The organism is Phytoactinopolyspora halophila, from assembly GCF_003287285.1.
Lineage (GTDB): Bacteria > Actinomycetota > Actinomycetes > Jiangellales > Jiangellaceae > Phytoactinopolyspora_A > Phytoactinopolyspora_A halophila.
In genome coordinates this window covers 170,882-401,567 of record NZ_QMIG01000001.1, presented here as the reverse complement: position 1 = coordinate 401,567, position 230,686 = coordinate 170,882, and the positions used below count along the sequence as shown (strand labels likewise).

Here is a 230,686-nt window from a genome sequence, read left to right as displayed (position 1 = left end):
TCCGGCATGCCTCACCCACGAGACGCGATGTGCCAGTGTCGGTGATGGTACACGGTCTGGGCGGAGCGTCGACGAACTGGACCGCACTCATGCGCGAGCTCCGTGATGATCTCGAACAGTGGGCGCCGGACTTGCCCGGTTTCGGGGAATCCCCGCCGTCGGGGCAGCACGCGGTCGAGGATTATGTGGCCGATGTGACGAGCTTTCTCGAACGTTTCGATGGCCCGGTTCACCTGCTCGGTAACTCGATGGGCGGGATGATCAGTGTGCACGTTGCTGCGACGCGTCCGGACCTGGTGCGCAGCCTGACACTGTTGTCGCCAGCGATGCCGCAATACCTGTTGCCGTGGGGAGCGCAAGCGATGGCGGCGATGGCGACGCCAAGGCTCGGCGAGTGGATGCTCGAACGGGCCAACCGGGAGCCAACCGAGGCGCAGGTCGAGCGGATCGCGCCGATGCTGTACGGCGATCCCGGCTCCGTCGACCGTGAAGAGTTCTCGTTCGCCGTGCAGGAGCGTATGCGCTGGATCGGGAAGCCCTACGCCAATACCGTCTTGCTGGCGTCGTTGCGCTCCCTCGTGACTCACTACATGCGGCCGCCTCGACGGTCGGTCTGGTGGCTGGTGCGCAAGGTGCTGTGCCCGACGATGGTCATCATCGGCGATCGGGACGTCTTGGTCGGTGCGCGGTCGGAACGCCGGTGGCGGCGGACCTTGCCCAGGGCACGCGTGATCCGGCTCGAACGTTCCGGTCACGTGGCAATGATGGAGTACCCGGTAGCCGTGGCCGAGCACATCCGGTCTTTCCTGCGCGACGCGTCCATGTATCAAGACGCTCGCGTCCATAACGTGGACGAGAGCTACGGGAATGCGGATGCGCATGCCACCGTTGCAAGAGGAAAAGAGACCTGAATTTCCCGGTGATCGTCGCCGATCACCCAGCTGGATGTTGGAGTGGATCGTGTCCTTGCCTCCTCTCGTCGAACCTGCTGCCGAACTCACCGTCGACGAGGTGCGCCGCTATTCGCGCCACCTGATCATCCCCGACGTCGGCATGGACGGCCAGAAGCGGCTGAAGAACGCCAAGGTGCTTGTCGTCGGCGCTGGTGGCCTCGGTTCGCCTGCTCTCATGTACCTGGCGGCCGCCGGTGTCGGAACGTTGGGCGTCGTCGAGTTCGACGCCGTTGACGAGTCCAACCTGCAGCGTCAGATCATTCACGGGCAGTCCGACATCGGCCGCTCGAAGGCACAGTCGGCGCGGGATTCGATCAAGGAAGTGAACCCGTACGTCAACGTCGTCCTGCACGAGACCCGGCTGGACAACGACAACGTCCTGGACGTCTTCTCCGGGTACGACCTCATCGTGGACGGCACGGACAACTTCGCTACCCGGTACATGGTCAATGACGCGGCCGTGATCCTGGGTAAGCCGTATGTCTGGGGCTCGATCTTCCGGTTCGAAGGGCAGGTCAGTGTCTTCTGGGAGAAGTACGGGCCGCAGTACCGTGACCTCTACCCGGAGCCGCCGCCACCAGGCATGGTGCCCTCGTGCGCCGAGGGCGGCGTGCTCGGCGTCCTGTGCGCGTCGATCGGCTCGATCATGGTGAACGAGGCGATCAAGCTGATCACGGGTATCGGCGAGCCGCTACTCGGACGCCTGATGGTGTATGACGCGCTGGAGATGAGCTACAACACGTTGAAGATCCGCAAGGATCCCAACGCCGAGCCGATCACCGAGCTCATCGATTACGAGGCATTCTGCGGTGCGGTCAGTGACGAGGCCGCCGAAGCTGCGGCCGATGCCACCATCTCGGTGACCCAGCTCCAGGACTGGCTGGATGCGCGAGAGCGCGGTGAGCGGGACTTCACGCTCGTCGACGTTCGTGAGCCCAACGAGTACGAGATCAATCGGATTCCGGGCTCGGTGCTCATCCCGAAGGGCGAATTCCTCACCGGCGAGGCGCTCGAGAAGCTTCCGCAGGACAAGCAGGTGGTGCTGCACTGCAAGTCCGGTGTCCGTTCGGCCGAGGCGCTGGCGGTTGCCAAGGGTGCGGGCATGTCCGATGCCGTGCACGTCGGTGGTGGCGTGGCGGCGTGGGTGAGCCAGATCGACCCGTCCCAGCCAGATTACTGATCACTCCGCTGAACACCTTGAGCTGATTACCCGCCGCGCCGCACCGGCGGCTGCCAAGGGTTGACACGTTTCCTCGGGCCATGACACGCCTACAGACGTGGTATGGCCCGAGGAAACGTACCAAACATGATCATTCGGGTGCGGCTCCTAGAGCAATCCACGGCGCTGCATCTGCGTCCACAGGATCCATCCCGGCACGATCGGTAGCCAGAACGACACGATCCGGAACAGCAGCACGGCGGGCACGGCAATTGTGGTGGTGACGCCAATGGTGGTGACACCTGCGGTCAGTGCTGCTTCCACCGCACCGAGTCCACCGGGCGTCGGGACAGCCATACCCAACGTGTTCCCGACCAGTTGAACCACCGCCAGGGCGGCGATGTCGGCCGTGCCTCCTACGGCCCGCAAGCTGGCGTAGAAGCACAAGATCAGCGCGGCAGCCTGCAGAAGGATGCCGCCGATGGCCATGGTCAGCTTGCGCGGGTTGCCGAGCACGTCGAGAAGGCGGGCGAGGCCCCGTTCGGCGAAGTCGGCCCATGCCGAACGCAGCCGGGTGCGGATCGGCGGGATGAGAATGAGCAAGGCGGCCGCGAGTAGGACGCCGGCCACGATCAGCAGGGTCGACTGCGACGGCTCGAGCCCGGCAGCGGCCGAACGTCCGGACACCACACCGAGCACGGCGATAGCTGGCATCGTGATGACGACGTTGCCGACCTGGTTGGCTGCGACACTCGCTGCCGCCAGCGGCCCGGCGACTCCCGCTTTCGTCAGCAGCCTGATGTTGAGTGCGACGTTGCTCACCGTCGATGGTGCCACCAGTCGGAGGAAACCCAGGCACACCTGGGCGCCGACGGTCCGCCAGAATGGCACTTTCTCGGGCACGAACCCCAGGATCGCGAAAGCGGCGCCGATGAAGTTCAAGGACATGGCCGCGATGGCAGGGAGAAGCCACCGCAAGTCCGTCTGGGCCCACAGCTCGCTGAAGGAGACCTCGACGAGTTGCGTGCCGACCAGATACACAGCGACGACGGCACCGGCACCGGTGAGGAGTGACAGCGCCTTGAATCGGCGTAGCTCTACTGGGCCGGTGCCCTCGCCGATGCGGCTGATGAGACCGTCGCGGAGTTCGCTGAGCAGCTCGCGCCTGCCTCTGAGCTCCTGGCGGACGCTACGGGGCAGGGCGACGACCTGGAGAAGCGGAATGGCGCTGCCGAGCGCGCCACGACCGAGTACCTGCATGGCGGTATCGATGGTGCGTTCGGCACCGACGACGAGCGTTGTGGCGACCAGTGCCTGTGCGAGGTCGGCGCGAACCGCGAGATCAGGAGCAGCGACCTCGCCCCCTGACGGGTCGAGCAGCCAGATCTTGCCCGTGTCCGAGGCAAGGATGGTGCGACCGGAAAGCCGCCGGTGGGCCACTTGATTGCGGCGCAACCGGCGTAGTTGACGCCAGAGATCGACGAGCATGGCGTCGGTCACATCGTCGGCGTTGAGCTTCGACAGGGGTTGGCCCGGTATGTGGTCGAAGACGATGGCGGTGGCCTCGTTGTTGATCTTGAGGACTTTGCGGAGCTTCGGCGTACGTACACCGGCGCGGGACACCGCCAGGGATTGCAGCGTGATCTGGTTGACGGCAGTGCGCATGGTCACCGCCTGCCGGGGCCGCACCTCCTCCCGGGTCTGTAGCTGGTCGAGCGCCCGGGCCATTGCTCCGGCCCCCTCGGTATCGCGATCCAGGACCAGCACGCCGAGTGGGCCCTGCTCGCTCTCGGCGATATACCGGCGGTACTGGTCTACGCTGTCCGCACGAAGCGAGGCGATGTTGTAGCCATGGGATTTGAGAACGGAGGCAACCTTCTGGCCGTCTGGGGCGACGGACGGCTGTCCGCTCACGAGCCTGACCAGGAGACCGACAACCCGCCCGATGCTGAGTGACGCGAGAATTCCGGCGACCGTCGCCTCGCCTTCGAGGAGCCCGACGGCGAAGCTGGCGGCAATGGCGAACAGCGCGACCTGCCGGATCCGTTTGAGGTTCAGCCGGGCGACGACGGTGACGACTGCCACCAGGACCGCCGGGAACATCGGCACGGGTGTGCCGTCTGTTCCCTGAACTTCGGGGACGAACGAGTCGTATAGCCGGTCCGTCGCTGCGGTCAGGATCCAATCGGAGATCAGGGTGGCGGTCACGGCGGCCAGAAGGGCGGCGATGAGGAGCTCGACGGTGGTGCGAAACCGGCCCCGCAGCATCAGGATGACCACGATGATGGGTGGCAGCGCCTGCGCCGCCAATCCGGCGGCGAACGAGATGAGATTGACCGGACCGCTGGGGATGAGCTGGTTCAGTTCGGCGAGATCGGCCGTGAGCGCAGTCAGCGTGGTCTCGGCGACGACGGCCAGTGCCACGAGGGCTGTCATGAAGACCACGACGAACAGCAGCCGCAGGCCGTCGAGGGGCCGCCGGGTCCGCCTGGGCAGGGGCGGTTCCTCGACCACCACCTCGGTAGCCGAGTTGCCCGCTTCGGCCCCTTGCGTGGCGACGTTGCGCTCGGGTTGCTCCATGTTCGAGCCTCCCTGTGCACGTGCCGCCGCGTTGATGTCCGCCATGTCAGTCTGATCGTCGCATGTCAAGTGCTCACAAGGTGCTGGCGACCCGCGGATTGTGATGAGGAGGTCGTTGAAAAGGTGGACGACGAATACGTTGAATCCGTGTTGAGCCTGGTAGAGCGGATTCCGCCCGGACGGGCGATGGCCTACGGCGCGGTCGCCGAAGTTGTGGGAGCACGTCTCGGGCGCGGTGGACCCCGGCAGGTGGGTGCGGTCATGGCGGCTTTCGGAGCGTCGGTGCCATGGTGGCGCGTGGTGACCGCCTCGGGGCGCCTGCCACCTGGACGTGAGGTGGCGGCCCTGCGCGAGCTCGTTGCTGAGGGAACACCACTAGTAACCGACGGTACCCGCGTGGACATGCGTCATGCCTCCTGGCGCCCCTCCGCTGATCACGAACACTAGCCGATCCATGAAGACGGCTAGTGTTCATGATCAGCGGAGAGGGGTGGGCAGAATGGGGAGGTTGGCATCCGAGGCATCAGGCGGGAGGTGAGTCATGCCGGCGGCCTCCAGCCCGGCCGTACAGCTGGTTCGCCGGGAACGTGCGGATGAGCCTGCCCCCGTGCTCGACGACTCGCAGCGGCGGGTCGTCGAACATCGAGGTGGGCCCCTGCTCGCCCTGGCGGGCCCGGGCACGGGCAAGACGACGACGCTGGTTGAAGCGGTCGTGCATCGGGTCGAACACGGCGGGCTCGACCCCGAGCAGATCCTCGTGCTCACGTTCAGCCGCCGAGCGGCAGTCGCCCTGCGAGATCGGATCGCGCGGCGGCTGGGCCGGACCGTCCGCGAACCCCTGGCCCGGACGTTCCACTCGTACGCGTTCGGCCTATTACGCCGGGAGTCCGTGCAGTCGGGAGAGCCGACGCCGCGGCTCATTTCGGGTGCTGAACAGGATCTGCTGATCAGGGACATGCTCCGGGGCGATGTCGAGGAGCTCGGAGCCGGGTACTGGCCCGGACGGCTGCAGCAGGCCCTCTTGACTCGCGGGTTCGCCCGAGAACTGCGGGAGCTGCTCATGCGGGCGGTCGAGCGGGGACTGAGCCCCGACGATCTGGATGCCATCGGGCGCCAGCGCGGGCGTGACGATTGGATCGCCGCAGCCCGGTTCGCTCACCAGTATTCGGGCGTCACCGCGCTACGCAAACCGCCGTCCTACGATCAGGCCGAGCTGGTGCGCTCTGCCTCGGGGCTGCTTCGCGACGATCCCGAACTGCTGGCCGGCGAGCGCGACACGCGCGGGTTCATCGTCGTCGACGAGTATCAGGATTCCGATCCAGCTCAGGAGGAACTGCTCGGTCTCCTCGCCGGAGGGGGCCGGGATCTGCTGGTCGTCGGCGATCCGGACCAGTCGATCTACGGGTTCCGCGGCGCGGAGGTCGATGGCATCCGGCGATTTCCCGAGCGATTTCGCAACGCCGACGGCACGGAGGCGGCCGTCTACGCCCTGACCACGTCCCGGCGGTGCGGTCCCGACCTGCTCTCCGCTACCCGCCGGGTGGCGATGCGGCTCGGCGGGCCGCATACTCACCGGCACCTGCATGCCGCCGACCCCGAGCAAGCCGGACGGGCGTCCGTGCACGTGCTGGGCAGCGCGAACCAGGAAGCCTCGTTCATCGCGGCACATCTGCGTGAGGCGCATCTCAAGCGGGACGTGCCGTGGTCGTCGATGGCGGTTCTGGTGCGCGCGGCGACGACGATCCCGGTGTTGCGCAGGGCGCTTCACGGTGCGGGAGTCCCGACGTCGGTCCAGCTCGAAGAGGTCCCGCTCGTCGAGCAGCCGGCCGTCCGCGCGCTGCTGACGATCGTCGAGCTCGCGGCCGGCGAGCGCACCCTCGACGCGGATTGTGCCTTCGATCTGGTGACCGGGGTTTTCGGCGGCGCCGACCCGCTGGCGCTGCGCCGGTTGCGCCAGGAGTTGCGCCGGCACGAGCTGATGTCCGGAGGCGGGCGCGCGTCGAGCGAGCTGATCGTCGAGGCGATCGAGCAGCCGGTGACGCTCGCGCCACTCGACGACGACGCGGTGGCCCCTGCCGCGCGGATCGCGCATCTCATCTCGGCCGGCCGGAACGCTGCCGTCGAGCCGGGCGCGACGGCCGAGGACGTGTTGTGGGCCGTGTGGTCGGCGTCGGGTGTGTCCCAGCGCTGGGCGCGTCAGGCGCTGGGCGACGGTCCATCCGGCCAGCGCGCCGATCGCGATCTCGACGCCGTGCTGGCCCTCTTCGACGCTGCTGCCCGGTACGTCGACCGGATGCCCGGGGCGGGACCCGAAGGCTTCCTCGAGCACATCCGGGGTCAGCAGATTCCGTCGGACTCGCTGGGGGCGAGCGCGAGGCACGCGCCGTCGACGGATGCGGTCAGTATCGTCACGGCGCATGCGGCCAAGGGCCTGGAATGGGACGTCGTGGCGGTCGCTGGCGTCCAGGAGGGAACTTGGCCGGACCTGCGTGACCGGGGGAGCCTGCTCGGCACCGAGGAACTCGTCGACCTCGTGGCGGATCGGGATCCGTCGCCGGTGACGCGGGCCAGCGCGCGGCTCGCGGAGGAGCGGCGATTGTTCTATGTCGCCCTCACCCGGGCTCGCAGCGAGCTCGTGGTCACGGCCGTTTCGAACGAGGACGAGCAGCCCTCGCGCTTTCTCGACGATCTCGACCCGCTGCCTGCCGACGCCCCGCCGGATCGCCCCGTCGAGGGTCCCCGGCGCGGTCTCGACCTGCCGTCCCTGGTCGCCGAGCTGCGTCAGGTGGCCTGTGACCAGACCGAGGCGCCACCGCGGCGGCACGCGGCCGCGGCGCATCTGGCCCGCCTCTCCGCCGAAGGTGTCCGCCAGGCCGACCCGCACCAGTGGTATGGGCTGCGCGAGCTGTCCACCGAGGCCGCGTTGGTGGACGACGGTGCGCAGATCCGGGTGTCCCCGTCCAAGATCGACGAATTCAATCGCTGCGAGCTGCGCTGGCTGCTCAAGTCGTGCGGGGCGACCGACTCGGACATGACGCGCGCGGGCCTGGGCTCCCTCGTACACGATCTCGCCGAGGGGGCAGTGACGAACTCCTGGTCGGAGGAAGAGCTCCTCGACGAACTCGACCGCGCGTGGCCCCGGATCGACGTCGGGGAAGGTTGGGCCGCCGAGCGCGAGTACGCCCGGGCGCAGGAGATGGTGCGGTTGCTGGCTCGCTGGCTCAAAGAGAACCCGCGCAGATTGGTCGGGGTGGAGCTGGACTTCGACGCCACCATTGGCCGTGCCCGTCTGGTCGGCCGGGTCGACCGGCTGGACGCCGACGCCGACGGCCGGCTGGTCGTCGTCGACTACAAGACCGGCAAGAACGCACCGACGGCAACCGAGGTCGACGAGCACGCGCAGCTCGCGGTCTACCAGGTGGCTGTCGAGAGTGGCGCGTTCGACGACGCGAGCGGTGGCGAACGCCGGTCCGGTGGGGCCAGCCTCGTACAGCTCGGCAAGGCGTCGAAGGGACGGGCCAAGGAGCAGCGGCAGCCACCGCTGTCGGATTCCGAAGACCCGCGGTGGGGCCTGCGCCTGGTGGAGGAAACGGCTGAAGGTATGGCCCAGCAGGTGTTTCATGCCCGGCGTGGCGCGTGGTGCGGATTCTGCCCGGCTCGCCCGTCGTGCCCCGTCTTTCCGGAAGGGGCCCAGGTGACACCATGAGATTCAGCCCTGGTGATCTGGCGCGACGCCTGGAGCAGCCGGAGCCGACTCCCGAGCAGTCGGCGGCGATCTCCGCACCGTTCGGACCGGGAATGATCATCGCGGGTGCCGGTTCGGGGAAGACCGAAACCATGGCCGCGCGGGTCGTCTGGCTGGTAGCCAACGATCTCGTCCGCCCCGATCAGGTGCTCGGGCTCACCTTCACTCGCAAGGCCGCACGCGAGCTCGCGGCCCGGATCCGGAGGCGGCTGGCGCAGCTGGCGGCCAGGGGCGTTATCGACCCGGACGCGGGCCTGCTTGACGGAGAGCCCACGGTGTCCACGTACGACGCCTACGCGGGTCGGATCGTCTCCGAACACGCGCTCCGGCTGGGCCGCGAGCCGGGCGCCCGGCTGATCACCGAGGCGGAGGCCTGGCAGTTCGCGCAGCGTGCGGTGGCGACGTACGACGGTCCCATGGACGACGTCGAATACGCGCCATCCACCGTGGTCGGCAAGGTGCTCGCGCTGCACGCGGAACTCTCGGGGCACCTGGTGGACGCCGAGCAGGTGCGCAGCTTTACCCGCGAGTTGCGAGAGCAGGTGGCCGCGCGGCCGCGTGCAGAGGGGCAGCGGACCAGGGCCGACATCTACGCTGACGTCGCCAAGGCACTGGCGGTACAGGATGCGCGGGCGGCGATGCTGCCGATCGTTGAAGCGTTCCGGGAGCGTAAACGGTTGGCCGAGGTAGTCGACTTCGCCGATCAGGCCGCACTGGCGGCGACCCTGGCGGGAACGTTTCCCGAGGTGGCCGACACCGAGCGTGGTACCTACCGGGTGGTCTTGCTGGACGAGTACCAGGACACGAGCCACACCCAGCTGGTGCTGCTGCGCGCCCTGTTCGGAGGTGGCCACCCGGTCACCGCCGTGGGCGACCCGTGCCAGTCGATCTACGGATGGCGAGGGGCAAGCGCCGGGACGCTCGCGTCGTTCCGGGAACATTTCCGGGACGAGAGCGGTGCGCCGCCGCGCATCGACTCCCTCACGGTCAGCTTCCGCAACGGGCAACGGATCCTGACCGTAGCCAACCAGCTCGCCGCCCCACTGCGAGCGCGGGGCCTGGACGTGCCGGAGCTGAGCGCGTTCGGTGGATCACCGGGGCGCGACGTCACCGCATGCTTGCACCTGACAGCGGACGACGAAGCCATGGACGTGGCACGGCGGGCACGCGCGTTCTGGGACGCGTCGTCGCCGGGCCGCACCGTGGCCGTGCTGGTTCGGACTCGTAGTCAGATTCCCCGCCTGGACGCCGCCCTGCGCGCCGTGGAGCTTCCGGTGGAGGTCGTGGGTGTCGGCGGGTTGCTCACCACACCGGAGGTCAGCGACATCGTCGCCACCCTCCGGGTGATCGCCGACCCGGGCCGGGGCGACGCCCTGATGCGGCTGCTCACCGGATCCCGCTGGCGAATCGGGGCCCGGGACCTCGACGCGCTGGCCCGGTGGGCGCGCCGCCGGGGTGCGCCGGTGTCCGAGCGTGGCCTGGCGGCAGCGCACGGAGCCGGAGCGCTGCTGGAAACGGGGGACGGATCGGAGCCGGGCAACGAGAACGATGCGGAGATGGTCGTCAGCGACGAGATCGACGAGCTGAGCATCGTCGACGCGCTGGACGCCCTTCCCGGCCCGGAGTGGTTCTCCGAAGCCGGATATCAGCGGTTGTCGGCACTGGCCGCCGAACTGCGCGGGTTGCGCCAGCGCGCTGGCCAGTCCCTGACCGAGCTGGTCCACGATGTGGAGCGGACCCTCGGGCTCGACGTCGAGGTGGCGGCCCGCGAGGGGCCCATCGGGCGGGCCAACCTCGATCGCTTCCTGGACGTCACCGCGGAGTTCGAAGGCACCGGGCAGGCCACGGGCCTGTCGGCGTTCCTGGCGTATCTGGATGCGGCCGAGACGGCCGAGCGTGGCCTGGAACCCGGCGAGGTGGAGGTGTCCGGGGACCGGGTGCAGGTGCTCACGGTCCATGGCGCGAAGGGCCTCGAATGGGACGCGGTGTTCGTCACCGGCCTGGTCGAGGGCGTCTTTCCGAGCAGCACCGAGAAGGCGAAGGCGTGGCTCGGCGATCCGGGCGAGCTTCCCTACCCCCTTCGCGGCGATGCCGGTGCGCTGCCCTCGTACGACGTCGCGGGAGCTGCGAACCAGAAAGAAGTGAAAGAAGCGCTGGAACGGTTCTTCCACGATGCCGGTGAGGCGGCGCGGCTCGAAGAGCGCCGGCTCGCCTACGTGGCGGTGACGCGGGCCCGCGAACTCCTGGTGTGCAGCGGATACCGCTGGGACGACACCACCCGCCCGCGAGAGCCGTCGCCGTTCCTCCTGGAGATCTGGAATGCCTGCCGAACGGGTTCGGGCGAGATCGGGCCCTGGGTCGAGGACGCGGGAACGACCCATCCGCTCGCCGAGAACGAGCAAACCTGGCAGTGGCCCTACGATCCGCTGGGCGTGCGCCGGCCGGCTCTGGAGAGTGGTGCGCAGCTGGTGCGCGAGGCCGCAAAAGGTGCGATGGACCTGGAAACGGCTGCGGCGATGGCCGAATGGGACGACGACGTCGAGCGGTTGCTGGCCGAACGGGAGCGGCAGCGCCGTACCGGCGCGGTGCAGGTCGAACTTCCCCAGCAGCTCTCCGTGTCGCAGCTTGTCCAGCTACGACACGACCCCGAGGAGCTGGCCCGGACGTTGCGCCGTCCCGTGCCCCGCGCACCGGCCCCGCTGGCCCGCCGGGGCACGCTCTTCCACGCCTGGCTGGAGACGCGCTGGGGCGCACCACGGCTCCTGGACATCGAGGAAATGCCCGGCTCATTCGATGAGGGAAGCGCGCCCGACCAGGAGATCTCCGCCCTGCAAGAAGCGTTTCTCGCCTCGGATTGGGCCCAGCGGACGCCGATCGAGGTGGAGGCGCCGTTCGAGCTGTTCGTGGCCGGCGTGCTGCTGCGCGGCCGGGTGGACGCGGTCTTCGGAGACGGCGCCGGTGGCATCGAGGTCGTGGACTGGAAGACGGGAAGCCCGCCACGTGATGCCGACGATGAATCCGCGAAGGCCGTGCAACTGGCGGCCTACCGGCTGGCGTTCGCCCGGCTCCGGGGCCTTCCGCTCGAGCGAGTCGGTGCCGCCTTCCACTATGTCCGGGAGAACCTGACCTTGCGCCCCGTCGATCTGCTGGACGAATTGGCGCTGGAAACGCTGGTCAGGGAGGTCCCGGTGGCCGAGGAGCCGTCCTGACTCCGAGACACGTATTGATCTTTGCGGCGTTTACCGGAACACTAACCTTCCGTGACGGTTGAGCTGACCCCGGTACGTCGCATCGCCGCGTACGCGATCTGCTCCGACGAGAGCGGCCGGATCCTGCTGATCCGCGAGTCCGCCGAGTCTGGCACGCCCGGCGTGTGGACGTTGCCGGGAGGTAGCGTGTTGCAGGGCGAAGATCCGCAGGACGCCGCAGCGCGGGAAGCGATGACGGAGACGGGGGTCTCGCTGCACGCACACACGGTATTTGACGTCATGGCAGATACTCGCGAGCTGCGGCATCGCGGTGTAACGCTGCACACGGACCGGATCATCTTCAGTTCGAGCCCCGCCTCTGCCGGTGACGGCATGATGAGCATGGGCGGGCGTGGCCCCGGCGGTGACGACGCCGTGCGCAGAGCTGCCCTGTACTCGTCGTCGCCGATGGTGGATGCGGTCGCGTGGATGGAGCGCCGCGAGGCCGCCACGGTCCAGCTGCGCCCGTTCGCCGCGCAGGCGTTGAAGCTGCCGCTCTCGGCGGTCGACCTGCCGCCGGAGGAGATGCCGGAACTGCCCGGATTTCACATCGTCGAAGCGCCGGACGGGCGTCCGACGGTCCAGCGGTTCGCCGCTTACGGGCTGGTCCGTGATCTCGAGGGGCGGGTCTTGCTGACCCAGATCGCTGATGGATATCCCGGCGCCGGGAAATGGCACCTGCCCGGCGGCGGCACCGACTTCGGTGAGCAGCCGACCCAGGCGCTGCTGCGCGAGCTCGAGGAGGAGACCGCCCAGCTCGGCCGCGTCCGCGAGCTCCTGGGCGTGGCCAGCCATCACGAGGCGGAGCAGGTGGGGCCGGAAGGCTTCCCGATCGACTGGCACGGCGTGCGCCCTTACTACGACGTGGTGGTCGACGATCCGCGACCGTTGACCGTCGTCGAGGCGGGTGGATCCACCCAAGCCGTCCGATGGTTCACACCCGACGAGGCATCGTGGCTGGAGCTCACGTCCGTGACGGCTGATGCCTTCGACGCCGCTGATCTCACGAGCGGGATTCCCCGCCGCCGGCCGAGCCCGAGGCAGTGACCGTGTCGAGCGTGAGCTCGACCATCTCGGCGAAGCTGCGCTCGCGGTCGTCGGAACTGAGCGCTTCCCCGGTCACGAGACTGTCGCTCACGGTGTTCACCGACAGGGCGCGGGCGTCGAACTTGGCGGCCAGTGTGTAGAGAGCGGCCGTTTCCATCTCGACAGCGAGCACGCCATAGTCCCGGAGCCGGTCATGGAGCTCGGGACGGTCGAGATAGAAGGAGTCGGTACTGAAGATCTGGCCGATGTGATGGGGTACCCCGGCGTTCTCGGCACGCTCGACATAAGCACGAACGAGCGTGAAGTCGGCTGCGGGTGCGAAGTTCAAGCCGTGGAAACGCAGGAAGTTGATCGACGAGTCGGTGCTCGCGCTCATCGCCACGATCACGTCCCGGATTGCGACGGATTCCTGCAGGCCACCGCAGGAGCCGACACGGACCAGCGTCCGTGCCCCGTATTCGGCCAGGAGCTCGTGCGCGTAGATGGACAGCGACGGCTGGCCCATCCCGGTTCCCTGGACGGAGATGCGCTGGCCCCGGTAGGTGCCGGTGTAGCCGAGCATGTTCCGGACCGAGGAGTAACAGCTGGCATCGTCCAGGTACGTCGTGGCGATCCACCTGGCGCGCAACGGGTCACCGGGCAGGAGCACGGTTTCGGCGATGTCGTCTGGTGCGGCGGCGATGTGGTTGCTCACGGGCAACGAGGCTACCGGTGCATCGCGGCGGGAACGCGGCGGGCTGGGTGTGGTCTGCCCGGGCGCGGAGGTGGGATTCCTGCGGGTTAACGTGCAGCAGTTCGGACCCGTAGGCTCAACGATGTGTACACGCCCTACACCTTGCCCGGTCCGTTGACCCTGTCTCGGGCGACGGTGGATCGAGCCAGCCATCTGCGTAGCGATTCGGAGCAGCTCGCCGAGATCTGGAGTGATCCGCGTACCCGCGTGCTCGTCGTTGCCGACGGCCGCGTCGTCGTTGCCGGCGCGTCCTTGTTGTTCGTCGAACCGGACGAGGCTCCCGGGGGTGAGCGATACCTGCTCGGCCTTGACGGCGATATCGCGTATACGGCCGTGCACGCGACGACGATGCCCCGCGGCCTCGTCGACGGGGATGCTGAAGCCCAGGACACCGGGCGCCGAGCGCTGACGCTACGAGAGGTGGGCGCCATGCTCGACGACCGCGACGCCGGGCTGGCGGTGCACGCGTTGGCGCTCGCCAATTGGCATGCGGCCCACACGCACTGTCCCCGGTGTGGTGAGCGGACCGAGGTCGTCGAGGCTGGGCATGCCCGCCGCTGCGCCGCCGACGGCTCGGAGCACTACCCGCGGGTGGATCCGGCTGTGATCATGCTGGTGACAGACGACGAGGATCGGTGTCTCCTCGGCAGGCAGCGACGCTGGCCACCCAGGCGGTTCTCGACCCTGGCAGGATTCGTCGAACCCGGGGAGACTCCGGAGCGTGCGGTTGCCCGCGAGGTGTACGAGGAGGTTGGAATCGAGGTCCAGGAATGCTGGTACGCCGGAGCGCAGCCCTGGCCGTTCCCGTCGAGCTTGATGCTGGCCTACTACGCGCGCGCATCCACCCGTCCGCCACGTCCCGACGGGTGGGAGATTGAGGAGGCCGGCTGGTTCACCCGAGCAGAGCTCGAATCCGCACTCCGTGAAGGCCGCATCGCCTTGCCGCCGGCCGTGTCGATCGCCCGGCAGTTGATCGAGGGATGGTATGGCGGCACGCTGGACGGGCCGTGATGCCCTGGCTCCGGGGACATCCGAACCAGCTAGGCCGTGCGGTCCCTCACGCGGTACCCGCGAGCTCGGCCAGCTTGGTCTTGACCTGGTCGGGACTCGGGTTGGTCATCGACGCACCGTCGGAGAACACGAGCGTCGGCACCGTGGCGTTCCCGCCGTTGAGTTTCATGACAAGCTCGGCCGCCTGGGGATCGGCCTCGATATCGATCTCATCGAAGGTGATCCCCTCGCGGTTGAGCGTGCCCTTGAGCCGGCGGCAGTAACCGCACCACGGCGTGCTGTACATCGTGAACGAGGACGACATCAGGTGTGCTCCAGATCGACGGGCGTTCGGTTCTACCTTCGTAACACGGAACGGTTCCTGCCTGTTCCGGGCGCCGGGGATGTGCTGTTCAGCCGGGAGCGCGATGTTCGGCAATGCCCGGCCGCTCCCGTGGCGACAATTCGTCCCGGCCGACGTCCCGGCCGCCGCGCGGGGCGTCGGACCCGGGTGTCAGGATGGGCCGCATGGCTGTTCCCGATGTCCTCTCCGACCTCGACCCGGAGCAGCGCGAGGTAGCAGCCGCCGTCAGCGGGCCCGTGTGTGTCATTGCCGGTGCCGGAACCGGAAAGACACGCGCCATCACGCATCGCATCGCCTACGGCGTGCACGTCGGCGCGTTCGACCCTCGCCGGGTTCTGGCTGTGACGTTCACCACTCGCGCGGCGGGGGAGATGCGTGGCCGGCTGCGCTCGCTCGGCGTGGATGGCGTCCAGGCCCGCACGTTCCACTCGGCGGCCCTGCGCCAGGCGCGATATTTCTGGCCACAGGTCACCGGGGGAGACTTGCCGGAGATCATGGAGAGCAAGCTCAATCTCGTGGGCACGGCGGCGAGTAGATGCCGCGTCGGTACCGACCGGGCAGTACTTCGCGATCTCGCTTCCGAGATCGAGTGGGCGAAAGTGAGCAACGTACTGGCCGAGCAGTACTCCTCGGTGGCGGAGACGTCACACCGGGAGGTCGCGGGTGTGGACGCCCCGACGGTCGCCCGTGTGTACGCGGCGTACGAAGATCTGAAGTTCGACCGCGGCCTGATGGACATGGAGGACATACTGCTGGCCGCGGTGGGCTTGCTGGAGGCGAATCCCGGCGTGGCCGAGGCGGTCCGCGCGCAATACCACCATTTCGTGGTCGACGAGTATCAGGACGTGTCGCCGTTGCAGCAACGGCTGCTCGAATTGTGGCTGGGTGAACGCGACGACGTGTGCGTGGTGGGCGATCCCGCCCAGACCATCTACTCGTTCGCCGGAGCTCGTCCGGACTACCTGCTGGGTTTCACCGAACGGTACCCGTCGGCCACCACCATCCGGCTGTTCCGCGACTACCGCTCCACGCCGCAGGTGGTGAGCGTCGCGAACGGGGTGCTGCGCTCGGCGAGCGAACAACGAGAGAACCCGGAGCAGCGGACCGGCGTGGTGCTGCAAGCGCAGCGGCCAGCTGGCCCGGAGGCAGTCTTCGTCGAGCATGCCGACGAGGTAGCAGAAGCTGAATGGGTGGCTGCCGAGATCGCCCGGCTGCGTGCGTCCGGCGTGCCCGCACGCGAGATCGCAATCTTGTTCCGGGTCAACGCGCAGTCGGAGAACTACGAGCAAGCGCTGGCCAATGCCGACATACCGTACGCCGTGCGGGGCGCAGAACGGTTCTTCGAACGTGCCGAGGTTCGCCAGGCCGCGATGCTGCTCCGGGGAGCCGTGCGTGCCGGCGAGTCTCCCGGGGATGCGCCCGACGCAGCAGCCGCGACGGCAGCGATCCTCACGTCTGCGGGGTGGTCGGAACGGCCACCGTCGAGTGGCGGAGCGGCACGCGAGAGGTGGGAGTCGCTGGCGGCCGTGGTCGCGCTGGCCGAGGACGTCGTCGCGGCGCAGCCCGATGCGGGCTTGGCTGACGTCGTCGCCGAGCTCGATGCCCGCGCGGCGAGCCAGCACGCTCCGGTGGCCGATGGTGTCACCGTGGCGTCGCTGCACGCCGCGAAGGGTCTGGAGTGGGATGCGGTGTTCGTCGTCGGGGTGCACGAGGGCACGCTTCCGCTGAACTACGCGGAGACGGCCGAGCAGATCGAGGAGGAGCGGCGCCTGCTCTACGTCGGCGTCACCCGGGCCCGGGAACACTTGTCGATTTCCTGGTCGCTGGCTCGCCAGCCCGGTGGGCGGGGCACCCGGCAGGCGAGCCGCTTTCTCGACGGCGTGCGGCCCGGCGCGGCAGCGCGTACGGGTTCCAGTTCCAGGGAGCGAGTGAGCCGCCCGGCAGCCAAGCGGGCCCGCTCGCCTGCGCGGTGTCGCGGCTGTGCCGCACCGCTCGTCGACGCCGCTGCGCGCAAGCTCGGCCGGTGTGGCGATTGCCCCTCCACTCTGGACGAGGCGCTCTACGAGCGGCTCCGGGAGTGGCGCCTCGAGCGTTCCCGGGAACAGAAGGTTCCTGCCTACGTCGTGTTCACCGATGCCACCTTGATGGTGATCGCCGAGACGAAGCCGACGGAGGAGCGCGCCCTTGCCGAGCTTCCCGGGGTGGGGCGCGCCAAGTTGGATCGTTACGGCGCGGAGGTCCTCGCGTTGTGCCGGGAGCACGCGGTGTCGAACAACTGACAACGGCGTCATTCACGGGGATTACGGGAGCGGGCTGCGCGATTGCTGGCCGAGATTGCGCTCGTCAGAAAGTACCTAAAAAATAGGTTGCCCCTTACCCGAACACACGTTACTGTGACAGAGCACGTTGCCGCGCACGCATGCGCATGCGCGGAAGGCGAAAGGTCCCGGCACGTAGAGACGTAGAAAGGAGGGTGCTCGATGGTGACGATCAACTTCGCAAGTGGCAAGCGCGCCGCGTGGGCAGGCTATCCGCACATGGGCACCCTCGAAGGCTCCCGCATGCTCATGGGGGTCCGTCTCGATTCGCTCGTCCACGCTCCGTGCCAGGGACTGGTGCGTCCGCAGGCCGACTTCGTCGATGCGCCGACGTTTGTCCTCGATCGCACCAAGGGTGGCGCACGCGTCCGCAGCTTGGGTCCGCCGGATTGACACAACGATCTTTTCGGCGCCTCCAAGGCCGCGGACCCCACCCGGGTACCGCGGCCTTTTTGTTTCTCCGCGACCGATCTTCGAGAAGGGAGGTGACCGACGTCATGACGTTGACGAGCGTTCTCGACAACGCGCTCGTCACCGACGAGGTGATCCCGTGCCGCAGCGATCCAGAACTCTGGTTCGCCGAGCAACCGGCGGATGTCGAGCTGGCCAAGGAGCTGTGCTGGCAGTGCCCGGTACGCGCGCAGTGCCTGGCCGGTGCGATCGATCGCCGTGAGCCCTGGGGTGTCTGGGGCGGCGAGCTATTCGAGTCCGGCGCGATCGTGCCCCGCAAGCGTCCGCGCGGCCGGCCGCGCAAGTCCGAACTCGCGGCATAGACCGTGACCCGAGCTACGACGTGAGGAGTGAATGACGTGGTCCTGAACGACACGATTCCAGCAACGACGACACGAGACATGACGGATCGAGCAGCGCGGAGAGAACAGATGAACATGATAGATGAGACCTGGGTCTGGGCCAGGTCTCACGAGTTCCGAGAAGAGGCGCAGGAGTTCCAGCGCGCCCGGCGATTGCGGATCGCCCGGAAGCTGGAACGTCGGGCTGCGCGAGCGGCGCGGCGTGCCCGCAAGTTGGCGGCCGCGGCGGTCGCAGCATCAAGCCGGGTCTAGATAGGCCTGTGCCGTTCAGGATCGCGTGCGTGTGCGTTGGCGAGGTCTCGATGCTCGCCCTCGGGTCGCGGACGGACACGCCCTAATGTGCAAATATGTCCGTGGGGAGCTCGGCGAGTCAGCAACGTGGCTGACGCGCCGGCTTCTCGACGGGCAGCGGCGCCGGGTGTCGATTCAGGAGTGGAATCCGGGGACCCAGCGCTCGAACTCGGCTCGGAACGGGCCCTCGCAGTCGAGCTGCGAGAGAACGCCGATTCCACCGAGCCACACTCGATGGACCAGCAAGTACGCCGGGGGGACGTTGAGTTTCAAACCGATGGTGTAGCCGGGCCGGCGTGGATCGTTGATCCGGTTGAACTGCTCGCGCATCCAGGCGCGGTTGAAATGGAACGTCTCGTGCCGGGCCGGTTCGAGAAAGGGCGCGAGATACTCGTAAAGCCCTTGCGGGTCGACGTCGATGTGCGGCCGGACGAAGCCTTCCTCCCGTAACCCTTCGAGCATCTCGTCGGTCTCCCCGTCGAGCGCGCGGCGGATGAGCCTGCCGATCGAGGACGGCAGCCCTTCGGGGAAGCGCGCGACCGCCCCGTAGTCGAGCACTCCGAGGCGCCCATCGGGAGTGATCCGGTAGTTGCCAGGATGGGGATCGGCGTGCAGGAGGCCCGCGCGTTCCGGCCCCGAGAAGAGGAACCGGACGTAGAGGAGCCCGACTCGGTCGCGCTCTTCCTGAGTACCAGTACTGATGATCTCCGAGAGCGGTGTGCCGTCGAGCCATTCGGAGACCAGTACGTGCTGGGCGCCATGCACGAGCCGGGGCACGGCGAACTCGTCGTCGCCGTCGTAGGCGTGTGCGAATCCTTCCTGCGCATCGGCTTCCAGCCGGTAGTCCAGCTCTTCGAGCATCCGGTCGTGCAGCTCTTCGACGAGGGCCTTGGCATCGATGCCGGGGAACATGGAGCCGATCGTGCGGCCCAGCCGTGACACCTGGTTGAGGTCCGAACGCAACGCGTCGTCGGCCCCCGGGTACTGGATCTTCACGGCGACGTCGCGCCCGTCATGCCACACCGCACGGTGTACCTGCCCGATGGACGCCGCGGCCGCCGGATCGTCGTCGAACGAGACGAACAGCTTCTGCCAGTGCCGGCCGAGATTCTCTTCCAGAACCTCGTGCACCGTGCTGGTAGGCATCGGTGGTGCGGCCTCTTGCAGCCTGGTCAGGGTATCCCGATAAGGGCCGATCAATTCTTCTGGCAGGGCCGATTCGAGAACCGAGAGTGTCTGGCCGAACTTCATCGCGCCGCCCTTGAGTTCGCCGAGCACCTTGAAGACCTGCTCGGCGGTCCGGCGCTGTGCTTCGGCGGAAACGAGTTCCGAGGACTGGCCCCCCAGTCGCTTGCCGAAGTCGAGCGTTGCCCGGCTCGCGGCACCCAGTGGTAGCGACGCGAGCCGGGCGGCTCGGGAGATCGCCTTGCGTGGCAATTCGCTCACAACACCATTGTGCGCCCAGGGGCACTCGTCTTCAGCAATCCGGGTCTTCCGGAACACACTCGTGTTCCCACGTGCAGCCGCAATCCGGATGTGTCCGCCACGTACGTCGGCGTGGCAACCCGTAGGGCAGCTCGCATTCGAGAGTGCCCCCGATGCTGGCTACGTGGTAGCCGTCGAGGAAAGCCAGAATCTGAGCAGAGGCGAGGCCGGCGACCGTGGCGACGAGACTGGTGTCGCAGGCAGGTGACGGTGGCGGATGCCGGGTCGCCTGGTCGAGAACGGTGGGCCACCCGGCGTCCCGGTCGGTGCGATGCAGATCGAGGCAACGCAGGCAGGCCGACGATCCGGGAACGACCAGCGGCCCGACGACACCCGTGAGCTCGGTCACCGACGCCTGAAGGTGGGGGATCCCCGCGCGCATCAGCGATGCCACGACCGAGGCGTGTTCATAGGCGCGGGGCACGGTGAACAGCACGAAGTCGGGTTCCTCGCCCGGTACCGCGTTGGCGGTGGCGATGTCGAGCGAAGGGCGCAGTGATCGGTCGCGGCCGAGCCCAACGGCGCCCGGGTCGTGACCCAGAGGCGTGACGTCCGAGGGCGCAACCAGGTCACCGTCGTCGATGTCGATGGCGCCGACGCCACCCGCGGCGAGCAACCGCGCAACCGAGGCACCGACCCGCCCAGCGCCGACCACTTCGACGCGGCGCTGCGCGCGCCGCTCCATCCCGGCGTACCCGGCGTCGGCGCTGTGCTCGACGAGCCCGAGGCTCGCGCGGTCCGGTTCGAGTCGGCCGGCTGGCCGACTCGAATGCGCCGGTAGCTGATCCCCGTCGATCACGGCGCCGGCTTCGGCGAGTGTCTCGATGAGCTTGTCCGCGCTCGCGGAATCAGCACCCCACGCGAGCGCCAACTGTTGTAGCGTCGCTTGATCGTTGCGACCGTCCATGGAGCGCAGCAACGCCTTTTCGACGTTCCCGAGTCCGGTCAGGACGACGGCGCAGCCCGGCGTCACGCCGATCTGGATGGTGCTCGTGTCACGCCAGATCTGGCTCAACGAGGGGTGCAAGAGTGGACGCACGGGTGGCCTCCAGGATGGCAGCGGGCGTTCGCGAATACGCGTGGTCGGGTTTCGACCTAATCTTGCACCGGGAGGAGGCGATGGCGCCCTTCGTTGTCCACAGGCTCTTGCAGCTCAGGTGGCGCGGCAGGGCCCCAGTGCCGCCGGTCCCGGCGTGTACCTTCCCCGCTGGCACGCGCCGTTCCCGTCGTTTTCCGAGGCCCCGCCGAGTCCACCATGGATACGTACCGCCAAGTGCGGCGTGGATGCGCCGTGTTGTCTGGGGGCTGTCGGACATGAACTACCACGTCGCGGTGCGGCCGAATCCGTATGTTCTGCTGCGAACCTACGAGGGACGCACGGTGTCTGCAACCTGAATGGCAAATTGACATCCACGGCCTGTGGATAACTCTGTGGATGTCATGTGCAGGGTGCGGAGAAGGCTGGGGATGCTTCGGGGGAAGCTTGTTGACAACTACGGTGCGGCATCTGGGAAAGTCTCTGTGTGCAGCGATGATGTTGTCCACGGGCTGTGGATAAGAGAAATCCTGCATGTTTCCTGATGATGTGTCCGCTGCGTCCTCGTCAGGGCTGTTCAGCCTTCGAGCCCCAAGTTATCCACAGCAATCCACCCAAATGGGGGTGTGGGGACATTACGGTGCTTGGTATGGAACGGCGAGGCGACGAGCGCGCGGAGGTGGCGGCGCGACGGAGGAGCGGCGGCGGTGGTGTGGGTGAGGAGCCGAGCGTGACCGTGGGTATGGAACGGCGAGGCGACGAGCGCGCGGAGGTGGCGGCGCGACGGAGGAGCGGCGGCGGTGGTGTGGGTGAGGAGCCGAGCGTGACCGTGGGTATGGAACGGCGAGGCGACGAGCGGGATGAGCCCGAGGTGGAGGTGCGCCGGTCAGCCCGTCGTCGGCGGACGGTGACGGCGTTTCGGGAGAGTGGCCGGGTGGTTGTGTGCCTTCCGGCGAAGATGAGCTCGACGGAGGAAGAGCGGTGGGTGGCGGAGATGCTCGAACGGCTCGAAGCGCAGGAGCGGCGGCGGCATCCGAGCGATGAGCAGTTGCTCCGACGGGCACGGGAGCTTTCTCGCCGCTATCTCGATAATCGTGCGAAGCCGACAAGCGTGCGCTGGAGTTCGGCGCAGCGTGCCAGGTGGGGTTCATGTACCCCGAGTGATGGTTCGATCCGGCTCTCTGTGCGGCTTCAGGGGGTGCCGTCGTGGGTGGTCGACTACGTTCTCGTTCACGAGCTCGCGCATCTGCTCATCGGTAACCACGGCCGGGAGTTCTGGGATCTCGTGCGGCGTTATCCGCGTGCTGAGCGTGCCCGAGGGTTCCTCGATGGCCTGGACCACGCCGCGAACGCGTCGTCGTCCGGGCTCGCCTGATCGAGACGACCTCGACGTTAGACCCTCCCGCCGGGGCGGCCGGCGATCGGGGGCGATCGCCCGGACTTCACCAGGAACGCGAATTCTTAGGAGGACGTATTGCCGCCTGCCTCGCCCTCGTCGGTATCGTCTGGCCCATCCTGACCGTCGCTGCGTGCTTCATCGGCCTCGTCATTTGAGCCCAACGCGCGCTCGAGGTCGGAGACGTCGACGAGCTCGTCCCGGTGGAGGAAGGCTTGCGGGTCGGCGAGATCGTCGGCCGATGGCATGAGATCGGGATGAGCCCATACGGCATCGCGTCCTTGGACGTCACGCTCCTCACGTATAGCGGCCCAGAACGCTACGGCATCGCGCAAGCGCCGCGGGCGTAGTTGGAGACCGACGAGTGTGGCGAAGGTCTGCTCGGCGGGTCCGCCGGTGGCCCTGCGTCGGCGGATGGTCTCTCGCAATGCCTCGGCCGAGGGGAGCCGGTCTTTCGTTGCCTGCGTGACAACATCATCTACCCAGCCCTCGACCAGTGCGAGCGCCAGCTCCAAGCGGTCCAGTGCGGCCTGCTGTTGCGGGGTCGTCGGGAGCTCGAAGAGCCCACCTTCCAGCGCTTCTTGCAGTGCCTCGGGCCGCGAAGGATCGATGTCACGAAGTTTGGACTCGATCGAGTCGGTGTCGACATTGACGTGGCGCGCGTATTCCTCGACCAGGGAGATGATGTGTGAGCGCAGCCACGGAGCGTGAGCATAGAGGCGAACGTACGCCGCCTCGCGCAGCGCCAGGTAGAGCATGACGTCGCGACCATCGATGCCGAGCCCCTCACCGAAGGCCTGCACGTTCGCCGGGAGCAGCGCGGGGTGTCCCTCGGCGAGCGGGATACCGATGTCGGACGCGCCGCAGACCTCACTGGCGAGTGTGCCGATGCTCTGCCCGACCTGGGCTCCCCACATGGACACGCCGACCTGCTGGAGCATGCCGACGAGCGGGCCCGCAGCCTGTGACATCTCGGGCGGCAAGGATTGGCTCATCGCGTCCGAGACCCGGGCGGCGACCGGTTCGATCAGCTCTTTCCAGGCGTTCTGGGTGCCTTCCACCCATTCGGCCCGGCTCCAGGCACGTGGAGAACCGCCGGTGGACGGGAACGAGGTCGCATCGTCCAGCCAGGTGTCTGCCAGCCGGAAGGCGTCTTCGACGTCGCGTCGCTCGGAACTGCTGACCGAACGATCACCGCTGGAGGACACGACGTCGCGTGCGGCAGAGTTTGCGAGATCCCAGTTGACCGGGCCTCCCGACCAGGAGAGCAGTTTGCCGATCTGCTGGAGCATCTGGCCGAGGTCGGGGGATCCTTGCTGACCGCTTGCGCCCATCATGCCGAACAGGCTGCTCAGTGGATCGTTCGGACCAGAACCGCTGCCAGATTCGTTTTTTGGTTGGTCGTCATCATCGTCGTCGGGGCGGAATCCGAAGGGGACATCACTCATAGTTGCGCCTCGGGCAGGATGGGAAGCGGGTGGCAACGCCTCATAAGCTCCACCGTAACCGCCGAAGGGGGAAACGTGGGTACAGAGCCGGGTTCGGTTCGCGCTCGGCGCAACCGGGAAGGCTCCGCGCAGGTCGTCGCGGTCGTCGGGGCTGCCTCGACCCCTGGACGTCAGCTGGCACGGCGGCTTGCCGCCAACGACGAGATCGGCCAGGTTGTCGCCATCGATCGCGAACGCGGCGACGTCGATCACGTCACCTGGAGGGTCATCGACCTGACCGATCCGGCTATCGTGACGCGGTTCTCGGGCGTGGACGTCGTCGTGCACACGGCGGTCGATCTCAATGTGACCGACGATGTCGACGGGCGTTCGCTACGCAATGTCCGGAGCACGCAAACCGTGCTGACGGCGGCTGCCGCTGCGGGCGTGCGGCGAGTTGTCGTGGTCACGAGCGCGATGGTGTATGGGGCGAGGCCGGACAACCCGGTTCCCCTCGACGACGATGCACCTCTGCGGGCTCCTGCCGACGGAGGTCTGGTGTCAGATCTTTTGGAAGTCGAGTCTTTGTGCGAACGCGCCCGACACGCGCACCCAGGTATGAAGGTGACGGTTGTCCGCCCGGCGACGTTGGTCGGAGCTGATGTGGACACGGTGCTGACGAGGCACTTCGAGGCGCCACGTCTACTGGTGGTCCGTGAAGGCAATCCGGCCTGGCAGTTCTGCCACGTCGACGATCTCGCGTCGGCACTGGAACTCGTCGCCGGCCGCGAGCTCGACGGTCCGGTCACGGTCGGGAGCCCGGGTCATCTCGATCAGGATGCCGTGGAGGCCATTACCGGCAAGGGCAGGGTCGAGCTGTCGTCGTCGCTCGCTTTCGGCACGGCAGGTCGGTTGAAGCGGCTGGGCGTGACGTCGACACCGGTGAGCGAGTTGCACTTTGTTGCCCACCCCTGGATGGTCGCGACGACGCGGCTCGCGGAGGCTGGTTGGCGCCCGGAGTGCACCAACGAGCTCGCACTTCATGCGTTGATGGAAGAACTCGGTCACCGGAACGCGTCCACGTTGCGAAGGTTTGGCAGGCGGGAAACCGCGGCAACCATCGGTGCGGCAGGGGCTACGGTCGCCATACTGGGTACGGCGGTAGTGGTGCGTAAGGCCCGCAAGAGGAAGCGAGGGTAGACCACGTGGACGTCATCAAGCTTCTGGGTGTACGGGAGGAGGCGCTGTCCGTCGACGAGGTGCTGGCGGCCGTGACCGATTCCCGCGCCGGGGGAACGGATCTGTTCGTGGGAACGGTTCGCGAACTCGATGAGAACCGGCCGGTGACGGCGCTCGAGTATGAGGCGCATCCCATGGCCGACAGGGAATTGCGCCGGGTCGCGGAGACGGTTGCCGCGACCATACCGGTGCGGGCGCTGGCGGCCGTGCACCGTGTGGGCCATCTGCGAATCGGTGATATCGCGGTCATTGCGGCAGCGTCAGCAGAACACCGGGCGGAAGCGTTCACCGCGTGCCGGAAGCTGATCGACGACCTCAAGCGGGAGGTCCCGATCTGGAAGCATCAGAGCTTCGCCGACGGCAGCACGGAGTGGGTCGGCTCACCGTAAGCTGGGACGGATGACTCGCCGCTCCATCACACTGTCTGTCGCTGGCGCCCTCGTCGTGGCGTTGCTGGCGATCGCGTCGCTGTTTCCCGTGCCGTACGTCGTCTACACGCCCGGCTGGCTCGAGAACACGCTTGCCGAGAAGGATGGAAGCCCGGTCGTTCAGGTCGCCGATGAGGACGTTCCCACCTATGACACCGATGGGCAGCTGGACTTGACCACGGTAGCGGTGACCTCGGCCGATACCGAGCTCGATTTGCTGACCGTCCTGCATGCCTGGTTCGACGACGAGCGTGCGGTCGTGCCGCGCAATGTCGTCTACCGCGAAGACGAGACGGCCGAGGAATCACGTGAACAGAGCGCGCGCCAGCTCGCTCGCTCTCAGGAAGCCGCCAAGGTCGCGGCGTTGCGGCATCTCGATTACGAGGTCAGCGAGGAACTCGTCGTTGCCGTCGTATTCGACGGAATGCCGGCAGACGGCGTACTGGAGCCGGGCGACGTCATCGTCGAGGTCGATGGGATGACAGTGGACGAGCCAGAGGAGGTCGCCGAGATCGTGGAGGACCGCGAGCCAGGCGACACCGTGGATCTCGCCATCCGTCGCGATGGTGAGGAGCGGTCGGTGACGGCCGAGACCGTGCCGGCGGAAGACGACGGGCGTCCGGTTGTCGGATTTGCCCCGGACCGGGGTTATGAACTTCCCTTCGAGGTCAGCATCGGTATCGACGAGCGTATCGGTGGTCCCAGCGCCGGTGTGGTCTTCGCCCTGGCCATTTATGATCGGCTCACGGAGGAGCCACTGATCGACGGGAACCACGTGGCGGGTTCGGGGGAGATCTCGGGTGATGGCGAGATCGGCTCGGTCGGCGGCCTGCAGCAGAAGATCGCCGCAGCCAGCAATGCCGGTGCCGAGCTGTTCCTCGCGCCACGGGGGAACTGCGCCGAGGCCACCGAAGCCAACAGCGGCGATATGCGGATCGTGCCCGTCGACACCCTCACAGATGCCATCGAGGCCGTCGACGCGTTCACGGATGATCCGAACGTACAGCTGCCTGCCTGCCAGTGAGCGTCCGAACGGCGAGCTTCACGACACCGGGCCAGCCGAGTGGCTACGTGAATGTGTCCACCGGCTACGTGAACGTGTCCGCCAGGGCGTTTCCGATCTCGGCGGATAGTTCGGCGTCGTGGATCAGTTCGTCTTCCTGTTCGTAGCCACGAACCCGCACGACGCACGTCCGGCTACCGTCGCGAAGTACGCCGACCACCACCCGGACATCCGTGCGGTTGGGGTGATTCTGTGCCCAGGCGATCGCCGCCGTGTCGTCGTCGGGTACATGCTCCTCGGCACCGGGGGGAAGCACGATGCGCTCGATGGCGAGCACACAGCCGTCGACGGAATCGGGCCACGTGATCGTTGGTAGAAGATCCTCGATCGGCTGGTCGGGAAGATCTTGTTCGATCGGGGTCAACGAGCCGTCGGCTGCCGTGGCTTGGGTCAGGCCGAGACGTTCGGCGAGATCGGGCTCGCGTTCCACGAGATCGGCCGTCGGGGCCAACGCGTACAGCCGTGGCTGTTGATCCCAGCCATTGGCGGTGACGTGTTGTTCGATCTCGGTGACAGCCCGGGCGAGCGGAGAAGTCGCTGCCGCAGTTCGGGCCGACGCGTTCTGCTCGTTGCTCATATGTGCATGCTCCCATGCCTGCACTCGTTATTTGCAGCCACTATCGGCTGGATCACGCTGAAGTTGCGGATCCGAGACGACATACATACATGATCGGGACACCGGTTCGAAAACCGCTACCGGCGTAAGATAGTTTGCTTGGCGTGAGCCAGAACTTCCCGCGCCCGGCGAGTCCGTATCGAGGGCCCTCATCGAACCGACGTTCCCGCGCGCTGGTGCCCACCCTGATAGTCCTGGCCTTGCTGGCCGTGGGTTACCTGCTGATCGTGAACTTCTGGACGGAGCGGCTCTGGTTCGACTCTGTTGACTTCACGCATGTCTTCACGACTCAGCTCATGACCCGAGCTGGTCTGTTTGCCGTTTTCGGCCTGGTGATGGCTGCCGTCATCGTCATCAACGGCGTCATCGCATATCGCCTGCGGCCGAGCTATCGGCCGATGAGCGCCGAGCAACAGAGTCTCGACCGATATCGTGACGCACTCGAACCCCTGCGGGCATGGGTGCTCGGGGGCGCGGCGTTGCTTGTAGGAATCATCGCCGGTGCCAGCGCCAGCGGGCAGTGGGAAACGTTCCAGCTCTGGATGAACGGCGATGCCTTCGGGCAAACCGATCCCCAATTCGATCTGGACGTCAGTTTCTTCGCCTTCTCGTTCCCGTGGTGGCGATTCCTGCTGAGCTTCGGCTTCGGCCTGGTCGCGCTGTCACTGATCGTGGCCGCGCTGACGCACTACCTTTTCGGCGGTATCAGGCTACAGACCGCCGGTGAGAAGGTCAGCCGGGCTGCTCAGGCGCACTTGTCGGTGTTGATCGGCCTGTTCATCCTGCTCAAAGCAGTGGCTTACTGGCTGGATCGCTACGAGCTGCTGATTGACGACAATCCGCTCTTTACGGGTGGCAATTACGCGGGTATCAACGCGCTCCTCCCGGCGAAGATGATCCTCATCTTCGTGTCGATCATTTGCGCCGCGCTCTTTTTCGTCAACGTCTGGCAGCGCAACTGGACGCTGCCGGGCATCGGAGCCGGACTGCTCGTGCTGTCCGCCGTCCTGCTCGGTGGCCTGTGGCCGTTCATCGTCCAGCAGTTCCAGGTCAACCCGACGGAGGCAGACCGCGAGGCCCCGTACATCGAGCGGAACATCGACGCCACGCGCGAGGCTTACGACGTCGACGACGTGGAGATCGAGTCATACGACGCGACGACGACGGTGGAGGCCGGGCAGCTCGCAGACGACGCTGGGACGGTGCCCGGTGTCCGGTTGATGGATCCGACGCTCATTCCGCGCGCGTATCAGCAGCTGCAGCAAGTCCGTGGCTTCTACACGTTTGCCGATCCGGCGAACGTCGATCGGTACGAGATCGACGGAGAGGAGCGGGACGTCGTCGTCGCTGCTCGCGAGATCGACGTCACCGGTATTCCCGAGGGGCAGCGCAACTGGGTCAACGAGCGCACGGTTTATACCCATGGCTTCGGCTTGGTGGCAGCGTTCGGTAACACGCGCCAGAGCGACGGCTCACCGGTGTGGGCTGAAGAGGACATTCCGCCAAAGGGTGAACTGGGCGAGTACGAACCGCGGGTGTACTACGGCGAGAGTTCGCCGGAGTACTCGATCGTCGGTGCCCCGGAAGGCTCCGAACCGGTGGAGTACGACATCCCGGAGGATCCGGAAACTGGTGAGGAGCGCCTGAACACCTATGACGGCGCGGGTGGCGTGGATCTCGGTGGGTACTTCAACCGCCTCCTCTACGCCACGAAGTTCCAGGAAGCGAATATCGTCCTCTCGGAGCGGGTCAACGAAGAATCGGTGATCATGTATGACCGCGACCCGAGGCAACGCGTCGAGAAGGTCGCTCCGTGGCTGACGGCTGACTCGAACGCGTACCCGACCGTGGCCGACGGTCGCCTGGTCTGGGTCGTGGATGCCTACACGACGCTGAACTCGTACCCGTACTCGCAGCGTGTCTCGCTGGAGGAGGCGACGAGCGACTCGCGTACCGCTCGCCCGGCGCTGGCCGCGCAGCCGGACGATTATCTGAACTACGCGCGCAACTCCGTTAAGGCGACGGTTGATGCCTACGACGGCACCGTGACCCTCTACGAGTGGGACGAGGAAGACCCCGTACTGCAGGCGTGGAAGGATGTCTTCCCGGACTCGGTGACGCCCAAGTCGGAGATCAGCGACGACTTGCTGGACCATTTGCGGTATCCGGAAGATCTGTTCAAGCTGCAGCGGCGGATGCTCGAGGCGTACCACGTGGAGGATCCGATCACCTTCTACGGTGGTCAGGATCGCTGGATCGTGCCGAACGACCCGACGGCGGATGGCGAGGTCGACATCCCGCCGTACTACCAGAGCATCCAAATGCCCGATGACGACGAGGGCGTGTTCTCGCTGACCACCACGTACACACCTCGTGGCCGGCAGAACCTGGTGGCGTTCATGGCGGTCAACGCCGATGCGCGACATCCGGACTATGGCCAGCTCGAGGCGCTTCGGTTGCCAGGCCGAACCCAGATCGACGGACCAGAGCAGGTCGCGAACGCGTTCGAGAGCAACGAGGAAGTCGCGAGTCAGCTAACCCTGCTCAGTGCGGGTGAGGGAGCGACGACCGAGCTGGGGAACCTCCTGACACTGCCCGTTGGTGGCGGTCTGTTGTATGTGCAGCCCGTGTATGTCGTCCGGCAGACCGGTGGTGGCGCGTATCCGCTGTTGCGCCGCGTAATGGTTCGCTTCGGCGACGAGATCGGCTTCGCTCCCAGCTTGCAGAACGCGGTGGACCAGATCTTCGAGGGCGAGGCTGGAATCGAGACGGAAGAGGGCGAGGAGATCGAAGACGAGGCCCTTCCGGACGTTGACGAGGATGGCCAGCTGGAGGACGAGGGCCCACCGGAGGACGAGGAACAACAGCCTCCGGAAGATGAGGAACAACAGCCTCCGGAAGATGAGGAGCAACAGCCTCCGGAGGACGAGGGTCCGCCCGAGGGCGATGCGCCCGATTCCGAGCAGCTGGAAGACACGCTGAGCCGTCTCGAGGATGCGCTGCAGCGTCTGGAGGACGCCCTGGACCGGCTGGAGAACGTTCCCGAGGAGTAGCTTCCAGGGCAGACGCCGGAGGATGGTCGAGAGAGGGTCCGTGCAGGTCATGACCTGCACGGACCTTTCTGTGGTGGGGGTCTGGTGGACGGCGTCGGCGGTGTGGTTGACGTCACGTCAGCGGCGAGGACGCTGATTTGGTGTGATCCCCGTCGTGACGTAACATGGTCTGTGGCGACGCGGGGTGGAGCAGCTCGGTAGCTCGCTGGGCTCATAACCCAGAGGTCGCGGGTTCGAATCCCGCCCCCGCTACCACGTGAGGCCCGGACCAGAAGTGGTCCGGGCCTTCGCCTTTGCGCCTCTGATCCGTTCTGCCGTAGGTAACTGGGCCGGTCGTGTGTGGTTGCGGATCGGCACAGGACACATGGCTGCCGCAGCCGCATCTCGTCCGTGGCTCCTCCGTTGAGCGTTCAGGCTATGAACGACGTCATTCGACACGTCACGGAAGTGACCAGCAGGTGATCGTTGACGATGGCGAACATCATCGTGTGCACGATCGTTGATGATCACCTCCCTGTTGAGATTGGCCCCTTCCGCACGAGGCGGTGGTCAGGGAGACTGCCTGGATGCGGTGTCCCGACGAGCGAAACGGTATGGGACCTGCATGGGTCACGACGTAGGAGGTCCCGTTGACACAGGTCATCGACAGACATAGCGTCAGTTGAACTATATGTTCTGGTGAATGGAATTCCGTCCCGACGGTCGGGAAAGACCTGCACGAGAACGATGTCGACAACGTCGTGGGCCATCCGGGTGGCGAGGTGGCGCCGGAGTGGGTGGATCTCTGCGGCAATCAAGGGTAGGGGGTTCCAGTGGTAGGTGCTCGGCGAGACGATGGCTTCGCGGCTTTGTGGTCGAATCCGATCAGCAGGCGCAAGCTCCTGCAGGCGACCGGGGCGGGCGCCCTCGTGCTCGGTGGCGGCGCTGGCGCCGGATGTACGTCAGACGCCCCGTCCGACTCCCCGGATGAGACCGCGAACGGGAACGACACCGGGCGAGATGGCAGCCTGTCGGCTAGCCTCGCGAACATCTTCCGGGACCTCGATCCCACCACCGCATCGGCCGTCGGCACGGTGGCGGTGAACAACTACATCTATGAATCGCTATACCGGCTGGATCCCTTTCCACCACGCACGGAGCTGACGCCGGAACTGGCCACGGAGATGCCCCGGGAGATCGACCCGCTGACGCATCGGATCAAGCTGCGCGACGACGCGGTGTTCCATGACGGCTCGCCGCTGACTGCGGAGGACGTCGCGTTCACAATCGAACGCATTAAAGACCCGGACGTCGAGTCGCTGTTCGCTCGCTTCTTCGAGATTGTCGATGCCGTCGACGTCGTCGATGAGCATGAGATCGAACTCAACCTGACAGCACCCACGACGCTTCTGGCCCAGCGCCTGGTCTTGGTGAAGGGAATGTCGCAGGCGGCGATCGAGGATTCGCCGGACGCGCTGGAACTCGAACCCGTCGGTACCGGGCCGTATCGGGTGCTGTCGGCCGTATCCGGGCAGGAGATCACGCTCGAACGCTTCGACGAGTACACCGGCCCGCGCGAATTGAACTATGACGAGCTGCACATCGCGGTCACGGCGGATGGCAGCGCACGCGTATCGGCGTTGCGTACGGGCCGAGCTCAGGTCATCGAAGACGTCCCTGCGAGCTCGTTCGACGAGCTGGAGAGCGAGGACGACGTCGAGGTCGACAGCGCTCGTGGTGACCATTTGACCGGCCTCATGTTCCATTGCGGCAAGCCGCCCTTCGACGACGTGCGGGTCCGGCAGGCCGTGATGTACGGGATCGACCGGGACGGCATCGCAGAAACGGCCTTCTTCGGGCACGCGGAGCCGGTCTGGTCGGGAGAGATCTCACCCGACGACCCGGACTATGCCGAACCCGACCTCACCTATCGCTACGATCCCGACTACGCCAGGCAACTGCTCGACGAGGCGGGATTCGGCGATGGCGGGATCGACGTCGACTTCCTTGCCGGAGATCTGGACTACCTCGCCGCGCAGACGCCGTTGATCGAGGAGAATCTCCGGGAGCTAGGCTTCGTGCCCAATGTCATCCCTGGAGAGCTGGAGTCCCTGTATTCGCGCGTCACGGAGGGCAGTTACAACCTCTTCCTGATGAAAGGTGACACCAGCGCGCTCGGGGCGACCGACGTCGAGTTCCTGCTGCGCTGGACCTACTACGGGAACTTGCCGAGGCAGTTCATGTACTGGGAGGGCGAGCCACTGGAACGGGTCGAAGAGCTGCTCGACGAGGCGTTGACGGCGCCTGACGACGACGCCCGCTCCAGCGCGCTGGCCGAGGTGCAGAACATCGTCCAGACGGAAGTGCCAATCGGCCGGCTGCATCGTGTCGATTACTTGACCGGGTGGTCGGCATCGCTCGACGGATTCCGTCCGGTGCCCACGGCGGGCTTCGTGCTCGACGGCGTCACTGGATGATGCACGTTCGTACCAGCGCCCGTACGGGCTACGTGCGGTTCGTCGTGCGCCGGCTCGTCCTGGCTCCACTGATCTTGCTGGGAGTGTCGTTCACCGTGTTCGTGGTGGTCGACCTTTCCCCCAACGATCCGGCACGCGCCGTTCTGGGACTCTTCGCCGACGCCGAGCAACGTGCTCGCTTTGCCGCAGAACACGGCCTGAACGACCCGCTGCCGGTTCGTTTCGCACGGTTCGTGGGCGACGTGGCGCAGTTCCGGCTTGGCGAGTCGGTGGTACGCCCGGAGTCGGTGAATGAGCTGATCGGCTTGGCCTTCCCGATCACCGTCCAGCTGATGCTGCTCGCCACCTTGATTGCCGTGACGTCGGCGCTGATTCTCGGCATTACAGCAGCTCAGATGGAGGGGCGGTGGCCGGATCGCGTGATCGGCACAGCAGCTGCGATCTTTCAAGCCGCACCACAGTTCTGGGTCGGGTTGATGTTCATCCAGCTCTTCGCGGTGACCTGGGGGTGGTTGCCGTCGGGAGGCTACGCGCCGCCGGAATCGGGGTTCACGTACTGGTTCTCCTCGATGATCGGCCCCGCGGTCGTGCTCGCGTTGCCGTTCGCGGCAGCCATGACGCGGGTGATCCGTGCGTCGGTAGCGGATGAACTCGCCAAGGACTACGTGCGAACGGCGCTCGGCGCGGGTGTCCCCGGCCACGTCGTCTTGATTCGCAACGTGCTACGCAATGCGCTCGTCACTCCGATCACGGTGCTCGGGGTGTACGTCGGTCTGCTGATGTCCGGCGCGATCCTCGTGGAGACCGTGTTCAACCTGCCGGGAATGGGAACATTGCTGGTCACTGGAGTGCAGCAGGGGGATCTCGGTGTGGTTCGTGGCGTGGCGATCGTCGGCGCAGCGGCGTTCGTGCTGATCAATCTCGTCGTCGATCTGCTATACCTGCTCCTCAACCCGCGCAGCGCGGAGGTGGCCGGCCGATGACGAAATACGCCCGGGCCTTGCGTGCCGAGCCGATGGTGCGCTGGCTCAGTGGCCTGGCGCTCGTGCTCGCCACCGTGCTCGTCATACTGCCGCTGGCCGTGGATGCGTCGCCGACGGTGATCGATGCATCGCGGGCGTTGCAGCGACCGGGTGACGAGTATCTGTTCGGCTCCGACCAGCTCGGCCGTGATGTCGCGGCCCGGGTCGTCCACGGAGCCCGGCTGAGCTTCCTCGTCGCCGTCTGTTCTGCCGGGTTGGGGCTGCTGGGAGGCGGGGTGCTCGGCGCGGTCGCGGCCAGTTCGAAGGGCTGGCTCAACGAGCTCATCATGCGGATTGTGGACGTGGGGCTGGCATTTCCCGGCATCCTGCTCGCCATCGTCCTCGCCGCGGCGATCGGTCCGAGTCTGTGGACCACTGTCATCGTGCTCGGGATCATCTACACGCCACCGATGGCACGCGTCGTACGCGCGGCCGTGTTCGCCGAATACGGCGAGGATTACGTCACCGCGGCGACACTGTTCGGTACCCGCAAGATCCGGCTGGTCGGATATCACATCGGTCTGAATGCGGCGTTGCCCGTGATGGTGTATACGACAATCATCATGGCGGAGGCGATCGTGGCCGAGGCGGCGCTCTCGTTCCTTGGTGCCGGTATCCGGCCGCCGGCGCCGTCGTGGGGCAACATCATCAGCGACGGTCAGGCCGTGATCGACGCTGGTGCCTGGTGGGTTTCGCTCTTTCCCGGCCTGGCCATCGTCATCTCCGTACTGGCACTGAACAGGTTCTCCGAAGCGCTCGGCGCACGGTTGAGGTCGCGATGACGGTGACCACAGGTTCGGGAACACCCTGGAGCGTGCCAGCTGACGCGGCGACGGCTCCGCTGCTCGCGGTTCGCGAGCTGTGTGTACGGTTCCCGCGGCGCTACGGCGATGTCGCCGTCCTGGACCGGGTCGATCTCACGATCGATGCCGGTGAGGTGGTTGCCGTCGTCGGCGAGTCCGGCTGCGGCAAGTCGCTGCTCGGTCTGGCGGCGGCCGATCTTTTGCCGCGATCGGCGGCGGTAACCGGGACGGTCGCGTTCGATGGCCAGGACGTACGGGCGATGTCTCGACGGGAACGGCGCCAGATGCGTGGTGCGGGTATCGGTGTCGTGTACCAGGACGCTTTGACCAGCCTCAACCCTGGGATGAGTGCCGGTGCCCAGTTGCGCCAGGTTTGCAAGCTCGGCTCCTCGTCGTCGCCGGAAGAGCTCCTGGCGTCGGTCGGTTTGGAAGACACCGAGCGCATCATGCGGGCCCGGCCCTACCAGCTGTCCGGTGGGCAGCGGCAACGCGTGCTGATCGCGATAGCGCTCGCGCGTGACCCGCAACTGGTCATCGCCGACGAGCCCACCACGGCGCTGGACGTGACCATCCAGAAACACGTGGTCGAGCTCCTGCGCAGTCTGCAACGCAGCCGGAACTTCGCGCTGATGTTCATCAGTCACGATCTTGCCCTGGTGTCCGAGCTGGCTACCCGAACCGCCGTCATGTATGCCGGTCAGCTGGTGGAATCCGGGCCCACGCGGGACATTCTGGCCCGGCCACGCCACCCGTACACCGCGGGATTGCTCGAATCCAGCCGCAGCCTCGACGAGTGCTGGCCGACCCTGGCGTCCATCCCGGGGAGCGTCCGTCAACCGGCTGACTTCCTCGCGGGTTGCCGGTTTCGCGACCGGTGTGGCAACGCCACGGAACGTTGCGCCCACAGGCCCGTCCTCGAGGTCGACGGCACCGCGGGCGAACGGTATCTGGCCTGCTTCCATCCTGTCGGTACGGAGACATGAGCATGCACGACGCTTCCCCCGATACGAGCCGGACCGATCCGGCTGCCGCGCTCTTCGACGTTCGGAACGTGACCGTCGACTACGCCTCGCGGGGCGGGTACACCCGCGCGTTGCGGGACGTGTCGTTGCAGATCCGTCCGGGTCAGGCGATTGGGGTCATCGGCGAATCCGGCTCCGGCAAGACGACACTCTCCCGGTCCATGCTGGGACTGATCGAGCCCACGCGCGGCCACGTCCTCTACCGTGGCCGGGACGTCTATGCCATGGGGTCCATCTCCCGATTTCGCGTGCTCAGCCGGGAGGCGGCCATGGTCTTCCAGGATCCCAGGAGCTCGCTGAACCCGCGGTTGTCTGCCGGAGCGGTGGTTCGCGACCCGCTGACCGTGCTCGGCATCGGCACTCGTCAGCAGCGCAAGGCCAAGGTGGGCGAGCTCCTCGAGAGCGTGGGCCTCGCGGCGGAGCTGGCGACTCGTCCGGTACGTGCGCTCTCCGGTGGGCAGTTGCAGCGGCTCGCGCTGGCGCGCGCGCTGGCCGTGGAGCCGAGCATCATCGTCGCCGACGAGCCAACCTCCGCTCTCGACGTCTCCGTCCAGGCCCAGGTCCTTAACCTGTTCCAGCAGATCCGTGCCCGGCGCCATCTTGCGCTCCTGCTCGTGTCCCACGATGTCCGGGTGGTGCGCTTTCTCGCCGACCACGTCCTCGTCATGTGCGACGGCGACGTCGTCGAGCGAGGTGCCACCGAGCAGATCTATCGAGATCCACACCACGACTACACCAAGGCGCTGCTCGCCGCGGCCCCCAGGCTGCGGGTACAGGCGTAGCTGGCCGGTGATCGGGCACCCGGTTCCCCGGGTGTCCTCGTGGCCACGTCCCACGGCGCCGATCAAGGCTCGTCGAACGGTTCGGCCGCTCCTTCCGGTCGTTCGGTCTCGCCGCCGGTACGCGCGTCGTCGGCGATGGAGGTGGGGTCGGGCCGGGCGCCGGGTACGGGCCGGCGGCGGAGCCGGCTGATGGGCGCGATGAACGAACCCTTGGCGGGAAGCGTTCGGACCAGACCCCGTTCGCGGAGCACTTGAGTCGCGCGCCGTACCGTGCCGATCGAGACGCCGTACTGACTCGCCAGATCTCGCTCGCCGGGTAGGCGTGAGCCGGGCCGGAGATCGTGTGTCGTGATGCGCATGGTCACGTGGTCGGCAACTCTCATGAACAGGTACGCCGGTTCCTCGGTCTCGCCGAGGTCGAATTCCGGGTCTTCCATGCTTGGAAACCTAGGCGGGCCGTGCCCGTCCCGGACAGCCGGACCACGGCCGCATGCGTAACACACCGCTTCTCTGCATCGGACCGCGGTCCTCACTCCGTCCCAATAATCCGAGGCAGCGCGGCAAGGATGATCTGAGGCGATTCCGAGGCATCTGGTGGGTCCGCTGTCCCCCGTACAGCGGACCCACCAGATGGACGGCGCGCGCGGCGAGATGGTTCCGTCAGCGCCTGGCCGGTTGCACCCACGGCGGGCACGCGTGGGCGGCGTAGGTGCAACCGGCCAGGACGTCGCCTAGCGGCGGGTCCAGCCGCGTTCGCCCTCGGTCAAGCCGCCCCAGATGCCGAATCGTTCGGGCTGTTCGGCGGCTGCCTGGCGACACTGCGTGGCAACCGGACAGGATTCGCAGATCCTCTTCGCAACTGCCTCTCGTCGGCGCAGCGTGCTCCCTCGTCCTTCCGGGAAGAAGAGATCGGTGTCCATCCCGCGGCAGGCGGCGAAGGCACGCCAGCTCTCTCGCTGCCCGTACCAGTCCTGAGCGTGCAGCTCAGTAATGTCGATCATTGCGGTCATGTGGGCGTAGCCCCCTTGGCGAGACGATCAGACCCTCTTGCCCCACTTGACGTCTCTGGAACGGCGTCATGACGCGGTTTGGCCGATTTTTTCTGACTTTCTCTGACTGTCCCGATGACCTGCTAAGACTGGATGCGAACAACGCACGGTCAGCGTCATGTGTGAGCTAGCTAACAATGCGATTGTCGCCAGACGTCACAGTGAGTGGCCCGGCTCTGGACGCGACGAAGCCGCGCGACCAGTCCGGTCGAGCGGCAGAGAGTTCGTGTCTATTCGGTTGGAACTAGTCGAACGTGAACTGCTGGTTATGCCCTCCGTGGCAACCGAAGATGATCAGTTCTTCGAAGCGCGATATGTTGTTGCCTTTGACGTCGAGACAGACCTCCACACCTATAGGCGCGAAGGAGGTCGTGATCGGCTGGGGCGTGGCGTCTTCCGGGTCGAACTCCCAGAGCTGATCCTCCGAGAGCTGATCTTTCGAGGAGTCGCAGTTTCTCAGTTCGACGGGAAAGACGCCGTCGCGTGGGCTCGGTGATACACCAAGACACCGACCGTCGGACCAGCGCACGGTAAAGGCGCCGGGCCGACGATCGGTGTCGTCGGGAGTGACCGTCCATGTCGGCGGTGGTGAACTGTCGCATCTGTCGAGCACGATCTTCTCGTCCTTGCCGTCCCCCTTGGGTTGTGCACACCACGTGTGACCACCACCCGGGGTGGCGATGCTCATCGACCCTGTGGAATGGACGCGCAACGTGGCCGCGGAACTCGAGTCGTGGCCGATGTCATTCTCGAAAATGACGCGGTACTTGGTGTTGTTCTGATCGAGACTGTTGACCTTCACGCTCAGTTCCGCCTTGCGGCCGGTGGACGTGACTCCGATGTCTCGCCATTCGCCGTTCTTGCGCTCCTGCCAGCGCGCCTTCGTCGGGCCAGGGTTTCCGTCTTCCGCCTCGGCCCGGAACGTCGCCTGCTCGCCGGTAGCGGCCTGAGCGTCCGAAGGGTCCTGGCGCACCGACGGCGCCCAGCGCACGGACAGCTCGGCCGCGTTCGAGGTGGCCGATCCGACCGTGTTGGAGAAGACGGCGCGGTACTGGCGGCCATTCTGTGATCTGCGGACGTCGGTGAGTTCCAGCGTGGACCGCGACCCCTGCAGGTTCACGTTCGACGAGCCCACGTCTTCCCAGGAACCGCCAGATGTGCGGCTCTGCCAGGTGACGTTGGCGGGCTCGGGGTTTCCCGAGGCGGACGCCTGGAAAGTCACGTTCCCGCCCTCGGCGGTCTGCGAGCCCGATGGGTGCGATGTGATGTCCGGTGCGTAGTGCACGGTCAGCCGGGCCGGGGGTGTCGTGGCGTCACCGTGTTCGTTGCTGGCAACGACCCGATACTGGCGGCCGTCGTGCCGCGGCTCCGGGTTGCTGATCGTGAGGCTGGAGGAGGTGGCGCCATCGACGTCTTGCCACCCTCCACTGCCTGGCGACATGGCGCTGCCCATCATCGGTGCACCACCGCTGGCGGTCGATGGGTTCCGGTATTGCCACTGCAACGACGGAGACGGGTTACCGGAGACATCGACGGAAAGGGTCACCGGCTCGCCGGCGGTCGCGGTCGTGTCCGATGGACCCGAGTCAATGCTCGGAGGCGACGGTGTCTCGTCGTCCGGATCTTGGGTGGGATCGTCCGGATCGCTGGGCGTCGTGTCCGGAGTGTCCCGAGAATCCGGGGTGTCGTCGGGATCGTCCGGGTTCTGGCGATTGACCGGCACTCCCTCCTCAGCCGGAGGATCGTCGGGATCGTCCGGGTCTTCTGTCTCGGGATCCTCCTCTGTTTCGTCCGGATCATCTGTCGGGTCGTCAGAGGTGCCGGAGGTCTGGTCCGGCTGGGATCCGCCGTTCTCGATCGTCTCGCTCGTTTCTGGTGGCGAGGCGGCGTCGTCGGTGTCGTCGGGGGAGCCGGTCATCATCATGTAGGCGCCGGCAACGATGATGCCAGCAGCTGCGACACCGGCGGCGCCAGCGAGGGTCTTGCTTCCCATCCGCGCGAACCGGCCCGGCGAGAGGAGCGCTCCGAGGCCAGAGCCAGAACCCGAGCCGGCGGCAGCGGACGTGCTCGCGGCCGCCGTTCCACTTCCCGCGGCTGCTGCACCCCCGGCTGCGGCAGTGCCTCCGGCCGTGCCGGTTCCCGCGCCAGCACCGGCCGTGCCACCGCCGGCTGCGGCTCCCGCACCCGCGAGGACCGCCGTCTCGCCCGAGCCGCCGGCAGCACCGCCGGCAACGCCTCCTGCCGCTCCGGCACCAGCGGCGCCGCTGGCGGCAGCAGTGCCGCCAGCGGTTGCGGCCGCACCGGCCGCCGCGGCACCGGCGGTGGCGGGGAGCAAGAGAGCCGGCCACAAGGTGCCGCGCAGGTCGGAGACCAGCAAGAGGAGTTCGTCACGGCGTTCGCGGCAGTGCTCGCATTCGCCCAGGTGCGCCGTGACCGCCCGGGTGTGCTGTGCGGACAGCGTGCCACGAACGTAGGCCGCGACTTTCGGCGCATACGGGCGGCACTCGGCCCGGACTTCGGAGGAGAGATTGACCGCCAGATACGCCTGGCGCAGCCCTTCGCGTGCCCGGTAGGCGAGGGCCGCGACGGCATTCGGCGTGCTGCCCAGGGTGGCGGCGATGGAACCCGGCGAGCGCCCTTCGATCTCGGTGTGCCAGAGGACTTGCTGCCACCGATCCGGGAGCGTCTCGAACGCGCTGCGGACCAGTTGACGATCCGTGGCGCGCGCCATGGGGTCGTCGGTCCGTGGCAGGATCTCCAGCACGGACGGATCCGACGGCTTGCCGTCCCGCTGCGTCGAGCGATGCCGATCGATGGCGAGCCGGCGGACGACGGTGCGCAAATATGGAGTGAGGTCGGTCTCCGGGCCTCCACCTTCACGCAGTCGTGTCAAGACGCGTGTAAAGGCCTCGGCGACGACATCTTGCGCTTCGTCGCTGTTGTCGGTCACGATCCGCGCTACCCGCGAGGCGTCGTCGTAGTGGCGACGATACAGCTCGTCATAGGCGGCCATGTCGCCTTCGCGAGTGCGCTCGATGAGCTCGGCGTCGCTAGGTGCTTCGGCTGGAGTCGTCAACGGTGCAGTCCTTTACTCGGTAAGGTCTGCCGTTAGTCTAAATAGTTCTTCGTGTGTTGGGACCAGCCGATCGGCCCAGATTTATCACCCACCATTGATCCGGCCTGAACTCGTCCGATTAGTTCAGTTACACGAGAGCGATCTTCTGGTAGTGGAGTGAGGCCGACATCGAGATCTTTACTTCCTACTTCTTCATTGTTAAGTGCTTTGAGTAATGCGCTACGTTCAACCCGAGCGAGTTTATCATCCGGAACTAGGGCAAGTGCACTGTGTGTCCCGAATTGGCACAGAGTGGCTTCTCTGCGCACATTATCGCGCAGCGCGGAGGCGACCTCGAAGATATGAGCCAGACGGCTCCAGGGATTCTCCGACTCCGACCACGTGACCAGGAGCGCCACGAGTGGTGCGGGCTCGGTCGCGGAAATCCGGTCGAGCTCGTGAACCCGGCCGAGCAGGTAGCCGACGGTGTGCAGGCCCGAAAGCGGTTCGATTCCGGGCGTGCTTCGCTGAGCAGCCATCGCATCCACCCAGGCGTCGGTGACCCAATGATGCGCATCCGAGCGAGAGGCGATGACGTCCCCGTTCGATTCGAGAATGTCCCACAGCGCGTCGATATCGGCCAGCGCGCATGTCAGATCGGACTCGTGCTCGACGCATTCCCACGCGTAGATGGTGAGTGCGTGGGCGATCTTTTCCGGCCCGGCATCGTGCGACGTTTGCCCGGATGTCTCCCACAACGCCTGGAGTACGGCGTCGACACCGGGCGGTGGGAGAACGTCGCCTTCGTCGGCCTGCGCGCCGTGGAGGGCCTGCCACGACGCCGTGAGCGTCGTGGCAGGCCCACCAACGTGGCGGCACCCAGAGTTGTGGCGCACCCCATCACCCCTCGCATCGTGCGCAGCATCGCATTCCCCGTTCACCCACCACGACGGGGCGATGTGCCCGTTATGACGCGGCTGTGCCGAGTTTTTCCGTCCGATTGCCGGCAACGAGTCGCAGCCGCCCGGTTAGGGCAGGCCGGTGAGGGGTTTCGAGCTCAGCCGCGCGAGTACCTCGTCGTGTAGCCGCCCGTTGGTGGCCAGGGCGTTGCTGCCCTGCGGTGCCGGTCCTCCCGTGAGGTCGGTGAACCGCCCTCCGGCTTCCTCGACGATGGGAACCAACGCGGCGAGATCGTACAGCTCGAGCTCCGGTTCGACGGCGACGTCGACGGCCCCCTCGGCCACGAGCATGTAGGACCAGAAATCGCCGTATGCCCGGGTGCGCCAGCAGGCCCGGGTCAGATCCAGGAATGTCGGCAGGAGGCCGTGTCTCTCCCACTCGGCGAGATCGGAGTACGAGAGCGAGGCCGTGTCGAGCGTGGCGGCATCGGACACCTGGCAGCGTGTTGCCGAAGACAGCGAGCGCCCCGTCCACGCGCCGGCGCCGCGTGCCGCCCACCAGCGCCGGTTCAGTGCGGGAGCCGACACCACGCCGGCGAGCACGTCGTCGTCGACCATGAGAGCGATTAGCGTGGCCCACACGGGAACGCCGCGCACGAAGTTCTTCGTCCCGTCGATCGGGTCGATGACCCACCGCCGGTGGTGGTAGCCGTCCGTGCCGAATTCCTCACCGAGAACGCCATCGCGGGGGCGGGCGCGGCCGAGAGTCCGGCGAATCGCCTCCTCGGCGGCGCGATCCGCCTCGGTGACGGGTGTGCTGTCCGCCTTCGTGTCGACGACGAGCTGATCGGCCCGGAAACGAGACAGCGTCTGGGCGTCCGCGTCGTCGGCGAGGACGTGTGCGAATCGGAGATCGTCATCATGGCTCACCGGACAGAATCTACCGGTGTGACCGTACTCATCGGGGCCTTTGGTGCCGTCTTTTTCTCGACGCGCGATTCGTGAGCCCTGACATGCATTGGGCAACCGTGACCCGTAACATGTCTTCTCGAGCCTCAACACGTCTGCAGCCGTGTCACGGCTCGAGGAAACGTACCAAACATGATCATTCCGCGTAGGGAGCTCAGTCGCCTGACTGGCGTTCCCGGCTGGCCAGGAGGCGCCGGTAGGATTCCACCCGTTCTCCGTCAAGCCGGCGTTCGGCCACAGCGTCGTCCAGAGCGCACTCGGATTCGGCGGAGGAGTGTGTGCAGCCGCGGGGACACCGTTCCGTCTCGGCGGCCAGATCGGGAAAGGCCTCGATGAATGCCCCGGGATCGACGTGTGCCAACCCGAACGATCGGATTCCGGGCGTGTCAATAACCCAGCCGCCCTGGGGCAGCTGCAGGGCGACCGCGCTGCTCGACGTATGCCGACCCCGGCCGGTGACCACGTTGACCTCGCCGATGGCCCGATCCGATCCCGGTACGAGGGAATTCACCAGCGTGGACTTGCCGACGCCGGAGTGCCCGACCAGCACTGTCGTCCGATCGCGCAACGTCCCCTGCAGCTCGGCGCGGGCATCGTCGTCGAGACTGGTCGCGACCGTCGGCACATCGAGTGGCGCGTACCTGCGGCGCAGCTCGGCCGGATCGCCGAGATCGGATTTGGTCAGGCACAGCAGCGGCGTCATGCCGGCGTCGTACGCGGCAACCAGGCAACGATCGATCAACCGTGGCCGGGGCTCCGGGTCGGCGATGGACGTCACGATCATGAGGTGGCTCGCGTTGGCCACGATGACCCGCTCGACCGGATCGTCGTCGTCGGCCGTCCGGCGCAACACCGACGTACGCGGGTGCACTCGCACGATCCGCGCCAGGCTGCCCTCCTGACCGGAGACGTCACCGACGAGATCGACCCGGTCTCCGACGACGACGGCCTTGCGCCCGAGTTCTCGCGCGGTGATGGCAACGACGATGCGTTCGTCGTCACCCACGACGCAGGTGTAGCGACCACGGTCGACAGCGGTCACCATGCCGGGCGTCGCGTTGCGGTGTGCGGGCCGCATCTTGCTACGTGGACGAGAGCCACGACCAGGGCGGACCCGGACGTCGCTTTCGTCGTAGGACGCCGGAGACCGCCGCTTCGTCACGCCGCGCGCTCCATACCCGTCATCGAAACCCACATGTCCGGAAACTCCGGGAGGGTTTTCGCCGTCGTTGCGATGTTCTCCACCTGTATCCCAGGAACGGTCAGGCCCAGCAACGCACCAGCTTGCGCCATTCGGTGATCGTCATAGGTGTGGAAGACACCGCCGTGCAGTGGCCGGGGCCGGATCATCAGCCCGTCGCTGGTTTCGGTGACATCGCCTCCCAAGCTGACGATCTCGCGGGCGAGCGCGGCCAGGCGGTCAGTCTCGTGGCCGCGCAGGTGCGCGATACCGCGAAGGTGCGAGTCGGTGTCGGCGAACGCCGCCAGCACGGCAAGCACCGGTGTGAGCTCGCCGACGTCGTGCAGGTCGGCGTCGATCCCGTGGATCGTGCCCGTGCCGGACACGGTGAGCCCGTCGTCAAGGACGCAGGTGGCACCCATCCGGGTGAGGAGGTCGCGCAGCTGATCCCCGGGTTGAGTGGTGGACGTGGGCCAGCCGGGTACGCGTATCTCGCCGCCGGTGATCATGGCCGCCCCGAGGAACGGTGCCGCGTTGGACAGGTCTGGCTCGACGTCCGTGTCGATCCCGGCGATTGGCCCCGGCCGTACCCGCCAGGTGTCGGCCCGCGTGTCGTCGACCACGACGCCCCGCTCGCGCAGCATCGCCACGGTCATCCTGATGTGCGGGATCGATGGAATCGGCGCGCCGGTGTGCTCGACGGTGATGCCCTGTTCGTATCGCGCTGCGGCCAGGAGAAGGCCGCTGACGAACTGCGACGACGCCGAGGCATCGATGCGCACACCGCCACCGGCTACCGTGCCGGTGCCGCGGATGGTGAACGGCAGCCGGCCGCGGTCCGCGGTGTCGTCGATGGCGACGCCCAGCGCGCGCAACGCGTGAAGCACGGCGTCCATCGGCCGCTTGCGGGCATGCGGATCACCGTCGAACAGGACGTCCCCCCGGGCGAGGGCGGCCACGGGAGGCACGAAGCGCATGACGGTACCCGCGAGCCCGCAGTCGATGTAGCCACCGGCGTCCAGGGTGGCGGGTGTGACGCGCCACCCATCGGTGCTCTCGTCGATCCCGGCTCCGAGCGTCCGCAGCGCGCCGGCCATGAGGTGCGTGTCGCGCGCGACGAGCGGGCCACGCACCGTGGATGGCTCGGTGGCCAGCGCGGCGAGAATCAGCGCACGATTCGTGGCGGACTTGGAGCCGGGCAGCGTGATGGCCGCGTCGACCGGACGGGAGGCAGTGGGCGCGGGCCAGAGCTGCGCATGCGATTCTGTCATCGCTTCCCCAGCTTACCGCTGTCGCCGCCCACGCCCCGAGATCCGCATGCCGGCGGCCGTGTCCGCCGCTCAGAACGTGTCGGCGTCGACCCAGTCGAAGGTCTTGGTGACGGCCTTCTTCCACAGCCGGTATTGCCGCTCGCGCTCGGCTTCGTCCATGGCCGGGTCCCATTGCTTGTCCTGGGCCCAGTTGTTTCGGATCTCGTCCTCGCTCTCCCAGAAACCCACGGCCAAGCCGGCGGCGTAGGCGGCGCCCAGCGCCGTCGTCTCCGCGACCACGGGCCGGATCACCGGCACGCCGAGGATGTCGGCCTGGAACTGCATGAGCAGTTCGTTGCCGACCATGCCGCCGTCCACCTTCAACGACTTGAGCGGCACGCCCGAGTCGGCGTCCATCGCGTCGATGACCTCACGAGACTGGAACGCCGTGGCTTGCAGGACCGCGTGGGCCAGGTGGCCCCTGGTGACGTAACGGGTCAACCCGACGATCGCGCCCCGGGCATCCGAGCGCCAGTACGGCGCGAACAGGCCGGAGAACGCGGGGACGAAGTAAACGCCGCCGTTGTCGTCGACGCTGTGCGCCAGCTGTTCCACCTCGGGGGCGCTGTCGATCAGGCCGAGATTGTCGCGCAGCCACTGCACCAGAGAGCCGGTCACGGCGATGGACCCTTCGAGCGCGTACACGGCATCCTGCTCGCCGATCTTGTAGCACACGGTGGTGAGGAGGCCGTTCTCGCTCATGACCTTCTCGGTTCCGGTGTTGAGCAGCACGAAGTTTCCGGTTCCGTACGTGTTCTTCGCCTCACCGACGGACAGGCAGGCCTGGCCGAACGTCGCGGCTTGCTGGTCACCCAAGATGCCGGCGAGCGGCAGCCCCGCCAGCGCCCCGCGGGCGCCGATGTGCGCGTAGACCTCCGACGACGACCGGATCTCGGGCAACATCGACATGGGAATTCCCATGTCGGTCGCGTTCTGTTCGTTCCACTCCAGCGTGTCGAGATCCATCAGCAGGGTGCGCGACGCGTTGGTGGGATCGGTGACGTGCACGCCGCCGTCGGGGCCGCCGGTGGCGTTCCACAGCAGCCAGGTGTCGATGGTGCCGAACGCCAGCTCGCCGGCGTCTGCCTTGGCACGCGCTCCCTCGACGTTGTCGAGGATCCACTTCGCTTTCGGCCCGGAGAAGTACGTGGCCAGCGGGAGGCCCGTCGCGGCGTGGTAGCGCATCTGCCCGCCACCGAGCCCGGCCAGCTCCTCGGTGATGGCATCGGTGCGGGTGTCCTGCCACACGATCGCGTTGTAGACCGGCTTGCCCGTGGTGCGGTCCCACACGACGGTGGTCTCACGCTGGTTGGTGATACCCACCGCGACGACGTCGTCGGTGACCAGGTCCGCCTTGGCCAGGGCGCCGGCGCAGACCTCGCGGGTGTTGCGCCAGATCTCCTCGGGATCGTGCTCGACCCAGCCGGCGCGAGGAAAGATCTGCTCGTGTTCACGCTGGTCCACCGAGATCACGTTGCCGCCGTGATCGAAGATCATGCATCGGGTGGACGTGGTGCCTTGGTCGATTGCTGCGATGTAGCGGGCCATCGATGCTCCTTTTCGAAGGTCGGCGGCAAGAGTCTGGCTGGCGTGTCCCGGGCCTTTCGTCACCCGTAGACGGCGCCACCAGCGAGTCCAGCGAGGATACCGCCGATAATCGGGCCGACGACGGGTACCCATGCGTACGCCCAGTCATTGGGACCCTTGCCCGGAATCGGCAACAGGGCATGGGCGATGCGCGGCCCCAGGTCACGCGCCGGATTGATCGCGTACCCCGTCGGGCCTCCGAGCGAGGTGCCGATAACGAGCACCAGCAGGCCGACAGCCAGCGGGCCGAGATCGATCGGGTGCGGGCCGAACGACAGCACCACGAACACCAGGACGAACGTGCCGACCACCTCGGTAACGACGTTCCACCCGTAGCTTCGTACTTCGGGACCGGTGGAGAAGACGGCGAGCTTGGTATCCGGTTCCTCTCCGGCGTCGAACTGCTTCTTGTACGCGAGGAAGACCACGGCTGCACCGGCGATCGCACCCGCGAACTCGCCCGTGAGGTACGCCGGAACGTCTGCCCACGCCGTGGTGCCTTCGGCGGCGAGCCCGAACGTGACCGCCGGATTGATGTGAGCTCCGGATTCGGCGGCGACGTACACGCCGGAGAACACGGCAAGGCCCCAGCCGACCGAGATCAGCAGCCAGCCACCACCGAACCCCTTGTTCTTCGGAAGAACGACGTTCGCGACGACTCCGCAGCCGAGGAGCACGAGCATTCCGGTGCCGAGGAACTCGGAGAGAACGATCTGGCCGAACGTGAGATCCATGGCGCGTCCCCTCTACGGGGCGGCCATGACGTCGTCGCACCGTCCCGGGCGCCATCGCCGCGGATGTCCGCGAAGATCGCGGGTCTGGTATGCCCGTGATCAACTAATGGTGGAAAACTACCGCCCGAATCGTTGCCTGTCTACGTGTTCGACGACGTAGCCGGGTAGCGTTGGCCCGGAAAGAAAGGTTTGACCTCGCGAGGAGGCGAGTGCGGCGTGGTCGGTGAGAGGGCACACGATTCGCTGAGCGGGCATGCTGGCCGGCTCAGCCCCGAGGGGCGAGAGCGAAGCTGGGAACGGCTCGGATCGGAGCACTTTGACGTCGTCGTCATCGGTGGTGGTGTCGTCGGAACCGGAGCCGCGCTCGACGCAGCCACTCGCGGGCTGAAGGTCGCTCTGGTCGAAGCGCGTGATTTCGCCGCCGGCACGTCCAGCCGCTCCAGCAAACTCTTCCACGGTGGCCTGCGTTACCTGGAGCAGTTCGAGTTCGGCCTGGTCCGGGAGGCGTTGCGGGAACGCGAGCTGATGCTGACCCGGCTGGCGCCGCACCTGGTGAAGCCGGTGAGCTTTCTCTACCCGTTGACTCACCGGATCTGGGAGCGGCCGTATACGGCGAGCGGCTTGCTGCTCTACGACACCATGGGCGGCGCGCGGTCGGTGCCCGGCCAGAGACATCTGACGAAGTCCGGTGCGCTTCGGCTCGTGCCGGGATTGCGTCACGACGCCCTGGTGGGCGGGGTCCGCTACTATGACGCCCTGGCCGACGACGCGCGCCACACGCTCACCGTGGCGCGCACGGCGGCCCACTACGGTGCGGTGGTGCAGGCTTCCACACAGGTGGTCGGCTTTCTCCGGGAGGCGGACCGGATCAGCGGAGTCCGCGTGCGGGATGTGGAAAGTGCTGCTGAGCAGGACGTCACCTGCGATGTCGTGATCAATTGCACGGGTGTGTGGACGGACGAGATGCAGCGGCTGGCGGGTACCCGGGGACGGTTCCGGGTCCGGGCCAGCAAGGGCGTGCACATCGTGGTCCCGCGCGATCGGATCGCGGCCGAATCCGGGCTGATCCTGCGCACCGAGAAGTCCGTGCTGTTCGTCATCCCGTGGCGCAGCCACTGGATCATCGGTACCACGGACACCGACTGGACGTACGATCTCGCTCACCCCGCGGCCACTCGCGCCGACATCGACTACATCCTCGACCACATCAATGCGGTTCTGGCGACGCCGCTGACGCATGACGACATCGAGGGCGTCTACGCCGGTCTACGCCCCCTGCTGGCGGGAGAGAGCGACGAATCGTCCAAGTTGTCGCGCGAGCACGCGGTAGCGCGGCCCGCTCCCGGAATGGTGGCCATCGCCGGTGGCAAATACACCACCTATCGGGTGATGGCAGCCGACGCCATCGACGCGGCTGCCGAGGATCTTCGCAGTCGAACAGCGCCATCGATCACGGATCGGGTTCCGCTGCTCGGTGCTGATGGGTACTACGCCCTCGTGAACCAGGTGGACCGGCTCGGGGCGCAATATGGCCTGCACCCGCATCGGGTGCGCCACCTGCTGGATCGCTACGGCTCGATGGTGCACGAGGTCCTGGGCTTGGCGGTGGAACGCCCGGAGCTGCTGGAACCGGTGCCGGGCGCCCCGGACTACCTCAAGGTGGAAATCGCCTATGGCGTCTCGGACGAGGGCGCACTGCACCTGGATGACATGTTGACCCGGCGCACGCGCATCTCGATCGAATATCCGCACCGTGGCCTGGACTGCGCCGAGCCGGTCGCGCGGCTGATGGCGGAGACCCTGGGCTGGGACGAGAAGCGAGTCGCCCAGGAGATCGACGTCTATTCCGAGCGCGTGACTGCCGAACGAAACTCGCAGACCAAGGAGGACGACCAGGCCGCCGACGAGGTGCGCTCGGCCGCATCCGAACCCCGGCCCCTGGTTGCCGAGCCGGTCAGCTAGTACACCAGGCCGTCGTCGGTGATCGTCAACGATCGCCGATATGGATGCGTGCATCATCGTCGATGATCATGTGAGCGTCGCGGTGCGGCCGCCTCGTGCACGGCCACCTCGTCGTGCACGGCCGCCTCGTGCGCGGGCATCTGGTGTGCGGCGCGCCAGCGCGGGAGATGACCGGCTGGCGCCGGTCGTGAACATGTACACCGCTGCCGCGCAGATCGCGAATCCGAGTGCTCCCCGTAACGCAAGCCCTTCTCCGAACATGATCCATGCCCAGACGAGCGTCGTGGGCGGGGTGAGATAGAGCAGGATGCTGACGTGGGTGGCCCCGCGGCGACGTGCGACCGTGAAGTACGCCCCGTAGCCGCCGAATCCGGACAGCACCGTGACCCAGGCGACCGCCCACCAGAAGCCAGGTGTGGCCGGTGGGGCGAGCTCGCCGAACACGGCAGTGCCGCCGACTACCAGGAGAGCCGCGGCGCTGATGTGAATCGTCAGGGCCTCGACCGTCGACCCAGCCGGACGCCACCGGCGGTCCAGGACGGTTCCGGCAGACAGCGCGAGCATCGAGCCCAGGGGCAGGAGGTAGGCCCACCAGGAGGCGGATGCTACGTGGAGGTCGTCGGCGACGACGAGACCGACGCCGGCGACACCGAGCCAGAGCGCCAGGCGCTGCATGGTTGAGATGCGCTGCCCGAGCAGCACGCTGGCAACGTTGGCCACGACGAGGGGCTGCAATGCGGCGATCAACGCTGCCGTCCCCGTTGGGACGCCGGCGGAGGCACCGGCGAAGACGCCGCCGAGGAACAGCGCATGCGCCAGGATGCCCACGGTGGCGTGCTGCGCCAGAACCCGGGGGCGCAGGACGTGATGCGCCGTGCCGCCGGTCTCGCCAGCTTTGCTGGGCTGTCGCTGGCCGGCACGGTGGGCGCGGAAGGCGAACCAGGCCAGCAGGATGATGGCGGCGAGTCCCAGCCGCCATGCGAGCAGGGTGTCCGGTCCCGAGTGGTCGGCGCCGAGGCGAGCTCCGACGAAGCCCGAACTCCAGAAGATCACGAAAGCGGTAGCTGCGGCGGCATCGACGGGCGCGGACCGGGACGGAAATGGGTGTGTGGTCATAGAGCGATATAACCATACCGGTCTGTATACTGTCAGTGTACGTATGCGCCGAGGAGGCTGTGATGCCGGACACGTGGAATCGATCGACGGCAACTGGAAAGGCGTCGGGTGATGGGGCCGTGCCCGACTGGGCTCGCCTGACGCCGGCGGGAGAGCGCTTGCTGAATGCCGCCAGCGAACTCTTCTATCAGCAAGGGATCCACGCCGTGGGGGTCGACACCATCGCGGAGTCGGCGGGAACCACGAAGAAGACTCTTTACGATCGCTTCGGTTCGAAGGACTCGCTCGTCGCCATGTATCTCCAGCGTCGAGCCGAGCGATGGAAACGTTTCGTCGAGGACCACCTGAACGGTCAGGGGACCGAAACTGGCGAGGGGGAGGCAGCGGGCGATGCGAGGCGCGTCGCAGGTGAAGATCCCCCGGACGGGGCGGTGGAGCGGGTGCTAAAGGTCCTCGAAGCCCTCGAGGTGTGGAGCGCGCACCATAGCCGCGGATGCGCTTTCGTCAATGCCTACGCGGAGATAGGCGGAACCGGCCACCCGGGATTGGCAATCATCCGGGACGAGAAGGAATGGACTCGCGCGCTGTACGCCCGCCTTCTCCGGGAAGCAGGTCTCGACGACACGACGGCGCAGGCCATCGGCGTGCAGCTGAGCCTTCTGCACGAGGGAACGGTAGTGGTGATGACTGCTGGTGACCAGCCTGATGTCTTCGAGCATGCCCGCGTTGCTGCCCGGCAGCTGATCGCCGCAGCCACCCTCCCCATGATCATGAACACCTATGCCTTCCATATGGCCGGCAAGTCTTCATGATCATGGGGAGGGGGAGGGAGAGTCAGGACGGCCGGGCGTCCTTGGCGGCTTTCCTCGCCTTGCGCGTGCCGGACTTCGTGACCTTGCGCGCCTTGCCCGCGGCTTGCCGGGCGCGCCAGCTGATTCCGGGCTTGCCCTCGGTGTCGACGCTCGCCAGGAGCAGCCCGCCGGCGAGGCCGGCGTTCTTGAGAGCGTGAACCCGCTGCTCGTTGCGCTGCTCGGGATCCTCGGTCTCCCAGAAGGCGTGGTTGGCCAGCGTCGAAGGAACCAGCGTGCCGGCGAGCACGAGAGCGGCGAGCCGCGGGCACTTGCCGGTAGCCAGCGCGAGACCGGCGCCGAACTGGGTCACGGCGTTGGCCCGCACGAGCTGCCGGGGCTCGGTCGGGACGTCGGGCGCATGGCGTTCCACCATGGGGCCGAAGCGTTCGACGACCGACTTCGCACCGGGGACCAGCGGATCGGGGTCGCGGAAATTCTTCACGCCCTGGACGACGAAGATGGACGCCAGCATCGGACGTGCGATCAGACGGACGAGGCTCATACCTCCTCCTTACCACGAATCCGGGCCAGATGGGGCCGTCGTCGGGGTTGCACGATAGAAAAGACGCATGTGCGGGCGCTACGTCGTGAGCCAGAGTGCTGATGATCTTGCTGACGAGTTCGGCGTGGACCGTATCGCGGTGCGCGAACGGCTCGAACCGGACTGGAATGTCGCACCCAGCAAACAGGTCTATGCGGTGCTCACACGCCCTCCCCGGGACGCGCCGGGCGATGCGGGCGAGCGGCGCCTGGTCACGGTCCGCTGGGGGCTCATCCCGTCGTGGTCCAAGGACCTGTCGATCGGCAACAAGCTGATCAATGCCCGCGCTGAGAGCGTTGCCGAGAAGCCGGCCTTCCGCCGTGCGTTCGCGTCGAGACGTTGCCTCTTGCCAGCGGACGGGTTCTACGAGTGGCGTGGCGAGAAGAAGGGTGCCCGGCAGCCTTTCTACATCCGGCCGCGTGCCGGATCGCTCGCGATGGCCGGTCTCTACGAGATCTGGCGCGATCCCACTCGCCCCGACGATGACCCGGAGGCATTCGTGTGGTCCACCGTCGTACTCACGACGCAGGCGGTCGACGAGCTGGGTGAGATCCACGACCGGATGCCCATGCTCGTGGGGCGGGACAGCTGGTCCGCGTGGCTCGACCCGGCGAACCAGAACGCCTCTGACCTGCAGACGATGCTGACCCCCGCCGTTCCTGGCGTGCTCGATGCATACCCCGTGTCCAAGGAGGTCAACAAGGTCACCAACAACGGTCCGCAGCTCGTCGAGCCGGTGACGCTGTGATGGCGAGCACGGCTTCGAGAACGGTATCGACACCTGACGGGCCGGGACGCCTGTGGATCGATGACGCCGACGATCCGCGGCTGCGGCTGGTCCTCGGTCACGGAGCGGGCGGTGGAGTCGATGCACGCGATCTGACAGCGCTGGCAGCGGCGCTGCCAGCGGTGGGCATCAGCGTGGTGCGAGTCGAGCAGCCCTGGCATGTCGCCGGCAAGCGTCTTGCTCCCCGCCCCGACACGCTCGATCGGGCATGGCTGGCCGCGCTCGAGGCCGTTCCGGGGGATGTGCCGATCATCGCGGGAGGCCGTAGTGCGGGCGCCCGTGTCGCCTGCCGGACCGCGCGATCGGTGGGAGCAGTTGCCGTCGTAGCGCTGGCCTTTCCGTTGCACCCGCCGGGCAAGCCCGAACGCTCCCGTGCCGCAGAGCTGCTTGGAGCTGGCGTACCCACGCTCGTGGTTCAGGGCGCACGAGACACGTTCGGGCGTCCGGACGAGTTTCCCGCCGACGCCCCGGGTGGACATGGCCCGGCCGATGACGGGAGCGCGACGAGCGAGGCGAGCGTGCCGTCGGTGGTCGAGGTTCCCGGAGCCGATCACGGCATGGCCGTGAGCAAGGCATACGACCAGGACAAGGCGTTGGCGATGGTTGCCGGGACGGTTCGGGAATTCGTGGAACCGTTCGCTGGTTGACCTGTCAGATGGCCATGCACGGGTATGGCCGCACAGTTGCCAACGAAAGCCGGAGGGTCAGCCCTGTGAGTGGTACGGCATGCCTTGAAGCGCCCGGCTCGACATCGACTGTATCGCCGGTGTCGGCGTCGCTGTCGTCGTCCGTGTCTTCGGCGTCGGCGACGTCGTCAGCCGTGTCGTCGATGCCGCCGGTGTCGACCGCCGGTTGGGACTGGACGGCGACGTCGGGTGGCTCGAAGGTAGCATCGGTCGCGATGCCCGGGACAGAAACTGCCGATGAGCGTGCGCAGCGTTTCGAACGCGATGCGTTGCCCTTCCTCGACCAGTTGTATTCGGCCGCGTTGCGGATGACGCGTAATGCGAGCGACGCCGAAGACCTGGTGCAGGAGACGTTTACCAAGGCGTACGCATCGTTTCACCAGTTCAAGGAAGGAACGAACCTCAAGGCGTGGCTGTACCGGATCCTGACGAACACGTTCATCAACTCGTATCGAAAGAAGCAGCGAGAGCCGCAGCAGAGCAACGCCGAAGAGATCGAAGATTGGCAGATGGCGCGCGCTGAGGCGCATTCCTCGAAGGGGTTGCTTTCTGCCGAAGCCGAGGCTCTTGCCCATCTACCGGATTCCGATGTCAAGGAAGCTCTACAGGAGATACCCGAAGATTTCCGCATCGCGGTGTATCTTGCCGATGTCGAGGGCTTTCCGTACAAGGAGATCGCCGAGATCATGGGGACGCCCATCGGTACGGTCATGTCCCGGCTGCACCGTGGGCGGCGCCAGCTCCGTGAGCTCTTGGAAGACTACGCCCGTGAACGTGGCGTGATCCCGGCGGGCGACAGCGGACCAGGGGGTGCACGAGTGTCATGAGTTGCGACGATGATGACGTCGACTGTGCCGAGGTCTTGGATCGCGTCTATGCGTTTCTTGACCGGGAGATGGACAGCGACGGCACGCTGACATACGAAGAGATCGAGGCGCATCTGCACGATTGCGGTGGCTGCCTGTCGAAGTACGATCTCGAACGTGCCATCCGGGCGCTGGTGGCCCGGTCCTGTGGTTGTGACCATGCACCTGACGAGCTGCGGATGAAGGTATTGACCCGGATCCGCGAAGCCCGGGTGCAGGCGAGCGACTGGTAACGATTCCGCTGGTCATCAAGGATCCGGCCGGTCCTGGTATCGACCCTCCTTGATGATCACGAGGCGGGGGATAGCATCGGGGCATGGCTGCCCGCGCGATCGCCCCGTCCGAGCGGGTGCTCGTGCCGTCCGGCCCGATGTATCGCCGCCTGGTGGGCAGTACTCCCGTCCTGCTGGGCGCACTGGCGGCCCTGCTCGTCGCGCGCAGCGGCCTGGTCGGTCTCATGGCGGCCAGCATCGTCGCGCTCACGCTGGCCGGCGTCGCGCAGTTCCTCCGCAGGGAGCGCATCGTTGTCACCCCCACACACATCCGGAGCGTGCGTCCCATCGGCTGGCCCCGCAAACGGGCACGGGATGACATCGCGATCGCGGTCAGCGTGCGCGTGGCACCGGCTTCGGGTCGGCGGGCGCACCGCAACCTCTTCCTGCTCGACGGCCGGGATCGGCTGATTGCCCGGCTGAAGGGTCCCCGGTGGACACCGGAGGACATGCGGCAACTGCTCGGGTGGCTCGGAGTGCAGCCACATGAACTCGAACACGCTGTGACGGCCCGCAAGCTCGGCCGGAGGTTCCCCCGGGCGGTGCCGATCTCCGAACGCTATCCCTTCGCGTACGGGGTGACGGTCGGTGCAGTGCTCGCGGGGGCTATCGTTGCCGCCTCGTTGCTCGTGGACTAGCTGGCACCCCGGGTGTGGCCCATGCAACGCCCTCCCTGGCGTGTCAGATCACGTCGCGGCGGGTGGTGAGCAACGTGCCAGCCAGCGCGAGCACGCACGCGTAGCCGGCAAGCATTGCCCCGCCCTGCCACGCGTCGAGAAACTCGCGGTTCTCGAGAACCGAACCCACGAGAGCACTGGTGGCTGGACCGGGGAGGTAGAGCGTCCAATCGTGCAGGGCAGGAACCTCGGTCACGATGGGTTCGGCGATGAACCGGTAGATCAGGAGCCCCACAACCGTGGCCACCTGCTCGCGCAGTAGTGCGCCGAGCGCCACGCCGAGCACGCCGAATGCGAGCCCTGCGGCCACAATCCCGGCGAAGGTGGCTGGCATCCCGGGCCCGAGGATGTCGAAGTCGATATCCATGCTGGCCAGCAGCGGGATTCCGAGCGCTACCGTCGTGCCCAGGCAAGCTGCGGCATATGCGGCGCCTACCGCCGCATACAGGATGAGCTTGGCGACGACGACCTTGACGCGGCGTGGTGTGGCAAGGAATGTCGTGGTTGCCGTCCGATGCCGGAACTCGCCGGTGATTCCGATAGCGGCCAGGACGGCCGCGAACGTGGTCGCGGGCTGGGCGGCCGTCGCGACGTGTAGCCGCTGCCCTTCCGGAGTGGACAGATGCGGGGCGAAGTTCTCCGGGTCGTCGGTGAAGGCGATATTGAGGCTCGCGTACAACGCGGTCAGCGTCACAGCGCCGAGAAGCAGCCACAACCATAGCCGGGTTGTGACGAGCTTGCGAAGCTCTCCTCGCAGAAGGCGCCCCATGTCACAACCCTCCCGATGTCAACGCGAAGAAGGCACGCTCGAGACTGTCGTAACCTCGGGTCAGCTCGTCGAGCGAGCCGTGCAGCAGCAGCCGGCCGTCCTGAAGGATGACGACGTCATCCACCAATTGCTGGGCTTCCCACAGCACGTGGCTGGAGATCAGGATGGCCTTGCCGGCGTCTGCCATGCTCCGCAAGAGCGTGCGCAGCCATGCGATTCCGGACGGATCGAGGCCGTTGGCCGGCTCGTCGAGCACGAGCGCATCCGGGTCACCAAGTAACGCCGTGGCGAGGGCCAGGCGTTGGCGCATACCGAGCGAGTACCCCTTGACCGGCCTGCGGCCGGCGTGCGTGAGATCGACTAGATCGAGCAACTCGTCGGCACGCTGGTCGGGATACCCGTTGACGGCGCAGTAGACGCGCAGGTGGTTACGACCGCTTCGGTTCGGGTGGAAGCCCGTCGTGTCGAGAGCGGCGCCGACGGTATCGCTGGGCGCGGGCAGATCGATGTACGGATGACCGCCAATGGTGACGCTCCCGGCATCAGGGGTCACGAGACCGAGCACCATGCGTAACGCGGTGGTCTTGCCCGCGCCATTGGGCCCCAGGAAGCCGGTGACCGACCCGGGTTCGACGACGAAGTCCAAGCCGTCCACGGCGCGTAGCGTGCCGAATGCCTTCGTCAGCCCGGATACGGCAATCCTGCCTGGATGTGTGGTCATTACCCGACCCTTCGGTGGCACTGATGTTCACGACGCATGCCTGCTCCATCCGTTTATGTTAACTAATTCATGTACATTAGAGTGTAAACATCTTGGGATGTCAACATTATAGTTGACAGATCTCGAACAGGTGGTGCGCATGGCGGACGGCAGGCAGGTCGACGAGCGGGGAGCGGGGGAAGTGTCTGCTCCAGCTCGGCGTATGCGCCGAGCAGACCGGCGCGAGCAGCTACTCGCGGCCGCGACGCGGGCATTTGCCCGCACCGGATTCGCCGCGACGAGCCTCGATGACGTCGTCGCCGAGGCCGGTGTCAGCCGAGTGATCCTCTATCGCCATTTCGAATCCAAGGCCGACATGTATCGAGCGGTCCTCGAACGGGTGTGCGGCCGCCTCGAGGAAGCCGTTGGCAGCGGTGACTACGACGAGGGAACGATTCCCGACTTGCTGCGTGCGGCACGTGCGGACCCAGACGGGTTCCGGCTGCTGTTTCGCTACGCTGCCGGCGAGCCCGAGTTCCGGGAATTCACCAGCAGGCTGGGTGGTGCAGCTACCGAAATCGCCCACCGGCATCTCGCGGAAAGCATCCCCGACGCTCGATGGGCGGCTTGGGCGAGCCACCTGGTCCCCACCGTCGCGATCGAGGCAGTGATCGCTTGGCTCGACGCCGGCCAACCCGGCGATGAGGCGGCCGCTGAGCGGATTGGACAGGCGATACAGGGCGTCATCGACGCCGCGCGACTCCCCGACACGCCCGAGCGGTAACCGTGCGGAGATATGCTCGGTGCCAGGATCTGATCGACGATGGAGCGGACCATGGCGGACGGACACGAGCCACCCGTACCCGAGCCAGCCATCCGGGTCGGTGATGCTGATCGAGAAGCGGCGGCCGAACGATTGCGCACGGCCGTGGCCGAAGGTCAGCTCGAACTCGCCGAACTGGACGAACGGCTCGCGGCCACGTATACGGCCCGGACGCGCACCGAACTGGATTCCATCATGGCCGATCTTCCCGGGGTGTACCGCTCGGAAGGCCGGCCATTGACGTTGCACACGGCGAGCGGTTCGCTGCAGAAGAACGGATACTGGACGGTTCCGTCGCAGATCACGGTGAAATGCGAGTCCGGCGCGATCAAGATTGACTTCACCGAAGCCGAATGTCACCACCAGGAGGTGGAGGTCAGCGTCGAGGTCATGTCCGGTTCGGTAACACTGATCGTTCCTCGTGGCTGGGTGGTCGACATGGACGATGTCTCGACCGGAAGCGGAAGCGTGGGGAACAAGGTGACCGAACGGCCCGAACCAGGCGCACGTGTGCTGCGCGTCGTCGGCCACGTGCACTCGGGATCCTTCCGGGCCCGCTATCGCCGCCGGACGTTTCGGCAGTGGCTCGCCGGGCACCGAGCACCCTGACATCTGGCTCCCGCCGTCGCGCATGCTGGTTGCCAGCGTTCGGGGTCCGGGTAAGCAGGTTCTGCCGATACGGGTGGGTTGAAGTTTTTCCAATCGCCGGGCACGTCGCGTGTATAGCGTGGCTGCCATGACGGACACGGAAACGGTGCGCGATCTGTATCACCGATGGCTGGCGGACTTGTGGAATGGCGATCTGGATCGGCTGGAAGACATCGCCACCGGGTTGGTGTCGCCAGCGTTCGTGGGACACTGGCCGGGACGTCCGGCGCTCGTTCAGGGTCCGGATAGTTTGGCACAGGTCGTGCGAGCAGGACGGCTGCCCTTTGACCCGTTGACGTTCGACGTCGAAGTCGGGCCGCTCGTGGATGGCGATACGGTCGCCGCACGGTGGGTAGCCCGGGGCGCCTATGCCGGAGGTGAGCATGCGCTCCCCGGGGCCACGGCGGAGCCCGGAACGCCGATCGAATTCCGGGGGCACGATCTCCTTCGGGTGGCGGGCGACAGGTTCGTCGAATATTGGGTGATCTCCGAAGCCGAGCATCTGATGGCGCAGCTGTCCGGGACCGCGTAGGGCCTCGACCGGCTGGCGCCTTCGGGGGTACTTGTCGACTCGACGACGCCGTCGTCGCGCGCGGAGCGTCATCCAGCTCCGGCGATGAACGCTCGCACGGCGTCGGCCACGAGCTGCACGGCGATGGCCGCCAGCAGGAGGCCAGCAATCCTACTCAGCAGCAGGATCCCGGATTCCCTCAGCACGCGCAGCACGATCGTGCAGTAGCGCATGAAGAGCCAGAGCAGCAGGTGAACGGCCACGATGGCGGCGGCGACGGCCAGATAGTCGGCCGTCTCGTCCGAGCGCTGGACGAAGACCATGGTGGCGACGATGGCGCCGGGTCCGGCGAGCAACGGCGTGCCGAGCGGCACCATGGCCACGTTGCCGCTGGCCGGCGCCTCCGGATCATCGAGGCCACCGGTGAGAAGTTGCAAGGCCACGAGAAGGAGCAGGAGTCCACCGGCGGTCTGCAAGGCGGGCAGGCTGATACCGAGGTAGTCGAGGATGGCCTGGCCGAAGAGGGCGAACGCGACGATCACGCCCAGGGATACGGCCACGGCAACCCACGCGGCTCGCCGTCGTCCGGCCGTCATCTGAGCGCCGGTGAGGGCGAGGAACAGCGGAACCGTGCCGGGCGGATCCATGATGACGAACAACGTGACGAACGCTTCGCCGAACAGCTGCCACGTCATCGTGGATCCTCACCGGCGCGGTTCATGATCTTTGTCGAGATCGTGTCGGTGAGCGGCGCGTCGTGCCGTCAGGTGGCGTTGGGCCGCTTACCGTGGTTGGGTCCGCGCTTCTTCCGGGCGCGGCGTTTGCGCGCACGCTTGGCCATACGAACTCCAATCGGTCGCTCATGCGCTTGCCGATCGCCGGACGGACTTGGTGTCCGAACCCGGCGCACGTTCCATTGTCGCATCAGTGTCGTCGCCGCCATCCTGGCCCGTGCCGGTGGCGGGCGGGCTCGCGGATTCGGCGGAGCGCTCCCGGTCTCCGGTCCCGGCCGTGTCGGTGGCATCGTGCGCGGTCTGTTCGTCGTGCGCGGGCGGGGTGTCGTTGGCGAGGTCCATGGTCTCGGCGTCCTCGGATGTGCTCGCGTCGTCGTGGGCCGCGTACGTGCGATACCTCCGCTGCACCGGGAGGACGTTCGTGGTGGGCCTTCTGCCCGTCATCCCGGTGGCGAGGATGGTGGCGAGGCCCGCGGCGATGGTGATGTCGCCCGGGCTGACGACTTCCGGGCGCATCGGCAGCGCGACGGGTATGTTCTTGGAGAGCCACGACAATCGCGTGGAATCGTTGGCTGGTTCGACATTCTGATCGGTGGTGATCCCGGTGGTGTCGACGCCAGCCCGGGCGGCCGCGTCGGTCGAAACGGGAACGGCGCCGTTCAGGAGAAGAACCAGTGCGTTCGTGGCGATGCCGAAGGCAACCAGCCGGGCTCCCGGCATCCAGCGGTTCACCCAGGCGTAGTACGCGACGATGAACCAGCTCAGGGCCGAGAGTGTCGGCAGCGCGGAATCCCAGGCCAGGCCCGCGAAAACGGCCAGTACGTAGACGCCGAGCGCGGTGAACAGCAAGCGATTGCGTGCCGGCAACGGATCGGCGAGCTGGTGTAGCCGGCCGCGCTTGGCATAGCCGACCACAAGGCCGGCTGCCAAGGCGAGCACGACGAGTACCACGATATTCATAGTGACCTGCATGAGCGGTGTCTGTGTGGACGCCACGCCCGGGAGTGGTCGTTGACCACGGAATCGACCTCACCAAATCGATCTTCTCAGCGGCGGACGTCGTGGTGGGGGTGCGAGGGAAGGTCTGTCGACCACTCGTCCTCGTACCGCCGCGGTGGCGTGGGAGTGGGCCCGCCGTCGTTGCGGACGTGCCTGATCGCTAGAAGGAGGCCGGTGATCGCTGCCGTGGCGAGCCCGAGGATCACGACTGAGACGATATAGAAGAACATGGCAGAAATTCTTCTATCGTTGTATTTCTGCCACAAGTGGCAGTCAGGCCATGTATCATCGACATCCTGCCATATTCGTGCCATGATGTCCGCATGCTCCGCAAAGTGGTCGCTCTCGCATTCGACGATGTCGCTCCGTTCGAGCTGGGTGTGTTGTGTGAGGCATTCGGCATCGACCGTTCCGAGGATGGCCTGCCGGTTCTCGACTTCCGCGTATGCGCCCTGCGCCCGGGCAAGGTGACGACGACGATGGGCTTCGACCTCGTCGTCGAACATGGACTGGAAGCACTCGAAGACGCGGATCTTATTGGTATTCCGGCGGTGCCGCGGCGGCTTACCCAGGTGCACGCTGGCGTTCACGCTGACGGGGAGATGTCGAGCGGGGGAGCGGACGCGGAGGAGTTGATGGTCGCGCTCCGAGCGGCCGTGGAGCGCGGTGCGCGCGTCCTCTCCGTGTGCACCGGTGCGTTCGTCCTGGCCAAGGCGGGTCTGCTGGACGGTAAACGGTGCACGACCCACTGGAAACACGCGGAAACCCTGGCCAACCGCTATCCGCAGGCCAAAGTAGATCCCGACGTGCTGTACGTCGACGAAGATCCGATTATCACCAGTGCCGGAACCGCCGCGGGAATCGATGCGTGCTTGCACCTGTGGCGCAAGGAGTTCGGTGCACAGGCGGCGGCCACCGTGGCCCGGAGGATGGTGGTGCCGCCACATCGCGACGGTGGGCAGGCCCAGTTCGTCGAGGCGCCGCTGCGGCCGACGCAGGCGCACACGCTCGCGGGCGTGCTGGACTACATGGAAAGCCACCTGCACCAGGAGATGACCATCGACGGGCTCGCCGCCCTGGCGTCCATGTCGCCGCGCACGTTCGCCCGGAGGTTCCGGGCCGAGACCGGCACGACACCGTATGACTGGCTGGTCACCCGGCGGGTGGCCGCGGCGCAGCGCATGCTCGAGCACGGGCAGGACACGATCGACGCGGTCGCGGCCGCCACCGGCTTCGGTACCGCCGCAGCGCTACGGCATCACTTCACCCGTCGCCTGGGGACGACACCGCAGGCTTATCGAGCCACCTTCTGCGAGTACCGCAGCTAGCGGCTGGAATCCGCGCCGCGCCGAACCGCACGCGGGTGCGTTCAGTTCGATGGTGGTGGCGGTGGCGGCGGCGTTGGGGCCGTCTGCCGGTACAGCCACGGGGAGCTGGAACGCAACGTGTTCTGCAGGGCGATCAATAGATCCGTACGCACGGACGGAGCGGTCTGTACCGAGCCAGAGATGTCTTGCGTGGGTGTTCCGTGTACACCGAGTAGCAGCTGCAGGTGAAGCGCCTTCAGGTAGTTCATGATGTTGACCCGGTTGGCCGGCTCGGGAGCGCTCGGCGCCTCCGAGGTATCGGCTTCCGGGGTCAGCCGCTCCAGCCACGACTCGAGCGTCTCGGTGGGTACGAGATCGCGATGCAGCAGCGACATCGTGGCGAACGCGAGGCGCTCGTCCTCATATCCGCCGAACCGCTGCTCCGTCGGGCTGAGCAGCCGTTCCGCGATCACGTCCAGCAAGACGGTGAGCTCGTCGGTGCCCAGATGGCGGGAGGCGGTCAACGTGGCCAGGAGGTCGGCGCCGTGAGTGATGGCATGTACCCAGCCGAGTTCGGGTACCCAGCCGCGCAGATCTTTCTCCGCGAGGAACCACGCCACCGCGTAATCCGCCCATGTCAGGACGACGGTAGGCGAGACAGTGTGGATGAGGTTGTCCCTGGCGACGACGGCTGCCAGCGTGATCGCCGAATACGAGCGGCGCAGCACCGAACTGTCGTCTTGCTCGCCGACGCTGTCGCGTAGCCCGTAGGCGAGACCCTCTCCGAGCCCGGCGAGTAGATGGTCATAGACGCCTTCGGAGATCCACGTCTGCAACACCGAATATGCGATCCCGTCACGTACGTGAGGATCGCGCTCACCGAGCATGGAGACGAGCTCAGTGGTGAGCTCGTCGAGTGCCTCGCCCTGGGGTACGCGGTAGCCATCGGCGACAACGCGTTCCCAGTACGACGACCTCCGCACAGACGCAATCCTGGCAGATCGACCCGCTCTGTGACGAGAGGAGGAAGGCTTCAGATCGATAACGGGAATTCCGGGTGAGGCTTTCCCGCTCTCGCTCCGTGGTAGGGATGTGACGCGCGACGACGCGACACGGTCCCGACGCTTTTCTCGGGGTAGTGTCGAGGCGTGCCGTCGTTGAACGATGTCGTCCACCGTTACACCGATCTGACCGATGCGGACCTGAACTGGCTGCACTCGCTGGTGGCCGACTGGCAGTTGATCGCGGACCTGTCGTTTGCCGACCTCGTGCTCTGGGTGCCGGATCAGGCGGGAACCGGGTACTGGGCAGCTGCCCAGATGCGCCCCACCACGGGACCTACGGCCTATGTCGAGGACCTGGTGGGCACGTTCCTCGCCAAGGGGCGCCGTCCTCTGGTCGACGCCGCCTATGCCGAGGGTGTGATCAAGCGCGAGGGAGATCCGGAATGGTGGGACGACGTTCCGGTGCGGGTAGAGGCGATTCCGGTTCGGCACCGCAGCCGGCTTATCGCGGTGATCGGCCGGCACACGAACCTCGTCTCCGTGCGAACGCCGAGCCGGCTCGAGCTGGCGTATCTCGAATGCGCGGGCGAGCTGGCACGTCTGGTGGTAGACGGCCGGTTTCCCAGGGCGCGCGCTACGGACATGGGGCGCAGGGGTGCCCCGCGCGTGGGCGACGGGATGATGCGTCTAGACGCCGAGGGCATCATCCGGTATGCGAGCCCCAACGCGACATCCGCTTATCGCCGGCTGGGTCTGTCAGCTGACCTCGTGGGACAGCATCTGGGCAGGGCCACCGCGGCACTGGCGCGTCGCGAGGAGGCGCGCGACGAGTCGCTCGACGTGGTCCTCTCCGGACGGCGTCACGTCCGGACGGAGGTCGAAGGTAACGGCACGGTCATGACCGTGCGCACGATTCCGCTCGACCCGAACGGTCGCCATCTGGGCGCGCTGGTCCTGTGCCGCGATGTGACGGAAGTACGCCGGCGAGAACGTGAACTGCTCACGAAGGATGCGACCATTCGCGAGATTCACCACCGGGTGAAGAACAATCTCCAGACGGTCGCGGCGCTGTTGCGGCTTCAGTCCCGCCGGATCGGCCTGTCAGAAGGACGGGCGGCGCTGAACGAGGCCGTGCGCCGCGTGGGAACGATCGCGGTCGTGCACGAGACACTGTCGCAAACCGTCGACGACACCGTGGAGTTCGACGATGTCGCCGATCGCCTGCTGGCCATGGTGGGAGAAGTGGCGGCCGCCGAGCCTTCCGTGCGCAGCAAGCGCACCGGACACTTCGGAGTGCTGCCCGCGAGTATCGCGACTCCGTTGGCGATGGCGCTCACCGAACTCCTGCAGAACGCGGTGGAGCACGGGCTGGGCGAGCGGCGTGGTGTGGTCGAACTCGGGGCGACCCGGCGGGAAGGCGAGCTGTCTGTCGTCATCGAGGATGACGGGGCTGGCCTTCCGCCGGATTTCGACCCTGAGGATTCGAGCCATCTTGGCTTGCAAATCGTGCGGACGTTGGTGATCGGTGAACTCGGGGGAGCGATCACGACGAGTGAACGCCCCGGGGGTGGTACGCGCGTATCGCTGGACCTGCCATTGGCCGGAACATAGGTTCCGGTGGCCGGTCGATGGCAGAGATCGGATCAGTAAGCCCGAGCCCGAGCACGCGCGTTGCGTCGCTTCAGGGCGCGGCGTTCATCCTCCGAGAGCCCGCCCCATACGCCGGCGTCCTGTCCACTCTCCAGAGCCCAGCGCAGGCACTCTTCGCGAACCTCGCACCGGCGGCAGACAGCCTTTGCTTCTTCGATCTGGAGCAACGCGGGCCCGGTATTTCCGATGGGGAAGAACAGCTCGGGGTCCTCGTCGCGACAGGCGGCACGGTGGCGCCAGTCCATGTGTCTCACAGCTCCTCGTTATTATGGCACCGCCCAGGATTTCTGGCGGTGCGGTCTGCTTACGTGAATTCGTTCACGAACTGTCGGCGACCCGCGACTCGCGAGGCATGTCGAGGGAAGGCCGCCAGTCCTGCCTTCGTGGCCATCGAGGGCCCGGCAGGGCATCCTGCTAACCACGCGGCAGTAACAAGGGTGGCAAGTTCGTGATCCGTGTACAAGGGCTTTGTGCATTCCGTCTCATCGAGTTTCATGTAGTGTCCGTCACAATAAGCACATGAAGTGGTCTACACCAGGCATTTCGGACTGTGTGTGACGAGATGTCACCGAGAGCTCCTCGTGGAGCAGGGCCGTGAGTATGTAGGCCGCCACCATGCGAGCCCTCAATAAACGAGCCGTCAATAAACGAGGTGTAGGGCCTCCCGGAATGAGGTGACGGTCACCTGTTCCCGCTCGCCGAGGTAGTCGCCGTCCACCTGAACGGGCAGTGGCGTTTGCGTGCGCAGCACGAGATCCGATTGATCGTGCAGCGATACGACTTGGCGCCCGCGTGGCCCGTGCCGGGTCGTCATCTGAGCTACGGCCCACAATGCCGACGCGGGAGCCAGCCGGGTGAGACCGAAAAGGTCGAGACCATGGCTGAACTCCGCGTGCGGGGTGGGCCGCAGGGGGAGGTCAGCGAGGTACGTCCACGGCGAGCAGTTGGTGATGATGGCGACGGCGAGGCCCGTCACGGGCGTGCCGCTGCCAGGCACTACCGTGATGTCCGGGCGGGTGTGGCGCAGCTGGCGAAGGTAGCGGGCGACGGCTGTACGGGCGTACAGGGTGGGGGTGGCCCGCCGCCCGTTCTCCCGGGCGTGTTCCACGGTCCGGACGACATCGGCGTCGAGACCCATGCCGGCGGCGAAGGCGAAGTACCGATCATCGAGCCGCCCGAGGTTGAACGGATGTCGCCGGTGCTCCCGGACGGCGTTGAGGAGCAAGCCGGTCGCCTCGACGGGATCGCCCGGAATGCCGAGGTTGCGGGCGAGCACGTTGGCGCTGCCACCCGGCACGATGCCGAGGTGCGGAACGCCGGGGCCGGGCCCGTCGTGCAGCACGCCGTTGATTAACTCGTTGACCGTCCCGTCGCCTCCGACCGCGATGACGAGATTGACCTCGTTGTCTCGCGCCTTCCGGCCGAGCTCGGTGGCATGGCCACGATGGGTGGTCTCGGCGACCTCGAGGGCGAGATCGTGGCGCAGCGCCGTGAACAGGACGTCTCGTGTGCGCCCGGACGTAGTGGTCGCGTTGGGATTGACCACGGCGAGAGCGCGCATGCCGGCCAGCTTAAGGCAGGGTGCCGTCCAGCGGAGCGCGCGGTGGGTGGGACCTCAGGGCGTGCGCGCGGCTACCATGCCCTCCGCCTGGGCAGTCTCGGCTACCGCTGCCGCGACCGACGGCGCCACACGCTGGTCGAACGGGTCGGGGATGATGTACTCCGGTGCGAGATCGGACCCAACGATGCCGGCGAGGGCCTCCGCCGATGCGCGCTTCATTCCTTCGGAGATGTGCGTCGCCCGCACGTCCAGGGCTCCCCGGAAGATGCCGGGAAACGCGAGGACGTTGTTGATCTGATTGGCGTGATCGCTGCGACCGGTCGCCACGACCGCCGCATGCCGGCGGGCCACCGCGGGCGGAATTTCCGGATCCGGATTGGCGAGGGCAAAGACGATCGGATCCGGTGCCATGCTGGCCACCGCGCTCTCGGGAATCGTCCCGCCGGATACGCCGATGAACACGTCGCTGCCTGGCAGGACATCATCGACGGTGCCGCGCCGTCCGGCCGGGTTGCTCGCAGTGGCCAGCTCGCGCTTCGCGGTGGAAAGGTCGCCGCGGTCCGGGTGCACGGCCCCGTGCCGGTCGAGGACGACGATGTCGGTGACCCCCATCGTCTGCAGGATCTTCGTGACCGCCACGCCCGCAGCACCGGCGCCGGAGATGACGACGCGCGTGTCGGCCAGCTTGCGATCGGTCAGCACCGCGGCGTTGATCAGGGCTGCGGCGACGACGATGGCGGTACCGTGCTGGTCGTCGTGGAACACCGGGATGTCGAGCCGCTCCTTCAACCGGCGTTCGACCTCGAAACAGCGTGGCGCCGAGATGTCTTCCAGGTTGATGCCGCCGAAGCCGGGAGCGAGCCGGGCAATGGTGTCGACGAGCTCGTCGACATCCCGGCAGTCGAGGCAGATGGGAACGGCGTCTACCCCGGCGAACTCCTTGAAGAGCAGGGCCTTGCCTTCCATCACGGGTAGGGCGGCTTGTGGGCCGATGTCGCCGAGGCCCAGGACCGCAGAGCCGTCAGTGACGACGGCGACGGTGTTTCCCTTCCACGTCAGCTCGCGTGCGCGTTCGGGCGCGTCGGCGATCGTCGAGCACACGTGAGCGACGCCGGGAGTGTAGGCGAGGGCGAGGTCGGCGGCGTCGCGTACCGGGACGGTGGATCGGACTTCGAGTTTCCCGCCGTCATGCGCGTCGATCGCACGGCGAGCCAGCGATCGAGCCGGCGACTCTGCCGACGGCTCGGCAGGCGATTCGGCGCTGCGGCGTTGTGGAACGATCTCGGCAACCATGATGGTGACCCCAAAGGGACGTGGTGGGATAGATGGCAAGAGTGCGTAGCACAACCGGACATGACGTGAACACCGCACTGCGTGATGACGCGGCGGCGATCGGAAGCGTCGCCGGGAAGCGGCCGACGGGGATCACCCGCAAACGGGCATTGTGCCACGTGCCGCGTGGCCGGCGACACGGGTTTGGGAAGATCCACCAGTATCTGTCGCCGCGGGATCCGGCGGCACGGACATGCTGGTGATGGCACGTCGTACTTCTTTACGCGATCGTGGCCGGACGATGACCCGCGTGCGCCACGACGGTGGCAGGATTTCTCCCCACTACCAACGAGTATTGTCGGGTCGACCGACGTTCAACTGCTCCGAAGGACCCGTCCCGACCGGACGACGAAGGAGAATGACATGAGAATTCGAAACTATCGGGTTTTCGCCGCATGTGCGGCGCTCGCACTCGCGATGACGGCATGTGGCGATGACGCTGACGACACCGGCGACGACACCGCCACATCCGACGACGGCACATCGGACGACGGCACATCGGACGACGGTTCGAGTGCCGAGCTCGAGCTGATGGAGGAGGGCACACTGCGGGTCGGCTCCGACATCGACTTCCCGCCGTTCGAGATGGTCGAGGACGACGAGATCGTCGGATTCGACGTCGACCTCATGGAGGAGATCGCCGACCGGCTCGGCGTGGAGGTCGAATGGGTGGACACCCCATTCGATACCATCTTCACCCAGCTGGCGGCGGGCGACTTCGACGCGATCATCTCGGGTATCACCATCACCGAGGACCGGCAGCAGACGGTCGACTTCAGCGACCCGTACTTCGAATCGATCCAGTCCGTGGTCGTCCGGACCGACTCGGACATCAGCGGCGTGGCTGACCTGGCAGACGCCGACGTCGGCGTGCAAGCCGGCACTACAGGCGAGGCGTACGCGCAGGAGAACTTCACGGATTCGACGGTGCGGGACTTCCCGACCTATCCGGCGGCATTCACTGCTCTGGAGACCGAAGGCGTCGATGCGGTGTTCGCCGACCTGCCTGCGGCCGAGAGCCAGGTCGAAGGCAGTGACGTCCTGGAGATCGCCGAAGAGGTGGACACCGGAGAGAGGTACGGTATCGCCGTCCAGCCGGACGACGAGGCGATGCGCTCCGCTATCAACGAGCAGCTGGAGGCCATCATCGCCGATGGCACCTACGAGGAGATCTATGCCGAGTGGTTCGACGGGCAGCAGCCGCCGGAATCCTTCCGTTCGTAGTGGTTCCGGCGACAGTGCGTGAGAGTGATCGAAACGTCGGCGTCTGGAGTGACTCGTGGATCGATTAGAGCGCCTCGGCGATCTCCTGTTCAACGTAGAGATCATCGTTGACACGCTGCCTGTCCTGTTCACCGAGGGGCTGCTGATCACCTTGATCATCTCCGTCGGGGGGATGCTCATCGGGTTGGTGGCTGGCACGGTCCTGGCGATGATCGGAGTCTCCCAGCGGTGGTGGGTGCGGCTCCCGTCGCGAATCTTCGTCGATCTGTTCCGGGGCCTGCCCGCCATTCTCGTGATCTTCCTCGTCGGGTTCGGCTTACCGGCGGCCGGGTTCCGGCCGTTCGGGCGCGAGGTGATCGCTTACGCCACGCTCGCCTTGGGGATCATCGCGACGGCGTACGTGACCGAGATCTTGCGGGCCGGGATCCAGAGCGTCGACAAGGGACAGATGGAGGCGGCACGAAGTCTCGGGATGAGCCGGCTGGAAGCGCTCTGGCTGGTCGTCGTGCCGCAGGGGTTCCGGCGGGTGCTGCCGCCGCTGACCAACGAGTTCATCGCACTGACCAAGGATTCCAGCCTCGTGTTCATCCTGGGGCTGACGCTGGGCGAGCGGGATCTGTTCCGGATCGGACAGCAGACGGCGACCCAGACGGGGAACATGTCCGGTCTCATCGCCGCGGGGCTCTTCTATCTCGCGATTACTATCCCGCTCACCCGCATCGTGAACTACATGGACACCCGGATGCGGGAAGGGCGGCCAGTGGCAGCGAAAGAGCTGCCGACGACGGCGGAGGTCTCGTGATGAACGCGACGGATACTGCTGACGCCGTGCCCAGGGTGGCGCTGAAGGGGCTGTCCAAGACCTTCGGGCATTTCGATGTACTCACCGGTATCGACCTGGAGATCCGGGCCGGCGAGGTGGTCTGCGTGATCGGCCCGTCGGGGTCGGGCAAGTCGACGATGCTGCGCTGCGTCAACCTGCTGGAGGTGCCCACCTCGGGCTCCGTGGAGATCGACGGCATCGACATTACCGGCCGCAAGGTTGATATCAACACGGTGCGTAGCCGGGTCGGTATGGTGTTCCAGCAGTTCAACCTCTTTCCCCACATGACGGCACTACGCAACGTGACCCTGGCGTTGCGCCGGGTGCGGGGGATGTCCAAGGAGGACGCCGGGGAGGTTGCCCGCAAGAGCCTGGCGCAGGTCGGGCTCGCCGACAAGGCCGGCAGCCGTCCCGCGCAGCTCTCCGGTGGCCAGCAGCAACGGGTCGCCATTGCGCGAGCGCTGGCGATGGACCCGGAGGTGATGCTGTTCGACGAGGTCACGTCGGCGCTCGATCCAGAATTGATCAAGGGCGTGCTGAGAGTGATGACCGATCTGGCCGAAGCCGGCATGACGATGATGGTCGTGACGCACGAGATGGGTTTCGCCCGGGAGGTGGCAGACCGCGTGATATTCATGGATGCTGGTGCGATCGTCGAGGCGGGCTCACCAAGCGAGATGTTCGATCATCCACGCACCGAGCGGTTGCAGAATTACCTGGCCGAGGTGTTGTGAGTACGGCACCGGTCAGTTGTGGCATAACGTGAATATGACAGGCTAGCGGCGAGTGATCTCTCGTCAGGAGGCCAGGTGAGCGATTCGTATGCCGCGAACGGCGATCTCGTCGAGCTGAGTGTACCCGCGTCGAGCGCCTATCTTGCCGTTTTGCGTACGACGTCTGCCGGGCTGGGCGCCCGGCTCGGGCTCACCCTCGACGACATCGAGGATCTTCGCATCGCGGTCGACGAAGCGTGTGCCATATTGCTGCCAATCGCGGTGCCCGGCGCCAACCTCCATTGCCGATTCGCGCTGCACCCGGACGCGCTTGAGGTGAACGTCGGCGTTGAGGCCGCTCGTGCCGAGTTGCCGGCGGAAGAGAGCTTTTCGTGGACGGTGCTGTCCGCACTGGCTGGCGAGGTCTCATCGTCGGCCGGTGACGGCCGGGTAGCGATCACACTGCGCAAGAAGCGGGAGTGAATCTCTCGGTGGAGCAGATCGCTGTCGACAAGGACGAAAGCCGCGAGCTGCTGAATCAGCTGGCGACTCTGGAACCGGGCGATCCCCGGCGGGTCGAGACCCGCAACCGGCTCGCGACACTGCATCTTCCGCTCGCCGAGCACATGGCTCGCCGCTTCGCGGGACGTGGTGAACCGTTCGAAGACCTCGTGCAGGTGGCGACCATCGGTCTCATCAAATCGATCGACCGATACGATCCCGAGCGAGGTGTGGAATTCTCCACCTACGCCACACCGACCATCGTCGGCGAGATCAAACGATGGTTCCGGGACAAGGGGTGGGCCGTCCGCGTTCCGCGCCGGCTGCAGGAACTCCGGCTGTCGGTGAGCAGTGCCACGACCGATCTGACACACGAGCTCGGCCGCTCCCCGACGGTGGCCGAGCTCGCCGAGGCGCTGCATGTCAGCGAAGACTCGGTAGTCGAGGCGCTGGAATCCGCCACCGCATACAGCGCGGTCTCGTTGGACACGCCCGATCCGTATGCCGAGTTCGCCGTCTCCCCGCTGGAGGCCATCGGCCACGAGGACGAGGCGTTGGAGGGCGTCGAGAACCGCGAGGCGATCACGCGTGTCCTGGCCATGCTTCCCGACCGCGAGCGCCAGATCGTCGTGCTCCGCTTCTTCCGGGGCATGACGCAGTCACAGATCGCCAATGAGGTGGGAATCTCACAGATGCACGTGTCCCGCCTGCTGTCGAAGTCGCTGGCACAGTTGCGCGAAGCCTTCTTGGCGGATCCCGCGTCGTACTGAACGACGGGTAGGGTGCGGGACATGTTCGCCATCTACGCCGAGAGGTTCGACGCCGACAATCCCGTGGCCGGGCTCGGCTCGGGTCAGCGACCAGAACCGGATGTGCCGGACGGCTGGGCCGTCGTCGATGTGCGGGCGACCTCGCTGAACCATCATGACGTGTGGTCGTTGCGTGGTGTGGGCCTGCGCTCGGAACAGTTACCCATGATCCTCGGTACCGACGCCTCCGGGGTGGACCAGGAGGGTAACGAGGTCGTCATTCATGCGGTGATGTCCGATCCGGGCTGGCGCGGCGACGAGACGCTCGATCCCGGCCGCTCGCTGCTGTCCGAGCGCTATCCCGGTACGTTCGCGGAGAGGGTCGCGGTGCCGAAGCACAACCTCGTGCCGAAACCGAGCGGCCTCTCGTTCGTCGAGGCGGCCTGCCTGCCGACGGCGTGGCTGACCGCGTACCGGATGCTGTTCACCCAGGCACAGGTGACGCCAGGACAGACGGTTCTGGTGCAGGGAGCCGGTGGTGGCGTGGCCACGGCGGCCATCCGGTTGGCCTCGGCAGCCGGAGCGCGAGTCTGGGTCACCTCCCGCGATCCCGCCCGCGCCGAGCAGACGCTGGACCTCGGGGCGGCGCAGGTCTTCGAGAGCGGTCAGCGGCTGCCGGAGCGCGTGGACGCCGTCATCGAGACGGTCGGCGCCGCGACCTGGAAGCATTCGCTGCGTGCGGTGCGGCCCGGGGGAACCGTCGTGATCGCGGGTGCGACATCGGGCTGGACGGGTGAGACGGAGCTCAACCGCGTGTTCTTCCTCCAGCTTCGCATCCTCGGATCGACCATGGGCACGCGAGACGAGCTCGCTCGCCTGCTGGCCTTCTGCGACCGAGCCGGCGTGCGCCCCGTGGTGGACCGCACGGTGCCGCTCGCGCAGGCCAGCGAGGGGGTCGCGGCAATGGCCAGCGGGGATGTCTTCGGAAAGGTCGTCTTCACCGTCTGAGGCAGCACTCACCGTGGCGCACGGGATGGCCCCGAGGAGTTTTCACTGCTGCGGTGTCGAACTCGTGGTATGGCGCCGCTTGACCGGCGTCTTCGGCGGTTCGACGCCCAGCCATTCGTACCAGCCCTCGTTCAGCAGGACGTAGGCAAGGATGCCGTAGCCGGACTGGTTCGGGTGAATGCCGTCGTCGGCCCGGGCTTCGTGCCACGTCTTGCGACGAGCGAGTGCCCGATACGTGGAGATGTAGGAGACCTGTCGCTCCTGGCAGAGGGTGGCGAACGCATCATCCAGTACCTGGATACGCTGCTGCAGCGGCTCGTCACCGACCGGAGGTGGCCCCACCACGAGGGCCTGGGCGTCGGTGGCGGCGAGTCCGAAATCGAGTGCTGCCGCGGAACGTTCAGGTTCGATCTCCATACGGGCGTCGCTGACTCCCGTGGCGACGACGATGCGGTGCTCGTCGCCGTGGGTGAAGCGCGGGGCGCACTCCATCGGTATTCGCAACACGACTTCCTCGGTGGTCTGGCGCCGGACACCGAGCGGATACATCGTGAGGTCGACACCGGTGGAAGGGGGAGTCCGGGCGGCGACCCGGCCGACCCACCCCAGCGCCTTGGGATCACCGATACCGGCGACGAAGGAGTCACCGAACGCGCACACCCTCACATCTCGCACGACGCCATCCTGACACGGATCACGCCACTGCGCCGTTCACCCTGCGGGATGGCCGGGCCGGAACCCGCACGATGTTCGATCACTCCTCGTCGTCAAGGCGAGCCAGCCACGTAGCTAGGCGTTCGACCGCGGTCTCGTGCTCTGGGTTCTCGTCGACGAAGTCACGAAACTGCTCGGCGATCCAGCCGAGGCTGACTTGATCGTCACCTCGGCGGTGCTCCAGTTCTTCGATTCCTCGGTCGGTGAAGTACACGTCCAGCTCCTGACGGAAGATCTGAGCCGATCAATGGTCACCCTGGTACCACCACATGAACCGCGGCCGTGCATCTGCACAGCCGCATGCACGCATGGTACGAGGTTCCCCCGCGCGGTGACTGTACGGGGCAGCAGCCACGTCGAGCATTCCGGGGCATCCGAACGTCGTCGAGGTTCAGCCTGATGGTTGATGCTCAGCTGAACGCCGCGTCGTGCAGCTCGTCCTGCTCTTCGTTGTGCCGCGTGGGCGAGCCGACCGCCGGCGACGTGCTCGCTGGCCGGGTGACGTGCGTCAATGTCAGCCCGGCCGGAAGCCTTCCGGGGAGGTTTAACGCCAGGAACGGCCACGGGCCCATGTTCTCGGGCTCGTCTTGCACCCAGCGAACTTCCCTCAGCGACGGGAAAGCCGACAGTTCCGCGGCGATCTGCTCGGCGGGCAGGGGGTAGAGCTGTTCGACACGCACGATGGCGGTGCGTTCGTCCTCGCGCTTCTCCCTGGAGCCCAGCAACTCCCAGGCGATCTTGCCACTACACAGCAGGACCCGCTCCACCTTCGCCGGCTCGATGTGGCCCGGGTCGCCGAGCACTGGGCGGAACGACGACGAACCGGTGAAATCGTCCGGCTCGGAGACGGCACGCTTGCTGCGCAGCATCGACTTGGGAGTGAACACGACCAGGGGGCGGTGGTGCGCACCCAGCGTGTGCAGCCGCAGCAAGTGGAAGTACGACGCCGGTGTCGAGGGTTGCGCCACGCGGAAGGCGTCCTCGGCCGCGAGGAGCAGGAACCGCTCCATGCGCGCCGACGAGTGGTCCGGGCCCTGGCCCTCGTATCCGTGCGGAAGCAGCAGCACGAGCCCGGAACGCTGGCCCCACTTGGCCTCACCGGACGTGAGGAACTCGTCGATGATGACCTGTCCGCCGTTGACGAAGTCGCCGAACTGCGCTTCCCAGAGCACGAGTGCTTCCGGCCGGGCGACGGAGTAGCCGTATTCGAAGCCTATGGCCGCGAATTCCGAGAGCAAGGAGTCATAGGCATAGAACTTCGCCTGGTTCTCGTCCAGATGTTGCAGTGGGACCCAGGATCCGCCGGCGTGGCGATCGACGACGGCGGCGAAGCGCTGGACGAACGTTCCGCGCCGGCTGTCCTGCCCGGCCAGGCGGACCGGGCGGCCGTCGAGCAGGAGCGAACCGAATGCGGCGATCTCGGCCGTCGCCCAGTCGACCCCTCCTTCGGTCAACACGCTGGCACGCCGCTGCAACTGGGGCAGTACCTTGGGGTGCACCGTGAAGGAGTCGGGCACGTTGACGTGAGCATCGGCGATCTGCTTGAGGACCTCCGAGCTGACCGCCGTGGTGATCTCGCCTTCCGGCTCGGGCTTGTCCGGGTAACTCGGCACCCTCGCAGCCGCGGCTATCTCGGCCTTGCGGGTTTCGGCGAAGACCCGTTCCAGCTGCTGCTGGTAGTCCGCCAGTGCCTGTTCGGCCTCTTCGACGGTGATGTCTCCGCGACCCACCAGCGCTTCGGTGTAGAGCTTGCGCACCGGCCGCTTGTTCTTGATGAGGTCGTACATCAACGGCTGGGTGTAGCTGGGGTCGTCGCCCTCGTTGTGCCCGCGGAGCCGGTAGCAGACCATGTCGATGACGACGTCCTTCTTGAAGGCCTGCCGGAATTCGAACGCCAGCCGCGCCACGCGCGCGCACGCCTCGGGGTCGTCGCCGTTGACGTGGAAGATCGGCGCTTGGACCATGCGGGCGACATCGGTGGAGTACATCGACGAACGCCCCTGCTCCGGCGACGTGGTGTACCCGACCTGGTTGTTGACGACCACGTGCACCGTCCCGCCGGTGCGGTATCCACGTAGCTGGGAGAGGTTGAGCGTCTCGGCCACGACTCCCTGCCCGGCGAAGGCGGCGTCGCCGTGAACGAGGATTGGCAGCACGGGAAAGACTTCCCCTTGGTCGAGGATGTCCTGCTTGGCCCGCGCGATGCCTTCGAGAACCGGGTTGACGGCCTCGAGGTGACTGGGGTTCGCGCTGAGCGAGACCTTGATCTTCGATCCGTCCAGTGCCGTGTACTCGCCGTCGGCACCGAGGTGGTACTTGACGTCGCCGGAGCCCTGCACGCTGCGCGGGTTGATATTCCCCTGGAACTCGCCGAAGATCTGCGAGTAGCTTTTGCCGACGATGTTGGCCAGCACGTTCAACCGCCCGCGGTGGGCCATGCCGATGGTCGCCTCGTCGAGTCCGGCCTCGGCGGCGGCGCCCACGACCTCGTCCAGGATCGGTATCAGCGACTCGCCCCCTTCCAGCGAGAACCGCTTCTGGCCGACGTACTTGGTCTGCAGGAACGACTCGAACGCCTCGGCCTGGTTGAGCTTGAGCAGGATGCGTAGCTGGTCCTCGCGCGGGGTGAGGTCCAGGGGCTTCTCTACCCGTTCCTGGATCCACCGGCGTTGCTCGGGTTCCTGGATGTGCATGTACTCGATGCCCACGGTGCGGCAGTAGGCATTGCGCAGGACACCCAGGATGTCGCGCAACAGCATGAACCGCTTGTTGCCGCCGAACGAGCCGGTGGCGAACTCGCGGTCGAGGTCCCACAGGGTGAGCCCGTGAGTGGTGATGTCGAGGTCCGGATGGGTCCGCTGCTTGTACTCCAGCGGATCGGTGGCGGCCATGAGATGGCCACGCACCCGGTAGGCGTGGATCAGCTCGAGCACCCGGGCCTGCTTGCTGACCTCGTCGGCGTGGTCGGTGGTGACGTCGGTCGCCCACCGGATCGGCTCGTACGGGATTTGCAGCGCCCGGAAGATCTCGTCATAGAACTCGTGCTCTCCCAGGAGCAGCTGGTGCACGAGGCGCAGGAACTCGCCGCTCTGCGCGCCTTGAATGACGCGGTGGTCGTAGGTGCTGGTGAGTGTCATGATCTTGGAAACGCCAATCCGGGCCAGCGTTTCCGGTGCGGCACCTTGATACTCCGCGGGATATTCCATGGCGCCCACGCCGATGATGGTGCCTTGCCCCTTCATCAGCCGTGGCACGGAATGCACCGTCCCGATGGTTCCGGGATTGGTGAGGCTGATCGTGGTGCCGGTGAAGTCGTCGATGCCGAGCTTGCCGTCCCGGGCGCGACGGATCAGATCCTCGTAGGCCGCCCAGAACTCGGCGAAGTTGAGTGTCTCGGCCTTCTTGATGCTGGGCACCAGCAGTTGCCTGGTGCCGTCGGACTTCTGCATGTCTATGGCCAGGCCGAGATTCACGTGAGCCGGCTTGACCAGTGCAGGCTTGCCGTCGTCGGTCTCGCCGTAGGAGTAGTTCATCTCCGGCAGCTGCTTCAGCGCCTTCACCAGGGCGAAACCGATGACGTGGGTGAACGAGACCTTCCCGCCACGAGACCGCGCGAGGTGATTGTTGATCACGATGCGGTTGTCCACCAGCAGCTTGGCGGGCACGGCACGCACGCTCGTCGCCGTCGGGACGTCGAGGCTGGCCTCCATGTTCGTCGCCGTGCGTGCGGGCGCGCCACGAAGCGGAACTCGCTCCTCGGTGGGTTCTGACGTCTCGGGGGCGCCGTCGGGATGTGCGCCGGACGCGGTCGGCGCCTGCCGCGACTCAGCGGGAGACGGCGATGAGGTCTTCGACGCCGCCCGCGAAGCGGTCTGGCCGGAGGGCTGCGCTGACGTGGATGTGCTCGACTGGGCCGTCGATCCGGACGCCGGCCGAGAGCCGGACTCGGACGCCGATCGGGACGCCGACTGGGACTGTGCCTGAGATGTGGACGTCTGAGATGTCACGGTAGTCCTCGCGGGGGACTGGCTAGCGGTATCGGTGGTTGTCCTGGTGCGGGCGTCGGACTGCTCGGCGTGAGTCCTGAAGTACTCAGCCCATTGCGGATCGACACTGGAAGGATCCTCGAGCCAGCTCGCGTACATCTCCTCGACGAGCCACTCGTTCGGTCCGAAACCCGCTTGCGGGCCGGTTGGGGCCACGGTCGCGATCGCCTTCTTTCGCTACAGAGTCCGCCGCTGCTCCCATACAGATTAGTAGGGCGTATGACGTGCTTGCATGGCGGCCGTTGTGGTCTAGGTCACTGTTCTACCACGAGACCGGGAGGTCAGCATCCCGGCACCGGCTCCGTAGGGGACATCCCTGATTCCGCCCCCAGACGCCCGCGTGAGCCGTGACCAAAGTGCACAGGTGGTGTTCACTGTGACTTAGACTCGGCTGAGTCGGTACGAGCGGTCGAAGAGGTGTAGGCAGCGGTGATCGAGCCGTACATCGGAATGGTACGCAGGGCGTTGCCGCGCGTCCCCGGCCGGGCCGGCATGCTGCGAGAGGTCCGGGACGGCCTGGATGACGCGGTCCGTGCTCATCGCGAACGTGGGAGCTCATTGCGGGACGCCGAGGAGCAGGCGGTACGGGAGTTCGGCCCGCCGGAACTCGTCGCCGCGGGGCTGCGCACTGAACTGGCCGCAGCCGTGGCGCGTCAAATGGCCCTCCTTCTCGTCGTCTTCGGTGTCGTCACCTGGATCTTGACACAGCAGACCTGGCAGGCCGCGGCCGCTCGGCAAGGGTCGCCGGAGCCGACTGCCGCCTACGACGTCGGGGCGCATCTCGTCGATGTGTTCAGCGTGTTGGCCACCATCATGCTCGTCACGTCGGCGTACCTTCTCGGACGAGGTGGTCGAATCCTTTCGACGCGTCGTGTGGTCCGGGTGCTGGCTGCCGGAGTGTTGGTGTTCCTTGGCATCTGGAACGTCGCCAGCGTCATGTTGACCGTCTTCACGCCCGTGGACGGACTTCACCGGCTCGAACTAGCGCAGGTCGCCATCGGCGTGCTGTGGCTGTCCGCCACGGTGGGAGGCGCGTGGCTGGCGTTGCAGTGCTTGCGTTTGACGTCACGTAGCGGTTCGCGTCCGGAGGATCGTGCCGATGACGCGGCTGACCTCCTGCCAGTCCTCTTGCCGCGCGGATAGCTCTGCCTGGCCGGACCGGGTGAGTTCGTAGGTGCGTCGCTTTCGCCCATCCACGGTGCTCCACGAACTTCGCAGGTATCCCAGTCGCTCGAGCCTGCGCAGCGCCGGGTAGAGCGTTCCGGTCGGCAGGTCGAGTGCGCCGTCGCTCTGCGCCCGCAGGGCTTCGGCGATGCCATAGCCGTGGAGCGGCTCGTCCTGAACGACCGCGAGGATCATGCCGTCGAGGTGACCACGGACCGTATCGGCTTTCATACGGGGAAGTCTATCTTGAATACATAGGCTGTCTATATGTAGCCTGTCATCTCATAGATGGATTGGACTATCTCGTCGAGGTCGATATGGCTGCAGTTGACGTGGCGCGCCTCCAGTTCGCGCTCACGGCCACCCTTCATTTCCTGTTCGTGGTGATCACGCTCGGCCTGACCCCGTTGATCGCCATCATGCAGACTCGCTGGGCGATCACGGGCAAGGCCGTGCACGAGCAGATGACCAGGTTCTGGGGCCAGCTCTACGTGATCAACTACGCGATCGGGATCGTGTCCGGACTCGTCATGGAGTTCCAGTTCGGCCTGCACTGGACCGGGCTCATGGAATTCGCCGGTGACGTCTTCGGTGCTCCACTCGCCATAGAGACCCTGGTCGCGTTCTTTCTGGAGTCCACGTTCCTCGGTATGTGGATCTTCGGGTGGCATCGCCTCAATCGGTGGGTGCACACCGTGCTCTTCTGGTTGGTGACGCTCACGGCCTACCTGTCGGCGTACTGGGTCATGGTGGCCAACGGCTTCCTGCAAGAACCGGCCGGTCATGTCGTCGAGGACGGCGTCGCGCGGATCGACGACATCGGAGCGCTGCTCAGCAACGAGCAGGCAATCGGTGCGCTCCTGCATATCGCGCCGGCGTCCATCCTGACCGGTTGCGTGTTGATCCTCGGTGTCAGCGCTTGGCACTTCCTCCGTGGCACGCCGGATGTGGACTTTTTCCGCCGCTCCGTGCGCCTTGCCGTCGTGGCCGGCGTCGTCGCCGTCTGGTCCACCGTGATCATGGGTTTCGCGCAGTTCGCCTACATGACCGAGGGCAAGCTCCTGGCATTTGGAGCGAGTGCTGCCGAGCGAGCGGACGTCCAGGCCGAGATGGAAGCAGTACACGGCCCTGGAAACTGGACGCCACCGGAGTGGGTGTCGTTCGTGTGGCCGGTCATGGAGTGGATCGGGCACCTCTACTCGTTCCTGTTCATCGGCCTGCTGGTGTTGTTGATCAAGAACGCCTTCGATCGGGCGCGTCCAGCCTGGTTCCGGCGGGCCTGGCACCGCTTCTACGTCTGGACGATCCCGCTTCCGGTGATCGCCGTGATCTGCGGATGGTTGCTCCGCGAGGTCGGCCGCCAACCGTGGATGGTCTACGGGGAGCTGCGCGTGGACGACGCGGTCGCGCCTCATGGCGTGACACGAATGACGATCAGCCTGGTGTTGTTCGGCGGCGCCGTCGCGGCGTTGGCCGCGATTGACTGGTGGGTGATCGCCCGGCTTGCGCGGCGCGGGCCGCGGCACGTGGTTCTCGGCTCCGACCTGGGCGGGCACGACCTGGATGTGCCGGGCGTGGCATTCGCCGGGGAGAGGCGAAGCGACAGCGCGGCCAGCCAACACGTTCCAGGCAGCAACGAGGCCCGGACGGCCCAGCCACTGTCGAACATCGAAAGGACGTGACGGATGACGTTGGATGTCGTGTGGCTCGGCCTGCTGGGCCTGATGATCGGTGGCTGGTTCGTTCTGGACGGGGCCAACCTCGGCCTGGGTGCCGCCCTGCGATGGACCTGGAGAACTCCGGACGATCGGCGGCTCGCCCTGACCGCGCTCGGTCCCTTCCTGCTCGGCAGCGAAGTGTGGCTGGTAGCCGGTATCGGCCTCCTGATCGGGGTGTTTCCGGCACTGGAGAAGGACCTGTTCAATGCCTACTACCCGATCGTCATCGTGGTGATCGCCGCGTGGATGTCGCGCGATGCGGGTGTCTGGTTGCGTAGCCGTCGCCGGGCATCCGGGTGGCGCGCGCGGTGGGACACGGTGATCGTCCTGGCCAGCGTGGCCCTCGCGTTCGCCTGGGGCCTGCTCCTCGGCAACGTCGTCCAGGGGGTGCCGTACGGAACGCGGCCAGGGCTTGGGACACTGGTATCGCCGTATTCGTTGCTGTGGGGAGTCACTGTGGTGGCAGCGTTCACCTGGCACGGTGCCGTCTTCACCGCCCTGCGGATGCCTCGCGACCGGCAGGCACGCGCCGCCCGGACAGCCCGCCGTGGCACCGTGCCGGTCCTGGTGTCGCTACTCGGTGTCGCGCTCGCGACGCCGCTGGCTGGCGTCCCCGTGGATCGGTGGGGTGCAGCCGCCGTGGTGTGGAGTCTGATGGTGGGCGGAACGCTCGCGGCCGGACGGTGGCTGCGTGCGGAACGGTACGCCGTCACCTACGCGTGCAGCGCCGTGGTCGCGGCGGGACTCGTCGTGGCCGTAGGTATCGCGACGGCGCCGCGGTTGCTTGACGGCATCGCCGACGCGCGCACGCTTGAACTCCTGGCCGTCGTCGTGCTGCCGGTCGTTCCCGTCCTGCTCGCTGCGCAAGCGTGGATGTGGTGGACGTTCCGGCATCGGATCGGCACGAGATCGGCGGTGTTCTACTGAACGCTCTCGCTCGCCGGCTGCTCGCCAGCCTCCCGTCCGCTCCCATCGTCTGCGCCGCGCTCGCGGCGCTGGCGGCGACCAGTGCCGTCCTCATCATCAGCCAGGCCGAGGTGCTGGCCGAGATCCTGGCGACAGGGGTACGTGACCAACCCGCAGTCGGCGCGCTCAGCGGTCCGTTGGTGATGTTGGGTGGGATCCTGGCGGCACGAGCGGCGTTGTCCTGGGCCGGGCAGATCGTGGCGCAGCGCGCCGCGGCAGCAGTGAAGTCCAGACTGCGGCGAGAGGCCCTCGCACACGCCCAGCAGCTCGGACCGGGGTGGCTGTCCGGGCAGCACAGCGGGGGGATCACCACGACGCTCGGCCGCGGCCTGGATGCGCTGGATCCGTACTTCACCGGCTACGTCCCCCAGCTCTTCAACGCGGCCGTGGTGCCGCTGGCGGTGGTGACCTATCTGCTCACCACCGATCTCGCCTCCGCGTTGATCATCTGCCTGACATTGCCCTTGATCCCCGTCTTCGGCGTGCTCGTCGGCCTGCAAACCAGGCGTGCGACGTCGCGGCAGTGGCAGGCGCTCGAACGGCTGGGCGGACGGTTCCTCGATCTCGTCGCGGGGCTGCCGACGTTGCGCGCCTTCGGCCGGGCGAGAGCGCAGGCGCGGGCGGTACGCGACGCGGCAGACGAGCATCGCCGGGCGACGATGCGTACCTTGCGCGTGGCGTTCCTGTCGGCGCTCGTGCTGGAGCTCGTCGCCACGCTGTCCGTGGCGCTCGTCGCCGTACCCGTTGGATTGCGGTTGCTGGGTGGCGAACTCGACCTGCGCACAGCGCTGGTCGTGCTGCTCCTGGCTCCCGAGGCGTATTTCCCGTTGCGATCGCTCGGGGCGCAGTTTCACGCGAGCACGGAAGGGCTCGAAGTGGCCCAGCGTGTCTTCGGCGTTCTCGATCAGGCCCCGACACCCCTTGCCGCCCGCCCCGCTCCGCTGATCATGAACACTAATGGACCAGATAGGTCGATAGGTGTTCATGATCAGCGGAGCGGGGCGGGGTGGGTCATCGAGCTCGACGAGGTGTCGGTGCACTACCCGGGCCGGGAGACACCGGCTCTCGACCGGGCCTCGTTGACGCTCGCGCCGGGTGAGCGGGTGGCGCTCGTCGGGCCCAGCGGTGCGGGCAAGAGCACCCTGCTCGGAGTTGTCCTCGGTTTGGTGCGGCCGGACTCGGGCCGGGTGCTCGTATCCACGCCGGACGGCCCGGCCGAGCTGTACGGCCCGGCTGAACTGCCGACCGTCGATCCCGAGCAATGGCGCGAACAGCTCGCGTGGGTACCGCAGCGTCCGCACCTGTTCGCGCGCACTGTCGCGGACAACATCCGGCTCGGCTGCCCGTCGGCCAGCGACGCCGACGTCGAGCGGGCCGCCGCGCTGGCCCACGCCGATGGCTTCATCGACGAGCTGCCACGACGCTACGAGACGCAGCTCGGAGAGCGTGGTGTCGGGCTGTCAGCCGGGCAGCGCCAGCGGATCGCGCTGGCCCGGGCATTCGTGCGGGACGCCCCGCTGCTCGTGCTCGACGAGCCCACCGCCGGGCTCGACGCCGGGAGCGAATCGGTGGTTGTTGCCGCAGCGGAACGGCTGATGGCCGGGCGCACCGTCCTGGTCGTCGCGCACCGGCCGGCCATGGTCACCGGTGCCGACCGCGTGCTGCGTCTCGAACACGGGTACATGATCGACGGCCCGGGGCCGGGCTCCGCGCAGCCTGCGGTGATGCACTGATGTCGGCCCCGACCAGATCCGCGGCGGCCGCGCCCGCGACAGCAGCGATGGCGGGACGCACCGATGCCGGTCGCAATCCGGTGCGACGCCTGCTCGGCATGGTGCGCGCACACGTCGGGAGGTTGATGCTCGCGGCGAGCGCGAGTGTCATCGCCGAGCTCGCGGCCATCGGGCTCATGGGTACGGCAGCGTGGCTGATCGCCCGGGCTTCGGAACAGCCACCGTTGGCAGCGTTGTCGCTGGCCATCGTTGCCGTCCGCGGTTTCGCGTTGGCACGCGGCCTGTTCCGCTATGGCGAGCGCCTGGCCAGCCATGACGCCGCCTTGCGGGCGCTTGCGACGATGCGGGCGCGGGTCTATGAGGCACTCGTGCCCCTGGCCCCGTCAGGTGTTTCGGCATATCGCAGTTCGGACCTGCTCAGCCGAATGGTCGCGGATGTCGAGGCGGTTCAGGACTTTGTCGTCCGCGTACTGATCCCCGCGTTGACGGCAGCCGTCGTGGGGACGGTGGCGGTCGTCTTCGGCGTGGTGGTGCTCCCCGGTGCAGGTGCGGTGCTGGCGCTGGGCATGCTGGTGGCGGGAATCGTCGTACCGGCACTCGCGGCTGCGGCCAATCGCAGGGCAGCAAGGCAACTGGCACCGGCCCGCGCGGAGCTGGCCGCGCGGAACGTCGACGTCCTGCACGGCAGTGCCGATCTGGCCGTCTTCGGCGCGTCGGCGGAGGCACTGGCCGCCGCTGACGACGCGGGGCGCGAGCTCGCGCGGATCGAGCGGCGGGCGACGGCCGCGACGGCCGGAGCGGGTGCGTTGGCGATGCTGGTCCAGGGCGGCACGGCCGTCGGCGTCACCGCCGTGGCGCTGGGCGCGGCCGCGTCGGGCCAGCTCGCGCCGGTGATGGTCCCGGTGCTCGCCCTGGTGACCCTCGTCTCTTTCGAACCGATCGTGTCTCTCGTCCCGGCCGTCCGGCACTTCGAGGAATCCCGGGCCGCCGCCGCGCGGGTGCTCTCGGTGCTGGACGCGCCCCCTCCGGTAGCCGAGCCGCGTGCGCCGCTGCCGGCGCCGGCACGGGACGCGACGATCGACGTGCGGGGGCTGTCGGTGCGATACACCGCCGGCCGCGCCCCCGCGCTCGACGGGGTTGACGTGCGGCTGACGCCGGGGAACCGCATCGCCGTCGTTGGGGTCAGCGGATCCGGCAAGAGCACATTGCTGGCCGCGCTGATGCGTTTCGTCGAGCCGGACGCCGGGTCGATCCTGGTGGACGGCCATCCGGCCGGTGAGTATTCCAGCGACGACGTGCGGGCACTGGTGACCGGCGTGACGCAGGATGCGCACCTGTTCCACACGAGCATCCGGGAGAACCTGTGGCTGGCCGATCCGGGGGCCACCGACGAGCGGCTCCGGGATACGCTCGCGTCGGTTCGGTTGCTCGAATGGGTCGATGGCTTGCCCCGCGGCCTGGATACGGTGGTCGGAGAGTCTGGAGCGCAGCTTTCCGGTGGTCAGCGGCAACGCTTGGTGCTGGCCCGTGCCCTGCTGGCCGACCCCGCGGTGCTCGTGCTCGACGAACCGACCGAAGGGCTCGACGAGACCACGGCGGATGACGTCCTCGCCGACGTCCTTACCCAGACGCGGGGGCGATCGGTCTTGCTCATCACGCACCGCCTGGCCGGGTTGGCGGAGTTCGACGAGGTGATCGTGCTGGATGCCGGCAGGATCGCGCAGCGCGGCCGGCACGATTCCCTGGTTCGCGTGCCGGGGCCGTATCGCGACCTCTGGTGGGCCCGATCCCCCGACCATCCCGCTGATCATGAACACTAGTCGCTCTATGTAGTCGCTTACTGTTCATGATCAGCGGGATGGTTGGGGATCGATTTCGCACGTCGCATTGCACTGATGCGAGAGCGCGCTATTGTGAAGATTCGTGAGTGTGATGATAGACACACGTCTGGTCGAAGTATCGGGACTATGTAAGCACTTTCCGGGCATCCGGGCGGTCGACGGTCTTTCCTTCCATATCGACGCTGGGGAGATCTACGGCCTGCTCGGCCCGCATGGCTCCGGCAAGACGACGGCCCTGTCGGTCGTCGCGGGATTGGTGGAGCCGGACGAAGGCACGGTGACGGTGGCCGGTATGGAGGTCACGCCGCAAGCCGGCCGGGCCCGGGAGTGCATCGGCTATGTCCCGCCCGACCTTGCCATATACCCCGACCTGACCGCTGAACAGAACTTGACGTTCTTCGGTTGCCTGAACGGTATGTCCAAGCGTGCTGCCCGGGAACGTGCGGCCGAGGTGCTGGAGCAGCTCGGGCTCTCCGACCTGGACCGGCAGGCGCCGGTGCGGATGAGCAAGTGCTCGGACGCCATCAAGCACCAGTTGAACATCGGTATCGGCCTGCTGCACCGGCCGCGCCTGCTGATCCTGGACGAGCCGACGTTCGGGGTGGACCGCGACGAGCAGGAGGCGGTGTTGCGCGCCGTGGATTCGCTGCGTGGCATGGACATGGCCGTGCTGTACACGTCGCACGATCCGCGTCAGGTCACCCGGCTTTGTGATCGGATCTCCGTTCTCGATGCGGGGCATGCGGTCGCCGAAGGCACGCCGCAGGAGATCGAGACGATGCGCGGTGACGAGAACCTCGATGCCGTGTTCCGTGCCGTCGAGGGGGAGAACGTCCGGGTCTGACGGCCGGATGGCGGAACGGTTTCCCGGAACCATTATCGTGTCGGCTGTGAATGATCCCCTCGTCGAGGCCGCCCACCTGTACAAGCGGTTCGACAAGCTACAGGCAGTCGACGACGTGTCATTGTCCATCGATCCGGGTGAGACGTACGGGCTGCTGGGGCCGAACGGCGCCGGCAAGACCACGGCGATTTCGATGATCGCTGGGCTGCTCGAACCCGACAGCGGCACGGTGACGGTCGCGGGTACACAGATCAAACCACGCTCGACACAAGGTCGCGAGGCCATCGGCCTGGTTCCGCAGGATCTGGCCATCTACCCGGACTTGAGCGCCGAAGAGAACCTGATGTTCTTCGCCTCGCTCTATGGCATGTCGAAGCGCGACGCGCGAGCGCGGGCAGACGAGGTGCTCGAGGTGATCGGACTCGCCGACCGGCGCAAGGAACGCACGAGCAAGTACTCCGGCGGCATGAAACGCAGGCTGAACATCGGGATCGGCCTGCTGCATTCGCCGCGCCTGCTGATTCTCGACGAGCCGACCGTCGGGGTCGATCCGCAGTCTCGAAACGCCATCCTCGAATCGGTGGAGGCACTGTCCGGCGGCGGCATGGCCGTGCTCTACACGACGCACTACATGGAAGAAGCCGAGAGGCTGTGCGATCGCATCGGCATCATCGACTCCGGCCGGGTGGTCGCCGAAGGCACGACCGAGCAGCTGATCTCGCGGGTTGGGGAGAACGATCGGGTGCGCATCGAGGTGACGGGAAGCGTCGATGCCGCGATCGGACACATCCGCGACATCTCCGGGGTCGTGGAGGCGAGCACCGAAGATCATGCGATCGTCGTCATGGCCGACGACGGTTCCCGGCATCTCCCTGCCGTGATCAATCATCTCGTCGACGGTGGTGCCCAGGTCGGATCGATCGAGGTGACGCGTCCAGACCTGGAAGCCGTGTTCTTGCATCTGACGGGGAAGGCGCTGCGCGAATGATCGCTGCTGTGCGCACCATCACGGTCAAGGACATGCGCCAACGGCTGCGGGACAAGTCCTTCTTTCTCGTCGGCATCGTGACGCCGTTCGTCCTGGCGATCATTTTCGATCTCGTGTTCGGCGGCCTCGGGGGTGACGAGCTGGAGGTGCGCGCGGGCGTGGTCGACGCCGACCAGTCCGAGATCTCGGGCCGGCTGTACGAGGGCGTCTCCGCGATCGACGGCGAGGGCGGTGTGACGATCGTCACGTTCGACGGCGATTCCGGCACCGGCCCGGACGGCACGTCGGACGGCGAGCTGGACGTGCGGTCCGCGATCGACGAGCAGGGGCTCGACGCCGTCATCGTCATCCCCGAGGGTTTCGGTGCCGACGTCACCTCCGGCGGCGGGCAGGCACCGCGCCTGCGTGTCGTGGCCGATCCGGATCGGCCCATCCAGGTCGGCATCGTCGAGTCCATCGCCGACGGCCTCGTCACCGACATCGAACGAAGCCGCCTGGCCGCTGGTGCCGGCCAGCAACTCGGAACATCCACGGAACCGGCATTGCAGGAGGCCGATCTGGATCTGCACCGGGAATGGCCCGGTGGAGAAGGGCTGGACACGGGTTCTCGGATGCTGGCCGGCATGGTGGTGATGTTCGTCTTCTTCACCGTCTCGTTCGGTGTCACCACTCTCCTGTCCGAGAAGGAGACGGGCACGATGCGACGGTTGCTGGCAGCACCGATCCGCCGGGACGCCATCCTGGCCGCCAAGGGCATCGTGAGCTACGTCCTGGGCGCGCTGGCAACCGTGATTCTCATGGTGGCCGGAGCGGTGTTGATGGATGCCGATTGGGGGCCATGGCTCGGGGTGTCGGCGCTGGTACTCGCGGCCGTCCTCACGGCGGTGGCGCTCATGGCCGTGGTTGCCGGAATCGCGAAGACGGCAGAAGGCGCGAGTGGCGTACAGGCCATCGTCGCTGTCGGTCTCGCCATGTTGGGCGGCTCGTGGTTTCCGGTAGCTAGTGAGGGCATTCTCGGTGTGTTGTCCCAGCTCACCCCGCATTACTGGTTTCTCGAAGGCTTGGACTCGCTGGCCGGCGCGGACTCGGGGAGCGTCGTGCTCCCGCACGTGGCCGCGCTCGTCGCTATCGCGGTCGTCGTCGGTGTGCCTGCTACCGTTCTCCTGCGCCGGAGGTTGACGCCATGACCAGGAATGGGCGGGCGCATGTGGCGCCGAAGGTGTGGACCATGGCCCGGTACAACCTCGTGCGCATGTTCCGCGAACGGATCAACCTCTTCTTCGTGTTCATCTTCCCGGTCCTGATCATCGCCGTGCTGGGGGTGCAGTTCGGTGAGGACAACGCCCCCGAGGTCGGTGTCGCCGGAACGGGCGAGTTCGTCGACGACGCCGCCGAGCGGCTTGAGGAGACGGGATCGGTGGAGGTGCGCCGCACCGGTGTGAGCGAGCTGGAGGATCTCGTCGCCGAGGACACGGTGACGGTCGGTGTCGTCGCGCCCGACGACGCCTCGCAGATGCTGCGCGACGACGGTGGAGTGCAGCTTCGGATGTTGCTGAGCTCGACCGACGAGGCCGCTCAGATCGAGGGTGTGGTCACCCGCGCGTTCGAGTCCGCGGCTGTCGTTCCCAGCGTGATCGGTCAGCTGCGCGCGGCGTCCGGCGCGGAATCTGGGGAGGTGGCTGAGGTCGTCGGCCGTACGGCGGAGGCGCTGCCCGACATCGAGATCGAGCGTGTACTGCCGGGCGGTGAGGATGCGGAACAGTCGTTCGGGTTCGAGCAGATCGCTGCCGGGATGCTGCTCCTCATGACGTTCCTCAACACGTTGACCGGTGCTGCGGCCCTGATACAGAGCCGCACGTACGGTGTGAGCCGGCGCATGCTCGCGTCACCCACGAGCGTGTGGACCATCGTGCTCGGTGAGGGAGCCGGTCGATGGTTCGTGGGCCTGTTTCAAGCGGTGTACATCATCGTCGTGTCGGCCGTGCTCTTCGGAGTCGAGTGGGGCGACCTCGTGTCCGTGATCGTACTGATCACGGTGTTCGCGCTGGTGGCAGCCGGTGCTGCCATGCTCGTCGGCGCTCTGATGCACAATGACGAGCAGGCGGCCGGGGTGACCGTGATGATCGGGCTCGGCCTCGGTGCGCTCGGCGGCACCATGCTTCCGCTGGAGCTGTTCAGCTCGACGATGCGTGCCGTCGCGCACGCGACGCCGCACAGTTGGGCGCTCGAAGCGTTCACCGAGGTCGGCCGGAGGGGCGGGACGATCGTGGACATCCTGCCCCAGCTGGGTGTGCTCCTGGCGTTCGCCGTCGTGTTTCTCGGCCTCGCCGCGTGGCGGTTACGGGTGACGCTCACGCGCGCCTGACCCGGCCCGACCTCGCCCCCCCACATCCCTCCTCCCTTCCCGCTTCCCTTCCCGCTGATCATGAACACTAAGCGACTACATAGGCCGTTTAGTGTTCATGATCAGCGGGAGGGGGAGGAGGGATGTTGTTGTTTCTCGGCGGCCGAGAGCAGCATGGCGGCCGTCTCCGGGTCGGTGACCAGGTGATTGAAGTATCCGGCGTGGGCGCCGGCGATGATGCCGCCGACCTTGTCAGCGCCGACGGCGACGCCGATTCCGTAGGGAATGTCCTGCAAGACATCCAGCCCGGTCGCCATGAGCCGATCGCTGCCGGGGAATTCAACCGGCTTTCCCTCCCGATCGTAGAAGCGGCAGCAGACGTCGGCGACGGCGGTGCGCAGGCTGGCGGCGTCCGTGGGGATGAACGCCGGTATGGAGTTCCTGGTCAGTGGAGGGGCACCGACCCCGGTGACGACGCATGTGGCGGATTTCCACAGCTCGAGCACTCTGCGGATCGAGGGGTCGTCCAGGAGGCTGGCGTACAGATCGGCGCCCGGGAGCGCGGGTGCGTACAAGAACGTCGGGCGCCCACCGATCTTGTATGCGACCTCACGAGTGATCTCGTTCGTCTGATACCACGCTTCGGGTTCGTCCTGACCGCCGACGGTGGGGGCAACCATCACGCCTGGCAACCGGGGCAGCTCGAACTGCGCAGCCTCGTAGACGGTGCGCCCGCTGGAGACCAGGAGGACGTCGCCGGAGGCCAATCCGACTGATTCCAGCGCCTCGGAGAGTGCGGGTGCCAGGGCGCGACCCGGGTGTGCCGATGCCGATGTCTGGGACAGGTAGACGCGTTCCAGATCGAGTGCCGAAGCTACGCGCGCGGCGAGGTCGGCGGAATCCACGACCTCGGGGAAGACGACGTCGATCCGGACGATGCCCTGGCGGCGTGCCTCGGACAGCAGCCGGCTCACGGTGGCGCGGCTGGTGCTCAGCCTGCGTGCCACTTCCGCCTGGTTGGCGTCTTCGAGGTAGTACAGGCGGGCCGCGGCGTACATCAGGTCCGGAGGAAATCGCGTCTCTGCCACGGCATGTGCCTCTGCCTGGCGATCTGGATCGGGACGTTGCATGCCCTCAGTCTGCACGTTCTCGCGCCCTTCCGGCATGAGACAGAACATCATCTCTGCGATGACGTACATCTGCACATGTGTTCTGGACAATTTTTCATATTCAGTCTAGTGTGTCGCGCATTACATCCGCGAGTCAGCGTTGACCGCCGTCGCGACGAGGTGCTGGAGGTTCCTCATGCAGTCCCACACCCGCACACCAGCCGAGGCCACAGCGCCCGCGTCGACCCCACGAGCGTCCGATGTGCCGGAGACGATGCAGGCGGTCGTATGCCACGGGCCGCGCGATTACCGGCTCGAAGAGGTGCCGGTCCCCTCGCCACCACAGGGGGGTGCGTTGGTGCGAGTCGAAGCCGTCGGTATCTGTGCGAGCGACCTGAAGTGCTATCACGGCGCGGCCAAGTTCTGGGGGGATGCCATCCGGCCCGCCTGGGCCGAGACCCGGGTCATCCCGGGCCACGAGTTCACCGGACGGGTCGTCGCTCTCGACGACGCGGCGCGCGAGAAGTGGGGTGTCGAGCCCGGAGATCGTGTCGTCTCGGAACAGATCGTGCCGTGCTGGCAGTGCCGGTATTGCACGCGCGGTCAGTACTGGATGTGCGCACCACACGACCTCTACGGGTTCAAGCGCCGCACCCCGGGCGCGATGGCGTCGTACATGACCTTCCCGCCGGAAGCACGCGTCTATCGCGTGAGTGGCGAACTCTCGCCCGCCCATGCCGCCTTCGTCGAGCCGCTCTCCTGCGCGCTGCACGCCGTGGAGCGCGCAGGCATCCGGTTCGACGATGTGGTGGTGGTCGCGGGCTGCGGCCCGATCGGGCTCGGCATGATCGCGGGTGCGGTCGCGAAGTTCCCGGCTCGCGTGGTCGCCCTCGACGTATCCGACGCGAAGCTCGCCCTGGCCGAGAAGTGTGGCGCCGATCTCACCGTCAACGTCTCGAACACTGACCCCGAACCCATCGTGCGCGATTTGACCGGGGGATATGGCGCCGACGTCTACCTCGAAGGCACGGGACATCCATCAGCCGTGCCGCAAGGGCTCAACCTGTTGCGCAAGCTCGGCACCTTCGTCGAGTACAGCGTGTTCAAGGATGACGTAACGGTCGATTGGAGCATCATCAGCGACGACAAGGAGCTCGACGTCCTGGGCGCTCATCTCGGCCCCGAGTGCTGGCCAGCAGCGATCCGCATGGTCGAGTCCGGGCGATTGCCCATGAACGAGATCTGCACCCACCAGCTTCCGCTCGCGGATTTCCAGGACGGACTGGAGCTCGTGGCCGACGGCACGCAGTCCATCAAGGTTTCCCTCATTCCCGAGTGACGTGCTCTTCGCACATGACGTCCCCGTGGCGGAGCGCGAAGGTTCGACGTTCGAGCACACCAGCCGACATCCCCGAGACCATCTGACCTGACTGGAGCAGTGACATGACCGTACGCAGCTCTTCGTTCCAACCGCAGAACGGCGGCCGCCGCCTAGGCCGTCGTGATCTTCTCAAGTACCTGGGCGTCGCCGGTGGAGGTGCGGCACTGGCTTCCCTGCTGCCCGCGTGCGGTGTCGGCGGCGGCACGACGAGCGACGAAGGCAGCGCCGCCGACGAGGTGAGCGGCGGCTTTGACTGGAAGAAGGCGGAGGGGGAGAGCATCAAGATCCTCCAGACACCGCATCCCTACCAGCAGAGCTTCCAGCCCTTGCTGAAGGACTTCACCGAGCTGACCGGGATCGAGGTCGAGACCGAGCTCGTGCCCGAGGCGGATTACTTCACCAAGCTGAACACCGAACTCGCTGGCGGCAGTGGCGAGCACGACGTCTTTATGATCGGTGCCTACTTCATCTGGACATACGGCCCTCCAGGGTGGCTGGAAGATCTCGATCCGTGGCTGGAGAATTCCTCGGCCACCAGCGACGAGTACGACTTCGAGGACATCTACGAGGGCTTGCGCATGGCCACGCGGTGGGACTTCCAGCAAGGAAGCCCGCTGGGCACCGGAGGTCAGTGGGCGATCCCCTGGGGCTTCGAGACCAACGTCGTCGCGTACAACAAGGCGGAGTTCGATCGGCGGGGCATCAAGCCAGCGGAGACGTTCGACGATTTCATCCAGCTGGCCATCGATCTCACCGACCGGTCGGAGAGCCGCTACGGTGTGGCGTTCCGCGGATCGCGGTCATGGGCGACGATCCATCCCGGGTTCATGACCCAGTACAGCCGAGAGGGCGCGGTCGACTACGAGGTCGACGGCGACGAGCTCGTCGCGGCGATGAACTCGGAGAAGGCGGTGGACTTCACCCGCAAGTGGGTGGAGCTCGCCCGGGAGGCCGGGCCGACGTCGTGGACCACGTACGAGTACCCGGACGCCACTCGTGATCTCGGCAACGGCACGGCGATGATGGTGTTCGACGCCGATTCCGCGACGTATCCGCAGAACCGGCCGGGTGAAAGCCAGGAAGCCGGGAACCTCGCCTGGCATCCCGGTCCGGCCGGTCCCGACGGCAGCTACGCGACGAATCTGTGGACGTGGTCGCTGGCGATGAACTCTGCGTCGCAGAAGAAGCTCGCCGCGTGGCTGTTCATCCAGTGGGCGACGGGCAAGGAAGCGATGTCGGACGCCGTGCGCGAGTCGGCCTTCGCGGATCCCACCCGCGCATCCGTCTTCGATGGAGCGTTCAAGGAGACACTCGGCGATTTCCCGGGCTATCTCGAAACCTTCGAGAAAGTCATCGACAGCACGGAAATCCAGTTCACGCCGCAAACGAAGTTCTTCGAGACCACCGAGAACTGGGCGGTCGCGCTCCAGGACATCTACTCCGGAGAGGACGCCCGGAGCCGGCTCGACGCGCTGGCGGAGTCCAACACGGACGAGGTCAACGCCTGAGGGCCTGCGGCTCGATCCGACACGAAAGGAGGTCGCCGGTGTCCACCACGGTCACTGGACGGACCCACGAGCCGGCGCCGGTCCAGGAGGAACCGGAGCGGCCGCCATCGGTGCCGGCGTGGCGCCGCAAGGCCCGGCCCTACGTGCTGTCGATCCCCGCGGTTCTCATCATCGCGGGAATCCTCTACCCGTTCTTCCTCGGCGCCTACTACGGCGTGCTGAACTATTCGGCGATCAACCCCGAGCCGATCTTCGTCGGCCTCGAGAACTTCGCGCGGGTCCTCACCGACAGCCAGTTCTGGGGCAGCGTGCGGGTGACGCTGGTCTTCGCCGTCGTCGCCACCGGCGCGGAGATGGTCCTGGGGGTCGGGGTCGCCTTGTTGCTCAACCGGGCCAGCAGGGTGGGGCGGATCTTCGAGCGGGTGCTCATCCTTCCCCTGATGGTCGCTCCGGTGATTGCCGGCGTCATCTGGGGTCTGATGTATAACCCCCAGTTCGGCGTGCTCAACTACGTCTTCGGTCTCGGCTCGACCTTCAACTGGTTGAGTACCGACCTGGCGCTGTGGTCGGTCATTCTCGTCGACATCTGGATCTTCACGCCGTTCGTCGCCATCCTCGTGCTGGCCGGTATCCGGTCCCTGCCGCGCGATCCGTTCGAGGCGTCCGAGGTGGACGGCGCCAGCTGGTTCTACACGTTCCGGCGGCTGACGCTGCCGATGATCTGGCCCTACATCCTGGTTGCGGTGATCTTCCGGTTCATGGACTGCTTGAAGATCTTCGACCACATCTATGTCCTGACAGCTGGCGGTCCGGGCGCCGCGACGCGGACGCTGCAGATCGGCGCCTACGAGGACTCGATTATCAACCTGAACTACTCGCTGGGGAGCACCTACATGTTTCTCCTGTGGATCCTCGTCTTCATCACGGCGCGCTACCTCGTGAGCGTGCTGGGCAAGGCGCAGCGCCGGGCAGCAGGAGCGGAGGGCTGAGGCATGTCGACGGAACTGCTTCCGGGCCGGCGCAGGTTCACGCTGACGTCCGTGCTCGCCGACCTCGCCCTCCTGGCCTGGTTCACCTTCGCCCTGTTCCCGATCCTGTGGATGGTCCTGCTCGCCCTGAAGACGTCGGCAGAGCAGACGTCGACCTACTTCGCCTTCTCCCCGACGCTGGAGAATTTCGGAACCGTCCTCAGCGCGCGCGGAACGGAGCTGACCAGCGTAGATTTCACCAGCACGCTGATCACTAGCGTCGTCAGTTGTGTTGGGGCGGTGCTGGTCTCGCTGATCATCGGCGTGCCCGCGGCCTATGCCGCAGGACGCTGGAAGTACCGGGGCTCGAACGACGTCATGTTCACCATCCTGTCGTTCCGGTTCGCGCCGGAGCTGATGGTGGTCGTGCCGCTGTTCGTGATCTATCACCAGATCGGACTGTTCGACACCAGGGTCGGGCTGATCTGGGTGTTGCAGCTCGTCACGATGCCGCTCGTGGTGTGGATCCTGCGCTCGTACTTCCAGGATCTCCCCGAAGATCTGGAGCAGGCGGCCCTCCTGGACGGCTACACCCGGCGCCGGACGTTCCTCACCGTGGCGCTACCCCTGGTGCGCCCGGGGATCGCGGCCGCCGCGCTCCTGGCGTTCATCTTCGCGTGGAACAACTACGTCTTCGCGCTGATCCTCACCGGTAACGAGGCCAACACGGTCACGGTGGCGATCACGAAGTTCCTCGGGGGCGGGGGCCAGGCGTATTACAACCTCACGGCGGCGGCCGCGGTGATCGCGGCGCTGCCTCCGTTGATCCTCGCACTCACCATCCAGCGGTATCTGGTGCGCGGTCTGTCGTTCGGGGCGGTGAAGGCCTGATGGGCACGTTGAAAGTGCAGGGATTGCGCAAGAAGTACGGGAAAACCACGGCCGTCGACGGTGTGGACCTGGCGGTCGAGAACGGCGAGTTCTTCGTCGTTCTCGGTCCCTCGGGTGCCGGCAAGACCACGACGTTGAAATGCATCGCCGGGCTCCTCGAGTTCGACGACGGCTGGATCGAGATCGCCGGGCGGAACATGAGTGGCGTCGAGCCCTACCACCGCAACGTGGCGATGGCGTTCGAAAGCTACGCCTTGTATCCGCAGAAGACCGTGTTCGAGAACCTGGCCTCGCCGTTGCGATCGGGCCGGACCGGCCGGTATGGCGCGGAGGAACGGCGCCGGCGCATCCAGACCGTCACGGACACGCTCGGCATCTCGCACCTCTGGGAGAGGTTTCCGCGTGAGCTGTCGAACGGCCAGCGCCAGCGCGTCGCGCTCGGCCGGGTCCTGGTCCGCCCGGCCGACGTCTACTTGCTGGACGAGCCGCTCTCGCATCTCGACGCGAAGTTGCGTGCGGCGATGCGAGCGGAGCTGAAGCAGCTCGGCGAGCTCGCTGATATCACGACGCTGTACGTGACGCACGACTACCAGGAGGCGCTCGCGCTGGGAGATCGCGTGGCCGTGCTCCGTGACGGCCGGATCGTCCAGGTCGACACGCCGGAGCAGGTCTGGCATCAGCCGGTCGACACGTTCGTGGCCCGCGCGTTGGGCCAGCCCGAGATGAACCTTCTGGACGGCCGGGTCGACGGCGGGCGGATCCGGGTGGCCGGCGGGACGGTGAGCATCCCCGTGCCGCCCGCGCTGGGAGTCCAACAGAGACAGGCGGTCCGGGTGGGCCTGCGCCCGCGCGACATCTCCACCGGAGCGGATCCGGGGGCGGAGCCCCCGGGACGGCTGCGAATGCGCGGGACGGTGCGGCTGGCCGAACGGCTGGGCCGGTCGGTCGAGATGAGCGTCGACGTCGCGGGAACACCCGTGATCGTCGTCGTATCCAGTGACAACGCGCGTCCAGAGGGTGACGAGGTGGATCTGGACATCGCGCTGGAACACGTGCACGTCTTCGCCGGCGGGGAGCCCGACGTGGACACGCCCCGGCTGGGAGCTGCCGGAATCGAACTGGGGAAGCAAGCATGACGACCACGACCGACACCGCCGTCAGCACTGCGCAGCGCCTGGTGCTGGACCGCCTGTACAAAACCTTCGAGAGCCGCAACCGCGAGTCGTTCGCGGCGGTGCGGGGAATCGACCTGGATATCGAGCCCGGCGAGATGGTGGCGCTGCTCGGGCCGTCGGGCTGTGGCAAGACGACCACGCTGCGCATGATCGCCGGGCTGGAAGCGGTCACATCCGGCGACATCCGCATCGGCGAGACGTCGGTGGCGTCGCTGCCGGCGAAGCGCCGTAACGTCGGCGTCGGGTTCGAGAGTTACGCGCTCTACCCGCCGCTGTCCGTGCGCGAGAATCTGGCGTACGGGTTGAAGGCCCGCCGGGCCAAGAACGTCGATCAGCGTGTCGATAGCATGGCCCAGCGTCTCGGCATGACCGACCTGCTCGACCTTCGCCCGGCCGCCCTGTCGAGCGGGCAGAAACAGCGAATCGCGCTGGCCCGGGCCTTGATCCGCAATCCACCGGTGCTGCTGCTGGACGAGCCGCTCTCGCACCTCGACGCCTCGCAGCGCCAGCACGTGCGGCGCGAGCTCAAGGTCCTGCAGCGCGAGTTCGGATACACGACGATCGTCGTCACGCACGATCAGCTCGAAGCGCTGAGCCTGGCGGATCGCATGGCGGTCATGGACGCCGGGGTCATCCGGCAGTTCGGCTCACCTGACGAGATCTTCGACGATCCGGACAACCAGTTCGTTGCCGACTTCGTCGGGGAGCCGAAGATCAATCTTGTGGGTGGCACCGTGCGAATCGACGGTGATCGGACCATGGTGCACATCGGCCGGGCCGGGGAGCTCGTGACGGCGTCGCGAATCGTGCAGCACGATCAGCAGGTCACCGTCGGGCTGCGCCCACAGGACTGCCGGACCGACGTGTCGCCCGCTGCGCCGTGTCTCGAAGGCGAGATCAAGGTCTACGAGAACCTGCTCGAATTCGGCCAGGCGACGGTGAACGTCCCCGGCGTCGACGACGCCATGGTGGTGCAGACACCCGCGGGCCACCGGTGGACACGGGCCGATCCCATTCGCTTCACGGCCGCACCGGAACGTGTCTATCTCTTCGACACCGAGACCGGCGAGCGGCTGCGATGACGCTGCCGAACCGGGCTGTCGAGCAGGGGAAGGATCGCTGCCGCACGCGACATGGATGGTCCGGGCCAAGCGCCGAGATCGCATGACGACCGAGACCACAAGGCTCCAGGGAGGCCGGACGTGACATACGTGTACAACACCGGACGCGCATTCAAGGACGAGGCGCTCGACGGCCTCGTCACCGCCTACCACCGTTTCATCCGGCGCATTCCGCGGACCTCGGCGATCGCCTCGGTGACCGCGCCCACGCGGGGCCGGGTAGCGACGATCGTCGGCGGCGGCTCCGGCCACTATCCGACATTTGCCGGGCTCGTCGGTCCTGGGCTGGCCGACGCCGCCGTGTGCGGGGACATCTTCACCAGCCCGTCGGCCGAGCAGGTCTACCGCACGATCCGCGCCGTCGACGGTGGGGCGGGCGTGCTCATGCTGTTCGGCAATTACGCCGGTGACGTGATGCATTTCGGGCTCGCTGCGGACCAGGCGGCGGCCCGGGACGGGATCGACGCGCGCATCACGCTCGTCACCGATGACATCGCCTCCGCCCCGCCCGAACGCCTCCACGAGCGCCGTGGCATCGCAGGGGACTTCTTCGTGTTCCGTGCCGCAGCGGCGGCGGCACACCGGGGTGACGGGCTGGACGAGGTGGAACGGATCGCACGGCACTGCAACGACCGCTGCCGCAGCCTCGGCGTCGGCTTCGACGGGTGCACGCTGCCGGGCCGATCCGAGCCATTGTTCACCGTCGAGCCCGGATCGATGGTGCTCGGCCTGGGCATTCACGGCGAGCCGGGCATCCTGGAGCTTCCGCGATCGAGCGCAGACGAGCTGGCCGAGCTGCTGCTCGACCGGCTGATGGCCGAGCGTCCCGCGGGAGCGGACCGGGCGCGAATCCTGGTGAACGGCCTGGGCCGGGTCAAATACGAGGAACTGTTCGTGCTTTACCGCGCGCTGGCCCGGCTCGCCGATCGTGCTGGCATCACCCTCACCGAGCCCGATGTCGGTGAGTTCGTGACCTCGATGGACATGGCCGGATGCTCGATCACGCTGGTGTGGACCGATGACGAACTCGAGGAACTGCTGTCCACACCGGCAAATGCACCGGGCTACCAGAGACCGCGTCAACTGCCACTCGATGTGGCGCCCCTCGCCCAGCTCGGTTCGACCGGTGTCGAGGAGCATCGGGTGGAGCGTTGGCCGGAGTCGTCGTTGACGGCTTCCGGGCGTGCGGCCCGTACCGGCCTGGCCGCGGTAGCTCGCCGCATGCGCGAGCTGGAAGAGCATCTGGGCGCGCTCGATGCGGTGGCAGCTGACGGTGATCACGGCACCACGATGACGCGCGGCATCGACGCCGCGGTGGACGCGGCGGACCGTGCCGGTCCGGACGCCTCGGACGTGCTCGCGGCGGCGGGAATGGCGTTCGCCGATGCCGCCGGCGGGGCATCGGGTGCGCTATGGGGAGCCGGCCTGACGACGGTCGGCAACGCGATCCGGGATGCGCCCGGGGACGGCCCGGAGCCGGCATCGCTCGCGGCCGCGTTGGAAGCGGCCGAACAGGCGGTGATCCGCCTCGGGCAGAGCCAGCCAGGGGACAAGACGCTGGTCGACGCCTTGCATCCGCTGGTGGAGACGTTCCGGTCGGCCGTCGCCGACGGTGCCGGCATCGCCCGGGCGTGGGAACGAGCAGCCTCCGCCGCCGAGCTCGCGGCCGAGGCCACCGCGGATATGACGGCACTGCGTGGCCGGGCGGCGCGGCTGGGTGATCGCAGCGACGGCACCCCCGATCCGGGCGCCGTGTCCCTGGCAGCCGCCGCACGCGCGGCCAGCGCGGCGCTCACCGGGGTGGGCGTCCTGGGCGAGACGGACTCCGGAAGCAAGCACGACACGACGGGAGCGAAAGCATGAGTCGGACATGGCGGATCGTGGTCGGCGCGGATGACGCCGGCTTGCAGCTCAAGGATCTACTTGCCGACACGCTCCGGGCAGATGGCCGGGTCGAGGTCGTCACGAACGTCGGGGTGCACGACACCGCCGACGATCGCGTGTATCCCGACGTCGGGCTGGCCGCGGCCGAGGCTGTCGCCCGTGGCGACGCCGACCGCGCCGTTCTGGTGTGCGGAACCGGCATCGGCATGGCGATCGCGGCGAACAAGGTCACGGGTGTGCGCGCGACCGTGGCCCACGACAGCTACTCGGTGCAGCGTTCGGTGCTGTCGAACGATTGCCAGGTGCTGACGCTCGGCGCCCGGGTCGTCGGACCGGAACTGGCCCGGCTCCTCGTGTCGGAATGGCTGGGTCTGGAGTTCGATGCGGGCTCGGCGTCGGCCCGCAAGGTGGCGATCATCTCCGAGTTCGAAACCGGCGGTGACGCAGCCAACATGTGCTCCTGACCTCCCGCCCGTCCGCCACCGCTGTCTAGGATGTGGTGCAGCCAGCCTGACGATCGTGGTGATGGACATGGACGAGCTCCTTCTCGGCATCGACATGGGCACCAGCAGCAGCAAAGGGGCGCTCACCACGCCGGACGGCGAGATCGTTGCCAGTACCACCCGCTCGCACGCGATGTCACTGCCGCGTCCGGGGTGGGCAGAGGTCGATGCCGAACAGGTCTGGTGGGGCGACGTTGTTGACGTCGCCCGCGAGCTCGTCGGCCGCGGCGGCAGCCGGATCGCCGGTGTCTGCGTCAGCGGTGTCGGTCCGTGTCTCGTCCTGTGTACTGGCGATGCGCGCCCGGTCCGCCCGGCCATTCTTTACGGCATCGACAGCCGGGCCACCGCCGAGATCGAGGAGCTCACCCACCGGTTTGGCGCGGACGAGGTGGTACGCCGGTGCGGGAAGGCACTCTCCTCTCAGGCAGTGGGACCGAAATTGTTGTGGGCGCGTCGACACGAGCCGGAGGTGTGGGAACGCGCGTCTCGGTGGTACGGCTCGAGTTCGTTCATCACGGCCCGGCTGACCGGCGAGTACGTCCTGGATCATCTGACGGCGAGCCAGTGCGATCCGCTCTACGACATCCGGGCCCGGGACTGGAACCGGGAGTGGGCCGCGGAAATCGTGGGCGAGCTGCCGCTGCCGGAGCTGGCGTGGTCGGGTGAAATCGTCGGGAAGGTCACCCGCCGGGCCGCCGCGGAAACCGGGCTGGCCGAGGGGACGCCGGTGTCGGCGGGCACCGTCGACGCGTGGGCGGAAGCGTTCAGTGCGGGTGTGCGCCGTCCCGGCGACTTGATGATCATGTATGGGTCGACCGTGTTCTTCGTGGGCCAGCTGAGCGAGCCCCGTGTCGATTCGACCCTGTGGACCACGTCCGGTGTCGAGCCGGACACGTACACGTTGGCGGCGGGTATGGCCACGTCGGGCAGCCTGACCGGCTGGTTGCAGGACATCGTCGGTGGCGTTCCCTTCGAACAGCTGGTCGGCGAGGCGCAACAGATTCCGGCCGGTTCGGAGGGCCTCGTTATGTTGCCGTACTTCGCCGGCGAGCGCACGCCGCACTTCGACGCGCGGGCGCGCGGTGTCGTCGCCGGGCTCAGCCTGCGGCACACGCGGGGCCACCTGTTCCGTGCGGCTTATGAAGGGATCGCCTTCGGTACCCGCGAGATCCTGGAGCTGCTCGACGATGCCTCCGAGCGACCAGCACAGCTGATCGCCGTTGGTGGCGGTACGCAGAGCCGGCTGTGGACGCAGATCGTCAGCGACGTCTGCGGCCGAACCCAGGTCCTGCCGCGAGAAACCATCGGTGCCAGCTACGGTGATGCGCTGTTGGCGGGGATCGGTGCCGGCCTCCTCGAACCGGGAACCGACTGGTCGACGATCGATCGGACCGTCACGCCGGACGAGTCGGTGCGCGAGGTCTACGACGACTTGTACGCGACGTACCGGGAGCTGTATCCGGCGACGCGAGAGCACGTGCACCGGCTCGCCCGCTTGCAGGAGCAGCGAGCCCCTTCCTAGCCGGGCTGGGCGCGACCGTGGAAACCGCGCTGGGCGCGTCGCAGTGTACGGGATGGGGCCTTGCACGGTGAATGCACGCGAGAGAGCGCTTTCCACGCCCAATTCGCGTGGTCTCAGCGTGCACGGCACGTGGTCTCAGCATGCACGGCACGTGGTCTCAGCATGCACGGCGCGTGGTCTCAGCAGCGGCCGCGGCAGAGGTCGCCACGGCCACGTTCTCGCCGGTGAAGCCGAGCCCTTCATACAGGCGGATCGCCGCGTGGTTACTGGAGTCGACCATCAGTGCCACGCGCTCGTATTTCGCCCACAGTTCCCGGGCGACGAACGCGGTGACCGCCCGGCCGAGGCCGCTTCTGCGCGCACGGGGGTCGGTGACGACGCCGGATACGAAGCCGACGCCACCGCCGGTCCAGGCGTCGCAGGCCACGGCGACGAGCCGGCCGGCGGCGTCGCGGACCCCGGCCCAGCGGTGTTCCGGATCGGCGCCGGGAACGGCATATGAGTCCGGATAGACCCGCCGGACCAGCTCGGCGGCTTCACCGAGCTCGGCACCGTCGAGCCACGTGGCGGGGTTGTCCGGTACCGGTGCGGGGGTGCGCGTTTCCATCCACCCGAACGTGCCCCTGACGTCGAGGTCCGAGATGGCATCGGCCATGGCCCGAACGAGTTGCGCGGAGCCCATGACGCGGTAGCTGGACGGCAGCGTACCGAGGAGGGATCGAACCAGCTCGGTGGTGTCTGCCACCGATCCGCGGACGACGAGCCGGTCACGTCGTGCGAGATCGGGTGCGGCCACCGCGACCGCGTCGCCGGCCGCGAACGCCGATCCCGTCCGGTCGAGACGCTGTGCTGCCCAGCACGCGAGGGCATCGCCTGCCGTCGCCGATGCGACGTCGTCGACCGATGCCAGTGGGCGTGGCCGCATCGATCCCGCGCCCGTCGTCCCGTCGTGGCCGGTACGCGGCGGGTCGTTCGTGTCTTCTGGCGTCATGGCGGGGTGACGTTGGTGCGTAGCTGAGCGAGGAAGCGGACGAAGTCCTCCCGTTCGGATTCGTCCAGGGAGGTGAGGGCACGTTCGGAGAGCGCGCGCATCTCGTCTGCCATCACGCGTCGCAGCTGCAAGCCGGCGTCGGTGAGGTGGATCCGGACGAGCCTGCGATCGCTCGGGTGCGGGCGGCGTTCCACCAGGCCGGCGAGCTCCATGCGAGCGGTGGCCTTGGTCACGGTGGGCGTGGCGAGCTGGAGGCGGCGGGCGAGCTCGCCGGGGCTGAGCCCGTCCTCCTCCCAGAGCGCCATCAAGATGAACTGCTGTCCCGACCGCACGCCGTGCCGGCGGTACGCGGTCTCCGCGGCGTCGGTCATGGCCTTCTTCGCAGCCCAGAAGACCTGCTGAAATCGCTCCGTCACCGACGGGGTTTCGTGGTGATCCGGCTCGAGATCGGCGAACGGGCCGGTCGCAGGAGGGTGAAGGGGGTGCCCCTCGGATCCCGTCGCCTGGCCATCCATGTCCGCGCCGCCTCCGTCGTCCCTGCGAGTCCTGTCAGAGAGGACGTTACCCGGGGACCAGGTTGACCCGAAAACGTTAGCCAGCTAACGTATCGAAGAAATCATTTCTCGGCTAATGATAGCCGGCTCATTATTTCTGAGGGAAGGGAAGTTCCGTGCCCCAGACGGACGCTCACTCGACTGGAGTGAACACTTCGGGTGGTGCGGCCGCCGGTGTGAACCGGTGGTGGCTGGTGATCGCCGCCGGCCTGGTCGTCTTCATGGCCACATTGGACTCGACGATCGTGACCGTCGCGCTGCCGAGCATCGAGGATTCGTTCGACACCCCAACCGGAAGTACCGGTTGGGTCGTCCTCGGCTACATGGTCCCGCTCATCGCCTTGACCATCCCGAGCGGCCGATGGCTGGACACGGTCGGCCGGCGGCCGGCATTCATCCTCGCCCTGGTCGGTTTCGGGGTGTCCAGCGTGCTGGTGGCGGTCGCGCCGTCGTTCGCCTGGCTCGTGGTCGCCCGGGTGCTCCAAGGCGGTTTCGGTGCCGTCCTGTTCGCGATCGGTCCGGTCGTCGCCACGATGGCGGTGAGCGACACGGCGCGGGGCCGGGCCATGGGGCTGGTCTCCACCGTCGGTCCGCTCGGTGCGGTGGCGGGACCGGCGCTCGGAGGGCTGCTCGTTGAACACCTGAGCTGGCGGTGGATCTTCTACGTCAACGTCCCCATTGTGGTCGCGGTCGTGGCTGTCGCGATGGTGATGATGAACCATGGCGGCCACCTACGGTGGCCGGATCGGACCTGGGCGGGCGAGATCGCCTTGCTCGGCGGGGCCAGCATCGTCCTGCTGCTGGCCTTCTCGCTGGGCGCCGAGACGGGATTCGGCTGGCTGGCGCTGGCGCTCGTGGCCGTCCCGCTCGTCATGGCATGGTTGCGGACCCCGAACAGCGACGCCGTGGTCCGGCTGCTCCGTACTCGCGGAGTCTCCGCCGCGCACGTGGCGCTGCTCACGTTCGCGGTAGCGAGCATGGCCGTGCTGTTCCTCATCCCGTTCTACCTGCAGCGCGAACTCGGCGTGCCGCCGAGCCAGACGGGCACGACGATGCTGGCGATGCCGCTCGGCACGGCTGCGCTGGGATTGGTCGGCGGCTGGCTGGCCGATCGCTACGGCGCGCGCCGTACGTCGTTCGTGGGCTCGATCGGGATGGGAACCGGGCTGCTCCTCCTGGCGCCGCTGGATGCCGGGTGGTCGACGCCGGAGGTCGCGTGGCGGCTGGCGATCATCGGGATCGGTTCCGGCTTGATCACCGGGCCACTCATGACGCTGGCCATCGGTGCGGCACCACGGGAGCTGCTCGGCACGGTGTCGGCGTCGATGAGCACGGTGCGTCAGCTCGGTTTCGCCCTGGGTTCGGCGGCGGCCATCGTGGTGTGGTCGCTGGGTGGTTACGGGCTCTCCGGGATGCGTGCCGCCCTGGGCATGGCGGTGCTTTGCGCGCTCATCGCGGCGCTAGCGCTGGCCGTACAGGGTGCGCGGCGACGATCCGTCAGTGGCGCCGGGCAGCGTCGAGTGCCCGGCTGAGATCCTGCCAGAGGTCGTCCGGATCTTCGATGCCGACGGAGAGCCTGATCAGTGACTCGTCGACCGTGTGGCTCTCCGCTGGCCACCGCCGGCGACGTTCCAGGGTGGACTCGACGCCGCCGAGACTCGTCGTGTTGACCCAGAGCTGCACCGCGTCAACCACCGCGTCCGCTCCCGGGGCGCCACCGACGACCTCGATGGAGCAGATGCTGCCCCACCCCGGATAGCGCACCCTGGTCACGGCCGGATGTTCGGAAAGCCGCCGGGTGAGCTCGGCCGCGTTCGCCTGGGCGCGGTCGAGACGCACGCCCAGGGTGCGCATCCCCCGGAGGGCGAGATAGGTGTCCATCGGGCTGGGTGTCGCACCGTGCAGCCGCCGGTGCCGATCGAGGCGGGCGGACACGCCGTCGTCGCTGGTCACAGTGGCACCGGCGACGACGTCCGAGTGCCCGCTCAGGAGCTTGGTCACGCTGTGGACGACGACGTCGGCACCGAGCTGGAGGGGCTGCTGGAGCAGCGGCGTGGCGAACGTGTTGTCGACGACGGTCAGTGCACCGGCCTCGTGGGCGGCGGCGCCGATGGCGGCCACGTCGGCGATGTCGAGCTTGGGGTTGGTCGGCGACTCCAGCCAGACCATGGACGCGCCCGCGAGCGCGGCCCGCACGGCTGGGGTGTCGCTCACGTCGACCTGGCGCAACTCGATGCGCCTGGCCTCGTGGCGCTCCCGCATCTGCTCGAGGACACCGAGATAGGCGCAATCCGGCGCGACGACGACGGCTCCCGCGGGCAGCAGCTCCAGTACGGCGGTCGACGCCGCCATGCCGGACGCGAAGGCTAGCGCGCTGCCGCCTTCGAGGTCGCCGAGAACGTCCTCGAATGCCTCCCACGTCGGGTTCCCGTAACGGCCGTAACCGCGCTCGCCGCCCGCGTGGTAGGTGGAGGCGAGCGTGACCGGCTCGTTGAGCGGAGCGTCGGCAACCGGTTCCGGCCGCCCTCCGGCGACGAGCCGGCTCTGCGGGCTCAGCCCGCCACAGCGAGTACCAGGCGAGTGCGCATCCGGATTCCGTGAATTCTGGAAGGTGGACATCCGCCCAGTATCGAGGATGGGCCGTGTCGGGGGATGGGGCCGTGTCGAGGAGGGCACCGGTTCACGCTCCCGGCCATCTCGGACGCGCGGCGGATGTGCCGGTACGGTTGATCTATGACCGGGGCCTTTATCGAGAATGACGCTGCCGTTTCGGATTTGCGCACGCTCGCGGGTGGCGACGCAGTGCGCACGTCAGCCACGGACACCGCGGCCATGGCACACGACGCATCGCACTACCTGCTGCACCCGCAAGCCGTATACACCGCCCGGGACGCCGCAGAAGTGGCGGACGCGTTGCGGATCGCCCGGAGGCACCGGCTGCCGGTGACCTTCCGCTCCGCCGGAACGAGCCTATCCGGCCAGGCGTCGACGGCTGGCCTGCTGGTCGACACGAGGCGGCACTTCTCGGCGATGGAGGTGCTCGACGACGGGGGCAGGGTGCGGCTGCAACCCGGGCTGACGCTGCGCCAGGTCAACGCCCGGCTGGCCGCCTACGGGCGCAGGCTCGGCCCCGATCCCGCGAGCGAGACGGCCTGCACGATCGGCGGCGTCGTGGCGAACAATTCCAGCGGGATGTCCTGCGGAACCCGGGACACCGCCTATCGCACCATCGAGTCGATGGTGCTGGTCTTGCCCAGCGGCACCGTCCTCGACACCGGAGACGCGGACGCCGAGGCCCAGTTGCGCGCTTACGAACCCGAGCTGCACGCGGGACTGATCCGGTTGCGAGACCGGATCCGCTCCAGTTCGGCACTGCGCCAGACCATCGAGCACCAGTTCTCCATGAAGAACACGATGGGTTACGGGCTCAACGCCTTCCTCGACGTGACGGATCCGGTCGACATTCTCACGCGTCTCGTCGTCGGCAGTGAGGGCACCCTGGGGTTCGTTGCCGAGGTGACGATGCGCACCGTGCCCGTGTTGCCACACGCGGCCACCACGTTGCTGGTGTTCGATTCGCTGCCGCGCGCCACCGACGCCCTGGAATCGCTCGTCGCCTCCGGCGCCCGGGCTATCGAACTGCTCGACGCGTCGTCGCTGCGCGTTGCCCAGAACGACCCGGGCGCGCCGGACGCGATCACGGGAATCGACGTCGCCGAACACACCGCACTGCTCGTCGAATACCAGGCCGGATCGATAGGGGAACTGGACGAGATCACCGGGTCCGCTCGCCGGGCGCTGGATGGCTTGCGGCTGGATGCGCCGGCGGCGTTGCCTCGCGATGCTGCGGCCCGCGCGCAGCTCTGGCGAGTGCGCAAGGGCCTGTACACGGCGGTGGCAGGCGCCCGGCCCGTCGGCTCCACAGCGCTGCTCGAAGACGTTGTGGTGCCGGTGCCCGTGCTAACCGAGACGGTGAACGAGCTGATCGGTCTCTTCGACCGGCACGGGTACACCGATGCCGTCATCTTCGGTCACGCCAAGGACGGCAACCTGCACTTCATGATCAATCCGATGCTGGGCGACGCGCGCGAGCTCGCCCGGTATCGGGCGTTCACCGACGACCTCGTCGACCTCGTCCTCGGCCGGGACGGGTCGCTCAAGGCCGAGCACGGCACCGGCCGGATCATGGCTCCGTTCGTGCGCCGGCAGTTCGGTGACGATCTCTACGAGATCATGCGGGAGATCAAACGGCTCTTTGACCCGGACGAGGTGCTCAACCCCGGCGTCCTCCTGAACGACGATCCCGACGCGCATCTGAAGAACCTCAAGACCCTCCCCGTGGTGGACCCGGCGGTGGACAGCTGCGTGGAATGCGGATACTGCGAGCCGGTCTGCCCCTCGCGCAACACGACCACCACGCCGCGGCAGCGGATCGTGCTGATGCGCGAGATCGCCGCGGCATCGGGCGAGCGGCGCCGCCAGCTGGAGGAGGAATACGAGTATGCCGCCGTCGACACCTGCGCGGCGGATTCGCTGTGCGTCTCCGCCTGCCCGGTGAACATCGACACCGGCACGGTAATGAAGGGCATGCGCGCGCAGCAGCACGGCAGCGCTGCGCAACGGGCGGGTGTCACGGCGGCGCGGCACTGGGGACGCGCCGTGGACGGCGTTCGGGCCGGGCTGAAGGTGTCCGAAGCGATACCGGACCCGCTGCTCGCGCGGGCGAGCTCGGCCGGACGCCGGGCGTTCGGGCCCGGGATGGTCCCGGATGCCGGCGGTGGGCTGCCAAAGGCTGGGCGGCGACGCCCGGCACCGCGGCGCCCTGCGGGTGCGTCGGTGGTGTTCTTCCCGGCCTGCATCGGTGCGATCTTCGGGCCGGCCGGCGGTGAGCTGGCCGGCGCCGGGTCGTCGTCGGCGTTCCTGAAGCTGTGCGAGCGTGCCGGCCTCGAGGTCGCGATCCCCGAGGGCATCGCCAATATGTGCTGTGGCACGCCGTGGGCCTCGAAGGGTTTCACCCGGGGATACGCGGAGATGGCACGGCAGGTGTTCGCCGGGCTCTGGGAGGCGTCGCGGTTCGGTGAACTGCCGGTGGCGTGCGACGCGTCGTCGTGCGCGCACGGCCTCGAGGGCATTGGCGATGCCCTGAGCGGCGAGGAGGGGGAGCGCTTCGCACGGCTGACGATCGTCGATGCCGTCACGTTCGCGCGCGAGTCCCTCCTGCCGAGGCTTCGCGTGCGCCGCCGGCTGCCATCGCTGGCGGTCCACCCGACGTGCTCGTCGGTGCACATGGGCACGGTCGACGACGTGCGTGCCGTGGCCGGCGTGGTCGCGGACGACGTCGTGGTGCCCACGTCGTGGGGGTGTTGCGGGTTCGCCGGGGACCGCGGGCTGTTCTACCCCGAGCTCACCGAGGGGGCGACGGAGGCGGAAGCCGCCGAGCTGGCCGGCGTGGACGTCACCGGATACGTGTCGTCCAACCGGACCTGCGAGATGGGCATGGCGCGGGCCACTGGCGAGGAGTACCACCACGTACTCGAACTCCTGGACACCGCCACTTCCGAATGATCATGTGCCGGAACGGCGAGCCGCTGGAGGAGGGACGACGGAGGCGGCGAGCGTGACCGAGGGGTTGGAACGGCGAGCCGCTGGAGGAGGGACGACGGAGGCGGCGAGCGTGACCGAGGGGTTGGAACGGCGAGCCGCTGGAGGAGGGACGACGGAGGCGGCGAGCGTGACCGAGGGGTTGGAACGGCGAGCCGCTGGAGGAGGGACGACGGAGGCGGCGAGCGTGACCGAGGGGTTGGAACGGCGAGCCGCTGGAGGAGGGACGACGGAGGCGGCGAGCGTGACCGAGGGGTTGGAACGGCGAGCCGCTGGAGGAGGGACGACGGAGGCGGCGAGCGTGACCGAGGGGTTGGAACGGCGAGCCGCTGGAGGAGGGACGACGGAGGCGGCGAGCGTGACCGAGGGGTTGGAACGGCGAGCCGCTGGAGGAGGGACGACGGAGGCGGCGAGCGTGACCGAGGGTTGGTACGTTTCCTCGGGCCGTAACACGTCTGTAGACGTAGTGCGGCCCGAGAAAACGTAGTACGGCTGAACGCGGATGACCCGGAGCTCGTCAACCGCTCTCGTCAGAATGAGTGGCGCCGAGACGGTGCAGGATGTCGTGGATGGTGTCGTCGGCCAGGGAGTAGAGGATCGCTCGTCCGGAACGCTGTGAGCTGACCCAGCCGCTACTACGCAGCAGGCGCAGGGCGTGCGAGACGGATGTGTCGCTCATGCCCACGGCAGCGGCGAGGTCGGAGACGGCGATGCCGGGCGCGCGGTGAAGGCAGAACAGGAGCCGCAACCGATTGGGGTCGGACAGCAGGGCGAACCGTCGCGCCCATTCGTCGATCGTGTGATCCTCCTGGAGCGCGGCTGCGGCTTCGGCCCGCTTTGCTGGATCGATTGCCGGAACGTCAGGCACATCCGTCATCCTGCCCCACTACCTCATGATCATGAACACATATAGACCTATAGAGAGCGCTTGTGTTCATGATCATGGGTAGAGACCTTCACGACTGAACAATTGTTCAGCTATGGTCGAGGGCTGTGAGACGCCTGGCTCATTCCGTTTTGGTCATTGGTGCACTGTTCGTGACTGCACTGTTCGTGACATCGTGTGGCGATCCATCCGGCGACGACGCCAACGCACCTGACGACGAGCTGGTTCTCGCCGACTCTTTCGAGCCCGAGGGATTCAACCCCATCGGCGGGCACGGCGAGGATGGATCCTCGAAAATCTATGATGGCCTGCTCCGCCTGACCGCTGACGCGGACGGGACGCCGGCGCTGGAGCCGGCACTTGCCGCGGACATGCCGGAGGTCAACGATGACGCCACCGAGTGGACCGTGCGTCTGCGTGACGACGTGCGGTTTCACGACGACTCGCGGTTCGACGCCGACGACGTTGTGGCCACGTTCGAGGCGGTCCTGGACCCCGAATACGCCTCGCCGCTCGCGACGGCGTACGCGATGCTCGACGAGGTGGAGAAGGTCGACGAGCATACCGTCCGGTTTCACCTGGCATCCCCTTATGCTGCGTTCGACACGCGAATGCTGCTGGGTATCGCCCCCGAAGAGGCGCTGGACGATCCCGTGCCGGTCGAAGAGTCCGCGCTCAACACCGAGCCGATCGGGACCGGTCCCTACGAGCTGGCGGAGTGGCGACGTGGCGAGCAGGTGGTCCTGGAAGCGAACGACGACTACTGGGGTGGTGCACCAGAGGTGCGGCGGCTGACCGTCGCGATCGCGCCGGACGACAACACGCGTGCCCAACGAATGCAGGCCGGAGATTTCGACGGCGCGTGGTTGCCCCCGAAGCTCGCCGAGACGTTCGACGAGGTGGACGGCGTCGATGTGGTGACGTACCCGAGTGCCGACTGGCGAGGTGTCACCATGCCGTCCGGGCATCCCGTCACCGGCGACCGCGACATCCGCGAGGCGCTGAACCTCGCCGTCGATCGTGAATCGATGATCGATGCGGTGCTCGCCGGATACGGCGTTCCGGCGTACACACCGATACCGGAAGTGTTCGGTGAGTATCACGACCCCGGAGCGGTGTTCGAGCACGACCCCGAGGCCGCACGGCGGCTTCTCGACGAGGCCGGCTGGACCGAGGGGGACGACGGCGTCCGGGAGAAGGACGGTGTGCGCGCCGAGTTCACCCTGATGTACTTCCCCGACGAGACCATACGTCGCGACCTGGGGCAGGCCTTCGTTTCCGATGCTCGCGGCATCGGGATCGAGGTGTCACTCGAGGCCGTCGACCGCACGGAGTTTCGCCCCAGGATTCCCGACGACGCCGGCATGCTCGGCGGGGGCGAGTTCCCGTTCGACCCCGATCCCCAGGTGTACACGGCACTGCACTCGCAATACGCCGACTACGACGAGACCAACCCGTTCCTGAATCCGAGTGCCTACCGCAACGATGCGGTCGACGATGCGCTGGATCGAGGCCGGAACAGCGTGGACGATGAGCGCCGGGTCGAGTCGTATCGGGAGGTGCAGCAGGAATATGTCGATGATCCGGCGTATGTGATGCTCGCGTTCCTCGACCACACTTATGTCATGCGGGACCGTGGCTGGGCCGGTATGCGGCCGATCGTCGAGCCCCATGCGCACGGGGTGTCGTGGGGGCCGTGGTGGAACGTCGCCGATTGGCATGCCGATGACGAGTGAGCTGCCGGCGGTGACGCGCGCCGCGACGACGGGGAACTGGTGATGACGGAGTGTGTGCGCAGGCCGATCGCTTCCTGATGCGGTCGGTGACGCGAGCCGACCGGCGTCGCGCGATCGGCTGGATGGTGCTGCGCCGTCTGGTGATGATGGTGCCGGTCGTGGCGCTGACATCGGTGATCGTCTTCGTCCTGGCGGCGGCGTCGCCGTTCGATCCGCTTGCTGGTTATCTCGGTGATCGTTACCTGACTGCTGGCGCGGACGAACAGGAGCGGCTTCGTGGAACGTTGGGCCTGGATGACCCGTGGTATGCCCAGTACGGCCAGTGGGTGACGACGCTGCTGTCCGGCGATCTGGGTACGTCGCGCGTGTACGGGCAGCCCGTGGTCGACGTGCTGGCCGAGCGGCTGCCGTGGACAGTGCTGCTGGCCGGGACTGCTCTGGCGCTCGCGATCGTCGTCGCGTTGTGCCTCGGAGTGTGGTCGGCGTGGCGGCACGGCGGAATGCTGGACCGCCTGGTGGCCGGCCTGGCCCATGCCGTCGAGGGCATCCCTCCGTTCGTGGTGGCTCTGGCGGCGATCGGGATCTTCGCCCTGGGGTTGTCCTGGTTTCCCGTCGCCGGGCTCACGGAGCCCGGCGCGGATGTGACGTTCGGCCAGGTCGTCACGCACATGGCGTTGCCGGCCAGCGTGCTGGCCTGTTCTCAGGTTCCCTGGTTGCTGTTGCACGTGCGGCAGTCGATGATCGCGGCACTGGGGGAGGACTATGTCACCGGCGCCCGGGCACGGGGCCTGCCCCTTCCGGTGATCGTCTTGCGCCATGCGCTGCCGACGGCCCTGTTGCCTTTCGTCACCCTGGTTGGTGTGCGGCTGCCAGAGCTCGTGACGGGAGCGATCCTGGTGGAATCGGTGTTCTCCTGGCCAGGCGTGGCCGACGCCGTCGTGCGGGCGGCCGTCGAGGTCGATTTCGCCCTCCTCGCGGCGCTGACGCTCCTCGCCGCGGTGGCCGTCCTGCTCGGCTCCCTGCTTGCCGATGTTCTCTACGCCGTCCTGGATCCTCGGGTGGCAACCGATGGGTGACGCCGCGGCTCGGACGAAGCGAACGTCGCCCGGCAGGGCTGGCGGGCCACACGAGACGAGCGCGCCCGCCGACGCCGCGCAGCGAACCGGGGAAACGGCGGCTGACGAGCACGGATGGATCGACGCGGGCCGCCCGTGGACGCGCGCGCGGCGGTCGCGGCTGCGGTTGTCGGCACGTCAGCGGCTGGCCGTCGGGATCGGCGTCGTGATCGCGCTCGTGGCGTACGCGGTCGCGGTTCCGATCGTGGCTGGCTTCGACGAGCGCGCCGTGGACCTGTCCGCCTCCGGCATGCCGCCGTCGTGGGCGCAGCCGTTCGGCACGGACATGGCCGGGCGCGACCTCTTCGTGCGTGCGGCGGCCGGGCTGCGTATCTCGCTGCTCATCGCCGGCACGTGTGCGATCCTGTCCACCGTGCTGGGCGTGCTCGTCGGCGTCCTGGCTGGCGGGCTCGGGCGGTGGGTGGACCGGATCGTGATGCGGCTGGTGGACACCGTGAACGCGATCCCGCACCTACTGCTCGGCATCGTGATTGTCGCGCTCTACCGGGGCAACGTGATCGCCATCGTGGCGTCTATCACGTTGACCCACTGGGCGCCGGTGGCGCGGTTGATCCGTTCCGAGGTGCTGTCACTGCGCCAGCGGGAGTTCGTGGACGCGGCGATCTCGGGTGGCGCCGGGCGCATCTGGGTGATTCGCCGGCATTTCGTGCCAGCCATCGTGCCGCAAGCCGTCGTCGCCGCCGCGTTGCTGTTACCGCATGCCGTATGGCACGAATCGGCGTTGAGCTTCCTCGGCCTCGGCCTGCCGCCGCATCGGGCGAGCTTGGGAACTCTCCTGGACGAGGCGCGCGAGTCCTTGCTGCTCGGATCCTGGTGGACGCTGGTGTTTCCGTCGTTGATGCTCGTGGCGGCGACGCTCGCGATAGCAGCGTGTGGAGCTGCCTGGCGGGATCACGTGCTGCCGAGGCGCCGTTCCGAGGAGCTGCCGTGACGGCCGGTGTGCTGCAGCTCGACAACCTGTCGGTGCGGCTGCGCCTTCCCGGCGGCCGGTTCGTGTCCGCTGTCACCGGCCTGTCCTGCACGGTGCGAGCAGGGGAGGTGCTGGCGCTGGTCGGTGAAAGCGGGTGTGGCAAGTCCGTTCTCGCTTCGACGATTCTCGGGCTGCTTCCGGGTAACGCCCAGGTGCGTGGACAGGTCTGGCTGGACGACGCGGCTGCCCGGACCGAACTGCTTCGCGCGCCGGAGCACGAACTGGCCACCCGGGTTCGTGGGCGACGGATCGGGCTGATTCCACAGTCTGCTGGCACACATCTCACCCCGGTACGCACGGCTCGTTCGCAGCTCGCCGAGGCGCTCGCCCACCACGGCAGCGAGGGCGGCGGTGCCGAGATCGCCAGCCGGGTCGACGAGCTGGCCCAGCAGGTGGGCCTGGACCCGGACGATCTGTACGGCTATCCGCACGAGCTTTCTGGCGGGATGACACAGCGCGTGGTCACGGCGCTGGCGCTGGCAGGCAATCCGCTCGTTCTCGTGGCCGACGAGCCCACGGCCGGGCTCGACCGGGCGCTCGTGGACCACACGGTCGATCTCTTCCGTTTCGTGGCCGGCACCGGACGGGCGGTGCTCTTCATCACCCACGACCTGGCCGCGGCCGGGCGCGTCGCCGATCATCTGGCCGTCATGTACGCGGGGCGGCTGCTCGAGCTTGGCCCGGCCCGGGAGGTGCTCGCCGATCCCTGGCACGACTACACGCGGGGATTGCTGGCGGCCCTGCCCTCCGGTGGCCTGCAACCGCTACCCGGGCACCCGCCCTCCCTGACGGAGCTCGCGTCCGGATGTGCGTTTCACCGGCGGGTGCCCGGCGAGTGCTCGGGTGATCCGACTCTGACCTGGCACGGAGGGCGAGCGGTGGCATGTCGTTGACAGCTGTGGATGTGACGGTGGGTTATCGGCGTGAGAAGCCGGTACTCGACGGGGCGCGTGTGACGGTAGCGCCAGGCGAGGTCGTCGGGCTGGTTGGCCCGAGCGGGTGTGGCAAGTCGACGCTTGCACGCGTGCTGGCGCTCTTGCTGGCCCCGTGGTCGGGCCGCGTGGAGCTGGACGGTGAGTGCGCCACGCGGGTTCGGCACCGGGCACCCAGGCGGCTCCGCACGGCCGTCGGTGTGACGTTTCAGTCCCCCAGGCGGTCCGTCGATCCCCGGTTCACCGTGGCCGATACGGTCGCCGAGCCGCTGCGCTCCGGTGGTGCTCCCGAGCGGGACGTGGAGGCACGCGTCGTGGAGCTCATCACCCGGGTCGACCTCGCCCGGGACCTGCTGAGCCGGCGCGCGCATGAGATTAGTGACGGGCAGTTGCAGCGTGCATGTCTTGCCCGGGCGCTGGCCTGGCAGCCGAGATATCTGGTATGTGACGAGATGACGTCCATGCTCGACGCGTCCACGGCGGCGGCTCTGGTACGAGTCGTGAACGACGAAGTCGCCGAGCGCGGCATGGGTGTGCTCGCTGTGAGTCACGACCGTGAACTTCTCGATGTCTGGGCCGACCGTCTGGTCGATATGGTTCCGTGAGATGCCCCACTTTCGACGGTCATGTCTGAATTCGAACCGTTGTGTACTCGGCAGGCGTATGCTGAGTGAACAGGGAAAACATGTCGCCCGGTTCCGTTCTTGATGCGTCCTCGGATCCGGCCGGGTAATGTGAGGCGGGTTTGGGACCTGGCCCACCGTGTAGCGAGTCCCGGTATGTCCGCTAGTGTCGCGGTTTCGTAGGAATGGCCAGTTGAACGGGGACATGGGAGACGTTGATGAGCGTTGCAGCGGTCGGTAGGCGGTTCGCGCTCACGAGTGTGGCGTCATCACTGATCTTTGCAACTACGTTGGGCAGCGCCACGGCCAGTGATGATGCCAGCTCAGCAGACTCGCCCGTCGCGGACGTGCGGATGCACGAGTACGACACTGCTGATTTCGAAGAACAAGCTGACGACCTTCCTCCCGGCCTGGTCGAAGCCATCGAACGCGATCTGGACGTCTCGCCCGAACGTTATCTCGCCCAGGCGGCGGCCGCGAAGAACGCCGCTGACGTCGTGAACGAGTTGGGCGACATCGTTACCGCGGCCTGGCTCGACGGATCGACGCTCCATGTCGTCGTCGAGGACCGTGCTGACGAGCCGGCCGCCGCTGCTACTGGTGCCGAGGTTCACGTCGGAGATTCCCTCACCGACGCGGTCGACGCCGCTCGCCAGCAGGGCCGCCTGGCCATCGCCGATCGCGAGACGGACAGTGTGCGTCCACTGGAAGCCGAGTTCACGGGGGGCCCGTACGAGGAGGAGCACGATCCGGACCAGAACGGAGCCCAGCCCGAGGGAGATGTGCACGGAGGGTTCGGATACGGAATCGTCGAAGGGGATTCCGTCTTTCGGTGTACGGCGGCATTCAACGGGACGGGCCCGGACGGCAACCCACGCACGCTGACCTCCGGACAGTGCAGCCAGGGTGAGTCCGGGCTGCTGGACGGAGTTGTCGGACTGCTCGACGGCCTGCTGTCGTCCGGAGCCTCCGAGCAGGACTCCGACAAGGACGGCGACGGGCACGAAGACGGCGGCGACGGGCACGAAGACACCGCTGACCCCCCGAACTTGGACGAGCAGCGCGACGACGTTCACCGCCATGATCCCGACGATCACGGAGATGGGGAAACCGGGCCCTTTGCCCGGTTCGTCGAGGACAGCATCGGAATCGGCGATGGCCATGACGTTGCCCAGCTGGCTGTCAGCACCACCGCCTGGACGCCCACCCCGAGCGTGGCCACCGAGGTGGGCGAAGGCGAACAAGGGCCACAGGTGCCCATCTACGATTCCACCCTGCCGATCTCGGGAGCGCCCGTGTGCTCGTCCGGTGCGGTGTCTGACTGGACGTGTGGCTCGGTTCTCGGGACCGAGATGAGCGTACCCGTCGGCGACGAGGAGGTGTCGGGCTTCATGCTCGATGCGTGCTCGCTGCCGGGCGACATGGGTGGACCCGTCGTGTCGGGCAACTACGCCATCGGTATCACCTCGGGGTCGACACAGGCCGGGAGCGAATGTGACGAGGCGGACGACCGTGATGCCACCGGCCAACCCGTCACGCTCGCCTACGCCCTGGCCGGTGGTCCCGACACGGTACGCGAACGTTACGGCGACGAGTGGAACCTCGCGGTCCACGTGGGTACACCTGATGTGACCGCTCCGGTCGAAGGGGATGTCACCGGTAAGGAACCGACCGTCCGGGGTCGGGTCGACGCTGCCGCGGGCGCTACCGTCGTCGTCGACGTGGACGGGGCCGAGCCGGTCGAAGCGGAGGTGCAAGCGGACGGTACGTGGCGGGCGCCGATCGAGGAATCGCTCTCACCCGGCCGGCACACCTACACCGTCGCCGCATCACATGCGCCCTCGTTGGCCGGCGACGCGACCACCTCGGAGGCGGTCACCGAGACATTCGAGGTAGCCGAGGTCGCATCCCTGGTCGTGCAGAGCCCTGCGGACGGCGAGACGACGAGCAACGTACGGCCGAGCTTCACCGGCACCGGCGACCCCGGCGCGCGGATCACCCTGGAATTCGACGACGAGATGACCTCCACGGTGGTCGATGCGGACGGTACGTGGTCGATCGCCCCTCCGGAGGGGCCCCGCGCGGGCCGCTTCGACGCGATGATCACGCAGGAAACCGGGGGCGGCACTGCTAACACGTCGATCGAAGGTGTCGGCATCGTGCCCGGTGCGCCTGTGGTTGTCGGCCCCGGAGGAGAGGTCACCGCCCGCGATGTCATCTCGGGAACGGGCATACCCGGAAGTACGGTCGCGGCGCGTATCCAGCCGTCATCGGAGGAGCGGGAAGGCTCGCCGGAGCCCGCGACCGACGCGGAGTCGGAACGTGAACGCATCGCCACCACGGATGAGGAAGGAAACTGGGAGGTCGAGCTCGAAGGGTTGCCTCCTGGCCGGTACACGGTGAGTGCGATCCAGGCGGTGGACGACCTCAAGTCCGAGCGTTCGGCGTCGGTCACGTTCGAGATCGTCGGGCCTCCTACGGGTGAACGGCGTGGCGTCGACGCGGATGAGGACGATCTCGCCGAGACGGGGACGTCGCTCTTGCTGCCGATCCTGGGTGGTCTCCTCCTCTTCGGTCTGGGCTCCGTGGGCCTCTGGTGGCGGCGGCGAGCGGTCCGCGGCGCCTGATCGCGGCCGTCGTTCTGTGGCGGGACGCCAGATCCACCGCCGGCCTTCGCGAGGACGTCGAATAGGTCGAACGGCCCATGCGTCTCCGGCCCGATCGCGCATTTTTGCGATCGAGGGTGCCCGTATTTGGCGGGAAATGCCGTAAATAGCCTCTGGAAAGCTTCGCTCGCTTCGTACAACTTTGCTGCGTACGGGCCTTGTTGCGCGTAGCGTAGATCCGACCTGAGCTATCGAGTCGCGCCACATCGGCGCGTCAGCGTTCCTCGTGTTCGAGCTGGAGATACGTGTGAGTGTGACCTTGCCCCGCCGCCGGATGGTCCGAGATGCTGCCTGCCGCCTGGTGGTCGCCGTGATGGCTGGGACCGCGATGCCGGCGCTGGCCGGATCGGCGATGGCAGTGCCGGCTGACGGAGAACCGACAGCCTCCGACGAGATCCCCTCGGATGTCGACAGCGAAGACCACGCGATCCACCTCCCGGTGACGTGGCAGACGTTCGAGCCGCTGGACTTCGTGAACCAGGCCCTGGAGCTTCCATCTGGGCTGCACGAGGCCGTTGAGCGTGATCTCGGGGGCACGGTCGAGGAGTTCCTGGCGGATGCCGCCACGGCCCGCTCAGCGTCGCACGTGGTCGAATCGTTGCGCGCGGAGGGTGTTGGCGTCGCGGCCGCCGTCTTCGACAGGGACGAAGGATCCCTCGGGATCTTGCCGGCCGACGCCGACGGCGAGAGCGTGGAGGCGATCGAAGCTACCGGCGCCGTCGTGCTCGACGAGCCACCCGAGAGTCCGGATGTGAACGCGCCGATCGTGCCGCATGACGAGTTCAAGGGCGGCTACGGATACGGCGAGCCGCAGGAGGATGGCACTCTTTCGAGTTACTGTTCGGCCGGGTTCAACGGGTATAGCACCGACGGGGAACCCGTCGTGATCACCGCGGGGCACTGCTTTCCGGATGCTGGAGATGACACCCGCTGGGTGCACATCGAGACCGAAGAGCCGTGGACGCCCGACACGCCTGGATGGCCCGAACCCGGAGCCGATCTCGGCATCGGTTCCGGTGGAGCCTGGCAGTTCGCGGACGGTCACGACGTCGGCCTGTTCCGGGTGACCGAGCCGGACTGGACGCCGGTACCCGCCATCACGACGTGGGACGGCGGGGACGGCGATCCCCGCGCTGGCGAGATCGAGATCACGGACCAGGCAGCACCGATCGTCGGACAGCCCGTGTGCCGCTCGGGCATCACCAGCGGCTACCAGTGCGGCGAGGTCCTCGCGGTCGATCACGAGGTGGACTACGGGGTGGAGTACGGTTCCGCGTCGGTCACCGGCTTCCTGACGTCCGCCTGCAGCGCTCCCGGCGACAGCGGCGGCCCGTTCGTCTCCGGAACGCACGCGGTGGGCATGTTGAGCGGCGCCGGCGGCCCCGAGTCCGGCCAATGTGCGGACTGGGACCCGGAAAAGCACGTCAGCTTCGGCTATGCGCTTTCCGGGAGCCGGTTCAGCGCGGACGAGTTCTACACCGATGGCGAATGGGAGCTGGCTGTCGCCGTCAGTACCCCAGACATCACGGTCAGGCAGGACGATTCCGGAGCGCCAGTGATCGAGGGCGAGGTCGAACATGCGGGGCCCCACCACGTCATCGGCGTACGTGTGGATGAGCAGGTGTACTCCGAGGCCATCTCCGCTGACGGCACGTTCTCCATCAGGATCGACGACCCGCGGCCGGCGGAGGGCGTCCATCGATTCGCGGCCCAGGCACGCTACGGCGTGCACTCGCGATCCGACATCGTCGAGGGCACTCTCCAGGCCAGCGCTCCACCGGACGCCGAGGGTGCGGCCGAAGGCGACGGTTCTGCGGCCGATCCCGGCGAGGACGTCGACGATCAGCGCGACGAGGACGAGCGCGCCGACGACGAGGGCGAAGACGGCGACGACGAGCCTGCCGAGAACGGGCGCGACGGTGATCCGGGCGAGTCCGGTAGCGGCTCCGACGGCTCCAACGGCTCGGACGAGGCGGAGGACCGTGGCGATGACGCGCCTGGCGACGACGGGTCCGGCGGTGATGGGGAGGAGCTCCCTGACACCGGCGTCGACTGGCACGCGGTGGCACTCGTCGGCGTCGGCCTGGCGTGTGCGGGGATTGCCGTGGGCATGTGGGCGTCCGTGCGGCGCCGGTTGGGATGGGTTAGTTGATGGGTCAAAAAGGAAATACCGTGACATCCGGTATATTACGCCACTCAAGTCACAGGATTATCTCTAATTTTCTCTGGCCACACCCTGGAGAAGGATCCGCAGGTCCAAGATTCGTTACCAAATGTTTATCAAGAAAAGGGCGTGGGGGCAGGTGCTATCCACAGGCTCGGTCCGGTAGCGTGACCCCGGTTCCGGTCCGTCGGCAAGTGTTGGCGGATCGCCGCTCACGAGCGGTGAAGGTATTCGGAACGTGAAGTTCATGACACAGAACTGGAGATGTGCGTGAGTAACTCCAAGCTCCGCTTCCGGCGCGGTGCCAGGCGGCTGTCGAGCGTGATCGCAGCCACCGCTGTCGTCGGCACGGGCGCCGTCGCCGCGACAGGCGTCGCGCAAGCAGAAGAAGAACCCCTACCTGAAGTAACACTGGAACCCTTCGACGCAAGCGAGTTCGCCTCCCAGGCTGCTGAGCTCCCAGAGGGGCTGCAGACGGCCATCGAGCGGGATCTGAACATCTCGCCTGCCGAGTACCTGGCCAACGCCGAGGCCACCAAGGTCGCCTCGGACGCTGCGCAGCGTCTCGAGGCCAGCGGTGTCGACATCAAGGGCGTCGAGATCGACGGCCAAGATGTCACCTACTACGTGGGTGCCGAGGTCGATCTCGAGGTGGCTGGCGCGACGGTCGAGGTCGGCGAGCCGGAGACGCCCGAGTACGACGGCGACTACCAGGTCCTCGAAGACCTCAAGGGTGGCTATGGCTACGGCATGGCCATCGGCAATCAGATCTACTCGCGTTGCTCGCTCGGCTTCTCGGGTTACGACGGGGGCGGCAACGATCGCTTCCTCAGTGCCGGGCACTGCGGCCTCGCCGACTTCAGCACCGGCGAGGAGTACGAGGACGCCTACCACCTCGACCTCGACGAGCCCATCGGCGGAAACGGCGAGGTGCCAGACGACGCTGCCGGTGAGAAGATCGGCCCGATCGTTGCAGGGTCGAATCACTTCGGCGTCGACGTGCATCACGATGGTGGTCTCGTGGACGTGACCTCGGATGCCTGGACTGGCGTGCCCCAGGTCTCCGAGTGGGGCGGTGGCCAAGGCAATCCCGCCGACGGCGCCATCACCATCTACGACTCCATCGACCCCGTTGTCGGAGCCGATGTCTGCTCCTCGGGTGCCACCACCGGCTGGACGTGCGGTGAGATCGAGTCCGAGGAAGAAACCTGGGAACTGCAGGACAGGCAAGGCAACGTGGTGTCCACCACCACGGGCCCGACGTTCGATGCCTGCGTGCTCGGAGGTGACAGCGGCGGCTCGGTCGTCGTCGGCAACTACGCGCTGGGTGTCAACTCCGGTGGTTCCACCCTGCCTCCAGAGTCGGATTGCGGGGACTGGGATCCTGAGGCGCACTCCGCGCTGGCCTACGCGGTCTCCAGCGGCGAGTACAACGCCTTCGACCTGTTCGGCGCCGAGTGGGAGCTGAACGTTGAGGTCAACGAGCCGGTGATCGATCAGGTGACCGCCGACGAAGAGGGCGCCACCATCTCGGGTTCGGTCGAGAACGCCGGCCCGAACCACCACGTGGACGTGCACGTCGACGGCGTGAACGCCTACGAGGACATCGAGCTCGACGGCGACGGCGAGTTCGTCATCGAGATCGACGAGGCACTCGAGGTCGGTACCGAGTACCAGTTCACCGCCCAGGCCTTCTACGGCCGGAACGCGGAACACTCGTTCTCGGAGGTTGTCGAGGACTCCTTCACCGTCGAGGAAGCCCCGGAGGAGCCCGAGGCCGAGGAGCTCGTCGTGGATTCCCCGAGCGATGGGCAGACCACCAGCAACACCCGCCCGCCGTTCGAGGGCACCGGTGAGCCCGGCGCCGAGGTCGCGTTGAGCGTCGGCGATGACGAGTTCGGTGGCGCCACCGTCAGCGACGAGGGCGACTGGGAGATCGAGCCGGACAGCGACCTGCCGCGTGGTGAGCGTTTCGACGCCACCGTGACGCAGACCGCCGGCGAGGACGTCCAGGAGGTGACCATCACCGACCTGGGCATCAGCCTTCCGGAGGTGAGCATCACCGCACCCGAGGACGGCGCCGAGGTGGCCGGTGACGTGACCTTCGAGGGCACCGCCTTCGCCGGTGCGGAGCTGAGCCTGATCCTGAAGCCCGCCGAGGCCGGGGAAGAGGGCGACAACACCTCCGCGCAGATGCTGTCCGAGGGCTCGACCGTCGAGGACGAGGACATGGGCGTCTGGGAAGGCGAGTTCGACATCGACGAGGACGGCAACTGGACGTTCGTCCCCGACGAGGAGCTGACCGAAGGCGAGTACACGGTGACCGCTCAGGCCACGGCCGAAGGCGACCCCGAGCTGACCGACTCCGAGGACGCGGTCACGTTCACGGTCGTTGCTGGCGGCGGCGACGACGACGGCGATGAAGATGACCTGCCCGACACGGGTGCTGGCAACATCATGCTGATCGTCCTTGGTGCTGGCCTGCTGGCCGCCGGTGGTGCCGCGGTTGCGCTGCGGGCGCGTCGTCAGGCGACGAACGCCTGAGGTAGCTGCCTAGGTCGCTACTGAAGAATCCGAGTGGTCCGCCCCGGAACATCCGGGGCGGACCACTTGTTTTTGTATCTGACCAGCAATTTTGTGCCGGACAACGCCGGGAGAGACGGATGGGTGTGTTCACGGAGCTCGAGTTGGACTACCTGCGAGGAGAGCGTCGCCTGGCTCGCCTGGCAACCGTGGGTGCGGACGGGATGCCCCACGTGGCGCCGGTGGGATGGTCGCTGAGCGACGATGCGTCGATCATCGAGATCGGCGGGATGGACTTTGCCAGGACGAAGAAGTTTCGTGACGTGACACGTACCGGCAAGGCCGCATTGGTAGTCGATGACGTGCTGCCGCCATGGCAGCCCCGTGGTGTGGAGATTCGCGGAGATGCCGAGGCGGTGACTGGCGATCAGGCTCGGATCAGGCTTCATCCCCGCAGAATCATCACGTGGGGGCTCGTCGAAGGAGAGGGCATCGGCGTGCACCACGCGCGCAACGTGGCCTGAGAGCCGTCGGGCACTCGCGTTGTGACATCCGGACCGTCAGCGCGATGGCCACGGGTTGGGCTCGCATCCTTCCAGCGACTTCGACTGCTGGACCATGACGGGCGCGAGCGCGCCGTCCTCGGGGCAGTTCGCGTGACCGTGACCGAGGGCGTGCCCGACTTCATGGTTGATCAAGTACTCGCGATAGCTGAGGATGTCGCCGTCGTACGTGTCGGCTCCGGCTCCCCAGCGCAGCGCATTGATCACGGCGCGGGTTCCGTTCCAGCACGAGACCTTGCCCCGGGTGAGTAGCGGATAACATTGATCATCCGTGAGATCCGGGCTGGAAAGCGAGACGCGGAACGCAACGGGTTCGCTGTCGACGCGGGCGAAGCGCATGTTGTCTTCGTGTCCCCATCCGCGCTCATCGTTCAGGATGGTGTGAACGTCGGAGCCGAACTCGTCGGCGTCGAACGGCAGGTCACCTTCGACCTCGACGATATATCGTATCGTCTCCCCCGAGCCGTCCTCGGGCGGCGCGTCGTCGCCGGGTACGATCTCGTACTCGCCCGTGCCGGCGTCGGGTGGCTCCACCGGTGCCGGTTGGGTGCGGCCGTTCACCTCCGGTCCGGACACCGAGGCGGTGATGGGCAGTTCCGCCCCCATCCCGCGGGACTGCCCGCGCCGGTCTGCACGATCCGGACCGAGCGACGCCGACGGGGGCCGGACAGGCGACGCGAGCCCCGTGCCGGTCGAATCCGACCCCGCAAGGTAGTGGAGCGGATTGTGGCCGGAGACGGCGGTGACAAACGTGGCCGAAATGGCGACGGCCATCGTCGCCACGCCGAGGGTCAGCATCGACCGTGACCACGGCGTGGTCCGTCGGCGCCGGCTCGCGATTTCTCTGTCCATGTGGGACACCAGCCTAGCTTGATCGCGCTCGTCGCGCGGGTGCCCCTGCCCGAACGAATGACCGTCCGGCGGCCGCGGTATTCCGCGCCCGCCGGACGGTGTCTCGGGTATCGGGACCCGAGCGTCTATGGCCGGTTGAGACCGACCGTGTAGTTGCCTTCACCCCAGGTCTGCACGTGCAGCCGGTACGTGCCGGAGGCCCCGTTGTACTGGAAGGACGTGTCCGTATCACCAGCTCCCGTGACGTAGTTCACGTAGAACCACTGGTTGCCGAACTGCCGTTCCAGGAACACGATGAACCCTTGGGGCGCCGACAGGCAGACCTCGTGCGTGCCAGCTCCTGCGGTGTAGCCGCCTTCCGGGTGGTAGGCGCTGCCCTGGGAGAGCGAGCCGCTGTAGGTCTCGTCGTAGTCCTCGCAGCCGTCGGGCTCGGGATCGGGCGGCGGGTCTCCGCCGTTGTCCTCCGTGACAAGCGAGACACCCAACGCCTGCAACGCCTCGTTGACGGGCTGGTAGTACATCACTCCACCGCCGCCTCCTGATGTCATGCCCTGTGCCTGGCCATCAGGTGTGATGATGGAGCCGCCCGAGTCACCGGGCGAGGCCGGGACGGTGGTGCGGGTCAGCCCGCACACGGTGCCTTCCTGGTAGGTGACGCAGGTATCGTGCTGCAGGATCTCGCCCTGGCAGGTGAAGCCGCTGGTGGAGCCGGACCGGCACAGATCCGCCCCGACGGGCGCGGCGGTGCTGCCTTCGACCTCCATCGTGCCGGAATAGGTGTTCACCAGGGGGGTGACATGCCAGTTCTGGTTTATCTGCACCAGGTTGTAGTCGTCACCGGGGAAGTTGTTCTCGACGATGGTCCCTTGCGACTGTTGATTGTGGCCCTGCACGCTCTGCCCGGGCGAGCCACAGTGACCTGCGGAGACGTAACCGTCGACGGCACCGGTGACGGCGAAGCCGATGGAGCATCGGCCTTGCCCGAAGTAGTACGCGTCACCACCGCGAATATCCGACTGGAACAGTTCCGGGTCCTCGTGCGACACCTCGTATCGCACCGCCTGGGGATCGACGTCGGTGGCTGCGACCCATTCGGAGGCCGCATCCGTGTCGGATGTGAAGACCACGACCTGGTTGGTGGGCGCATCCGGTCCCCACGACGCGACCGACTCGGGGGCGTCGGTGTCGGCGAGCTCAGCCGTGATGTCGCCGAGGTGCGACAGGCTGCGCTCGACGGGTACGACGTCGACCTCGGCGTCAGCGGTGAGGATGGAGACGCTGGAGTCGGCGGGGTCGGTGGTCGCGACGTTGAGGTCACCGGCGTCGTCGATCCAGGCGCCGGCATAGCTTTCGCCCATGGCGGCCTCGAGCGCTTCGGCCGTGAGGCTGGCCTCGTGTTGCGAGTCGACCGACGTGTCGGACGTTTCCGGAGCAACCCCGGTGGAGGCGGAGTCGCTCGCATCGGCGGTGGAGAGGGGGACGAAGGCGATCGCGGCGCTCGCGAACGCCGCGATCGCTTGTTTCGGTCTGGAGCTCATGAAGGTCTCCTCCGATGGGACGGTGAGCCGAGGCCCGTGCCTCGGCGGGTACGGTTGCGCAAAACCGTAGCCCGGCAGGTCCCGGCGACGGAGCTACCAAGATCCCCCTAGCGCCGTGTTATGCCCTCGTCGATCCAGCGCAGCGTCACCCGGATTGACTGTTGTCACAGAATCAACCGTCTAGGCGGCCAGTCCGAACTGGCGGTGCCACCGCAGCCATTCGTGGTAGCGGACGTTGTCGTCGACCGCGTCCTGGTATGCCTTTCGGGCATGCTCCATCACCGCGGCCGAGCTGGAATTTGCCGCGGACGAGGGGCGGTAGCCAATGAGCTGACGCCACCGTAGGGGTGCCTCGGAAATCGGAACAGTGACGACTCCTGCGGGAGGCCGAAATGCAGGTTGGCAGAGCGCGATCGCGCGGCCGGTCCGGACCAGGTAGACGCACGACGGCGGATCCATCTCGTGCAGGGCCTTGGGGGCGAAACCTGCGCGAGCGCAGGAGGCCGCGAAACAGTCGGCAAAGCAGCCGTCGCCGGGCATCGCCAGCCACAACGCTTCCGAGAGTTCGGCGAGCTCGACGGATGGAGCGCCGGCCAGCGGGTGGCGATCGTCGAGCATGACAAACACCGCGTCGGTGGCGATGGTCGTCCACACGACGTCGTCACCGGGCGGCTCGGCGTCACCGCACACGCCGGTGAGGGCGTAGTCGAGCCGTCCCTCGCTGAGCATCGTGGCGAGCTCGCCGGACGACCAGGTGGCATGGGTGGTGACGGACGCGGTCGGGTCTTCGGTGGCGAGGCGATGGACGAGAGGGCCGAACACCGGGCCTGCCGTGGCACCGATACGCCAGTGACGATCCTCGTCAGGACTGTTGGCCAGCCTGGTCACGTCGTTCTGGAGCTCTTGCGCGGCGGGTAGCAACATCCGCGCCCGGGCGAGAACCATCTCCCCGAGCTCGGTCGGGCGGGCCCCATGCCGGTCGCGGATGAAGATCGGGCCACCCAAGAGCCTCTCGATCCGCTTGAGCTGGGAAGTGACCGCGGGTTGCGCAAGGCCGAGCGCCGCCGCGGCCTTGGTCAGACTTCCCGTCTCCGCGATCGTGCACACAATTCGCAAATGCCGCAGTTCGATCTCCATGATGGAAATCTACGGTGTATTGCTGATGACCGCTAGTCATGAGGACGGTTCCGAATTCCGTCATGTCCCGTTTGTCGCCGTGGCGAGCCTCGGCACCGGACGGGCCACGGCGGCGATGCGCAGGAACGTTCAGTCACTGGTGAGGGCGGTGGCCAGCGAGCGGTATCCGTCCCAACGGTCGTCGCCGAGTACCTGGACACAAACATGGTCGGCTCCGGCCGTCACGTGCTCCCCGAGCTTTCGAGCGACGGTGGCAGTGTCACCGTGAAGCACGAGAGCGTCGATCAGTTGATCGCTGCCCCCGGCAGCGAGATCCGCGTCGGAGTAGCCGAGCCGGCGCACGTTGGTGGCGTAGTTTGTCAGCTGCAGATACGAGTCGCCGATCGCCTGCCTGCCGACCGTTCGTGCCCGCTCGACGTCAGTGTCCAGCACGACCTTGTGTTCGGGTGCCACGAGCGCTCGCGGGCCCATGATCTCTCGTGCCCGGCGGGTGTGCGCGGGTGTCGTCAGGTAAGGATGGGCGCCGGCGGTGCGTTCGGCGGCGAGCCGGAGCATCCGCGGACCTAGCGCGGCGAGCGCACGATCCTCGACGGGCACACCTTCGTCGTCCAGGCGGTCGAGGTAGTTGACGACGGTGTCGTACGGCTTCTGGTACTGCCTGGTGGCCTCGGGATGGCCGATTCCCACACCTAGCAGGAAGCGGCCAGCATGCTTCTCCGCGATGCGGTGGTACGACGACGCGACCGTGTGCGGGTCAGCCTGCCAGATGTTCACGATCCCGGTTGCCACCGTGATGGTGCTGGTCGCGTCGAGTAGTTCCTCCGCGAGACCGAGATCGGCCGGTGGCGAACCCCCGATCCAGACCGTTCCGTAGCCAAGACGTTCTGCTTCCGCCGCACGGTGCACGTCGAGCAGGCTGGCCGGTTGCCAGATGCCGAACGTGCCGAGATCAACAGCCATGTGATGCCCTTCGCAGAATCCGGACCTGTAACGTCACGTAACCCGTACTGGCTTACCCCGGCTTACCCTAGACGACTCCGGTTAATGACGTTCGTTGGTGGCAGCGAGGGTGGCGTGACTTTGATGCTGAAACGTGCATTTATTCGCCGATGTGGGGCTGTTCTTGCACGTGTGGGTGTCGATGTCGTCGCCGTGCGGAACCACCAGAGCACCGCACCATCGGAAACTGTGACGGCGTACGAACACACCAATGAAAATCACAAGCCGAGCAGTGCTCGGATGTCAAGTATCCTGGGAGTCATGACGGTGACGCGTGAGGACCTGCACAACATGGTCGAACGCATCCGCCCGGAAGAACTCGATCGGGCGGCCGAAGCGCTGTCCACCATGACCGAGCCGAAACGGCAGCGGCGTCTTCCGAGGTCGCTGGGCATGGCGCGAGGCGGCCGTGATGACTCCTCCCGGGTTGACGAGACCCTGGCCGAGGGTTTCGGCGAGTGATCCTGGTCGATACGGGGGTGCTCGTCGCCCTGGTGAACGCTTCGGACGAGCGCCATGAGGCGTGTCAAGCATGGTTTCTCAGCGTGGACGAACAGGATCTGGGTATCCCAGCTCCGCTGATCTCAGAAGCTTGCTACGTAATCTGGAAACGCTATGGCACACGTGTCGAGTCTGCTTTCCTCGATGATCTCGGTGACGGTTTGTACGGGCAGATTGTCGATGTCGAGCCCGAGGATCTTCGGCGAATGGCTCAACTGGTCGACACGTACACGGACCTTCCGCTTGGCGGCGCCGACGCCTGCGTGATCGCGATATCGGAACGGATGAAGATCACCGAGGTTGCAACCATCGACCACCGCCATTTCCGCGTCGTGCGTCCGAACCACGTCACATCACTCACTCTGCTGCCGGACGTTTCGTCTCACACCGGTCGACCATGACGACGGAAGCACCCGAGAGCGGCAACTCCACGACGGTCTCTTTGATCTTCACCTGAACACGCCAGGAAGGGACCCGAGTTCGTTGGTGGCAGTGAGGGTGGCATGACTTTGATGCTGAAACGTGCATTTATTCGCCGATGTGGGGCCGTTCTCGCACGTGTGGGTGTCGATGTCGGCGCCGTGCGGCAGAAGCCTGCGTCGGCCCGGTTGCTCTCGCTGATGCGGCGCAGCGTCCTGCGCGGCGATGAATTTGGTTGCCTCACATCTACTCACGCCGCCGTCTTCGGCACGACGAAGTGAATCATGGCCGTAAAGTGGTCGTACGATCTTGAAAAGAAGATCGACATATGCGCTGAACTGGGGCGCCCTCGGCAGGATTCGAACCTGCGACTTTCTGCTCCGGAGGCAGACGCTCTATCCCCTGAGCTACGAGGGCCGGGACGTCAAAAGGGTATCAGGATCAGGGCCCAGATCCCCAATCGGTAGTACCGGGGATTCCTGGCTCGGGTGCGGTGAGGATGCGCGGACCGTCCTCGGTGATCGCGACGGTGTGCTCGGCGTGCGCGCCGCGGCTGCCGTCGCCAGTGCACAGCGACCAGCCGTCGGGGGCGACGAGGTAGGTGTCGTCTCCACCGGCCATGAGGCTGGGCTCGATGGCGATGACCAGGCCAGGACGCAACGGCCATCCCCGGCCTGGTGCACCTTCGTTGGGGACGAACGGCTCCTCGTGCATGGCGCGCCCGATTCCGTGCCCGCCGAAGTCGGTCTGGATTCCATAGCCGGCGGCCCGGCCGATCACGGACATCGCGTGGCTGATGTCTCCCATTCGTCCGCCGGGCTGTGCCGCGTTGATGCCTGCCCGCAGCATCCGTTCGGTCATCTCGATCAGCTTCTCGTCTTCCGGATCGGGCGTTCCCACGATGTAGGTGACGGCCGCGTCGGCATGCCAGCCGTCGATGTGGGCGCCGAAGTCGACGCTGAGTACGTCACCGTCGCGGAGCCGGTAGTCCGTCGGGATGCCGTGCAGCATGACGTCGTTGACTGAGGTGTTGAGCACGGCAGGATATGGCGAGGCGGCGAACGTGGGCTGATAGCCGAGGAACGACGACGTCGCGCCCGCGGCGTCGATCATCTGACGCGCGACCTCGTCGAGTTCCAGTAGTGACACGCCGATCGTCGCGTGCGCGCGGACCTCGGCATGCACGGCGGCAACGATCTTCCCCGCTTCCGCCATAGCATCGATCTCGGCAGGTGTCTTGAGTTCGACCATGTGGATTCCTGATGCCGGTCTGGGCCCTGGCTCGCCGCGTGACGATCGGGGTTGGTTCGGGAGCGCCAACTATACCGCCGGTGGCCGCCGCCGTTGCCGACGCCAGCACGTGCCTGCAGGCCGTGCTGGCGCCCGCACATGCCTGCCGGCCGCGCAATGGCCGCCGGCAGGCACGTCGGGCCGAAACACTGCAGTGCAGTATCAACCGAGGGAGAACAGGGGGTCGGTGATGGTCAATCCGAGACCGTCGACGTGGGCGAAGAAGGCGAACAGCGCGAGCGCGGCACCTGCCAGGGCCACGTCTTTCATGAACTGGATCTGCTCGCTCTGCCGGGCCTGGGCGTCGCTCTCCCTCCAAAAGGCATGCATGAGAACGGCCGTAGGCACCAGGAAGATCAGTAGAAGCAGCGCACCCAGATCTGCCCATATGCCGAGCAGGACCATCAGCGCGCCGACGAGCATGACGATTCCGGAGACCACGACCGCCGCCCTGGCAGCGGGAACACCTCGATGACTCGCGTAGCCCGCCATCGCCTGGCTCTGCGTCAGGTGGTTGACTCCCGAGCCGAGGAACAGGAGCACGAAGAGAATTCGCCCGATGAGGACGACCACGTCCATAGCACGCCTCCTCAGGTCTGCGGTAAACACCGCCGATGATGACGCCTACCGGCGACGATTCATGTGTATCCCTAGATCGTTTATATATCCAGACGGGTGCCCAGTAAACGGATGGCGGCCTGGAGATCGTCGATCCGGCATCTCACGTGTTGGACGGGGCAACGAACGCGCGCGACAACCACGCGTGTCGACTAGCTACGCTGGCCCGGTGACCCCTGAGCAGATTTCGCAGTCGGTACGCGACGTACTGGCCGCGGCATGCGACGCCGGTGAGGTGACCCTGCCGGGCGGCGTGCCGGACGACGTGACCGTCGAACGCCCTCGGAGCCGCGAACACGGCGACTATGCCACGAACGTGGCCATGCAGCTGGCCAAACAAGCGGGCATGCCGCCCCGCGAGCTTGCTGAGGTGCTCGCGCGCCGGCTCCGCGACGTCGCCGGTGTGGAGTCGGCCGACGTCGCCGGTCCCGGCTTTCTGAATCTGACCGTGGCGGCCTCGGCCCAAGGCGAGCTCGCGCACACCATCGTCGAGGCGGGACAGGCGTACGGGCATACCGAGACGCTGCGCGGCACGCGGATGAACGTCGAGTTCATCTCGGCCAACCCCACGGGTCCCTTGCATCTCGGACACGTGCGCTGGGCGGCGGTCGGCGACGCCATCGCGCGCGTCCTCGAGGCCGCTGGCGCGGAGGTCACTCGCGAGTTCTACGTCAACGACCGGGGGACACAGATGGACCGCTTCGGTGCGTCCATCATGGCCCGGGCGCACGGTCGGGAGGCCCCGGAGGATGGCTATCACGGCGAGTACATAACCGATCTGGCACAGGCCATCCTCGCCGCCCGGCCGGAGATCATCACGTGGCCCGAGGCCGAACAGCTGGCCGAGTTCCGCGAGCGGGGTTACCGGCTCCAGCTCGACGAGCAGCGTCGGCAGCTCGACGGGTTCCGCACCCATTTCGACGTCTGGTTTTCCGAGCGCACCCTGCACGAGTCCGGCAAGGTCGATCATGGCCTGGATGTCCTGCGGCAGCAGGGCCATCTCACCGAGGCGGAGGGCGCGCTGTGGATGCGCACGACGGATTTCGGTGATGACAAGGACCGGGTCCTGGTCAAGCGGGACGGCGAGTACACGTATTTCGCCTCGGACACCGCATATTACGTCGACAAGCGGGAACGCGGCTTCGACGTGTGCCTGTATCTGCTGGGTGCGGATCACCACGGGTACGTGGGGCGGCTCAAGGCGATGGCTGCCTGCGTCGGCGACGACCCGGAGTACAACGTCGAGGTCCTCATCGGGCAACTGGTCAAGATCATGCATGCCGGCCAGGAGATGAAGCTCTCCAAGCGGGCCGGCACCATGATCACTCTGGGCGAGGTGGTCGACGCTGCCGGAGTCGACGCGCTGCGGTACTCGTTGTGCCGGTACCCGGTGGATTCCTCGCTCACGCTCGATGTCGAGCAGATCACCAAGCAGACGTCGGACAACCCGGTGTTCTACGTGCAGTACGCGCACGCGCGGCTGTCGTCGATCCTGCGTAACGCGGCCGAATTGGGCGTCGAACGGGGAGAATTGCAGGCCGAGCTGCTCGATCACGAGCGGGAATCGGTGCTGCTGGCCGCCCTGGCGGAATTTCCCCGCGTTGTCGCGACGGCGGCCGAGCATCGCGAGCCGCACAGGATCGCCCGGTACTTGGAAGACACGGCGTCGACGTTCCACAAGTTCTACGACGAGTGCCGCGTGCTGCCGAGGGGTGACGAGGACGCGACGGCCACGCACCGGGCCCGGCTCTGGCTGATCGACGCGACCCGGGTGGTGCTGGCCAATGGCTTGGAAATGTTGGGTGTGTCGGCTCCGGAGCGAATGTGATGCATACACACGAGGCAGGCGCCCTGCACGCGGAGGCTGGCCAGCGTCGCCGTCCGGCGTGGTTGCAGGTGCCCGACGACGTCAACGCGCTCTTCCCCGGGCTGTGGCCGGCCACCGTCCAGCGAGGTGAGGACGGCGTGCTTGGCGTCGCCGGGATCGACGTACGCAAGCTGGCCGAGGAGTTCGGCACGCCGGCCTACGTCGTCGACGAGGTCGACTTCCGCTCGCGCGCCCGCGCGTTTGCGGACGCGTTCGCCACGGCGTTCGACGGTGCAGAGGTGTATTACGCGGGCAAGGCGTTCCTCTGCACCGAGGTTGCCCGCTGGGTTGCGGAGGAAGGTTTGAGCCTCGACGTGTGTTCGGGTGGCGAACTGGCCGTGGCATTGCGGGCGGGTTTTCCACCAGAACGCATCGCCCTGCACGGCAACAACAAGTCGATCGCCGAGTTGTCGCGAGCTCTGGACGCGGGCGTGGGCCGGATCGTCGTTGATTCGTTCGACGAGATTGCCCGGGTGTCGCAGCTGGCGGCTGCGCGCGGAGTCCGGGCGACGGTCATGATCCGGGTCACGGTCGGCGTGGAGGCGCATACCCACGAGTACATCGCCACCGCCCACGAGGACCAGAAGTTCGGGTTCTCGCTCGCGGGCGGGACAGCGGCCCAGGCCGTGCGGCGTATCCTCGCCGAGCCGTCGCTGGAGCTCGCGGGGCTGCACTCGCACATCGGGTCGCAGATCTACGACACCTCGGCGTTCGAGGTCGCCGCCCGCCGGCTGCTCGACTTGCACAAGGACATCCGCGATGAGCACGGCGTCGAACTGGCCGAGCTGGATCTCGGTGGTGGATACGGGATCGCCTACACCAGCCAGGACGACCCCCAACCACCAGAAGAGCTGGCGGCGGGCATGGCGGCCATTATCCGGCACGAGTGCGCCGCGCACGGGCTCGCGATGCCGCGCGTGAGTGTCGAACCGGGACGTGCCATCGCGGGGCCGAGTACGTTCACCCTCTACGAGGTGGGCACCGTGAAGGCTGTCGAGCTCGACGGCGGAGCGGTACGCAGGTATGTGTCCGTGGACGGTGGCATGAGCGACAACGTCCGTGCCGCGCTGTACGACGCGGATTACTCGTGCACGCTCGCATCGCGCCGCTCGGATGCCGAACCGGTGCTGGCGCGCGTGGTCGGCAAGCATTGTGAGAGCGGGGACATCGTGGTCAAAGACGAGTTCCTGCCGGCCGACGTCGAGCCCGGTGACCTGGTCGCCGTTCCGGGTACCGGCGCCTACTGCCGCAGCCTGGCCAACACGTACAACCACGTGCCGCGCCCACCCGTGCTCGCGGTTCGCGACGGCACCGCCCGGGTGATCATCCGGCGGGAGACCGAGGACGATCTGCTCGCGCTCGACGTCGGCTGACGTGCCGACCATGATCGTCGTGGGTGGTGAGTGTCATGGTCAGTAGAGTCCTCGATGATCATGGGTAAGGGACGGTGTCAGGACTAGATCCACGTGCTCGGGACGCCTACTGTTGGGGCATCGGGCGCGCCTTCTTGATCTTGAAATAGTCGGCCTTATGATCATGTGAGCGATGGGCATCATGTTCGGTTTCGACGAACGCATCAGTCCTGAGCAGTTGCGGGTCTGGAGAGCGTTCGAGCGCGCTTACGGTCGGGTCAGCGAACAACTGGAAGCTGATCTCGTCGAGCTGCACCGCCTGCCATTGGCCTGGTATGAAGTCCTGGCCCGGCTCTCGGAGGCGGAAGGGCACAAGCTGCGCATGTCCCAACTCGCGGACATGGTGATGCTGTCTCCCAGCGGGCTGAGTCGCCTCGTCGACCGGATGATCAAGGAAGGGCTCATCCGGCGCATCCCGGTCGAGAAGGACGCGCGCGGATTCTATGCGATCCTCGCCGAGCCGGGGCGCAAACGATTGGAGGAGGCGACCGGGACGCACCACCGGGGTGTCTTGGACTACATGATCAGCAGGTTCAACGACGAGGAACTCGCCCAGTTCACAGCTTTTCTCGAACGTCTTCATGATTGATCAGGTGTGCTGTCCCGTTCCCGCGATAGAGTCTCGGCGTGCGTGATCTGGGTGCGATAGTCAAGGCATACGACGTCCGCGGCAAGGTTCCCGACGACTGGGACGTGGACGTGGCGCGGGCGTTCGGCGCGGCCGCCGCGGGCGTGCTCGCCGGAGAGGCCTCGGCGATGGTGGTGGGCCACGACATGCGTCCGACGTCGCCCAGCCTGGTGGCAGCGTTCTGCGATGGCGTGACGTCGCGAGGTGTCGACGTCGTGCTGATCGGCCTGGCCTCTACCGACCAGCTGTACTTCGTCAGTGGCATGCTGGACCTGCCCGGCGCGATGTTCACCGCCAGCCACAACCCGGCCGAGTACAACGGCATCAAGTTCTGCCGGGCCGGGGCCGCGCCGGTGGGCCGCGACACGGGTCTGGCGAAGATCCGGGAACTCGCGGGCGAGATGCTCCCCGGTGACGGCGGGCCCCAGCGGGTGGGGTGGGTGCACAGCGTGCAGACCCAGGCCGAGCGAAGCCTGTACAGCCAGGCCGTCGCGCCCGGTCGTGTCCACCGCCGGGACATGCTCGGAGAGTACTCGGAGTACCTCCACCAGCTGGTCGATCTCTCCGACATCCGGCCGCTGACCGTCGTGGTCGACGCCGGTAACGGCATGGCCGGGCATACCGTGCCGGCGGTCCTGGACGTGCCCGGGCTCACTGTGGTCCCGCTGTACTTCCAGCTCGACGGCACGTTCCCGAACCATGAAGCCAACCCGATCGAGGCCGCGAACATGGTCGACCTGCAGCGCGCGGTCCTCGAACACGGCGCAGACATCGGCCTGGCCTTCGACGGTGACGCTGACCGGTGTTTCGTCGTCGATGAGCATGGCGAGGTGGTGTCACCGTCGGCGCTCACTGCACTGATCGCCGTCCGCGAGCTGCGCCGCGAGCCCGGTTCCGCCGTGGTGCACAATCTCATCACCTCGCGCGCCGTGCCCGAGATCATCGCCGAGCACGGGGGTGTACCGGTACGCACGGCAGTGGGACATTCGCTCATCAAGCAGCGGATGGCCGAGACCGACGCGATCTTCGGTGGTGAGCATTCCGCGCACTTCTACTTTCGGCATTTCTGGCGCGCCGACTCGGGTATGCTGGCCGCGTTGCACACGTTGGCCGCCCTGGGATCCGGAGACGACGATCTGTCGTCGTTGCTGGCGCCGTATCAGCGGTATGCCGCCTCGGGTGAGATCAACAGCCGGGTGGACGACGTGCCGGGCACGCTGCGAGCCGTCGAAACGGCATTCGGAGCATCGGGCCGGGGAGCCGTCGAGGTGGATCACCTGGACGGTCTGACGGTCCACCACACCGGATCTCCCATGTGGTGGTTCAACCTCCGCCCGTCCAACACCGAACCGCTGTTGCGGCTCAACGTGGAAGGAACGGACCGGTCCACCATGGAGCGCATCCGCGACGAGGTGCTGGCCGTGGTGAACGGCGAATCCGGGGAAGGACTTCCAGGGCCACGAGTGCCCGGAGAATCGGAGGATGCCCATGCCAGCCAGGGGAGGTGAGGTATGACGCTCGATCCGGTTTTGTTGGACGTCCTGGCCTGCCCCGTGTGTCGGGCGAGCCTGCGGCCCCTGGATCCAGGTGGGCTGCCAGAGGCCGCCGGCGATCGGGATGATGGCGGCATCACGGCGCAGCGGTTCGCCGGGCACGCTGACGCGGCCCTCACGTGCGGGTCGTGCGGGCACGCATATCCGGTCCGCGATGGCATTCCTGTACTTCTCGTCAACGAATCCCGGCAGGTCTGATCATGTTCTTCGACGCATCGCTCGAAGACCCGCAAGAGCTTGCCCGTATCGACGACACGTTGCGTGGTGTCGCGACATGGGGAGCGCACATTCGCCACGCCCACATGGCCGCCGCCGAGGTGCTGGAAACGATCGAGGTCGATGACCGCCCGCGGGCCGTCGTCGCCGGTGGTACCGAGGGCCGGCTGTTCCGGGCGGTCTTGGAGCCTGTCTGCCCGGTACCGTTCGTGGCCTGGCCACATCCCGGTCTTCCGGGCTGGGCAGGGCCGCTGGATCGGGTCGTCGTGGTCTCGCCCGGTGGTGTGGGAGACGAAGAGCTGTCTGCTGTCGCCGAGGCACGCAGGCGTGGCTGTTCGATGCTTGTGACGGCGCCGGAAGACTCGCCGATGCATGCGGCGACCGCGGGTCGCGACACCATCTTCCTTCCGGCGGGCAGCAGCGACCCGACGGCACTGGCGGTGCCCATCCTGCGAGCCTTGCACCAGCTCGGGCTCGGGCCCGACGTGGACGCCGAGCAGGTCGCCCTGGCCCTGGACGACGTCGCGGAACGGTGCGCTCCTGCCGTGAGCGTCGACCAGAACCCCGCGAAGGAACTCGCCCTCGTCCTTGCCGATGCCACCCCGCTGGTCTGGGGAGGATCGGTGCTGGCCGCGCGCGCCGCCCGCCGGATCGCCGAAGGCTTCCGGGTGGCCAGCGGGCGCCCGGCCGTGGCCGGTGACGACGATCAGCTCGTGCCGCTGCTGTCGAGTGCACCCGAGGTCGACGTCTTCGCCGATCCGTTCGAGGATGGCCCGGAGCCAAACCGGCCAGCCTTGGTCATGCTGGAGGACGGCACCGAATCACCGGTGATCGATGCGGCGCGCCAGCGGTTGCGCGAGGTGGCGGAGACGGCCTCGGTGCGCACCCATACCGTGAACGCGGTAAAGGGGGCCGAGATCGTCCGGTTCGCCAGTTTGCTCGCGATCGGGCGCTACGCTGCCGCCTACCTCGCCCTGGGGCTCGGCCGCCCCGCGTGATCCGCCGGCTGTAGGAGGCCCCCCGTGCCGTGCACGCTGAGGGGTCGTACCCGTGCACGCTGATTTCCGTGCCCGTGCCCGTGCCCGTGCCCGTGCCCGTGCCCGTGCACGGTGACGCTGCATGCCGTGCACGCTGACGCCACGTGGATTGGCAGCGGAAAGCGCTTTCTTACGTGGATTCGCCGTGCACGGCATGGCTGATCTCGCGCGGGCAGCACCGGCGATGGCCGGAGTAGGTGGCGAAATCGGCGATGGCCGGGGCAGGTGGCGAAGCGTGTCTAGTTCGACTCGTTGACGGGGGATTATTTTGCTGTTAATTTTTCTCTAAATTTACTTCCAAACGGAGTGGTCAATGTCCGGATCTAGCGGCCCCGCAGCGCGCGGTGACCTCGTGCCGTCGGCCATCCTCGGCCTGCTGGGCACGCGTGGCCCGACGTCGCGGGCGGAGATCGCGCGGAGCCTCGACATCAACCCGGCCACGGTCACGCAGGTGACGAAAGGCCTGATCGCGCGCGGCCTGGTGACCGAGCTCGACCAGGTGCGCTCCCAGGGAGGCCGCCCGGCCCGGCTGCTCGGGCTCGTGCGCTCGGCCGGTGGCGCGCTCGGCGCCAAGGTCACTGCCGATCACGTCGCCGTTGTCGACGTCGAACTCGACGGCAGCGTGCGTAGCTCCGTGTCATACCCGTTCGATCCTGACTCGCCGACGGCGCTGGATCAGCTGGCCGACATCCTGGGCGCCGCCGTCGACGATCACGGCGAGCGCAACCTGCTCGGAATTGGCGTCGGCATCCCCGGCTCGGTCGACGAGCAGGCCGTCGGCATCGTCTCGGCGCCCACGCTGGGCTGGACTGACGCGCACGTCGGGCCGATCCTGCGCTCGACGCTGGGCGTGCCGGTGCTGGTCGAGAACGACGTCAACACGCTCGCCGTGGCCGAGCGGCTCTACGGGGTCGGCCGGTCTCACTCGTCATACCTCGTCGTGACGATCGGACGTGGCATCGGCTGCGGCCTCGTGGTCGACGGAGCGGTCTATCGAGGCGCCGGCGGTGGGGCAGGCGAGATCGGCCACATCCCCATCACCGTCGACGGGCCGTTGTGCGGCTGCGGATCGTATGGCTGCCTCGAAGCGCACATCGGGGATGCCGCGCTTGTGCGCCGGGCGCTCGAATCCGGCATCGTCGGCCCCCGGGGCACATCGCGTGGCCTGCTCCAGGCAGCCGAGGATGGGACCGAGGCGGCGCGGCAGATCTATGCCGAGGCCGGAGAGCTCCTCGGCCGCGCGCTGGCCGGCATCGTGCACACCGTCGACCCCGAGATGATCATCATCCTGGGTGAGGGAATCGAGGCCTGGCAGTACTGGGAACCTGGATTCGAGGCGGCGTTTCGCCGGCATCTCATCCCGGCACGGCGCGGGCTGACCTATGTGGTCGAGCCGTGGGCCGAGGACAAGTGGGCGCTCGGTGCTGCCGCACTCGTCTTGGCCTCGCCTTTCGACGTGCTGGGAACCAGTGGCGACCAGGGCCGGCTGGTACGCGAGCGGCTGCACGCGAACCCTGCCGATCGCGCTGGGACCCAGCCATGACGCCGCGCGCTGGCGAGCCGCAACTGGCACCGTCCGGCACGATTCGGCCGGAGGGGAAGGGGCGGCCCGGGTGGCATCGCCGGGCCTCGTCGAGGTCGCGTCACGTCGGATGGATCCTGTTCTTCCTGCTGCCCAGCGGCATTCCGCTGCTGCTGTTCACGTTCCTCCCGATGGTTTCGTCGGCGTGGGTGAGCCTGCACGAGTGGAACCTCATCTCGCCGATGAAATGGGTCGGGCTGGACAACTATGCCCACTTGCTCACCGACCCGGGCACCCGGCGAGTGTTCGCCAACACCATCTTCTACATCGTCGGGTACTTCCCGCTGGTCTACATCGGCGGGCTGGGATTGGCCATCGTGCTCAACCGCAAGCTGGCGGGGCGGTCGTTCTTCCGCGCCGCATACTTCTTGCCGGTCGTCACGAGCTGGGTCGTCGTCGCGCTCGTCTGGCAGTGGTTGCTCAACCCGTCGAATGGCCTGATCAACCAGATTCTGGGGTTCTTCAACCTCTACGAGCCGGGGTGGTGGACCGATCCGGCGTGGGCCATGCCGTCGGTGATTCTCGCGTCGGCATGGAAGGATCTCGGCTTCGTCATGGTGATCCTCCTCGCCGGGTTGCAGACCATCCCGCACGAGCTCTACGAGGCGGCGCGTATCGACGGCGCGTCGGGCTGGAAGGTATTCCGGCACGTCACCCTGCCGCTGCTCTCGCCGGCGACGTTCTTCGTCGTCGTCATCTCGCTGATCAACGGTTTTCAGGTGTTCGATCAGGTCTACGTCATGACCGGGGGCGGGCCTGCCGGTGCCAGCCAGGTAGTGGTCGGGGAGATCTACGAGCTGACGTTCCGCTACGGGCGGGCCGGCGAGGCGTCGGCGCTGTCCTGGCTGCTCTTCCTCGTGATCCTCGCCGTGACCGTGATCCAGATCCGCGGACAGCGACGGTGGGTGCACTATGCCTGACACGACCGTGACCACACCGCCGGCGGGTCCGGGCGTCGCCCGGACCGGGGACGCCGTGGAGGCGTCGCGGCATCGGCCCCGCCTGGGCCGGGTACTGCTGTATGCGGGAGTCGTCGCCGGCGCGTTCATGATGCTGTTCCCGTTCCTGTGGACGGTGGTCACGTCCATCACCACGCGGGGCAACCTCTCCGGCGGGCCCACGCTGGTGCCCGAGGAGCCCACCCTCGATGCCTACCGGACGCTGTTCGACGCGCTGCCCATGTGGCGCATCGTCGCGAACTCGTTCGGCATCGCCATCGCGTCGACGTTCTTCCAGCTCCTGACCGGCTCGATGGCCGCCTACGGTTTCGCCCGGCTGCGGTTCCGGGGCAAGAACGTCATCTTCGGCCTGTACCTGGCCACGCTGATGGTCCCGCTCCAGGTCCTGGTGGTCCCGCTGTTCATCCAGATGACCCGGTTCAATCTGAACGACACGTACTTCGCGCTGCTGGCGCCGTCGATCGCGTCGGCGTTCGGAATCTTCCTGCTCAAACAGGCGATGGAGAGCGTGCCGCGAGAGCTGGACGAGGCGGCGACCATCGACGGCGCCAGCCACCTGCGGATCTACGCGACGATCATCCTGCCACTGGTCCGGCCCGCGCTCGCGACCCTGACCGTGTTCGCCTTCATGGCCAGTTGGAACAGCTTCATATGGCCCCTGGTGGTCATCCGCTCGCCCGAGCTGATGACGCTGCCATTGGGTCTGTCCACCCTGCAGGGCCAGTTCACGACGGATTGGAACGTCGTGATGGCCGGCTCGGTGGTGTCGATCCTGCCGATCGCGATCGTCTACCTCTTCGCACAGCGCCACGTCATTGCCGGTATGGCGCATACCGGCCTGAAATGACCGGAACCTGCGCCGTCCCGATTCACTGAAAGGACTCGTCATGGTGCGACAACGTCCCACTCGCTTCACCACGGCGGGCGCCGCCGTCGGCGGCCTCGCCCTCGTGCTCGCCGCGTGCTCGCAAGGCTCGGCCACCCGCTCCGAGGACACGAGCGATGCGGCAGGAGAGAGCGCCACGATCCGGTACATGAACTTCTCCGCCAACGACGGGAACGAGGAGAACCTCGACGAGATCGTGGCGGCATTCGAGGAGGCCCACGACGGCATCGAGGTCGAGGTCGAGACGTACCCGTTCGATGAGTACTTCACGGTCCTGCAGACAGCGGTCGCGGGCGGTACCGTCGCCGACACGTTCGAGCTGAATTACGAGAACTTCGTGACCTATGCGGAGAACGGCTCGCTCGCGCCGCTTGACGACATCGACGGCAGCGCCTACCAGGACTCGCTGCTGGAGGCGTTCAACCGGGACGGCGCGCAGTATGGCGTCCCGACATCGTTCTCCAACGTCGTGCTGTTCTACAACGAGACGCTGTTCGAGGAGGCGGGTGTCGACCCGCCGACGGACGAGTGGACCTGGGAGGACGAGCGGGAGGCGGCCGAGCAGCTGACCGACGCCGACGCGGGTATCTGGGGTGACTACCAGCCGGTGAGCTTCCACGAGTTCTACAAGACGCTGGCGCAGGCCGGCGGCGAATTCCTCGACGACGACGCGTCCGAGGCGCGCTTCAACTCGCCGGAGGGCGTGCGGGCCGCGACCTGGCTGGTGGAGAAGTCGGGGACCAGCATGCCGACCGAGGCGGACGGCGCGGGCACGCCGGATTTCGACTCGGATCTGTTCGCCGACGGGAAGCTGGCCATGTGGCACACCGGCATCTGGATGTTCGGTGCGATGGCCGACGTCGACTTCGAGTGGGATGTCGTCGTCGAACCGGGTGACGCGGAGAAGGCGTCGGCGATGTTCGCCAACGGCGCCGTCGTGTCCGAGAGCACCGAGCATCCCGAGGCCGCGCAGGCATGGATTGACTTCCTGGCTGCCTCCGACGTCACTACGCAGGTCCGCCTTGACGCATCGTGGGAGCTGCCTCCGGTGGCGGACGAGTCGAAGCTGAGCGACTATCTCGATGTCACGCCGCCGGATAACCGGCAGGCCGTGCTCGACTCCCTGGATAATGTGGTCCTGCCCCCGGTGATCGAGCGCCAGCAGGAGATGCAGGACATCGTCACCGAGGAGCTGGAAAGCGCCGCAGCCGGGCGGAAGAGCGTCGAGGACGCGCTCGACGACGCGGAGGAACGCGTCAACGCCCTCCTCTGACCCCCACTTTCCGCTGATCATGAAGACTTATCGGCCTATGTGGTCGACAAGTCTTCATGATCAGGGGAGGTGTGTGAAAATCTGGCCCGCCGACCGTGAGGGATTCCCCGTATATGACCGCCATGCCACCCACATCACCGGCCGGTGAGGACTCCGGCGTGCCCGCATCGGCGCCCGCCGGCGATACCTCCGCTGACCTGGTCGAACTCGCGCGCCGCAGCCACCAGGTGATCACCGAGCACCAGCACCCCTCGGGTGCGTACCCGGCGTCGCCGACGTTCTCGGCGTACCGGGGATTTGCCTGGTTCCGGGACGGATCGTTCACTGCCGAGGGCATCTCCCGCTACGGGGACGCCGAATCCGCCAACCGGTTCCACGACTGGATCTGCGGCGTGCTGTCCGCGCGCGGTGAACAGATCCGGGAGGTGGTGCAGGCCACCGCTGCCGGCGAGGAGACGCCGATGGAGCGGATGCTGCCGACGCGATTCACACTCGACGGCGACGACGGTTCGGTGCCGTGGTGGGACTTCCAGACCGACGGTTACGGGATGTGGTTGTGGGCGGTCGCCACCCACGCCAAGCGGCATGGCGTGGATCTGTCGAGGTGGCGGGCAGGAATCGAGCTGTGTCACGACTACGTCGTCTCCGCCTGGCATCGTCCCTGCTACGACTGGTGGGAAGAGAACGTCGAGCAGCGGCACGTCTCCACGCTGGGTGCCCTGTACGGGGGATTGACCGCCATCGCCGCTGCGGGTGTCCTCGACGACGAGCGCACGTCCCGCGCCGCCCAGACCGCGGGTGAGATCCGCAAACTGGTCCTCGACGAGGGTGTGTCCGGCGGCCATCTGACCAAGTGGCTCGGCACCGACGCCGTGGACGGGTCGCTGCCGGCGTGCATCGTCCCGTTCGGCCTGCTCGACGTCGACGACCCGATCGCGGTCGCTACGCGTGCGGCCGTCGCTCGCGACCTCGACGTCGACGGCGGGGTACACCGCTTCCGCGCCGACGTGTTCTACGGCGGCGGGCAGTGGCTGCTGCTCGCGGCGCTTCTGGGATGGAACCGGGCCGCGGCGGGAGAGACCGGGGCCGCGTGGCAGCACCTGCGCTGGATCGCCGCCCAGGCAACCGACGACGGCGAGCTGCCCGAGCAGGTGCCGGACCACCTCCTGGCGCCGGAACACCGCCAGGAATGGCTGGACCGCTGGGGACCGGTGGCCACACCGCTGCTCTGGTCGCATGGGATGTACCTGATCCTGGCCGACGAGCTCGGCCTGCTGCCGGAGGTGACGCGATGAGCACGCACCTCGACCAGGGCGCGCTGCTCCGGCACCGCCCGCACGGGGTGGAGCACCCGTACGCCACGTCGCCGGACCAGCGGGTCCCAGTGCTGCCCGAGGTCGGTGAACGGGTCCGTCTCGGTGTCGAGGCCGAATCCGATGTCGTCGCCGTGAGCTGCGAGTGGGTGGCTCAACCGATGGATGATCCGGCGGTATCGGAGACCAGAAGCCTTGCCCTGGAACGGGTCGCCGTCTCGGCGGCCGATGCGGCCGCCCTCGCCGGTGGTGACGGGCACCTCGCCGCCGCGCAGGCACGCGCGGCCGGTGGCGACGGTGGCTGGGAGGTCACGACGCCGGAGCTGGAAGCGGGCACCCGGTACCGCTACCGGTTCCACGCCCGGACCGGGGACGGACGCCAGGCCAGCAGCGACTGGCATGAACTGGTGCCCGCGGAGTGGGTGAGCGGCGCCGGCACGTTGACCGTCGACGACGCGTTCCACCGGCTGGTGGACGGCAGTGTCGAGTGGCTCGTCGCGGACGGGTGGGTGCACCGCGCCCGGTTTGCGATGCGGCTGGAGCCGGACGAGCACGTCGTCGGGTTCGGGGAACGTTTCGACGCCGTGGATCAGCGCGGCCGGGAGCTGGATGCCGTCGTGTTCGAGCAGTACAAGGCGCAGGGCAGGCACGGCCGGACCTACCTGCCGATGCCGTTTGCACACGTCATCTCCGAGACCGGGGACGCTTGGGGCTTTCACGTGCGCACGTCCCGGCGGACCTGGTTCGATGTCGGCGCTTCCACACCGGACCGGCTCGTCGTCGAGGTCGCTCTCGACGAACCGGCGGACGGCCCCCCGGCGCCCGCGCCGGCTACCCCGTCGGTCGATGTCGCTGTCTACCGGGGTGCCCCGCACGAGGTGCTGGCCGCGTTCACCGCGGAGGTCGGCCGCGCGGAGGAACTGCCGGACTGGGTGTTCCGGCTCTGGGCGTCCGGCAACGAGTGGAACACCCAGCACGCCGTCATGGAACGGATGGATCGCCACCGCGAGCTGGACATCCCGGTGGGCGCGGTCGTCGTCGAGGCGTGGAGCGACGAGCAGACGTTCACCATCTTTCGCGATGCCATGTACGAGCCGCACCGGGACGGCTCACCACACGACGCGTCGGACTTCACCTATCCGCCGGACGGTGCCTGGCCGGACCCGAAGGGAATGATCGACGAGCTGCATGCTCGTGGCATCAGGGTCCTGCTCTGGCAGATCCCGCTGGTGAAGACCCGATACGAGCTGGGCGACGATGTCGGCGACGACGCCCAGGTGATCCGCGACGGCGAGGCGATGGTCCGGGACGGCCATGCCGTACTGGAAGCCGACGGTACGCCCTACCACAACCGGGGCTGGTGGTTCCCGCAGGCGCTGATGCCCGACCTGTCCGTCGAACGCACCCGCCAGTGGTGGGCGGAGAAACGGCGCTACCTCGTCAGCGGCCTCGACGTCGACGGGTTCAAAACCGATGGCGGCGAGCATGCCTGGGGCCACGATCTGCGCTACGCTGACGGCCGCCGTGGTAACGAGGGAAACAATCTCTATCCGGTGCACTACGCACGCACCTTCGGCGACCTGCTGCGCTCCGAGGGGAAGGCGCCAGTGACGTTCTCCCGGGCCGGATTCACCGGCTCGCAGGCGCACGGGCTGTTCTGGGCCGGCGACGAGGACTCCACGTGGGAGGCGTTCCGCTCGTCGGTGATCGCCGGGATCACGGCGTCGGCCTGCGGCATCGTCTACTGGGGCTGGGATCTGGCCGGCTTCTCGGGCGAGGTTCCCGATGCGGAGCTGTACCTGAGGGCGGCCGGAGCGGCCTGCTTCATGCCGATCATGCAGTACCACTCCGAGTTCAACCATCACCGCCGGCCGCTGCGCGACCGCACGCCCTGGAACGTCGCCGAGCAGCGTGGGGACGAACGCGTCGTGCCCGTGTTCCGGCAGCTGGCACACCTGCGGGAGCGGCTGGTCGGCTACCTCGCGGAGCAGGCCGCCGTGGCGATTCGCGATGGCCGGCCCCTCATGCGTGGGTTGTTCTTCGACCACCCCGATGATCCGATGATCTGGCGGTATCCGCTGCAGTACCAGCTCGGTGACGCCTTGCTGGTGGTGCCGGTGATCGAGCCGGGCATCGACGAGGTGGCGGCCTACCTGCCGGAGGGGCAGTGGGTCGACGTGTGGCGAGGGACGAACTACACGGGGCCGGCGGAGATCACGCTGCCTGCCCCCATCGATCAGCCACCCGCGCTCTGCCGTGCCGTGGACTGGCCGCGCCTGTCCTCCGTGTTCGTCCAGGCGCAGCCGAATCCGGCCGGCACCGCCACGACGGCGGAATCGGGGAGTGGGGAGTCACCCCCGTCGCGTGGTGGCTAGAGTGGCCATCCGTGGCTGTGATTCTCGACAACCCCGTGCGTTCGTATCCGTGGGGCTCGCCGACCGTCATCCCCGAGCTGTTGGGGGTCGAACCGACTGGCGAACCCCAGGCCGAGCTGTGGATCGGTGCGCATCCCGGGTCGCCGTCGACGGTCGCGGGTGACGGCCGGACACTGGACCGATACATCGCCGACGATCCGGGATACACGCTCGGATCGCACACGGTGAAGCGATTCGGGCTGGTCCTGCCGTATCTGCTGAAGGTCCTGGCGGTCGAGCAGCCGCTGTCCATCCAGGCGCACCCCACGATCGAGCAGGCGAAACAGGGATACGCCGCCGAAGAGGTGTCGGGTATTCCGCTGGATTCGCCGGAGCGCTCGTACCGGGATCGCAACCACAAGCCAGAGATGGTCGTGGCGCTCACCGACTTCGACGCGCTGGTGGGATTCCGGGACCCGGAGGACACGGCGCGAGCGTTGCGCGCCACGGGAAAGGACGAACTCCGACGGGCGGCCGAGCTCGTCGTCGCGGACAACGGCCTGCGCGAGCTGGTGCGGATGTGGCTGGCCCTGCCGGAGCCGCAGATTGCCCCCTTCGTGGAGGCCGTGACAGATGCCGCGGCCACCGAAGCGGTGCGCCGGGAACACGAGGCCCTCGACGTCGTGGCCGGGCTGGCCGAGACGTACCCGGGTGATCGCGGCCTGCTGCTGGCGCTGATGTTGCGGCGCATAAGCCTGGGCCCGGGCGAGGCCGCCTTCGTCGGTGCGGGCGTGCCGCACGCATACCTCGGCGGCACTGCCGTGGAGATCCAGGCCAGCTCGGACAACACCCTGCGAGCGGGGCTGACGTCCAAGCACGTCGACACCCTGGAGGTTGACCGCATCCTGCGCTACGAAGCCTCCGGTCACTCGCCCACCCAGGACGACACAATGCTGATTCCGCCGATTCGCCAAGCCGGACCCGGCGAGCATGTCTACCACCAGGACGCTCTGGACGAGTTCCGGCTGTGCCGGCTCGACATGGACGCCGGCGAGATCCACCCCAGCGGCGCCGGACCACGGATCGTCCTCGTCACCGACGGGTTCGCATCCCTGCGGACAGGACCCGCCGGCGCCGCACGGGACGGCCGATCGGAGGACACGACGGGCCCGATGCTCGAATTGCGGCGGGGGCAGGCTGCCTTCGTCCCGGCCGGGGAGTGGCTGATGTCGGTATCCGGAACGGGAACGGCCTTCTCCGTCACTCCCAACATGTGATCACCACGTGCCCGCGTCTGTGCTGAACGCGGGTCCGTGCTCCGACATCGATGGCATTTCCACACGTGCGGGTTCGCGTCGTCGTCGGCTGTATGAATCACGAGGGCGGAACGAATCCGCCGCCCCGAGGAGCCGGTGGGGAATCCGGAGCCTTCCCGGGTTCCTGCTGCTGGTCGGGTTCGGGCGTGTGATCCGGTTCGCGCTGCTGTTGCGGTGGATCGGGCGGAAGCTTCCGGCTGGACTCTTCGGTCGTGCCGGACTCGTACCGGCCGGGGGTGCCCGCTTGCTGCGAGAGCCGAGCCGCGTCGCGCCGGGCGCGTTCGTTGAGCACGGCCACGAGGTAGGCCCATGCCGGTACGTCCGCCGGCGGGGGTGGGCTGACCACCGTGGCGACCTGATCGGCGAGCCGAGCTCCGAGATCGTCGCGTACCTGGGGGGAGAGCTGCGGCAGGCGGCTCACGAAGCTGCGCGCGGAGAGTGCGAGATCGTCGGGTAGTTGCGAGAGTTCGAGACCGGAGGCCCAGCTAGCGAGCTGCGGCGGCATCGGAGGGAGCCCCGACGAGGCGGGAACGCGTTCGCGTAGCACGAGCGTTCCTGCAAGAACGTCACCGATGCGCTTGCCGCGTTCGTTGAGCATGGAGCAGAAGACCGCCCCCACGCCGAGGGTGACCACGAAGTCCGCGAACACGCCGGCGAGCGCGCGTACGAGCGCGTGCCGCGCGCGGATCGCTCCGCCGTCGTCGCGTACGACCCGAAGTCCCAGGGCGAGCTTGCCGACCGAACGGCCCCGCGTCAGCGTTTCCACCGCCGTGGGCACGGCGACGAGCATCGTGATGACGGCGGCCAGACCGAGGGCGGTGGCCAGCGCGGTATCGACGGCCGGGATGACCGTACCGACCAGGATGAACAATGCGAGGCCGATGGCGGCGTAGACCGCGGCATCGATGATGATCGCCAGAGCTCGAGACGGGAGTTTGGCCACGCGCAGTTCAAGCGGGACGGCTTCCCCGGTGATCACATCGCTCATACCGACCAGTCTCCCCGATGCGGGCGGTGCCGGGCATCGCGCATTTCCCGAATACCGCGCAGAGTCAAGGCGTGCTCGTCGCCAGAGTATGAGGGGCCGGCAGTGCATGCTGCCGCCAGCGACGGTGGCAGCAGGAGAAACGCTTGATAGCGTCATGACCGTGGTCGCCGTACGGCGACCACCCGATCAGCACGTCCCGATCAGCATGTCGATCGGGTGCCGGAAGCCGGGAGGGGCGCTCGGAAGGGAGTCTTGTGGACGTCGATGCGTTCATCGCGGCCCATCAGGAGGAGTGGAACCGGCTGAACTCGCTGGTCCGGCGCCGGGGCAAGCTTTCCGGTCCCGAGGCAGACGAGCTGGTGAAGCTGTATCGGGAGGTGTCCACTCACCTGGCGATCGTACGTTCGTCGGCGCCCGATCCCGTGCTGGTCGGCAAGTTGTCGAGTCTCGTGGCCCGTGCCCGGTCCGTGGTGTCGGGGACCCGCGATCCGGGGTGGAACGACGTCCTCTGGTTTCTCACCGTAGGATTCCCGGCCACCGTCTATCGCAACAGGTACTGGTGGCTGGGTGTCGCCGCGGCGTTCGTCATCGCTGCTGTGGCGGTGGCGTGGTGGGTGGAAGCGACCCCGGCCGTACAGGCCACCATCGGTGCGCCGGAAGAGATCCGCCAACTCGTCGAGCACGAATTCGAGGACTACTACTCCGCCCATCCCGCGGGTTCGTTCGCGACCCAGGTGTGGATCAACAATGCATGGGTCGCGGCGGCGTGTCTCGCACTTGGAATCTTTCTGGGCATCCCGGTGATCTACATCTTGGGTGTCAACGTCATGAACATCGCGGTGGCCGCTGGCCTGATGGCTTCGGCCGGTCGGCTCGATGTCTTCTTCGGCCTCATCACGCCGCATGGCCTGCTGGAGCTCACCGTCGTACTGGTGGCGGCCGGTGCTGGCCTGCGGCTGGGATGGACCGTGATCGATCCGGGTTCGTCGACTCGTGCGGAAGCACTGGCCCAGGCCGGGCGGGCGGCTGTCGGAATGGCCGTCGGGCTCGCGGGCGTGCTGCTGATTTCCGGAATCATCGAAGGATTCGTGACACCATCTCCCCTTCCCACCTGGGGCCGTGTCGGTGTGGGCGTGCTGGCCGAGGTGGCCTTCCTGACGTACGTGTGGGTGTTCGGCCGCCGCGCCGTTGCGGCCGGCGAGGTGGGTGACCTGGAGGAATCGCTGCGCGGCAGCACGCTGCCGGCCGCTGCCTAGCGCCAGGTCAACAGTCCGGACACCGGACAGTCTCGTTTAGATCACTGTCTAGACCAATGGGACTACCATTCGTTAACCTTGTTTCCTATTGCGGCGCCGGGCCACCGGTCTGCTGATCGACAACCTCGTACGACATGGCACGTGTACCGCCACAAGTGCCCCAGACGCCGGGCGACATGCCCCGTCACCGAGCTGAACGCGAGCGACGGTCGTGGTGCGCGAGCGGACGGACACCGCCTCGATAGAAGGGGTAAGGACATGAGATCTGGCACCAAGAGAGTCCTGAACGGGGGCACCGTTGCCACGGCCCTGGCGCTCGTGCTGGCGGCGTGCGGCGGTGACGACGACGGAGACGGGGCAGCGGCTCCGGATCCGGAAGAGGGGTACTCTGGCGAGCTCACCGTCTGGATCATGGGGGGTGGGGACGACCCCGTCGGTACCAGCGTCGGTTCGATGGCCGACGCCTTCGAAGCCGAGCACGAGGACGTCACCGTGAACATCGAGTACGTCCCCTGGAGCGCTGGCAAGGATCACTACACCAATGCGATCGTTGCCGGAGAAGTACCTGACCTCGCCGAGTCCGGCAACACCTGGACACCCGAGTTCGCCGAGGAAGGCGTGCTGGCCGAGGCGGATCTTAGCGGCACCGACTACGTGCCGGTTCTGGAAGAGTCTGCGATCTTCGACGGGGCTGCCTACGGCTATCCGTGGTACGGCGGCTCCCGGATCCTGCTCTATCGCACCGACATTTTCGAAGAAGCAGGCCTGGAACCCCCACAGACCTGGGACGACATGCTCGAAGTCGGAGAGAAGATCGCCGCCGAGTTCGACATCTCGCCGTTCCAGGTCGCTGCCAACAACCAGCACTACTTCCTGCCGTTGATCTGGCAGGCCGGTGGCGAGATCGCTACCGAGGAGGGTGACAGTTGGGTTCCGGGATTCGACACAGATGCCGGTCACCAGGCGTTGGAGTACTTCCAGACCCTGTGGGAGAAGGGATGGAGCCCGGCCGATGCGGAGACCGACGATTTCACGTCGTTGAGTCTCGCCGAGGAGTTCGCGAACGAAGAGTCGGCCATGGTTGTCGCGTTGCCGTGGCAGGTCACGGGCCTGGTGGAAGACAATCCGGACCTGGAGGGCAACATCGGTGCGGTGCTCCTCCCGGAGGGGCCGGGCGGTAGCCGCGACACGCTCGCGGGTGGCAGCCATCTCGTCGTGTTCGAGGAGTCGGAGCAGAAAGAACTGGCGGCGGCGTTCGCGGAGTTCGTGGTTGCGCCCGAACAGGCCACGGATTTCGCCGAAACGACCGGATTCTTCCCCGGCACCGTTGACGAGGCCGAGGCGACGGTCGACGAGGACGACTGGCTCTCCCCGGTTGCTGCCGAACAGTTCATCGAGCACGCTCGTGCCTACCCGGTGGCCGGATGGTGGGGGGCCATGGAAGGCGCCACCGCAGTGAAGGACACCTTGCAGGAGCTCATGGCCGGCAACTTCACGGTCGAAGAGGCCGCAGCCAACCTCGACGAAGAGATCCGCAGCCGCGCCGAGGACGGTACGAGTTGAACCAGTCTCGGATACCGGGCCGGGGAGGCGGGCCAGCCGTCGTCTCCGGCCCGGGCCCCGGGGAGCCTGCGCCGTCACCGCCACGTCCGGGGCGTTCCTGGCGGAGGATCTTCGACGACAGGATCTTCCCACTCCTGCTGATCGCTCCGGCCCTCCTGTTCATTGTCGGGCTGGTGGGATTCCCGGTCTTTCGGACCGCGTGGCTGTCGTTCACCGACGCGTCGGGTATCCGCGCCCTCACCGAGGGCGACATGGACTTCGTTGGTCTCGCCAACTATGCCGAGATCTTCTCCGACCCCATCCTGCGTCGTTCGGCGATCACGACCGTCGTGTTCGGGCTGGTCTGCGTCGTCGGAACCATGGTCCTCGGAATTGCCGTAGCGCTGCTGCTCAACCAGCCGTTCCGGGGCCGCACCCTGTTGGGCGTGCTCGTCTTGCTTCCATGGGCGATCCCGCACATCGCGGCGTCGTTCGTGTGGCAGTGGCTGTTCGATGGGCAATACGGCGTCATCAACTGGGTGTTCACATCGCTCGGGTTCGCGCAGTTCGAAGACTTCTCCTGGTTCACGGAGTTCTACACGGCGTTCGCGGTCGTCGGAATCGTGGTCATCTGGCAGTCGTTCCCGTTCGTGACGATCGCCCTGCTCGCAGGCCTTCAGACGATCCCTGCCGACGTCATCGAAGCCTCCAAGCTGGATGGCACGAACGCGTGGCAGCGGCTGCGTATGATCACCTTGCCGATGCTCAAACCGTTGCTGCTCGTGCTCGTCGTGATCTCGACGATCTGGGATTTCAAGATGTTCGACCAGGTCTGGGTGCTCACCGGGGGAGGCCCGGCGCGGCGTACGGAGGTGCTGTCGGTCAGCACGTACGTCGAGGGCATCACCCAGAGCGAATGGGGCATGGGTGCGGCGCTCGCCATGGTCCTGTTCTTCATATTGATCGCCATCACGATCGTCTACATCAAGTTGATCCGCGAGGAGGAGCAGATCTCATGACGAGCTCGCTCACGCCGGCCACGGCGTCCGGATCCGGTCCTCACTACAAGACGGCCGGCCAGGTCCGCCGCCGGAAACTGGCCTCGCGAATCATGATCTACGTCGCGGCCATCGCGGTCGGGCTGTTCGCGATCTTTCCGCTGTACTGGATGGCCATCACCGCGATCAAACCCCAGGAAGAGATCATCACACCCGACCCGGTCTGGTGGCCATCAGAGCTGGTGTGGGATCGGTTCCCCCAGGTGATCGACCGGGGTTTCGGCAGGTATCTGCGTAACTCGCTGATCGTCACTCTCGGTACGACCGCCATCGGGCTGGTGGTCGCCACGCTGGCCGGGTACGCGCTGGCCCGGTTCCGGATCCCGTTGCGGAAGTATCTGGCACTGATCGTGCTGGCCACCCAGCTGTTCCCGGTCGTCGTGCTGCTCATCCCGCTCTTTATCGTGATGCGCAACTTCGGATTGACGGGCAGCCTCTGGGGTTTGATTGTCGCGTATTTGGCGTTCATTACGCCGCTGATGATCTGGATTCTTCGCGGCTTCTTCCTCTCCGTTCCGAACGAGATGGAGGAAGCCGCGTTGATCGACGGGTGCACCCGGTTCGGTGCGATGCGCCGGGTGGTCCTGCCGCTCGCTGGACCGGGAATCGCTGCGGTGTCGATCTTCGCGTGGATCGCCGCGTGGAACGAGTTCCTGTTTGCCTTGACCTTCGTGCGCAACGAGTCCCTGCGCACGCTGCCGGTCGGGCTCGCCTTCTTCGTCGAGCAGGAGCGCGTCGACCATGGAGCGATCATGGCCGGGTCACTGCTGTTCACGCTGCCCGTGGTGGTCTTCTTCCTCTTCGTGCACAAGAGGCTGACCACGGGACTGGTAGCTGGAGCGGTCAAAGGATGACAACTCGGCCCCGGTTGCGTTGGCATCGGTGGCCATACGACGGCGATATGACCCGACTGATATGTACCCGAATGTCCGGGCTTCTCGTACGTTGCGGGATACCCCCAGGAGGTTCTTCCTCCTTCGTCACGTCCCGTAAGGAGATCCCATGGATCGACGAGTGCACAAGCTCGCGGCGGCGACCCTGTCCGCGAGTGTCGTCATCGCGCTCACCACGACATCGAGCGCGACCGCCAGCGACGACGTGGATGTCGCTGAACTGGCCACACCGGAGATGCTCGCCGCGGCCGAGCGTGATCTCGACCTGAGCAGGCAAGAAGCCATCGAGGTGTTCGCCAGCGACCTCCAGGCGATGCACACCCAGGAACGGCTGGAGAAAACCCTGGACGAGTCCGAGGTCGGAGCATGGATCGATGACGGCGAGCTGGTGGTGGCGGTCTCCGACCGGCGTGCAGCCGCCGACGTCCGCCGGGCCGGGGCGACGCCGCGGCTGGTCGAGCACAGCACGGACGAGCTCTCCGACGTCGTGTCCACTCTCGACGACGCGGAAGCCCCCGACGCGTCCGAAGTGTACAGCTGGTATGTGGACGTCCCCGCGAACACCGTCGTCGTGGAGGCGGCCGAGGGAGCCCACGACGCCGCGACAGAGTGGCTTGCGGAAACCGGCGTGGACGCGGATCTGGTCGAGGTCGAGACCACGGAGACGGTTCCCGAGCCGTTCTACGACGTGGTTGGCGGGACGGCCTACGACGTTCCCGGCTCCGGGTGTTCGGTCGGCTTCGCGGTGCAACCGCGCGGGTTCGTGACCGCCGGGCACTGTGGAAACGTGGGCACGCCGACCACGGGTTACAACGGTGCCTCGCAAGGTGTCTTCGAGCGGTCGGTCTTCCCGGGCTCGGACGGCGCGTACGTCTCGGTCAATCAGAACTGGAGCGTGACCTCCCAGGTGTCCCGCTGGAACGGCACTTACGCGCAGGTGAACGGTTCGGACGTGGCGCCGATCGGCGCGACGACCTGCCGGTCCGGGCGGACCAGCGGCTACCGGTGCGGGCAGATCGAGGCCTACAACCAGACCGTGAACTACTCGCAGGGCCCGGTGCGCGGGCTGACCCGGACGAGTGCCTGCGCCCGGCCGGGTGACTCCGGTGGGTCGTTCATCGCGGCGGGGATCAACGCCCAGGGCGTCACGTCTGGCGGCTCTGGCTTCTGCGGTTCCGGTGGTCGGCCGCAGACCTACTTCCAGCCGGTCAACCCGATGCTGAACGCGTGGAACCTGACACTCGTCACGCAATAACCCTCCCACCTCCCCCTCCCCGATGATCATGAACACTAGCCGGCCATATATTGCCGGCTAGTGTTCATGATCACGGTTTCTCGTATGTGCCGGGGGATCAGAGCTGGCCGGCGGCCTTGAGGTCCAGGTAGGCATCGGCGAGCGCGGGTGGTAGCTCACCCGGTGCGGCATCGACCACGTGCGCGCCTCGCTGCCGGAGGAGATCGGCCACCTGGTCGCGGCCCTGCCGGTCGTGCTCCGCGGCGGCGGCCCGGTAGACCGCCGACGCATTCTCCCGAGCGGCCGCCATCTCCGCCAAGCGTGGATCGGCAACCGATGCGACGAGAACGGTGTGCCGTTGCGTCAGCCCATTCACCAGGGGAAGCAGCCCTTGCTCCACGGTGCCCGAGTCGATGCCGGTGATCAGTACCACGAGCGCGTGCCGCCCGGCCCGCGCTCGTATCTCGGCGGCAAGCCCGCGATGGTCGGTTTCGAGCAGTTCGGGCTCCACGGTGGCCAGGGCGTTGACCATGCGAGGCAGGATCTCGGTGGCTGCAGGACGCTCGACTGCCGCGCGGACGCGGCGGTCGTAGGCGAGCAACTCGACGCGGTCGCCGGCCCGTGCGGCCACGGTGCCCAGTAGCAGGGCGGCGTCCATCGCGGCGTCGAGCCGGGGCGCGTCGCCCACGCGCGCGGCGGACGTGCGGCCGGTGTCGAGGACGACGAGGACGTGCCGGTCGCGTTCCGGGCGCCAGGTCCGGACCACGACGTCGCCGCGCCGTGCCGTGGCGCGCCAGTCGATGGATCGGGTGTCGTCCCCCACGACGTACTCCCGCAGCGAGTCGAATTCGGTGCCGGCGCCCCGGGTGAGCACGGCCGAACGCCCGTCCAGTTCGCGCAGCCGCGCCAGCCTGGCGGGCAGGTGCCGGCGTGCGTGAAATGGCGGCAACACTCGCACCGTCCATGCCGCGGCATGGGAGGCTTGCCGCCCGGCCAGGCCGAGCGGGCCCATGCTGCGGACGGTGACGCGGTCGGCGGTTCGATCGCCGCGACGGGTGGGGTGCAGACGGACATCGAATGCGTGCCATCCGCCCGCCGGGGCGTCCACGCGGAACCGGTCGGTAGCTACCCCCGCGGACGGAGGCCACGCGTCCCGGAGCAATCCTCGCACCCGGCGCCGGCCGTGGTTGTGCATGGTCAACGTGACCGTCGCCGTTTCGCCAAGGCGAACCGTGGTGTCGCCGGACCGGTCGAACGAGAGTTGCCGCACCGCCCCGGCCAGAGCCGTGTCGATCAGGCCCAAAACCAAGATGAGCCAGGTCGCGAGCAGCACGCCGATAGCCGACGGCGCTACCGTCGCGACGGCGACGGCGGCGAGCACGGCGACGAGGGCTAGCCGTCCGGACAGGACCATCAGCGCGGCACCGGCACGGTCGCGAGGATCGACTCGAGTACGGAATCGGTCGCCACGCCTTCCATCTCCGCCTCGGGACGCAGCGCCATCCGATGCCGGAGTGTCGGTCCGGCAAGCGCCTTGACGTCGTCGGGCGTCACGAACTCGCGGCCGGACAGCCACGCCCAGGCCCGCGCCGTGGTCAAGAGCGCAGTGGCGCCCCGCGGCGAGACGCCGAGCTGCACGGACGGCGAGGAGCGAGTGGCCTGGCAGACATCGACGATGTAGCCGATGACCTCCGGTGAGATGCGCACGGATTGGATGGCGGCCCGCCCGGCCGTGAGATCGGCAGGACTCGCCACCTGTTCGACGCCCGCAGCCGCCAGGTCGCCCGGGTCGAAACCGTCCGCATGGCGCTGCAGGATGGTGATCTCGTCATCTCGTTCCGGCACGGTGACGGTGAGCTTGAGCAGGAAGCGGTCCAGTTGTGCTTCCGGTAGCGGATAGGTGCCCTCGTACTCGACCGGATTCTGGGTCGCGGCGACGACGAACGGCTCGGGAAGTGGGCGCGGTTTGCCCTCCACCGAGACCTGACGTTCTTGCATCGCCTCGAGCAGGGCCGATTGCGTCTTCGGTGGGGTCCGGTTGATCTCGTCGGCCAGCAGCAGGTTGGTGAACACCGGCCCGGGTGAGAACGAGAATTCGGCCGTGCGTGCGTCGTACACGAGGGAACCGGTGACGTCGCCCGGCATCAGGTCCGGTGTGAACTGCACGCGCTTGGAATCGACCTCGAGCCCGGCCCCGAAGGCCCGGATGAGCAGGGTCTTCGCAACACCGGGGACACCTTCGAGCAGGACGTGCCCGCGGCACAGCAAAGCGATGACCATGCCGCTGACGACCGGGTCCTGGCCGACGACAGCCTTGGCGACCTCCTCCCGGAGCGCGCTGAGTGCGGAACGGGCCTGCTCGGCCTTTTCTGTCACGATGTAATGACCTCCTGTTCGAGTTCGTCCAGTGCGTTCGCCAGGCGGACCAGGCCCGCGTCGTCGGTGGGTTCGGGACCGGCGAGCAGGGTGGTGACGGTCTCGGGTTCGCGCTCCGTGCGCGCGCTCACCGCTTCGATCAGGGCTTCGGCGGGCGCGGTGAGCGGGACAGACAGCCTGGACCGCAGGCGACGCGCCGTGGCGTTGCGAAGAATCGAGGCCGCGTGCCCGCGCGAACCCCCGCGGGCGTACAGGCGGGCCCGGCCTTCGGTGGTTTCCGCCGCACGCACCACGACCGGAAGCGGCTCGGTCACGACCCGGCCCAATCGCCGCGCCCGCCACCAGGCCGCGACGCCAACGGCGATGGCCAGCTGCCAGGCGGCGGGAACGACCCAGCCGGGCATCAGATCGGCGAGATCCCGTGCCTCGTCCGGCGCACCTTCAGGTGTAGGGCGGTACCAGGTCAGCTCCCCGGTTTGGCCGAGCAGGTTGAGTGCCAGCGCGGCGTTGCCGTTCTCGTCGAGATATCGATTGGTCAGGGGAGCACTGCTGCCGAGTGCGACCAGCCGGGACCCGGTGTGGCTGCTGCCGACGAGCAGCGAGGCGCCGTCATCGGTGGGGTAGCAGGCCGTGGCGTCGTCGGGACCGTGGTAGGTCTCGCCGCCGGTGAGCGCGTCACCGGCGCTGCGCGCGGCGGGAAGCTCGCAGCGGGGGGCGAGGACCTGTTCGGGACTCGAACCGGCGTGTTCGAGGTCTGGCCCGAAATCCTCCACGTTGCTCGCCGTGACCAGGACGATGTCCGCGCCGGTGCCGAGGACGTCGTCGATCTGCTCGGGCAGCAGCATGTCCGGCTCGGTGATCACGATCGTTTCGTCACTGCTGGTAGCGCTCACGGCATCCGCAGTGGTGCGGACGGGGGTGATCGTGAGCCCCTGGTCCTCGAGCAGCCGGGCCAGAGCGCGCGCGCCGCTGACGTTCACTCCCTCCGGATCGAGGTATCCGCGGCTCGTCTGATCCTGCAGAAGGGTGATGACGACGGCGAAGATCACGAGAGCGGCCGTCACGAGAAACGGAAAGCGCCAGCGTCGCCAGTGTTGGCGAGCTGTGGGTGTACGGACCGTACTGACGTCGCCGGCCGTCATCGGGGCACCGCCAGGGCTGGACGGTCACCGCCGCTCGCCACCGGCCGGGCGTGCTGGACCGCAGTGTCGAGCTCGCGCATGCGTGCGTGGTCCTCGCTCGTCGCCGGCTGGTTTCCATAGAGTATCCGATCGAACAGCCGCGCCGCGCTGGTCAGGTCGTCCTCGTACCCGGGTAGCTTCGCGCTGGCGTCACCTGCCACCTCGTCGGCCGTCCTTCCCGCCCGGGTCTCGATCAGCCCACGCTCCTCCATGTCCGTGACGACGGCGCGGAACTGCTCGATGACGGCCGTGGTCCAGTCGCCATCCTGTGCTGCTGCCGCGGCAGCGGCGCGATACTCGTGCGCACTACGGCGGCGCTCGCCGAAAACGGGATGGTCACGGGTACCCCGCCGGCGGGTCAGCGGCCCCGTGCGGAGGATGGCCACGATGGCGACGCCGAGGAGAACGGCGACGAGTAACAGGGCACCGAGTCCACCGGGAATCGTCGCGGACGCACCGTCGATCAGCCGCCCGAAGTGCTCGAACAGCCACTCCAACACGCGGGCGGGCCAGGAGAGGTCACGTTCGTACTCCGGCTGCGACAGTTCCTGCCGGGCAAGTTCCCGGGCTTCCTCACGGTCGATGTCGACGACGGGCCCGGCGAATTCGATCATCGTGAGTTCGATCATCGCGGGCCGAGCGTGTTGCCGTGCTGCCCGTCGTCGGAGCGGTGTGGCAGTTCGACGTCGGCCGCCCGGGCGAGCTCGATGTCCAGTGCCTCGCGGCGGATGCGCTGGTCGACGTAGAGCAGTGCGGTGGCGCCCGCACTGAACGGCGCGGTGATCGTGGCACTCACGATGGATCCCAGCGTGTTCACGACGAGTGCACCGAACGACATCCCGGCCATCGTGAACATGTCGCCATCGCCCAACGTTGCCGGCAGGCTGAACGGGATGGAGACCACCTGAGAGACGATGAACACGATGATCATCACGAGGAGGAGAATGCCGAACACTCGCCACCACGACCTCATGACCAGCCGGCTCGAGCGGCGCAGGGCAGCGATGATGCCGATGGGAACCGGATCGCCGTCGGCGCGGGACGTCGTTTCCAGCATGAGCGCAGGTGTGGCGAGCGCGAACAGCACGAGCAGCCAGATACCGATCAACACGGCGGCGATGAGCCCGAGGGCGAGCATACCCACGGCTGCGGCAGGCGCATCAGTTGCGACCATGGCGACGGCGGCGAGGATGACGACCAGCCCGGGCCCGCTCCAGATCAGCGTGTACAGGATCGTCAACCCGAACAGGCGCAACAGCCGGGGTTTGGTGTGGCCCCACGTATCGGCGAGCGAGAGATTCTCCCCCAGCACGGCCCGCCCGACGACCACGGTGAGCATGCCGGTGAGAAAGACCGTCGCGATCCACGTCACCAGCATGACGATGGCTAACCCGCCGATGGCGGTGCCGAAGAAGTTGAGGAGCTCCTCCTCGGTTACGGCGCGTTGCTGCTCGAGCTCCTCGAGGGTGGCGGCCTCGTCCACGAGCATCCACACGAACGGTATGGCCACCAACTGACTGATGATCGCCACGGCAGCGGACAACCCCAGCATCACTCGTGGGTTGCGCCGGATGGTGGTGACGGCGCCGTCCAGGATCTCGCCAACACCCAGCGGCCGTAATGGGATCACGCCTGGCTTGGCGTCTGGCGGACGCCACGACCAGCCCGAGCCGGAGGTCCAACCGGCTGGCTGACCGGAGGCGCTTGGCCCGCTGCCGCCCTGCCTGCCGCCGGGAGGTTCACCAGCACGTCCGGATCCATGATGGCCACCCGCGGAGGCAGAATCATCCGGAGAGGTCGGGCTGTCCGGTCGCTGCCACCCGTGCCCGCCTTCCGGCTCGCCCCACCCGGACGGACGGTCGTTTCCCGACATCGTTCCTCTCCTTCTTCACCGGCGCGTCTTCGCCGGACACCTGGATCACCCCACGTGGCATTGGCCATCATGGCACTTCGGTGACCAAGTATTCGCAGTTGGGCGTCAGGAGTGTCACCATATGGACTATGAAGGGACGTGTGCTCATCGTCGATGACGACACCGCGTTGGCGGAAATGCTGGGAATCGTGCTGCGCGGGGAGGGATATGAGCACGCCGTCGTGACCAACGGTGACGAGGTGATGCCCACTTTTTGGGAATTCAAACCTGACCTCGTGCTGCTTGATGTCATGCTTCCGGGGCGTGACGGTATCGATCTGTGCAAGGAGATCCGCTCGGAGTCGGGTGTGCCGATCGTGATGCTCACCGCGAAGAGCGACACTGTCGACGTCGTCGTCGGTCTCGAATCCGGCGCGGACGATTACGTCGTCAAGCCGTTCAAGCCCAAGGAGTTGGTGGCGCGCGTGCGCGCGAGATTGCGCCGCACCGACGACCCGAAACCCGAAACCCTGCAGGTCGGTGACATCACCATCGACGTGGCGGGGCATTCGGTCAAGCGCGACGGTGAGCTGATCTCGCTGACTCCCTTGGAGTTCGACCTCTTGGCGTGCCTGGCCCGCCGGCCATGGCAGGTGTTCACCCGGGAAGAGTTGCTGGAGAAGGTCTGGGGGTACCGCCACGCGACCGACACCCGATTGGTGAATGTTCACGTACAACGGCTCCGGTCGAAGATCGAAGAGGATCCGGAACGGCCGGAGATCGTCGTCACCGTCCGTGGCGTCGGCTACAAGGCGGGGACAGGTTAATTAGATGGCCGCGGCGCTCATGCGTCCATGGCACGCGGTGCGGCGGGTCTGGCAGCGTTCCATCCAGCTCCGGGTCATCTCGGCGACGCTCGCGCTTTCGCTGGTCGTAGCCATCCTGCTCGGTGCCACTCTGATGCGCCAGATCACCGACGGGCTCCTGCGTGCCCAGGCAGACTCGGCGGTGGCCGAAGCGTCGGCCGGAATCGACTCCGCGCAGGAACTGCTCGATCATGCGACGGATGACGGCACCGGTTCGTGGGTGCCGATGCTCCGCCAGATCGCGGAAGACTCGGCGGGCCGAGGCAGCGGGAACGGCACGGACGCGTTGTACGAGATCGTTCTCCTCGGGCCGGGTGAGAACCCGGTGACGTTCGCGTCCGAGGCGATCGAGCTCGAATGGGTTCCCGAGATCATCCCGCAGGAACTGCGGGAGCACGTGACCGGCGAGGCACGCGTCTTTCACACGTACACGGCGATCCCGGGCGAGAACGGTTCGCTCGACAACCAGGACGGTTCGCTGCCCGTCTTGGCGGTAGGCGGGCAGGTCACCGATCCGTCTGGCGCCCAGTACGAGATGTACTACCTGTTTCCGCTCACCGAAGAGCAAGAGACGATCGGCCTGGTACGCACCGCGTTGATCACGGCCGGGCTGCTCCTGGTGCTCCTGCTCGGCGCGCTGGCGTGGCTCGTCACACGGCAAGTCGTCACCCCGGTCCGGATGGCGGCCCGAATCGCCGAACGGTTCTCGGCGGGCAAGTTGTCCGAACGGATGGCCGTTCGCGGTAGCGACGATCTCGCGCTGCTGGCGACGAGCTTCAACCAGATGGCGGCCAGCCTCCAGCATCAGATCGGTCAACTAGAAGAGCTCTCCCGCGTGCAGCAGCGATTCGTCTCGGACGTCTCGCACGAGCTACGTACCCCGTTGACGACGGTGCGCATGGCCGCGGACGTGTTGTACGAGTCGAAGGACGAATACGACCCCGTGGTGCGCCGCTCGGCCGAACTGTTGCAGGCACAGCTGGACCGGTTCGAAGCGCTGCTCAATGATCTGCTTGAGATCAGCAGGTTCGACGCCGGCGCTGCCATTCTCAATGCCGGACGGCACGATATGCGTGACCTCGTGCACTCGGTGGTCGACGGTGCCCAGCCGTTGGCGGAGCGCAAGGGCAGCCAGATCATCGTCGACGTCCCCACGTATCCGTGCGTCGTGGAGATCGATGCGCGCAGGATTGAGCGGATCGTACGCAATCTGGTGGCCAACGGAATCGAACACGGCGAGGGCCGCGATGTCGTCGTGCGCATGGCCGCCGACGACGACGCGGTGTCCGTGGCGATCCGCGACTATGGAGTCGGCCTCAAGCCCGGAGAATCGTCGCTGGTGTTCCACCGTTTCTGGCGTGCCGACCGCGCGCGTGCGCGAACAACCGGTGGTACCGGTCTCGGCTTGGCGATCGCCCTCGAGGATGCGCGTCTCCACGGCGGGTGGTTGCAGGCTTGGGGGGAGCCCGGAGAGGGCTCTCAGTTCCGGCTCACCCTTCCGCGCAGGGCGGGTGCAGACATCACGTCGGCGCCGTTGGCGCTCGTGCCCGAGGATGCCCGGGGGCGCGCGCTCGAGGCTGCGAATGTGGGTGCCCCGTATCGCCAGCTCCCTCAGCTTCCACCAGCGGAATCGCCAGCGCAGGACGAGCCCGATGTCGTCGCGGGAGAAGCAGGGGAGACCACGCCGGTGTCTTCCGCGGACGGTGAATCGGCGGGAGACACGGCGGCGAACACCGAGAATGCACCGGAAGGTGCCCCGGGCACCGACCCCGACGTTTCCTCGCGTGGTGACGCGAGCACTGATGCGAGCACCGTCTCGGGTGAGGCATCCCAGGAGTCAACAGGGGAGGAGCCGGCCGACGAGGCCGCGGGGGATGATCCCCAGGACGGCGGATCTGGAACCGACAGGTCGGCGGAGGTGACACGTGGGTAGCAAGAGTGGAGCGGCGCTGCTCCTGGCGATCGGCCTGCTGAGCGCCGGATGCACGCAGATCCCCACGTCCGGCCCGGTCGTCTCGGGCGATCCGGTTCGGGCCCAAAACCAGCCTCCCTACGTCGCGTTCGGTGCGGCAGCACCTCAAGAGGGAGAAGACGTCACCGGTATCGTCGACGGTTTCGTCGACGCCATGAGTGCCTACCATCCGGGATACGAGACGGCGAAGATGTTCCTCACGCCGGAGGCGGCGTCTACCTGGGAGCCGACGGCGCAGATCATTGTGCACCAGGGCACTCGCCCGAGCATCGAGCTGGTCGACGACGATCGAGTCCAGCTCAGCGTGACCGTCGCGGGAACCGTCATGCCCGACGGCTCGTACGTGACCACGGACGCCGACACCACCCGTACGTTCGAGCTGTCGATGGAACGCGTGGAGGGCGAGTGGCGGATTGCCGAGCCGCCGGATGGCACGATCATCTCGGAGGAGAATTTCGCCCGTGAGTTCGAAGCGCACGACCTGTGTTTCTTCGACCCCGCGTTCGAGTTGTTCGTGCCCGATCCGGTCTACGTTCCGAAGAATGGCCAGCCCGCCACGCTCCTGGCGCAGATGTTGCTCGACGGACCGTCCGAGTGGGTGGGGCCGGCGGTGAGCACCGCTTTTCCCGAATCGACCACGTTGAGCGTGTCCAGCGTTCCGGTCGAGAACAGAACCGCCACGGTCGAGCTGTCCGAAGAGGCCCAGGAAACCCAGCCAGAGGAGCGAGAGCTGATGGCTGCACAACTGGGTTGCACGCTCGGTGGAATGCCCGAGGTGGGCCGGGTGGCGATGTATTCGGACGGCATCTCCCTGCTCGGACAGGGCGCTCCGCCTGTGGGAGCGGACGATTACGAGCGTTACGACTCCGAGCGCATACCGGCGGCGGGCTCGCTGTATGCGATGCGCGACTCGGGGATGGTGGTCATGCACGACGATGGTTCGGCGGACCCGGTACCGGGCCCGCTCGGCGGTGCCACCGATGTCAACGAGGTGGCAGTGGACGCGAGCGGTAGCCATGCCGCAGCCGTTGCCGCCGGACGCACCCAGCTGCAGATCGCGGAACTCGGTGAGGGCGACGTGCGAGACACGGTCCTCGAGGGCGTGGAGCTCGCCTCGCCGGTGTGGGATCGGCAGAACCTGATCTGGGCCGTGGACCGTTCCGAAGGGCGTGGCGAGCTGGTTGCCGTGGACCGAGAGGGTGCCCCGGTACAGGTGCAAGCTCCCGAGCTCCAAGAGCTCGACATCTCGCGCTTTGCGATATCACCCGAGGGTAGCCGGATGGTGCTGGTGGCCGATGGCCGTGCCTACGTGGCTCTGGTCGTTCGCGATGGTGCCGAACCGAACTTCGTGTCGGTCGAACGCCTTCGACCCGTCGGCCCGGCTTACCAGGCCCTGGATGTGGGTTGGTCCGGTGCGGGTGAGATCGCCGTGCTGGCACAGAACGACGAGGGAGAACTGCCGGAGGTGCTCATCCTGGACATCTTCGGCGCGGTGCAGGCAGAGCGCGGCGCCGTTCCGGGAGCTGTCTCCCTGGCGACGGGACCCGACCAGCCACACATGGTGAGCACCGAGGACGGCGCACTCTACGAGCACGAGAGCAGGACGCGCTGGATCAATGTCGCCGATGGCTGGTCACCGACGTATCCGTGATCCGGGAACATCCGGGAATGGTGGGTGGATGGGTATGCGTGATCGGCTGGTGGCGCTCGCGGCTGCTGGCAGTGACCTGCTGTTCGGCACCGAGTGTGCGGGATGCGGATCGGAGGGTGTCACGATCTGCGCCGATTGCCGGGACGAGCTGATCGGGCCCGCGACGCTGCGTGAGCTGGCGGGCGACGGCGACGTGCCGGTCACTGCGGCGGCCGCCTATTCGGGGGTGGCGGGCTCGGTGATTATCGAGCACAAGGAACGCGGCCGGCTCGCATTGAGCCGGCCGCTCGGTGAGGCGCTGAGTGTCGCGATCACCGCATCGCTGGAAGCCCATGGCTGCGATCACGGTCCCGGCCATCGTCCCGGCGGTGCTCCCGGCCCGGCCGGACACGAGGTGGTCTTGGTGCCGGTTCCGTCCCGTCGCCGTACCGTGCGCGCACGCGGCCATGATCCGGTGTTGCGCGTTGCCCGGCGCGCGGCGTCGATCTTGCGACGGGCAGGCGTCGACGCCGCGGTGATACCCGCGCTGCGCCACGTTTCCCGAGTGGCCGATCAGGCGGGCCTGGGACGCGTGGCGCGAGAGCACAATGTCCACGGTTCTATGACCATGCGACGCTCGGCGCACCGGCTGCTGCTCGGGCGATGCATCGTGCTCGTCGACGACGTCGTCACGACCGGGGCCACGCTACGGGAATGCGCCCGGGTGATGTGTGCGCATGGAGCACCAGCCTGTAGCGCATCCGTCATTGCGGTAGCAGCATGACGAACTTTCGAATTTGGCGTGTATTCCAGGCAACGAAAGGCTAACGTTTGTACATGGCACCCGCTGTTCGTACCCGCATTGATCGGGGCGTCCGGGTCGCTGGCCCGGCTCGCGGGTGTTCCCTCGACTGTCTACCCGCATGGGGAGGTTCCGAGTGGATATCGTCGTCAAGGGCCGTCGCATCGAGGTGCCAGAGCGCTTCCGTGAGCACGTGTCCCAGAAGGTCTCCAAGTTACTGAAATACGACCAAAAGCTCATTCGGGTGGAGGTCGAACTCTCCAAGGAGCGCAATCCCCGGCAGGCTGACCACAGCGATCGTATCGAGATCACGGCTCATTCGAAGGGTCCGGTCATCCGGGCCGAGGCGGCCGCGACGGAGAAGTACGCGGCATTTGACATGGCCCTGGAGAAGTTGACGGCCCGGATGCGCAAGGCCGCTGATCGCCGCCGAGTTCATCGCGGAACCCGCACGCCCCTCTCGGTCGCCGCAGCCACGGCACCGATGGACGGCCATCTGATCGACGCCGGGGCAACTCTCGTGCCGGGGCCGACGGATTCGGCCGACGGTGCATCACCTGACCAGGTCACAGCCGTACCAGAGCAGCAGGCGTCCACGCAGACCGAGCAGTTCGGCCAGGACGCGTGGCCGGAGTCGGATGCTTCGCCGAGCTCGGCGGTGGACGCCGACGACGACGCCGATGTCTACGTCGAACGTAACGGGCCGATGGTCGTGCGTGAGAAGACTCACAAGGCGAATCCGATGACGCGGGACCAGGCCCTGTACGAGATGGAGCTCGTCGGTCACGATTTCTATCTCTTCGTCGATGCCACGACGAAAATGCCCAGTGTCGTCTACCGTCGGCACGGTTATGACTACGGCGTGATCCGCCTGGACGTCTAGAAGAACGACTCGTCTGCGTCGTACCTGGCGTATCCTGCGGAGATCATGGGCGCTGTGAAGCGCTGGAGTTGTCGGTCGGGACTGCTAGCGTCTCGCGCATGGCTCGACCAAGCACGCTCTCTCGCAGCATGGCACGCCGGATCGCGCTCGCCGCGCAGGGGTTCGCCGATCCACGCCCTGTCCGGCCGGATCGCCGGACGCTGCGGCGCGTGTTCGAGCGGGTTGCGGTCGTCCAGATCGATTCGGTGAACGTGCTCTCGCGGTCGCAGTACCTGCCGATCTTCAGCCGGTTAGGTCCGTATCCGCGGGACATGCTCGATCGTGCGGCCGCACGAGCGCCGCGGTTGTTGTTCGAGTACTGGGCGCACGAGGCATCGCTGGTGCCGGTCCACCTGCATCCGTACCTGCGCTGGCGGATGGCGGGAGCGGGCGAGTCGGCGTGGGGAGGGATGCGCCGCGTGGCGCATCGGCAGCCAGAACTGGTGTCGTGGGTTCGTGACGAGGTCAAGCGCCTCGGGCCGGTGACGGCTAGCGAGATCGAGGAGGACGCTCCGCGGCGCAAGGACAACTGGGGCTGGAACTGGTCGGATGTGAAGTCCGCTCTGGAGTTCTTGTTCTGGGCCGGTGAGGTGACGGCGGCGGGGCGTAATGCCTCGTTCGCCCGGCTCTACGATCTGCCTGAACGGGTCCTCCCACCCGAGGTGCTCGCCACTCCCACCCCGTCGCCTGCCGAGGCCTATCGTGAGCTGATTCGTGTGGCGGCCCGATCTCACGGTATCGGTACGGAGCAGTGCCTGCGGGATTACTTCCGGCTGCCCGCGCAGCACAGCCGCAACGCCGTGAACGAGCTCGTCGAAGAAGGGGAGCTGCTGCCGGTCGAGGTCGAGGGCTGGAACCGTCGGGCGTACCTGTACAGCGATGCCCGGGTGCCACGCCGGGTCCAGGCCAGGGCATTGCTCAGCCCGTTCGATTCGGTGGTGTGGGAGCGCTCGCGTGCGCAGGCATTGTTCGACTTTCACTACCGGATAGAGATCTACGTGCCCAAGGCGAAACGGGTGTACGGCTATTACGTCTTGCCGTTCTTGCTGGGAGACCGCCTCGTCGCGCGGGTCGATCTCAAGGCAGATCGGCAGGCCGGCATACTGCGCGTTCAAGCTGCCTGGGCAGAAGCCGATGCCCCGGTGGAGACGCCGGATGAGCTTGCCACAGAGCTCGCGTCCATGGCCACGTGGCTCGGGCTGGCCGGTGTCGAGGTGAGCAGTCGGGGCGACCTCGCCCCGGCGCTGCAGGCGGCGATCCGCGCCGGAACCTGACGGCGTGGGTCGCTGGGCATGCCTGGTTACGGGCTCGACGGCCGTGGTCACCGGCGAATCATGCGAACTCCTCGGGAAGGAGGTCGTAGCGGTATTGGGCGGCGAACGTACCGTCGGATAGCTCGAAGGTGGCACGCTCGGTTCCGCAGTGCCGGAAACCGATCCGCTCGATGACCTTGCGCGAGCCTTCGTTGCCCTCGGCGTGCTCGATGACCAGCCGGCGCAAGCCGAGCCCTCCGTCGTCGGCGGAGATGAACGCGTGCCGGACCATCAGCCGTGCCGCTTCCGAGGCAACGCCGCTGCCTCGGGCCGCAGGATGGACGAGGTAGCCGAGTTCCCCTTGATCTCGCCGCGGCTGGGGTAGGCGTATGGAGAACGATCCGATCGCACGCCCGTCGTCCGGAGAGGCCGCGGCCCAGGTGACAGCGTGACCGGATGCGGCCTCCTCGGCTGCCCTGTGGATGAATTGGACCGCGTCGTCGCGGGTGTACGGCCGGGGAAGGCTGTTGAGCCACCGTAGCGTTTCGGGATCGCGGCACGCCTCGGCCAGCGCATCGGCGTCGGTCTCCTCGTACGGACGCAAGACGACTCGTGAACCGCGGAGTACGGGAACGTCCAGCCACCGCGAGGCGGGAACCATGGGGTCTCCGGCACACAATGTGGCGACCCAGGCGTCGCGCCGCGCGCCGCGCTGGGCGGCGCCGCCGCGCACGTACCCTTCGTGCCGGAAACCCGTTGACCAGGCAACTCTTCGTGATGCCCAATTCCCGACGTATGCCCACCACGTCAGGTGAGTGACCCCGAGCGCCGCATCGCTGAACACCCGATCGGCGACCAGGCGCACCGCGTGGGAGCAGAGTCCCCGGCCGCGCGCGTCCGGCGCGAGCCAGAAGCCGATGTCGCCCAGGCCGTCGCCGGTGAGACCGACACCGATCATGCCGATGACGCGCGCATCGGCAGGATCGCGGATCGCCCACGTGAGACTCCGCCCGGAGGCCCATCCGTCTCGCTGCTGACGGACGAAGTCCTCGGCGTGCTGGCGCGTATAGGGCGACGGCACGGTCGTCCACCGGGTGATCTCCGGATCCTGGCAGAGCGTGGCCAGCTGATCGATATCGCTCTCGGACGGCGCGGAGAGGCGGACGCGCTCGCTGGTGAGATCGAACGGTTCCATTGCGGGTATCCTGCAAACGTATCGCATGGCAGGCAATGGATTTTCGGTGCTCTCGGTGATGCCGGTGAGCTTGCTGGTGCTCGCGCGGGCACGGTCGCATTATTAACTGTCCGATGGGTTGCCACGTACCATTGTCTGAGATGCCATGGGGACGTGTTCCCGCCCTGAACCGCATACCCGTCCGTCTAGGAGATGACCCGCGTGCCCGTTCTGCTCGACAAGATCCTCCGCGCTGGGGAAGGAAAGATCCTCAAGCGTCTGGACACGATCGTCAAACAGGTCAACAGCATCGAGGAGGACTTCGTCGATCTCTCCGACGACGAGCTGCGGGAGATGACAGACGAGTTCCGCAAGCGATACGAGGAGGGGGAGACACTTGACGATCTCCTCCCCGAAGCCTTCGCCACCGTCCGGGAGACGGCCAAGCGAGCCCTCGGCCAGCGACACTTCGACGTTCAGATCATGGGCGGCGCGGCGATGCACCTCGGCAACATCGCCGAGATGAAAACCGGCGAGGGAAAGACGCTGGTCGCCACCCTGCCGGCATATCTCAACGCGCTGGCCGGCAAGGGCGTGCACATCGTGACGGTCAATGATTACCTGGCCAGGCGCGATGCCGAGTGGATGGGCCGCATCTACCGGTTCCTCGGGCTTGAGGTCGGCGTGATCGTCAACGGGCTCTCCTCGGCGGAACGGCGCAAGCAGTACGCCGCCGACATCACCTATGGCACCAACAACGAGTTCGGCTTCGACTACCTGCGGGACAACATGGCGCAGCGGATGGAGGACATGGTCCAGCGTGACCATTTCTTCGCCATCGTGGATGAGGTGGACTCGATCCTCATCGACGAGGCCCGCACGCCGTTGATCATTTCGGGTCCGGCTGATCAGCCCACCAAGTGGTACCGGGAGTTCACGAAGATCGCCGAGCGGCTGACCCGGGACACCGACTACGAGGTCGACGAGAAGAAACGCACCGTCGGTGTTCTTGAGCCTGGTATCGAACGGGTCGAGGACTGGTTGGGCATCGACAACCTCTACGAGAGCGCCAACACCCCGCTCATCCAGTTCCTCAACAACTCCTTGAAGGCCAAGGAGCTGTACCGGCGGGACAAGGAGTACGTGGTCGTCGATGGCAGCGTCATGATCGTCGACGAGCACACGGGCCGGGTCCTGGGCGGCCGTCGCTACAACGAGGGCATGCACCAAGCCATCGAGGCCAAGGAAGGGGTGGAGATCAAGCAGGAGAACCAGACCCTGGCGTCGATCACCCTGCAGAACTTCTTCCGCCTCTACGACAAACTCGCGGGCATGACCGGTACGGCGATGACCGAGGCGAGCGAGTTCGACAAGATCTACAACCTCGGTGTCGTCCCCATTCCGACCAATCGCCCCATGATCCGTATCGACTCCGACGATCTCATCTACCGCACCGAGGACGCGAAGTTCAATGCGGTGGTCGAGGACATCGTGGAACGGCACCGACGGGGCCAGCCGATCCTGGTCGGAACCACCAGCGTGGAGAAGTCCGAGCGGCTGTCGCAGTTGCTGCGCAAGCATGGCGTGCCGCACGAGGTGCTCAACGCGAAAAACCATGATCGTGAGGCCGCGATCATCGCGCAGGCCGGGCGCCGGGGAGCCGTCACGGTGGCGACGAACATGGCCGGTCGCGGCACGGACATCATGCTCGGCGGGAACCACGAATTCATGGCCGCTGCCGAGCTCAAGCAACGCGGCCTGGATCCGGTGGAGAATCCAGAGGAGTACGCGGCCGCCGAGGAAGCCGTGCTCGAGAAGTACGAGGCGCAGGTGGCGGCCGAGCGTGACGAGGTCCGCCAGGTCGGTGGTCTCTATGTCCTGGGTACGGAACGCCACGAATCCCGCCGGATCGACAATCAGCTGCGTGGCCGTTCTGGCCGCCAGGGAGATCCTGGTGAATCGCGCTTCTACCTGTCGTTGCAGGACGATCTCATGCGGCTCTTCAAGGCCGACTGGGTCGAGACGATCATGCGCACGCTCAACCAGCCGGAAGACGTCCCCATCGAACACAAGCGAGTGAGCGGTGCGGTCAAGAATGCGCAGGCACAGCGCGAGGCGCAGAGCTTCGAGGCACGCAAGGACGTGCTCAAGTACGACGACGTCCTCAACCGCCAGCGCCAGGTCATCTACGAAGAACGCCGGCGCGTTCTGGAAGGTGAGGACCTGCACGAACAGGTGACGGCGATGCTCGACGACGTCGTGACAGCTTACGTTCGCGGTGCGACGAACGACGGCTTCCCGGAGACCTGGGATCTCGATGAACTGTGGCGAGCGCTGAAGACGCTGTACCCGGTCTCGCTCGACGCCGAGAAGGTCATCGCGGATGCCGGTGGACGGGAGCGGCTGTCGGCGAGCACGCTGACCAAGGAGCTCGTCGAGGACGCACGCGCCGCCTACGCGGCACGCGAGGCGGAGCTGGGTTCCGAGGTGATGCGCGAACTTGAACGTCGGGTCCTGCTGACGGTGATCGACCGCAAGTGGCGCGAGCACCTCTACGAGATGGATTATCTGCGTGAGGGCATCGGCCTGCGTGCGTTCGCACAGAAGCAACCGTTGGTCGAGTACCAGCGTGAGGGTTTCGACCTGTTCACCACCATGATGGACGGGATCAAGGAAGAATCCGTGGGCTTGTTGTTCAACCTGGAAGTCCAGGTGCGAAAGCCCGAATCCGAGGATGCGGAGGCTGCCGAGGCGGGAGAGCGTTCCGCTCCGGTGGTCGAGGCCGAAGGGCTCACTCCGGCGCGCCGTCCGGCGCAGTTGCAATACACCGCGCCGACGGTCGACGGCGAGGGCGGTGTACAGCGCAACGTCGTCGCTTCTGGACCCGGGGGAGCGCGCGGCGCCCACGCCGCGTCCAACGGTGACGACGATGATGAGAGCCGGTTCGAGGGGGTCGCCCGCAACTCCTTGTGCCCGTGTGGATCGGGGAAGAAGTTCAAGCGTTGCCACGGTGACCCGAAGCAGCGAGCAGCCATGTCGTGAATGGCCCGTTGACCCGGAATTTGCTCCGCTGTATTCCGTCTGTCAGACATATTCGTTATGGTGCCGTCATGCCGATTTGATCATCGGAGGGCGGCGTCATGGGTATCACTCGGTATGGGTCCGCGTTTCGGCCAGGCCGATCGGGTAGTCGACGGCATAACCGCCGGACGCAGGTGAGAACGCTGGCGTCCATGCTCGGGGCGCTGGCGCTGCTGATCACGGTGGCGGGTCCGGTCGCCTCGGAACCCGTCACCGCGGTGCGGCCCGGTGAGGTGTCCTCCGGCGAGTCGGCCGCAACCGAGGCGGCGACCCTCGCACCATCGTCTCGGGGTGAGATCGACCCGCCACGGGTGCGTATCCGGAGAAACCCACCGGCGGGAGTCGTGTCGTTGGGAGACTCGTACTCGTCCGGGCTCGGTGTGGGCGAGTACGACGACGACTGCGACCGCACGCCCCAGGCGTGGGGAATGCTCATCTTCTCCGACGAGATCGCGCCATCGGACCGGCAGCTGCTGGCGTGCTCTGGCGCCACGATTTCTGATGTCTACGATCAGCTCGACGATCTCGAAGGCGGCGATGGTCCGGGCGAGCGGCTGATCACGTTGACCGTTGGCGGAAACGACATCGGGTTCGCCGGTGAATTGGCGCGCTGTTTCGTTCCGCTGGTGGGATGCGCCAGCCGTGAGGACGTCCTCGCGGATCGCATCGATGCCCTGGTCGAGCCCTTGAGGCAGCTGTATCTGGACGTGCAGGATGCGGCGCCGGCCGACACCCTCATCGTGGGTGGCTATCCGCTGCTGGTGCCCGATCCCGATGTCCGCAGCCGTTGCCGCGCGCTGACTCCGCTGCTGAGCACCGAAGAACGCCAAATGATCAGGCGTCTCGGCGGTGCGCTGAACGAGGCGATTGAGGAGGCGGCGACGGCGGCCGGCGTCCAATCGGCCGGCTCGCAGCTCGAGGAGACGTTCGACGGCCACGAGGCATGTGCTAACGAGCCGGGCGACTGGCTCCATGGTTTGAAGCTGAGCTGGCCGGCATCGGCCGACGAAGCAGCTGCGCTGGAGGCGGAGCTGTCGGCCGATCTGGAAGAAGATCGCGAAGCTGAGCTGCGTTGGAGTGTGGTCGGTACGTTCGTGCGGGATTCCTTCCACCCGACGGTCGAAGGGCAGTTCGGTTATGCCGAGGCGTTCACCCGGGTGTGGTCGCAGCCACACTGACGGGTCCGGATGATGCGTGGCAGCCGAACTGGTGTGTCGGTGTGTCACACCAGTTCGGCTGCCGCGCACAACCAGTGGTCGGTATCGCGGGATTCCAGCCGAACGGCCAGGGCACGAGCCCGGGTTCCGGTCTGGATGACAGCGCTGGCTTCGACGACGTCGGCACGGACCATGCAGAGCCGGACGGTGCGTACCGTGGGCGCCGCGCCCGGTCCGACGGTCCGCCGCCTGACCGCGCGCTGTACGAGGTCGCCATAGACGTCGGCGGTCGTCCATCGTGCGAGTTGCTGAACGGGGCGTTGACCATACAGGGTCTCTACGACCGCTTGCGCGATCATGGCGCACCAGCGCCGCGGCTCGGGTAGCCCGGGGGCGACGTCGTCGTCGGCGAGGCGGTTGTCCTGCCCGGGACGTCCTCCGGGCCGGGGTATCGACGGTATGCCACCGGAGGTGGTGATGGACAAGGCGAGCTCGTGCTGGATAGTGATGTCAGATGACTGGCGCCGGGCTCGCAGTTCGTCCGGCGAAGGTGGTGGGTACCCGGACTCGTCGTCATATGGCGGTTCCGTGACCGGGGCACACGTGCGTCGCCAGCGCGTGGTGGCTGTGGAAGGTCCCGACATGGTGAGTTGGCTCCTTGTCAGATATGTCCGGGCGGCACGAGCCGCTGACCGGGGTGGATCAGGTCCGGATCGGCGCCGATGACGGCTCGGTTGGCGGCGTGCCAGCGGGGCCACTCGCGGGCGACATCCGAGGGGGTCGCCTCGGGGCCGATGTGTTCGTCGACGATGTCCCAGAGCGTGTCGCCGGGCCTGACCGGGACGGGTTCTGGCGTATCGCGGGGCTTGTCCGGCCGGTCCTGCTCGGCCGCAGGTGGCGGGGAAACGGCTGGGCGTCCGACGTCCGGCAACGGTGATGGTGGCGAGGAGCCGCCCGTGCAGGCCGTCATGGCCGGCGGTGCGGCTACGAGTACCGGTGTCGCGTGGGCGGTGCTGATGGCACCGGATGCTGCGACGGTGGCGAGTCCGAGCGAGGCGTGCAGCAGGCGCCGCGTGGCCGCGGGTGTGATCGATCGTTGCGCGCGTGCCGCGACGTGTCCCAGCCAGCCCGGGACCGCGGCGAGCACCGCCATTGTCACGCAGACGGTGACCCAGCCGCTCAGTGCCCACGCTCCGAGTGCTGCAGCCGTGCCGACGAGCTCGTCGAAGGTGGCCGAGCCAGAGTGCGTGGCCGCGAGGGATCGTCCGGCGAGCCATGAGAGCAGCCCGAAGGCCGAGCCCGCGCTGGCCAGTACGGCCGCTGATCGCGGCACCGCAGAGGCGGTCCGTGTGGTGGCGCGACGTGCCGGTGGGCACGGCATGTGAGATACGTGCTGGAGGTTCATAGGTACCACTCGAAGATGTCATTACCATTCGTTTACTTCTGTTTGTATGTGTATACCTGGCAATTACATCTGTCAAGTGCGAGATGACTGCCAAGGCCGCGACACACTGCCGGACGGTGTCGGGTGTCGCGGCCGGCAATGTGCCCGGTGCGGAACGTTCGGGAAATGCCCTCACGGCGAGTCACGGGTGAGGTAGGTTCGAGCGATGCGCTGGGAGCGCCTGTTCGCCGATGCCGTGGCCCAACTGGATGCCGCTACCCGTCTGGAGCTGGAGGACGAGATCGCGGTGCGCACTCGGGCCGAACGCAAGAACATCCGCCTGGAGGACCGCTTGCGCGTGGTCGACGGTCAAGCGATCGACGTGCACGTGCTCGGTCCGGAACGGGTCCGGGGCGTGCTGCGTGAGATCGGTCCGGACTGGTTCTTGCTGGCCGAGCAGGGCGGTGCCGAGATACTCGTGCCGACGGCATCGGTACTGGTCATCGGCGGTCTTCGAGAAGGTGCGGCGGCACCTCGGTCGGAGGGGTCGATGGTGGCGATGCTGACCTTCCGGCACGCTCTCACTGTGATCTGCTCGGATCGTTCGCACACCATCGTCAGCGTGGCCGACGGGTCGAGACTGGAGGGCACGGTCGATCGAGTGGGAGCGGACGCATTCGATCTTACGCCGCGTGTTCGCGGCGAGGGCGGGAGGCCGAGTGCGCCATCCGTGGTCGTGCCGTTCGCCGCGGTCGGCATGATGCTTCGGCGCTGACGTCCCGTCGCCGCTCCGTGCAGTCCGACCTATATTCGCCCGCTTGCAGCGATTGTCCGTGATTCGCCGGTATTTCCGCGGTGCTGTCCCTGGCTTCCTATGTTCGCGAGCATTAGCTATTCTTTGCGGATGCTGTTGAGTTCCCTGCCGGGCACCGGCCCGGAAGTATCGGGCGAGCCCGAATCGCCGCGAGGTGTGCGGGCGCGCCGGGTCCGGTGGCGCCATCCCCAACTGATCATCGGTGCGCTCCTCGTCCTGGTGTCTGTGGTCGCCGGTGTGCGCGTGGTCGCCGCCGCGAACGACACCGTGCCCGTGCTGGCAGCAGCACGTGATCTCGGGCCGGGCGAGCCGTTGACGCCGGATCTGGTGCAGGCTGTCGACGTCGCGTTCGATGCCGGGATCGACCGTTACTACACGGGCGAGCTCGGCGACGGGTACGTGACGGTGCACGATCTCGAAGCGGGTGAGCTGCTGTCGCGATCAGCCGTGATGCCCGTCGACGAGATGGAATCGACGCCAGAGGCGCTGCGCTATCTCACCTTGGCCGTTCCCGGAGGGCAGGTACCGGCGGGCCTCACCGCGGGTGACTCTGTCGACGTGTGGGCGATCTCGGTCGAGGATGAAACGGCCGAGAAGCTCGTCTCGGCGGTGACGGTTGTCGAAGCCGACACGGGGGCGGGGCTGGGTATGGGTAGTCAGCACGCCACCGTCGATGTGGCTGTTCGCGCATCGGATGGCGACGAGCTCGACGAGCTGGTGAGCCGGCTCGTCGCGGCGAGCCGGAGCGGCAACGTTTCGTTGTCGCAGCTTCCGTGAGGAGGGGCCATGTCTGGATTCGCAGCGGGTGGCCGCACACACGACGTTCAGGTACTGACCGCGGTGAGTGCCGCCGGGTGGGACGCGCAGCTGGTGAAGACCCTGGAGATCGCTCCAGGCCGGATCGCCGTGGTACGCCGCTGCGTCGACGTCGCCGAGTTGCTGGCGACCGTCGGTGCCGGCATCGGGCAGGCGGTCCTCTTGGGTGAAGACATGCGCCACCTCGACCGCGAGACGGTGAGCAGCCTTCGCCGATCCCGGGTAGGCGTGATCGGGGTGCGCCCGCCCGGCGATACCGGCGTCGACGCGCGATTGTCCCGTCTTGGCGTGCGGCATGTCGTGCCCGTCGACATCGGGCCGAAGGAGCTGGCCGAGACCATCCTGCAGGCGGTCGCGGAGGCCGGCGCGACGACGTCGCCGCAGCAGGGTGACGGGAGGGCGAAGGGGACGGACACCGATGCCACTGTGCGCCCCGATGGTGTGGCGCGGGAGGCTGAAGCAGACGCGGACGCCCTCGCCTTCGTGGAGAGCAGCGGGCAGCGTGGCCGCCTGATCGCCGTGTGGGGGCCATGCGGTTCGCCGGGACGCACGACGCTGGCGGTCAATATCGCGATGGAATCGGCACTGTTGGGCCTGCCGACGATGCTCGCCGACGCGGACACCTATGGCGCGTCGATCGCGCAAGTGCTGGGCCTGCTCGACGAGGCTCCGGGCCTTGCCGGCGCGGCGCGGCTGGCCAACGATGGCGCACTCGACGCGATCTCGCTTGCCCGCCATGCCCGCTGGGTCGCGCCTGCACTGCATGTCTTGACCGGAATCCCGCGCGCCGTCCGGTGGCCGGAACTGCGACCCGCGGCGCTCGAGACGGTCTACGACGAGATGCGCTCGGTCGCGGCGACCACCGTGGTGGATTGCGGGTTCTGCGTGGAAGAGGACGAGGCGCTGCGTTTCGACACCGCCGCGCCGCAGCGTAACGGCGCGACACTGGCCACGTTGCAGGCCGCCGACGTCGTCGTGGTGGTCGGTGCCGGCGATCCGGTCGGCCTTGCCCGGTTGGTCAGGGGACTGTCGGACCTCGGCGAAGCCGTCCCGGAAGCCGTCCTCACCGTCGTCGTCAATCGGGTGCGGGGTTCCGTTGCCGGCCCGGATCCCACGAGCCAGATCGGCGACGCCTTGCAGCGCTATGCCGGGATCCGCAATCCCGTGTACGTGCCCGACGATCCCGACGCGTTGGACGCGGCGCTCGCGGGAGGATTGAGCCTGGCCGAAGCTGCTCCCGCGTCCGGAGCCCGGCAGAGCATACAAGCACTGAGCCGAACGCTGCTTGGGTTCGAAGCCCTGGCGCCCAGACGTGGCCTGTTCCGCTTACGTCGGTGAAGGGCACGGTCCGCCCGGTGCCGCCTGTCCCGGGCATCTACAGCGTTTCTGCCGCACAATAGCTACATGACGGATGCGCGCAGGCACAGTAACCCGCCTCGCCGAGGTCTGGTGCTCGGCGGGGGTGGGCCGCTCGGTGCAGCGTGGACCGTGGGGGCGTTGACGGCCATCGAGGAGAGCACCGGAACGGACCTGCGAGATGTCGATCACGTCGTCGGAACGTCGGCCGGAGCGGTGACGGCAGCGCTGCTCGGTGCCGGAGTGAGCGTCCATGATCTTCGCGAGCATCAACGTGGCAACGAGGTCGACGGGCCACTGTCCAGATACCAGTGGGACTACGATTCCGCGACCGGAGGGGCTCGCCCACCGATGCCACGACTGGGTATGGGCTCGCCGCGCATGGTGGCACGTAACGTGACGCGGCTGCGCAAGATGCCGCCGACGGCAGTGTTCTCGGCGTTACTGCCACAAGGGCGCGGCACGTTGCGCAGCGTGAGCGAATTGATCGACACGGTGTACCCGAGCCGGCAGTGGCCGGCCCATCCGAACGTGTGGGTCGTGGCCATGGATTACGAATCGGGCCGCCGGGTCGCTTTCGGGCGTGCGGATGCGCCGGAAACCGACCTGCCGACTGCCGTCATGGCCTCGTGTGCCGTACCGGGATGGTTCGCTCCGGTGCCGATCGGTGGACGTCGCTACGTCGACGGGGGCGCGTGTTCGGCGACGTCCGTAGATCTGCTCGCAGGTCTGGGACTCGACGAGGTGTTCGTTGTCGCTCCGGCCGTGTCGTTCGAGAGCGACCGCCCCCGTGCGGTGCTGCCCCGCCTCGAGCGGACGTGGCGCAAGCGGGTGACCCGCAGGTGCATGCACGAAGTGGGCAAGCTGCACGCGGATGGCGCGCGAGTCACCGTGCTCGCGCCGGGTCCTGCCGATCTCGTGGCGATGGGAGGGAACATGATGGACACCATCCGAAGGCGGCGGGTGCTGGAGACGTCGTTACAGACCTCGGCGGAGGCACTGGGCGCGCGACGGGACGCGGCCTGAAGCAGTGCGCTGAACAGGGCGAGTGCAATTATGCGTCGATCGGTGCGCGTGTGTGCTGGTCAGTGCAAGCGAAACCACGCCTGGAAAGGTCGGGCACGGGGGTTCGCGCAGTCCACGATGGGGTGGATACTTGACATGAGAGGCGTTGCCGATGCGATGAACGGAGCTTGAACCATGCCTGCGAAGTCCGTACCCAGCAGTGGTTTCGACGCCGTGACGAACGTACCTCCGGCCGTCAACGAGCCCGTCTTGTCGTACGCGTCGGGTTCTCCGGAACGTGAGACGCTGCAGAGTGCATTGGCTGAGCTCTCGGCGGTGCGTCACGATCTTCCGTGCGCCATCGGTGGAGATCGCAAGCTCGGTGGTGGCGAAGAGATGCAGGTCGTGCAACCGCATGCGCGCCACAGCGTCCTGGGCACGATGGGAAACGCTACCGCCGATGACGCTCGCGCGGCGATCACCGCGGCGAAGGAGGCCGCGCCGGCCTGGCGAGCGTTGTCTTACGATGACCGCGCCGCGGTGTTCCTCAAGGCGGCCGACCTCGCCTCGGGTCCGTTCCGCCAGCAGCTCAATGCCGCGACCATGCTCGGCCAGTCGAAGACGATCATCCAATCCGAGATCGATGCCGTCTGTGAGCTGGTCGACTTCTGGCGCTTCAACGTCGCATTCGGCCGGCAGATCCTCGAAGAACAGCCCGTCGCGCACAGCCGCGGTGTCTGGAACCGGGTCGATCACCGCCCACTCGAAGGATTCGTCTACGCCATCACGCCGTTCAATTTCACCGCTATCGCGGGCAACCTTCCAACGGCACCCGCGCTGATGGGCAACACGGTGATCTGGAAACCGAGTCCGAGCCAGCAGCTGGCGGCGGAGATCACCATGCAGGTGCTCGAGGCGGCAGGCCTGCCACCCGGCGTGATCAACATGCTGACCGGCGACGGGCAGGCCGTCTCCGAGGTGGCGCTGGCCGATCCCGATCTTGCCGGGATTCATTTCACCGGGTCCACGCGGACGTTCCAGACGCTGTGGCGCTCGGTTGGCGAGAACATCGCCAGTTACCGTAACTATCCGCGGATCGTCGGGGAGACTGGCGGCAAGGACTTCGTCGTGGCGCACCCGAGCGCGGACGAGGACGTGTTGCGCACGGCACTGATCCGGGGCGCCTACGAATATCAAGGGCAGAAATGCTCCGCCGCGTCGCGGGCCTACGTTCCGCGTAGCGTGTGGGACCGGATGCGCGACGACTTCCTCTCGCTCACCGAATCGCTGCCGATGGGGTCGGTCACCGACCTGTCGAACTTCCTTGGCGCCGTGATCGACGATCGCGCCTTCGCCAAGCACACCGCGGCTCTCGACCGGGCACATTCGGACCCGTCGGTCCAGGTGGTTGCCGGTGGCCAGCTGGATGATTCGGAAGGCTGGTTCGTCCGCCCCACCGTGCTGGAGAGCTCAGATCCGGAGAATGAGATCTTCACCACCGAGTACTTCGGTCCGATTCTCGGGGTCTATGTGTACGATGACTCCGACTACCACCGGGTGTTGGCACAGATGGAGAGTGTTGCACCATACGCGTTGACCGGATCCATCGTCGCGCAAGATCGATCGGCGATCGCGGAGGCAACGGATGCGCTACGGTTCGCTGCCGGCAATTTCTATGTCAACGACAAGCCCACCGGATCGATCGTCGGACAACAGCCATTTGGAGGAGCCCGGGCCAGCGGAACGAATGATAAAGCTGGTTCCGTGCAGAATCTCCTGCGATGGACCAGCACACGTGCTATCAAGGAGACGTTCGTCCCACCACGAAGGCATGAATACGCCCACATGGGTTGAGATGCCCATGACTCGATCGATGAACACGAGGTGTCACAGTGATGGATGATCGGTTGCCAACCCGGCCGTATGTCGCGCGGGCCGTGCGGCTCCTTTCCCAGCCCCGGCGCAGTCCGGCCGATAGCGCACTGGTCACCGCGGTCGCTCTGCGGCTCGCCGCGCTCGACAGCGACAGCGAGACCGCAGAAAAACTGGTGGCCGCAGCCGACCGCGTCATCGGCGGCGTGGCCGGGTTGGTCGGGGAGCAGGTCTCGGCATCGGACTGGGGCGATACCGCCGATGCCCTTGCTCAACTGATCGCCGGCCGTCCGCTGCAGCGGGGGCATCTGACGGCCGCACGCAACGCACTCGGCTCGGCGGACAAGGTCGTCGATCTCTCCGACCGTCTCCGGCGCACCGCCGACGAGCCAGTCGACCGGGACGATCTCGGCCGGGCGCTGGCGATGATGGTCACCGGTCCGGCCGACATCGCGCAGGCGCTCGTCGAGCGCGAGAACGGTGACACCTCGTCTTCGTCGTCAACTCATGCGACGCACTCGGCTCATTCGGCGCATGCCGCCCACTCGGGCGAGACGCCTTCTGCTCCACGTCAGGCCGGGCGGCGCAACGGCGCGCCGGAGCGGAGCGTGCCGCTGCGTGCCGTGGACGGTGGGATGCCCGGGCGCTGAGCATGCCCGGCCGCTAGCTCATACTCGTCAGGTGATACTGGGTCCGTTCCGGGCTGTCAGCGCGGTCCGGCCAGCCAGTCGCGTCCGACTTGCTCCTCGATTCGGGCTGCCTCGGTCAGACCCTGGTGCACAGCTTCTTCGATCTTGTTCCCGAACAGCGGAACGGACGCCTCGATCGTCGCGCGGATGGTGAGCACCGTGCTGGGACCGGCGGCCCGCAGGCTCATCCGGCCGTGACAGGTGACGGGCATGCCGATCATTTCGAGATGGATCTCTCCGTCCCGGGAGCCGTCGGGTGCGGCCGGTCGCCACGTGTCAGTCTGCTTGACGTCGATCGTCTCGCCGACGAAGCGTCGGGCGAAGTTCGGCACGTCGGGAGGCATCACCCGGACCAGCTTGATCGTGACCTGTCCGGTGGGCTGGCCGGCGTCGTCGAAATCATGCGTCACCGTCACGTCGTGGCGCAGCGCCTTGGCGGCGGCCGTCTTCTTGGCGATGTATTCCTCGTCGGTCAACATGCTGAAAACGGCGTACGGGTCGGCTTCGAAGCGAAGCTCGCTGTGCAGGTCCATGACTCCCCATCTTGACGTATGCCGCCTCTGGTCTCACCAACGTGGCGCCGCCCACGCTCCTGCCGGATGATCGCCCTGCAGGAGCCTCGTTGGCGCACTAGTGTGGGAAATGACCGTACACAACGAGGTGTGCGGTGCACCCGCGGGGAGTGGATGGAGCATGCGCAACCGGTTGGAGGAAGCCAAGTCCGACCTGATCAACAAGGCCGCTGCCGTGGCCGAACGGGGAGCTGCTAGCCGGGGAAGGGAGGATTCCGGCGGTGCAGCCGCCAGAGCCGGCGACGACCACCAGGCGCGGGCGGCCCTCCTTCGCCGCTACTATCGCCACGTCGCCCCGGAAGACCTCGTGGACCGCAACCCCGTGGACGTCTACGGAGCGGCAGCGTCGCACTGGCGCACCGCCGAGTACCGCCCCCAGGGTGTGGCGGTGGTCAACGTCTTCACGCCGACCGTCGACGAGCACGGCTGGTCGTGTGGCCGTACCGTAGTGGAGATCGTCACCGACGACATGCCCTTTCTCGTCGACTCGGTGACGATGGCGCTGAATCACAACGACAACATCATCCACGTGGTGATGCATCCCCAGATCGTCGTGCGCCGCGATGTCGCGGGCACGTTGCTGGAGGTGTGCGACTACGACGAGAACGACCCCAGGGTGGCGGAGACCCCCGACGCCATCGTCGAGTCGTGGATGCACGTCGAGATCGACCGGCACGACGATCCGGAGGAACAGCACCAGATCGAGCAACTGCTTCTCGCGGCGCTGCGCGATGTCCGCGATGCGGTGGAGGACTGGCAGCGGATGCGGCAGCGGTGTGAAGAGATCGCCGATTCGCTGGATGCCGAGCGCCTGCCGATCGATGCCGAAGACGTCGAGGAAGCCCGGCAGTTGTTGCGCTGGCTCGCGGACGATCACTTCACCTTCCTCGGCTATCGCGAGTACGTGCTCGACGACTCCGGCTCCCCGGGTGACGACGTCCTCCGTCCCGTGACGGGGACGGGCCTCGGCATACTCCGCGCGGATCAAGAGTTGTCGGGCTCGTTCGCCAAGCTGCCGCCGGAGGTGCGGGCGAAGGCCCGGGAGAGAGAGCTCCTGGTTCTCACCAAGGCCAACTCGAAGGCGACGGTGCATCGTTCGGCGTACCTCGACTACATCGGTGTGAAGGTCTTCGACGACGAGGGCAACGTCACTGGTGAGCGCCGCTTTCTCGGCTTGTTCACGTCGGCGGCCTACATCGAAAGCGTGCTGCGCATACCGGTCCTTCGACGGCGCGTGCAGGAGGTGATCCGGCGCAGCGGATTCGCGCCGACGAGTCATTCGGGCAAGGATCTGATCCAGGTTCTGGAGACCTACCCCCGCGACGAGCTGTTCCAGACCTCCGCCGAGGAGCTCTTCCCCATCGCATTGGCGGTCGTGAACCTCCAGGAGCGGCGCCAGCTGCGGATGTTCGTCCGGAGGGACGACTACGGTCGTTACCTGTCGTTTCTGGTCTACCTGCCGCGTGATCGTTACAACACTGACGTGCGCGAGAGAATCCAGCGCCTGCTCCTGGACGCGACCGGCGGCGGATCGATCGATTTCACCGCACGGGTGGGAGAGTCCGTGCTGGCGAGGCTGCATTTCGTGGTGCGCAAGTCGCCCGAGCAGCCGTTGCCCGATATCGACGCGGAGGAGCTGGAGCGGCAGCTGGCAGCTGCCACGCGAGCGTGGACGGACGACTTCTCCGACGCGCTGGCCGAACAAATCGGCGAGGAAAGCGCTGCCCGCCTGCTGCGCCGCTACAAGGATGGATTCCCGGAGGGCTACAAGGAAGATTTCCCAGCCCGCACGGCAGCGGCCGACGTCCGTCGGCTAGAAGAGCTCCCCGACGTCAACGGGCTCGCGCTGAACCTCTACCAGCCGGTGGGTGCGCCGGCCACCGACCGGCGGCTCAAGATCTACCGGACGGGGAGTTCGATTTCGCTCACCCAGGTGCTTCCGGTGCTGTCCCGGATGGGAGTGGAGGTGGTCGACGAGCGCCCGTATGAAATACACCGGCATGAGGCGCAGACGGCTGCCCACATTTACGACTTCGGACTCCGGTTCGACGGCGTGCACGCAGGTGACGGTGGGCTCAAGGAGCTGTTCCAGGAAGCCTTTGTCGCCGTGTGGCGCGGTGACGCGGAGAGCGACGGCTTCAATGCGCTGGTGCCGAAGGCCGGCCTGTCGTGGCGCGAGGCGTCGATACTGCGTGCCTACGCGAAGTACCTGCGGCAAGCCGGATCCACGTTCAGCCAGAACTATCTCGAAGAGTGCCTGACCGCGCACGTGGACATCGCGCGCCAGCTCGTCGAGCTGTTCAAAGTCCGTTTCGAGCCAGACCGGCACGATGACGAAGAACGTGCCCAGGCGATGGACCAGCTCACCCAGCGCATCGAAACGGCACTGGACCACGTGGCCAGCCTCGACCAGGATCGCATCCTGCGCTCGTTCCTTGGTCTCATCCAGGCAACGTTGCGCACGAGCTTTTTCCGTTCAATCCCAGCCGCAGACGGCGGTGACGACGCGGCCATCAGCTTCAAGCTCGATCCCCGGTCCATCCCCGACCTTCCAGAGCCACGCCCTCGCCACGAGATCTGGGTGTACTCGCCGCGGCTCGAAGGGGTGCATCTGCGCTACGGCGCGGTCGCCCGGGGAGGCCTGCGCTGGTCGGATCGTCGGGAGGACTTCCGCACCGAGATCCTCGGCCTCGTTAAAGCGCAGGCGGTGAAGAACTCCGTGATCGTTCCGGTGGGTGCCAAGGGAGGTTTCGTCGGCAAGCGCCTACCGGATCCATCCATCGACCGTGATGCCTGGCTGGCCGAAGGCGTGGAGTGCTACAAGACGTTCATCCGCGGGATGCTGGACATCACCGACAACCGCGCGGACGATGGCACGGTGCTGCCGCCGGAGCGGGTGGTGCGTCACGACGGCGACGATCCCTACCTGGTCGTGGCGGCGGACAAGGGGACGGCTGCGTTCTCCGACATCGCCAACGACGTCTCGAAGGAGTACGGGTTCTGGCTCGGCGACGCCTTCGCCTCGGGTGGATCCGCCGGTTACGACCACAAGGCGATGGGGATCACGGCCCGGGGAGCGTGGGAGTCGGTCAAGCGGCATTTCCGGGAGATGGGCCGCGACAGCCAGAGCGAGGATTTCACCGTCGTCGGTATCGGTGACATGTCCGGCGACGTCTTCGGCAACGGCATGCTGTTGTCCGAGCACATCAGGCTCGTGGCGGCCTTCGACCATCGGCACATCTTCCTCGATCCTGACCCCGACCCGGCGACGTCGTACGCTGAACGCCGACGGCTGTTCGAGCAGAAACGGTCGACGTGGGAGGACTACACGGACGAGCTGATCAGCGAAGGTGGCGGGATCTTCTCCCGGTCGTCGAAGAGTGTCCCGGTGACACCACAGGTGGCCGAACGGCTCGGTGTCGACGCGTCGGTGACGTCTATGACGCCCGCCGAGCTCGTCCGGGCCATCCTGTGCGCGCCTGTCGATCTGCTGTGGAACGGCGGCATCGGCACCTATGTCAAGGCCAGCACCGAGACACACGCGCAGGTGGGTGACAAGGCCAACGACGCTGTGCGGGTCGACGCCACCGATCTGCGCTGCCGGAGCGTCGTCGAAGGTGGCAACCTCGGCCTCACGCAGCGCGCCCGTATCGAGTACGCCGTGCGGGCCACGGACGACGCGGGGCGTGAGCACGCGGTCAACACCGACTGGATCGACAACTCCGGCGGCGTCGACGTCTCCGACCACGAAGTGAACATCAAGATCCTGCTCGACAGTGTCGTCCGGTCCGGAGACATGACCGAGAAGCAGCGGAACGCGCTGCTGGCCGAGATGACCGACGAAGTGTCCGAGCTGGTTCTGGCCACCAACTACCGGCAGAACGTCGCTCTGGCCAACAGCGAGCACCAAGCCTCCAACCTGGCGCACGTGCACCGGGCCTACATCAACAAGCTGGAGCACGAGGGGCTGCTCGATCGAACCATCGAGGCCCTGCCGACGGATCGGCAGATGCACGAGCGCATGAACGCCGGCCGGGGCCTGACTGCCCCCGAGCTCGCCGTGCTGCTCGCGTACACGAAGAACGTGATGTACGACGAGCTGGTACCGACATCGCTGCCCGATGATCCCTATCTCTCATCGGTGCTGCACGCCTATTTCCCCAGCCCGATCCGCGAGCGATATCCCGACCGCATTGATGTTCATCCACTACGGCGGGAGATCATCACGACCACACTGGTCAACGAGCTGGTCGATCAAGCAGGCACAACGTTCGCCTTCCGGCTGGGTATGGAGACCGGCGGCTCGATGGAAGACCTGGCCCGCGCACACACCGTCGCGAGCGTGGTCTTCAAGATGCCCGAGCTGTATGCGGCAGTCGCCGAGTTGGACAATCTGGTTCCGGCCGAGGTGCAGACGCGTATGCGGCTGGCCGGCCGGACCATCACCGAACGGGTGACCCGCTGGCTCGTGACGAACCGCCGTCCACCGATCGACATCGCGTGGCAGATCAGCTTCTTCGAGGCGCCCATCGCCCGGCTGCTCGACATCCTCCCGGATGTCCTGGCCGGGCGCGAGCTCGACCTGTACTCGCAGCGACGTGATGAACTGATCAAGGCTGGCGTGCCGCAGGACCTGGCGGTGCGGGTTGCCGTGCTGCCGCCCGCGTACTCGGGACTGGGCATGGTGGAGAACTCGCTGACGACCGGCACGGATCTGGTCGAGGTCGCGCGTACACACTTCATCCTGGGTGATCATCTCGGTCTCGGCCGGCTCCTGGAACGCATCATCGCCCTGCCCCGCAACGATCGCTGGCAGACCATGGCGCGGGCGGCGCTGCGTGACGACCTGCACGCGGTGCACGCGGCGCTGACAGCCCAGGTGTTGCAGCACACGGATGAGAACGACGAGCCAGAGCGACGGGTGCAAAGCTGGGCCGGAGACGACGAGGTGATGGTCAGCCGCACCCGCAGAACCATCGGTGAGGTGGTCGAAGGTGACGCGTTCGACCTGGCACGGCTCTCCGTTGGTGTCCGAGTGGTGCGCTCGTTGCTGCGCTCGTCACCAGCCTGAGCCGGGTAGAGAACGGCGCCTGGTCGAGCAGGGTTCGGCCAACCGCTGCCGCGCCGAACTGATGTCACCTTCCCCTTCGTGACCGACGCCACAGCCTGTCGGTCCAGACGGATAGAGTGCCGTGCATGGGAGATGAGGAGACTCGCACGCCGACCACGGCCACGCTGCGGCGAGCACTGCGCCGGGCCTCCGACGGCGCGACGCTGGACCAGACTGAGGCGGGCGTGCTGCTGCACGCCCGTGACGACGATCTTCAGGTGCTGTGCGCAGCCGCGTCGCGGGTTCGCGACGCCGGACTGCACCGTGTTGGCCGGCCTGGCGTCGTGACCTACTCGCGCAAGGTGTTCATCCCGCTGACCCGGCTGTGCCGGGACAGATGCCACTACTGCACGTTCGTCACCGTGCCGGGCCGGGTCGAGTCTCCGTTCCTCTCGCCGGACGACGTGCTCGCCATCGCTCGCGAGGGGGCAGCGCTGGGCTGCAAGGAGGCGCTCTTCACGCTCGGAGATCGCCCGGAAGATCGCTGGTCGGCCGCGCGGGATTGGCTCGAGGCGCACGGTTACGACGACACGCTGGCCTACGTCCGGGCCATGGCCATCCGCGTACTCGAAGAAACGGGTTTGCTGCCGCACCTCAATCCGGGGGTGTTGAGCTGGCAGGACTTCCAGCGGTTGAAGCCGGTGGCGCCGTCGATGGGGATGATGCTTGAGACCACGGCGCGGCGGCTGTTCGCCGAACCAGGCGGCGTGCACTATGGCTCACCGGACAAGGATCCGGACGTGCGTCTTCGTGTGCTGGAGGACGCCGGGCGCTCATCGGTTCCGTTCACCACGGGCCTCCTCATCGGTATCGGCGAGACGTATGCCGAGCGGGTCGAGTCCGTGTTCGAGCTGCGCCGTATCGCTCGAGCGTACGGCGGAATCCAGGAGGTCATCATCCAGAACTTCCGGGCCAAGCCGGATACGGCAATGCGTGGTGCGGGCGAGCCCGATATGCAGGAGCTGGCAGCGACCATCGCGCTCGCGCGGCTCGTGCTCGGTTCCCGGGTGCGCATCCAGGCGCCGCCGAACCTCGTCGGCGAGGAGTACGCCCTGATGCTTCGAGCGGGCATAGACGACTGGGGCGGGGTGTCGCCGCTGACGCCAGATCACGTGAACCCGGAGCGGCCGTGGCCACAGATCGATGAGCTCGCCGAGCGTAGCGCGGACGCAGGATTCGAGCTTCGGGAACGGCTCACGATCTATCCCGAGTACCTCTCGGCCGGGGAACCATGGCTGGATCCACGGGTGCGGCCGCACGTCTCCGCATTGGCCGAACCGGAGACCGGGCTCGCCGTCGAGGGCCGTGTGCCAGCCGGGTTGGCATGGCAGGAGCCGGACGAGGAATGGACGTCGTCGGGTCGTACCGATCTGGAGACGGCAATCGACACCGAGGGTCGCCGCTCCGAACGGCGCTCGGACTTCGACAGCGTCTACGGCGACTGGGACGAGGTGCGTGCGCGTGCCGCGTCGTCGTCGGCCCCGCAGCGGCTGGACGCCGACGTGCTGGCGGCGCTGCGTCGCGCCGCCGACGATCCCGCTGGTCTCAGCGATGCCGAGGCGTTGGCACTGATGTCGGCGGACGGTGCCGAGCTGGATGCGCTGTGCTCGCTGGCCGACGACGTGCGCCGCGACACCGTCGGCGACGATGTGACCTACGTGGTCAACCGCAACATTAACTTCACGAACGTCTGCTACACCGGTTGCCGGTTCTGTGCGTTCGCCCAGCGCCGTACCGATGCCGACGCCTACACCTTGTCCATGGACGAAGTGGGATCCCGGGCGGTGCAGGCCTGGGAACTCGGCGCGACCGAGGTGTGCATGCAGGGCGGCATCCACCCGGACCTTCCCGGCACCGCGTACTTCGACGTCGCCTCGGCGGTCAAACGCGACGTGCCGGAGATGCACGTACATGCGTTCTCGCCGATGGAGGTGGTGAACGGCGCGGCGCGGACGAACCTGTCGATCCGGGAATGGCTGATCCGTGCCCGCGAGGCCGGCTTGGACAGCGTTCCCGGCACCGCCGCCGAGATCCTTGATGACGACGTGCGCTGGGTGCTCACCAAGGGCAAGCTGCCGGCGTCGTCGTGGATCGAGGTGATCACCACCGCGCACGAGCTGGGCCTGCGCAGTAGCTCGACCATGATGTACGGGCACGTCGACGCACCACACCATTGGGTCGCGCACTTGCGGCTGCTCGCGCGGCTGCAGGACGAGACGGGTGGGTTCACGGAGTTCGTGGCATTGCCGTTCGTCCACCACAATTCGCCCATCTACCTCGCCGGAGTCGCCCGGCCGGGGCCGACCGTGCAGGAGAACCGGGCAGTGCACGCCATGGCGCGCCTGCTGCTGCACGGACGGATCGACAACATCCAGTGTTCGTGGGTGAAGCTCGGCATCGAGGGCTGTCGGCAGGTGCTGCAGGGCGGCGTGAACGATCTCGGTGGCACCCTGATGGAGGAGACCATCTCGCGTATGGCGGGAAGCGAGCACGGATCCCGGAAGACGATCAGCCAGCTCGAGGAGATCGTGGAGCCACTGGGCCGGCACGCTCGGCAGCGGAGCACCACCTACGGCGAGGTCAGCGAGGAACGACGGCGTGCGGCTCGAACAGCAGAGCGTTTGCAGCTCCCGCTCGTCGCCGGCTGATGCTTCGTTGATCGAGTGCGAGAAAGGGAGACGATAAGGGTGTCTTCTCGCACTCGATCACGAAGGACGGCGTCACTCCGGAGAGGCGGGCGGAAAGCCCAGGTGTGCCAGGGCTTGCCGGAGTAAGATGCCGTGGCCGCCTAGCATCTCCTTCTGGACCGTGTCGGCTGCGGCGTCGGAGGGTGCAAGCCAGATGATGTCCAGTGCGTCCTGCCGCGGAGCGCAATCACCGGTGACGGGAACGATGAACGCAAGCGCGACGGCATGCTGGCGAGGGTCGTGATACGGCGTGATACCCGGCGTCGGGAAGAACTCGGCAACGGTGAACGGTAGCGGCGACGCCGGAATCTGTGGCAGTGCGAGTGCGCCAAGATCCTTCTCGATGTGACGGAGCAGGGCGTCGCGGATCCGCTCGTGGTGCAGGACCCGCCCGCCCACCAGTTCGCGGTGGATTTCGCCGTCGGGTGTCGACCGCAAGAGCAAGCCGACCGAGGTGGCCACGCCAGCGCCGTCGACGTGGATGGGAACGGCGTTGACGTACAGGATCGGTACCCATCGTCGGGCAGCGGCGAGGTCGTCGGGGTCGAGCCAGTTCTCGTGCGTGTCCACCGCGGTCTGGTTCATGGGCACCGTTCTACCGGTGTGACTACGGGAAAACGTGACGCCACGCGGCGTGACGCGTCCCGACGCGGGGCGTTCGAGTCATGACGTATGTCACAGGGCAGCTCGCAGATATCAGCGCGCTTCAGATCATTGACTCGGGAGGATTCCTTGAGTGCGCAACTCGACTGCTTCGTGCTGGTCTGCCACGCCGAGGTTGCGTTCGTGCCGGACAGCGAAGCCAAGCTCACGGTGGATAGCGTCCGTGTGCGGACGTATGCGGCCGACCTTGTCGGTATGCCTCCATATGCTTTTCCTCAATACCTCATCGCATGCATATGGAGGCAGTATGGTGAAGTTCCCTCATGAGGGCCTGCACAGGATCTTTCAGGATGACTCCATGTTGTTCCTGAGAGCGTTCCAGAAGTTGCTTGATATCGAGTTTCCGGAACCGCGAGCCATCTCGGTGATCAATAGCGATCTCACGGAGATGGAGCCGATGGAGCGTCGTGCGGATACGATCCTTCTCGTCGAGGCGGATGGTGGCGAACACCTCTTGATCATCGAGTCGCAAAGCACGGGCGACGATGACAAGCGTCGCTCGTGGCCGTACTACATCGCGTTTCTGCACGACAAGTACAGGGCGCCGGTAACGCTTCTCGTCGTGTGCTCCAGGGCGGTAACTGCTGCCTGGGCGCGCGAGCCAATCCCGATCGGCCTGACCGCTCGGCCGTCGCTTGTTGCTTATCCCCTGGTCTTGGGGCCGGACAATGTGCCGGTCATTCTCGAGGTGGATGAAGCTGCGGACGACGTCGTCCTCGCGGTGTTCTCGGCGCTGGCCCACAAGGGGGCGGCGCAAGCAGGAAGGATCCTCGAGGCGCTAGCTGAGGCGCTGAACACTATCGATCCCCAGTCAGCCGCCTACCTGGCCGAATTCACCGAGATAGGATTGGCGGGAGCGGCCGCATTCGACATGTGGAGGATGTTGATGACGACCATGACCTACCCCTATCAGTCGCAGTTGCGCTCCCAAGGCCGCGAGGAAGGCCGCGAGGAGGGCCGTGCCGCAGGCCGTGCGGAAGGTGAGGCGCGGGCCGTGTTGCGCGTGCTCGAGCGGCGGGGTGTAGATGTGTCGGAGCATGAGCGGCAGCGGGTGATGTCCTGTACCGATCAGGCGACCCTGGAGTTGTGGCTGGACCGTGCGCTGGTCGCCGATTCGGTCGACGATCTCTTCGTCTAGCTCGCGTCACTCGAACGGTACGCGAGCACTCGCCCGGGCAGTAACCGAGACTGCGGCCCTGCCACCGATGATCTCATCGGGTCCTATCAGCGACGCCGAGGCGGTGAGCTCGACGGTGACCCGGTGGCCCGGGGGGTCGACGCCCACGTGGACGACGGCGAAATCGTCGAACCGATCGCCCACGTCGTTGATCTCGATGTAGTTCGCGACCGCTCGGCGAGCTGCCGCCTCGGAGAGGGGGAGCATCGATCCGGTGGTGCCCCCGTACAGGGATTCGTGCGCCGCGCTCTGCGCAGCCGCCGTCACCGCGCCGTCGGCCCAGGAGGTCAGGGATCGCCGCTGTAGGAACAGGTGTGAGGCGTTGGCAACCACCGCGACGGTGAGCGCGAGAACGACGACGAAGCCGAGGATCATGAGAGTGATCTGACCCGACTCCTGTCCCGCCACGGCAGTTCGCTGAGGTGGCCGGTCGTCAGGGCTCATGGCAGTTCCCGGTAGCGGTCGACCACGGCGACATGGCTTGCTTCGACTGGGACGTGTGCGTTCACCGAGCCTGCGAGGACGTCCGGCACGAACGGCAGCGCGACCTCGGCGTTCATCGTGACTCTGATTTCGCTGCCTGGTTGATGGCACGGTGTGGACGAGCAGGAGAAGCTCAGTGTCACTTCGTTGATGTCCAGGCCGTGGTCGCGTAACGCGACTGTAGCTGCGTGCCGGGCCGCTGCCTCGTCCCCGGTGGACACGAACATCCGCCCGGCTTCGCGCACCCCTTGGGTGACGCCGAATGACGAGCGCTGCACGTCGAGGGTGGCCAGCATGATGTAGACGATCGGCACGAGCAGCAGGAGGCCGAGAAGGTGAAACTCGACGATGGCGTTGCCGTGCTCGCGCCGGTGCCGTGCCGGGGTCATGGCGCTGGCTCCGCCATCGCATGACCGGTGACCGTCATCCCCTGTTCGATGCCGAGCATGCCGACGAGTGGAAGCGTGGTCGTGACGGTGACCTCGACCGTTGCTGCGCCACCGACGTCGACGATGCGCGCGCCGACGTCCGTGCTCAGTTGCGAAGACAGCGACTCTGCGAGAAGCATCTGGGTGCGGGCTTGCCCGTCTGCCAGGCTCCGGTTGGCGTTGGCGGCGTAGCGAGCTCCCTCGGCGGCGCTGGCCACGACCGTGTTGCGAACGTGGATGGCAAAGCCCAATTGGAGAATGCCGAGAAAGAGCATGGTCAGCAACGCGGAAACGAGCGTGAACTCGACGACCGCCGCGCCCCGATCGTGCCGGAGGGCGCCGTCGCTCGTCGGTCTTGTTGCCCCGGATCGCCCGCTTTCGTTGCCATGCCGGCCTGTGGTTCGAACGGCCGCCATGGAGCGGCGGATCACGGCCGGACCAGGTCCAGGGCGGCCACGAAGATCTCACGCAGATGCTGCTCGGCCAGCGGTAGCAAGATCGCAATGAGCCCGGCTGTCATCAGGGTGACGAGGACCCAGCCAGGAACGTCTCCTCGTTCCTCGCGCCAGCGCGGGCTGCGCCGGATGCGGCCCGGTCCCTCGGCTCGATCCTGCCGCCGGGACGGCGTGAGCCGAGCTGGCTGGTAGTGAGGGCGAGACGGTCGCGACATGATGGATCTCTCCTTCTCGATAACTGATTTCAGGGCACGACGGTGCTGATCTGCACCACACCCGGATAGAGGGCGAACAGGATGGTGACTGGCATGACGATGAAGACGATGGGAATCATCATCGATATTTCCTTGCGCCCGCCGATCGCCATCAGAGTGCGTTTGCGCTGTTCACGCACGTCGGATGCTTGAGCACGGAGAACATCGGCGAGAGGCGTTCCCCGTTCGACGGCCACGGCAATGCCGTCGACGAACCGGGCGAGTGAGGTCAGGTTGGTGCGCTGGGCGATCCGGTCGAGCGCCTCGACTAGTCCGCTACCTGCGCGGGCATCCGAGAGCGCCCGGCGAAGCTCGCCGGCGAGCTCACCCCGGCTGGCCCAGACCACCCTTTCCAACGCCTTCACGGGGCCGTCTCCTGCCGCGACGGAGAGTGCGAGAAGGTCGGCGACGGTGGGAAACTCCGCCATGATGCGCCGTTCGCGCTCGCGTACGGCCGCCGACAGCCGGTGATCATAGGCGATCACCCCTGCGATGGCAGCTGCGAGGCTGAAGGCGAGGAGCAGGATCGGTGACCCGGTGTAGCCGCTGGCGAGCAAGAGCAGGCTGACAGCGATACCGCCCGCAGCTGTCGTGGCTGCCCATAGCAGTTGCTGGATGCGGAACTCGTGCAGGGTCTGTTCCCGGCCGGCCTGTTCGAGCCGTCGCCGGACCGATGCACCACCGCCGAGGAGCCGTTCCAGCCACGAGGCAGCGCGCACCACGTACGGCCGCACGATCCGTTCCAATGTGGGAAACGGCGTGAAGACCGGTTCGGCCAACGCGCGCTCGACGTGCTCGTCGGCGCGGTCACCGACATACGGCGCCAGCCGCTCGTGCAGGCTCGGCCGATTCCGGAACGGCAGGCGTGACCAGATCAGGAGCATTCCTGTGCCCACGCCGGCGCCGATCAAGGCCCCGGTCGTGACCGCACTCATCGCAGTACTCGCTCTTCTTGCGGAAGCCGCCCGATGTGCATCATGAGCCGGTACGCCACCAGGCAAAGGCCCGCGCCGCCGGCGAGTACGAGCCAGCCGGAGGGTGCGTTGAACGCCTGTACCGATGCTGACCGCAGCGACAGCAATGCGAGGAGGATCCAGGGAGCTGCGACGGCGAGCCGGGCAGCGTTGACCACCCAGGACTGACGTGTCTCCAGCTCGGAGCGGGTGCGTGCGTCTTCCCGCAAGAAGGACGAGAGCGTGCGCAGCAGCCTGCCGAGGTCGGAGCCGCCGACGTCGCGGGCGATTCGCAGGGACTCGACGACTCGATCTCCGGTCGGGTCTGCCAGCCGACGCTTGAGCATGTCGAGGCTGTGGCCGAACCGTCCAGTTGCTCGGTAGTCCTCACCGAAGCGCTCGAACGGACGGCGCAGCGGTTCCGGGCCGCGGCTTCCTAGCTGGGTGAGCGCTTCTGGCAGCGCGAGCCCGGCCCGTATCGCGGAGGCGAGATTGTCCACGGCGTCGGGCCACAGATCACGTAGCTCGCGTTGCCGCGCGCGGGCGCGCATGCGAACCAGCGCCATTGGCGCGTACGCGCCGAACAGCGTGAAGGCGAGTGCGATTGGCCAGGTACGCGAGACGGCCAGGAAGACCATGCCGATGATCGCACCCAGGCCGGCGCTCGAGAGGATCAGTTGCCGTGGTGTCACGGCCTCCAGTCCTGCCTGCGCGATGAGTTCTTCGAGCCGGCGGTGAAGCTCCAGGCGGCGCCACGAAGGTGCGTAGCGTTCGGCCGGGGCGTGGAAAGACCGCCAGATCAGGAGAATTCCGGTACCGAAGGTGAGACCGAGTAGCGCCCCCATCAGCGGGTACCCGGATGGCTGCCGAGGACGTCGCGCAGGTCGATTCCGGCGGCCTCGAAACGCTCCACATGGGGAGGGAATCCATCGGCCCGCGTCAGCATGCCAGAACGGCGGCGGAAGATCTGTTCGAGTTCGATGATCTCGCCTTCGATCCGGCCCGGCACGGCCACGATCTCGCGCACGCGACGCTGTCCGTCATGCTCGCAATTGACTTGCACGACGATGTCCACGCTGCTGGCGACGGTCTCGGTGATAGCCCGGCTGTTCAGGTTTTCTTGGGCCAGCAGGGAGAGGTTGCACAGCTTTTGCACGGCGCTGCGGGCGTCGTTGGCGTGTAGCGTGCACATGCCCGGGTTGCCCGAGCTGAGCGCTATGAGGAGGTCGAAGCACTCCTCCTGCCGGACTTCGCCGACGATGAGGCGATCGGGCCGCTTGCGCAACGCTTCCTTGATCAGGCGGCGGAGCGTGATCTCGCCGGTTCCTTCCAGGCTGGCTTGCCGAGTCTGCATGTGCACGATGTCCGGTACGCGTGGCTGGATCTCGAACACTTCCTCGCAACTGACGATTCGTTCCCGCGGAGGAACGGCGGCGACGAGGCAGTTCAGCAGGGTCGTCTTGCCGGCCTTGACACCCCCGGACACCAGCAGGTTGAGTCCGGCGGCGACGCAAGCCTGGAGGAAGCGAGCCGCATGATCGGAGAGCGTTCCGAGCGCCACCAGGTCATCCAGACGGGCGGCCTGCATGAGGTGCTTGCGGATATTGACCGCCCAATGCCGTCGCGTGATGTCCGGAATCGCCACGTGCAGCCGGCTTCCATCGGGAAGCATGGCGTCGACGAAAGGGCTTGACGTGTCGAGCCGCCGGCCGGAGCTCTTGAGCATCCGTTCCACGAGGTTCTGGACCTCGCCCTCGGTGAGGATGGTGGTGGTCAGCTCGCTACGGCCCTGGCGGGCGACGAACACCTTTCCAGGTTCGTTGATCCAGATTTCTTCGATCTCGGGATCGTCGAAGTAACGCTGGAGAGGGCCGTAACCGGCGATGGCGTCGACGACCGTGCGCGTGACGGCCTCGGGGTCCTCGAGGGGCGGTAGCGGACGGGAGAGGCTGCGTTCGGTATAGGCAGCTACCGCGTCGTCGACGTACTTCTGCACGATGTCGCGCCGTACGACGGGATCGATGCCTTCCTTGCGCACGACGTCGCGGACGTCGGATTCGATGATATCGACAACACTCATGACTATTGGTTCTCACTCGAGTCGCGGTTGGTGAGAGCTTGATGATGCCCGGAAAACCGCCACGGATCAAGGCCGGAACGAGTTATCCACAGGCCGGGTTTCGCCGGATTGCGCGACTGCCCTGCCGGGTCTGGCTCGCCACCGGTCCGAGGCCGGGTTGGGCAGGAGCGCCGGGGGACCACGTACGCTTGGGTAACGTGGCTGAACGAGACATCGACGCGGAGATCGCCGAGCTTTCCGAGACCCTGTCGGGTATCGAGAAGGTGATCGAGCCGGACAAGCTGCGCGAGCAGATCGCCGAGCTCGAAGATCAAGCGTCCGCACCGGACCTGTGGGACGACGTCGAGCGCGCGCAGCAGGTGACCAGCCGCCTGTCCTACGCGCAAGTGGAGCTTCGCAAGGTCGCGGAGCTGCGTCAGCGCGTCGACGATCTACCGGTCATGCTCGAACTGGGGCGCGACGAAGGCGACTCGGATGCCGTGGCCGAAGTGTCCCGGGAGCTCGACGCGCTCAAAGAGAGCATCGCCGATCTCGAGATCAGGACGCTGTTGTCCGGGGAGTACGACGAGCGGGAAGCCGTCGTCACCATCCGGTCGGGAGCCGGAGGCGTCGATGCGGCGGACTTCGCCGACATGTTGCTGCGCATGTACTTGCGGTGGGCCGAGCGGCACGGTTACCGGACCGAGGTGCTGGATACGTCCTATGCCGAGGAAGCGGGCCTGAAATCCGCAACGTTCGAAGTGAAGGCCCCGTTCGCATTCGGCAAGCTCTCCATCGAGGCCGGCACGCATCGGCTCGTACGTATCTCGCCGTTCGACAACCAGGGCCGGCGACAGACGTCATTCGCCGCGGTCGAGGTCGTGCCGCTGATCGAACACACCGATCACATCGAGGTCCCGGAGAACGACATCCGTGTGGACGTGTTCCGCTCGTCCGGTCCGGGCGGCCAGAGCGTCAACACGACGGACTCGGCGGTGCGCATCACGCACCTTCCTACCGGGATCGTGGTATCGATGCAGAACGAGAAGTCGCAGATCCAGAACCGTGCGGCTGCCATGCGGGTGCTGCAATCCCGGCTCTTGCTGATCCAGCGCCAGGAAGAGGAAGCGAAGAAGCGGGAGCTGGCTGGCGACGTCAAGGCGTCCTGGGGAGACCAGATGCGATCGTACGTGCTGCACCCGTACCAGATGGTCAAGGACCTGCGTACGGGTGTGGAGATCGGGAATCCGCAGGCCGTGTTCGATGGCGAGATCGACCGCCTCATCGAAGAAGGGATCCGCTGGCGTCGGCAGCAGCAAGAGAGCTCGTCGACGTCCTGAGAATCGGCAACACATACCGGTACTTCTCTTCTTGGGTCTGCGGAACGCCCAGGATGCTTATACGGCATCTGGACGTTCCGCAGACTCAAGAAGTCTCCGATTCGGTAGGGCGCGATGTGCGCGATGTGCTGAGTCGTGCTTGCTGGCCGGTAAGGTGATTTGCTTTCCAGTGCCAGTAGCTTTCGGGCGTATCGCTGAAATCACGACGATTCAGGACTGGCGTGTCGCTGCGAACTTGGGTAATATTCCGCCTGGTCGTCACAGTCGTGCGACCCAGGCCTTCGGGGGGCCTGTTGAATTCTGCAGTACATGAGAGGCCGGGGTTTTTCGCATGTCTATATCTGTGCGCCCATTGCGCCGTCACGGACGTATCGCTGTTTCTGCCGGGCTGACCAGCCTGCTCGCGGGAAGCATGCTCGTCGCCGGCGGCTTGATCACCGCCAACGCCGAGGACACGGACGAGGGGTACGAGGACTTCGACCGCAACGTGACCGATTGTCCCGACGCTGGGCTAGGCGGTGAAATCCTGCTCGGTGTCGAGGAGGAGAACGGGGACGGTGCCGAGAACGACGACCTCCGCGGGGAAATCTCCGAGGACGGCAAGTACCTCAACATCGAGGTGCTCAGCGATGACCTGAACATCACCGGAACCGTCGTCAAGGGTGGACCCAACTCCCGCGTCTATTACGGCGAACCGGTTGACGACATGCGTGCTCCCGACAATGACGGCGGAAAGATTCCCGACATCAGTCACTGGTTCGTCTGCGGTGAGAAGCCCGAGCCGTCCGAGACTCCGGAACCGACAGACACGCCCGAGCCGACCGAGACTCCCGAGCCAACGGACACGCCGGAACCCACCGAGACGCCGACGGAAACACCCGAGCCGACCGAGACTCCGGAACCGACTGAGACACCGGAGCCCACGGACACGCCCGAATCGCCGGAGCCCACGGAGACTCCGGAACCGACGGACACGCCGGAGCCGACCGAGGAGCCCACTGACGAGCCCACGGACGATGCGACCGACGAGCCGGATGACGAGGCAGACGACGAGGACGATGAGGAGCTGCCCGACACCGGTTCGGCAACCATGCTCTGGATGGTCGGCGGTACTGCGCTGCTCGCCTTTGGTGCCGGTCTGCTGATGCTGGGCCGGAGGATGTTCCAGACCACCGCCTGATCGTGGTCGGTCCCGGTCGGAACAACAGGCTGGTTTGAACTAGCACGAGAAATGATCGAGCGCCACGTGATGCCGGGTGCCTTCCGAATGAGAAGGCACCCGGCATCTTCGTGTCTGGCCGAAACCGACGCGGTCTCCATGTGCTGGCCATCCCGCGGCGTGCGGGCGTCTCGGTGCCCGCATGTTGGAGACGGCCGGCACGGTGGACGTCGATGAAGCGCGTCGCGGTGCGGGCACTTCCTGAATGTGATCATCGTTCCTATCGTGTCGCGGACCACAACGCTGCCGTTTTTAGGATGAAGACGTACACTCGGTGCGGCGCTTCGTGGTCGGCTGGTCCGCGAGGCACGAGAAACTTCCATCGATCGTCGGCGAGGCATCGTGATCCGATTCGACAACGTGACCAAGGTTTACCCCACGCAGTCGGGGCCAGCTCTTGAAAACCTGAGCATGGAAGTCGAGCGCGGGGAGTTCGTGTTCCTCGTCGGGCCGTCGGGCTCGGGTAAGTCAACGTTCCTGCGCTTGGTGCTCAAGGAGGAAAAGCCCACGTCCGGCCGGATTCGAGTGGCAGGAAAGGATCTGCACCGGCTGTCGAACTGGAAGGTTCCGCACCTGCGGCGCCGTGTCGGAACGGTCTTCCAGGACTTCCGCTTGCTGCCCAATAAGACGGTCTTCGAGAACGTCGCGTTCGCGTTGCAGGTCATCGGCAAGCCACGCCGCCAGATCAACCGGGACGTACCGGCGGTGCTCGAACTCGTCGGACTCGACGGCAAGCATGATCGGATGCCGGATCAGCTGTCCGGAGGTGAACAGCAGCGGGTCGGCGTGGCGCGTGCCTTCGTGAATCGGCCGCTGATCATGCTGGCGGACGAGCCGACCGGAAACCTCGATCCGGCGACGAGCGTTGGCATCATGAAGCTGCTCGACCGGATCAACCGCACCGGTACCACCGTCGTGATGGCGACGCACGATCAATCGATCGTCGATCAGATGCGCAAGCGGGTGATCCAGCTCGAGAGCGGTCGCCTTGTTCGTGACCAGTCGCGAGGGGTCTATGGCTACACCCGATAGCGCTGCCCTCTCGCGTTCCCGTCCAGCTCCGTTGATCCCCTGACCTGTTCGGAAGAGAGTCATGCGCTTCCAGTACGTCTTCTCCGAGATCGCCACCGGCCTGCGCCGGAACCTGACGATGACCGTCGCCGTGGTGATCACTGTTTCGATCTCCATCGCATTGCTCGGCACCGGTTTGCTGATCCAGGCACAGTCCGACGCGACCAAGGGCTACTGGTATGACAAGGTCGAGATCTCGGTCTTCATGTGCAACGACTACGACATCGGGGGAAACTGCTCGGGAGCGGTGTCGGAGTCGGAGCGGGAGGAGATCCGGAATACACTCGAAGATCATCCCGAGGTGGCCGACGTCTTCCACGAGTCGCAGGACGAGGCGTACGAGCGGTTTACCGAGCCGCTCGACGATCCCGTGGCCGACGTCATCACGCCGGATCAGCTTCAAGAGTCGTTCCGCGTCGCACTGGTCGACCCGGACGAGTACGACGGCGTGGTGTCGGCTGTGAGCGGCCTGCCGGGGGTGCAGAATGTTCACGATCAACGGGAGGTTCTGGGACCGCTGTTCCGGCTTCTCGATTGGTTCCAGGTCGGCGCGATCGCCATTGCAGCCATTCAAGTGGTGGCTGCCACTTTGTTGATCGCCAATACGATCCGTCTGGCGGCCTACAGCCGCAGGCGGGAGACGGGAATCATGCGCCTGGTCGGCGCCTCGAATTTCTATATCCAATTGCCGTTCATTTTGGAGGCCGCCATTGCCGGTCTCATCGGTTCGGTCTTCGGTTGTGTCGCGGTCTTCGCACTTCAAGAGGTCGCCGTGAACCAGCTGCTCGCGCCGAACTTCACCTTTACGGCCTGGGTCGATCGTGGTGACGTGTGGATGATGGTGCCATGGTTGCTGCTGACCGGAGTGTTGATCTCGGCACTGGCCTCGTTCATTACGTTGCGACGGTACTTGCGTGTCTGAGTTGGCCGCAGTGCGCGGCGAAGATCGAATATATCGCCCGTATCATCTCTTAGTGGGAGGCGGCGTCACGGGCAAATGCCTCGTTGCTCTTCCGTCCGGATGTGAATGATGTTACGGTCATTTACGTCTGGTACGGAGGAGTCAGGTGTGAATGGTGTGACTAACGGGGCCTCTTGGTACCACAGGGGTATCGTCGCGTTGCTGTCGCTTGGTTTGGCCGCAACGCTGACACAGTCTGCGTGGGCTGACGATCTCCAGGATCGGATCGAGGACAACGAAGAGCGGCTCGAAGAGACCGAGGAAGACCTCGCTGAGCTGGAGGAAGACCTTGCGCATTCCACTGAACGGCTGAACGAGGCGACCGAAGCCTATGAGAATGCGGTCAGCAAGCTCCCGGCTGCTGAGGAAGAGCTGCAGAGCGCCGAAGCACGGCTCGCTGATGCCGACGATCGGCTCGCGAAAGCGGAAGAGGACGTTGCGGCTGCGCGTGCAGCCGACGAGCAAGCGGCCGAGGAGCTTCGAGAGGCTGAGCAAGCGGTCGAAGATCAGCTAGCCCGTATCGACGACGTTAACGAGCGTATCGACGGTAAACGTGCCTCGATCAGCCGCGTGGCCACGCAGGCCTATCAGCGGGGAACGGGTGGTGAGCTGACCACGCTCTCGGCCGCGCTGCGTGCCGAGGATCTGCACGAGCTGGTCACCAACGTCGAGTCGGCCCGGTCCGTGGTCAATGCCGAAACCGTGATCTTGGATGACCTGCGTGACGACCGGGCTGACCTGGCGAACGAGCGCGTCACCCTCGAAGAGTTGCAGAGCGAGGCCGAGGTCCTGCGTGAGCGGGCGGCTGAGCGTCTGGAGGAGACCGAGCGCGCCGAGGCGCGCGCACGTGAGGCCAAGGCCGATGCGGAAGAGGCCGCGAACGCCGCGGCCGAAGCCAAGGCAGAGGTCGAGTCGCTGATCGATGCCAGGGAAGACGCGAAGGCCGCCGCGGAGGAAGCCAAGGAAGAGAATGCCCGCCAGTACGCCGAGCTCGAATCCGAGCGCGACGACATCCAAAATGACATCGACCGCCTCGAACGCGAGCATGCCGAACGCGAACGCGAGCGGGAGAGGGAGCGGGAACGCGAGCGTGAGCGCGAGCAGGACGACTCCAGTGACGACGGCGGTTCCGGCGGCGACGGCGGTGGCGGCGATGGTGACAATGGTGGCGGTGGCAATGACGGCCAACGATCGTCAGGTTTGACCTATCCCGTCTCCAACCCGTACATCACGTCCCCGTTTGGTATGCGCACGCATCCCGTGACGGGTGTGCGGAAGTTGCACGACGGTACCGACTTCCGGGCACGTTGCGGGACGCCGATCCGTGCCGCGGCGGACGGACGGGTCGAATGGGCTTACCATCGCGGTGCTTACGGAAACCAGATCGCCGTCGACCACGGAGGCAAGGTCACCACGTACAGCCATCTGTCGCGTTTTGCGGTGAGTCCGGGCGTTCACGTGTCGCAGGGCCAGGTGGTCGGCTATTCCGGCACCACGGGCATGTCGACGGCGTGTCACCTGCACTTCATGCTCTACGTCAATGGAGAGCTGCAGAATCCGATGAGCTACCTGTGAATGTCTCGCCAGCGAAAATTCCATTCGTCATGGGGCGCTCGGTAATGAGATCCTGACATCATGGCACGGGAACGCGGGAGCACACTGGTTGCCCAGAACCGCAAAGCGCGGCACGACTATCACATCGATGCCAGGTATGAGGCTGGGCTTGTTCTGACCGGCACGGAGGTGAAATCGCTTCGTGCCGGCAAGGCAAACCTTGGCGATGGTTATGCCGAGGTGAGCGACGGCGAGGTGTGGCTGCGCAACGTCCACATTCCGGAGTACAACCACGGAACCTGGACCAATCACTCGCCCCGTCGTTCCCGCAAGCTCCTGTTGCATCGCGACGAGATCAAGCGGCTGATCGGCAAGACCAGGGAGCGAGGCGTCACTCTGGTGCCGTTGTCGCTGTATTTCAAGGATGGCAACGCCAAGGTGGAGATCGCGCTCGCTCGCGGGAAGAAGCAGCATGACAAGCGCCGTGCGATCGTCGAGCGGGAGGCGAAGCGCGAAGCCGAGCGAGCAATGGCGCGGGCCCGCAAGGGGTAAATGCGGTCATGGCGCTGGCGGCGGTTATGACCGCCGCCAGGGGAGGCGGCAGTGGTCCAGGGTGAGGCGGCTGCGTCGCCCCTCACCCTGAACGTCGTGTTCGGGAGCTGCCCGTGGCGTGTCTATTCCCGTGTCGAAGGAAGCATCCGCCGGGCGACGTTCTCCTTGGGTGTGGGGGCCGGTTCGGTGATCCACGGCCCGGTTCCCTCGCTGATGTCGAGCAGATCTGCCTCGAACCACGTGTATCGTCCGTCGAGGACAGCCCGGGCGGTGGCTTCGTCCTGCTTGTCGGTGTTGTTCCAGAGCGCGTCGAACAGCCGCTCGGTACGTAGTCGAGCCTGACGCGCGAACATGTCGGCGAGTTCGTGGGCATTCGAGGCTTCGTCGGCGCTGCCGGTCGAATGCAACATGTGAGCCCGCACGCACGTCGCGGCGATGGCGAAGAGCTCCGCGCCGATGTCGACGACGCGTGCGAGGAACCCCTGCTTCTTCTCCAGCTTGCCTTGCCAGCGAGCCATGCCGTAGAAGGTCTGGCGCGCGAGCCGTCGCGATGCCCGCTCGACGTACCGCAGGTGTGGTGCCAGGCTTCCGAACTCTCGGTACGCGTTCGGTTGGTTGCCGGCGCCGGTGACTAGCTGGGGGAGCCACTTGGCATAGAGCCCGGTAGCTCGTGCTGCCGCCCTTGCCTTATCGGTGAGATCGACATCGGGGTCGATGATGTCTCCGGCCGCTTGCAAGTGGGCATCGACGGCCTCGCGGGCGATCAGCAGGTGCATGATCTCCGTCGAGCCTTCGAAGATGCGGTTGATGCGCAAGTCGCGCAGGATCTGCTCAGCGGGAACCGCGCGTTCACCGCGGGCCTGGAGCGAATCGGCGGTCTCGTAGCCGCGGCCGCCACGGATCTGGACGAGGTCGTCGGCCACCTGCCAGGCGGTCTCGCTGCACCACAGCTTTGCCAGGGCAGCTTCGATACGGATGTCGTGCCGTCCCTGATCGGCGAGATGGGAGGAGAGTTCGAGGACGGACTCCTGGGCAAACGCGGTCGCCGCGATGGAGGAGATCTTGTGGGCGATGGCTGCGTGCCGGCCGATCGGCTTGCCCCACTGGACCCGCTCGCCCGACCACTCGCGAGCGATCTTCAAGCACCACTTGGTGGCGGCCGCGCAGGTTGCCGGGATTGCCAGCCTGCCGGTGTTGAGCGTGGTCAACGCGATCTTCAGACCGTCGCCCTCGCGGCCGAGCCGGTTCTCGGCGGGAACCCGGACGCGATCGAAGCGGGTCACGCCGTTCTCGATGCCGCGCAGGCCCATGAACGCGTTGCGGTTCTCGACGACGATGCCTGGCGAATCGGCTTCGACGACGAACGCGGTCACGCCACCTCGCCCGCCATCGTGTTCGGGAACCCTGGCCATGACGACGAGGAGCTCGGCGACGACGCCGTTGGTAGTCCACAACTTCACGCCGTCGAGTTCATACGCCGCTCCGCCGTCCACGGGTGTGGCGGTTGCCCGCAGGCGGGCCGGGTCCGAGCCGACGTCGGGTTCGGTCAGCAGGAACGCACTGATGGCACCTCGTGCGCAGCGTGCGAGGTAGGCGTGTTTCTGCTCCTCCGTGCCGAACAGGCGGACCGGCTCGGGGACGCCGATCGACTGATGAGCGGAGAGCAGCGCTCCCAAGGACGGGTTGACGCTGCTTACCATCGCCAGCGCCCGGTTGTAGGCAACCTGCTTCAGGCCCAGGCCGCCGTACTCCTCCGGGATCTTCATACCGAAGGCGCCGACGCGCGCGAGTGCCTTAATGTACTCGTCGGGGATGTAGGACTCCCGCTCGATGACGGTGCCGTCCAGCTCGGTGGTGCACACGGCGCGCAGCCGCTCGAGGAATTCGTCGGTCTGCTCCGAGGCTTCGGCGTCGAGTGTGGGGTGTGGGTGGATCAGGTCGAGACGGAAGCGGCCGAGATACAGCTCCTTCGCGAACGAGGGCTGGCGCCATTCGGTCTCCCGGGCGGCTTCGGCCACCTCGCGTGCTTCACGCTCGCCGACGTGCGTGGCGTCCTGGGTCGTCATGATCCGCCTCCTCGTCGTGGTGACCTACGACCCATTGTTACTCGTGAGTAGCATCAAGGGAAGGGTCTCTGGCACATCCGAAGCCTCGATCGATATCGATATGTCTCGTCCCCGTGCGTCGCGGTTGCGAATCGACTGGCCATGATTTCTCCACGACGAGCCCTGGGCAGGAATTAGAGTCGCGGCCACCGTGTTGAATCAGGTAACCTGAGGATGCCCGGAGACGGCGTGGAGCCGCTTCCGGGATTGATAACTCAACAGGGGGTGAACGGTTTCGACTTCGCACGATGACCCAGGGGAAGCGGGCCGAGGATGTCGCGTCATCTCGTTAACGCTCGCGGCAACGTTAATAAGTGCCAACGAAACGCGCACTGACTTCGCCCTCGCCGCCTGAGGCGGGGAGCTAGAAGTCTGTCGACCCGGGTAAGCTTCCGGCCCGGTGCTCGGCATCATCGAGGAGGCTCACCGATCGGCACTGCCGTGGGGCCGGTCGGGACATTGACACGGCTGGGCTCGTCACGGTGACTTGCCTGCGTGATCACCGGAGCCGAGTAGAGACATAGCAGGCTGCGCCCGGAGAAGCCCTGGGGAAGCGTCGAAGGACCCGGGTTCGATTCCCGGCACCTCCACAGTTGATGAAGCGGCTGGCCAGAGCGAATCTGGCCAGCCGCTTCGTTGTTGAACGCCTACTTCACGCCCACATTGTTCGCCGCCACAGCCGTCCTCGAGGCCGTCGAGGGGTCACGTTCTCGGCGTGTGCGGTGAGGCCGCGAGCCTCGATGTGGCGCGTCACGTGAGCGACTCGTCGATGACCGTCGAGATCCGTTGTCCGACGCCCTTCCATCCGCCTTTGGTGCGCCCGCTCATGATGCGGCGCGAGAGCGCCTGGTACGGGTCGTCGGGGTCGAACCCGTCGTGGACGACGAACAGGCGCGTGCCGGTTCCCTCGGGTTCAAGGACGAAGGTCACGACGGAATCGAGGGAGCTGGCGTCGTCGGGTGCGGTTCGCCAGGCGATCTGGAGCATCTTCTCCGGCACGAAGTCGAGCACCTCGGAGTGGCCGACACCGCCGAAGCCGACCGCGGGAATCGGGCGGGTGTGGAACGTGAACCTGTGCCCAATCTCCAGCTTGAAGTCGTTGGGCATCAGCCAGCGCGCCATCAGCTCCGAGTCGGTCAGCGCCTGCCACACCTTGGCCGGCGGGTGGGAGAGGAACTCGTCGACGCGGATCGTTCGGGGGTCGTCGGTCACATGTCCTCCAGGACGTCACGCAGGGCTTTGACACGCTCGCGCCAGAACCGCTCGTACGGGTGCAGCCAGTCCTGCAGGTCAACCAGAGGCCGTGCCTCGAGTTGGTAGCGGCGCTCACGGCCGACCCTGTGCTCGCTGACCAGCTCAGCATCGCGCAACACCTTGAGGTGCTCGGAGACACTGGGTCGGCGCATGTCGAAGTGCGAAGCAAGGTCGTTCACGGTTCGTGGGCCGTCGAGCAGCAGGCGCAGCAATTCTCGCCGCACCGGGCTGGCCAGGGCGGCGAAAACGTCGTCGGTCAGGGTGCTCATATGGCAGATAGTACAAACGCGTTGCCGTCCGGGTCGGAGAACGTCGCCTGGCGCCCCCACGGCTGCTCGACGGGCCCGTCGAGCTCCACTCCGGCCTGGCGCAGCCGCTTGCAGTCCGTGTCGATGTCGCTCGTCACCAGCAGTACGCCCCGCTGGCTGCCCGGGGTCATGTCGGGATGTAATCCGAGGACGACGCTGGTAGTGGCGCCCTTGGGGGCTACCTCGAGCCAGCGCATGGGCTCCATCGTGTTGTCCGCGACGAGGTCGAAGCCGAGCGTCTCGACGTAGAAGTCCTTAGCCTGGTCTTGGTCGGAGACAGGGACGGTCAGGGTTCGAATCTGTGTGATAGCCATGCTGATGATATTATGTAGGTAACTTCCTACTCGTCAAGGGTAGGAAATTACCTACTCGCCCATCCTGCGCAACGCATTCTCGTGTGCGGTGGTTACGTGTTACCTGACCGGTTCGATGCCCTCGGAGCGACCCCTCGTTAGGGCACCTACCTTCCGGTAGGTAAGCTCCCAACCGTGCGGCAGCGAGAGCAAGGTGAAGGTGGCAGCGCACCGACTCGTGAGCGGGCGATGGCCGTCGCCGAGGCGCACCTGCTACGCCGGGGGTACCGCGCGGTTTCGCTGCAGGAGGTGGCCCGCGAGGTAGGAGTCACCAAACCATCGCTGTAACTACCACTTCCCGGCGGGCAAGGAGGAGCTGGTCGTCGCGGTGCTGCACCGTTCGTTGGAGCAGGCTCGCGTCGGCCTGAGTGGCGCTCTGGCAAGCGCGGAGAGCGGAGCGGACAGGCTGCGGGCAGCCGCGCGGTGGATTTTCGCCGAGCCCAATCGCTGCTTCCCTGGCGAGCACTGGACGGTTCGATGCACTCGAAAATCGTTTGCGGATGGTCCGGTGGCCGGACACCGTGAGTGTGTGCTGATTCGACGGGAAACGCCAGCCGACATCGAAACGATCCGCGACGCGCACGCGTCCGCTTTTGCTGCCTCGGGAGCCGTGCCAGCCGAGGCGGGCCTGGTGGATGCACTGCGTGCCGATGATGCGTGGCTGCCGGAGCTTTCTCTCGTCGCCGTCGAGGGAGCGGCCGTGATCGGGCACGTCGTGTGCAGCAGGGCGCACGTGGACGCGGTTCCGGTGCTGGCATTGGGGCCGATGGGCGTACTGAGTGAACGGCAGCGGGCTGGGGTCGGCAGCGCTCTGATGCATACCGTGCTGGGCGCGGCCGATGCCTTGGCCGAGCCGCTCGTGGCGCTGCTCGGCCATACCGCCTATTACCCCCGTTTCGGTTTCCGTCCGAGCGCGGAGTACGGCATTGCGCCGCCGGACCCGCAATGGGGATCTCACTTCCAGGTGCGCACCCTCACCGCTTACGAGCCGACGATGCGTGGTCAGTTCGCGTACGCCGCACCGTTCGACGAGCTGTAGCTCGGGGTCAGCGGTAGTGATCGGCACCTGCGAGCCGGCAGGCGATATCATCACAGGACCCTTCGCGCTGGATTGACCACGAGCCGAACCACCGGCTACATCGTCGTCGGCCCGGCCACGCCGACCACAGCATGAGAGGAAATACCCATGCGCACGTTCAAGCTTCAGGTCCAGACGACCGTCGACGGCTACATGGCCGGACCGAATGGAGAGATGGACTGGATGACCTTCCCGTGGACCGGCGACCTCGACGCCTATATCGATGCGCTCTGCGAATCGGTGGACTGCATCGTGTTGGGCCGCAAGCTCGCCGAGGGATTCATTCCGGTCTGGGCGGATCGGACGCCGGACGACGGCGAACCCCAGGAAACCATCGACTGGATGAATAACACCCCCAAGGTAGTGATCTCCAACACGCTTACCGAATCCCCCTGGGAGAACGCTTCCGTCGCCGGCGGCGATCTCACCGATATCGTCAAGCGGCTCAAGGCCCGGCCGGGCGGAGATCTGATTGCTTACGGGGGCGGGACGCTGGTATCGGAGCTGATCGCCAAGGATCTGCTCGACGAACTCCACCTGTTCGTCAACCCGGCGGCGATCGGCTCCGGAATGCCCGTGTTTCCCGACGCCGGCGCCTACCACCGGCTCCGGCTCGTGGCCGCGCAATCGTTTGACTGCGGCATTGCTGCGTTGCACTACGAACCGAATCGCGCCTGACCCCTTCCCATGATCATGTGCGATTTACCCCGTCACAGGGGGTGCAAGTGTTCATGATCATGGGAGCGGGGTGCGTTTGCGGACGACGAGGGGAGCGTCGCTCTCCGGATCGGTGATGATCCGGCAGTCGATTCCGAAGGTAGCGCGGACCACATCGCTGGTCATGATCTCGTCGGGCGGTCCCTGAGCGAGGATCTGCCCGTCCTTCATGCACACGAGGTGTGTGGCGTAGCGGACGGCCTGGTTGAGATCGTGAAGCACGGCGACGACGCTTCGCCCGGCCGCATGCAGTTTCTCGCACAGATCCAGGACCTCGTACTGGTGGGCGATGTCGAGAAATGTCGTCGGCTCGTCGAGCAGCAGCAGTTCCGTCTGCTGGGCGAGAACCATCGCGAGCCACGCACGCTGGCGCTGCCCTCCGGAAAGTTCGGTGAGTTGCCGTCCGGCGAGGTCGGAGATGCCGGTGAGATGGAGCGCGTCGCGCACTGCTTCGGCGTCCGCGTCCGTCCATTGGCGTAGCAGGCTCTGATGCGGATAGCGGCCCCGTCCGACGAGGTCACGTACGCTGATCGCTTCTGGCGCGATCGGGCTCTGGGGCAACATGGCCACCCGCCGGGCCACCGCCTTGCTGCGATACGAGCTGATCGGGCGCCCGTCCAGAAGCACCTCGCCGGATACTGGCCGAAGCGTCCGCGCGAGTGCCTTGAGCAGGGTGGATTTGCCGCACGCGTTCGGCCCGACGATGACGGTGAACTGCGCCTCTGGGACGTCGAAGTTCAGCTCTGCTACGACCGGCTGCGCGTCGTAGGCCAGCGTGACGTTGCGCGCGCCGAGCATCGGCGTCATGCGGACACCTTCTTCCATTCCCTCATGAGCAGGTAGCCGAGATATACGCCGCCGACGGCCGCCGTGACGATGCCGACGGGCAGCTGCGAGCCGAGCGGTGCATGCTGGACGAGCATGTCCGCGAACGAGAGGACCAGGGCACCTGTCATCGCGGCGACGACGATGTTTGGCCCGCTGGCGCGGGTGAGCCTGCGCCCGATCTGCGGGGCGGTCAGGGCGACGAAGGCGACCGGCCCGACGACGGTGACGGCAGCTGTCGCGGCGCAGATCGCGATGATTACCGACCAGACGCGGGTCTGGTGAGCGCGGGCACCGAGCGCGTCGGCGAGCTCGTCGCCCATCTCGATGAGCTGCAAGCGCCGGGTGAACGCCAGGGCCAGCGGCAGCAGCACGAGCAGTGCGACGGTCATCAGCAGCGCGTCGTCCCAGGAACGCGATGCCGTGCTGCCGTTGAGGTAGGCGGCGATCACCGTGGCCTGTTCGCGCTGCGTGCTGGTGATGATCCACTGAACGAAGGCCAGCGACATCGCGTTGACCCCGATACCGACGATGATCATCCGGCCGGGCGACGAGAACCCCTGGCCGGTACCCACGTAGACGAGCGCCATGGCCACGACCGCACCGACGAGCGCGCCGGCCGGCAACGGCAGGATCCCGGTCCACATCAGGCCGAAAGCGGCCGCACCCGCACTGGCACCGGCAGCCAGGCCGATGACGTCGGGACTGCCCAGCGGATTCCGGGTGACAGTCTGGAACAGTGCACCGGAGATGCCGAACCCGGCACCCGCCGTGAGGGTGACGGCGAGCCGTGGCCCGCGCAGCCGGCTCAGGACGAACTCTTCTTGCGGCCCGAGCTGCCCGCTGACAGCGGCCGCCAGCCGGTCGGGCGCTACGCCGAGCTCGCCGAGCGCCAGGGTGAGGGCCGCGGTGACGAGGACCGCGACGGCCAGCCCGCCGGCGACGGCGACGCTGCGGCGCCGCACGGGCAGCTGGATGCCGGGACCGGAGAGCGGTGTGCGAATCTCTGCCGTCATGCGCTTCCCTTGAGCCGGCGCACGGTCAGCATGAGCATGGGCGCTCCGATGAATGCGATGACGACGCCGACCATGAGCTCGCCGGGACGCGCGACGACCCGGCCGATGACGTCCGCGCCGAGGAGCAGTACCGGTCCGAGCGCGGCACAGTACGGAACCAGCCAGCGGTGATCGGTGCCGACGAACGGGCGCACGATGTGGGGCACGGCGAGACCGACGAACGCGATGGGGCCACATGCCGCCGTGGCCGCGGCACTGAGCATCGTCGCACCGGCAGCGCCCCCGATCCGGATCACCGTGGTGGGTGCACCGAGCGCGTGCGCGGTCTCGTCGCCGAGTGCCAGCGCGTTCAGCCCGGGCAGCAGGATGACGGTGAGAAGCAAACCGGCTACGGCCACTGGAAGGACGGCGGCGATGACGTCGAATCCCCGTCCCGAGAGCGAACCGATCACCCAGAACCGGTAGGTGTCGAACGTGCTCGGGTTGGTCAGCGCAACGGCTTCGATGTAGGCGACCAGCACGGCGTTGACCACGGCTCCGGCCAGTACCAGCCGCAAGGGCGACGCCCCGCCACGCCCGGAGCCCACGACGTAGACGACAGCTACCGCGGCGAACGCACCGGGAATCGCCACCCACACGGGCGCCGCGCCGAGCCCGAAGAACGCCATGCCGGTCACGATCGCGGCGGACGCTCCCGCGTTGACGCCGAGCAGACCCGGATCACCCAGGGGATTGCGGGTGATGCCCTGGATCAGAACGCCGGCGACCGCAAGGCTGGCACCGGCCACGACTCCGAGAACGGTCCGCGGAATCCGGGTCTCCACCACCACGCTGGCGTAGCTGTCGTCGGGCTGGACGACGCCCGTCCAGACCTCCGTGATAGACAGCTCCTTGGTGCCGATCGCGAGACTCACCATGATCATTACTGCGAACAGCGCGACGGCAGCGGCGAGACCGAGGGCAAGCCCCGGGAGCCGTCGTCGGCCCGCGCGCACGGGCGTGACCGGTCCGCGCCCGTTCCTGCCGGAGGCGGGCGCCGGGGCTGGCCGGGTCTCGGTCGTGGTCATGTGATCGTGAGTGATGGTCGGGTTCCGGATGCTCGATTCTGGGATGGCCGTTTCTGGATCACTCCAGGTGCTGGATCGCGTCGCTGATGTCCTCGGCGTACTCGTCGACGGCCCACGGGACGCTCAGGGGCGTCATCAGCGTCGCCGCCATGATGAGCGCGTGATCGTGGTTCACCACATACGATCCGCGCTGCACTGCAGGAATCTGTGCATACAGCGGCTGCGCTTCGATCTCGGCCTGGTTCTCCTCGTCGTTGAACCAGGTGATCACCACATCGACGTCGTCGAGCATGTCCGCACGTTCGAGGCCCAGATCCGTCGTGAACTGTCCCTCGCTCAGTTCGAGTGACGAGAGCTCGGGATCTTCTTCCAATCCGAGCCGCGCGACGAACTCGACGCGGGGATCTTGCCGCTGGTAGACGTGCAGCGATCCCCGCTCGACGGCGTAGATGTAGGCGAACGTGACGCCTTCAAATTCCGGGTGTTCGGCGGCCGTGTCGGCGATCCGGCTGGTCACCTGGTCAATCAGCGCGTCGGCCGCGTCGCTCTTGCCGAGAGCCTTGCCGACCAGCTCGATCTGGGTGTCCCATGGCGTGGCCCAGGCACGTTCCGGGTAGGCGACGGTGGGTGCGAGATCGCTGAGGACGTCGTAGTCGTCCTGGGTGATGCCGGATTGCGGGGCAAGGATCAGGTCGGGTTCGAGGGCGACCACCGCGTCGATGTCGAGTTCTGGTTGCGCGCTGAAGGTGGTCGGCAGGTCGGCTCCGGACGCTTCGACCGCCTCCCGAAGCCACGGCCGATAGCCGTCGTCGTCCCCGGCGAATGTGGCCTCTTCGATTCCCACCGGCACGACGTCGAGGGCGACGGCGATGTCGTCGGCGCCCCAGCCGATGGTGACCACGCGTTCGGGCTCGCTCTCGATGACCGCCGTTCCGAGGGCTGATTCGATGGTCACCGGAAACGCGTCGGCTGCGGCGGATCCGTCGGAAGAGCCGGCTGGTTCGGCCGGGTCACCGGCTGATTCGCTGCTGGCAACGTCGCTGTCGTTGGCGGCGCATGCACTGGAGATGAGCCCGGCCACGGCGACGAGGAGTGCGCCTGCATATCGCCGGGCGCGGTGGCGTGGCGTCGGATGATGGTCGATGGTGCTGCACACACCGGGTCCCTTCGTCGTGGTTTCGCCTCGAACATCGTTGGTCGAGATCATCGGGTCGACTCCGCATCGATCACAGTTGTGCGACGGCCTCGGCGAGCTGGTCCGCGTAGTCGTCGATCACCCAGGGCACCGTGAGGGGCGTGAGGAGGCTGGTCGCGGTGACGAATGGGCGGTCGTAGTTCACGACATACGAGCCCCGCTCGACGGCCGGTATCTGGGCGTAAAGCGGCTGCGCTTCGATCTCGGCCTGCTGTTCGGCGTCGCTGAACCAGTTGATGACGACGTCGGTGTCGTCGAGCATGTCCGCGTTCTCCAGGCCGATTTCCGACGATGCGGTTCCTTCCGAGATCGGCAGGTCCTCGATGAACGGCGCGGGAGTGAGCCCCAGCTTGCTCACGAACGTGGCACGCGGCTCGTACGGCTGCATCACACCCAGCGCACCGGGTTCGCTGGCGTAGATGTAGGCGAATGTCACGCCGTCGAACTCGGGATGCTCGGCCGCGACCTCGGCGAACTGTGCGTCGATCTCGTCGATCAGGGCGGCGGCCTCGTCGCTCTGGCCCAATGCCTCACCGACCAGCTCGATCGTGGTGTCCCAGGGAGTGCCCCACGCTTCCTCTGGATAGGCGACGGTCGGAGCGAGATCGTTGAGAAGGTCGAAGTCGTCCTGCGTGATGCCGGACTGCGGGGCGAGGATCACGTCGGGATCGAGTTCGACGATCGCGTCCATGTCGATCTCGGGCTGCGCGGTGAACGTGGCGGGAAGTTCGCCTCCGGCGGCGTCAATAGCCTCCCGGAACCACGGGTTGTAGCCCTGCTCGTCCCCTGACCACGTGTCTTCCTCGATGCCGACGGGCGTATGGCCGAGCGCCACGACGATGTCGGCGGTGCCGCGGCCGATCGTGACGATTCGCTCCGGCTCGGTCTCGATGTCGGCAGTGCCGAGTGCGGACTCGATGGAGACCGGGTATGCGGATTCCGGCTCCCCGGCTGCCGTGGAGCCGGTGTGATCGTCCTGATCATCGGATGAGCATCCCGCGAGCCCGAACAGGGCCAGCAGGATCAATGTAGCGGCAGAACGTGCCCAGGCAGCGGACACAGCGATCCCTCCATTGTTGGCGGCTTCGGAGCGGACGTCGACGTGGCCATACCCGGCGCACGACTTAGCCGAACCTTAGTATGGCATGCCTAACCTAAATGTTCGCTATGGTATACGTCACGGATGCCATACGTCAGTACTCGTTTCCGCGAGCGTGTCCTATTCGCGGGTTCGCCGATCGTCTTATTGGTAAGGGCAGGTTGCTAAAGCGCGGTGACCAGCTCGAACGCCAATATCCCAGCGGATCGTTCACGAGAAAGGAGTAGCGCGGGCTACCGAGGCCCGCAAGAGCCCTGGGACGCGTTCTGGGGCATGCGATACGCGACGGTCGCAGAACCGGACGGCAACGGTGTCGACCGGTGGTTTGCCGACCACGTCGACACGATCCAGGCAGGAAGCAAGCAGCAACCCGGGCACACCGCGACGACTGTGCGCCTGGAGGGTGCCGAGCCGGTCGTCACCGACGGCCCGTTCGTGGAAGGCAAGGAGATCGTCAGCGGTTACGTCGAGGTCGCCGATCTAGATGAGGCACTCCGGATGGCCACGTCCTGGCCGGGATGCCCCGTCGTCGAGATCCGGCCACTGGCGTCGTGAGATCGTGGCCGAAACGTCGCACGCCGAGCTGGCCCGCGTGGTGCGCGAGCACGCGGGCCGGTTGGCCGCGTCCCTGGTCCATCTCATCGGCGACTTTGCCACGGCGGAGGACCTGGTCCAAGACGCCGTGCTGGCCGCGCTGGAACGCTGGCCAGTTGACGGCGTGCCGGAGCGGCCGGACGCGTGGCTATTCACGGTCGCCCGCCGCCGTGGCCTGGACATGCCGCGCCGCGAGAGCAACTACCGTGCGAAGCTGGCGCAGCTGCCCTGCCGGCCGAGCGCATGCCCGACGAACGGCTGCGGCTGATCTTCACGTGTTGCCATCCCGCGTTGCCGCGCGCATCCCAGATCGCGCTCACGCTGCGCGTGGTGTGCGGGCTGACGACGGCACAGATCGCCCGTGCCTTCCTGGTGCCGGACACCACCGTCGCCCGCCGAATCACGCGGGCCAAACGCAAGATCAGTGACGCGGGCATCCCGTACCGGGTACCCGCCGACGACGAGCTGGCGGCCCGCCTAACCGAGGTTCTCGCCGTCATCTATCTGCTGTTCAACGAGGGGTACCTGGCGACGGCCGAGCAGGCTCAGTCCCGTGACCTGGCCGACGACGCGGAATGGCTGGCCGTGCTGCTGCACCGGCTGGTGCCCTCCGAGCCGGAGCCTACCGGCTTGCTCGCCCTGATCCGCTTGCACCGTGCCCGGGCGACGGCCCGGTTCGACGCCGGCGGTGAGCTGGTGCTGCTCCAGGATCAGGATCGATCTCTCTGGGACCGGGAGATGATCGACGACGCGACGCGGCTGCTGACGCGGACAGCCCGGAAGCATCAACCAGGGCCGTACCAGCTGCAGGCCGCCATCGTGGCGTGCCACGCGGAAGCGGATTGCTGGGAGGACACCGACTGGCCCCAGATCGTGCTGCTGTATGACATGCTGCTGCACCTCGCGCCGTCGCCGGTCACCCGCCTGCACCGCGCGATCGCGCTCCGCTACACCGTTGACGCGGAGACCGCCATGTCCGAACTCGACAACCTCGCCGATGTGCTGGAGCGCTACCACCTTTACCACGCCACTCGGGCCGACCTGCTGCGCGACCTCGGCGATGTCGAGCGGGCGCGGGTAGCCGATTAGCGCGCCCTCGAGTGATTAGCGCTCACTTCTTGGGTCTATGGAACGTCCAGGAGGCTCTTACAGGCTCTGGACGTTCCGTAAACCCAAGAAGTGGGGATCGCGCCTCCGCTAGAGATCGCTGCACTGGCCCCGTGCCGGGCCGAGAACGTCATTCGCCACGTCGCGGTTGACCGGCGCCGGGTCGTTGTCCTCGCAGGTGAGTCCCCCGATGATGCGGTTCCCGGCGAGCACGCTCGGTCCTGTCGTGCCGGTGAGGGACACCGGTCCGATCAGCGCGTTGCTCCCGCAATCCCGCTCCGGGTCACCCAGCGTCACGGCGGAGCTGCCGGCGAGCTTCGTCGGCCCGATCACGCGGGTGTCGCAGAAGAGGATGTCGTCGGCGTCGCTGGCGTCGACCGAGCCGGTGATCCGGGAGTCGTGTGCGACGAACGACGCGCCCGGCTCGATGTTGACCGGCCCGAACACCGTTGCTCCTTCGAGGCAGGTGACGCCCTCGGATGCGTGGAGCGGGCCGGCGTGCCTGCCGCTCACCGTTTCCGTGCATTCGGGCTCGCCCACGGCCTCGAAGCCGAAGCGCGCGTACAGGGGATCGTGATCGGACGCGCCCCGCCCCGCTTCGAAGTCGGGTGTCTCGGCCGGGTAATCGGCGTTGATGTGAATGAAGCGGGCGATGACCAGCTCGTCGAGCGTCGTGTCGTCGACGAAGATGTGGTCGAGGATCTGCGAGACCCCCTGGAAGATGAAGCTGTACGTGTTCTCCGGTGCCTCGTCGATGATGACGTCGTGCAGGTTGGTGAACCCGCGCTCGTACATCGCGGAGAGCTGGTCGGTCGGTTCCCGCTCCGGATCGGTCTGGAAGGCCGGGAACGGGTCGTCGGGTCTCGGGAAGACGTTGAAATCACCCGTGACCAGGACCTGCCCGCCGGCGTCGCGTATCGCCTCGCCGACGGCGGCGTTGAGCCGGGCTTGTTCGGTGCGCTGCTCCACCCGCCTGTCCGGCCCGGACGACATGTGGTTCGAGGTGACGTAGCGCTCGACGTACTCGCCGGTGCCGACGCCGTCCGGGTAGATCCGGAACTTGGCGACCTGGACGGGCCGGGTGAACGCGTATCCGGACTGCGGGAACCGGCCGCCGTCCTCCAGCTCGGCGTCGTCGGCCAGAACGGCGTTGACCGCCTTCGGGTTGGCCGGCTCCTTCACCCACGGCGCGACGTCGGTACGCTCGTCGTCCCCGGGGTAGGGAAGGTCCACGGCGTCGCCGTCGCCCAGCACCGGATCGTCGAGCACGTCATCAACCGAGGCGAGCTCGACGCGATCGGTGCGGTGGAGGAAACCCTGGGTGATCCCGCGCACGTCACGGCCATTGACCGCGTCGCCGGATGCCTCGTAGCGGATGTCGCCCTCGGATTGCCGGAAGATCTCGAGCGCGAGCTCTTCCACGGTGTCGGGTGCGCCGGAGCCGCGGTCGGTGCTCTCCATCGTCTCGCCGTCCTCCGGTGCGGACAGGTCGCAATCCAGGAAGGACTCGGCCGGCGTGTCCTCGTCGTACACGGGGACGCAGACGTCCTGCTTCTCCGCCTCCTGGATGGTGATGATGTCCGGCGCGTCGAGTGCGAGCAGGATCTGCTCGGCGATCGCGGTGCGCTGCGCGTCGTACGACTCCTGATCGCGAGGCGCGTAGGTGAACGGCGGCGAGACGGTCGACCCGCCGGGCTCGTCCGCCTCGCAGGTGCTCGTCGGCTGCTGCCCGTCCGGAACGATGTCCGGATCGAGGTCACAGCCACTGAATGGGTCCGACCGGTAGTCGTAGAGGTTCTCGACGTTGTACACCATCACCGAGTACTCGTTGGCGGGCTCGAACCCGTCGACGACGTCGAGACTGGAAGCCGACGGGTCGGGACCGCGCTCCAGCTCCGGCTGCGCATCGACCATGATCTGGTACTTGTCGAAGCTGAAGTACAGCCCACCCTGTGTGGCCTCGGCGAACGTGTCCCCGCTGCGCGCCGGGGTGATCGTGGCCGTGGCGTCGTCCTGCGCGGCCTTGATGCCGAACGAGCCGAGGACCATGCGGTACGCGTGCTGATCTCCCGGTCCTTCCTCCAGGTCGAACGGGCCGTTGTGCGCGAGCGGGTGGTAGTCACGGAATACGCGGCGATGTGCCGGGTCGTCGCGCTGCGCGACCGGATGATCGCCCCGGATCGCCCAGAACTCGCTGGTGGACGGGGCGAAGGAGTCGTTGCCGCTGACCGCCAGGCTGTCCTCCGGGACCTCGACCTGCATCCCGGCCAGCCGCTCCCAGTACACCGACGCCTCCTGGACGTCGTCGGGCGGATCGGCCTCGGTGACCTCGATGTGGGAATCGAGATCGGCGCCCGACTCCTCCGGCGTGGCGACGTCGACGACGAACGGGCTCTGCAGCACGGTCTGCTGGAAGTCCTCGACGATCGGGCCGCGCAGCGTGACGATGTCGCCGGGTTCGGCGTAGTACTGCTCGCCGATCGGTGGGGTGGACGCGAAGTCCGGGCGCACGGTGGGGAACGTGCTCGTGGACACCCACAGGCCGTCCGATGTCTGATCGTCGCCGTCGGAAAAGGCGGGATCGCCGGCCTCGAATCCGTCGATCTCCGCCGGGTCCGCGTCCAGACTCTGGATGAAGAAGCCTTGGAAGTCGTAGTCGCCGTCGTCGTTCTCCTCCATGGTGCGCTGCGTGACCACACCCCGGACGGCGATCGGATCGCCGGGCTGGAACACCGGGCTGCCCAGCGCGTACGGCGAGACGTATTCGCGGCCGTTAGCGTCTCCGGGGACGGCGCCGCGCAGCTCGCCGATGTCGAGTACGGGGACGACACGGACGTCGACGTCGCAGGTGGCCGTGTCCCCGGAAGCGTCGGTGACCTCGATGGTGACGGTGTACTCGCCGTCGGTGTCGGTGGGATCGAGGCCGGGAACGTCGTCGCCGAAACGGATCTCGGCCTCGTTACCGTCGACGCCCGCCACGGAGACCTCGCCGGACTCCGGTTCGGGGCTCACGCCGGTGACCGCGAAATCGAGTGCACCGGTGCCGCCGGTAGCCGTCGCCGTGACGGCCTTGCCGTTCACGTACTCGCCGTCCTCGGCGGCGAACCCCTCGGTGATTGTGAACGGCGCCTCGCACTGCACGGACACGTCGGACGGCGGCGGCTCGTCGCCGTCGAAACCGGAGTTGCGCGGGGCGTTCTCCACGTTCTCGAAGTCGTCCGCGTTGTCGCCGGTCACCTGGGTCTCGTCGGCGCGGTCTCCCACCCGGACGACATCGAATGGCACGGACGTGGGGAACGAGCTCGCCCAGCCACCACCTTCGGCGCACTGCGAGTCCGCGTCGGTGGTGCCGACGCCGCTGACCATCTCGCCGCCGGCATCGACGATGCGAGCGCCGCTGGCGCCGCTGTCGGCGAACCCGGTCCCGTACGTCAGATCGGGCTCCGTTCCGGCGCTGTACTGGTCTTGCGAGTGGTTGGCGAACAGGAAGTATCCGCCCGGAGCCACCGGATCCGTGTCCTGGGGAACGTTGACACGGGTGCTGGCGTTGCCGCTGCTGGAGGCGCAACCTTGCAGCGACCAGCCGGAGATGTCGACCGGGTCTGCACCCAGGTTGCGAACCTCGACGTATTCGTCGAACGCTCCCTGTGGCCCGCGGGTACGAAGTGCCGTGATCACGACGTCCTCGTGCGAGCTGGTCATGTCGGCGTCCGATCGGGCTCCTGCGGGCGCCGATGGTGAGCCGGCTGCCTGCGGGGTCATTCCGGCGCTTGCCGGAATGACGGACGTCGAAAGCAGCCCGGCGACGGCGGCAGCGGCGACCAATCCACCGCGAAATCCTGCACGAGAGCGGTTCATTGTCCCCCTATCGGTGGTATACGGGCGAAATATCCCGGTCGCTGTCAGCCTTTCGGACAGTGCAACGGCAGTCAAGATGTGCCGGTATGAACGGCTAGTTTCGGTTGTGTGCACGTTCGCCGAACGAGCTGGCCCCTCGGTGATTGGCCCGCCCGTACTGCGGCCGCTTCCGCCACGGCACGGTGATTCCACAGCCCGTGCACGGCGATTCCACGTTCCGTGCACGCTGGATCCACGTCGGCTGGGCGCGGAAAGCGCTTTCTAGCGTGGAGTCAGCGTGCATAGTGCGGCAGGGGCGATCGCTGGTCGGAGCTGCCGACACGACCACCGCCCACGAAGCCGACGATCGATGAAAGCCCACGCCCTACGGCGCCTACGGTCGTCGGAACCCACGGTTGCCCGAGCATGCGCCCACGGGGCCCACGCCCGACGGTGCTTGCGCCCGGCAGAGGCCATGACCGGCGAAGCCCACTTCTTGGTTCTGTGGAACGTCCAGGAGGGATTCGAAAGCTCTGGACGTTCCGCAGAGCCAAGAAGAAGGCTTTTGCCACGGTCAGACGAGCGTGGGCGGCAGCACACCTTCGAGCGCGAGGAGCCACCGCTTGATCTCCAGCCCATTGCGGCCCGTGCCACCGCTGTAGCCTCCGAGACCGTCGTGCGCCACCACGCGATGGCAGGGAACGAGGATCGGAAGCGGGTTGGACCCCATGACGGCACCGACACCGCGTGCGGGAACGACGTGCCCGCTGCGGGCAGCGAGCTCGCCATATGTGACGGACGTGCCGTACGGCACCGTCTCGTAAAGCGTGGTCAGGACGGCGTGCTGGATCCCGGAGGTGTAGCGCCAATCCACCGCCAGGTCGAAGTGGCGCCTGCTGCCGTGCAAGTACTCGGTGAACTGAGTGATCACGTGGGCGAGCTCGGAGTCGTGTGCGGCGACGGTTGGCTCGTCATGCGCGCCGGGGGCATCCGGACTACCCCAGCTCACGCTGGCGACACCCGTGCCCGTGACCGCGATGCTCAACTGGCCGACCGGCGTGTCGAGGCACGTGACCGCGACGTCTGCATCATGAACGGCTTGAGTGTCGTCGCTGTCATGCGTGGCCATGGGGCTGCCTCGTCCGCATCGTCGGGAACATACGTGCCATTCTCCTCTTCGAGACCGACAGCCGGGATGTTTGTGGAGGGTCTCCAAGAGCCTGGTCAGTGTCTGGTGTGTATCACGGATGCCACGCGAGCACCTGGTCGGCCAGGGTTGGAGGAGCCGTCCGGGTGGTGACCCCGATAGTTCCGGATGGCGACGACGATGTCGCCGGGCTCCTCACCTCGCGTGCCGCGGCGGTATCCCACGATCGACATGGAGGACGCCGATGACTGAACCAGATCCGTCCGCACCGCGACCGCCCAAGCGCCGGTTACCGGCCGCCGACCTGGCCAGAATCGCGGCGTTCGCGGCGCTGCTCGCCGTGCTCGGGCTGCCCGGTTCGTTCGCGCTGTTCGGCAACGCCGTTCCGATCACCTTGCAGACGCTCGGCGTGCTTCTCGCGGGGGCGATTCTGGGCACGTGGCGAGGTGCACTTACGATCATGCTGCTCCTTGCACTCGTTGCGGCCGGGCTTCCATTGCTTGCTGGCGGTCGTGGTGGCCTCGGCGTCTTCGCCGGCCCGTCCGTGGGTTACTTGTTCGCGTGGGTGCTGGCCGCGGCCGCCGTCGGGTGGCTCGTCGAGCGCGGCGGTTACCGGCCACGCATGCCGTGGGTGCTGGCTGCCTGCCTGATCGGTTCGACGCTCATCCTCGTGGTCGGCGTTCCCGTGCAGGCACTGATCACCGGCGTGCCGTTGGGAACGACGGCGGCGTTATCTCTGGCATTCGTACCCGGCGATGCTCTCAAGTCGGTCGTCGCGGCTGCCGTCGTCGTCGGTGTCCAGCGTGGTTATCCCGATGCTGCACCGGCAGTACGGCGCGCACGCCGCCGGCGAGACGAGCTGGGGCATGACGCCGCCCATGGCGACGATCGCACCAACCAGCGGTAGATTGCGGTCGTGCCAGTAGCCAGGGAAGTGATGGCGCACGCGCTGGGGAAACCCGACGAGATCGCGGTGCGTTCGCCGGAGCGGCAGCTCAGCTATGCCGCGCTCGCAGACGACATCGAGGCCGGCGCGGTGGCGCTGCGCCGGCACGACGCGTTGCGTGGACAGGACGCCGTGCGTGGGCGTGACGTGCGCGGTGACCAGATCGTCGCCGTGGACCTTGCCGAGCCAGCCGACACGCTGGCCGCCATACTCGCCTGCGACCTGGCCGGCGTGATCCCCCTGGTGTGCGACGCCGCGTGGGAAACGCCGCGCAAGGCGGAGATCCTCGACGTTATCCGCCCCGCACTGCACCTCTCCACGTGGCCGCCGCCCGGAGCGCCCCGGCCTGGCGTGCCCGGGGGTGGCGGAGCCCGAGCCTCGTGGAGGCGATCCGGCGCCGACGAGTGGGGTGCGGCCGCACCTCATGATCTGGCGTGGGCGGGTTTCAGCTCGGGCAGCACCGGCCGGCCCCGGGCAATCGTGCGGACGCGCGCGTCGTGGACGGAGTCGTATCCGGCGGCCGTAGCGTTGAGCGGTATGGATGAGACGGACTCGGTGCTCGTCCCCGGGCCGCTTGCGTCGTCGTTGTTCTGTTTCGCGGCGCTGCACGGCCTCGCCACCGGTGCGCGGGTGATCGCCACCGGAGCATGGTCCGCACGCACGGCACGAGATGTCGTGTGGGACGCGGATATCATGCACGGCGTTCCACACATGATCGACGTCATGGTGACAGAGCTCGAACGGGCCAGTGGCGGGGGACAGCAGGACAGCGATGCCGCGAGTGGAGAGGGTGTCGTGGCCGGGCGGGCTGCGACGGCTGGGCAAGCTGCACCGGCTGGGACGGCCGGGCGGGCTCGCCGGCCGCGGATGGCGATGGTGAGCGGCGCCGCCACGCCGGAGGGCCTGCGTGAGCGGGCGGCGCGGGTAGGCGTCGACGTTGTCGCCTATTACGGCGCGGTGGAGCTGTCGTTCGTCGCGGTCGATCCCGATGGTGCGGGGATGCGTCCGTTTCACGGTGTGGAGATCGACGTACGGCCTGTTGACCAGGATTCAGGGCTCGGTGAGGTGTGGGTGCGTTCGCCGTGGGTTGCCGAGGGCTACCTTGCCGGAGCATCGGGCCCGTTCCGGACCGACGACGCGGGCTGGGCCACCGTGGGCGACCTCGCCGATCTCGCCCCAACGCCAGCCCCGATGATCATGAACACTAAGCGACTACATAGGTCGATTAGTGTTCATGATCATCGGGACGTGGAGCGGGATATCGGAGTGGGGGAGCTGCGGTTGCGTGGGCGTGGCGACGGTGCGGTACTGACCGGAGGCGCCACCGTGATCCCCGAGGACGTCGAGACCGTCCTTCGCGCGGTTCCCGGGATCTCCGACGTCGCCGTGGTCGGAATGCCGCACGGCACCCTCGGTGCTGTCGTGACTGCCGTGATCGAGCCCGCCAGCGAGAGCATCCCCCGTGCCCGCCTGGAGGAAGCCGCACGTGAGGGGCTCGCGTGGGCGCAGCGGCCGCGGCGCTGGTTCGAAGTCGACCGGATGCCACGCACGTCCACCGGCAAACCCGCCCGCGCTGCCATCAGTGCCGGTCTGGCCAGCGGTGATCGTGCTGTGCGGCCGCTGCGGTGAGTAGGCAGTGGTGAGTGGCCGATGATCTTCGCACGGACCACCGCGCGGACCCCCGTCGTCGTGGCTGCCCGGCGGACCCCGATCGGCACCGCCGGTCGCGCGCTCGCCGATCTCACTGTCGTCGAGCTGGGTGCTCGCGTCCTCGCCGCGGTCGCCACCGATGTACGCCGAGCCGGCGCCAGCGCGGATATCGGCGACGTCGTACTGGGAAACTGCATGGGTCCGGGCGGCAACGTCGCCCGCGTCAGTGCGCTGGAGGCGGGCCTCGGAGACGCGGTGCCCGGTGTCACCATCGACCGGCAGTGCGCCAGCGGGCTGGCGGCGTTCGTGCAGGCCGCGCAGGGCATCCGCGGCGGGGATGCCGATCTGGTGCTCGCTGGCGGGGCGGAGAGCGCCTCGACTGCGCCGGTACGCGCCCAACCCGGGAGCTCACCGGGCGTACCTGCCACGCCTTACCAGCGGGCCCCGTTCACCCCGGCCGAGTTCGGTGATCCTGACATGGGTATGGCCGCCGAGCACCTCGCGTCGGTCGCGGGCGTCTCGCGGGAGCGCCAGGACGCGTACGCGGCAGCCAGCCATGCGAAGGCGCTGGTGGCGCGGGAGGCGGGGTACTTCGACGCCGAGCTGGTCGCGGTGGGGCAGCTGAATTGCGACGAGCACCCGCGCCGGCTGCGTGAATCGGTGCTGGCCAGGATGCCCGCCGCGTTCGTGCCCGGCGGGACGGTGACGGCGGGAAACTCCTGTCCCGTCAGTGATGGCGCCGCCGTCGTCGGAGTGGTGCCCGAAGCGGCGCGGGACGGCGCGCCCGGCCTGCGTCTCGTGGCCAGCGCCGTAACCGGATGTGACCCGCGGCTGCCAGGATGGGGCCCGGTGCCGGCGGTGCAGCAGGTCTGTGATGTCGCTGGCGTGAAGATCGACGACGTGGCGGCCATCGAGATCGTCGAGGCGTTCGCCGGCCAGGTGCTGGCCGTGACGGATGCACTCGGGCTGGATCCGCTGGCCGATGACGCCGGACGGGTCTGTCCCGATGGCGGTGCGCTGGCCCTGGGGCACGCCTGGGGCGCGACGAGTGCGGTCAGCGTCGTCCGGTTGTTCACCCGGTTGGTCCGGGGTGGAGCCGCAGCGGGCACGCTCGGGCTGGCGACCGCGGCCGCTGGTGGCGGTTTGGGCGTCGCCGCGTTGTTCGAGGTGTTGCGCTGACCATGCTGATCGGTGCTTACATCGCACGCCCGTCGCCGCTGCACCGCGTTCCGGCGGGGGCGAAACTGATCCTGCTCGCGGTGGCGTGCGCGGCCCTGCTGGCGGTACGGACACCGGCCGGTGTCGGCGCGTCGGTGCTCGCGGTGGTGGTGTTGTACGCGTTCGGGCGGTTACGTCCGGGCGAGGCATGGACGCAGGTCCGGCCGTTGCGATGGTTCGTGCTGGTCATCCTCGTCGTGCAGCTGCTGATCACCGATTGGGTGACGGCGGTGTCGCTGACCAGCCGGATCGTGCTGGCCGTGGCGCTGGCCGGCCTGGTCACGTTGACCACCCGTACCTCTGAACTGATGGCGGCGATCGAGCGTGGCCTGTCCCCGTTGCGCCGGTTCGGAGTCGATCCGGCCCGGGTGTCGCTCGTGATGTCGCTGGCCATCCGCAGCGTTCCTGTTGTCGCGGGTATCGCTCAGCGGGTGCGGGACGCACAGCGAGCCCGCGGGCAGGAACGCAGTATCCGGGCGTTCGCGGTGCCGCTCGTCGTCGGCGTGCTGCGTTATGCCGACACCCTCGGCGAAGCGTTGCATGCCCGTGGGATGGACGACTGACGCGTCGCGATGACGTAACGTCCTCATCGTGTTCCTCCTGACGCTGGTCACGTTCGCCGTCGCGTGGTGGCTCGGGCTGTATCTGCTGGCGAACGCCGAGGGCCGGCCCGCCATGTGGCGTGCGGCATGGGGGCTGCTCGTCTATGCCGTCGTTCTGGGCTTGGCGGCGTTTGACGGTGCGCTGGTGGAACACGTGGACGAGATCCTTGCTGGCCTGCCCGCGCTCATCTGGACCGGCGTGCTCGTCGCCTTGCTCGGGCCCGGCAGCCGGCACCGTGATGCCGCCGAGCTGGTGTGGCGCTGGGCTATCGTTCCCGTCGGCATCCTCGTGCTGGTGACGGTGTCGGTGCTGGACAGCAGCGGGTGGCGGGTCGCCGGGGCGGCGGCCGTGGTGCTGCCGCTGCTCGCCGCGCTCGTCGTGCTCCTGCGAGATCGCGGTGGCGTGCGGTTGCGCGACGGCCTCGTCGTGATCGCGAGCTTGCTCTTCGCGCTCGGCGTCGCCGCTCTGGTGATCCCGTTCGATCTGCTGCCCGACGTCCTCGTGCTCGCGGGTATCGGTCTGGACCTGGTGGTGCTGGGAGCCGTCGTGGCCGTGTCGACGGCGATGGACGTGGGCCAGGTGCTCCGTCTGGAACTGGCACGCTCGGTGCTCAGCGCGGGCATCGTCGCGCTCGTCTTCGGTGTGCAGGTCGGCCTGGTCGTGTGGAGCAGCGAGCCGGACGACGCGGGGCGCATGCTGGTGTTCGGAACGGTCGGGACGGCGATCGCCGTCGTGACGCTGGCGAGCCCCCTCCAGGGGTTGCTCGACCGGCTGGTGTTCGGCCGCCGCGCCGGGCTGCGCACACAGCGTTCGCAGCTGCGCGATGCGGTGGATGCGCTTCCCCGGCGGGACGAGCACCAGCAGCTCGCCGAACTCGACGGCGACGCCCTCGCCCGGCTCGTGCGCGAGGCGCTGCGCCACTACGGCGATCTCGGCAAGTTGGTCTCCAACCCGCTCGTGATGCTCCCGTCCGTCGACGCTCGCCTTGACGTACGGGAGGACGGCGACCATTCCCTGGATCGGGCGGTCGAGCTCAAGGCGATCCTGCACGAGAGCGTGGAGCGGCTGAAGCCGCGCGGCCAGGAGTTCGGCACGAGCGACGAGTGGCGCCACTTCAACGCTCTCTACTACCCCTACATCGTGGGTATCCGGCCATACCGCCGCCAGCCCGATCTCAGCGGCCTGGACGCGAACGCGCGAGCGGCGTTCGACTGGTTTCGCCGCTACGTACCCGAGCGGACCCTCTACAACTGGCAGCACGCGGCCGTCCGGGTGGTGGCGATGGACCTGCGGGCACGAAATTGGCAGTAGTTGGCAGTGCCATGTCTGCCGGTGGCAGCGCTTTCCGGGCGACGGTGGACCCGTTCGCATTCGAGTTCTCACTCCGAGTTCTCGTCACCGATGCCCGAGGAGCTGATCGATCATGACAACCGAAACCACACGAGTGCCGAACCTCGGGATGGGGCGCACCGTCCCGATTCACCGGACGCCACTGCTGCGATGGGCACTGGCCGTCGACGGCGCCGTGTCCGCCGTGAACGGGCTCATCTATGTCGCGCTGGCCGCGGCGGTGGGTGGCCTTCTCGGCCTGCCGGCGACGCTGCTCGTTCCGGTAGGGGCGTTCTTGATCCTCTATGGTGCTGGGCTGGCCGTCATGTCGGGCCGGTCTCGGCTCCGGGCACTGGCGGTCCTCGCCGTCGTCGAGCTGAACGCGATCTGGGTCGTGGCCAGCCTTGTCGTCGCCGCGACGGGCTGGTTCGATCCGAGCACCATCGGCGTGGTCTGGATCGTGCTGCAGGCAGCCGTGGTGGCCGGCTTCGCGGTGGCGCAGCTGGCCGGCCTGCGCCGGGCACGGGCGGGTGCCTGACGCGTCCCCGGAAACCGGGCATCCCATCAAGCCGGATCTACGCCGTCCAGTGCTTCCTCATCACGCACGCGAGTCGAGGAAGCGCTGGACGACGTCCCGGTCGAGGGCATGTGTGAGCAGGGCCAGGACGTCGTCGGGACGCAGCCAGCGCACCTCGTCGACCTCGGAGTTGGGCGTGAACTCCCCGCCGACGAACGTCATCGCCCAGTAACGCACGACCTTCGGACGCGGGGTGGACTCACCGACGTGGGCGCCGGCGGTGCGCGGCACGTAATCGACCTGGCCGAGAAAGCGTCCGACGTCGACGTACAGCCCGGTCTCTTCCCACACCTCACGTACGGCGGCGGCCTCCCACGTCTCGTCGGGATCGAGCTTGCCCTTGGGAAGGGACCAGTCGTCGTACTTGGGCCGGTGGACGACGATGATCTCCACGCCGGCATCGTTGTTGCTGGCGTGTCGCCAGACCACCCCGCCGGCGGCGCGGTCCACGTCGTCCGTCTCGAAGTTCATGACCCCTGCTTCGTGATGGCCTCGTCCAGGATCTTCGCCGGCCGCACGCCACCATTGTGCCGTGGTTCGTGTGGAGCTCGTCACCGCGTGGTTTCGGAGTCTTCGAGAGTGGGCACGCTCGGGTGTGCGCTCGGTGGTGTGCGTGTCAGCGGTATTGCGTACCATATCGTGCGGTGTTGAACCGACCACCGATCATGCCTGATCCTGCGATGCGAGGAGCCGGATGCGTTCGCGCACGTCTGTCATAGCCGCCGTTGCCGGTGCGCTCGTCGTCCTCAGCGGGTGCAGCTCGGACGGCGACGAGCCGGCCGGGCTCGACGCGACCGACGACGCCAGCCCCACGGAAGAGGTTGAGCAGGCCGACGACGGCGAGGAGGCCGGCGCGGCCGAGGACGAGGCGATGTTGGAGGAGCTGTTCGCCGACTTCTGGGACGCCGTCGTAGCCGCGGAGAACGGCCCGGAGGTCGACTACGAGCTGTTCGAGGGCATCGCCACGGATGAAGTGATCGAGGAGCGGCTCGCCCGGGCGCGCGAGTGGGAGGAACTCGGCGTGCATCGCGAGGGTGAACCCATCATCGAGAACGTCACCGTCACCGTCGAGGGCGACGAGGCACGAATCGAAGCGTGCAGGGACGAGAGCGAGTGGCTGGTGATCGCCGATGGTGAACCGGTCGATATCGAAACCACCGGCCTCACTCCCAACGTCTTCACCGCCGAGCGCGACGGTGACGGGTGGTTGATCAACGGACGGCTGGATTCTTCGGAGGCGACGATCACATGCGAGTGACGAGGCTGTGCGCGTGGGGATGGATGGCGTCGCGTCTCGCGGCGGCCACCGTGTTGACGGCGGCCGCGCTCGTCGGTTTCGGGTTTTTCCAGGTCGCGCACGCGGACTATAACGATCCGGACTGCTGGGTCGACACCGGTGATGATGTCGAGTACGTGTGTCACGGTGACGACGACGGCGAAGATGGTGGCGACGGTGACGGTGGCGGAGGCGGCGGCGATCCGACCTGCGACCTGAGCATCGTCGAGGGACGTTCCAACGCGCACTGCCGGGGCGAGCTCGCATGCTGGGCGAACATCCCGTCGGCGCTGCCGGAAGAGGAGTGGCCGGAGGACGAACGGCCCTCCGAGGATGCCGTGTACGTCTTCGTGTACTGCTATAACGCTGATGGGTCGTATCACGACTCCTGGTGGGACTGGCATACGCCAGATGAACCCTCGCTGCCGGACGAAGCGTGGCAGGCCTACGGCCGCCTGGAGTTCCCCGAGTTCACCTTGAAGTTCAGCCCGATTGACAGGTCGCTCGTCGACGTCGACACCTGGTACTGGGTCGACGGCCCGAGTGCGGATCCCATCGAGGGCACATCGGCAGCGGGCATGGTCGCGATCGCCACACCCAGGCACATCGAGGTCGATCCCGGTGACGGTAGCGGGGTCATGACCTGCGAGTGGACCGTCGAAGAGAGTGATGCGTGTGCGCACGTGTACTCGCGGGCGTCGACGAACGGCTCGGTGGAGTCGGCGGATGGTGAGCCTGCCTACGAGGGCCGGGCACGTCTGGTGTATGACATCCACTTCGAGTTCGAGGGGTCGTCGATAGAGCTGCCCGGGCTGCCGGACGAGTTCACCACGGATTGGGAGTCGACGGCCATACCGGTCGCGGAGTCGCAATCCGTCGTCGTGCGTGGTGACGACGACTCGTGAGCAGCGTGAGAACGAGCGTCTGACGAGGCGCATCGCGCGATGCGCAGGCACGGATACCCTCGAAGGGTGGCTTCGCAGAGCTCCCAGGTGGACACGCTCGACGGGCATTCGTGGCGTCGCCTCGGCGTCGAGGTGTGGATCGTGCTGGGCCTGTCTCTCGGGCAGTCGGCGGTGTACGCGGCGGTCCGGCTGATCGAACGGCTCGCCGCAGAGGAACGGCTGTCCGAGCAGCGGGCCACGATGAACGTGTCCCGCAGCGAGGACGAGTACGTGGATCTCACCTATCAGATCCTCGGCATCGGCTTCGGGCTCGTGCCCGTGGCGCTCGCGCTGTTCCTGCTGTCGGCACCGGGAAAGTCCACGCTGCGGCGCATCGGGCTGGAATTCAGCCGCCCGGCGTGGGACCTCGCGACCGGTGCGGCACTGGCCGCGGTGATCGGGCTGCCGGGACTCGGGCTGTACTATCTCGGCCGGGCACTCGACATGAACGTCGCCATCGCCACGAGTGGCCTGGGGGAGTACTGGTGGACGGTGCCGGTGCTGATCCTGGCCGCCTTGCAGAACGCGTTGCTCGAAGAGGTCGTGGCCGTCGGATACCTGGTGACGCGACTTCGCCAGCTCGGTTGGCAGGTGCCCGCGACGATCGCGGCGAGCGCCGCGTTACGCGGCGCGTACCACCTCTACCAGGGGTACGGCATGGCACTCGGCAACGTCGCCATGGGCGTCGTGTTCGGATGGTGGTTCCACCGCACCGGCCGGGTGATGCCTCTGGTGGTCGCGCATACGGTTCTCGACGTCGTGTCGTTCGTCGGCTACGCCCTCTTCCGGGACGTCCTGGGCTTGCCCTAGCCTCCGTAGCCGAACGGAAACGCGGGTTCGGCTGCGGTCTCCGTCCACACCGACTTGGGCTGGGTGTATTCGAAGAGCCCGTCACGGCCGCTGGAGCGGCCGTAGCCGCTGTTGCCGAAGCCACCGAACGGCGACATCACGCTGATCGTCTTGTAACTGTTGATCCATACCGTTCCGGCCCGTAGCCGGTTCGCCACCCGGTGCGCGCGGCCGACGTCGCCGGTCCAGACCGCGCCGGCCAGGCCGAACTCGGAGTCGTTGGCTAGCGTCACGGCCTCGTCCTCGTCGTCGAAGGGAATGGCGACCACGACCGGACCGAAGACTTCTTCGCGCGCGATCCGATCGTCGTTCGTGACGTCGCGCAGTACCGTCGGTGGCACGTAGAAGCCCCGCGACGGGGTCTCGGCCCGCGTCACCGTGTTCGCGCCCCCGGCGACGGCCTCGCCCAGCATCTCCTGAACGCGGTCCAGCTGGGAGCGGTTCTGCAGCGGGCCGACCTGCGTGTCCTCACCCAGCGGCGGCCCGACGACGAGGTGGTCGCCCAGCTCGGCCAGCTTGCTCACGACCTCGTCGTAGGCGGAACGCTGGATCAGTAGCCGGGATCCGGCCACGCAGCTCTGCCCGGCGCCGGAGAAGATCCCGGCGGCGGCACCTCCGACGGCGCGGGGGATGTCCGCGTCGGCGAACACGACGTTGGCCGACTTCCCGCCGAGTTCCAGGACGCACGGGATGAGCCGCTGTGCGGCCGTGGCGGCGATGTGCCGTCCGGTCTCCGGGGAACCGACGAACACCACTTTCGCCACGCCGGGGTGGGCCACCATGGCCTGCCCGGCTGTGGGTCCCAGGCCGGCGAGCACGGAAATCGTTCCCGGCGGGAGCCCCGCGTCGACGGCGAGTTTGCCCAGGACCACGGACGTGAGCGGTGTCAGCTCGGACGGCTTGAGCACCATGGCGTTCCCGGCGGCGAGTGCCGGTGCCAGCTGCCATCCGGCCGTGAATATCGGGGCGTTCCACGGGGTGATGGCGGCCACGACCCCGTAGGGCTCGCGCAACGTGTAGTTGAGGTGGGAGGTCGGAACCGGGATGACCTCGCCGTGCTGTTTGTCCGCCCAGCCGGCGTAGTACTCGAACATCTCGGCGACCTTGGCCACCTCTCCGGCAGCGTCACGCAGTGGCTTTCCGCCGATGATGGCTTCGAGGCGGGCCAGCGGATCGGCCTGGGCGCGGATGTGCCGCGCCAGCTCCCACAGCAGGCGGGCACGCTCCGAAGCGGTGAGTCGTCGCCATGCCACCGCACCTTCCTCGGCCGCGGCGGCAGCGGCGTGCGCCGCTGCCGCTCCCCCGTCGGTGTAGGCCAGCAAGGGGTGGCCGGTCGCCGGATCTTCCAACTCGACCGTGCTGTCCCGCCCGGCGACGCCACCGGCGTACAGGCCGGTACCGACAAAGCTCGCGACGGGAGCGTCCGTGCCGAACCAGCTGTCCCAGAGGCGGCGTACGAGTGTGGTCGCGTCGTGGGTCATGGTTGCGCCATCCGGTTGAAGTCTTCTGCTGCCCCGAGCCGATCTCGGGTTTCCTGCCACGCGCGGGCGACGTCCTCGGCGAGGGGAGTCTCGACCCCGAGGGCGTGGGCGATGTCCGCGGTCAGCGCGACATCGCGGGCCATCAGCCCGAGCGTGAAGCCGGAATCGAACGACTGTGACAGCACCCAGCGCGGCAGGTTCACCTCGGTGACGGCGCTGCGCCCGGATGCCGTGTTGACGGCGTCGACGAGTCGCCCGGCATCGACGCCGGCGGCCTGGCCGAGGCGCAGGACCTCACCGGCGATCTGCAGGTGGGTCGCGCACAGCATGTTGTTGACCAGCTTCGCGAGATGACCCGCCCCGGGGCCGCCGACACGGGTGACGTGCCGGGCGATCACGCCGAGGACGTCGTCGGCTTCGGCCACGGCGTCGTCGTGTCCGCCGACGAACGCGGTGAGGGTCCCGTTCGCGGCGCCCTGTGCTCCGCCACTGACCGGTGCGTCAACGTAGCTGTGTCCGCGGGACGTCAGCGATTCGGCGACCTTCGTCGTCGACAGGGGATCGCACGTGGAGGTGTCGACGACGAGGCGGTGCTCGGTGGCGCTGGCCAGCAAGCCGCCCGGACCCAGCAGGACGTCTTCGACCTGGGGAGATCCTGGAAGCGAGAGGATCAGCGTGGCACAGCGCCGGACCGCGTGGTCGAGATCGACCACCGGGATGGCGTCGCCGGTCCTGTCTCGTGCTTCGGGTGCCGGATCGACGCCCATGACCTCGTATCCGGCGGTGGCCAGCGTGTGGGCGATTCCCGTGCCCATGGTGCCGAGACCGAGTACGGCGACGGTGGCTGGCATGGTGTCAACTCTCCTCGTTGCGGTTGGTCAGCCGGTGATGCGCAGGACGGTGTCGGCGATGACTGCCGAGCCGAGGTACGTCCCGGCCAGCACGAAGATCGCGATCACGAGAAGTTTCCAGCCGGATCGCTTGACGACGTCGATCTCCCGGCTGCTGACGGCGAGTCCCGCGTAGGCCAGGCACGGCACGCTCAGCGCCAGGAAGTCGATCTCCTCGACCAGGTGGAGTACGGCCTGGTCCCAGGGCACCATCGGTAGCGTGGCGGCGATACCCAGCAGCGAGATCCACGCCACGCTGGGGAGGTAGAACGGGACGAACCGGGCGAGCACCAGTCCTCCCGCGCAGATGCCGTACAGGCCGGCCATGCCCGCCAGGGCGGCCAGGGGCGACATGTCGGTGACCATCAGCTGGAGCGACCATCCGATCACGCTGATCAGAGCGAGATCGCGCAGGGCAGGCAGCAGTTCGATCTTTTCTCGCGGCAGCCGGGCAGAGCCGGCCGTGCCGGCCGCGGCGTTCTCGGTGCTCATGATCATGCCTCCTTCTGGGGCGTGGCCACGGCCTTTCCGGCCGTGGACTTGCTGTACAGCCACTCCACGAGCGGAAGGGCAACGAAGAGGCTCAGGTACATCCCGGTGGCGTAGGTGAGAAGGTTGCTCGCCCCGGACATCGCGACGATGGTGTCGCTCATCGCCGGAAGCGCCTCGCTGAGCGCGCCGGTGCATGACGCCATCATCGAACCGCTACCGACGCCGCAGGCCATCGCGAGCGCCTCGGGGTCGAGGATGTCGACGGTGGCCAGAATCGATGCCATGACGGCGAAGATGAGCGTGCCGAATAGCGTGCCGACGACGTAGACGCCCATGACGCCGGCGCCTTCCGGGCTTTTCAACCCGTACCGGTCGGCGATGATAGCGATGTTCGGCTCGCGGGCCACGGAGAAGGTCGCACCGATCACCTCGCGCCCCATTCGCAACAGCCATACGGCGATCGGAAAGGCCAGCGCGACGGTGCCGAGGTTGCCGAGCTCCTGCAGGAGGAGAGCGGGTCCGGCTTCGATGATCTCCTCGATCGATGGCCCGATGGTGGTGCCGAATTTCGCGATGAACGGCATGATCGCGACGACGATCAACGGGGAGGCGGCCTGGACCTCGGTGTTCCGGATGATCGCGGAAGCGCGCCTGATGACGTTGGGGTTGAGCAACACCCCGAACAGGAACGCGTAGAGCAGCGGGAGCAACAGGATCGCACCGATCCCGATCGGGATCTCCTGGATGCCGATGAACTGCGCCACGATCGCGATCACCAGGACGGCCAGATGCAGCCGCCACAAACGGGCGGCCTCCATCACCGTACGCATGGAACCT

205 protein-coding genes, 2 tRNA genes and 1 other RNA gene (1 of these 208 only partly in view) are annotated in these 230,686 nt (G+C 67.0%); 129 read left to right on the top strand and 79 right to left on the bottom strand.

Annotated features, from left to right (window positions below; all coding sequences use genetic code 11):
* Both DPM12_RS01800 and moeZ read left to right on the top strand, forming a co-directional pair.
* On the top strand, positions 1-911 hold the 3' portion of the coding sequence (locus tag DPM12_RS01800) for an alpha/beta fold hydrolase (RefSeq protein ID WP_123788354.1). Its footprint begins 64 nt before the window's first position; the window shows 911 of its 975 coding nt (coding positions 65-975); the start codon falls outside the window, past its left edge; its stop codon occupies positions 909-911.
* A 49-nt stretch (positions 912-960) separates the two neighbouring features.
* Complete coding sequence (gene moeZ, locus DPM12_RS01795) at positions 961-2,133, top strand: adenylyltransferase/sulfurtransferase MoeZ (RefSeq protein WP_112256687.1); 1,173 nt, start codon at positions 961-963, stop codon at positions 2,131-2,133.
* A 147-nt stretch (positions 2,134-2,280) separates the two neighbouring features.
* On the opposite strand, the gene DPM12_RS01790 is transcribed toward moeZ, so the two are convergent.
* Positions 2,281-4,692: a lysylphosphatidylglycerol synthase transmembrane domain-containing protein gene (locus DPM12_RS01790; RefSeq protein WP_158542664.1), complete on the bottom strand. Its 2,412-nt coding sequence runs from the start codon at positions 4,690-4,692 to the stop codon at positions 2,281-2,283.
* A 123-nt stretch (positions 4,693-4,815) separates the two neighbouring features.
* On the opposite strand from DPM12_RS01790, the gene DPM12_RS01785 reads away from it, so the two are divergent.
* From DPM12_RS01785 to DPM12_RS01770, 4 genes are all read left to right on the top strand, one after another.
* Positions 4,816-5,139, top strand: coding sequence for an MGMT family protein (locus DPM12_RS01785; RefSeq protein ID WP_112256529.1), 324 nt, complete (start codon positions 4,816-4,818; stop codon positions 5,137-5,139).
* 94 nt (positions 5,140-5,233) lie between these two features.
* Complete coding sequence (locus tag DPM12_RS01780; protein WP_112256528.1) at positions 5,234-8,398, top strand: ATP-dependent helicase; 3,165 nt, start codon at positions 5,234-5,236, stop codon at positions 8,396-8,398.
* On the top strand, positions 8,395-11,646 hold the full coding sequence (locus DPM12_RS01775) for an ATP-dependent helicase (RefSeq protein WP_112256527.1): 3,252 nt from the start codon (positions 8,395-8,397) through the stop codon (positions 11,644-11,646). The genes DPM12_RS01780 and DPM12_RS01775 overlap by 4 nt, the downstream gene beginning before the upstream one ends.
* A gap of 51 nt (positions 11,647-11,697) precedes the next feature.
* Complete coding sequence (locus tag DPM12_RS01770) at positions 11,698-12,732, top strand: NUDIX hydrolase (RefSeq protein ID WP_112256526.1); 1,035 nt, start codon at positions 11,698-11,700, stop codon at positions 12,730-12,732.
* On the opposite strand, the gene deoD is transcribed toward DPM12_RS01770, so the two are convergent.
* Positions 12,689-13,426 (bottom strand): purine-nucleoside phosphorylase, encoded by a 738-nt coding sequence (gene deoD, locus DPM12_RS01765; protein ID WP_112256525.1) that lies wholly within the window; start codon positions 13,424-13,426, stop codon positions 12,689-12,691. The two genes, DPM12_RS01770 and deoD, sit on opposite strands and share 44 nt — an antisense overlap.
* 123 nt (positions 13,427-13,549) lie before the next feature.
* Between deoD and nudC the strand changes: the two genes are divergently transcribed.
* On the top strand, positions 13,550-14,476 hold the full coding sequence (gene nudC, locus DPM12_RS01760) for an NAD(+) diphosphatase (protein ID WP_112256524.1): 927 nt from the start codon (positions 13,550-13,552) through the stop codon (positions 14,474-14,476).
* A 46-nt stretch (positions 14,477-14,522) separates the two neighbouring features.
* On the opposite strand, the gene DPM12_RS01755 is transcribed toward nudC, so the two are convergent.
* Positions 14,523-14,780 carry a mycoredoxin gene (locus DPM12_RS01755; protein WP_112256523.1) on the bottom strand — a complete coding sequence of 86 codons (258 nt, stop codon included), beginning with the start codon at positions 14,778-14,780 and terminating at the stop codon, positions 14,523-14,525.
* A 203-nt stretch (positions 14,781-14,983) separates the two neighbouring features.
* On the opposite strand from DPM12_RS01755, the gene DPM12_RS01750 reads away from it, so the two are divergent.
* From DPM12_RS01750 to DPM12_RS01735, 4 genes are all read left to right on the top strand, one after another.
* Positions 14,984-17,098 carry an ATP-dependent DNA helicase UvrD2 gene (locus DPM12_RS01750; protein WP_112256522.1) on the top strand — a complete coding sequence of 705 codons (2,115 nt, stop codon included), beginning with the start codon at positions 14,984-14,986 and terminating at the stop codon, positions 17,096-17,098.
* A gap of 201 nt (positions 17,099-17,299) precedes the next feature.
* Positions 17,300-17,530, top strand: coding sequence for a hypothetical protein (locus DPM12_RS01745; RefSeq protein WP_112256521.1), 231 nt, complete (start codon positions 17,300-17,302; stop codon positions 17,528-17,530).
* Positions 17,531-17,634: 104 nt separating this feature from the next.
* A complete protein-coding gene (locus tag DPM12_RS01740) occupies positions 17,635-17,910 on the top strand; it encodes a WhiB family transcriptional regulator (protein ID WP_112256686.1) in 276 nt (91 codons plus the stop codon).
* Between the two features lie 108 nt (positions 17,911-18,018).
* Complete coding sequence (locus tag DPM12_RS01735) at positions 18,019-18,201, top strand: hypothetical protein (protein WP_112256520.1); 183 nt, start codon at positions 18,019-18,021, stop codon at positions 18,199-18,201.
* A 174-nt stretch (positions 18,202-18,375) separates the two neighbouring features.
* Here the strand turns inward: DPM12_RS01735 and DPM12_RS01730 are convergent, their stop codons facing one another.
* Both DPM12_RS01730 and DPM12_RS01725 read right to left on the bottom strand, forming a co-directional pair.
* Positions 18,376-19,686 (bottom strand): ABC1 kinase family protein, encoded by a 1,311-nt coding sequence (locus tag DPM12_RS01730; RefSeq protein ID WP_112256519.1) that lies wholly within the window; start codon positions 19,684-19,686, stop codon positions 18,376-18,378.
* Between the two features lie 31 nt (positions 19,687-19,717).
* Positions 19,718-20,764, bottom strand: a complete 1,047-nt coding sequence (locus DPM12_RS01725) for a ThiF family adenylyltransferase (protein WP_112256518.1) — start codon at positions 20,762-20,764, stop codon at positions 19,718-19,720.
* Between the two features lie 832 nt (positions 20,765-21,596).
* Between DPM12_RS01725 and DPM12_RS01720 the strand changes: the two genes are divergently transcribed.
* Positions 21,597-22,136, top strand: a complete 540-nt coding sequence (locus DPM12_RS01720; RefSeq protein ID WP_112256685.1) for a M48 metallopeptidase family protein — start codon at positions 21,597-21,599, stop codon at positions 22,134-22,136.
* 86 nt (positions 22,137-22,222) lie between these two features.
* Here DPM12_RS01720 and DPM12_RS01715 read toward each other — a convergent pair whose 3' ends face one another.
* Positions 22,223-23,605 (bottom strand): zinc-dependent metalloprotease, encoded by a 1,383-nt coding sequence (locus DPM12_RS01715; RefSeq protein WP_112256517.1) that lies wholly within the window; start codon positions 23,603-23,605, stop codon positions 22,223-22,225.
* A 75-nt stretch (positions 23,606-23,680) separates the two neighbouring features.
* Between DPM12_RS01715 and DPM12_RS01710 the strand changes: the two genes are divergently transcribed.
* The 3 genes from DPM12_RS01710 to DPM12_RS01700 are packed head-to-tail and all read left to right on the top strand — an operon-like array spanning position 23,681 to position 26,275.
* Positions 23,681-24,784 (top strand): NAD-dependent epimerase/dehydratase family protein, encoded by a 1,104-nt coding sequence (locus DPM12_RS01710; RefSeq protein ID WP_211658208.1) that lies wholly within the window; start codon positions 23,681-23,683, stop codon positions 24,782-24,784.
* 5 nt (positions 24,785-24,789) lie between these two features.
* The gene (locus DPM12_RS01705) at positions 24,790-25,212 is read left to right on the top strand and encodes a molybdenum cofactor biosynthesis protein MoaE (protein WP_112256515.1); all 423 of its coding nucleotides are present in this window, start codon (positions 24,790-24,792) and stop codon (positions 25,210-25,212) included.
* Between the two features lie 10 nt (positions 25,213-25,222).
* Positions 25,223-26,275, top strand: coding sequence for a YlbL family protein (locus DPM12_RS01700; protein WP_112256514.1), 1,053 nt, complete (start codon positions 25,223-25,225; stop codon positions 26,273-26,275).
* A gap of 64 nt (positions 26,276-26,339) precedes the next feature.
* Here DPM12_RS01700 and DPM12_RS01695 read toward each other — a convergent pair whose 3' ends face one another.
* On the bottom strand, positions 26,340-26,891 hold the full coding sequence (locus DPM12_RS01695) for a PPA1309 family protein (protein ID WP_112256513.1): 552 nt from the start codon (positions 26,889-26,891) through the stop codon (positions 26,340-26,342).
* A 215-nt stretch (positions 26,892-27,106) separates the two neighbouring features.
* Between DPM12_RS01695 and DPM12_RS01690 the strand changes: the two genes are divergently transcribed.
* From DPM12_RS01690 to DPM12_RS01660, 7 genes are all read left to right on the top strand, one after another.
* Entirely contained in the window at positions 27,107-29,983 is a 2,877-nt protein-coding gene (locus tag DPM12_RS01690; protein WP_158542662.1) for a UPF0182 family membrane protein, read from the top strand.
* Between the two features lie 178 nt (positions 29,984-30,161).
* Positions 30,162-30,238, top strand: a tRNA-Met gene (locus DPM12_RS01685).
* Positions 30,239-30,795: 557 nt separating this feature from the next.
* Entirely contained in the window at positions 30,796-32,439 is a 1,644-nt protein-coding gene (locus DPM12_RS01680) for an ABC transporter substrate-binding protein (RefSeq protein WP_123788356.1), read from the top strand.
* Positions 32,436-33,422 (top strand): ABC transporter permease, encoded by a 987-nt coding sequence (locus DPM12_RS01675; protein ID WP_112256510.1) that lies wholly within the window; start codon positions 32,436-32,438, stop codon positions 33,420-33,422. Before DPM12_RS01680 ends, DPM12_RS01675 begins: the two co-directional genes overlap by 4 nt.
* Positions 33,419-34,243 carry an ABC transporter permease gene (locus tag DPM12_RS01670; RefSeq protein ID WP_112256509.1) on the top strand — a complete coding sequence of 275 codons (825 nt, stop codon included), beginning with the start codon at positions 33,419-33,421 and terminating at the stop codon, positions 34,241-34,243. Before DPM12_RS01675 ends, DPM12_RS01670 begins: the two co-directional genes overlap by 4 nt.
* Entirely contained in the window at positions 34,240-35,247 is a 1,008-nt protein-coding gene (locus tag DPM12_RS01665) for an ABC transporter ATP-binding protein (RefSeq protein WP_112256508.1), read from the top strand. Before DPM12_RS01670 ends, DPM12_RS01665 begins: the two co-directional genes overlap by 4 nt.
* 2 nt (positions 35,248-35,249) lie before the next feature.
* The gene (locus DPM12_RS01660) at positions 35,250-36,068 is read left to right on the top strand and encodes an ABC transporter ATP-binding protein (RefSeq protein ID WP_112256507.1); all 819 of its coding nucleotides are present in this window, start codon (positions 35,250-35,252) and stop codon (positions 36,066-36,068) included.
* A 62-nt stretch (positions 36,069-36,130) separates the two neighbouring features.
* On the opposite strand, the gene DPM12_RS01655 is transcribed toward DPM12_RS01660, so the two are convergent.
* From DPM12_RS01655 to DPM12_RS01615, 9 genes are all read right to left on the bottom strand, one after another.
* On the bottom strand, positions 36,131-36,505 hold the full coding sequence (locus tag DPM12_RS01655; RefSeq protein WP_112256506.1) for a winged helix-turn-helix domain-containing protein: 375 nt from the start codon (positions 36,503-36,505) through the stop codon (positions 36,131-36,133).
* Between the two features lie 294 nt (positions 36,506-36,799).
* Positions 36,800-37,069 (bottom strand): WhiB family transcriptional regulator, encoded by a 270-nt coding sequence (locus DPM12_RS01650; RefSeq protein WP_112256505.1) that lies wholly within the window; start codon positions 37,067-37,069, stop codon positions 36,800-36,802.
* A gap of 292 nt (positions 37,070-37,361) precedes the next feature.
* On the bottom strand, positions 37,362-40,193 hold the full coding sequence (locus tag DPM12_RS01645) for a sigma-70 family RNA polymerase sigma factor (RefSeq protein WP_112256504.1): 2,832 nt from the start codon (positions 40,191-40,193) through the stop codon (positions 37,362-37,364).
* Positions 40,194-40,225: 32 nt separating this feature from the next.
* The gene (locus DPM12_RS01640; RefSeq protein ID WP_112256503.1) at positions 40,226-41,068 is read right to left on the bottom strand and encodes a hypothetical protein; all 843 of its coding nucleotides are present in this window, start codon (positions 41,066-41,068) and stop codon (positions 40,226-40,228) included.
* A 132-nt stretch (positions 41,069-41,200) separates the two neighbouring features.
* The gene (gene hisN / locus DPM12_RS01635; protein ID WP_112256502.1) at positions 41,201-42,001 is read right to left on the bottom strand and encodes a histidinol-phosphatase; all 801 of its coding nucleotides are present in this window, start codon (positions 41,999-42,001) and stop codon (positions 41,201-41,203) included.
* A gap of 193 nt (positions 42,002-42,194) precedes the next feature.
* Positions 42,195-43,202, bottom strand: coding sequence for a ribosome small subunit-dependent GTPase A (gene rsgA / locus DPM12_RS01630; protein ID WP_211658206.1), 1,008 nt, complete (start codon positions 43,200-43,202; stop codon positions 42,195-42,197).
* Complete coding sequence (gene aroA, locus DPM12_RS01625; RefSeq protein WP_112256501.1) at positions 43,199-44,491, bottom strand: 3-phosphoshikimate 1-carboxyvinyltransferase; 1,293 nt, start codon at positions 44,489-44,491, stop codon at positions 43,199-43,201. The genes rsgA and aroA overlap by 4 nt, the downstream gene beginning before the upstream one ends.
* A gap of 69 nt (positions 44,492-44,560) precedes the next feature.
* Positions 44,561-46,078 (bottom strand): glycerol kinase GlpK, encoded by a 1,518-nt coding sequence (gene glpK / locus DPM12_RS01620; RefSeq protein WP_112256500.1) that lies wholly within the window; start codon positions 46,076-46,078, stop codon positions 44,561-44,563.
* Positions 46,079-46,137: 59 nt separating this feature from the next.
* The gene (locus DPM12_RS01615) at positions 46,138-46,851 is read right to left on the bottom strand and encodes an MIP/aquaporin family protein (RefSeq protein WP_112256499.1); all 714 of its coding nucleotides are present in this window, start codon (positions 46,849-46,851) and stop codon (positions 46,138-46,140) included.
* A 216-nt stretch (positions 46,852-47,067) separates the two neighbouring features.
* Here DPM12_RS01615 and DPM12_RS01610 point away from each other — a divergent pair, with 216 nt between their 5' ends.
* Positions 47,068-48,813, top strand: coding sequence for a glycerol-3-phosphate dehydrogenase/oxidase (locus DPM12_RS01610; protein ID WP_164465272.1), 1,746 nt, complete (start codon positions 47,068-47,070; stop codon positions 48,811-48,813).
* 66 nt (positions 48,814-48,879) lie between these two features.
* Here the strand turns inward: DPM12_RS01610 and DPM12_RS01605 are convergent, their stop codons facing one another.
* Positions 48,880-49,929, bottom strand: coding sequence for a DMT family transporter (locus DPM12_RS01605; protein WP_112256498.1), 1,050 nt, complete (start codon positions 49,927-49,929; stop codon positions 48,880-48,882).
* Positions 49,930-49,991: 62 nt separating this feature from the next.
* Between DPM12_RS01605 and DPM12_RS01600 the strand changes: the two genes are divergently transcribed.
* Positions 49,992-50,741 carry a TetR/AcrR family transcriptional regulator gene (locus DPM12_RS01600; RefSeq protein WP_112256497.1) on the top strand — a complete coding sequence of 250 codons (750 nt, stop codon included), beginning with the start codon at positions 49,992-49,994 and terminating at the stop codon, positions 50,739-50,741.
* 22 nt (positions 50,742-50,763) lie between these two features.
* Here the strand turns inward: DPM12_RS01600 and DPM12_RS01595 are convergent, their stop codons facing one another.
* Positions 50,764-51,282, bottom strand: coding sequence for a DoxX family protein (locus DPM12_RS01595; protein WP_112256496.1), 519 nt, complete (start codon positions 51,280-51,282; stop codon positions 50,764-50,766).
* A 67-nt stretch (positions 51,283-51,349) separates the two neighbouring features.
* Here DPM12_RS01595 and DPM12_RS01590 point away from each other — a divergent pair, with 67 nt between their 5' ends.
* The 5 genes from DPM12_RS01590 to DPM12_RS01570 all read left to right on the top strand — a co-directional run bounded on the left by DPM12_RS01590 (position 51,350) and on the right by DPM12_RS01570 (position 54,570).
* On the top strand, positions 51,350-52,069 hold the full coding sequence (locus DPM12_RS01590) for an SOS response-associated peptidase (RefSeq protein WP_112256495.1): 720 nt from the start codon (positions 51,350-51,352) through the stop codon (positions 52,067-52,069).
* Positions 52,069-52,755, top strand: a complete 687-nt coding sequence (locus DPM12_RS01585; protein ID WP_164465273.1) for an alpha/beta hydrolase family protein — start codon at positions 52,069-52,071, stop codon at positions 52,753-52,755. The genes DPM12_RS01590 and DPM12_RS01585 overlap by 1 nt, the downstream gene beginning before the upstream one ends.
* Before the next feature lie 254 nt (positions 52,756-53,009).
* A complete protein-coding gene (locus DPM12_RS01580; protein WP_211658204.1) occupies positions 53,010-53,621 on the top strand; it encodes a sigma-70 family RNA polymerase sigma factor in 612 nt (203 codons plus the stop codon).
* On the top strand, positions 53,618-53,893 hold the full coding sequence (gene rsrA, locus DPM12_RS01575) for a mycothiol system anti-sigma-R factor (RefSeq protein ID WP_112256494.1): 276 nt from the start codon (positions 53,618-53,620) through the stop codon (positions 53,891-53,893). The genes DPM12_RS01580 and rsrA overlap by 4 nt, the downstream gene beginning before the upstream one ends.
* 83 nt (positions 53,894-53,976) lie before the next feature.
* Entirely contained in the window at positions 53,977-54,570 is a 594-nt protein-coding gene (locus DPM12_RS01570; protein ID WP_112256493.1) for a hypothetical protein, read from the top strand.
* A 43-nt stretch (positions 54,571-54,613) separates the two neighbouring features.
* Here the strand turns inward: DPM12_RS01570 and DPM12_RS01565 are convergent, their stop codons facing one another.
* Both DPM12_RS01565 and DPM12_RS01560 read right to left on the bottom strand, forming a co-directional pair.
* Positions 54,614-55,378 (bottom strand): hypothetical protein, encoded by a 765-nt coding sequence (locus tag DPM12_RS01565; protein ID WP_112256492.1) that lies wholly within the window; start codon positions 55,376-55,378, stop codon positions 54,614-54,616.
* Position 55,379: 1 nt separating this feature from the next.
* A complete protein-coding gene (locus DPM12_RS01560; protein WP_112256491.1) occupies positions 55,380-56,099 on the bottom strand; it encodes an ABC transporter ATP-binding protein in 720 nt (239 codons plus the stop codon).
* A gap of 139 nt (positions 56,100-56,238) precedes the next feature.
* Between DPM12_RS01560 and DPM12_RS01555 the strand changes: the two genes are divergently transcribed.
* From DPM12_RS01555 to DPM12_RS01545, 3 genes are all read left to right on the top strand, one after another.
* Complete coding sequence (locus DPM12_RS01555) at positions 56,239-56,862, top strand: TetR/AcrR family transcriptional regulator (RefSeq protein WP_112256680.1); 624 nt, start codon at positions 56,239-56,241, stop codon at positions 56,860-56,862.
* A 51-nt stretch (positions 56,863-56,913) separates the two neighbouring features.
* Positions 56,914-57,510 (top strand): DUF1707 SHOCT-like domain-containing protein, encoded by a 597-nt coding sequence (locus tag DPM12_RS01550; protein WP_158542660.1) that lies wholly within the window; start codon positions 56,914-56,916, stop codon positions 57,508-57,510.
* A gap of 127 nt (positions 57,511-57,637) precedes the next feature.
* On the top strand, positions 57,638-58,081 hold the full coding sequence (locus DPM12_RS01545; RefSeq protein ID WP_170313654.1) for an ester cyclase: 444 nt from the start codon (positions 57,638-57,640) through the stop codon (positions 58,079-58,081).
* Positions 58,082-58,149: 68 nt separating this feature from the next.
* On the opposite strand, the gene DPM12_RS01540 is transcribed toward DPM12_RS01545, so the two are convergent.
* From DPM12_RS01540 to DPM12_RS01530, 4 genes are all read right to left on the bottom strand, one after another.
* A complete protein-coding gene (locus DPM12_RS01540; RefSeq protein ID WP_112256489.1) occupies positions 58,150-58,755 on the bottom strand; it encodes a MarC family protein in 606 nt (201 codons plus the stop codon).
* A 68-nt stretch (positions 58,756-58,823) separates the two neighbouring features.
* The gene (locus DPM12_RS24435) at positions 58,824-58,901 is read right to left on the bottom strand and encodes a 50S ribosomal protein bL37 (protein WP_425467543.1); all 78 of its coding nucleotides are present in this window, start codon (positions 58,899-58,901) and stop codon (positions 58,824-58,826) included.
* A gap of 19 nt (positions 58,902-58,920) precedes the next feature.
* Complete coding sequence (locus DPM12_RS01535; protein WP_123788360.1) at positions 58,921-59,754, bottom strand: DUF5317 domain-containing protein; 834 nt, start codon at positions 59,752-59,754, stop codon at positions 58,921-58,923.
* An 86-nt stretch (positions 59,755-59,840) separates the two neighbouring features.
* Complete coding sequence (locus DPM12_RS01530; RefSeq protein WP_112256487.1) at positions 59,841-60,023, bottom strand: hypothetical protein; 183 nt, start codon at positions 60,021-60,023, stop codon at positions 59,841-59,843.
* 93 nt (positions 60,024-60,116) lie between these two features.
* Between DPM12_RS01530 and DPM12_RS01525 the strand changes: the two genes are divergently transcribed.
* A complete protein-coding gene (locus DPM12_RS01525) occupies positions 60,117-61,121 on the top strand; it encodes a helix-turn-helix domain-containing protein (RefSeq protein WP_112256486.1) in 1,005 nt (334 codons plus the stop codon).
* Positions 61,122-61,162: 41 nt separating this feature from the next.
* Here the strand turns inward: DPM12_RS01525 and DPM12_RS01520 are convergent, their stop codons facing one another.
* Entirely contained in the window at positions 61,163-62,083 is a 921-nt protein-coding gene (locus DPM12_RS01520; protein ID WP_211658202.1) for a DUF2785 domain-containing protein, read from the bottom strand.
* 165 nt (positions 62,084-62,248) lie between these two features.
* Here DPM12_RS01520 and DPM12_RS01515 point away from each other — a divergent pair, with 165 nt between their 5' ends.
* Positions 62,249-63,715 (top strand): sensor histidine kinase, encoded by a 1,467-nt coding sequence (locus DPM12_RS01515; protein WP_112256485.1) that lies wholly within the window; start codon positions 62,249-62,251, stop codon positions 63,713-63,715.
* Positions 63,716-63,747: 32 nt separating this feature from the next.
* Here DPM12_RS01515 and DPM12_RS01510 read toward each other — a convergent pair whose 3' ends face one another.
* From DPM12_RS01510 to DPM12_RS01500, 3 genes are all read right to left on the bottom strand, one after another.
* Complete coding sequence (locus DPM12_RS01510; protein WP_112256484.1) at positions 63,748-63,999, bottom strand: WhiB family transcriptional regulator; 252 nt, start codon at positions 63,997-63,999, stop codon at positions 63,748-63,750.
* A gap of 395 nt (positions 64,000-64,394) precedes the next feature.
* A complete protein-coding gene (locus DPM12_RS01505) occupies positions 64,395-65,315 on the bottom strand; it encodes a diacylglycerol/lipid kinase family protein (RefSeq protein ID WP_112256483.1) in 921 nt (306 codons plus the stop codon).
* A gap of 54 nt (positions 65,316-65,369) precedes the next feature.
* The gene (locus DPM12_RS01500) at positions 65,370-66,608 is read right to left on the bottom strand and encodes an NAD(P)-dependent malic enzyme (RefSeq protein ID WP_112256482.1); all 1,239 of its coding nucleotides are present in this window, start codon (positions 66,606-66,608) and stop codon (positions 65,370-65,372) included.
* A gap of 402 nt (positions 66,609-67,010) precedes the next feature.
* Between DPM12_RS01500 and DPM12_RS01495 the strand changes: the two genes are divergently transcribed.
* From DPM12_RS01495 to DPM12_RS01470, 6 genes are all read left to right on the top strand, one after another.
* On the top strand, positions 67,011-67,871 hold the full coding sequence (locus DPM12_RS01495) for a basic amino acid ABC transporter substrate-binding protein (protein ID WP_158542658.1): 861 nt from the start codon (positions 67,011-67,013) through the stop codon (positions 67,869-67,871).
* A 55-nt stretch (positions 67,872-67,926) separates the two neighbouring features.
* On the top strand, positions 67,927-68,673 hold the full coding sequence (locus DPM12_RS01490; protein ID WP_112256480.1) for an amino acid ABC transporter permease: 747 nt from the start codon (positions 67,927-67,929) through the stop codon (positions 68,671-68,673).
* Complete coding sequence (locus DPM12_RS01485; RefSeq protein WP_112256479.1) at positions 68,673-69,428, top strand: amino acid ABC transporter ATP-binding protein; 756 nt, start codon at positions 68,673-68,675, stop codon at positions 69,426-69,428. The genes DPM12_RS01490 and DPM12_RS01485 overlap by 1 nt, the downstream gene beginning before the upstream one ends.
* Before the next feature lie 75 nt (positions 69,429-69,503).
* Positions 69,504-69,890: an ATP-binding protein gene (locus DPM12_RS01480; protein WP_112256478.1), complete on the top strand. Its 387-nt coding sequence runs from the start codon at positions 69,504-69,506 to the stop codon at positions 69,888-69,890.
* Entirely contained in the window at positions 69,887-70,678 is a 792-nt protein-coding gene (locus DPM12_RS01475; RefSeq protein ID WP_112256477.1) for an RNA polymerase sigma factor SigF, read from the top strand. Before DPM12_RS01480 ends, DPM12_RS01475 begins: the two co-directional genes overlap by 4 nt.
* Before the next feature lie 21 nt (positions 70,679-70,699).
* The gene (locus tag DPM12_RS01470; RefSeq protein WP_112256677.1) at positions 70,700-71,665 is read left to right on the top strand and encodes a zinc-binding dehydrogenase; all 966 of its coding nucleotides are present in this window, start codon (positions 70,700-70,702) and stop codon (positions 71,663-71,665) included.
* A gap of 42 nt (positions 71,666-71,707) precedes the next feature.
* Here the strand turns inward: DPM12_RS01470 and DPM12_RS01465 are convergent, their stop codons facing one another.
* The 3 genes from DPM12_RS01465 to DPM12_RS01460 form a co-directional block, all read right to left on the bottom strand.
* The gene (locus tag DPM12_RS01465) at positions 71,708-72,340 is read right to left on the bottom strand and encodes a DUF459 domain-containing protein (RefSeq protein WP_112256476.1); all 633 of its coding nucleotides are present in this window, start codon (positions 72,338-72,340) and stop codon (positions 71,708-71,710) included.
* Positions 72,341-72,419: 79 nt separating this feature from the next.
* Complete coding sequence (locus tag DPM12_RS23385; protein ID WP_164465274.1) at positions 72,420-72,593, bottom strand: DUF6104 family protein; 174 nt, start codon at positions 72,591-72,593, stop codon at positions 72,420-72,422.
* A gap of 196 nt (positions 72,594-72,789) precedes the next feature.
* The gene (locus DPM12_RS01460) at positions 72,790-76,590 is read right to left on the bottom strand and encodes a multifunctional oxoglutarate decarboxylase/oxoglutarate dehydrogenase thiamine pyrophosphate-binding subunit/dihydrolipoyllysine-residue succinyltransferase subunit (protein WP_112256475.1); all 3,801 of its coding nucleotides are present in this window, start codon (positions 76,588-76,590) and stop codon (positions 72,790-72,792) included.
* 264 nt (positions 76,591-76,854) lie between these two features.
* Here DPM12_RS01460 and DPM12_RS22745 point away from each other — a divergent pair, with 264 nt between their 5' ends.
* Positions 76,855-77,568, top strand: a complete 714-nt coding sequence (locus DPM12_RS22745) for a permease prefix domain 1-containing protein (protein ID WP_123788362.1) — start codon at positions 76,855-76,857, stop codon at positions 77,566-77,568.
* Here the strand turns inward: DPM12_RS22745 and DPM12_RS01450 are convergent.
* A complete protein-coding gene (locus DPM12_RS01450) occupies positions 77,491-77,820 on the bottom strand; it encodes a PadR family transcriptional regulator (protein ID WP_112256473.1) in 330 nt (109 codons plus the stop codon). The two genes, DPM12_RS22745 and DPM12_RS01450, sit on opposite strands and share 78 nt — an antisense overlap.
* An 86-nt stretch (positions 77,821-77,906) precedes the next feature.
* On the opposite strand from DPM12_RS01450, the gene DPM12_RS01445 reads away from it, so the two are divergent.
* The 8 genes from DPM12_RS01445 (at position 77,907) to DPM12_RS01415 (ending at position 88,044) form a co-directional block, all read left to right on the top strand.
* Positions 77,907-79,271 carry a cytochrome ubiquinol oxidase subunit I gene (locus DPM12_RS01445; protein WP_112256472.1) on the top strand — a complete coding sequence of 455 codons (1,365 nt, stop codon included), beginning with the start codon at positions 77,907-77,909 and terminating at the stop codon, positions 79,269-79,271.
* Positions 79,272-79,274: 3 nt separating this feature from the next.
* Positions 79,275-80,234, top strand: coding sequence for a cytochrome d ubiquinol oxidase subunit II (locus DPM12_RS01440; protein ID WP_112256471.1), 960 nt, complete (start codon positions 79,275-79,277; stop codon positions 80,232-80,234).
* Entirely contained in the window at positions 80,186-82,006 is a 1,821-nt protein-coding gene (gene cydD / locus DPM12_RS23510; RefSeq protein ID WP_211658198.1) for a thiol reductant ABC exporter subunit CydD, read from the top strand. Before DPM12_RS01440 ends, cydD begins: the two co-directional genes overlap by 49 nt.
* Positions 82,006-83,826 carry a thiol reductant ABC exporter subunit CydC gene (cydC, locus tag DPM12_RS23505; protein WP_211658196.1) on the top strand — a complete coding sequence of 607 codons (1,821 nt, stop codon included), beginning with the start codon at positions 82,006-82,008 and terminating at the stop codon, positions 83,824-83,826. The genes cydD and cydC overlap by 1 nt, the downstream gene beginning before the upstream one ends.
* Before the next feature lie 112 nt (positions 83,827-83,938).
* Complete coding sequence (locus DPM12_RS01430; RefSeq protein ID WP_112256470.1) at positions 83,939-84,691, top strand: ABC transporter ATP-binding protein; 753 nt, start codon at positions 83,939-83,941, stop codon at positions 84,689-84,691.
* Positions 84,692-84,737: 46 nt separating this feature from the next.
* Complete coding sequence (locus DPM12_RS01425) at positions 84,738-85,679, top strand: ABC transporter ATP-binding protein (protein ID WP_211658195.1); 942 nt, start codon at positions 84,738-84,740, stop codon at positions 85,677-85,679.
* The gene (locus tag DPM12_RS01420; protein WP_112256468.1) at positions 85,676-86,866 is read left to right on the top strand and encodes an ABC transporter permease; all 1,191 of its coding nucleotides are present in this window, start codon (positions 85,676-85,678) and stop codon (positions 86,864-86,866) included. Before DPM12_RS01425 ends, DPM12_RS01420 begins: the two co-directional genes overlap by 4 nt.
* The gene (locus DPM12_RS01415) at positions 86,863-88,044 is read left to right on the top strand and encodes an ABC transporter permease (RefSeq protein WP_112256467.1); all 1,182 of its coding nucleotides are present in this window, start codon (positions 86,863-86,865) and stop codon (positions 88,042-88,044) included. Before DPM12_RS01420 ends, DPM12_RS01415 begins: the two co-directional genes overlap by 4 nt.
* A gap of 101 nt (positions 88,045-88,145) precedes the next feature.
* On the opposite strand, the gene DPM12_RS01410 is transcribed toward DPM12_RS01415, so the two are convergent.
* The gene (locus DPM12_RS01410; RefSeq protein ID WP_112256676.1) at positions 88,146-89,153 is read right to left on the bottom strand and encodes a sugar-binding transcriptional regulator; all 1,008 of its coding nucleotides are present in this window, start codon (positions 89,151-89,153) and stop codon (positions 88,146-88,148) included.
* Between the two features lie 253 nt (positions 89,154-89,406).
* Here DPM12_RS01410 and DPM12_RS01405 point away from each other — a divergent pair, with 253 nt between their 5' ends.
* The 9 genes from DPM12_RS01405 to DPM12_RS01365 all read left to right on the top strand — a co-directional run bounded on the left by DPM12_RS01405 (position 89,407) and on the right by DPM12_RS01365 (position 100,085).
* Positions 89,407-90,471 carry a zinc-binding dehydrogenase gene (locus DPM12_RS01405; RefSeq protein WP_112256675.1) on the top strand — a complete coding sequence of 355 codons (1,065 nt, stop codon included), beginning with the start codon at positions 89,407-89,409 and terminating at the stop codon, positions 90,469-90,471.
* A 104-nt stretch (positions 90,472-90,575) separates the two neighbouring features.
* Positions 90,576-92,021 carry an ABC transporter substrate-binding protein gene (locus DPM12_RS01400; protein WP_112256466.1) on the top strand — a complete coding sequence of 482 codons (1,446 nt, stop codon included), beginning with the start codon at positions 90,576-90,578 and terminating at the stop codon, positions 92,019-92,021.
* 110 nt (positions 92,022-92,131) lie between these two features.
* Positions 92,132-93,010 (top strand): carbohydrate ABC transporter permease, encoded by an 879-nt coding sequence (locus DPM12_RS01395; RefSeq protein WP_164465325.1) that lies wholly within the window; start codon positions 92,132-92,134, stop codon positions 93,008-93,010.
* A 3-nt stretch (positions 93,011-93,013) separates the two neighbouring features.
* Positions 93,014-93,880: a carbohydrate ABC transporter permease gene (locus tag DPM12_RS01390; RefSeq protein WP_112256464.1), complete on the top strand. Its 867-nt coding sequence runs from the start codon at positions 93,014-93,016 to the stop codon at positions 93,878-93,880.
* The gene (locus tag DPM12_RS01385) at positions 93,880-95,016 is read left to right on the top strand and encodes an ABC transporter ATP-binding protein (RefSeq protein WP_112256463.1); all 1,137 of its coding nucleotides are present in this window, start codon (positions 93,880-93,882) and stop codon (positions 95,014-95,016) included. Before DPM12_RS01390 ends, DPM12_RS01385 begins: the two co-directional genes overlap by 1 nt.
* Entirely contained in the window at positions 95,013-96,137 is a 1,125-nt protein-coding gene (locus tag DPM12_RS01380) for an ABC transporter ATP-binding protein (RefSeq protein WP_112256462.1), read from the top strand. Before DPM12_RS01385 ends, DPM12_RS01380 begins: the two co-directional genes overlap by 4 nt.
* A gap of 120 nt (positions 96,138-96,257) precedes the next feature.
* Positions 96,258-98,039, top strand: coding sequence for a dihydroxyacetone kinase family protein (locus tag DPM12_RS01375; RefSeq protein ID WP_211658191.1), 1,782 nt, complete (start codon positions 96,258-96,260; stop codon positions 98,037-98,039).
* Positions 98,036-98,524, top strand: a complete 489-nt coding sequence (locus DPM12_RS01370; protein WP_112256460.1) for a ribose-5-phosphate isomerase — start codon at positions 98,036-98,038, stop codon at positions 98,522-98,524. The genes DPM12_RS01375 and DPM12_RS01370 overlap by 4 nt, the downstream gene beginning before the upstream one ends.
* Before the next feature lie 61 nt (positions 98,525-98,585).
* Complete coding sequence (locus tag DPM12_RS01365; protein WP_245951182.1) at positions 98,586-100,085, top strand: FGGY-family carbohydrate kinase; 1,500 nt, start codon at positions 98,586-98,588, stop codon at positions 100,083-100,085.
* 157 nt (positions 100,086-100,242) lie between these two features.
* Here the strand turns inward: DPM12_RS01365 and DPM12_RS01360 are convergent, their stop codons facing one another.
* Together DPM12_RS01360 and DPM12_RS01355 are read right to left on the bottom strand one after the other, a co-directional pair.
* On the bottom strand, positions 100,243-101,076 hold the full coding sequence (locus tag DPM12_RS01360; RefSeq protein ID WP_112256459.1) for a GNAT family N-acetyltransferase: 834 nt from the start codon (positions 101,074-101,076) through the stop codon (positions 100,243-100,245).
* Entirely contained in the window at positions 101,073-101,591 is a 519-nt protein-coding gene (locus DPM12_RS01355; RefSeq protein ID WP_112256458.1) for a MarR family winged helix-turn-helix transcriptional regulator, read from the bottom strand. Before DPM12_RS01355 ends, DPM12_RS01360 begins: the two co-directional genes overlap by 4 nt.
* 155 nt (positions 101,592-101,746) lie before the next feature.
* Between DPM12_RS01355 and DPM12_RS01350 the strand changes: the two genes are divergently transcribed.
* Positions 101,747-103,162, top strand: a complete 1,416-nt coding sequence (locus DPM12_RS01350) for an MFS transporter (RefSeq protein ID WP_146751884.1) — start codon at positions 101,747-101,749, stop codon at positions 103,160-103,162.
* Here DPM12_RS01350 and DPM12_RS01345 read toward each other — a convergent pair.
* Positions 103,128-104,249, bottom strand: coding sequence for a trans-sulfuration enzyme family protein (locus DPM12_RS01345; RefSeq protein WP_112256455.1), 1,122 nt, complete (start codon positions 104,247-104,249; stop codon positions 103,128-103,130). The two genes, DPM12_RS01350 and DPM12_RS01345, sit on opposite strands and share 35 nt — an antisense overlap.
* A 114-nt stretch (positions 104,250-104,363) precedes the next feature.
* Here DPM12_RS01345 and DPM12_RS01340 point away from each other — a divergent pair, with 114 nt between their 5' ends.
* Positions 104,364-107,195 (top strand): FAD-binding and (Fe-S)-binding domain-containing protein, encoded by a 2,832-nt coding sequence (locus DPM12_RS01340; RefSeq protein ID WP_112256453.1) that lies wholly within the window; start codon positions 104,364-104,366, stop codon positions 107,193-107,195.
* Here the strand turns inward: DPM12_RS01340 and DPM12_RS22740 are convergent, their stop codons facing one another.
* Both DPM12_RS22740 and DPM12_RS01335 read right to left on the bottom strand, forming a co-directional pair.
* Positions 107,196-107,684 carry a hypothetical protein gene (locus DPM12_RS22740; RefSeq protein ID WP_146751883.1) on the bottom strand — a complete coding sequence of 163 codons (489 nt, stop codon included), beginning with the start codon at positions 107,682-107,684 and terminating at the stop codon, positions 107,196-107,198.
* Positions 107,685-107,748: 64 nt separating this feature from the next.
* Positions 107,749-108,108, bottom strand: a complete 360-nt coding sequence (locus DPM12_RS01335; protein WP_112256451.1) for an ArsR/SmtB family transcription factor — start codon at positions 108,106-108,108, stop codon at positions 107,749-107,751.
* A gap of 161 nt (positions 108,109-108,269) precedes the next feature.
* Between DPM12_RS01335 and DPM12_RS01330 the strand changes: the two genes are divergently transcribed.
* The 9 genes from DPM12_RS01330 (at position 108,270) to DPM12_RS01290 (ending at position 121,391) form a co-directional block, all read left to right on the top strand.
* Positions 108,270-109,853 carry an ABC transporter substrate-binding protein gene (locus tag DPM12_RS01330; RefSeq protein WP_211658188.1) on the top strand — a complete coding sequence of 528 codons (1,584 nt, stop codon included), beginning with the start codon at positions 108,270-108,272 and terminating at the stop codon, positions 109,851-109,853.
* A gap of 77 nt (positions 109,854-109,930) precedes the next feature.
* Positions 109,931-110,929 (top strand): ABC transporter permease, encoded by a 999-nt coding sequence (locus tag DPM12_RS01325; protein WP_211658187.1) that lies wholly within the window; start codon positions 109,931-109,933, stop codon positions 110,927-110,929.
* Entirely contained in the window at positions 110,922-111,920 is a 999-nt protein-coding gene (locus DPM12_RS01320; protein ID WP_112256447.1) for an ABC transporter permease, read from the top strand. Before DPM12_RS01325 ends, DPM12_RS01320 begins: the two co-directional genes overlap by 8 nt.
* Complete coding sequence (locus DPM12_RS01315; RefSeq protein ID WP_112256445.1) at positions 111,917-112,852, top strand: ABC transporter ATP-binding protein; 936 nt, start codon at positions 111,917-111,919, stop codon at positions 112,850-112,852. Before DPM12_RS01320 ends, DPM12_RS01315 begins: the two co-directional genes overlap by 4 nt.
* Positions 112,843-113,496: an ABC transporter ATP-binding protein gene (locus DPM12_RS01310; RefSeq protein ID WP_112256444.1), complete on the top strand. Its 654-nt coding sequence runs from the start codon at positions 112,843-112,845 to the stop codon at positions 113,494-113,496. Before DPM12_RS01315 ends, DPM12_RS01310 begins: the two co-directional genes overlap by 10 nt.
* Before the next feature lie 371 nt (positions 113,497-113,867).
* Positions 113,868-116,141 carry a S1 family peptidase gene (locus DPM12_RS01305; protein WP_123788366.1) on the top strand — a complete coding sequence of 758 codons (2,274 nt, stop codon included), beginning with the start codon at positions 113,868-113,870 and terminating at the stop codon, positions 116,139-116,141.
* A gap of 286 nt (positions 116,142-116,427) precedes the next feature.
* Complete coding sequence (locus tag DPM12_RS01300; protein WP_123788368.1) at positions 116,428-118,332, top strand: S1 family peptidase; 1,905 nt, start codon at positions 116,428-116,430, stop codon at positions 118,330-118,332.
* Between the two features lie 282 nt (positions 118,333-118,614).
* Complete coding sequence (locus DPM12_RS01295; RefSeq protein ID WP_123788369.1) at positions 118,615-120,888, top strand: LPXTG cell wall anchor domain-containing protein; 2,274 nt, start codon at positions 118,615-118,617, stop codon at positions 120,886-120,888.
* 119 nt (positions 120,889-121,007) lie between these two features.
* Complete coding sequence (locus DPM12_RS01290) at positions 121,008-121,391, top strand: PPOX class F420-dependent oxidoreductase (RefSeq protein WP_112256436.1); 384 nt, start codon at positions 121,008-121,010, stop codon at positions 121,389-121,391.
* Between the two features lie 36 nt (positions 121,392-121,427).
* On the opposite strand, the gene DPM12_RS01285 is transcribed toward DPM12_RS01290, so the two are convergent.
* The 4 genes from DPM12_RS01285 to DPM12_RS01270 all read right to left on the bottom strand — a co-directional run bounded on the left by DPM12_RS01285 (position 121,428) and on the right by DPM12_RS01270 (position 125,917).
* The gene (locus DPM12_RS01285; RefSeq protein ID WP_211658186.1) at positions 121,428-122,282 is read right to left on the bottom strand and encodes a DUF3152 domain-containing protein; all 855 of its coding nucleotides are present in this window, start codon (positions 122,280-122,282) and stop codon (positions 121,428-121,430) included.
* A gap of 125 nt (positions 122,283-122,407) precedes the next feature.
* The gene (locus tag DPM12_RS01280; protein ID WP_112256434.1) at positions 122,408-123,820 is read right to left on the bottom strand and encodes a S1 family peptidase; all 1,413 of its coding nucleotides are present in this window, start codon (positions 123,818-123,820) and stop codon (positions 122,408-122,410) included.
* A gap of 180 nt (positions 123,821-124,000) precedes the next feature.
* Complete coding sequence (locus DPM12_RS01275) at positions 124,001-124,957, bottom strand: LysR family transcriptional regulator (protein WP_112256433.1); 957 nt, start codon at positions 124,955-124,957, stop codon at positions 124,001-124,003.
* Positions 124,958-125,086: 129 nt separating this feature from the next.
* On the bottom strand, positions 125,087-125,917 hold the full coding sequence (locus DPM12_RS01270; RefSeq protein WP_112256432.1) for an LLM class F420-dependent oxidoreductase: 831 nt from the start codon (positions 125,915-125,917) through the stop codon (positions 125,087-125,089).
* Between the two features lie 300 nt (positions 125,918-126,217).
* Between DPM12_RS01270 and DPM12_RS22735 the strand changes: the two genes are divergently transcribed.
* The 3 genes from DPM12_RS22735 (at position 126,218) to DPM12_RS22730 (ending at position 127,158) form a co-directional block, all read left to right on the top strand.
* Positions 126,218-126,418 carry a hypothetical protein gene (locus DPM12_RS22735; RefSeq protein ID WP_123788370.1) on the top strand — a complete coding sequence of 67 codons (201 nt, stop codon included), beginning with the start codon at positions 126,218-126,220 and terminating at the stop codon, positions 126,416-126,418.
* Positions 126,415-126,858 carry a type II toxin-antitoxin system VapC family toxin gene (locus tag DPM12_RS01260; RefSeq protein WP_112256428.1) on the top strand — a complete coding sequence of 148 codons (444 nt, stop codon included), beginning with the start codon at positions 126,415-126,417 and terminating at the stop codon, positions 126,856-126,858. The genes DPM12_RS22735 and DPM12_RS01260 overlap by 4 nt, the downstream gene beginning before the upstream one ends.
* 102 nt (positions 126,859-126,960) lie before the next feature.
* Positions 126,961-127,158: a hypothetical protein gene (locus DPM12_RS22730; RefSeq protein ID WP_123788371.1), complete on the top strand. Its 198-nt coding sequence runs from the start codon at positions 126,961-126,963 to the stop codon at positions 127,156-127,158.
* A gap of 63 nt (positions 127,159-127,221) precedes the next feature.
* Here DPM12_RS22730 and DPM12_RS01255 read toward each other — a convergent pair.
* The 3 genes from DPM12_RS01255 to DPM12_RS01245 form a co-directional block, all read right to left on the bottom strand.
* Positions 127,222-127,294: transfer RNA gene (locus DPM12_RS01255), tRNA-Arg, on the bottom strand.
* A 24-nt stretch (positions 127,295-127,318) separates the two neighbouring features.
* Positions 127,319-128,128, bottom strand: coding sequence for a type I methionyl aminopeptidase (gene map, locus DPM12_RS01250; RefSeq protein WP_112256427.1), 810 nt, complete (start codon positions 128,126-128,128; stop codon positions 127,319-127,321).
* A gap of 201 nt (positions 128,129-128,329) precedes the next feature.
* Complete coding sequence (locus DPM12_RS01245; protein ID WP_112256425.1) at positions 128,330-128,746, bottom strand: DoxX family protein; 417 nt, start codon at positions 128,744-128,746, stop codon at positions 128,330-128,332.
* A gap of 208 nt (positions 128,747-128,954) precedes the next feature.
* Here DPM12_RS01245 and argS point away from each other — a divergent pair, with 208 nt between their 5' ends.
* The 13 genes from argS to manA all read left to right on the top strand — a co-directional run bounded on the left by argS (position 128,955) and on the right by manA (position 145,142).
* On the top strand, positions 128,955-130,613 hold the full coding sequence (argS, locus tag DPM12_RS01240; RefSeq protein ID WP_211658184.1) for an arginine--tRNA ligase: 1,659 nt from the start codon (positions 128,955-128,957) through the stop codon (positions 130,611-130,613).
* Positions 130,613-132,025 (top strand): diaminopimelate decarboxylase, encoded by a 1,413-nt coding sequence (gene lysA / locus DPM12_RS01235; protein WP_112256421.1) that lies wholly within the window; start codon positions 130,613-130,615, stop codon positions 132,023-132,025. Before argS ends, lysA begins: the two co-directional genes overlap by 1 nt.
* Positions 132,026-132,197: 172 nt before the next feature.
* Complete coding sequence (locus DPM12_RS01230; protein ID WP_112256419.1) at positions 132,198-132,653, top strand: MarR family winged helix-turn-helix transcriptional regulator; 456 nt, start codon at positions 132,198-132,200, stop codon at positions 132,651-132,653.
* 38 nt (positions 132,654-132,691) lie between these two features.
* Positions 132,692-134,200, top strand: coding sequence for a phosphomannomutase/phosphoglucomutase (locus DPM12_RS01225; protein WP_112256417.1), 1,509 nt, complete (start codon positions 132,692-132,694; stop codon positions 134,198-134,200).
* A 3-nt stretch (positions 134,201-134,203) separates the two neighbouring features.
* Positions 134,204-134,443, top strand: a complete 240-nt coding sequence (locus tag DPM12_RS01220; protein WP_112256415.1) for a Trm112 family protein — start codon at positions 134,204-134,206, stop codon at positions 134,441-134,443.
* A 2-nt stretch (positions 134,444-134,445) separates the two neighbouring features.
* Positions 134,446-135,459: an SIS domain-containing protein gene (locus DPM12_RS01215; RefSeq protein WP_112256413.1), complete on the top strand. Its 1,014-nt coding sequence runs from the start codon at positions 134,446-134,448 to the stop codon at positions 135,457-135,459.
* Positions 135,460-135,811: 352 nt separating this feature from the next.
* Positions 135,812-137,041: an ROK family transcriptional regulator gene (locus tag DPM12_RS01210; protein ID WP_112256411.1), complete on the top strand. Its 1,230-nt coding sequence runs from the start codon at positions 135,812-135,814 to the stop codon at positions 137,039-137,041.
* On the top strand, positions 137,038-138,000 hold the full coding sequence (locus DPM12_RS01205) for a carbohydrate ABC transporter permease (protein WP_112256409.1): 963 nt from the start codon (positions 137,038-137,040) through the stop codon (positions 137,998-138,000). Before DPM12_RS01210 ends, DPM12_RS01205 begins: the two co-directional genes overlap by 4 nt.
* A complete protein-coding gene (locus tag DPM12_RS01200) occupies positions 137,993-138,886 on the top strand; it encodes a carbohydrate ABC transporter permease (RefSeq protein WP_112256407.1) in 894 nt (297 codons plus the stop codon). Before DPM12_RS01205 ends, DPM12_RS01200 begins: the two co-directional genes overlap by 8 nt.
* 40 nt (positions 138,887-138,926) lie before the next feature.
* Entirely contained in the window at positions 138,927-140,198 is a 1,272-nt protein-coding gene (locus tag DPM12_RS01195; protein WP_112256405.1) for an ABC transporter substrate-binding protein, read from the top strand.
* A 113-nt stretch (positions 140,199-140,311) separates the two neighbouring features.
* Positions 140,312-141,493 (top strand): glycoside hydrolase family 15 protein, encoded by a 1,182-nt coding sequence (locus tag DPM12_RS01190; RefSeq protein ID WP_211658182.1) that lies wholly within the window; start codon positions 140,312-140,314, stop codon positions 141,491-141,493.
* Entirely contained in the window at positions 141,490-143,886 is a 2,397-nt protein-coding gene (locus DPM12_RS01185; protein ID WP_211658181.1) for a glycoside hydrolase family 31 protein, read from the top strand. The genes DPM12_RS01190 and DPM12_RS01185 overlap by 4 nt, the downstream gene beginning before the upstream one ends.
* Positions 143,887-143,897: 11 nt before the next feature.
* Positions 143,898-145,142 carry a mannose-6-phosphate isomerase, class I gene (gene manA, locus DPM12_RS01180; protein ID WP_211658180.1) on the top strand — a complete coding sequence of 415 codons (1,245 nt, stop codon included), beginning with the start codon at positions 143,898-143,900 and terminating at the stop codon, positions 145,140-145,142.
* A gap of 97 nt (positions 145,143-145,239) precedes the next feature.
* Here the strand turns inward: manA and DPM12_RS01175 are convergent, their stop codons facing one another.
* Positions 145,240-146,169 (bottom strand): RDD family protein, encoded by a 930-nt coding sequence (locus DPM12_RS01175; RefSeq protein ID WP_158542656.1) that lies wholly within the window; start codon positions 146,167-146,169, stop codon positions 145,240-145,242.
* A gap of 254 nt (positions 146,170-146,423) precedes the next feature.
* On the opposite strand from DPM12_RS01175, the gene DPM12_RS01170 reads away from it, so the two are divergent.
* From DPM12_RS01170 to DPM12_RS01150, 5 genes are all read left to right on the top strand, one after another.
* Positions 146,424-147,425: a stage II sporulation protein M gene (locus DPM12_RS01170; protein ID WP_112256401.1), complete on the top strand. Its 1,002-nt coding sequence runs from the start codon at positions 146,424-146,426 to the stop codon at positions 147,423-147,425.
* Between the two features lie 258 nt (positions 147,426-147,683).
* The gene (locus tag DPM12_RS01165; RefSeq protein WP_112256399.1) at positions 147,684-148,988 is read left to right on the top strand and encodes an extracellular solute-binding protein; all 1,305 of its coding nucleotides are present in this window, start codon (positions 147,684-147,686) and stop codon (positions 148,986-148,988) included.
* Positions 148,985-149,986 carry a carbohydrate ABC transporter permease gene (locus DPM12_RS01160; protein WP_158542654.1) on the top strand — a complete coding sequence of 334 codons (1,002 nt, stop codon included), beginning with the start codon at positions 148,985-148,987 and terminating at the stop codon, positions 149,984-149,986. Before DPM12_RS01165 ends, DPM12_RS01160 begins: the two co-directional genes overlap by 4 nt.
* Complete coding sequence (locus DPM12_RS01155; protein WP_158542652.1) at positions 149,983-150,879, top strand: carbohydrate ABC transporter permease; 897 nt, start codon at positions 149,983-149,985, stop codon at positions 150,877-150,879. The genes DPM12_RS01160 and DPM12_RS01155 overlap by 4 nt, the downstream gene beginning before the upstream one ends.
* 148 nt (positions 150,880-151,027) lie before the next feature.
* A complete protein-coding gene (locus DPM12_RS01150; protein ID WP_112256393.1) occupies positions 151,028-152,173 on the top strand; it encodes a S1 family peptidase in 1,146 nt (381 codons plus the stop codon).
* Between the two features lie 97 nt (positions 152,174-152,270).
* On the opposite strand, the gene DPM12_RS01145 is transcribed toward DPM12_RS01150, so the two are convergent.
* From DPM12_RS01145 to DPM12_RS01125, 5 genes are read right to left on the bottom strand one after another with little or no spacing between them, the layout of a single operon-like run.
* Complete coding sequence (locus DPM12_RS01145; protein ID WP_112256391.1) at positions 152,271-153,566, bottom strand: DUF58 domain-containing protein; 1,296 nt, start codon at positions 153,564-153,566, stop codon at positions 152,271-152,273.
* Positions 153,566-154,531: an AAA family ATPase gene (locus DPM12_RS01140; RefSeq protein ID WP_342778733.1), complete on the bottom strand. Its 966-nt coding sequence runs from the start codon at positions 154,529-154,531 to the stop codon at positions 153,566-153,568. Before DPM12_RS01140 ends, DPM12_RS01145 begins: the two co-directional genes overlap by 1 nt.
* Entirely contained in the window at positions 154,525-155,670 is a 1,146-nt protein-coding gene (locus tag DPM12_RS01135; RefSeq protein WP_112256389.1) for a DUF4350 domain-containing protein, read from the bottom strand. Before DPM12_RS01135 ends, DPM12_RS01140 begins: the two co-directional genes overlap by 7 nt.
* Positions 155,667-156,338: a DUF4129 domain-containing protein gene (locus tag DPM12_RS01130; protein WP_112256387.1), complete on the bottom strand. Its 672-nt coding sequence runs from the start codon at positions 156,336-156,338 to the stop codon at positions 155,667-155,669. The genes DPM12_RS01135 and DPM12_RS01130 overlap by 4 nt, the downstream gene beginning before the upstream one ends.
* Positions 156,335-157,582, bottom strand: coding sequence for a DUF7847 domain-containing protein (locus DPM12_RS01125; RefSeq protein ID WP_123788372.1), 1,248 nt, complete (start codon positions 157,580-157,582; stop codon positions 156,335-156,337). The genes DPM12_RS01130 and DPM12_RS01125 overlap by 4 nt, the downstream gene beginning before the upstream one ends.
* Before the next feature lie 128 nt (positions 157,583-157,710).
* On the opposite strand from DPM12_RS01125, the gene mtrA reads away from it, so the two are divergent.
* The 6 genes from mtrA to DPM12_RS01095 all read left to right on the top strand — a co-directional run bounded on the left by mtrA (position 157,711) and on the right by DPM12_RS01095 (position 165,027).
* On the top strand, positions 157,711-158,388 hold the full coding sequence (gene mtrA, locus DPM12_RS01120) for an MtrAB system response regulator MtrA (RefSeq protein WP_112256383.1): 678 nt from the start codon (positions 157,711-157,713) through the stop codon (positions 158,386-158,388).
* 4 nt (positions 158,389-158,392) lie between these two features.
* Positions 158,393-160,360 (top strand): MtrAB system histidine kinase MtrB, encoded by a 1,968-nt coding sequence (mtrB, locus tag DPM12_RS01115; protein ID WP_112256381.1) that lies wholly within the window; start codon positions 158,393-158,395, stop codon positions 160,358-160,360.
* A complete protein-coding gene (locus tag DPM12_RS01110) occupies positions 160,353-162,050 on the top strand; it encodes an LpqB family beta-propeller domain-containing protein (protein WP_112256379.1) in 1,698 nt (565 codons plus the stop codon). The genes mtrB and DPM12_RS01110 overlap by 8 nt, the downstream gene beginning before the upstream one ends.
* A 28-nt stretch (positions 162,051-162,078) precedes the next feature.
* Positions 162,079-162,813: a ComF family protein gene (locus DPM12_RS01105; protein ID WP_123788373.1), complete on the top strand. Its 735-nt coding sequence runs from the start codon at positions 162,079-162,081 to the stop codon at positions 162,811-162,813.
* A gap of 154 nt (positions 162,814-162,967) precedes the next feature.
* Positions 162,968-163,714, top strand: coding sequence for a ribosome hibernation-promoting factor, HPF/YfiA family (hpf, locus tag DPM12_RS01100; protein ID WP_112256375.1), 747 nt, complete (start codon positions 162,968-162,970; stop codon positions 163,712-163,714).
* Between the two features lie 98 nt (positions 163,715-163,812).
* Positions 163,813-165,027, top strand: coding sequence for a winged helix-turn-helix domain-containing protein (locus tag DPM12_RS01095; RefSeq protein WP_112256374.1), 1,215 nt, complete (start codon positions 163,813-163,815; stop codon positions 165,025-165,027).
* A 58-nt stretch (positions 165,028-165,085) separates the two neighbouring features.
* Here DPM12_RS01095 and DPM12_RS01090 read toward each other — a convergent pair whose 3' ends face one another.
* Positions 165,086-166,201 (bottom strand): GNAT family N-acetyltransferase, encoded by a 1,116-nt coding sequence (locus tag DPM12_RS01090; protein ID WP_112256372.1) that lies wholly within the window; start codon positions 166,199-166,201, stop codon positions 165,086-165,088.
* Between the two features lie 201 nt (positions 166,202-166,402).
* Between DPM12_RS01090 and secA the strand changes: the two genes are divergently transcribed.
* Positions 166,403-169,222 carry a preprotein translocase subunit SecA gene (secA, locus tag DPM12_RS01085; RefSeq protein WP_170313653.1) on the top strand — a complete coding sequence of 940 codons (2,820 nt, stop codon included), beginning with the start codon at positions 166,403-166,405 and terminating at the stop codon, positions 169,220-169,222.
* A gap of 173 nt (positions 169,223-169,395) precedes the next feature.
* Positions 169,396-170,439 carry a GDSL-type esterase/lipase family protein gene (locus DPM12_RS01080; protein WP_158542650.1) on the top strand — a complete coding sequence of 348 codons (1,044 nt, stop codon included), beginning with the start codon at positions 169,396-169,398 and terminating at the stop codon, positions 170,437-170,439.
* Positions 170,440-170,483: 44 nt separating this feature from the next.
* Here DPM12_RS01080 and DPM12_RS01075 read toward each other — a convergent pair whose 3' ends face one another.
* Positions 170,484-171,062, bottom strand: coding sequence for an Rv3235 family protein (locus DPM12_RS01075; protein ID WP_112256367.1), 579 nt, complete (start codon positions 171,060-171,062; stop codon positions 170,484-170,486).
* A 17-nt stretch (positions 171,063-171,079) separates the two neighbouring features.
* The gene (locus tag DPM12_RS01070; RefSeq protein ID WP_112256357.1) at positions 171,080-171,823 is read right to left on the bottom strand and encodes a LysM peptidoglycan-binding domain-containing protein; all 744 of its coding nucleotides are present in this window, start codon (positions 171,821-171,823) and stop codon (positions 171,080-171,082) included.
* A 205-nt stretch (positions 171,824-172,028) separates the two neighbouring features.
* Between DPM12_RS01070 and DPM12_RS01065 the strand changes: the two genes are divergently transcribed.
* The 6 genes from DPM12_RS01065 (at position 172,029) to DPM12_RS01040 (ending at position 178,315) form a co-directional block, all read left to right on the top strand.
* Positions 172,029-172,577 carry a hypothetical protein gene (locus DPM12_RS01065; RefSeq protein ID WP_112256355.1) on the top strand — a complete coding sequence of 183 codons (549 nt, stop codon included), beginning with the start codon at positions 172,029-172,031 and terminating at the stop codon, positions 172,575-172,577.
* Between the two features lie 129 nt (positions 172,578-172,706).
* Positions 172,707-173,393, top strand: a complete 687-nt coding sequence (locus DPM12_RS01060; RefSeq protein WP_112256353.1) for an SAF domain-containing protein — start codon at positions 172,707-172,709, stop codon at positions 173,391-173,393.
* Between the two features lie 9 nt (positions 173,394-173,402).
* Positions 173,403-174,770 (top strand): CpaE/TadZ family protein, encoded by a 1,368-nt coding sequence (locus DPM12_RS01055; RefSeq protein WP_112256351.1) that lies wholly within the window; start codon positions 173,403-173,405, stop codon positions 174,768-174,770.
* A gap of 66 nt (positions 174,771-174,836) precedes the next feature.
* Positions 174,837-175,814 carry a patatin-like phospholipase family protein gene (locus tag DPM12_RS01050; RefSeq protein WP_112256350.1) on the top strand — a complete coding sequence of 326 codons (978 nt, stop codon included), beginning with the start codon at positions 174,837-174,839 and terminating at the stop codon, positions 175,812-175,814.
* A gap of 174 nt (positions 175,815-175,988) precedes the next feature.
* Positions 175,989-177,647: an L-glutamate gamma-semialdehyde dehydrogenase gene (pruA, locus tag DPM12_RS01045; protein WP_112256348.1), complete on the top strand. Its 1,659-nt coding sequence runs from the start codon at positions 175,989-175,991 to the stop codon at positions 177,645-177,647.
* A 41-nt stretch (positions 177,648-177,688) separates the two neighbouring features.
* Positions 177,689-178,315, top strand: a complete 627-nt coding sequence (locus DPM12_RS01040) for a hypothetical protein (RefSeq protein ID WP_112256346.1) — start codon at positions 177,689-177,691, stop codon at positions 178,313-178,315.
* Positions 178,316-178,371: 56 nt separating this feature from the next.
* Here DPM12_RS01040 and DPM12_RS01035 read toward each other — a convergent pair whose 3' ends face one another.
* Positions 178,372-178,887, bottom strand: a complete 516-nt coding sequence (locus DPM12_RS01035; RefSeq protein WP_112256344.1) for a DUF2505 domain-containing protein — start codon at positions 178,885-178,887, stop codon at positions 178,372-178,374.
* A 160-nt stretch (positions 178,888-179,047) separates the two neighbouring features.
* Here DPM12_RS01035 and DPM12_RS01030 point away from each other — a divergent pair, with 160 nt between their 5' ends.
* Together DPM12_RS01030 and DPM12_RS01025 are read left to right on the top strand one after the other, a co-directional pair.
* Positions 179,048-183,997, top strand: coding sequence for an NAD-glutamate dehydrogenase (locus DPM12_RS01030; RefSeq protein WP_112256342.1), 4,950 nt, complete (start codon positions 179,048-179,050; stop codon positions 183,995-183,997).
* A gap of 125 nt (positions 183,998-184,122) precedes the next feature.
* Positions 184,123-186,684, top strand: coding sequence for a bifunctional FO biosynthesis protein CofGH (locus DPM12_RS01025; RefSeq protein WP_112256340.1), 2,562 nt, complete (start codon positions 184,123-184,125; stop codon positions 186,682-186,684).
* 72 nt (positions 186,685-186,756) lie between these two features.
* Here DPM12_RS01025 and DPM12_RS01020 read toward each other — a convergent pair whose 3' ends face one another.
* Positions 186,757-187,308, bottom strand: a complete 552-nt coding sequence (locus DPM12_RS01020; protein ID WP_112256338.1) for an NUDIX hydrolase family protein — start codon at positions 187,306-187,308, stop codon at positions 186,757-186,759.
* Positions 187,309-187,591: 283 nt separating this feature from the next.
* Here DPM12_RS01020 and DPM12_RS01015 point away from each other — a divergent pair, with 283 nt between their 5' ends.
* Positions 187,592-188,524, top strand: a complete 933-nt coding sequence (locus DPM12_RS01015) for a hypothetical protein (protein WP_211658179.1) — start codon at positions 187,592-187,594, stop codon at positions 188,522-188,524.
* Between the two features lie 6 nt (positions 188,525-188,530).
* Here DPM12_RS01015 and DPM12_RS01010 read toward each other — a convergent pair whose 3' ends face one another.
* The 7 genes from DPM12_RS01010 to DPM12_RS00980 are packed head-to-tail and all read right to left on the bottom strand — an operon-like array spanning position 188,531 to position 193,216.
* Complete coding sequence (locus DPM12_RS01010) at positions 188,531-189,007, bottom strand: pilus assembly protein TadG-related protein (protein ID WP_112256335.1); 477 nt, start codon at positions 189,005-189,007, stop codon at positions 188,531-188,533.
* Complete coding sequence (locus tag DPM12_RS01005; RefSeq protein WP_112256333.1) at positions 189,004-189,435, bottom strand: pilus assembly protein; 432 nt, start codon at positions 189,433-189,435, stop codon at positions 189,004-189,006. The genes DPM12_RS01010 and DPM12_RS01005 overlap by 4 nt, the downstream gene beginning before the upstream one ends.
* Positions 189,432-189,890, bottom strand: coding sequence for a TadE family protein (locus DPM12_RS01000; protein WP_112256667.1), 459 nt, complete (start codon positions 189,888-189,890; stop codon positions 189,432-189,434). The genes DPM12_RS01005 and DPM12_RS01000 overlap by 4 nt, the downstream gene beginning before the upstream one ends.
* Before the next feature lie 11 nt (positions 189,891-189,901).
* A complete protein-coding gene (locus tag DPM12_RS00995; protein WP_112256331.1) occupies positions 189,902-190,144 on the bottom strand; it encodes a hypothetical protein in 243 nt (80 codons plus the stop codon).
* Between the two features lie 29 nt (positions 190,145-190,173).
* A complete protein-coding gene (locus DPM12_RS00990; RefSeq protein WP_112256330.1) occupies positions 190,174-191,118 on the bottom strand; it encodes a type II secretion system F family protein in 945 nt (314 codons plus the stop codon).
* Positions 191,115-191,981 carry a type II secretion system F family protein gene (locus tag DPM12_RS00985; protein ID WP_112256328.1) on the bottom strand — a complete coding sequence of 289 codons (867 nt, stop codon included), beginning with the start codon at positions 191,979-191,981 and terminating at the stop codon, positions 191,115-191,117. Before DPM12_RS00985 ends, DPM12_RS00990 begins: the two co-directional genes overlap by 4 nt.
* Complete coding sequence (locus tag DPM12_RS00980) at positions 191,981-193,216, bottom strand: TadA family conjugal transfer-associated ATPase (protein WP_112256326.1); 1,236 nt, start codon at positions 193,214-193,216, stop codon at positions 191,981-191,983. Before DPM12_RS00980 ends, DPM12_RS00985 begins: the two co-directional genes overlap by 1 nt.
* Before the next feature lie 197 nt (positions 193,217-193,413).
* Here DPM12_RS00980 and prfB point away from each other — a divergent pair, with 197 nt between their 5' ends.
* The 6 genes from prfB to smpB all read left to right on the top strand — a co-directional run bounded on the left by prfB (position 193,414) and on the right by smpB (position 199,892).
* Positions 193,414-194,535: a peptide chain release factor 2 gene (gene prfB / locus DPM12_RS00975; RefSeq protein WP_342778726.1), complete on the top strand. Its 1,122-nt coding sequence runs from the start codon at positions 193,414-193,416 to the stop codon at positions 194,533-194,535.
* Between the two features lie 331 nt (positions 194,536-194,866).
* Positions 194,867-195,715 carry an LPXTG cell wall anchor domain-containing protein gene (locus tag DPM12_RS23500; protein ID WP_211658178.1) on the top strand — a complete coding sequence of 283 codons (849 nt, stop codon included), beginning with the start codon at positions 194,867-194,869 and terminating at the stop codon, positions 195,713-195,715.
* A 381-nt stretch (positions 195,716-196,096) separates the two neighbouring features.
* Entirely contained in the window at positions 196,097-196,786 is a 690-nt protein-coding gene (gene ftsE / locus DPM12_RS00955) for a cell division ATP-binding protein FtsE (RefSeq protein WP_112256322.1), read from the top strand.
* Between the two features lie 61 nt (positions 196,787-196,847).
* Entirely contained in the window at positions 196,848-197,747 is a 900-nt protein-coding gene (ftsX, locus tag DPM12_RS00950; protein WP_112256320.1) for a permease-like cell division protein FtsX, read from the top strand.
* 156 nt (positions 197,748-197,903) lie between these two features.
* Positions 197,904-199,361, top strand: a complete 1,458-nt coding sequence (locus DPM12_RS00945) for a M23 family metallopeptidase (protein ID WP_158542648.1) — start codon at positions 197,904-197,906, stop codon at positions 199,359-199,361.
* A gap of 60 nt (positions 199,362-199,421) precedes the next feature.
* Positions 199,422-199,892, top strand: coding sequence for an SsrA-binding protein SmpB (gene smpB, locus DPM12_RS00940; RefSeq protein WP_112256316.1), 471 nt, complete (start codon positions 199,422-199,424; stop codon positions 199,890-199,892).
* Between the two features lie 122 nt (positions 199,893-200,014).
* Here smpB and DPM12_RS00935 read toward each other — a convergent pair whose 3' ends face one another.
* Positions 200,015-201,958 (bottom strand): acyl-CoA dehydrogenase family protein, encoded by a 1,944-nt coding sequence (locus DPM12_RS00935; RefSeq protein WP_112256314.1) that lies wholly within the window; start codon positions 201,956-201,958, stop codon positions 200,015-200,017.
* A 260-nt stretch (positions 201,959-202,218) separates the two neighbouring features.
* Here DPM12_RS00935 and ssrA point away from each other — a divergent pair.
* Positions 202,219-202,590: a transfer-messenger RNA gene (gene ssrA, locus DPM12_RS00930) on the top strand.
* A gap of 157 nt (positions 202,591-202,747) precedes the next feature.
* On the opposite strand, the gene DPM12_RS00925 is transcribed toward ssrA, so the two are convergent.
* The 3 genes from DPM12_RS00925 to DPM12_RS00915 are packed head-to-tail and all read right to left on the bottom strand — an operon-like array spanning position 202,748 to position 203,873.
* Positions 202,748-203,209 carry an SRPBCC family protein gene (locus tag DPM12_RS00925; RefSeq protein WP_112256312.1) on the bottom strand — a complete coding sequence of 154 codons (462 nt, stop codon included), beginning with the start codon at positions 203,207-203,209 and terminating at the stop codon, positions 202,748-202,750.
* Positions 203,206-203,520: an ArsR/SmtB family transcription factor gene (locus DPM12_RS00920; RefSeq protein ID WP_112256311.1), complete on the bottom strand. Its 315-nt coding sequence runs from the start codon at positions 203,518-203,520 to the stop codon at positions 203,206-203,208. The genes DPM12_RS00925 and DPM12_RS00920 overlap by 4 nt, the downstream gene beginning before the upstream one ends.
* Positions 203,517-203,873 carry a VOC family protein gene (locus DPM12_RS00915; RefSeq protein WP_112256309.1) on the bottom strand — a complete coding sequence of 119 codons (357 nt, stop codon included), beginning with the start codon at positions 203,871-203,873 and terminating at the stop codon, positions 203,517-203,519. Before DPM12_RS00915 ends, DPM12_RS00920 begins: the two co-directional genes overlap by 4 nt.
* Before the next feature lie 174 nt (positions 203,874-204,047).
* Here DPM12_RS00915 and DPM12_RS23495 point away from each other — a divergent pair, with 174 nt between their 5' ends.
* The 3 genes from DPM12_RS23495 (at position 204,048) to DPM12_RS00900 (ending at position 205,668) form a co-directional block, all read left to right on the top strand.
* Positions 204,048-204,200 (top strand): TetR family transcriptional regulator, encoded by a 153-nt coding sequence (locus tag DPM12_RS23495; protein WP_211658177.1) that lies wholly within the window; start codon positions 204,048-204,050, stop codon positions 204,198-204,200.
* Positions 204,201-204,441: 241 nt separating this feature from the next.
* On the top strand, positions 204,442-204,951 hold the full coding sequence (locus DPM12_RS00905) for a GNAT family N-acetyltransferase (protein ID WP_112256664.1): 510 nt from the start codon (positions 204,442-204,444) through the stop codon (positions 204,949-204,951).
* A gap of 147 nt (positions 204,952-205,098) precedes the next feature.
* Complete coding sequence (locus DPM12_RS00900) at positions 205,099-205,668, top strand: dihydrofolate reductase family protein (RefSeq protein ID WP_112256307.1); 570 nt, start codon at positions 205,099-205,101, stop codon at positions 205,666-205,668.
* A 57-nt stretch (positions 205,669-205,725) separates the two neighbouring features.
* Here the strand turns inward: DPM12_RS00900 and DPM12_RS00895 are convergent, their stop codons facing one another.
* Genes DPM12_RS00895 through DPM12_RS00875 form a run of 5 tightly spaced genes read right to left on the bottom strand, consistent with a single transcriptional unit; the run spans position 205,726 to position 210,870 of the window.
* Positions 205,726-206,514 carry an ABC transporter ATP-binding protein gene (locus DPM12_RS00895; RefSeq protein ID WP_112256663.1) on the bottom strand — a complete coding sequence of 263 codons (789 nt, stop codon included), beginning with the start codon at positions 206,512-206,514 and terminating at the stop codon, positions 205,726-205,728.
* Positions 206,511-207,548, bottom strand: coding sequence for a FecCD family ABC transporter permease (locus DPM12_RS00890; RefSeq protein WP_112256305.1), 1,038 nt, complete (start codon positions 207,546-207,548; stop codon positions 206,511-206,513). Before DPM12_RS00890 ends, DPM12_RS00895 begins: the two co-directional genes overlap by 4 nt.
* A complete protein-coding gene (locus DPM12_RS00885) occupies positions 207,545-208,615 on the bottom strand; it encodes a FecCD family ABC transporter permease (protein WP_112256303.1) in 1,071 nt (356 codons plus the stop codon). Before DPM12_RS00885 ends, DPM12_RS00890 begins: the two co-directional genes overlap by 4 nt.
* 58 nt (positions 208,616-208,673) lie before the next feature.
* On the bottom strand, positions 208,674-209,822 hold the full coding sequence (locus tag DPM12_RS00880; RefSeq protein WP_112256301.1) for an iron-siderophore ABC transporter substrate-binding protein: 1,149 nt from the start codon (positions 209,820-209,822) through the stop codon (positions 208,674-208,676).
* A 19-nt stretch (positions 209,823-209,841) separates the two neighbouring features.
* Positions 209,842-210,870, bottom strand: coding sequence for an iron-siderophore ABC transporter substrate-binding protein (locus DPM12_RS00875; RefSeq protein WP_211658176.1), 1,029 nt, complete (start codon positions 210,868-210,870; stop codon positions 209,842-209,844).
* A 312-nt stretch (positions 210,871-211,182) separates the two neighbouring features.
* On the opposite strand from DPM12_RS00875, the gene DPM12_RS23490 reads away from it, so the two are divergent.
* Genes DPM12_RS23490 through DPM12_RS00865 form a run of 3 tightly spaced genes read left to right on the top strand, consistent with a single transcriptional unit; the run spans position 211,183 to position 212,592 of the window.
* On the top strand, positions 211,183-211,464 hold the full coding sequence (locus DPM12_RS23490) for a YciI family protein (protein ID WP_211658174.1): 282 nt from the start codon (positions 211,183-211,185) through the stop codon (positions 211,462-211,464).
* A gap of 4 nt (positions 211,465-211,468) precedes the next feature.
* Complete coding sequence (locus DPM12_RS23485) at positions 211,469-211,771, top strand: sigma factor (protein ID WP_211658172.1); 303 nt, start codon at positions 211,469-211,471, stop codon at positions 211,769-211,771.
* A complete protein-coding gene (locus DPM12_RS00865; RefSeq protein ID WP_211658170.1) occupies positions 211,747-212,592 on the top strand; it encodes an RNA polymerase sigma factor in 846 nt (281 codons plus the stop codon). The genes DPM12_RS23485 and DPM12_RS00865 overlap by 25 nt, the downstream gene beginning before the upstream one ends.
* A gap of 108 nt (positions 212,593-212,700) precedes the next feature.
* Here the strand turns inward: DPM12_RS00865 and DPM12_RS00860 are convergent, their stop codons facing one another.
* Positions 212,701-216,468: an endonuclease/exonuclease/phosphatase family protein gene (locus DPM12_RS00860; RefSeq protein WP_123788374.1), complete on the bottom strand. Its 3,768-nt coding sequence runs from the start codon at positions 216,466-216,468 to the stop codon at positions 212,701-212,703.
* Between the two features lie 553 nt (positions 216,469-217,021).
* Positions 217,022-217,576: a methylated-DNA--[protein]-cysteine S-methyltransferase gene (locus tag DPM12_RS00850; protein ID WP_112256293.1), complete on the bottom strand. Its 555-nt coding sequence runs from the start codon at positions 217,574-217,576 to the stop codon at positions 217,022-217,024.
* Between the two features lie 262 nt (positions 217,577-217,838).
* Here DPM12_RS00850 and DPM12_RS00845 point away from each other — a divergent pair, with 262 nt between their 5' ends.
* The 6 genes from DPM12_RS00845 to DPM12_RS00820 all read left to right on the top strand — a co-directional run bounded on the left by DPM12_RS00845 (position 217,839) and on the right by DPM12_RS00820 (position 223,878).
* Positions 217,839-218,501: a biotin transporter BioY gene (locus tag DPM12_RS00845; protein WP_112256291.1), complete on the top strand. Its 663-nt coding sequence runs from the start codon at positions 217,839-217,841 to the stop codon at positions 218,499-218,501.
* A gap of 9 nt (positions 218,502-218,510) precedes the next feature.
* On the top strand, positions 218,511-220,169 hold the full coding sequence (locus DPM12_RS00840; RefSeq protein ID WP_164465275.1) for an AMP-binding protein: 1,659 nt from the start codon (positions 218,511-218,513) through the stop codon (positions 220,167-220,169).
* Between the two features lie 21 nt (positions 220,170-220,190).
* Entirely contained in the window at positions 220,191-221,369 is a 1,179-nt protein-coding gene (locus DPM12_RS00835) for a thiolase family protein (RefSeq protein WP_112256287.1), read from the top strand.
* 2 nt (positions 221,370-221,371) lie between these two features.
* A complete protein-coding gene (locus DPM12_RS00830) occupies positions 221,372-221,971 on the top strand; it encodes an energy-coupling factor transporter transmembrane component T family protein (RefSeq protein WP_112256285.1) in 600 nt (199 codons plus the stop codon).
* Between the two features lie 28 nt (positions 221,972-221,999).
* A complete protein-coding gene (locus DPM12_RS00825) occupies positions 222,000-223,322 on the top strand; it encodes a hypothetical protein (protein WP_112256283.1) in 1,323 nt (440 codons plus the stop codon).
* Between the two features lie 112 nt (positions 223,323-223,434).
* Positions 223,435-223,878, top strand: coding sequence for a hypothetical protein (locus DPM12_RS00820; protein WP_211658168.1), 444 nt, complete (start codon positions 223,435-223,437; stop codon positions 223,876-223,878).
* A 60-nt stretch (positions 223,879-223,938) separates the two neighbouring features.
* Here DPM12_RS00820 and DPM12_RS00815 read toward each other — a convergent pair whose 3' ends face one another.
* Complete coding sequence (locus DPM12_RS00815) at positions 223,939-224,388, bottom strand: NUDIX hydrolase (RefSeq protein WP_112256281.1); 450 nt, start codon at positions 224,386-224,388, stop codon at positions 223,939-223,941.
* Between the two features lie 223 nt (positions 224,389-224,611).
* Between DPM12_RS00815 and DPM12_RS00810 the strand changes: the two genes are divergently transcribed.
* The 3 genes from DPM12_RS00810 (at position 224,612) to DPM12_RS00800 (ending at position 226,947) form a co-directional block, all read left to right on the top strand.
* The gene (locus tag DPM12_RS00810; protein WP_112256279.1) at positions 224,612-225,175 is read left to right on the top strand and encodes a hypothetical protein; all 564 of its coding nucleotides are present in this window, start codon (positions 224,612-224,614) and stop codon (positions 225,173-225,175) included.
* Entirely contained in the window at positions 225,166-226,098 is a 933-nt protein-coding gene (locus DPM12_RS00805) for a hypothetical protein (RefSeq protein WP_123788375.1), read from the top strand. The genes DPM12_RS00810 and DPM12_RS00805 overlap by 10 nt, the downstream gene beginning before the upstream one ends.
* Before the next feature lie 66 nt (positions 226,099-226,164).
* Positions 226,165-226,947: a CPBP family intramembrane glutamic endopeptidase gene (locus DPM12_RS00800; protein ID WP_211658166.1), complete on the top strand. Its 783-nt coding sequence runs from the start codon at positions 226,165-226,167 to the stop codon at positions 226,945-226,947.
* Here DPM12_RS00800 and DPM12_RS00795 read toward each other — a convergent pair.
* From DPM12_RS00795 to DPM12_RS00780, 4 genes are read right to left on the bottom strand one after another with little or no spacing between them, the layout of a single operon-like run.
* A complete protein-coding gene (locus DPM12_RS00795) occupies positions 226,944-228,467 on the bottom strand; it encodes an aldehyde dehydrogenase family protein (RefSeq protein ID WP_112256273.1) in 1,524 nt (507 codons plus the stop codon). The genes DPM12_RS00800 and DPM12_RS00795 overlap by 4 nt on opposite strands.
* Complete coding sequence (locus DPM12_RS00790; RefSeq protein WP_112256272.1) at positions 228,464-229,318, bottom strand: NAD(P)-dependent oxidoreductase; 855 nt, start codon at positions 229,316-229,318, stop codon at positions 228,464-228,466. Before DPM12_RS00790 ends, DPM12_RS00795 begins: the two co-directional genes overlap by 4 nt.
* A 27-nt stretch (positions 229,319-229,345) precedes the next feature.
* Positions 229,346-229,849, bottom strand: coding sequence for a hypothetical protein (locus DPM12_RS00785; protein WP_123788376.1), 504 nt, complete (start codon positions 229,847-229,849; stop codon positions 229,346-229,348).
* Between the two features lie 2 nt (positions 229,850-229,851).
* Complete coding sequence (locus DPM12_RS00780; RefSeq protein ID WP_211658164.1) at positions 229,852-230,679, bottom strand: DUF3100 domain-containing protein; 828 nt, start codon at positions 230,677-230,679, stop codon at positions 229,852-229,854.
* Positions 230,680-230,686: the final 7 nt, after the last annotated feature.

Bases quoted from the DNA above. Each gene is read 5' to 3' on its own strand.
- DPM12_RS01040 (WP_112256346.1), top strand. From the start codon at position 177,689: ATGGATGATCGGTTGCCAACCCGGCCGTATGTCGCGCGGGCCGTGCGG.
- DPM12_RS01370 (WP_112256460.1), top strand. From the start codon at position 98,036: ATGAGTCGGACATGGCGGATCGTGGTCGGCGCGGATGACGCCGGCTTG.
- DPM12_RS00920 (WP_112256311.1), bottom strand. From the start codon at position 203,520: ATGAGCACCCTGACCGACGACGTTTTCGCCGCCCTGGCCAGCCCGGTG.
- DPM12_RS01175 (WP_158542656.1), bottom strand. From the start codon at position 146,169: ATGAGCGATGTGATCACCGGGGAAGCCGTCCCGCTTGAACTGCGCGTG.
- DPM12_RS01780 (WP_112256528.1), top strand. From the start codon at position 5,234: ATGCCGGCGGCCTCCAGCCCGGCCGTACAGCTGGTTCGCCGGGAACGT.
- DPM12_RS01050 (WP_112256350.1), top strand. From the start codon at position 174,837: ATGACGGATGCGCGCAGGCACAGTAACCCGCCTCGCCGAGGTCTGGTG.
- DPM12_RS01325 (WP_211658187.1), top strand. From the start codon at position 109,931: ATGCGGTCGGTGACGCGAGCCGACCGGCGTCGCGCGATCGGCTGGATG.
- DPM12_RS01190 (WP_211658182.1), top strand. From the start codon at position 140,312: ATGACCGCCATGCCACCCACATCACCGGCCGGTGAGGACTCCGGCGTG.
- DPM12_RS01495 (WP_158542658.1), top strand. From the start codon at position 67,011: ATGAGAATTCGAAACTATCGGGTTTTCGCCGCATGTGCGGCGCTCGCA.
- DPM12_RS00935 (WP_112256314.1), bottom strand. From the start codon at position 201,958: ATGACGACCCAGGACGCCACGCACGTCGGCGAGCGTGAAGCACGCGAG.
- DPM12_RS01065 (WP_112256355.1), top strand. From the start codon at position 172,029: ATGCGCTGGGAGCGCCTGTTCGCCGATGCCGTGGCCCAACTGGATGCC.
- DPM12_RS01380 (WP_112256462.1), top strand. From the start codon at position 95,013: ATGACGACCACGACCGACACCGCCGTCAGCACTGCGCAGCGCCTGGTG.
- DPM12_RS01060 (WP_112256353.1), top strand. From the start codon at position 172,707: ATGCTGTTGAGTTCCCTGCCGGGCACCGGCCCGGAAGTATCGGGCGAG.
- DPM12_RS01530 (WP_112256487.1), bottom strand. From the start codon at position 60,023: ATGTTCTTCTATATCGTCTCAGTCGTGATCCTCGGGCTCGCCACGGCA.
- DPM12_RS01740 (WP_112256686.1), top strand. From the start codon at position 17,635: ATGACGTTGACGAGCGTTCTCGACAACGCGCTCGTCACCGACGAGGTG.
- DPM12_RS00915 (WP_112256309.1), bottom strand. From the start codon at position 203,873: ATGGCTATCACACAGATTCGAACCCTGACCGTCCCTGTCTCCGACCAA.
- DPM12_RS01540 (WP_112256489.1), bottom strand. From the start codon at position 58,755: ATGACGTGGCAGCTGTTCGGCGAAGCGTTCGTCACGTTGTTCGTCATC.
- DPM12_RS01195 (WP_112256405.1), top strand. From the start codon at position 138,927: ATGGTGCGACAACGTCCCACTCGCTTCACCACGGCGGGCGCCGCCGTC.
- DPM12_RS01270 (WP_112256432.1), bottom strand. From the start codon at position 125,917: ATGGCTGTTGATCTCGGCACGTTCGGCATCTGGCAACCGGCCAGCCTG.
- DPM12_RS01105 (WP_123788373.1), top strand. From the start codon at position 162,079: ATGGGTATGCGTGATCGGCTGGTGGCGCTCGCGGCTGCTGGCAGTGAC.
- DPM12_RS01405 (WP_112256675.1), top strand. From the start codon at position 89,407: ATGCAGGCGGTCGTATGCCACGGGCCGCGCGATTACCGGCTCGAAGAG.
- glpK (WP_112256500.1), bottom strand. From the start codon at position 46,078: ATGGCCCGCTACATCGCAGCAATCGACCAAGGCACCACGTCCACCCGA.
- DPM12_RS01505 (WP_112256483.1), bottom strand. From the start codon at position 65,315: ATGCGCGCTCTCGCCGTGGTCAATCCCAACGCGACCACTACGTCCGGG.
- DPM12_RS01735 (WP_112256520.1), top strand. From the start codon at position 18,019: ATGAACATGATAGATGAGACCTGGGTCTGGGCCAGGTCTCACGAGTTC.
- DPM12_RS01715 (WP_112256517.1), bottom strand. From the start codon at position 23,605: ATGAGTGATGTCCCCTTCGGATTCCGCCCCGACGACGATGATGACGAC.
- DPM12_RS01655 (WP_112256506.1), bottom strand. From the start codon at position 36,505: ATGGAAGACCCGGAATTCGACCTCGGCGAGACCGAGGAACCGGCGTAC.
- DPM12_RS01695 (WP_112256513.1), bottom strand. From the start codon at position 26,891: ATGAGCAACGAGCAGAACGCGTCGGCCCGAACTGCGGCAGCGACTTCT.
- DPM12_RS01510 (WP_112256484.1), bottom strand. From the start codon at position 63,999: ATGGACTGGCGCCACCGTGCCGCCTGTCGCGACGAGGACCCCGAGCTG.
- mtrB (WP_112256381.1), top strand. From the start codon at position 158,393: ATGGCCGCGGCGCTCATGCGTCCATGGCACGCGGTGCGGCGGGTCTGG.
- DPM12_RS01605 (WP_112256498.1), bottom strand. From the start codon at position 49,929: ATGACCACACACCCATTTCCGTCCCGGTCCGCGCCCGTCGATGCCGCC.
- aroA (WP_112256501.1), bottom strand. From the start codon at position 44,491: ATGACAGAATCGCATGCGCAGCTCTGGCCCGCGCCCACTGCCTCCCGT.
- DPM12_RS00780 (WP_211658164.1), bottom strand. From the start codon at position 230,679: ATGCGTACGGTGATGGAGGCCGCCCGTTTGTGGCGGCTGCATCTGGCC.
- DPM12_RS01335 (WP_112256451.1), bottom strand. From the start codon at position 108,108: ATGACGGATGTGCCTGACGTTCCGGCAATCGATCCAGCAAAGCGGGCC.
- DPM12_RS01205 (WP_112256409.1), top strand. From the start codon at position 137,038: ATGACGCCGCGCGCTGGCGAGCCGCAACTGGCACCGTCCGGCACGATT.
- DPM12_RS01340 (WP_112256453.1), top strand. From the start codon at position 104,364: ATGACCGGGGCCTTTATCGAGAATGACGCTGCCGTTTCGGATTTGCGC.
- DPM12_RS01320 (WP_112256447.1), top strand. From the start codon at position 110,922: ATGGGTGACGCCGCGGCTCGGACGAAGCGAACGTCGCCCGGCAGGGCT.
- DPM12_RS00880 (WP_112256301.1), bottom strand. From the start codon at position 209,822: ATGATCTCGACCAACGATGTTCGAGGCGAAACCACGACGAAGGGACCC.
- cydC (WP_211658196.1), top strand. From the start codon at position 82,006: ATGTCGGCCCCGACCAGATCCGCGGCGGCCGCGCCCGCGACAGCAGCG.
- DPM12_RS01095 (WP_112256374.1), top strand. From the start codon at position 163,813: ATGGCTCGACCAAGCACGCTCTCTCGCAGCATGGCACGCCGGATCGCG.
- DPM12_RS00815 (WP_112256281.1), bottom strand. From the start codon at position 224,388: ATGAACTTCGAGACGGACGACGTGGACCGCGCCGCCGGCGGGGTGGTC.
- DPM12_RS01165 (WP_112256399.1), top strand. From the start codon at position 147,684: ATGAGATCTGGCACCAAGAGAGTCCTGAACGGGGGCACCGTTGCCACG.
- DPM12_RS00845 (WP_112256291.1), top strand. From the start codon at position 217,839: ATGACTGAACCAGATCCGTCCGCACCGCGACCGCCCAAGCGCCGGTTA.
- DPM12_RS01560 (WP_112256491.1), bottom strand. From the start codon at position 56,099: ATGACCACACATCCAGGCAGGATTGCCGTATCCGGGCTGACGAAGGCA.
- DPM12_RS01470 (WP_112256677.1), top strand. From the start codon at position 70,700: ATGTTCGCCATCTACGCCGAGAGGTTCGACGCCGACAATCCCGTGGCC.
- DPM12_RS00995 (WP_112256331.1), bottom strand. From the start codon at position 190,144: ATGTCGCGACCGTCTCGCCCTCACTACCAGCCAGCTCGGCTCACGCCG.
- DPM12_RS01230 (WP_112256419.1), top strand. From the start codon at position 132,198: ATGGGCATCATGTTCGGTTTCGACGAACGCATCAGTCCTGAGCAGTTG.
- DPM12_RS01400 (WP_112256466.1), top strand. From the start codon at position 90,576: ATGACCGTACGCAGCTCTTCGTTCCAACCGCAGAACGGCGGCCGCCGC.
- DPM12_RS01755 (WP_112256523.1), bottom strand. From the start codon at position 14,780: ATGTCGTCCTCGTTCACGATGTACAGCACGCCGTGGTGCGGTTACTGC.
- DPM12_RS01485 (WP_112256479.1), top strand. From the start codon at position 68,673: ATGAACGCGACGGATACTGCTGACGCCGTGCCCAGGGTGGCGCTGAAG.
- DPM12_RS01585 (WP_164465273.1), top strand. From the start codon at position 52,069: ATGGCGAGCACGGCTTCGAGAACGGTATCGACACCTGACGGGCCGGGA.
- DPM12_RS01345 (WP_112256455.1), bottom strand. From the start codon at position 104,249: ATGTCCACCTTCCAGAATTCACGGAATCCGGATGCGCACTCGCCTGGT.
- DPM12_RS01210 (WP_112256411.1), top strand. From the start codon at position 135,812: ATGTCCGGATCTAGCGGCCCCGCAGCGCGCGGTGACCTCGTGCCGTCG.
- DPM12_RS01555 (WP_112256680.1), top strand. From the start codon at position 56,239: ATGGCGGACGGCAGGCAGGTCGACGAGCGGGGAGCGGGGGAAGTGTCT.
- DPM12_RS01360 (WP_112256459.1), bottom strand. From the start codon at position 101,076: ATGACGCCAGAAGACACGAACGACCCGCCGCGTACCGGCCACGACGGG.
- DPM12_RS23490 (WP_211658174.1), top strand. From the start codon at position 211,183: ATGCGATACGCGACGGTCGCAGAACCGGACGGCAACGGTGTCGACCGG.
- DPM12_RS01025 (WP_112256340.1), top strand. From the start codon at position 184,123: ATGGGAGATGAGGAGACTCGCACGCCGACCACGGCCACGCTGCGGCGA.
- DPM12_RS00830 (WP_112256285.1), top strand. From the start codon at position 221,372: ATGCTGATCGGTGCTTACATCGCACGCCCGTCGCCGCTGCACCGCGTT.
- DPM12_RS01580 (WP_211658204.1), top strand. From the start codon at position 53,010: ATGCCCGGGACAGAAACTGCCGATGAGCGTGCGCAGCGTTTCGAACGC.
- DPM12_RS01020 (WP_112256338.1), bottom strand. From the start codon at position 187,308: ATGAACCAGACCGCGGTGGACACGCACGAGAACTGGCTCGACCCCGAC.
- DPM12_RS01310 (WP_112256444.1), top strand. From the start codon at position 112,843: ATGTCGTTGACAGCTGTGGATGTGACGGTGGGTTATCGGCGTGAGAAG.
- DPM12_RS01545 (WP_170313654.1), top strand. From the start codon at position 57,638: ATGACGGACACGGAAACGGTGCGCGATCTGTATCACCGATGGCTGGCG.
- DPM12_RS01000 (WP_112256667.1), bottom strand. From the start codon at position 189,890: ATGGCGGCCGTTCGAACCACAGGCCGGCATGGCAACGAAAGCGGGCGA.
- DPM12_RS01150 (WP_112256393.1), top strand. From the start codon at position 151,028: ATGGATCGACGAGTGCACAAGCTCGCGGCGGCGACCCTGTCCGCGAGT.
- DPM12_RS00790 (WP_112256272.1), bottom strand. From the start codon at position 229,318: ATGCCAGCCACCGTCGCCGTACTCGGTCTCGGCACCATGGGCACGGGA.
- DPM12_RS01650 (WP_112256505.1), bottom strand. From the start codon at position 37,069: ATGATCGACATTACTGAGCTGCACGCTCAGGACTGGTACGGGCAGCGA.
- DPM12_RS00985 (WP_112256328.1), bottom strand. From the start codon at position 191,981: ATGGGGGCGCTACTCGGTCTCACCTTCGGTACCGGAATTCTCCTGATC.
- mtrA (WP_112256383.1), top strand. From the start codon at position 157,711: ATGAAGGGACGTGTGCTCATCGTCGATGACGACACCGCGTTGGCGGAA.
- DPM12_RS01550 (WP_158542660.1), top strand. From the start codon at position 56,914: ATGGCGGACGGACACGAGCCACCCGTACCCGAGCCAGCCATCCGGGTC.
- lysA (WP_112256421.1), top strand. From the start codon at position 130,613: ATGCATACACACGAGGCAGGCGCCCTGCACGCGGAGGCTGGCCAGCGT.
- DPM12_RS00890 (WP_112256305.1), bottom strand. From the start codon at position 207,548: ATGACGGCAGAGATTCGCACACCGCTCTCCGGTCCCGGCATCCAGCTG.
- DPM12_RS01130 (WP_112256387.1), bottom strand. From the start codon at position 156,338: ATGATCGAACTCACGATGATCGAATTCGCCGGGCCCGTCGTCGACATC.
- DPM12_RS23500 (WP_211658178.1), top strand. From the start codon at position 194,867: ATGTCTATATCTGTGCGCCCATTGCGCCGTCACGGACGTATCGCTGTT.
- DPM12_RS01675 (WP_112256510.1), top strand. From the start codon at position 32,436: ATGATGCACGTTCGTACCAGCGCCCGTACGGGCTACGTGCGGTTCGTC.
- DPM12_RS01615 (WP_112256499.1), bottom strand. From the start codon at position 46,851: ATGGATCTCACGTTCGGCCAGATCGTTCTCTCCGAGTTCCTCGGCACC.
- DPM12_RS01775 (WP_112256527.1), top strand. From the start codon at position 8,395: ATGAGATTCAGCCCTGGTGATCTGGCGCGACGCCTGGAGCAGCCGGAG.
- DPM12_RS01500 (WP_112256482.1), bottom strand. From the start codon at position 66,608: ATGGTTGCCGAGATCGTTCCACAACGCCGCAGCGCCGAATCGCCTGCC.
- DPM12_RS00835 (WP_112256287.1), top strand. From the start codon at position 220,191: ATGATCTTCGCACGGACCACCGCGCGGACCCCCGTCGTCGTGGCTGCC.
- DPM12_RS00885 (WP_112256303.1), bottom strand. From the start codon at position 208,615: ATGACCACGACCGAGACCCGGCCAGCCCCGGCGCCCGCCTCCGGCAGG.
- DPM12_RS01445 (WP_112256472.1), top strand. From the start codon at position 77,907: ATGGCTGCAGTTGACGTGGCGCGCCTCCAGTTCGCGCTCACGGCCACC.
- DPM12_RS01430 (WP_112256470.1), top strand. From the start codon at position 83,939: ATGATAGACACACGTCTGGTCGAAGTATCGGGACTATGTAAGCACTTT.
- rsrA (WP_112256494.1), top strand. From the start codon at position 53,618: ATGAGTTGCGACGATGATGACGTCGACTGTGCCGAGGTCTTGGATCGC.
- DPM12_RS01570 (WP_112256493.1), top strand. From the start codon at position 53,977: ATGGCTGCCCGCGCGATCGCCCCGTCCGAGCGGGTGCTCGTGCCGTCC.
- DPM12_RS01015 (WP_211658179.1), top strand. From the start codon at position 187,592: ATGCTTTTCCTCAATACCTCATCGCATGCATATGGAGGCAGTATGGTG.
- DPM12_RS22730 (WP_123788371.1), top strand. From the start codon at position 126,961: ATGACTTTGATGCTGAAACGTGCATTTATTCGCCGATGTGGGGCCGTT.
- DPM12_RS00900 (WP_112256307.1), top strand. From the start codon at position 205,099: ATGCGCACGTTCAAGCTTCAGGTCCAGACGACCGTCGACGGCTACATG.
- DPM12_RS01055 (WP_112256351.1), top strand. From the start codon at position 173,403: ATGTCTGGATTCGCAGCGGGTGGCCGCACACACGACGTTCAGGTACTG.
- DPM12_RS00805 (WP_123788375.1), top strand. From the start codon at position 225,166: ATGCGAGTGACGAGGCTGTGCGCGTGGGGATGGATGGCGTCGCGTCTC.
- DPM12_RS01420 (WP_112256468.1), top strand. From the start codon at position 85,676: ATGATCGCTGCTGTGCGCACCATCACGGTCAAGGACATGCGCCAACGG.
- DPM12_RS01125 (WP_123788372.1), bottom strand. From the start codon at position 157,582: ATGTCGGGAAACGACCGTCCGTCCGGGTGGGGCGAGCCGGAAGGCGGG.
- DPM12_RS01135 (WP_112256389.1), bottom strand. From the start codon at position 155,670: ATGACGGCCGGCGACGTCAGTACGGTCCGTACACCCACAGCTCGCCAA.
- DPM12_RS01660 (WP_112256507.1), top strand. From the start codon at position 35,250: ATGCACGACGCTTCCCCCGATACGAGCCGGACCGATCCGGCTGCCGCG.
- DPM12_RS00810 (WP_112256279.1), top strand. From the start codon at position 224,612: ATGCGTTCGCGCACGTCTGTCATAGCCGCCGTTGCCGGTGCGCTCGTC.
- DPM12_RS00850 (WP_112256293.1), bottom strand. From the start codon at position 217,576: ATGGCCACGCATGACAGCGACGACACTCAAGCCGTTCATGATGCAGAC.
- DPM12_RS01155 (WP_158542652.1), top strand. From the start codon at position 149,983: ATGACGAGCTCGCTCACGCCGGCCACGGCGTCCGGATCCGGTCCTCAC.
- DPM12_RS01600 (WP_112256497.1), top strand. From the start codon at position 49,992: ATGCCGGACACGTGGAATCGATCGACGGCAACTGGAAAGGCGTCGGGT.
- DPM12_RS00860 (WP_123788374.1), bottom strand. From the start codon at position 216,468: ATGAACCGCTCTCGTGCAGGATTTCGCGGTGGATTGGTCGCCGCTGCC.
- DPM12_RS22735 (WP_123788370.1), top strand. From the start codon at position 126,218: ATGACGGTGACGCGTGAGGACCTGCACAACATGGTCGAACGCATCCGC.
- pruA (WP_112256348.1), top strand. From the start codon at position 175,989: ATGCCTGCGAAGTCCGTACCCAGCAGTGGTTTCGACGCCGTGACGAAC.
- DPM12_RS01355 (WP_112256458.1), bottom strand. From the start codon at position 101,591: ATGGATGGCCAGGCGACGGGATCCGAGGGGCACCCCCTTCACCCTCCT.
- DPM12_RS01450 (WP_112256473.1), bottom strand. From the start codon at position 77,820: ATGAAAGCCGATACGGTCCGTGGTCACCTCGACGGCATGATCCTCGCG.
- DPM12_RS01670 (WP_112256509.1), top strand. From the start codon at position 33,419: ATGACGAAATACGCCCGGGCCTTGCGTGCCGAGCCGATGGTGCGCTGG.
- DPM12_RS01665 (WP_112256508.1), top strand. From the start codon at position 34,240: ATGACGGTGACCACAGGTTCGGGAACACCCTGGAGCGTGCCAGCTGAC.
- DPM12_RS01700 (WP_112256514.1), top strand. From the start codon at position 25,223: ATGACTCGCCGCTCCATCACACTGTCTGTCGCTGGCGCCCTCGTCGTG.
- DPM12_RS01525 (WP_112256486.1), top strand. From the start codon at position 60,117: ATGCTCCGCAAAGTGGTCGCTCTCGCATTCGACGATGTCGCTCCGTTC.
- DPM12_RS01590 (WP_112256495.1), top strand. From the start codon at position 51,350: ATGTGCGGGCGCTACGTCGTGAGCCAGAGTGCTGATGATCTTGCTGAC.
- DPM12_RS01305 (WP_123788366.1), top strand. From the start codon at position 113,868: ATGCACGAGTACGACACTGCTGATTTCGAAGAACAAGCTGACGACCTT.
- DPM12_RS01290 (WP_112256436.1), top strand. From the start codon at position 121,008: ATGGGTGTGTTCACGGAGCTCGAGTTGGACTACCTGCGAGGAGAGCGT.
- DPM12_RS01035 (WP_112256344.1), bottom strand. From the start codon at position 178,887: ATGGACCTGCACAGCGAGCTTCGCTTCGAAGCCGACCCGTACGCCGTT.
- ftsX (WP_112256320.1), top strand. From the start codon at position 196,848: ATGCGCTTCCAGTACGTCTTCTCCGAGATCGCCACCGGCCTGCGCCGG.
- DPM12_RS01565 (WP_112256492.1), bottom strand. From the start codon at position 55,378: ATGGGGCGCCTTCTGCGAGGAGAGCTTCGCAAGCTCGTCACAACCCGG.
- DPM12_RS01720 (WP_112256685.1), top strand. From the start codon at position 21,597: ATGGAACGGCGAGGCGACGAGCGGGATGAGCCCGAGGTGGAGGTGCGC.
- DPM12_RS01285 (WP_211658186.1), bottom strand. From the start codon at position 122,282: ATGGACAGAGAAATCGCGAGCCGGCGCCGACGGACCACGCCGTGGTCA.
- DPM12_RS01415 (WP_112256467.1), top strand. From the start codon at position 86,863: ATGACCAGGAATGGGCGGGCGCATGTGGCGCCGAAGGTGTGGACCATG.
- DPM12_RS00990 (WP_112256330.1), bottom strand. From the start codon at position 191,118: ATGAGTGCGGTCACGACCGGGGCCTTGATCGGCGCCGGCGTGGGCACA.
- DPM12_RS01745 (WP_112256521.1), top strand. From the start codon at position 17,300: ATGGTGACGATCAACTTCGCAAGTGGCAAGCGCGCCGCGTGGGCAGGC.
- DPM12_RS01075 (WP_112256367.1), bottom strand. From the start codon at position 171,062: ATGTCGGGACCTTCCACAGCCACCACGCGCTGGCGACGCACGTGTGCC.
- DPM12_RS01010 (WP_112256335.1), bottom strand. From the start codon at position 189,007: ATGAGCCCTGACGACCGGCCACCTCAGCGAACTGCCGTGGCGGGACAG.
- DPM12_RS01070 (WP_112256357.1), bottom strand. From the start codon at position 171,823: ATGAACCTCCAGCACGTATCTCACATGCCGTGCCCACCGGCACGTCGC.
- map (WP_112256427.1), bottom strand. From the start codon at position 128,128: ATGGTCGAACTCAAGACACCTGCCGAGATCGATGCTATGGCGGAAGCG.
- DPM12_RS01275 (WP_112256433.1), bottom strand. From the start codon at position 124,957: ATGGAGATCGAACTGCGGCATTTGCGAATTGTGTGCACGATCGCGGAG.
- DPM12_RS01410 (WP_112256676.1), bottom strand. From the start codon at position 89,153: ATGCAACGTCCCGATCCAGATCGCCAGGCAGAGGCACATGCCGTGGCA.
- DPM12_RS00865 (WP_211658170.1), top strand. From the start codon at position 211,747: ATGCCCGACGAACGGCTGCGGCTGATCTTCACGTGTTGCCATCCCGCG.
- DPM12_RS01595 (WP_112256496.1), bottom strand. From the start codon at position 51,282: ATGAGCCTCGTCCGTCTGATCGCACGTCCGATGCTGGCGTCCATCTTC.
- DPM12_RS01385 (WP_112256463.1), top strand. From the start codon at position 93,880: ATGGGCACGTTGAAAGTGCAGGGATTGCGCAAGAAGTACGGGAAAACC.
- DPM12_RS01200 (WP_112256407.1), top strand. From the start codon at position 137,993: ATGCCTGACACGACCGTGACCACACCGCCGGCGGGTCCGGGCGTCGCC.
- DPM12_RS01185 (WP_211658181.1), top strand. From the start codon at position 141,490: ATGAGCACGCACCTCGACCAGGGCGCGCTGCTCCGGCACCGCCCGCAC.
- DPM12_RS00895 (WP_112256663.1), bottom strand. From the start codon at position 206,514: ATGACGCCGATGCTCGGCGCGCGCAACGTCACGCTGGCCTACGACGCG.
- DPM12_RS00785 (WP_123788376.1), bottom strand. From the start codon at position 229,849: ATGAGCACCGAGAACGCCGCGGCCGGCACGGCCGGCTCTGCCCGGCTG.
- DPM12_RS01090 (WP_112256372.1), bottom strand. From the start codon at position 166,201: ATGGAACCGTTCGATCTCACCAGCGAGCGCGTCCGCCTCTCCGCGCCG.
- DPM12_RS01220 (WP_112256415.1), top strand. From the start codon at position 134,204: ATGACGCTCGATCCGGTTTTGTTGGACGTCCTGGCCTGCCCCGTGTGT.
- DPM12_RS01030 (WP_112256342.1), top strand. From the start codon at position 179,048: ATGCGCAACCGGTTGGAGGAAGCCAAGTCCGACCTGATCAACAAGGCC.
- DPM12_RS01790 (WP_158542664.1), bottom strand. From the start codon at position 4,692: ATGGAGCAACCCGAGCGCAACGTCGCCACGCAAGGGGCCGAAGCGGGC.
- smpB (WP_112256316.1), top strand. From the start codon at position 199,422: ATGGCACGGGAACGCGGGAGCACACTGGTTGCCCAGAACCGCAAAGCG.
- DPM12_RS00820 (WP_211658168.1), top strand. From the start codon at position 223,435: ATGACAACCGAAACCACACGAGTGCCGAACCTCGGGATGGGGCGCACC.
- DPM12_RS24435 (WP_425467543.1), bottom strand. From the start codon at position 58,901: ATGGCCAAGCGTGCGCGCAAACGCCGCGCCCGGAAGAAGCGCGGACCC.
- DPM12_RS01750 (WP_112256522.1), top strand. From the start codon at position 14,984: ATGGCTGTTCCCGATGTCCTCTCCGACCTCGACCCGGAGCAGCGCGAG.
- DPM12_RS01005 (WP_112256333.1), bottom strand. From the start codon at position 189,435: ATGACCCCGGCACGGCACCGGCGCGAGCACGGCAACGCCATCGTCGAG.
- DPM12_RS01145 (WP_112256391.1), bottom strand. From the start codon at position 153,566: ATGGTCCTGTCCGGACGGCTAGCCCTCGTCGCCGTGCTCGCCGCCGTC.
- DPM12_RS01215 (WP_112256413.1), top strand. From the start codon at position 134,446: ATGTTCTTCGACGCATCGCTCGAAGACCCGCAAGAGCTTGCCCGTATC.
- DPM12_RS00980 (WP_112256326.1), bottom strand. From the start codon at position 193,216: ATGAGTGTTGTCGATATCATCGAATCCGACGTCCGCGACGTCGTGCGC.
- DPM12_RS00795 (WP_112256273.1), bottom strand. From the start codon at position 228,467: ATGACCCACGACGCGACCACACTCGTACGCCGCCTCTGGGACAGCTGG.
- DPM12_RS01365 (WP_245951182.1), top strand. From the start codon at position 98,586: ATGGACATGGACGAGCTCCTTCTCGGCATCGACATGGGCACCAGCAGC.
- DPM12_RS01280 (WP_112256434.1), bottom strand. From the start codon at position 123,820: ATGAGCTCCAGACCGAAACAAGCGATCGCGGCGTTCGCGAGCGCCGCG.
- DPM12_RS01390 (WP_112256464.1), top strand. From the start codon at position 93,014: ATGTCGACGGAACTGCTTCCGGGCCGGCGCAGGTTCACGCTGACGTCC.
- DPM12_RS01440 (WP_112256471.1), top strand. From the start codon at position 79,275: ATGACGTTGGATGTCGTGTGGCTCGGCCTGCTGGGCCTGATGATCGGT.
- DPM12_RS01245 (WP_112256425.1), bottom strand. From the start codon at position 128,746: ATGGACGTGGTCGTCCTCATCGGGCGAATTCTCTTCGTGCTCCTGTTC.
- DPM12_RS01535 (WP_123788360.1), bottom strand. From the start codon at position 59,754: ATGAATATCGTGGTACTCGTCGTGCTCGCCTTGGCAGCCGGCCTTGTG.